The organism is Sphingobium nicotianae, assembly GCF_018603885.1.
Lineage (GTDB): Bacteria > Pseudomonadota > Alphaproteobacteria > Sphingomonadales > Sphingomonadaceae > Sphingobium > Sphingobium nicotianae.
In genome coordinates this window covers 56,832-282,548 of sequence record NZ_JAHGAW010000005.1, presented here as the reverse complement: position 1 = coordinate 282,548, position 225,717 = coordinate 56,832, and the positions used below count along the sequence as shown (strand labels likewise).

Sequence of the window (225,717 nt, the reverse complement as noted above, 5' to 3'; positions counted from 1 at the left end):
TGCCGTCGAGGTCCATGCGCAGCGGCACCTGGCGCCCGTCGCGCAGCAGCGCGAAGCGCAGCGGCTGGTCGGCCCGGCCGACGCTGTCGAAGGTGATGCGGATCTGGCTCGTGCCGCCCAGCTGCGCGCGAGTCTCCCCGCTCCAGTCCTGAGAGGACAGCGGGCCGTCGCTGACCGAGATCCATTGCCCCTGCGCCCGCCGCTCGAAGCCATAGCCGGTCGGCGAGACCCAAAGCGAGACCGGCCGTCCCGCGACGATCGCGCTGTCCCGCGCGGCGCGCACCCGCCCGGCGAAACGGTCAATGTCGTTCGACACGCGCCCGCGCGGATCGATCATCGTCAGCATAACCGCCGCGGTCATGAAGCCGATGATGACGAGCACGACCATCAGCTCGATCAGCGTGAAGCCGTGTTCGGCGGAACGCCGCAAAGGCGTGAAGCCCTGTTGGGCATGTCTCTTGTCGGGGCGCGCGAGAGCTAGACCGCTCATCGCGCCCGCCCGAAGGTCAGCACCGCCGGCGACAGGCCAGGACCGCCATCGACGCGCACGGTGACCACCAGCAGCCGGTCATTGTCGGCCTCGCTCACCTGCTGGTTCCAGTGCCATTGCCGCCCGCCATTCTCGGCCACGCCATCGCTGGCGCCAAGCGAGGGCGGCGTGGGATCGGTCAGCCGCTCGACCATCAGGTTGCGCGCCACGATCTGCGTCATCGTGCGCGTGCGCAGGTCCACCGAGGTCCGCGCCGATACCGCCTGAAGGCGCACCAGCGCGAGACCGGCGATCGCGAAGATGGTGAGTGCGACCAGCATTTCGAGCAGGGTGAAGCCTTGCTCGGCCGGGCCAGTTCTCTCCCTCCCCGTCATTCCCGCGAACGCGGGAATCCAGATGAAACGGCGCGCAGACGGAGCCCCCGACCCTGGATTCCCGCGTTCGCGGGAATGACGGGGAAGTGGACCCGCAAGGGCCGTCGACATGGCCATCACACGCGCGTCCATTGCCGCGCTTTCTGGGTCGATGCTCTCGCGCCGCCTAGAGATCGCTCGAATAGATATCGGCATTCTCGCCCTGTCCGCCGGTCTGCTTGTCGGCGCCCAGCGAATAGATGTCGAACGCACCCTTCTTGCCCGGCGTGGCATATTGATAGGGCTGGCCCCACGGATCATTGGGCAGCTTCTTGATGTAGCCGCCCATGCGATAGCGCTCAGGCTGGGCGAGACCCGGCGGTGGCGAGATGAGGGCGTTGAGCCCGTCGCTCGTGCTCGGATAGGTCAGATTGTCGAGGCGATACTGCTCAAGCGCCGATTCCAGCGTGGCGATGTCCGCCTTGGCCTTGGCGACATGGCTGGTGCCGAGCGCGCCGAACACGTTGATCGCCACGATCGTGCCGAGCAGGCCGATGATCACGATGACGACCAGCAGCTCGATGAGCGTAAATCCGTTCTCGCTCTGGCGCCGCGCGGATAGTTTGAAGGATTTGGCGAGGCTCATGGCTTAAACTCCGGCACCTGTGAGATTCTGCAGCTGCATGATCGGCAGCAGAATCGAAAGAATGATGATCGCCACTATACCACCCATCAGGATGATGATCAGCGGCTCCAGCATGGCGAGCGCCGCGGCGGTGAAGCCGTCGAACTCGCGCTCGAGATATTCGGCCGCCCGCTCAAGCATCAGATCGAGCTGGCCGGCGCTCTCGCCGGAGGCGGCGAGATAGACCAGCAAGGGCGGGAACACATCGGACCGCCGCATCGCCGCCGACAGGCTGCCGCCGCCGCGCACCGCCTCGACGATGTCCGCCGTCGCCGCGCGCAGCACGCGGTTGTGGACGGTCGGCACGGTCAGCGACAGGCCCTCCATCACCGGCAGCCGGCTCTCGACCATCGTCGCGAGGGTGCGGGCCATGCGGGCGGCATGAAGATCGCGCAGCAGACGGCCAAGAAAAGGCGTGCGCAGCAGCGCTCCGTCCACGCGCAATCGCACGGACTCGTTCCGCAGCGCACGCCATCCAAGAAAGGCAAGCGCCCCAAGCAGGATCAGGAGCGCCCACCACCAGCTAGCAAGGAAATTGGACAGGCCCATGACGATGCGGGTGAGCAGTGGCAATTGCTGGCCGAGCGTATCGAACTGCTCGACCACCAGCGGCACGACGAAGATCATCAGCGACATGACGACGATGATCGCGAAGGCGGCCAGCACGGTCGGATAGGCGAGCGCCGTCATCAGCTTGGAGCGCATCGCCGATTGCCGCTCCAGCAGGATGGCGAGCCGGTCGGTCAGCGCGGGCAGGCTGCCCGATCGCTCGCCCGCCGCGATCATCGCGCGGTAGAGGCTGGGGAAGCTTTTCGGCTCCATGCTCATCGCCTCGCCCAGACTGCGCCCCTCGACCACGCCCGAATGCACCCGCCCGACAATGTCGCGCACATGCACCTTCTCGCTCTGGCGCGTGATCGTGCGCAGCGCTTCCTCCAGCGGCGAGACCTGTGCGAGCGTCGAGAGCTGGCGCGTGAACAATGTCAGCTCCTTGGCCGACATGCGGCTGCGCTCGAACTGGAACAGGCTGCGGCCACTGCGCCGCACCTCGCCGGGCGCGCCGCTGCCGCTGGCCGATCCGCGCCCCTCGGCGATGCGCACGACGAACATCTTCTTCTTCGCCAGCGCCTCGCGCGCATCGGCCGCCGAATCCGCCCGCAGCAGGCCGCGCTTCTCGCGGCCTGATCCGTCGATCACCACATAGTCGAATTCAGGCATCGATCACTTCACGCCGCGAGATGCGGATCGCTTCCTCCGCGCTCGTCTCGCCGCCCAGCACCAGCGCGCGCGCCGCCGAGACAAGATTGGGCGCGTTCAGGAAGGCGTGGCGCGCGATCAGCGATTCGTCGCCGCCCTCGTTGATCATCCGGCGGATCGTATCGTCGACACGGATGGCTTCGAACACGCCGACGCGACCTTTATAGCCGCCCCCCCCACAGGCTTCGCAGCCCTTGGGCCGATAGATGAGCGTTCCCTCGTCGATGCCGAGCAGCGCGCTGACAGACTTGTCGGCGGGCACCTGCTCGCGACAGACCGGACACAGCCGCCGCACCAGCCGCTGGGCAATGACCGCGCGCAGGGTGGAGGCGAGCAGGAACGCCTCCACCTTCATGTCGCGCATGCGGGTGATCGCGCCGACCGCGTCGTTGGTGTGGACGGTCGAGAGCACCAGATGGCCGGTGAGGCTCGCCTGCACGGCGATCTCCGCCGTCTCGCGGTCGCGAATTTCACCGACCATCACCACGTCCGGGTCCTGGCGCAGGATCGCGCGCAGACCGGCGGCAAAGCTCATGCCGACCTTGGCGTTGACTTGGGTCTGGCCGACGCCCTCGATCGCATATTCGACCGGGTCCTCGACAGTGAGGATGTTGCGGCTGCCGTCGTTCAGCTGGCGCAGGCCGGCATAGAGCGTCGTGGTCTTGCCGCTGCCGGTCGGGCCGGTGACGAGGATGATGCCGTTGGGCTCGCGCAGGGCGCTGCGCAGCACCGCGTCGGCGCTCCCTGCAAGCCCCAGCACATCGAGCGAGATGCCGGCATTCTCCTTGTCGAGAATACGCATCACCACCCGCTCGCCCGCGCGGCTCGGCAGGGTCGACACGCGCACATCGAGCATCTTGCCGCCCAGGGTGAGGCCGATGCGCCCGTCCTGCGGCACGCGCCGCTCGGCAATGTCGAGGCGTGCCATCACCTTGACGCGGCTGACCACCACCGGGGCGACATGCGCTGGCATGCGCAGCGTCTCGGTCAGCACACCGTCCATGCGCATGCGCACGACGAGGCCGGTCTCATAGGGCTCGATGTGGATGTCCGACACGCCCTGGCGCGCCGCCTCGGCAATGATACCGTTGATCAGGCGGATGGCCGGCGCATCGTCGCCGCTGTCGAGCAGGTCCTCGGCGGTCGGCAGATCACCGGCGATGAAATCGAGATCGTCGCCGCTCATCGCCATCGATCCGGCCATGGCCGCGGCCGAGCCCTCCATCGCATAATGATCGGACAGATGCTTGTCGAACAGCTGCTGCGGCACGATCGAGACATCGAAGCTGCGCGCCAGATGGCGGCGCACCTCGACCAGCACGCGCGGATCGGCGCCTTCGCGCAGGGCGATCGCGATGCGGGCCTGCGGATCATCCGCGGACTTGCCCGAGACGATGACAACGCCGTGGCGCCGGGCAAAGGCATAGGGAATGTCGATCGGCATCACGCCGTGCAGGACTTCGTCAGGCGACGGCGCGTCGGTCGGCGCCGGGGCCGGCGCGCCCATGCCTTCCGGCGGGAGGTCACCGGGTTCGCTCATTTCTTTTTCTTCTTCTTGGCGTCACCGGTCGTCACCACCGCTTGCGATCGGCTTTCCTCGACCGGCTGGATGCGCCCGTCAACCACGGTGTCGCCCGGCTGGGCACCGGCCGCGCTTGGCGGGGTCGCGCCCATATAGTCGCGGACCAGCTCGTCGATCGAAGGCTCGACGCCGGGGCTGGCGATCTGCTGCTGCCCGCGAATATAGTCGTAGCGCCGCGCGCTCATCGCCTCGGCATCCTTCTTGTCGGAGAGGATCGTCGGGCGGATGAACACCATCAGATTGGTCTTGGCGTGCGACCGGCTGCGCGACTTGAACAGTTCGCCGAGCAGCGGAATGTCGCCGAGCACGGGAATCTTTTCGATCGTGTGGCGCTCATTGTCGTCGAGCAGGCCGCCGAGCGCGAGAATGTCGCCGTCGTCGACCGTCACCGTCGTCTCGATCTGGCGCTTGTTGATGATGAGGTCACTGCTGTCATTGGAGACCGGCCCGGCGACGCTGCTCACCTCCTGCTTCAGGAACAGCTTGATCGCGCCGCCCGAATTGATCTGCGGCTTCACCTCCAGCATGATGCCGACATTCTGGCGCTGGACGGTGCGGAACTTGTTGTCGAAATTCTGGCTCAGCGCCTCGCCGGTCGAGATCGGGACCTCCTGGCCGACCAGGATCTTGGCGACCTGATTGTCGAGAGTCAGCACCGACGGTGTCGAGAGGATATTGCTCTGCGTGTCCGCCTGCACCGCATTGATGATTGCGCCGAAGATGCCGTTGCGGCCGAGCTCCGTCGCAACACCGCCAAAGCCGCCGCGCGCAGCCTGCAGCGAGCTCACCGCCGCACCCTGGAGCTGATTGACGAGACCACCATTTTCGGTCGTCGTGGTGGTCGTGCGCGTGCCATCCGGTGCGACCACGACCGTCTCCTGCGTACTCAGCTTGTTCGCCGCAATGGCGCCAGCGAGCGTCAGGATATTGGGTTGGGCGTTGGAATAGTTGGTGGCGGCAAAACCGGTCTTGGTGCTGCCGATCAGGAACTGGACGCCGAGTTGTCTCGCCGCATTGTCGCCGATCTCGACGATGATCGCTTCGACCAGTACCTGCTCGCGGCGCGTATCGAGCTGACGGATCACTTCGCCGAGCATGCGCTGGGTGTCGCCATTGGCGGCGACGATCACGGCGTTGGCGCCCTCGTAGCGCGTCACGACGGCAGGGCCGCGCCCATTAATGCCGGTGCCGTCACCCGTCGAGGCGACCGGCGTCACGACAGGAGCCACCGGTGCGCTGGCGCCGCCGGACCGCGACGGCGAGGAAGCCGGCGTCGGGTTCGGTGCGGAGGAGGCGCTGGCCTGCCCGAGCAATTGCTGGAGGACCGGCATCAGCTTGTCGGCATCGGCGTGTTGAAGCCAGTAAACGCGGATCTCGGTGCCGGCGGCGGCGCGATGATCGAGGTCGCGCGCCATCGCCGCCAGACGCTGGACAGTGACTGCGTCGCCCCGGATGGCGATGCTGTTCGAGCTGTCGACGGCGACGACCGTCGCGCTCGCCGCCCCGCCCTCGCCGCCGCCGGCAATCAGCGCCTGCAAGGAGGTCGCGATCTCGCGGGCACCGGCATTCTTGAGCGCGATCACGCTGGTCGAGGCGCCGTCCGCGTCGACGCGCGCCAGCACCTGACGGATGCGCGCGATATTGTCGGCATAGTCGGCGACGACGATCGAGCGGCCCGAGCGGTTGGCGGTGATCGAGCCGTCCTTGCTGACCAAGGGCCGCAGCGTGTCGAGCGCGGACTGCGGATCGATCGAGCGCAGGCGGATCACCTCGGTCACGAACTGGTTGCGATTGGCCGAGCCGCCCACCTGCCCGGGCTGGCCTGCAATGCCCTCGACCGGCTGGATGCGGAAGGCGCCGCCCGCCGCCGGTACGGCGACGAGGCCGTTGGCACGCAGGGTGGACAGGAAGATTTCGAAATATTCGGAGCGAGTGAGCGGTCGGTCGGTGACGACGGAGACTTTGCCCTGCACGCGATTGTCGATGATGAAGGTCCGCCCCGTCACCTTCGCCGCATCCTGTATGAAGGCGCGCACGTCCGCATCGCGCACGTTCAGGCTGAGCTGCGCGAGCACGGGCGTGGCGCACAGCAAGGCGGCGATGGCGGCACTTCCGGCAAATCGGCGAATTTTAGGCAAAGAGATCATCGAGCATCCGGAAGTATGAGATTGATCGGCACGGTCGCGGAGCCCCGCTCGACCATGAGGGAAATGCGCGCGCCGGGCCGGACCAGACCCTGCAGCGACTGCGCATCGCCGGCGGAGCGGATCGGCTGGCCATTGACCTGCACGATGATGTCGCCGGACCGGAAGCCGGCCCGCGCAAAGGCCGCGCCGTCCTGCGTGCTCGGCACGATGCCGGTGACGCGGCCAGCTTCCGTGCGGGGCGCGAAGCTGACGCCGCTCAGCGGGTTTGCGGGCGGTTGGGCCGGGGGCTGAGGCTGGGCCTGCCCGTTCAACGGGGGCGGCGGCGGACCGATGCTCGCACCCCCCATCGGGGAATTTTGCCCTGGAGAGCCGGGCGCGACCGGCGCAGCGCCGGGTGTCGGGCTGGCAGAAGCTTCCGCCGCTCCGCCCGACTGATCGATATAGAGCTGCTCGGTGGCGCCGCCGCGCTCGATGATGACATGGTCGAACTGAACGGCCTTGAGGATCACGCCTGGCGAGATTTCCTCGCCCACCGCGTAGCTGGTCTGCTGACCCCCTTCGTTGGCGATGATCGCCGACCCCTGCCCCGACGCCTCGTTGATGCGGATGCCATAGAGCTTGAGCGGCAGCGAGGTGACCTGTTGGACGGGAGTCTGGTTCGGCCCGACGGTGATGCCGCTCCGGAAGAAGGGATCGAAGCCCGCAAACAACGCGCCGCGCGCATCGGCGCCGACGACGACGGGCACCCGGGCGCGCCACTCGCCGAACAGCCCGACCGGCGTCACGAGAGCCCAAAGCAGACGCGCGACCTGGATGAGCAGCAGGACCAGCAGGGCCGCCTCGATCCATTGACCGATGTCCGACGAGAGGGCCGGACCGGTTTGCCGCGAACGACGGATGAAGTCAGTCCACCGCATCTTAGGTGTGAGGCCCTCCAGCTAAACAAGCGCTGCCTATGCGCGCTCTATGACCGATCCAAGTCGTCATCGTTACAAAAAAATGACATTGAACGAAGCATCGACTGCAATTTCACGCGACTGAAACCATTTCGCATCAACAAGTAAAAAGGTTAACGAACCGCCGGTTGATCGGCGCCGCTTTGCTTTGCTAGAGGCATCGACAGATCATGTCGACACTCGAAGCCCCTCTGCTCGCCGGCCAGCCCGGCATCCAGCGCTTTCCCAGCCCTGCGCTGGACCTTTTCATCAAGAAGCACTTCCTCACCACGGAGGAATGTCAGGGACTTATCGAGCGGATCGACGCGCGGCGGCGGCCCTCCACCCTCGCCGACGATCTCGGCTACGAGGCCTTCCGCACCAGCGAGACCTGCGATCTGGAGAGTGGCGATCCCTTCATCGACGCCATCAACGCCAAACTCTCCGCCTTTGCCGGGCTCGACGAGGCCCATGGCGAACCCTTGCAGGGTCAACGCTACGCGGTGGGCCAGGAGTTCAAGGCGCACACCGATTATTTCGAGCCCGGCGGCCTCGATTACGAGACCTATTGCGGGCGCTCCGGCAATCGCAGCTGGACGATGATGGTCTATCTCAACGCGCCGCAGGCGGGCGGCGCCACGCGCTTCACCAGGATCGGCAAGACGATCCAGCCCGAAACCGGCAAGCTGCTCGCCTGGAGCAATCGCCTACCCGACGGCGCGCTCAACCCCGCCACGCTCCATCACGGCATGAAGGTGCGCACGGGGACGAAATATATCATCACCCGCTGGTATCGGGAACTGGTCTGGACCGGGTAGGCCCGCCCGTGCGACCTGAATGACGATCGGACCTGCCGGAGATGCCGGCCGATCATGGCGAGCCTGAGGGAGGGGAAAGACATGACGGGATTGAAACGGCTCCTCGCCACTGCGATGCTGACTGCCGCGCCTTTTGCGGCGAGCGCGCAGGAAACGCCGGCCGGGCCGGTCATCATGCCCGGTCCTGCACCGGACTATGCGCGGTTCGATCACTGGCTCTGCCGGCCGGGCAACATGACCGCCTGCACGCCGCCGCTGGACGCGACGATCATCGCCCCCCACGGCAGGCTGACCGTCGAGCGCTTCAAGGCTGACGCGCATCCGAAGGTCGATTGCTTCTACGTCTATCCCACCGCCTCGCTCGATCCGGCGTCGAACAGCGACCTGGTCCCCGGTAACGGCAATCTCGAGGAGATTCCGACCGTCCGGGCCCAGTTCGCGCGCATGGCGAGTGTCTGCCGCCTGTTCGCGCCGATGTACCGATCCCGCACCACCACGGCGCTGGGGCGGAAAATGCCGCCCGGCGATCCGAAGATGGCCTATGACGACGTGGCCAAGGCGTGGGCTTATTATCTTACGCATGACAATCATGGTCGCGGCGTCGTGCTGGTCGGCCATTCGCAGGGATCGGGAATCCTGCGCGAGCTGATCCGCAAAGAGATTGACGGCAAGCCGGCGCAAAAGCTGCTGGTCTCGGCGCTTCTCGCCGGCAATGATGTCGGCGTGCCGCCTGGGCGCGATGTCGGCGGGGACTTCACGTCCATCCCGCTTTGCCGCAGCACCACGCAGACCGGCTGCCTCGTCGCTTGGAACAGCTATCGCGCCAGCGCGCCGCCGCCAGCCAATGCGGTGCTCGGCGCGCCGCGGAAGGACGGGCTAGTCAACGCCTGCGTCAATCCCGCGGCTCCCGGCGGGGGAGATGTCGCGCTACATCCCTATCTGCGGACCAGATGGAGCAACCCCCCGATCCGATCGCTTGGACCACGCCGTCAAAGCCGATTGCCACCGATTATGTGCGCGTGCCGGATTTGATTACTGCCCACTGCGTTGAGGACGAACACGGCTCCTATCTCGCCGTGACGCCGCACGGCGACCCGAAGGATGCGCGCATCGACGATTTCCGGGGCGACATCGTCAACGCCGGCGTGGTCGCGCGGCAATGGGGGTTGCACATGGTGGACGTGGATATCGTCATGGGCGACATGATCGCCCTGGTGCGGTCTCAGGCAAAGGCCTGGCGCTAGGATTAAGCCGCGAGGGAGGACGGCGCCAGGCCGCCCTCCCCGCGCCATGGGCTCAGAACGTGGTCGAGACCGAGAGGTTGAACGTCGTCCCGAGATTATAATAGTTGTAATAGACGCGGTTCGAGCCGGTTTCCTGATATTCTTTATACTTGTTGTACAGGATGTTGCGCGCCTCGAACTTGAAGTCGAAATCGCGCCCGGCAAGATTGAGGCCCTGGCGCCAGACGAAGTCCAGATTGAAGCCGGGATGCTCGTACACGTCCGGCTGGTTGGCCGTGACGCCGCGGCTGGTGACGCGCTTGCTCGCATAGGACAGGATCAGTGTCTGCTGCGAGAGCTTGTCGGTGTCTTCCATGCCGATCTGCAGGTTGGCGATATGATCGGACTGCCCGGTCAGCGGGGCGCCGTCCCGGAAATAAGCCGACGCCGGCGTGACCTGCTCGTTGCCGCCGATGGTGGTATCGCCGCTGCTCACCTTGAGCTTCGACTTGGTGTAGGTGTAGTTGGCGATCAGCACGAGCCGGCGCGCGGCGAACATGGCCGCGTCCGACCAGGTCGACATGTCGACATATTTCTGGACCTCGAACTCGGCACCCCAGAGATCGGCCTTGGGTGCGTTGGCGAAATAGGTCGACGCGCTGTTGCCCGATGAATCAAGGCTCAGATAGGATTCGATCGGCCTGTCGATATGCTTGAAGAAGCCGGCCACCGACAGGCGCTGGTCACGTGCGAAATACCATTCGTACCGCGCCTCGGCGTTGATCAGTTCGCTGTCCGTCAGGAAGCGGTTGCCGCGATAGGTGCGGTTGGTCTCCGGATCGAAGTAAGGCTGGACCACCAACTCGCGGAACTGCGGACGGGCGATCGTCTTCGAGGCGTTGACGCGCAACTGCATGTCCGGCTGGAATTCCCAGGTAATCGTGCCGGCGGGCAGCCAGTAATGCTTCTGGATGTCGTTCTCCAGAACGCCCGTGTCCGTCGCGAAGGCCGAGACACGGCCGACATGCTCGCGTGCCCATTCATAGCGCACGCCTGCATCGATCAGGATTTCCGGCGTCACCTGCCAGTTGATCTTGCCATAGCCGGCATGATTGCGCAGCCGCGCAAGCCAGATCGGGTTGGGTTCGACCTCGTTGGCCTCGATCCCGAAGGGGTTGACGACGCCATTCTGGCCCTTGCCGCTGATGACGCCGGGAGAGAATAACAAGTCGGGTCGCAGCAACAACACACCGGTGGGCGTGCTGTTGTCGGCGCTGAGCTGAAACTCGCGCCGCGAGGTCAGGCGCTTGGTGCGCTGATAGGAATAGCCGACGCTCAGGTTCAAGGTCGGTATCACCTTGTAGGTGAGATCGGCACCGCCCGACCACAGATTCTCGTTCAGATCCGAGAAGGCGATGCGGGGCCGGGTGCCGACATTGCCGGTCAGGCTGATCTGATATTGGTCCCGATACGGGTCGGTGCTGCTGTTGGTCTTGAAATATTCGAACGTCGTCTCGGTCGGCGCTTCACGCTGCGAATTGGCGTAGCCGGCACGCAGATCGAGGCTAAGGCCCTCCAGCGGTTTGAACTCGCCGACGAGTTGAGTGTCGATGAGCTGGCGCTCGTACCAGGCGGCGTCCTGGGTCTGGAAGGTCGCGATGCCGGGCGATCGCGAGCCAATGCCAACGCGAGCGCTCTTCAGCGTGTCGCGGATGTAGAGCGCGGTGCCGCGAACCTTGTTGTCGCCGAACTGAATGCCGGTGCCGAGCAGGCCGTTCACGACAACCCGATCGGTGGTCGTGACGCGCTCGAAATCGGAGTCCTTGAAGCTGAGATCGTCCTGGCTCGAGAATTGCTGGATCGCGTCGCGCGTCTGCCATTTATTGCTGTAGCCGGCGGTCGCGATCAGGCCGAGCGTCGTGTCGCTCCCCATGTCGAACGAGGTGCCGCCCGAGAGGCTCGCCGTGACGTTCGGCGGGATCGTGCCGTCGCGCTGCAGGATCGACAGATGCGGCGTTACCAGCGAACTCGCAAGCACGCGGTTCTGCTCATCGGTGATCTGGCTCGTGGTCTGCCGCGTCGCATAATAAGCGGCCAGGCCGGCGGGCGTATTGCGCGCGCCATTGTCGAAACCTGTCCAGTCGGTCTTGCTGCCGTAATAGGTATAGCCGTTGATGCCGGTGGTTTCGGACTGGAAGCCGCCGCCGACCGACAGGGTCAGGAACTTGTCCTTGGGCACGGCGCTCGTGGTGAGGTTGATGACGCCGCCGCCGAACTCGCCGGGGAAATTGACCGAATAGCTCTTCTGGACCAGCGACGAGGCCACGATATTGGTCGGGAAGAGGTCGAGCGGAATGGAGCGCTTGAGCGGCTCGGGGCTGGGCAACGGCGAGCCGTTGAGAAGCGCGAGCGAATAGCGATCGCCCAGACCGCGGACATAGACGAAACCGCTCCCGACGACACTGAGACCGGTGACGCGGCCCAGCGCGCCGGCGATGTTACCTTCACCGGTGCGCGCGATGTCGGCGGTCGACAGGATCGAGACGACGGCAGGTGCCACGCGCTGAACATTGGCATTGGGGCGCCCGACGACGACGATGTCGCCGCCCGGCACGGAAACTTCAGGAGGCGCCTCTTCAGCCGCCTGGGCGCCAGCCGGCGCCGCTGCGGAATCTGCTGAACTGTCGGCCGGCGCTGGATTGGTCTGCGCGAGCGCGGCAGGCGCGACGAGCGCCGATGTAAGAATCAGCAGGCTCGCAAATTTGAGCGGCGTCGCCATCGAATATCCCCTTGGACATGCAATCTAGAGATGAGGCGGGGGCAGCCGGTCAGGCCGCCTCCCGCCTCCAACGGTCAGGTGCGGCCTCAGGTCGTCGGCAGCGAAGTACAGCTACGGTTCGTGTCGGACGTCGAGTCGAAGGGCGCGTAGGACGTGTTGCAGGTCCAGCCCTTGTACCAGTTGTCGTTCGCGTCCTTGACCGCCCCGACATAGGTCGTGGTGTCGAAGAAGCTGTCGATCGTCTTGGGATCGGTCGCCACGACGGCCGTCTCGGCGGTGCCATTGACGAACAGGCTGGCCAGCGTCGGCGTGAAGCTGTCGCTGTTGTTGTTGGCGCCGGCGCCGAACGCCGTTGCCACCTGCGCCGCCGTGATCGAGCCGGTGCCGAGATATTTCGTGGCATTGCACTGCATCACCACCGACTTGGCCACCAGCGAAGCGACGGCCGATCCGCCCGAGGTCGATCCGTTCATGCGGATACACTCATTGTTCGGCGTCGCGATGATGCCGTTGACCAGCGTCGTGTCCGAGTTGCCGCGGAACAGCGCCGAAGCCTGGTCGCCACCGCTCTCGTTGTTGGAGCTCGTCTGCGGCTGAAGGCCCGTGAAGTTGGCGACATGCAGCGTGGAGCGCGGCGTGTCGGCTTCGTTGCCGTTGCTGTCGATCTCGAACAGCGCATCGCCCTGACCGGGACGCTGGATGAGCAGGACGTACTGGAACGAACCCTGCGCGCCGGTGTCGAAGTCGAGGCTGTCGTCGTCAGCGCCGGTCGCGATATAATGCTTGAAGCGAACCACACCGCCAAAGGACTCGGTGCCGTCGTCCGAGCTGTTATGGCTCTGGATGAAGTCGAGCGTCGTGCCGCTGCCGATGCCCTCGTTGGTCAGTGCCTGCAGCTCGGTATTCGCGCTCAGGATGAAGCCCGAGTAGCGGATCTGCACATATTTCATCGAGCCGGCATTGTAGGCCGAGTCATTGCCGCCGAAACGCGCCGGATCGACCGAGCCCTCGGTGTCGCGCTCGCAATCATTCGTGGCCCGCGAGCCGAAGTTGCAGTCGGTGACCGGGCCGCGGCCCATCAGGACCACGCCGCCCCAGTGGCCGATCGACGTGTCCGTCTCCTGGCCCTGCACATTGTCGCGGCTGGTGAAGATGATCGGCGTCGTCGCGGTGCCGTTGGCGATCAGCTTGTTGCCGCGGTTGACGGCGAGGAAGGCGGCGCCGCGACCCATCAGGATCACGCCCGGTTCGATGGTCAGCGTGACGTTGGTGTCGGCGGTCAGCTGGCCGGAGCCGTTCAGCGTGAAGCCGTTGGCCGTCGTGCAACCCACGGTCGTGCTGGCGCGCGGCGCGCCGCTCGTCGGGGCGCTGTAGCCGCCGTCGCAGCCGACGTCGACGCGGCCGTTATGAATGGCGGGGTCGAGATAATAGAGCAGGCCCGCGACCTTGGGCAGCGTGGTGTTGCGGTTGAAGATCGCCGGCAGCGAGCAGACGCGCCAGGTTCCGGTCGGGCCCGTGATCGTGCCCGAATCGGTCAGCTGGGTCGTGTTGGCGATCGTCGGGCAACCGGCGGCCGCTGACACCGCTGGCGTCGGGGTCGGGGTCGGGGTGGGAGTCGGCGTCGGCGCCGGATTATTGATGGTGATGGAGCCCGCGCCCGGCGATGCAATCTCGTTGGCGCCGCAACCGGCGAGAAGCGGCAGAACGACGCCCGCCAGCAAGATGTTCATGGTCCGAGTAGTGTGTTTCATCGTCGTCTCCGCTGCCGGGTTGGTCCGGATATTCGAGTGCAGGACGGCCAATGGGAGAAGCGACTCTGAAAGTGCCCCCTTGCGCCCTCGACGGGGCAGCTAGGGGATCAGTGTGACAGCGAGATGCTATTTCAATGTCACTACAATGACAGATTGATGTCAGATTTGTTGCAACATCGGAGGAGCAGCGGGAATGCATGCAGCGCGCGCCGTTCGCGGCCGCAATATGATCATCGCCAGCGATCGCCGCAGCGCGAAAATATTACAGCGAGGCAAGGCGATAGCGCCGGAAATACTAAGGGGCGCGAATTACCGCACCCCTCGAAAACAGGCGAGCGCACGACCTCAAGGTCCACCCTCGCCTGCATCAGACTCCGGGGCGCGGCCCGAGTCAGTCATCGCGCCGCCCGCAAACGACGGCCGGCGCGAACCCAGATCAGTTCATTTCGCGCTCGCTTGGGTGCCAGGCATGCGACCCAGCATCGCTTTGGCGATGGCGTGGCTCGAATAGCTCGCGCCTCCCGATAGTTCGAGCTGTTCGGCGGGCAAGGCCTGGACGCGCTGCAGAGCGGCGCGCGCCTCGCTGTAGCGCTGCGTCCGCACATAAACGGTGGCGATGTTGATGAGGCGGGCCGGATCGGCTGCGTCGGCATAGCTTTCCGGTTGCAGGACACGCTCGGCGACCGCGAGATTGCCTGACGTGATCGCGCTGGCCGCATAGACGCCGGGCGCGTCCTTGGTGCCTGCCAGCGCGGCTGTCGAGGCGAGTGCCGCAAACGCGGCGCCTCCGGTAACTATGAATTTGATAATCATTGTGAATCCTCTCAAAATCTCTTTGATTCCGGAGTTGAGTATTTCAGTTTTATGACTCACTGGCAATTATCAGAAAAAAATAATTTTTGAGATATATCTATCTGTTTTTGTGTGGATATTTCTCGTGAAAGGTAAGCATGCATAGCATATGTCACATTGATGTAACATAACTGACTCGCGCCATGAAACGCGCGATTCGCGGTGCGCCCAGCCGGCTCGGAATGATGCGGGCCAGGCGGCTCTATGTGCCGGATTGGGGAAGTGGGGAGCTTCTGTTGCCCGGTGCTCCCCGTACCGCTGGAATCCATTCTGTTGCCCGGCTGGCCCAGCCGCGTTCTGTTAGGGTAATGTCAGGCCGTGAGGCCCTCAATTACGCTGCAAGAGCAAGTGCTTCGTTATCGTTGGCACTTATGGGTTTTGAGCCTTGAACGGGTTACTCAGCCCGGGCAAAAACAGCGCTTTTGAGCACACGTCGATCCTAGTTCGGCCCCGTCAGGAACGGCACGCCATCTTGCGAGAAGCGCCGGTCTTGGTGGAGCCGCCGGGTACCGCCCCCGGGTCCGCTGTGCCTATTGCACGCCGCAGTTTATCACCATAGCCGGTCAAACCGGCCCGGCTGATATAGGGATTATCGCGGCAAAGAAAAGGGTACTCGATGCGCCGTTCCTCCCGGTCGGCCTCCAACGCGAACAAGGGCACCCCTTGCGCAGGGACGCCCTTGTCTCACCGGCTGGGAGCCAGATGATCGTCGAATGACGAGAGGTCGGGAAGATCTAGTGTTTCTTGTCGATCGCGTCGGCCTTGTTCTCGGCGGCGTCACGCACGGCATCGGCCTTGTTGTTCAGGGCATCGACCGTATTCTCGGTATTGGCCTTCATCGCGTCGACCGCGTTGTCGCCCGCGGCTGCGACGTTGTCGGCCTGGTTCTCGATCATGTCCGCCTGGTTATCGGCGGCGTTGACGACATTCTCGGCCGGCTTCGAGTGGCAAGCGGCGAGTGCCAGGGCGGACGCCATGGCGGCGATGATCATTGGTTTCACGCGTTTGTCTCCTGTTTGGTCCCGAACAGCGTCACGAGACTGTCAGAACAAAAGCAGTTCCCGCCCGAAAGTTCCCAGTTCTGGTAAACGGTTCATCCCGGGCGGCGGATCGTTTATTTCTTCAGGGCATCGCGGATTTCGGCGAGCAGCTCGACTTCGGTCGGCCCGGCGGGCGCGTCATGCCGATGCAGGCGGAGCAGCTTGTTGGCCTGGCGCACGATCAGGAAGATGATGAAGGCGAGGATGAGAAAGTTGATCACCGCCGTGATGAAGCTGCCATAGGCGAACACAGGCACGTTCGCGGCCTTCATCGCCGCCAGCGTATGCGGCGTTCCCGCGGGCGCATCGCGCAGCGGAATGAAATAGCCCGAAAAGTCGATCCCGCCCGTGACGGCGCCGATGACCGGCATGATCAGGTCGTCGGTCAGCGACTTGACGATCGCACCGAAAGCAGCACCGATGATCACACCGACCGCCAAATCCAACACGTTGCCCCGCGCGATGAAGGTCTTGAACTCCGAGAACATGAGCATCTCTCCACTGTCGCGAACCGGCCCCGATGGCGCCCGCTGGTGAATCTGGTGCTAATCCCCTTGCGAGGGGTCGATCAACAGCCTATTTAGCGTGTTACTCCGGCGATACACCGCCCTTGAAGAGGATGAACAGGATGGCCCCCCTCCCCGCTCGTTCCACGCTGACACGCACGCTTCTCGCCCTGTTTCTGCCGCTTGCGCTTGCGGCATGCGGCATCAATTCCGTGCCGACCGCCGAGGAAAACGCCAAGGCCAAGTGGGCCGACGTGCAGGCCTCTTATCAGCGCCGCGCCGATCTCATCCCCAGCCTCGTCGCGGTCGCCCAGAACGCCGCCAAGATGGAGCGCGGCACGCTGGAAGCCGTCATCAATGCGCGCGCCTCGGCGACGCAGGTGAAGCTGAGTGCGGATGATCTCAGCGATCCGGCCAAGGTGCAGGCCTATCAGGCGGCGCAGGCGAATGTGTCCGGCTCGCTGTCCCGCCTGCTCGTCACCATGGAACAATATCCCGAATTGAAGAGCCAGGACCGGTTCGCCGATCTGCAGACCCAGCTCGAAGGCACCGAGAACCGGATCAATATTTCGATCCGTGACTATAATGCGGCCGTGCAGGACTATAACACCCGCATCCGGACCTTCCCCGAGATGATCGGCGCGAAGCTGGTCCATGGCTCCAAGCCGCTGACGCCCTTCCAGGCCAAGGCCGGCGCGGACACCGCACCGGACGTCGGCGCGATGTTCAACGGGAGCAAGTGAGCCTCGCGGACCCCAGGGAGGGTCTCATATGACGACGGCTCTACGCCGGACCTGCCTGATCCTGCTGGCGACGCTGCTGCTGGCGCTGCGTCCTGACGCGGCGCTGGCGCAGACCTTCCCTGCTCTCACCGGTCGGGTCGTCGACAACGCGAACCTGCTCGATCCGGCGACGGAACAGGCGATCAGCCAGAAATCCGAGGAACTGGAACGCACGACGGGGCGCCAGCTCGTCGTGGCGACGGTGCCCAGTCTCGATGGCTATGATGTCTCCGATTACGGCTATCGGCTCGGCCGCGCCTGGGGGCTGGGCGAGAAAGACAAGAATAACGGCGTGCTCCTGCTTATCGCGCCCAATGAGCGGCGGCTGACCATCCAGGTCGGCTATGGGTTGGAGCCGGTGTTTACCGACGCCCTCTCCGGCCGGATCATCCGCGACATCATCACGCCCATGTTCAAGGCCGGCGACTTTCCGGGCGGCATCTCCGCCGGCGTCGACGAGATCGTCCGGATCATCCAGCTCCCGCCCGATCAGCAGCGCAAGCTTGCTGCCGATGCCGGCCAGCAGCATCGCACAGGCGGCAATAACGGGTTCGGCGCCATCCTCGTCGTCTTTTTCGTGATGTTCTTCGTCGTCCTGCCGTTGCTCCGGGGCGCGCGCGGCGGTCGGCGCTATCGCGGCGGCATCAGCCCGGTCGTCGTCTGGGGCGCCGGGGAGGTACTGCGTTCCATCTTCGATAATGACGATCGTCACGGCGGCGGCGGCTGGGGTGGCGGTGGCGGCTTTGGAGGAGGCGGCGGAGGCGGCGGTTTCTCCGGCGGCGGTGGCAGCTTCGGTGGCGGCGGCGCGAGCGGGGGCTGGTGATGGCGAGACGTTTTTCCATGACGGATGCAGATCATGACCTGGTCACCGCGGCGGTCGCCCGGGCCGAAGAGAATAGCGACGCCGAGATCGTGACCATCATCGCGCGCCGATCGGATGCCTATCATGACGTCGGGCTGCATTGGGCGTTGCTTTGCGCCTTCCTGGTGCCGGCCTTCGCCGCCGCGTTCCCTGTGCACTATGAGCGCGCGGTGATCTGGCTTCTCGGGGAATGGACGCACGAGTTGCCGCTGCGCCTGCTCCTTCTCGTCCTGCTCGGCCACATGATCCTCAAATTCCTCGCCGTGCGCTATCTCCTCGCCATTCCGGCGCTGCGGATGGCCTTCACGCCGGGCGCCACCAAATCGCGACGGGTGCGGCGGCGCGCGTTGCTGCTCTTCCGCACCGCAGCTGAATCCCGGACCGCACGCCTCACCGGCGTATTGCTGTATCTCTCGCTCGACGAGCATCGCGCAGAGATCGTGGCGGATGAAGCGATCGCCTCGAAGGTCTCCGCCGAGGTCTGGGGCGATGCGATGGCAGCGCTGATCGACGAAGCCCATGCCGGGAGAATCGCGCAGGGCATGGCGCTGGCGATCGAAAAGGCGGGCGTCATCCTCGCTGAGCATTGCCCGCGCAGCTCGACCAACCCCAATGAATTGCCGGACCGGCTGATCGAACTGTGAGCGATACCAGTCCCGAAGATCAGCTACGCTTCCCCGAGGAAGTGATGTGGGAAGGTCGCTTCATCACGGCCAGGCGCCGTGGCCGCTGGGAATATGTAAGCCGCGCCCGGGGCATCGGCGCGGCGGTGATCCTCGCGATCGACGAGGCTGCGGACGGGCGCCACGTCATCCTGGTCGATCAGTATCGCGTGCCGCTGGAGCGCCGTTGCATCGAATTGCCGGCGGGCCTCGTGGGCGACGACGCCGAGGGCGAAGACCCAGTCCTCGCCGCCACGCGCGAGCTGGAGGAGGAAGCCGGCTATCGCGCCGGCCGGATGGTCGATCTCGGCCGCTTCTGGAGTTCGCCCGGAATGGTCTCGGAAAGCTTCACTTTGTTCCGGGCGCTCGATCTCGTGAAGGTGTCGGACGGCGGCGGCGTGCCCGGCGAGGATATTCACGTGCATCGCGTGGCGCTGGCTGGTCTGGAGGACTGGCTCCAGGCTCGACGCGATGAGGGTTATGCGGTTGACGTGAAGCTGCTGACCCTGCTGGGACCGGGACTGATCTAGAACGGATCGCCATTCAACTTCCCTGAAAGCGGCACCTGCTCTCTCTCGGGGGAATGACGTCATCCTGAACTTGTTTCAGGATCCGGCGTGCCAATGGGCCCCCGTCTCGATTGCGAGATGGATCCTGAAACAAGTTCAGCATGACGAAAAAACGGGAGGCCACCCGCTGAATGTTGGGCAGCCCTGAGCCCACTTCCAGCCCCCGGGCCGGCCGAGCCTGTCTCAACGAGCACGGGTGTGAATTCGCCGATATGGCGCTAAAGCCCCCGTCCATGACCCGAGTCGGTATCAAGATTTGCGGCCTCAGCACGATTCCCGCGATCGACGCGGCCGTGAAGGGAGGGGCGAGCCATGTCGGCTTCATGCATTTCCCGAAAAGCCCGCGTCATGTTTCAGCGGGGACGCTCGCGGAGGTCGCGCAGCGCGTGCCAGCCCATGTGAAGCGGGTCGCGGTGCTGGTCGATCCGGACGACCCGCTCGTCGACAGCGTGATTGCGGCGGGCGGCATCCAGGTGTTTCAGCTCCACGGCAAGGAGAGCCCTACCCGCGCCGCGCAGTTGCGCCAGCGCACCGGGCTGGAGGTCTGGAAAGTCATGTCCATCAAGACCGCTGCCGATCTGAATGCCGGCGGCGCCTATGCGGGCGCGGCGGACATGCTCCTCTATGACGCCAAGACGCCCGACGGTGCGGCACTGCCCGGCGGCATGGGCATGCGCTTCGACTGGAGCCTGCTCTCCGGCCATCGCCCTGCCCTTCCCTGGGGTCTGGCAGGCGGTCTCGACGCGGCCAATGTCGCGGAGGCGATCCGTATCACCGGGGCGCCCCTGGTCGATGTGTCGTCGGGAGTGGAGAGCGCGCCGGGCGTCAAGGATGTGGACAAGATCGCCGCCTTCTGCAAAGCGGTTTCGCAATGTTGACGCGGACCCTCTCTGCCCTGCGCATATGGAAACGATGGCGCTGATCGCTTTGCCGACAAGGCTCCAAGCGACCGGACCCACGTATCTGTAGATTGAGACGATCATGACTGCTGCCACGACAATCCCTAACAGCCTGCGCACGCTGCCTGACGAACGCGGCCATTTCGGCCAGTTCGGCGGCCGCTATGTCGCCGAGACGCTGATGCCGCTCATCCTCGACCTGGAGCGCGAATATCGTGCGGCCAAGGAAGATCCCGCCTTCCAGGCCGAGTTCGACGGCCTGATGACCCATTATGTCGGCCGGCCATCCCCGCTCTATTTCGCCGAGCGGCTCACCGGCTATTATCGCAAGCGTGCGAAGCCCGGCCACTGCGCGAAAATCTACTTCAAGCGCGAGGAACTCAACCACACCGGCGCACACAAGATCAACAATTGCATCGGCCAGATCCTGCTCGCCATCCGCATGGGCAAGACGCGGATCATCGCCGAGACCGGCGCGGGCCAGCATGGCGTCGCCACCGCCACGGTCTGCGCGCGCTTCGGCCTGCCCTGCACCATCTTCATGGGCGCCAAGGACATCGAGCGGCAGCAGCCCAACGTGTTCCGCATGAAGCTGCTCGGCGCGGAGGTCCGCCCGGTGACCAGCGGATCGCAATCGCTCAAGGATGCGATGAACGAGGCGCTGCGCGACTGGGTCGCGACGGTCGAGAACACCTTCTACATCATCGGTACGGCCGCCGGGCCGCATCCGTATCCGGAGCTGGTGCGCGATTTCCAGTCGGTCATCGGCAAGGAGGCGCGCGAGCAGATCCTGACGGCCGAGGGCCGGCTACCCGACCTGCTGATCGCGGCGGTCGGCGGCGGCTCCAATGCCATCGGCCTGTTCCATCCGTTCCTCGATGACCCCGATGTTGCCATGCTCGGCATTGAAGCGGCCGGGCACGGCATCGAGAGCGGCGAACATGCCGCCAGCCTCACGGGCGGCAGGCCCGGCATCCTCCACGGCAACAAGACCTATCTGCTCCAGGACGAGGACGGCCAGATCACCGAGGCGCATTCCATCTCGGCGGGCCTCGACTATCCCGGCATCGGCCCGGAGCATAGCTGGCTGCACGAGAGTGGACGGGTGCAATATCTGCCGATCACGGACAGGCAGGCGCTCGACGCCTTCCAGCTCTGCTGCCAGCAGGAGGGCATCATCCCCGCGCTGGAAAGCTCGCACGCGCTCGCAGCTCTGGAAGCCAAGGCACAGGAAATGCGGGATGATCAGATCATCATCGTGAATGTGTCGGGGCGCGGCGACAAGGATATCTACACTGTCGCCGAAGCGCTGGGAGCGCAGATATGATCCGTCCCGTCACCCCCGTCCGTCACCCCAGCGAAAGCTGGGGTCTCGTGCGGCAATGCCCATCGGTTGGGCAGGAGACCCCAGCTTTCGCTGGGGTGACGGCTGTGTGTCGGGAGGCACGCCCATGAAGCGCGGGACTTTGGCCGGCTTCGTGGACGACACGCTCGTCTTCGGCGTCCTCGCATGGCTGCTGAGCGAATTTCACGACCATGGCCTCAATCCCCGCTTCTGGGATTATGCGCCCAGGCTGATGCTCCAGTGGCTGCTTGTCGGCCTCGTCTTTTCCGGCGCGGTCAATCTCTCCGTTCATCTCAGAAAGCCGGCAGCATGAGCCGCCTCTCGTCCGCCTTCGCCCGCGCGGCCGATGAAGGCCGCGCCGCACTCGTCACCTTCGTCACCGGCGGCGATCCGACGCCGGCCGACACGGGCGCCGTGCTCGATGCGCTCGTGGAGGCTGGCGCCGACGTCATCGAGCTTGGCATGCCCTTCACCGATCCCATGGCGGATGGTCCGGCGATCCAGCAGGCGAACCTCCGCGCGTTGGCGGCCGGCATCACCACCGCCGGCATTTTCGCCATCGCCGCCGCTTTCCGCGCGCGGCACCCGGAAACGCCTCTGGTGCTCATGGGCTATGCCAATCCCATGACGATCCGGGGTGCCGACTGGTTCGCCGATGCCTGCGCGAGAGCGGGCGTCGATGGCGTCATCTGCGTCGACATCCCGCCCGAGGAGGATGAGGCGCTCGGCCCGGCCCTGCGCGCGGCCGGCGTCTCGTTGATCCGCCTCGCCACGCCGACCACCGATGCCGCTCGGCTACCGACCGTGCTGGAGGGGGCCTCGGGCTTCCTCTATTATGTCTCGGTCGCCGGCATCACCGGACTTCAACAAGCGGCCCAGGGCAGCATCGAGAGCGCCGTCGCCCGGCTCAAGGCGGCCACCGATCTGCCCATCGCCGTCGGCTTCGGCGTGCGCACCCCGGAACAGGCCGCCGCGATCGGCCGCGTCGCCAATGGCGTCGTCGTCGGCTCGGCCATCGTCGATCTGGTCGGCGAGCACGGCGCCAACGCCGCGGGCCCGGTGCGCGATTATGTCCGTAGCCTGCGCGCCGCCCTCACCTCAAAGGAGCATGCCGCATGAGCTGGCTCACCCGCGTTCGCAACGCCCTCCCCTTCATCGCCAAGAAGGCGGACACGACCACCGACAATCTCTGGCACAAATGCCCGAGCTGCGGACAGATGATCTTCCAGAAGGAATGGGACGAGAATCTCTCGGTCTGCCCGCGCTGTGAGCATCATGGCCGGATCGGCCCGAAGGTTCGCTTCGGCCAGATCTTCGACGAGGGTACGCTCAAGCTGCTCGCCTCGCCGGCGGTCAAGGAAGATCCGCTCAAGTTCCGTGATTCCAAGCGTTACACTGATCGCCTGAAGGCCGCGCGCGCGGCGACCAACGAGCAGGATGCGCTGATCAACGGCTCGGGCAAGATCGATGGCCTGGCCGCGATCGTCGGCGTGCAGGATTTCGCCTTCATGGGCGGATCGATGGGCACGGCGGTCGGCGCGGCCTTCGTCGCCGGCGTCAAGGAAGCGATCAAGCGGCGCTGCCCTTATATCATCTTCACCGCCGCCGGCGGCGCCCGCATGCAGGAGGGCATCCTGTCCCTCATGCAGATGCCGCGCGCGACCGTCGCCATCCAGCAGCTGCGCGCGGCGGGCCAGCCCTACATCGTCGTGCTGACCGATCCGACCACCGGCGGCGTCACCGCGAGCTATGCGATGCTGGGCGACATCCAGATCGCCGAGCCCAACGCGCTGATCGCCTTCGCCGGCGCCCGCGTCATCGAGAACACGATCCGCGAGAAGCTGCCGGAAGGCTTCCAGCGCGCCGAATATCTGCTCGAACATGGCATGCTCGACATGGTGGTGCACCGCAAGGAGCTCAAAGCCATGCTCGCCAAGACGATCGGCTATCTGACGGCGGCGAAGGCGGCGTAAAAATTCGGTTCCAAATCCCCGTTCGCCCTGAGCTTGTCGAAGGGCTGTCCTTTTTGCAGCACGTCGAAAAGAAGTGCAGCCCTTCGACAGGCTCAGGGCGAACGTCTTAATAAGGAGCAAGGGCGCCCCCATGGCCGATCACGCCGTCTCAGACGATCCCGCCGTCCAGAAGCAGCTCGAGCGCCTGGGCACGCTGTCGCCCGGCCGCGACCTGCTCGGGCTCGAGCGGATCAGCGAGCTGATGCGCCGCCTCGGCAATCCCGAGCGTGATCTGCCGCCCGTCTTCCACGTCGCCGGCACCAACGGCAAAGGTTCGACCTGCGCCTATCTGCGTGCCGCGCTGGAGGCGGAGGGTTATGCCGTCCATGTCTTCACCTCGCCGCATCTTGTGCGCTTCAACGAACGCATCCGCCTCGCCGGCACCCTGATCGACGACGCCACGCTGGCCAGGGCGCTGGAGGAGACGCTGGACGTCGGCGGCGATATCGGCGCCAGCTTCTTCGAAGTGACGCAGGCCGCCGCGTTCAAGCTGTTCGCTACCGTCCCCGCCGGTGCCTGCGTCATCGAGGTCGGCGTCGGCGGCCGGCTCGATTCGACCAATATCCTGCCCGGCCCCGCCGCCTGTGGCATCGCCAGCCTGGCGATCGATCACGAGGCGTTCCTGCTGATCCCGGAGGACGGCACGCCGACCGATCCGCTGAGCCGCATCGCCTTCGAGAAGGCCGGCATCGCGAAGCATGGCTCCCCGCTCCTCACCCAGCGCTACAGCACCGCCATGACCGCAACGATCGCGCAGGTCTGCGAGCGTGTCGGCGCGATCCACCTGCCGCGCGGTGAGGCGTGGGATATCGTCGAATATCAGGAGCAGCTCCATTATCGCGACGCGCACGGCCGCATCGACCTGCCTTTGCCCCGTCTCGCCGGCAAGCATCAGGCGGGCAATCTCGGCCTCGCCATCGCCATGCTGCGCCACCAGTCGATCCTGCCGGTGAGCGAAGCCGCGCTGCGCGCCGCGCCGCTCTGGGCGCAATGGCCCGCGCGCATGCAGCGGCTCGATCCCGGCCCGCTGACCGACCTGCTGCCGGGCCGCACGGTCATCCTCGACGGCGGCCATAATCCGGATGCGGGCCAGGCCCTCGCCGCGACGCTGACCGACAGCGATCTCGCCCGCGACGGAATCGACCTCGTCACCGGCATGCTGGCTAACAAGGATATTGCCGGCTTTCTTACCCCCCTACGCCCCCTATTGCGCTCGATCCGCTCGCTGCCGGTGCCCGGGCATGAGCATCATGGCCACGAGGTGTTCGCAGCGCTGGCCGCACAATGGGGCCTGCCGCATTCCGCCTTCGACACCGTCCAGCAAGCCTTCGCCGACATCGCGAAGGACGCGACTTCGGACCGCACCGTCCTGATCGCGGGGACGCTCTATCTGGCCGGGCAGGTGCTCATGGCGAACGGTCAGCCGCCGGTCTGAGTGGACGGTTCCTCGCGGCCCGCGTCGCCGATGCTGGCATCGACCAGACCGGTGCGCATCATCCACCAGAAGATCAGGATGCCGGGCAGCGCCAGCAATGTGGTCAGCAGGTAGAAGTTCACATAGCCCAGCGCCTCGATAAGCGCGCCGGCCGTCGTGCCGGTGATGAAGCGGCCGAGAATGGCGGCGCCAGCCGACAGCAGCGCGAATTGCGTCGCGGTAAAGCGCAGGTCGCACAATGCCGAGAGATAGGCGACCACGGTGACGCCGCCGATGCCGCTCGCGAAATTCTCGAAACCAATGGTGAAGGCCAGCATCGGCATGGAATGGCCGGCGGCGGCGAGGCCCGCGAAGCTGAGGTTCGAGACGCCCATCAGGATGAGGCTGACCAGCACCGAGCGCTTCATGCCCAGCCGCGCATAGAGGATGCCGCCGACGAAGATGCCGGCGAGCAGCGCGAAGAAGCCGACCCAGACGTCGCCGGTCAGGATCTCCGGCTTGGTGAAGCCGAGTGTCACCAGGAGGTCGCGGATCATGAGATTGGCGATCGTGTCGCCGATCTTGTGGACCAGCACGAAGAGCAGAACAATCACCGCGCCCTCGCGCTTGAAGAAATCGACCAGCGGATCGATCACCACCTGGAGTGCCGCGCGGGCACTGCGAACCGGGCGCGGCTCATGATGGCGCATCGGTTCCCCGCCGAACAGGGAGGCGATCGGCCCGGCAAAGGCCAGCGGCGCGCAGGCGATGTAGCCGAGCGTCCAGGTCGAGACGTTCGCCACGGCAAGCGCGATCGAGGCGGCGAAGAAGGAGCCGAGCCGCCAGCCATATTGCGACATGCCCGAGCCGATGCCCAGTTGCTCGGGTTTCAAAAGCTCGATGCGATAGGCGTCGATCACGATGTCGAAGGTCGCACCCGCGAAGCCGAGCAGCAACGCACCGATGACGACGCTGCGAATGTCGTTCACCGGATCGGCCAGGCCCAGCACGATGACCGCGAGCGCGACGGCAACCCCGCACAGCCACAGCCAACTACGCCGCTGCCCGAGCGCGTCGCTCAACAGCGGCAGGCGCGCCCGGTCGATGATCGGCGCCCAGATCCATTTGAAGCTGTAGACGAGCAAGGCGAGCGCGAAGGCGGAGATGGACGATTTGGTGACCCCCGCCTCGGACAGCCGGTTGGTTAGGGTCGCCGCAAGCAAAGCGAAGGGAAATCCGGAGGAAATGCCGAGGAACAGGGCGATGAGCGGCTCCCGCTCCAGATAGGGCTTGATCGCCTCGCCCCAGCCTCGCTTCGTCGTTCCGTCCGCCATCTGCGCCCCCAATCTGTGCTTGCGGATCAGCCTAGCCGCTCTCGCGGCGCTGGAAAGGGCTTTTGTGACAGGACGCGATTTCAGCCCTGCGGAAACACCGTCAGTGGCGCCGGCAGACGTCCCGCGGGCAGGCCGCTCACCAACCGCTCGCAGATGGCGATCGCGCGCACCAGATCGCGGGGCTGGAACGGCTTGGCGATCCAGCCGAGCGCGATGCCCTGATCGCGCGCGTCAGGCGGACAGTTCGCCGTGGCGAACAGCACGGCGATGCCCAGCTCACGCGCATGACGCGCCAATTCGATGCCCGAGCGAACACCCGTCAGGCGAATGTCGGTGATGACGAGATCGACCGCACCCTTGCCCAGGATCACTGCATCGGCATCGCGAAACCGGTCGACAGTCGCAACCACCTCATAGCCGGCTTGCTGGAGGGCATGTTCGGTATCGAACGCGAGCAGCGGCTCATCCTCGACGATGAGAATGCGGCGAATCTGCTGCGTCCTCTTCGAGAAAAACATTGCCGCACCATCCCACTTGCGCCACTACCCGAGCGATCCGGACGGATCGCATGAGACGCTCCGATCCGCTACGTGCCCGCCCGGCGATTCGCCAGTGCATGCACGACACAGCCAGACCAAAAAACGGATTAACCCTTTTTGACCACCGCCAATGGACCCCGAGGCCCCCGCCGGCCGCCACGAACAGGGAGCGCAACCGCGCCCGCACCGGGTGGCCGGCGCAACCGTCAGCGCCGACCGGGACCGGCGCCGCAAGCCCGGCAACCCCGTGAAGACGGCACGCCACGCGAAGGCGACCGCATCGCCAAGCTGCTGGCGCGCGCCGGCATCGCCTCGCGTCGCGACATCGAGCGAATGATCGCGGACGGCCGCATCGCGCTTGATGGCGAGACAGTGACGACGCCCGCCACCCTGCTCGGTTCTCTGCGCGGCGTGACGGTGGATGGCAATCCGGTCAAGGAACCAAGCCAGGCGCGCCTGTTCCTGTTTCACAAACCGGCGGGCTTCCTTACCACCGCCAAGGACCCGGCCGGGCGGCCAACCATTTATGATCGCCTCCCCGGGGATCTGCCGCGCGTCATGCCGGTCGGCCGGCTCGATCTCAACACCGAGGGGCTCCTGCTGCTCACCACCGACGGCGAGTTCAAGCGCCAGCTTGAGTTGCCCGCCACTGGCGTGGAGCGCACCTATCGTGCCCGTGCCTTCGGCGAGGTCAGCCAGGCCCAGCTCGAGGAGCTGATCGACGGCGTCGAGATCGAAGGCATGCGCTACGGCAAGATCGACGCCAATCTTGAGCGCCGCACCGGCGCCAATCAGTGGATCGAAATGACCCTGACCGAAGGCAAGAATCGCGAGGTGCGGCGCGTGCTCGATTATCTCGGCGTCAAGGTGAACCGCCTGATCCGCACCCGTTATGGCCCCTTCGTGCTCGGCGATTCCAAGCCGGGCGATGTGGTGGAGGTGCGTCAGGCCGACCTCAGCAAGTTCCGCAAGGATTTGGAGAAGCGCGGCAAATGAGGATCATTGCCGGGCAATGGCGCGGGCGGCAGTTGGTCGCGCCGGCGGGAGACGCGACACGGCCGACGGCCGACCGCACGCGTGAGACGCTCTTCTCGATGCTGGTGAGCCGGCTGGGCTCGTTCGAGGATCTCAGGGTCGGTGATTTCTTTGCCGGTTCGGGCGCGCTCGGGCTGGAGGCGCTGTCACGCGGCGCCGCATCCTGCCTGTTCGTCGAGCGCGACCGCGCCGCTATCGCCGCGATCCGCGCCAATGCGGAGAAGCTCGGCCTCGCCAAGCCGGATATCCGCCAGACCGACGTACTGGCGCTGGGTGCGGCGCCAGCCCCGCTGGACGTGCTGTTCATGGACCCGCCCTATGACACAGGCGCCGGCGCCGTCGCGCTGGACAAGCTGGCACGTCTCGGCTGGGTCGGCCCGGGAAGCTGGGTCAGCATCGAGACCAAGCGGGACGAGGCGGTCGAGGTCAAAGGCTTCGAGATCGACGCCGAACGGATCGTCGGCAAGGCGAAGCTGCATCTGCTACGGATGCTCGACCGGGCCTCGTAACATCATCATTTCCCGCCTTCGCGGAATCACCAAAATCCACGGACAACAGGCAATATGAAAGGGCGAGCGTCCTAAGCCGCCCGCCCTCAGTCGCTCTGTCCCCTCCGAAAGGGGAAATACTCCCTTACCTTCCGCCAGGGTTGCGGCAGGCATCCCTCACCGTCTTCGAGCAGAGGGGATAGTCCGCAGGCGGCGCCGGCGTATTTTGCACGACTGGCGCGCTGGGAGCCATCTGGGGCGGTCCCGCGGCCGGCGGTGCGGCATCAGGCGCCGCATTGAAGGCGGATGGCGGCGGTGCGGCCGGTGGCGGTGCAGCGCTGTCGGTCGCGGGCGCGGTCGGTGCGGTGGTCGTGCCACTATCGACGGGCGCGGGGTTGCCCGGAGCCGGCTGCGAGGTCACCGGTTGGTCGGCCGGCGGCGCGGGCTGCGTCTCCTGCGCGTGGGCAGCGAGCGCAAGCGTCGATGCGCCAAGGACGGTCAGGAAAATCGGGATACGCATGAGGTCATCCTTCCAGACAGGCAGTGATTGCTGGCGAATGAAACGATCGGTCCCGTGCCTCGGTTCCACCGCCTACCTCGCCAGCATAGCGTCGTGGCGCGGGCGAGAGGCCCCGGCCAGCCGCGAAACCCTTGCGCCGCGGCGTTCTGTTCCCTAGCTGTTCACGTGTGACTGTGCCCGCTCCCTCGCCCGATGACCCGCCCTATCTGAAGGGCCTGAACGCGCCGCAACGTGAAGCCGTGTTGACGACGGAAGGGCCGGTCCTTGTGCTGGCTGGCGCCGGCACGGGCAAGACGGCGGCGCTGACCGCCCGCCTCGCCCATCTGGTGGCGACGCGCCGCGCTTATCCGTCCGAAATCCTCTCGGTGACTTTCACCAACAAGGCGGCCCGTGAGATGCGCGAGCGCGTCGGTCGGATGATCGGCCCGGCGGTGGAGGGCATGCCCTGGCTCGGCACTTTCCATTCGATCGGCGCGCGCATGCTGCGCCGCCATGCCGAGCTGGTCGGCCTCCAGAGCAATTTCACCATTCTCGACACGGACGACCAGCTCCGCCTCATGAAGCAGGTCATCCAGGCCGCGAGCATCGACGAGAAGCGCTGGACGGCCAAGCAACTCGCCGGTCTCATCGACAAATGGAAGAACAAGGGCCTGACCCCTGCCGAGATCGACGCGGGCGAGAGCGAGGCCTTTGCCCATGGCAAGGGCGCGGAGATCTATGCCGCCTATCAGGACCGGCTGCGCGCGCTCAATGCCTGCGACTTCGGCGACCTGCTGCTCCACATGCTGACCCTGTTCAGGAGCGACCGCGAAGTGCTGGAGCAATATCAGGAGCGCTTCCGCTACATCATGGTCGACGAGTATCAGGACACCAACACCAGCCAGTATCTGTGGCTGCGCCTGCTTGCCCAAAAGCGCAAGAATATCTGCTGCGTGGGCGACGACGATCAGAGCATCTATAGCTGGCGCGGGGCCGAGGTGGCCAACATCCTGCGCTTCGAGCGGGATTTCCCCGGGGCGGCGATCATCCGGCTGGAGCAGAATTATCGCTCGACGCCGCATATCCTCGCGGCTGCATCAGGGGTCATCGCCCAGAATGGCGGGCGGCTCGGCAAGACCTTGTGGACACTGGAGGCCGAAGGCGAGAAAATCCGCGTCATCGGCGTGTGGGATGGGCCGGAGGAGGCGCGGCGCGTCGGCGAGGAGATCGAGAGCCTGGAGCGGCAGGGCGTCCGCGCCGATCAGGTCGCGATCCTCGTGCGCGCGTCCTTCCAGACCCGCGAGTTCGAGGACCGCTTCATCCAGATCGGCATGCCTTATCGCATCGTCGGCGGTTTCCGCTTCTACGAGCGCGCCGAGATCCGCGATGCACTCGCTTATCTGCGCCTCGTCAACCAGCCGTCCGACGATCTTGCCTTCGAGCGCATCATCAACGTGCCCAAGCGCGGGCTGGGTGACAAGGCGGTTGAGAAGGTCCATCGCGTCGCGCGCGCCGAGGGCGTGCCGCTGATGCTGGCCGCGGCGGGCATCAGCGAGACCGACGAGCTGACCGGCCAGGCGCGCAAGTCTCTCGCCCGCTTCGTGGGCGACATTCATCGCTGGCGCGATCTCGCAACCAGCATGAGTCATGCCGAGCTGGCTCGCCAGATCCTCGACGAGAGCGGCTATACCACCGTGTTGCAGGCCGAGCGCTCGGCCGAGGCCAGCGGGCGTCTGGAGAACCTCCAGGAGCTGACCCGCGCCATGGAGGAGTATGAGACGCTCGGCGCCTTCCTGGAGCATGTCAGCCTGGTCATGGACAATGACGCGCAGGCTGACGAGGCCAAGGTCACGATCATGACCATCCACGCCGCCAAGGGCCTCGAATATGACAGCGTGTTCCTCGCCGGCTGGGAGGATGGCCTGTTCCCCTCGCAGCGCGCGCTGGACGAAGGTGGCCTTGCCTCCCTGGAGGAGGAGCGTCGCCTCGCTTATGTCGCGATCACGCGCGCGCGGCGGCGCTGCTATATTCTCCATGCCGCCAATCGCCGCGTCTATGGCCAGTGGACCAGCTCCATCCCGTCCCGTTTCGTGGGCGAGCTGCCGAAGGAGACAGTCGAGGAGGAGACGACCCTGTCCGGCGGCGCCAGCCTCTGGCGGGCCAACTGGTCTGAGCGGGACGATCCTTTCGCGAATATCGCGCGGGGAAGCGGCCGTGGTCCCGGCTGGCAAAGAGCCGCGAGCCAGGGCAATTTCCTGCGCGAGCCGACCCGCATCGTCGAAGCGCGGCAAAGCGCCGTCAGCCTCGGCAACAAGGGGCGCGACGATATCAGCCTCGGCATGCGCGTCTTCCATCAGAAGTTCGGCTATGGTCAGGTGACGGCAATCGAGGGCAACAAGCTGGAGATCGATTTCGAGCAGGCGGGCGCCAAGCGCGTGCTGGATAGCTTCGTCAATCCGGCCTGAAGCCATCGCGAGATTTGCCGCCCTTCTCCCGACCTGGCACTTTATTGCGCGCGAGCCTGATCCTGCGACGCAAAAAGAGCATTTGGTCTGGTAAAGGCTTCTTAACCTTCCCGTTCTAGGCACGTCGTGCGACCCGAAGGGCGCTGGCTATGCTGGTGCTCCTTTCCTCGGCCCGGCGGAGCGTGGGTTCCTGCCGGGCCGTTTTTTTGTCGGCCGCGCCTCGCCCGCCTGCCTCATATTGATCTTGCCTCTCTCGGCCGCGACGTGTCTGCTGACATGATCGCGAGGCGGACTTGGGGACGGTCATGGCATCAGGGACGGGTCGGGCATCCACCGGCCGCAGCATCGTGCCCGGGCTCGGCCCCGGCTGGCTCGCCGCCTTGCTCCTCGCCCTGTCGCTGCTCTGCTTCTGGCCCGGTGCCGTGACCTACGACGGGGTCGAGCAATATCGACAAGCCCTGACCGGTCGCTACGATGACTGGCACCCGCCCATCATGGCGCGCCTGTGGGCGATCCTGTCGTTGCTCGGTCCGGGTGCGGGGCCGATGCTCTGCCTACAGATGATCGCCTACTGGCTGGGCCTTGGCGCGCTCGCGAGAGCGCTGGGAGGTCGCAGGGCATTCTCCGTCCTCGCCGTCGGCGCCTTTCCACCCTTTCTGGGGTGGGAAGCCGTCGTGATCAAAGACGCGCAAATGGCCGGGGCGCTCATGCTCGCGGTCGGGTTGATCGGCCATTATCGCCTGCGCGAGAAGCCTGTCTCCCGCTGGGCGCTGATCATCGCCTCCCTGTGCATCGCCTACGCGACTCTCGTCCGGGCCAACGCGGCCTTTTCGACGATCCCGCTTGCGGTGATCCTGTTCGCGCCACCCACACTGTCCAAAACGCTGCGGACGATGCTGATCCCCCTGGGCATAGCGACCGCGCTCCTTGCTTCGCAAGTCGCCAGTCACGCCCTGTTCGGCGCCCGAGACAGCGGCGTTCAGCGCAGCGAAGCGATTTACGACCTTGCCGCGATCGCCGTCCGGTCAGGCGACCCGGATATTGTCGGCCTGCTCCCGCAAGACCTCGCGACGCTGGTCAGGGTGCAGTGCGTCAAGCCGCTCTTTTGGGATCGCCTCTTCGGACGCCCCGACTGCGCTCGGGCCGTCGCGGCCTTCAGGCGAGAAAGCCCCCACAGCCTCTATCTCACCCTGGCCGGCGCCGCGCTGACCCATCCCGGCGCCTATCTCGCCCATCGACTGGCCCATCTGAACGCGACGGAACGCTGGTTAGTCGGCCGCGACTGGCCGCTTGCCGCTCCACCCGCCCATTCCGAGCCCAATGAGCTTGGCCTGGCCGACCCGGTCTCGCCCATCGCTCGATGGTGTCAGGGTTTCGCGGCGTGGCTGGTCGAGACGCCCCTGACATGGCCCGTCATCTGGTGTCTCGTCGGGCTGCGCGGACTCTTTCTAACCTCTTCCCGTGCAGCCAGCCCGCGCCGGAGCCTCGCCACGGCCCTGCTCGTTTCCGCGCTGGTTCAGGAAGCCAGCTTCGCGGTCCTCAGCATCTCGTCCGATCTGCGCTATCATTTGTGGCCGATGCTCGCGATCGCGCTTGCGGGCCTAATCCTGTGGAAAGGGCAAAAGCCCAATCGGCGCGAGTGGTTCTTTCTGGTCGCCCTTGGCCTCGTCATTGCCGCCGGGCTCGTGGCGCGCACGATCCTCCCGCCGTCGCCCGAGGACTATGGCGCACTCATCGCCTAGCGAGCGCTTCCTCCGCGAGCGGAAGAGGCTCTCGGCTCAGAATGCCGCTTTCGCCGCGCCGCCCATCATCTGCTGACGCACGAGTGGAATCGGCGGCCCGCCATAGCTCAGGAACTGGTCGTGGAACGCCTTCCACCCAGCCCGGCCGCCATGCGTCGCGGTCCAGTCGGCGCGCAGCTTGCGGATCATCAGCTTGCCGAGCGTGTAATTGAGATAGGCCGGGTCATAGGTGCCGCGCGCCGCCTGCTGCCTGGCATTGCCTTCGTCCTGATAGCATTCATTCTTGAACATCGCCTCGGACTCCGCCTGCGTCATCCGGCCCGAATGCAGTCGGATCGCCGAGAGATAGCGGCAATTGCGCAGCAATGCGTTGGAGAGCTGGCCGATATGGGTCTCCAGATCGCCGTCGTTGAGGCCGGCTTCCCACATCATCTCCTCGGCGTAATGCGCCCAGCCCTCCGCAAAGGCATAGCCCACATAGACGCGCCCGAAGATGGACGGCGAGCGGTTGGCATGCAGGAACTGGAGGAAGTGCCCCGGCATGACCTCATGCACCGAGGTGAAGAGCAGATCCTTCTTCCCCGGAATGAATGCCTCCTGCACTTCTTTGCTCCAGGCGGGATCCGGCGGCGAGATGTAATAGACGGAGGGAATGCCCTTCTCATACGGCCCGGGCGGATCGATATAGGCGCTGTTCTGCCGGTTGTAGGGCGGGCTTTCCTCGACCAGCGCCTCCTCGGTGCCGGGGATGCTGGCGAGATCCTTGGCGACCACGAAGGCGCGCAGCACCGGGATCTGCCGCCGCGCCTCGGCGACCGGGCCATCGACCGGTTTGTCCTCATTCATCTTGAGCATGCAGTCGGGGATCGACTTGCCCGGCGCATAGCTGGCACAGGCCGTGTTGAGTGCCGCCTGGTTGCGCTTGAGGTCGGCGACGCCGATCGCCTCCAGCTGCGCCAACGGCGTGTCGACCATCTCGGTCGCCGAGACCATCCGCGAGAAGCGCTCGGCACCGAGCGCGAAATTCTGCGTCGCCGTGCCGCGATTGCTCTCCAGCCAGTCGGCCAGATCCTTCATCGCCTTGGACGCCGCGCCGGCCGAGGCGTCGAACTCGGCCTGCAGCGCGGGGTCCTTGACCGAGGCGAACGCCGCCTTGGCATCGCCGACATAATAGTCCGCCAGCCCCTGGAAGCCGGACTTGCCATAGTCGATGAAGCTGAGCGGCATCGGCATCCTGAGATTGGCGCGGATCTGCGCCGCGGCCGTCGGCACGCGCTTGTAGAAAGCGATCAGCGCCTTCATCCGGGTCGGCGCGTCGGCATAGTTGCGCGCGATGAACACGTTGGGATCGAGGCCGCCGCCGACATAATAGGCCGGATTGTTGTGCGGCTGGTCGGCATCGGTCAGCCAGAACAGCTTGCCGCGCGCCACTGCGACCAGATAATCGCGTTCGAAGGCCTCGTCCTTGCTGAGGCTCCCGGCACGGAAGGCTTGCGCCTTGCCAATGGACTCGTTCAGGAAATCGGCAAAGCCCTTCAGCCCCGCCTCGCTCCAGTCCGGCATCTGGCCGTCGAAATCATGCCGTCCCTGATAGACGGCGAAGGCTGGGTCATGCTGGAAATAGGCTTCCAGGAAGCTGTCGCGGAACGCCTCCCAATTGTCGCGCTTGGGCTCTGCTTTCTCGGCTGCGGCCGCCTCGCGCTCGATCGCGCTCTGGGCACAGCCGGCCAGCAGGGCGGCCGCCGCGATCGGCGCCAGAAGATAGGTCAATGTGCGGGAGCGGGTCATATAAAAGACTCCAGAGAGCTTTGAATTGCCCGCAAACTGGCTCGACGGACGAGGCTTGTCCAGCGTCGCGATAGAATCTTTCAAGGCCGGCAACATGATGCGGAACCGGAAAAACTTTAGCCCACCAAGCTTTGGGTCGTTGCGCAAGTCCAGGGCTTGCGCCTAGGAGCAGGACATGGCCACTTCCAGCGAGTCCGACAGTCGCGACGCATCGGCTCTGACTCACCCCTTCCAGATCGGCGCATTCCGGGCCTTCCTCATGGTCCGCCTGTGCACGATCCTCGGCAGCACCGGCATGTCGCTGATCATCGCCTGGCAGGCCTACAACATCGCTCGCCTCACCATGGCGCCCGCGCAGGCGGCCGCCCAGCTCGGCATCATCGGCCTCATCCAGTTCGCCGTGCTGTTCGTGCTGACGCCTTTCGCGGGTCTCGCCGCGGACAATTTCAAGCGAACCCGCGTCGCCCAGATGACGCTGACCGTGCTGCTCGCCTGCGCCGCCGTGCTGGCGCTGGCCAGCTATGAGGGCTGGATCAGCCTGTCGCTAATCTTCTCGATCGCCGCCGTGCTCGGCCTGGTGCGCGCCTTCCAGGGGCCGGCGCTCGGCTCGCTCGCGCCCAATATCGTGCCCAAGAATTTGCTGCCCCGCGCCATCGCCTTTTCCAGCATGTTCTGGCAGGCGGGCGGCATCGTCGGGCCGGCGCTGGCCGGCTATGCCTATGCGATGGAGCCCTATTACGCCTATCTGATCAGCGGGGCGCTGTTCCTGGTCTCGGTCGTCGGCATGATCTTCGTGGGCGATGTGCCGCAGGCTCCGCCGCAGAAGGACCGTCATCCCATCCGTCAGGTGATCGACGGATTCAGCTATGTCCGCACCAACAAGCTGGTGTTGGGCGCGATCACGCTCGATCTCTTCGCCGTGTTGCTCGCCGGGACGACCGCGCTGCTTCCCGTTTATGCGCGCGACATATTGCATGTCGGCTCGGCTGGTCTCGGCCATCTCGCGGCAGCACCCGGCGTCGGCGCGGCGATCACGGCGCTCTGGTTTTCGTTCCGGCCGATCAAATATAATGTCGGCCTCAAGATGTTCCTGTCGGTCAGCATCTTCGGCCTCGCCACCGTCTTCTTCGGCCTTACCGCCTTCATGCCGCAACAGGTCGGCATCCTCGTCGCCCTTGCCGCCATGGCCGTGTGGGGCAGCGCCGACATGTTCTCGGTGTTCGTTCGCCAGTCGCTCATCCAGCTGCACACGCCCGACGATATGCGCGGCCGGGTCTCCAGCGTCGCGATGATGACGGTCTCGGCGTCCAATGAACTCGGCGAAGCGGAGTCCGGCTTCCTCGCCGCCCTGATCGGGCCGGTGGCGGCGGTGGTCGTCGGCGGCCTGGGCGCGATCGGCATCACCCTGCTCTGGGCGCGGCTCTTCCCGCAGCTTCGCAACGCCCGTACCTTCGATCCGCCGGAGCTCTACCCGGAGGCTTCCCTTCAGGCTGCGGAACGGCCACAAGCAACCACGTCCTGACGCGGTCGGGCTTGCAATCTCTACTGATTCAATTTTAATTGAACACAGACCGAGACCCAATTCAAGAACGGAGGCATGCCATGAAAGTCTCTTCCATCCTCGACACGATCGGCGGCACGCCGCACATCAAGATCAACCGGCTGTTCGGCCCGGACGCCAATGTCTGGATCAAGTCCGAACGCGCCAATCCCGGCGGCTCCATCAAGGACCGCATCGCCCTCTCCATGATCGAGGCGGCGGAGAAGGACGGCAGCCTCAAGCCAGGCGGCACCATCGTCGAACCGACCTCCGGCAATACCGGCATCGGCCTTGCCATGGTCGCGGCGGTCAAGGGCTACAAGATCATCCTGGTCATGCCCGAGAGCATGAGCCTGGAGCGCCGCCGCCTGATGCTGGCCTATGGCGCCACCTTCGACCTCACCCCGCGCGAGAAGGGCATGAAGGGCGCGATCGAGCGCGGCCTGGAGATCGTCGCCTCAACGCCGGGCGCGTGGATGCCCCAGCAGTTCGAGAATCCGGCCAATATCGAGGTTCATGTGCGCACCACGGCGCAGGAGATCCTCGCCGATTTCGGCGATGCTCCGCTCGATGCGATCATCACCGGCGTCGGCACCGGCGGCCATATCACGGGCGTCGCACAGGTGCTCAAGGCGCAGTGGCCCGGTCTCAAGGTGTTCGCGGTCGAGCCCACCCTCTCGCCGGTGATCAGCGGCGGCGCCCCTGGCCCGCACCCGATCCAGGGCATCGGCGCCGGCTTCATCCCGACCAATCTGCACACCGCCCTGCTCGACGGCGCTATCCAGGTCGATCCCAACGACGCCAAGGAGTTCGCCCGCCGCTCCGCCCGCGAGGAAGGCATTCTCGTCGGCATCTCGTCCGGCGCGACGCTCGCCGCCATCGCCCAGAAGCTGCCCGAGTTGCGCGCCGGCGCCAAGGTGCTGGGCTTCAACTACGACACGGGCGAGCGCTATCTCTCGGTACCGGACTTCCTGCCGGAATCCTGATCACAGGCCAGATAAGAAGCGAGCGGAGCGCGATGCGTCCCGCTCGCTGATTACCGTTCCGTAGACCGGAGCGGCCGAGCTGGATCAGGCCGCGATGCACGAAATCCAGGCGGGCCAAGGACACATGCCTGCGCTCGTTAACACTCGCCCCGTAAAGCATCTCGAAACGGGACTGTCGCCGCGATAGAGGGCCGAACCGCCGCTTGCGCCTTGCCTTTGCGCGGTTCCGGGCACACATAGCGCCGGATGACGAGCCCAAGCATGACACTGGACCGGTCCTTGCAGAACCGGCGATGGTTCGCCGTCGCCCTCATGCTCGGCCTCATCGCGGCCATGGCGATCGCCTATGTGGGCCTTGGCGGACGGCCACAGGGCCGTGGCCTCACCGCACCGATCGGAGACACCGCGACAGCGGCCGGCAAGCCGGACAGCCCTGTCCCGGTCGTCGAGCCGCTGGTGCTGGACGCGTCCAACCCGGACGAAGCGCGCAAGCTCAACGCTGGAATCCCCTTCTCAAATGGACCAAACCCGGCCGCCCGTCCCTTTAAACTCATCGGCGACGAAGCCACCCTCGCCCGCGCGACCGATTGCCTCGCCGCCGCGATGATCTACGAGGCGGGCGACGATGCCACCGGCGAGCGCGCCGTCGGCCAAGTCGTGCTCAATCGCCTGCGCCACCCGGCCTTCCCCAAGACGGTGTGCGGCGTGGTGTTCCAGGGTCAGGAGCGCACGACCGGCTGCCAGTTCACTTTCACCTGCGACGGCGCCATGGCGCGCACGCCCTCGACCGCCGCATGGGAGCGCGCCCGCGGCCTCGCGAGCCAGATGCTCGCGGGCGACGTCTACAAGCCGGTCGGCTACTCGACCCATTATCACACCGACTGGGTGATGCCTTATTGGAGTAGTTCGCTCGACAAGGTCACGGCGGTCGACACCCATCTCTTCTTCCGCTGGAAAGGCTGGTGGGGCACACCCGGCGCCTTCGCGAAACAGCTCGCGATCCCCGCCGAACCGGCCATCGCCAAGCTCGTCCTGCTCTCGCCTGCGCACAAGGACCAGACGACGGACGATCTGCTTTTCGCCAGCGGTCAGCTCAAGGGCAGTCTCGTCGACGACCGAGGCCCCACGCTGGCGCTCGGCCCCGATCTGATCGGCAAGCGCGTCGGCCCCGGCCAGCTCATGGCGATCGAGCCAGGCGGCAACGGCTTCGTCATGATGCTCGACAAGGGCGGCGACCCGGCGCGCTATGCCGAGGCCGCCAGGCGGATCTGCACGGGCCGCGCCCAGTGCCGCCTGCTCGCCTGGACCAATCCGCGCGCGACGCCCAAGGCCTTCCCGGTCGAGGAAGCCGCGCTGCCATCCATGTCCTTCTCCTATATCCGCATCAAGGACACCGGCTTCGAGCGGATGCTCTACAATTGCGAGGAATTCCCCTCCGCTCCGCGCATCCAATGCATGGCGAAGCGCATCCCCACCATGGCACCGTCCCGGCTGATCGCCGACGACAAGGGCGACAAGGGCCGCATCAAGCTACCGGAAGCCGGCAGCCGTCTGCTCGCCGACGAGAAGAAGAGCGAGCTGGCCCCGACCAGGCGGCCGGTCGAGGTGATCAAGCTGCAGCGGCCGACCGCGCAGGCGGACGGCGCGCTGACGCCGGGCGCGCCCTGAAATCTTTCGTCACCCCAGCGGAAGCTGGGGTCTCGCGCGCCGGAGATCCCAGCTTCCGCTGGGGTGACGAAAATTCAGCGTCTCAGCCTTGAAATGCCGCCTCAAGCCGCCGTCAGGAATGCCTCGGGCGGCAGCGCCATCAGCACTTCGGCGCCACCCTCGATCTTGCGCCGCAGCGCGCCCGCATCGGGCATGATCCGCTCGGCAAAGTAGCGCGCCGTCACCAGCTTGGCATTGAGATAGGCCGGATTGCCGGTGCCCGCCGCAATCTGTGCCTGCGCCGCCCGCGCCATCTTCAGCCACATCATGCCGACCGCCACGATGCCCATGATGTGCATATAGGCATAGGCAGCCGCCCCGGCATTGTTGGGGTTGGTCATCGCGTTCTGCAGCAGCCACATGGTCGCGGCCTGGAGCTGCTGGTTCGCCTTCTCCAGCGCCTCGGCCACCGCCGCCGTCTCCGGCACGGCCTTGCCGAGCGCCACTTCCTCGCCGATCAGCTTGAAGAAGGCCTGGATCGAGCGGCCGCCATTGGCCGGCAGCTTCCGGCCGACCAGGTCCATTGCCTGCACGCCATTGGCGCCCTCGTAGATCATCGCGATCCGCGCATCGCGCACGGCCTGCTCGACGCCGGTCTCCCAGATATAGCCATGACCGCCGAACACCTGCTGCGCCATCACCGTCACGTCGAAGCCGCGATCGGTGCCGTATCCTTTGATCACCGGCGTCAGCAGCGAGATCAGATCGTCGGCCGCGACGCGCTCTTCCTCGGTTGGCGCCATTTTGGCGAGATCGACCTGCAGCGCGCCCCAGATGCACAGCGCGCGCAGCCCCTCGGTGATCGCCTTGCCCTCCATCAGCATGCGGCGCACGTCCGGATGGACGAAGAGCGTGTCGGCGGGCTTGTCCGGCTCGGCCGGGCCGGTCAGCGCGCGGCCCTGGCGCCGCTCCATCGCGTACTGCACGGAATATTGATAGGCCAGTTCCGCCTGCGCCAGGCCCTGCAGGCCGACGCCAAGCCGCGCCTGGTTCATCATGATGAACATGGCGGCAAGGCCCTTATTCTCCTCGCCGATCATCCAGCCGGTCGCACCGTCATAGTTCATGACGCAGGTCGCGTTGCCGTGAATGCCCATCTTGTGTTCGATCGAGCCGCAGGAAACCGCGTTGTGATCGCCGAGCGCGCCATCGTCGCCGACGAAATATTTGGGCACGAGGAACAGCGAGATGCCGCGCGATCCGGCGGGCGCGCCGGGCGTCTTGGCCAGCACGAGATGGATGATATTCTCGCTCATCTCGTGCTCGCCGGCCGAGATGAAGATCTTGGTGCCGCTGATCCTGTAGCTGCCGTCCGCTTGCGGCTCGGCCTTGGTCTTGATGAGGCCCAGATCGGTGCCCGAATGCGGCTCGGTGAGGTTCATCGTGCCGCACCACTCGCCCGAGACCATCTTGGGCACATATTTCTGCTGCAGCGCTTCGTCGCCTTTGACGAGGATGGCCGCGACCGCCGCGCCGGTCAGCCCATGATACATGTTGAAAGCATGATTGGCCGAGGTGAAATATTCCTCGACCGCGATGGAGAGCACCATCGGCAGCCCCTGCCCGCCAAATTCCTCCGGCGCGTGCAGCGTCGTCCAGCCGCCGGCGACGAACTGGTCGAATGCCTCCTTGAAGCCAGGCGGCACGGTGACGGTGCCGTCATCGTTGCGCTTGCAGCCGATCTGGTCGCCCACCGCGTTCAGCGGATGCAAGACTTCGCTGGCGAACTTGCCGCCTTCCTCGAGGATCGCCGCGACGATGTCGCTGGAGGCCGATGCGAAGCCGGGGACATTCGCCATCCGGTCGAGACCGATGATCTCGTCGAGGATGAACATCGTGTCGGCGACGGGCGCGGTATAGCTGGGCATTGGGCTCTCCTTGTCGATGGGCCGGCATCGGAGAGGCTCCTGTCCGAACCCTTTCAATCACCGTCACCCTGAACTTGTTTCAGGGTCCATCCCGCCCCGCAAACTGCGGCCTCAGAGGAACGATGGATGCTGAAACGAGTCCAGCATGACAATCCGATAGAACTCAGTCTTTCGACTGGCGCTGATTCTCTTCGACCAGGGCAACGAAGCTCGTCAACTCCGCAATCGCCTCGTCAATATCCTTGCGCTGGCTCTCGAGCAGGTCGATCCGCTCGCGGCACTTGGCGATGGTGAACTCGCGCTGCGTCCTGCGGCCGTCGCCCGCGTCATACAGATCGATCATGTCGCGAATCTCGGCGAGGCTGAAGCCGACGCGCTTGCCGCGCAGGATCCAGGCGAGCCGGGCGCGGTCGCGATGGCTGTAGATGCGGGCAAGGCCCTGGCGGCGCGGCGCGATCAGCTGCTCGTCCTCGTAGAAACGCAGCGCGCGCGGCGTGACGCCGAACTCCTCGCACAGATCCGAAATGCTGAACTCTTCCCGGCCCACCTGCTCGGGTTGGGGAATACCGGCGATCATGTTTGGCTTGGACATGACTTCGCCCTAATCACTCCTTACGTTTACGTCAACGGCAAAGCGGCTGCCCCCTGGCATCGCGCGTTCCCCGTGCCGTAGCGACATCGCGATCCAGACGTGGAAAGGCCACGCCCGAAAACGACCCTCGACTGGAGCAGAGCGCGGCACAATGAAGATCGAGCCCGCCCGGCATGACGATCTTGTCCCCCTCGTAGCGCGCGACGATCATGCATTCCGATCCGGCGCCATCGAAGCGCAGCAACAGCTTGTCGGCCGAGAGCCTGGCGTGACCCGTGCCCCGGCAATATTCCTCGCCGCCGATCCGCGTCTCCGCGCCGAAGCGATAGCGGCCCCGCGCGCTGCCGTCCGGCACGACGCAAAGGCTGTCCGAGCCGCCCTCGTAGCGGCGACCATAACGGCCGGAGGGATCGATCTGGGCGGTGTCGGGCAGGGCTCCGGTCTCGACCGCGAGCGCATCGAGATTTTCCGAGGCGGCGCTCCCGCTGCTCGCCTCGGCATCGGCATAGTTGCGCTCGTCGGCATCGCTGCAGGCTGCCAGACCAGCCAGGCCGAGCATCAGCAAGAGGGTTCGCCGGCCTCCTCGCGCGATCACGCGGGCCCCGCTCCCTCGTCGATCCAACTCAGCCCATCCTTGGTGACGCGGCGATAGAAGCAGCTCCGCCGGCCGGTGTGGCAGGCCGGGCCGGCCGGCTGCACGATCAGCCAGAGCGCATCCTGATCGCAGTCGATCCGCATGTCGACGACGCGCAGCTCGTTGCCGGACTCCTCGCCCTTACGCCAGAGCTTGCTCCGGCTGCGCGACCAGAAATGCGCGACCCCGGTCTCGACCGTCGCCGCGAAGGCATCGGCATTCATATGCGCGAGCATCAACAACTCGCCCGTTTGCGCATCGCTGGCGACGGCGGTGATCAGCCCGTCGCGGTCATATTTGGGATCGAGCGCGAGGCCCGTGTCGCGTGTGTCTGCCATGCGGGCGCTATAGGGGGCGGTTCGGCGCAGGCCAAGGCTTCATCGGTGCTCGGGAGCATAGCCAGCCAAACCTGTCTCCCTTCATCCCTCCCTGTCATCCCAGCGAAAGCTGGGATGACGGAAACGACTGCCTTTTTGCCGAACGAACGCCAACGCGCTGCCGCGTCGCTCGCCCCCTCAGCCCCGTCCGATCAGCCCGCGCGCCATCTCATCCGCGACGTCCGCCGCCGGCCGCCCCGTCGTCGCGCTCTGGTCCCAGATCGCCCGCAGCCGCTCGGGGATCTGCTCGATCCGAGCCATCACCGCATCGCCATCGCCGAGCTGGAAATATTCCGTGGCGACATTGATGATGCCGCCGGCGTTGATCACATAATCGGGGGCATAGAGGATGCCGCGCGCATGCAGCAGCTGTGCGTCGGCCGCCGTCGCCAACTGATTGTTGGCGCCGCCCGCGACGATGCCCGCCCGCAGCAGCGGGATCGAGCGCGCATCGAGGATCGCGCCGAGCGCATTGGGGCTGAACACGTCCGCCTCGACGGTCATGATCGCATCGGCGCTCACCGCCTCCGCGCCCAGCTCCGCCGCCAGCGCCTTCGCGCGCTCGACATTGACGTCCGCCAGCGTCAGCCGCGCGCCGTCGGCCGCCAGCTTGCGCGCCAGCCCGCCGCCGACCGCGCCGAGCCCCTGGATGGCGACATGCACACCGGAGAGGTCGTCACGCCCCAGCCCGCGCGCCACCGCAGCCCTGACGCCGAGATGGACGCCGATGGCCGTCAGCGGCCCCGGACTGCCGCCCGCCTGCCCGCCAGCGACCGGCAGACCGGAGACATGGCGCGTCCGCTCGGCGATGGTCTCCATGTCGCCATCGCTCATGCCGACATCCTCGGCGGTCACATAGGCGCCCGCCAGCGTCTCGATCGCGTCGCCGAACGCCAGCAGTTGCGCCCGCGTCTTGGGCTGGCCATCGGAGAGGATGACGCCCTTGCCGCCGCCCACCGGCAGCCCGGCCATTGCATTCTTGTAGCTCATGCCGCGCGAGAGGCGCAGCGCGTCGGTCAGCGCATCCTCCTCGCGCGCGTAGTGCCAGAAGCGCACGCCGCCGCTGGAGGGCCCGCGAAAGGTCGAATGCACCGCGATGATCGCGCGCAGGCCGGTCGCCGCGTCGGTGAAGAAATGCACTTTCTCATGATTGTCGAAATCGGGATGGGACCACATGCAAGACCGTCCTTCGCGCGAAGCTCTGACTGAACTCGCCGCTCCTGCGCGCAAACTGTGAGGAAAATGGGGCGATCGACGGGATCCGAACCCGCGACCTCTGGTACCACAAACCAGCGCTCTAACCAACTGAGCTACGATCGCCGCAGCGCCAACAGGCGCAATCGAGAGGCGGCCCATAGTGCGCCGATGGGGCCAGCGTCAAGGGCCGAGGGAGAAAGCCCCTCCTCTTCAGAGGAGGGGGAGAATTCAATCTCCCCAAACGGAAAAAGCCGGGCAGAGCCCGGCCTCCCGACAGGCACATGACGTCGCTCGCATGTGCCCAATCTGAAATCTGCCGCCGCCCCGGCTGACCGGAGCGTCGGCAGACGGTCAACCTTAGTTGACCGAGTCCTTCAGGCCCTTGCCGGCCTTGAACTTGGGCTGGCTCGAAGCCTTGATAGCCATCGTCTCGCCGGTGCGCGGATTGCGACCGGTGGACGCCTTGCGCTGCGAGACCGAGAACGTGCCGAAGCCGACGAGACGCACTTCATCGCCCTTCTTGAGCGACGCCGTGATCGCGTCGAAAACAGCCTCAACAGCCTTGCCGGCATCAGCCTTGGTCAAGCCGCTCTGGTCAGCGACGGAACTGATGAGATCCTGCTTGTTCATGCCTATGGAACCCCCTTCTAGGATGTGGTTTGTGGTAGGAATCGGGCGACGAAGGCGCGCATAAAGGCGTGGTTCGGCGCATGAGTCAAAGTTTTTTGCGCGGAATTGCTCCCGGGACCGCCGTTTTCGTCCGATTTTCCCCCCGCTTGGCATTTCGAGGGTGAAAATCACCGAAAGAGAGCCGCACCGGTGCTGGTTCGGCTCCCTTTCTCACGCTCAATGCCGGGCGCTTGTCCCGACGTCGGGGACCAGCCCACTCGGTGGTTGCGCGGCCAGATCGTCCGCTTCGGACCAGTCGATCGGCGTCAACGGCGCGACGAGCGCGCGCGCCAGCACCTGGTCGACATGGCTGACCGGAATGATCTCCAGCCCCTCGCGGATGTTCGCCGGAATCTCGGTCAGGTCCTTCTCGTTCTCCTGCGGGATCAGCACCGTCTTGATGCCGCCGCGCAGCGCCGCCAGCAGCTTCTCCTTGAGCCCGCCGATCGGCAGCACCCGTCCCCGCAACGTCACCTCGCCGGTCATCGCGACATCCTTGTGGACGGCGACGCCGGTGAGCGTCGAGACGATCGAGGTCACCATGCCGATGCCCGCGCTCGGCCCGTCCTTGGGCACCGCGCCTTCTGGCAAATGGATATGGATGTCCTTGCGGTTGAAGATGCTCGGCTTGATGCCATAGGCCGGCGCGCGCGCCTTCACATAGGAGAAGGCGGCCTGCACCGACTCGTTCATCACGTCGCCGAGCTTGCCGGTCGTCTTGACCGCGCCCTTGCCCGGCACCGTGACCGACTCGATCGTCAGCAGTTCGCCGCCGACTTCCGTCCAGGCGAGGCCGGTGACGCCGCCGATCTGGTTCTCCTCCTCGGACTCGCCGTGGCGGAACTTGCGCACCCCGGCGAACTCGCCGAGCGTCTCGGGCGTGATCGTCACGCTCTGCGCCTTGCCTTCGAGGATCTTGCGCAGCGCCTTGCGCGCGAGGCGCGCAATCTCGCGCTCCAGCGTGCGTACGCCCGCCTCGCGGGTATAATAGCGGATGAGGTCGCGCAGCGCCTCGTCCTCGATCGCGAACTCGCCGGCCTTGAGGCCATGCGCCTCGATCTGCTTCTCGATCAGGTGCTGCTTGGCGATCTCGAGCTTCTCGTCCTCGGTATAGCCCTCGAGCCGGATGATCTCCATGCGGTCGAGCAGGGCTTGCGGCAGGTTGAGGCTGTTCGCCGTGGTGACAAACATCACGTCGGAGAGATCAACGTCGATCTCCAGATAATGGTCCTGGAACTTGTTGTTCTGCTCCGGGTCCAGCACCTCCAGCAAGGCCGAGGCGGGATCGCCGCGGAAATCCTGGCCGAGCTTGTCGATCTCGTCGAGCAGGATGAGCGGGTTCATCGTACCGGCCTTCTTGAGGTTGGCCGCGATCTTGCCCGGCATCGAGCCGATATAGGTGCGGCGATGGCCGCGGATCTCCGCCTCGTCGCGCACGCCGCCCAGCGACTGGCGCACGAACTCGCGGCCGGTCGCTTTCGCGATGCTGCGGCCGAGCGAGGTCTTGCCGACGCCCGGCGGGCCGACGAGGCACAGGATCGGGCCGCGCAGCTTGTCCGAGCGCGCCTGCACCGCGAGATATTCCACGATGCGGTCCTTGACCTTGTCGAGTGCGAAATGGTCGGCGTCAAGCACCGCCTGCGCCTTGACCAGGTCCTTCTTGAGCTTGCTCTTCTTGCCCCACGGCAGGCCGAGCAGCGCGTCGAGATAATTGCGCACCACCGTCGCCTCGGCCGACATGGGCTGCATCGCGCGCAGCTTCTTGAGCTCGGTCTCGGCCTTGGCGCGGGCTTCCTTGCTGAGCTTGAGCTTCTTGATCTTGTCGGTCAGTTCGGAAAGCTCGTCGCCTTCCTCGCCTTCGCTGCCGCCCAGCTCGCGCTGGATCGCCTTGAGCTGTTCGTTCAGATAATATTCGCGCTGGGTCTTCTCCATCTGGCGCTTCACGCGGCCGCGGATCTTCTTCTCGACCTGCAGCACGCCCAGCTCGCCCTCCATGAAGGCGAAGACCATCTCCAGCCGCTTGAGCGGATCGGCCTCGACCAGCAGCGCCTGCTTGTCCGACACCTTCACCGCCAGATTGGCGGCGACGAAGTCGGAGAGGCGCCCCGCCTCGTCGATCTCGCGCAGCTGCACCGCCGTCTCGGCCGGCAGCTTCTTGTTGAGCTTGGCGTAATTTTCGAACTGATCGGCGACCGAGCGCATCATCGCCTCGACCTCCGTGCCCGCTGCGGACGCGTCCTCCAGCTGGCGCACCGTCGCCAGCATATGATCCTCGTCGCTCGACAGCGCGATCAGCTCGGCGCGCTGCTTGCCCTCGACGAGCACGCGGACATTGCCGTCCGGCAGCTTCAGCATCTGCACGATGCTGGCGATCACGCCCATGTCATAGAGCGCGTCGCGGTCGGGATCATCCTCGCTCGGGTCGAGCTGAGCGACGAGGAAGATGTCCTTGTCCCCGGCCATCGCCTTCTCGAGCGCCGTGACGCTCTTGTCGCGCCCCACGAACAGGGGCACGATCATCTGCGGGAAGACGACAATGTCCCGCAGGGGCAACAGGGGCAGGTCCAGATCCATGGTCACTCCAACTCTTCGGGCGCCGGCCCATAGCGGCCGCGCACTGACTTGTCCTTCATATCGGCCCCGCCGCGCGGCATTTCAATGATGCATCGCATCATCGGCCGCATCGCCTCTACGCGTTTCATTCCTAAGAAACTAATGCGGGCCAGAACCGCCGACTTGCTCAAAAGGGCAGTTTGAACCCCGGCGGCAGCGGGATCCCGCTCGCCATCTTGCTCATCTGCTGGTTGGCGACCTCGTCCGCCTTGGTCCGTGCGTCGTTGAAGGCGGCGACGACCAGATCCTCCAGCATGCCCTTGTCCTTGGGGTCGATCAGGCTGTCGTCGATCGAGAGGCCGATGATCCGGCCCTTGGCCGAGGCCCGCACCCTGACGAGGCCACCGCCCGCGACGCCCTCGACCTCGACAGTGTCGAGTTCGGCCTGCGCCTTCTGCATTTCCTCCTGCACACGGCTCGCCATGCCCAGAATATCGTTGAGATCCTTCATCTGCGGTCACTCCAGTTCTGATCCTGATCCGGCTCGACGAATGTCGCGCCCGGAAACGCATTCATCACCGCCGCGACGACCGGCGCCTCCCGCAGCGCATCTTCATGCGCCTGCCGCGCCGCCTGCTGCTGCTCGCGCAGGCTCGGCTCTCCGGGCGCGTCGGTCGAGGAGACGGTCCAGGGCTCGCCGGTCATATCCTTGAGCGCCGCCGCGACCTGTCGTGGGAAATCGGCATCGAGCGGCTGCAGGATGCGGAATTCCAGCACTGGCGGAGCATAGCGCACCGGGCTCACATAGTCATGCATCTCGGCGCCGAGGCGAGGAAAGCGATCGATGAGCGCCGCCACAAGCGTGCCGAAATCGGCGGGAAAGAGCGGTTCGGGCGCGGCTTGAGGCGCGGGCGTCGGCGCCACGACGGCGGACTCCGAGGCGCCTCCGCCGGCCGCAAGCTGCGGCGCGCCCGCCACGCCCTGCGCCGCCGCCGGAACGCCGTCCCGGATCATCCGCGCCAGATCGAGCGGATCGGGCATCGTCGCGGCATGGACCAGCCGCAGCAGCGCCATCTCGCAGGCCGCATGCGGCCGGGCCGCCGCGACCACCTCGGCATGGCCCTTCAGCAGCAATTGCCAGAGGCGATGCAGCACCGGGAAGCTCAAAGTCTCGGCCCAGCCGGCGACGTCCGCCCGCTCGGCCTCGGGGAGCCGCTCCAGCCCCGCCCCGCGCCCGGCCTTGGCCGTCGTCGCGGCATGGATCAGGTCCAGCAGCGCGTTGATCGTCGCGACCGGCTCGACGCCGAGCGCTTCCTGCTCGGCCAGTGTCGCCAGCAGCGCTGGCGCATCGCCGTCCAGAATCTGATCGAACAGCCGCCGCGTTGCGCCGCGATCCGACAAGCCGAGCATCTCGCGGACCTGATCGGCCCCCACTTGCGGCCTGCCATCGACCAGCGCGGCATGGGCAATCGCCTGATCGAGGATCGACTGGCCGTCACGCGCCGACCCTTCCGCCGCCGTCGCGATCAGCCGCAGCGCGTCCTCTTCGGCCTCGACGCCTTCTTTCTCGCAGATCATGCGGAAATTGCCGACGAGCAGATCGACCGGGATACGCCGCAGGTCGAAGCGCTGGCAGCGCGACAGCACGGTGATCGGCACCTTGTTCACTTCGGTCGTCGCGAACAGGAACTTCACATGCTCCGGGGGCTCCTCAAGAGTCTTTAGCAACGCATTGAAAGCATTGCGCGAGAGCATGTGAACTTCGTCGATGATGTAGATCTTGAAGCGCGCCGAGACGGTCGCATAGCGCACCGCCTCGATGATCTCGCGTACATCGTCCACGCCGGTATGGCTGGCGGCGTCCATCTCGATCACGTCGATGTTCCGCCCCTCGGCGATCGACCGGCACGGCTCGCAGACGCCGCAGGGATCGATCGTCGGCCCGCCCTGCCCCTCCGGGCCGATGCAGTTCAGCGCCTTGGCGATCAGCCGCGCGGTCGACGTCTTGCCGACCCCGCGCACCCCGGTCATCAGGAAGGCGTGCGGCAGCCGGTCGCGCTTGATCGCGTTGGCCAGCGTGCGCACCATCGCCTCCTGGCCGATCAGCTCGGCGAAGGTCTGCGGACGATAGGCGCGCGCCAGCACGCGATAGCCGCTCTGCCCGGGAGCGACGGCCTTCGGCGCCGGCGGTTCGCCCAGGTCGAAGCCCGGCCCGAGATCCATATCGTCTGGGGAATCACTCATTGCTCACCGATGTAGCGATTGATCGCTCACTTGTTTAGTGGCCAGCCCAGGAACGATGCATCACCCGGCGACCTCCGGCCCCGGCTCCGCCCGGTCCCCCGGCCACAGCAACGGAATCCCGATCCCCACCAGGATCAGTGCCATGCCGGCGAAATGATAGCCGTGGATCGGCTCGCCCAGGATCAGCGCGGCGAGCAACGCGCCGAACAACGGCTGCAGGTTCACCACATGCCCCGCATCGCCCGCCCCGATCGCCTCGACCGCGCCATTGTAGAGGAAATAACCGAGGATGGAGGGGAAGAGGATCACATAGGCGATGCCCGCCGCCACCGGCAGGCTCAGATGCACCGCCCGGCTCTGCAACTCGTGGATCGAGAAGGGTGCCATGCAGAGCGCGCCGATGAGGATGGTCAGCGCCATGAAGCTGAGCCCGTCGATGGGCGGCTTGAGCCGCAGCAACACCGTATAGAGCGACCAGAGCATGATCGCGACCAGCACCAGCAGGTCGCCGATGTTGAAGCGCATCGCCCGAATTGCGGCCGGATCGGCGCGCAGGATGATGATCGCCACGCCCGCCGCCGCCAGCGCGCAGCCGGCGATCTGCGCGATCCGCGGTTTCGTGCCGAAGAAGATCCGGTCGAACAGCAGCACCAGCGCCGGGATCGCCGCCTGCACCAGCAGGGTGTTGGCCGCGGTGGTATATTGCAGCCCGGAATACATGAAGGCGTTGAACGAGCCGACGCCGATCACGCCGAGCAGCAGGATCGCGGGCCAGTGCCGCCGGACAACCGGCCAGTCCGCCACGATCCGCCGCCGGGCCAGCGGCAGGGCGATCAGAGCCGCCCCGCCCCAGCGCAGGAAGGCCAATGTGAAGGGCGGTACGTCGGCGCGCATCGCCCGCGCAACGATGCTGTTGCCGGACCAGATCAGCATCACGAAGGCCAGCAGCAGATAGACGGTGCGGCGCGAGAGAGTCTGCAAGCACGAAGCCTTTCGGAAGGATCGGCCGCCTATGAGCCGCGCTCCGCTGCAGGGCAAGCAGGCGAGCCGACCGATGTTGGCTGTCCTACACGCCGAGCGCCATGGCATGATTCCCGCCTTGGTCGATTCTGTCACTCAGTGACGCCCGTTTCGCCGTTTAAATATTATGAGACCCTGTGACCTTCGTGAACTTCGAACGAAAATTACGCGCTCCAGCAACATTATCTACCCCGGCTTGCATTTGCCGACGAACCGGCATCTACTCCCGCTATGAAAAATTGAGGGAAACGCGCATCTTATGACCGCAGCCGAAGCGACGCCGACGCTCACCATTGTCGACCATGCCGACACGGCCTTCTTCGGCCATCCCAAGGGCCTCGCCTATCTCGCCTTCACCGAGGCGTGGGAGCGCTTCTCCTATTACGGCATGCAGACGCTGCTGGTGCTCTACATGGTCCAGTATCTGCTGCTGCCCGGCCATATCGAGCGCATCGCTTTGTTCGACGCGTTCCGGACCCTCCCGCTGTATCGCGGCCTGGACGGCCAGCCCCTCGCGTCGGCGATCTTCGGCACTTATGCCGCCTGCGTCTATTTGACGCCGATCGCGGGCGGCTTCATCGCCGACCGGCTGCTCGGCAAGCGGCTGACCGTGCTCGCCGGCGCGATCATCATGGCGCTCGGCCATTTCCTGATGGCCTTCGAGCTGAGTTTCCTCTTCGCTTTGCTCTGCCTCATCATCGGGTGCGGCTGTCTCAAGGGCAATCTCGCCAGCCAGGTCGGCGCCCTCTATGGCCCGGCGGACCTGCGCCGCGCCGACGCCTTCCAGATCTACTATCTCGGCATCAATGCCGGCGTGATCATCTCCTCGCCGATCGTCGGCACGCTCGGCCAGAATGTCGGCTGGCACTGGGGCTTCGGCGCAGCCGGCGTCGGCATGCTGATCAGCCTGTGCATCTACATCGCCGGGCAGAAATATCTCCCGGCCGATCATTTCCGTGCCCAGCGCAAGAGCGCCGCGAGCGCCGCGCCGCGCGAGCCGATGACCCGGCGCGACTGGCTGGCGCTCGCCGCCGTCGTGCTGCTCATCCCGGTCATGGCCGTGGCGATCGTCCCCAACAACCAGATCTTCAACGCGTACCTGACCTGGGGCGACGAGCATTTCGATCTTCAGTTCTTCGGCTGGCGCTTCCTGTCATCCTATCTGATCACAATCGATTCGATCGTTTCGGTCAGCTTCCTGCTGATCGTCTCCCTGTTCTTCCGCTGGTATGGAAAGCATTGGCGCGAGCCGGACGAACTCACCAAGATCATCATCGGCTCGCTCTTCTCGATCGGCGGTGCGCTCTGCCTGTTCATGGCCGCCGCGACCACGCCCGCCGGGCACAAGATCAGCATGGTCTGGCCGATGATGTTCGAGCTGAGCAACTCGATCGGCTTCGCGCTGACCCTGCCGGTCAGCCTCGCCTTGTTCGCACGGCTCGCGCCCAGGGCGCTCAATGCCACGGTGCTCGGCCTCTATTATCTCGCCTTCTTCGGCGCCAATGCGCTGGTCGGCTGGGTCGGCGGCTTCTATTCGACGATGCCCACGACGCTCTTCTGGCTGATGCATGCCGGGTTCGCGGCGGCGTCGGGCGCGGTGTTCCTGCTGTTCAAGCTGTTCCTGGCGAAGCGGCTGATGGGCGCGCCGGAGCCGGGCGTGGACCCGCTGCGGACATGACCAAGTCCCGGCTATATGTGGGTGGTGGAAGCCGGAACGACCCGCGGCAAAATCGTTGTGGCTGCTTCCGTCAGGATCTGACCAGGTTGGCGACGACCACGTCCGCCCGACTTCCGGGGGCGCATATGACGGCGGTCCGGTGAAAATGCAAGGGAGGCATGCATGAGCGCCAGAAGCGATCCGTCCCCCAAAGGCCGCGTCATCGGCCTTGGCGGCATCTTCTTCAAATCGCGCGACCCGGCCGCGCTTGCCGCCTGGTATCGCGATGTGCTCGGCATCGGCATGGAAGGCTGGGACGGTGCGATGTTCGCGCCCGGGCCCGACGGCCCGCCCTTTCAGCTCTGGAGCCCGTTCAAGGACGACAGCGACTATTTCGCGCCCTCGTCCCACCCCTTCATGCTCAACTTCGCGGTCGACGATCTCGATGCCTTCCTCGCCCGGCTGGCGGACAAGGGTGTCGAGCCGCTCAGGCGCGACGACGGCGATGACAATGGCCGCTTCGCCTGGATCCTCGATCCTGACGGCACGAAGCTCGAACTATGGGAACCAAAGACAGACTGACGGGACCGATCAGAGCCCCTGCATGTTCCGGCTTTCCGCCGGAATGCGCACGGTCAGCGTCTCCATCGCCGCGGTGAGCACGATCTGGCAGGAGAGCCGGCTGGTCCGGGTGGTCGCGGCGGCGAGATCGAGCATGTCTTCCTCGTCCTCGCTGGCGCGCGGCAGCTTGGGGAAGTCCGCGGGGTCGACGATGACATGGCAGGTCGAGCAGGCCATCTGCCCCTCGCACGTGCCCTCGAGCGGCTGGCCAGCGGCCTGCGCCACATCCAGCAATATGTCGCCCGGCGCCGCCTCGACTTCCTGGACATGCTCGCCATCCGCGCTGACGAACCGCACCAGGGTCATGCCGCTGCCTTCTGCAGGGCCACCGCCGCGTTGATCAATGCCGCCGCCTCGTCCAGCTCGGCGATGGTCGTATAGCGCCCGAAGCCCATGCGCAGCGAGCCGCGCGCCTCGCCGTCAGTGAGGCCGATCGCCTTGAGCACGTGGCTCGGTCTGCCCGATCCGCTCGCGCAGGCCGAGCCCAGCGACAGCGCGACCGTGCGCACGTCGGACATGAGGCGCGACGCATCGAGCCCCGCGTGCCTCACGTTGAGATTGCCATGATAGCGCGCATCGGCCGCGCCGTTCAGCTGCCAGTCCGCGAAGAGATGAAGCGCGTGCCCCCACAATGTCTCGACATGATCGAGGTCGGCCACGCGGCGCTCGGCCGCAATCTGCGCGGCGACGCCGAAGCCCGCGCACAGCATCGGCGACAGGGTGCCGGGACGGATGCCGCCCTCCTGCCCGCCGCCATGCATGAGCTGGGGCAGATCGATCCCCGCGCGCAGCCAGAGCGCACCGACACCCTTGGGCCCGTGCATCTTGTGTGCCGTCACCGCCACCAGGTCCGCATCGGGCGCGGCATATTTGCCGAAACCCTGCACCGCATCGCACACCACCGCCACGTCGCTCGCCCGGGCGATGTCGATCAATGCATCGATCGGCTGCCGCACGCCAATCTCGTTGTTGACCTGCATCACGGCCAGCAGCGCGGCGCGTCCGTCGATCGCCGCCTCGGCAATGTCCAGATCGACCAGGCCATCGGACCCGACCGGCAGGATCACCGGCTCGAATCCCTCATGGCGCAGCGCCAGCACCGTATCGAGCACGGCATGATGCTCGGTCGCCAGTGTCACGACGCGGCGCCGCTCGGGCGCGCTGTTGCGTGCCGCGCCGACGATCGCGAGGTTGAGCGCCTCGGTCGCGCCACTGGTGAAGATGAGGCGCCCGTCGCGCTTGCCCATCGCATCCATGATGCGCTCGCGCGCCAGCTCGACATCGGCGGCGGCGATGCGGCCGATGCGATGCGCGCTGTTCGGATTGCCGTAATGGTCCATCGCCGCAATCATCGCTGCGGCGACTTCCGGCGCAAGCGCCGTCGTGGCCTGATAGTCCAGATAGATCATATGTTCTGCGTTCCCGTGGCGAGGGCCTGCCACTGTGTGCGAAAGGCGTCAATCTCCCGAGCCTGCGTGTCGTGCCCCATAGTGACACGGATGACCTCACCGGCTGCTGTTTCGTCCCAGCCCATCGCCGCAAGGACATGGCTCGGGCGCAGACTGCCGGACGAACAGGCGCTGCCTGCCGACACCGCGAAGCCCGCCATGTCGAAGCGAATGAGCTGCGCCTGCGCCGAGACGCCGGGCATGCGATAGCTCGCGATCGTCGCGAGACGCGGCGACCCTTCGGCCACGATGTCGCCGCCCGCCGCCTTGATCGCGGCCTCGAGCGTCGCGCGCCAACGCGCCGCATCAGCCAGCCAGTCGCGCGGCGCCTCCAGCGCGGCCGCGAAGCCGAGCGCCAGCGGCATCGCCTCGGTCCCGGCGCGATAGCCCTGCTCCTGGCCGCCCCGCGCTTCGAGCAGGGCGAGATCGCGCATCAGCAGCGCGCCTATGCCGATCGGCCCGCCCAGCTTGTGGGCGCTGATGGCGATGAGATCGGCACCCTGCGGCAAGGCCAGCTTGCCCGCCCCCTGGCTGCAATCCGCGAACAGCAGCGCTCCCGCGCCATGCAGCCGCTCGGCATGGGTATCGAGCGGCTGGATGACGCCCGTCTCGCTGTTCACCTGCTGGATCGCGACCAGCGTCCCGGGCGCGATCTCATCGGGCAGGACGATCTGCCCATCCGCCTCAACCGCCAGTCGATCCACGGACGGCACATGACGCAGCACTGCATCATGCTCGCTCGCCCCGGCCATGACGCCCCGTGCCTTGGCCGGCCCAAGCGCCAGCGCGATCGCCTCGCTCGCGCCTGATGTGAGGATGACATGCCCGTCCCAATCCAGCGCCCGCGCGATCCGGCCGCGCGCCGCTTCAAGCGCAGCGCGCGCGGCACGGCCTTCGGCATGGGGAGAGGATGGATTCGCCCATCGCGCGAATCCATCCAGCATCGCCGCACGCGCCTGCGGCAACAGCGGCGTCGTGGCGGCATGGTCGAGATAGATGCGGGGTTTCATTGCGTCCTGAAGCGTCGAGCGGTCCTGTATCGCAACCCCATACAGCAACATTGCGAAATGTCGCCTTTGACCTATATAAGCCCCCATTCCGTGCGCGTCAGCATCCCTGCTGGTCTCGCCCCATTCTAGCTTCCAGGTGCCATGCCAGACGTCATTTTTCCAGGCCCGGAGGGCCGTCTCGAAGGCCGTTTCAGCCCGCCGCCCCGTCCCCGTGCGCCGGTCGCGCTGATCCTGCATCCGCATCCGCAAGGCGGCGGCACGATGAATGATCGCATCACGCAGGCGCTCTACAAGACCTTCGTGAAGCGCGGCTTCGCCACGCTCCGCTTCAATTTCCGTGGCGTCGGCCGCAGCCAGGGCGTGTTCGACAATGGCATCGGCGAGTTGAGCGACGCGGCCTCCGCGCTCGATTGGGTGCAGAGCTTCCATCCCGAAGCGCAGACCACCTGGATCGCCGGCTTCTCGTTCGGCGCCTGGATCGCGATGCAGCTCCTGATGCGCCGCCCGGAAGTGCGCGGCTTCATCTCGGTGGCGCCGCCCGCCAACATGTACGACTTCTCCTTCCTCGCCCCCTGCCCGGCCTCTGGCATCATCGTGCAGGGCGTGAACGACGAGGTGGTCTCGGCCCAGTCGGTGCAGAAGCTGGTCGACAAGCTGCGCACGCAGAAGGGCATCACCATCCATCATGACGAGATTCGCAACGCCAATCACTTCTTCGAGCATGAGCTCGACCAGCTGATGATGAGCGTCGACAATTATCTCGACATGCGCCTCGCTCCGGATTCGCCGATCCGCTGATGCTGGTGCTGGCCGGTTCCATCCGCGTCCCCGTCGACAAGCTCGAGGCGGCGCGGCCGGTCATCGGACGGATGATCGCGGCGAGCCGCGCCGAGGAAGGCTGCCTCGCTTATCATTTCGCCGAGGATCTGCTGGAGCCCGGCCTGATTCGCATCTTCGAGGCGTTCCGCGATCAGGCGGCACAGGAGGCCCATGCCGCCAGCCAGCACATGAAGGACTGGCGCGCGACCTGGCCGGACCTCGGCATCAACGACCGGCAGATCATGCATTATGTGGTGTCCGGCTCGCACGAGAGCTGAGCGGGCGCGCTTTCAGGCTACCTCTTCCACCGGTCCCCGCCGCGATTTCAGCGCGACCAGCACGCCCGACGCCCCGATGATCGCCATGCCGAGCAGGCTGACGGGATCGGGAATATGGTCGAAGACCAGCCAGCCGAGCAAGGACACCCACAGCAACTGCAGATAGCTGATCGGCGACAGCACCGATGCCGGCGCCTCGCGGAAGGCGGCGGTGAAGAGGAAATGGCCGAGGCCGCCATAGACGGCGAGGCTGGCGAGCAGCAGCGCCTCGAACGCCGTCGGGACGCGATCCGCCCAATACCATGGCAGCGCCCCGCCGAAGAGGATCGTCCCGACCAGCGCCGTATAGAACAGCAAGGCGATGGTGCGCTCGGTGGACGCCAGCAGTCGCGACAGGAGATTGTATGTCGCCGACGCCACCGCGCAGCCCATCGCATAGAGCACGCCGACCGCGTCCAGCCCGCTGCCCGGCCGCACGATCAGCACCACGCCGATAAAACCGAGCAGCGCGCCCGCCCATCCCCGCCATCCGATCGTCTCGCCCAGCAGCGGACCGGCGGCCAGCGCCACGAGGATCGGCGTCAGGAACACGATGGCGGAGGTCTCGGCGACCGGCATCCGCTTGAACGCCAGCACGACGAACATGGTCGATCCGCACAGGCAGATCGCCCGGAGCCAGACCAGCCCGGTCCGCTCGGTATGCACCATTTCCCGCGCCCGCCTCGGCCCGAAGAAGGCCAGCATCAGCAGCAGGTGACCGCCATAGCGGCACGCCGCGATCATCGGCACGTCGAAGCTCGCGGCGAGATATTTGTTCGTCGTGTCCATGCACGCGAACAGCATCAGCCCGACATTGAACAGCAGGATGGCGCGGAAGGGATGAGCGGCGGTCATCGGTCCCCCTGCTTTGAGGTCAGGCCGGAACAGGCGCAATCCCTATGTCGACATTCCAGGATCGCGTCTTGTCGCCGTGCGGGTGGCGCCGCGCATAGTGATGCTCAGCCGGCCAGTCCCTCGGCCATCTCCGCCAGCGCCAGCCAGCGCTCCTCCGCGGAGTCCTTCTCCGCCCGCGCCGTCTCGATCGCCGCGGTCAGCTCGGCGAAGCGCTTGGGATTCTTGCTGTAGAGCTGCGGATCGGAGAGCGCCGCCTCGTCGCGGGCGATCGCCGCCTCGATCTCCTCGATGCGCTTGGGCAGCAGCTCATAGTCGCGCTGGTCCTTGTAGCTCAGCTTCGCGGCCCTGGGCGGCGGCGGGGCGACATCGGCCTTGGGCGCCGTCGCCTTCTTGCCGGCCGGCGTGCGGACCTGCCGCTTGGCTTCCCAGTCCGCGTAGCCTCCGACGATGACGTCGACCTTGCCGGAACCGTCCAGCCCCAGCGTCACCGTCACCGTCCGGTCAAGAAAGTCGCGGTCGTGGCTGACGATCAGCACCGTGCCCTCATAGTCGGCGATGACTTCCTGCAGGAGGTCGAGCGTCTCGAGGTCGAGATCGTTGGTCGGCTCGTCGAGCACCAGCAGGTTGGATTCGCGCGCAAACTCGCGCGCCAGCAGTAGCCGCGAGCGCTCGCCGCCCGAGAGCGTGCCGACCCGCGCATCGACCAGCGCGGGATCGAACAGGAAGTCCTTGAGATAGCTCAGCACATGCTTCTTCTGCCCGCGCACTTCGATCCAGTCGCCGCCCTCGGCCAGGATGTCGCGCACGCGCTTGTCCGGCTGCATCAGGCTGCGCTGCTGGTCGATGACGATACCGTCCAGCGTCGCCGCGCGCTTGACCGTGCCGCTGTCCGGCTCGATCTCGCCGGTGAGCAGCTTGAGCAAAGTCGTCTTGCCAGCGCCGTTGCTGCCGACGATGCCGATCCGGTCGCGCCGCTGGATGCGCAGCGAGAAGTCCTTGATGATCGTGCGCTGATTGTCTCCGGCGCCAAAGCTCTTGGTCACATGCTCGGCGGTGATCACGCTCTTGGTCTTGCTGTCATCGGCGGTGACGGCGAGCTTGGCGGCGCCCTGCGGCCCGACCATCGCGGCGCGCTGCGCCCGCATCTCCCACAGCTTGGCGAGGCGGCCCTGGTTGCGCTTGCGCCGCGCGGTGACGCCGCGCTCCAGCCAGTGCGCCTCGATCTTCAGCTTGGCGTCGAGCCGGTCGGCATTGCGTGCCTCCTCGGCATAGACCTTCTCCATCCACGCCTCGAACCCGCCGAAGCCGATCTCCTGCCGGCGCAGATTGCCCCGGTCGAGCCACAGCGTCGAGCGCGTCAGCCGCGTCAGGAAGGTGCGATCGTGGCTGATCACCACGAAGGCGCCGTTGAACCGCCCCAGCCAGTCCTCCAGCCAGTCGATCGCCGCGATGTCGAGATGGTTGGTCGGCTCGTCGAGCAGCAAAATGTCCGGCTCGCTCGCCAGCGCCCGGCAGATCGCCGCCCGGCGGCGCTCGCCGCCCGAAGCCGTCTTCGCCTCGCGCGAGAGGTCGATGCCGAGCTGGTCGGCGATCGCCTCGACCTCGTGCAGGGCGGGCGCGCGATCCCCGGACACCGCGAAATCGCGCAAGGTCGCGAAGCCGCTGACGTCCGGATCCTGCTCCAGCATCACCACATTGGTGCCCGCGACGACCGCGCGCTTGCCCTCGTCCGGCTCGATCTGGCCGCCGATCAGCTTCAGCAAGGTCGTCTTGCCCGCGCCGTTGCGCCCGATCAGCGCCAGCCGGTCGCGCGCGCCGATGGTGAGGTTGAGCCCGCGGAACAGCCAGGCAGTCCCCTGATTGAGGCCGAGATTTTCATAGGAAAGAAGTGGCGCTGCCATGATGGCGCGCTAAAACAGATGCGGAGGGCGGGGGCAAGGCTGAACGCGGCACGACGATCAGGTCAGGGGGCATTCACCCTGTCTCATCGATAGGTCGCTCCATCGAGTTCACAACAGAAGGATGCCAAGATGATCCGCTCACCTCTCCTCCTCGCCGCTGCCGCCGCGCTTGCGCTCCCGGCCGTCGCGTCCGCCCAGCCCCAGCCCGGCGCCGGGCCGATGATCCCGGCCGCCGGCCCCGTGCTGCACCTCACGATCAGCGAATCGATCGAGAGCACGCCCGACATGGCGACGATCAACACCGGCGTGCAGACCCGCGCCATGACCGCCAAGGAGGCGATGAGCCAGAATGCGGTGCAGATGGACCGGCTGATCGCCACGCTGATCAAGGCCGGCATCGAGCGCAAGGACATCCAGACCAGCGGCATCAATCTCAATCCGCAATATGATTATGGCAACCGCACCGATGGCCAGAACGGCCCCAAATTCCTGGGCTACGAGGCCAGCAACCAGCTCACCGTGAAGGTCCGCAAGATCGACAAGGCGGGCGACCTTGTCGACGCGATGGTCGCGGCCGGCGCGACCAACATCAACGGCCCGAGCTTCGGCATCGCCGAGCCGGAGAAGCTGCTCGACCAGGCCCGGGTCAAGGCGCTCAAGACCGCGCAGGACCGCGCCAATCTCTACGCGCAGGCGACCGGCTTCCGCAGCGCGCGGCTGATCGGCATTTCCGAGGGCAGCGACCGGGCGGGGCCGATCATCGTGAGCGCGCGCGCCATGTCCATGGATGCGGCGCAGACCAAGATCGAGCCGGGGCAGATCTCCACCTCGATTTCCCTCGGCGTCCAATATATGCTGGAGCGCTGAACGGGGGAAAAATGAGCCATTCAGCGCGTGTTCAATGCATGGGGATTATCCGATCCACATGATGTTTCGTTTCACTCTCCCGATTATGGGCGGGCTGCTCGCGCTGACCGGCGCGGACATGCCCGCCTCCGCCCAGCGATTCCAGCGCGGCGAGGACCAGCAGGATGCCCGCAAGGCGATGCTCGACGGGCAGGTCATGCCCTTCTCCGTCATCAAGCGCCGCGTCGAGCGGGAGATGGACGAGGCCACCTATGTCGGCGTCGCCCCTCCCCCGCGCGAGGGCATCTACCGGATGCAGTTCCTGCGCAAGGACGGCAAGGTCGTCTGGGTTGATGTCGACGGCAAGACCGGCAATATCATCGCGCGGACGCGCTGAGCCGCGCGCCAATCATCGGAAAGGAAGACCATGCGCCTGCTGATCGTCGAGGACGAGCCGACCCTGGGCAAGCAGCTCAAGTCCACGCTGGAAGGCGCTGGCTATGCCGTGGACCTCGCCACGGACGGCGAGGACGGACACTTCCTGGGCTCGACCGAAAGCTATGACGCGGTGATCCTCGACCTCGGCCTGCCCGAGATCGATGGCCTCACCGTGCTCGATCGCTGGCGCAAGGAGGGCAAGGACACGCCCGTCCTCGTCCTCACCGCGCGCGACAGCTGGTCGGACAAGGTCGCCGGGCTGGACGCCGGTGCCGACGACTATCTCGCCAAGCCCTTCCAGAGCGAGGAACTGATCGCTCGGTTGCGCGCGCTCATCCGCCGCTCCTCGGGCAATGCCTCCTCCGAGCTGATCGCGGGCGACGTCCGCCTCGACACCCGCTCGGGCAAGGTCACGCTGGACGGCGAGCCGGTGAAGCTCACCGCGCAGGAATATAAATTGCTCTCCTATCTCATGCACCACAAGGGCAAGGTGGTGAGCCGCACCGAGCTGATCGAGCATATCTATGATCAGGATTTCGACCGCGATTCCAACACGATCGAGGTGTTCGTGACGCGCATCCGCAAGAAGCTGGGCGCCGACGTCATCTCGACGATCCGGGGGCTGGGCTACAGCCTGGACGATGTCGCTGGCTGAGGGCGAGCCATTTGGTGACGCCCTCTCCCTTTCGTCATTCCCGCGTTCGCGGGAATGACGAAAGGCCATAGGCAGTGAGCACGCCGCCCGCCTCGACCACCGAGGCGCCCGACCCCGCCGGCGCCACGCGCAAAAGCCGCAGCACGGGATCGCTCAGCCGGCGCATCATCGGCATTTCGGCGCTGTGGATCGGCATCCTGCTGATGGGCGGCGGGCTCGCCCTCGATCGCGTGCTGACCAATGCCGTCACCAATAATTTCGACGATGGCCTCTCTTATGTCCTGACCGCGATGATCTCCTCGGCCGAGGTCGGGCCGGAGGGGGAGGTCTTCTTTAACCGCCCGCTCGCCGACCAGCGCTTCCTGGAGCCGGCCAGCGGCCTCTATTACCAGATCAGCGGCACCGGCCACGAGGACTGGCGCTCACGCTCGCTATGGGACCGCGCGATCCGCGTGACGCCGGAGATGATCGCCAGTCCCGGCGAGGGCATCGATAACGAGCAGTTTGCGGAGGAGCCGCTGCGCGTCATGGCCCGCACCGTCATCCTGCCCGGCAGCAATGTGCGCTGGATCTTCATTGTCGCGCAGGCGCGCGAAGGGCTCGATGCGCAGATTCATTCGCTGCGCCAGACGCTCATCAACAGCTTCGTCGCACTCGGCGTCGGGCTCATCCTGCTGGCCACGCTGCAGGTCTTCTTCGGCCTTCGCCCGCTGCGCCGCATCCGTCAGGAGATCGCCCGCATGCGCGCCGGCGAGAAGAGCCGCGTGACCGCCGCCCTCCCGCGCGAGGTGCAGCCGCTGGTGGAGGAGCTCAACGGCCTTCTCGCCCACAACGAGCAGCAGGCGGAGGAGGCGCGGCGCCATGCCGGCAATCTCGCTCATGCGCTCAAGACGCCGCTCACCGTCGTCATGAACGCCGCCACTGTCCACGATCCCGAGCTCGCCCCCATCGTGATCCGCGAGACGGCGACGATGCGCCGTCAGATCGATCATCATCTCGCCCGGGCCCGCGCGCTCGGGCGGCGCGGCGCGGCGCAGAGCCGCACCGAGGTCTGGCCGAGCCTGGAAGCGGTCGAGCGCGCCGTCGAGCGGCTCTATCCGGAGGCGCGCATCGATCGCGACGGCACCCACACCGCCAGCGTGCGCGTCGAGCGGCAGGATCTCGACGAGCTGCTCGGCAATCTCGTCGAGAATGCCGCCAAATATGGTGGCGGCAGCGTGTTCGTTACGGTGGAAGCGGCCGGGCCGTGGGTCGACATCCTCGTCGAGGATGACGGCACGGGCATTCCCGAGGCGGATCGCGAGCGCATCTTCGATCGCGGCGCCCGGCTCGACAGCGGCAAGCCCGGCACGGGTCTCGGCCTCGCCATCGTGCGTGACGTGGCCGAGATTTACGGCGGCACCGTCACGCTCGGCGAGAGCGAGGATCTCGGCGGGCTGCTGGTGACGCTGCGCCTCCCGGCCGGCTGACCCGCCGACAAAAAAAGGGCCCGGATCGACCGATCCGAGCCCCTCACCATCTACGTCCGGATCAGGCGAAGCTGACGGCCATCTTGCGGCGACGCATCGAGGCGCCGACCAGCGCGAGACCGCCGATCATCATGCCCCAGGTCGCGGGCTCGGGCACCGCCGCCGTGTCGAAGTTGTAGGTCGTCGAACCCGTGGCCGTCGTGAACGTCACATTGTCGACAAAGGCATGGTAGCCCGGCAACGCACCGCTGCCGGCACCGACGCTGAGGCCGGCGACGAATGCCGAGCTGCTGTAGGTCGAGACCCAGTCGGCGATCGACTTGAGCACCAGCGAGTTGCCCGGGCCCGTCTCGTTCGGGCCGATGCCGGCAACATACTGCCAGAAGACATCGGACGAGGTGGTGCTGTACCACGCGCCGGCGGGGTTCGTGTTGGCGAAGCCGTTCGTGCCGGCGTTATAGACGCCTTCCCAGATCAGCTCGCTACGCTGCGCGCCATCCTGGACCAGGAGGCGCAGGGCCGGCGTGTAGGTCAGGCGGGCGCTGTCGGCGGCAACCTGCCAGTCGAAGATCAGGCTCTGCACCTGCGAGACCAGACCCATGTTGGTGGCGGGGGCATATTGCACGCCCGTCTGCACGCGGGTGCGGTCGCCGGTCAGCTCGAGCGACGCGTTGCCCGAGCGCGGTGCGGCCGTGGTGATCGCGACGGTGCCGCTATTCTCGCCGGGCAGCACGCCCCAGGTCGTGCCAGCCGGGACCGGCAGGCCACTGATGTTGGAAATGATCTGCGTCGCCGCGAACGAGGGCGACGCAATGAACGCACCGGCCGCAGCCAGCGTAACAAGTGCAAGTTTATTCATGACAATTCCTCCCATTGATCATGCAACTGGGAGAATGAATGAACGATCGTTTATAATGAAAGCCGATTAACTATCTTTTGTTCTATTCCGCAGAATTAACCACATAACTTAATTATATCCGCGTGCAAATGGTTACATTTTGATACATCTCTGTTATTTCAGTAAAATATCTTCCTCGATCAGTCATCGCTTAAATGGAGCCGGCCGCGCGAATCACCGCGGCCGATCGAACGAGGTCAGGATCGGGCATTCCCCCTCACCGGAATGGGCGCATTGCCGCGCGAGATCCTGCAAGGCGGCGCGCGCCCGCTGCAAGTCCGCGATGCGCACATCCAGCGCCGCGATCTGCTCGGTCGCGAGCGCCTGTGCCCTCGCCCGGTCGTCATTGGCGTCGAGCGTCAGCAATTCGCCGATCTGCTCCAGCGTGAAGCCCGCGCCCTGGGCGGACCGGATGAAGCGCAGCCGTCGCAGATGCGCGTCGCCATAGCGCCGGATGCCGCCGCTCAGGCCATTGCCTCCGCCCCGCGCCGGCACCTCGATCAGCCCGCGCCGCTGATAGAAGCGCACGGTCTCGACCCCTACCCCGCCGGCCCGGGCCAGCGTCGCGATCGTCATGTCGGCCATCCCTTGACTCCGTACTATGGTACGGACCCCATATGAGGGCCATCGCAGCCAGAACAAGGACCGCCCGATGGCATCGCCCCAGACACACGCGCCCAAGCGCGCCATCCTCTACCGGATGGTCATGCCCACCCACATCTGCCCTTATGGCCTTAAGGCGCGCCACCTGCTGCGCAGCAAGGGCTATGCGATCGAGGATCACTGGCTGACCACCCGCGCCGAGACCGACGCCTTCAAGGCGGAGCATGGCGTGCCGACCACGCCGCAGACCTTCATCGATGGCCGGCGCATTGGCGGCTATGACGATCTGCGCCGCTTCTTCGGCCTGAGGGTCAGGGATCCCGCCGCGACCAGCTACACGCCGGTGATCGCCGTGTTCGCCGTGGCGGCGCTGATCGCGCTGGCGATCGACTGGCTGACCGCGACGCCGCTCCTCGGCATGACCACGGCCGCGCGCTTCATCGCGCTCTGCATGGTCCTGCTCGCCATGCTCAAGCTGCAGGATCTCGATCGCTTCGCCACGATGTTCCTGGGCTATGACCTGCTCGCCCGCCGCTCCGTGCCCTATGCCTATGCCTATCCCTTCGCCCAGCTCGGTGCGGGGCTGCTGATGCTCACCGGCCTCCTGCCCCTGCTCGCCATTCCGGTCGCGCTCATCATCGGCGGCATCGGCGCCGTCTCGATCTACAAGGCGGTCTATGTCGAGAAGCGCAGCCTCAAATGCGCCTGCGTCGGCGGCGGCAGCAATGTGCCGCTCGGCTTCGTCTCGTTGACCGAGGACGTGATGATGGTCGCCATGGCCCTTTGGATGGCGGCGGAGCTCCTTGTCTGACGAACGGACTCGAGAATGAAAGTCGCGACTTCCGTGAGCGCAACCTCTCGTTGGCGGCGGAATCCTGTCCTGCTTTGCCGCCGAAGGTTTAACGAAACGGGGATAGCGATATCTGTCCATGATATATGTCATTATTCTTGCCGGCTCCCTGTGATCTGCTGGGCGAATGGGCCGCTTGCCGATCCGTTCGCGACAATCGACGGTCAGACCTCGCCCGGCCGTCTGCCTCGTCCCGCTCCTGACGGTCGCGGGCATGCTTGCCGCCGCGCCCGCTTACGCCGCGCAGGACGAAGACCTCACCGACCTGTCGCTCGAGCAATTGATGAACGTCGAGGTGACCAGCGTCTCCAAACGTCCGGAACGGCTCGGCCAGGCGGCCGCGGCGATCTTCGTGATCAGCCAGGACGACATCCGCCGCTCGGGCGCGACCAACCTGCCCGACATCCTGCGCATGGCACCCGGCATCGAGGTCGCGCAGGCCGACGCCACCCATTGGGCGGTCAGCATCCGTGGCAATAACGACATCTATTCCTCCAAGCTGCTGGTGCTGGTGGACGGCCGTTCGATCTACTCGCAGAACTTCGCGGGGGTGTTCTGGAATGTGCAGGACATGCCGCTGCAGGACATTGCCCGCATCGAGGTGATCCGCGGCAGTGGCGGCGCGCTGTGGGGCGCCAATGCCGTGAACGGGGTGATCAACATCATCACCAGGTCGCCCGAGGACACCCAGGGCTGGATGGCGAGCCTCGTCGGCGGGACCCGCTCGGCGGACGTGGCGCTGCGCTATGGCGGCACGCTGTCCGCCACCGCCAGCTATCGGATCTGGCTCAAGGCCTCCAGCCATGGCGACAGCGTCACCACCACCGGGGACGAGGCCGGCGACGCGGCCAGGCAGATCCGCGCGGGCTTCGACGTCAACTGGCAGCCCTCCGTGGCGGACGAGCTGCGCGTTCAGGGTGAAATCTACTCGGAGCGCAACGACGCGCGGGTGACGCTGCCGATCCTCGGCGCGCCGCCCAGCGCAAGCGCGATCGTCGAGCGCTTCAGCGGGGGCCATGCGCTGGCGAACTGGCGCCACGATCTGTCGGCCGGGTCCGACATCACCGTGCAGGCCTTCTTCGACCGCGCCTACACCGGAGAACTGCTGGGCGGCATGCGCAGTGACACCTATGACATCGAAGCGCGCCACCACTTCACTTTGGGGGGGCATCACGAGATCGTCTGGGGCGCCGGATACCGTTACGTGAAGTTCTTTCAGTCCCCCAGCCCGTACCTGAGTCTCGTCACTCCGCGGACATCGATCCGGACGGCAAACATCTTCGCGCAGGACACGATCACCCTGTCCCCGAAGCTGCAGCTGATCGCCGGGCTGAAGCTGGAGCATACCAGTTCCACCGGCCTTGAATATGAGCCCACGCTCCGCGCCGTCTGGTCGCCCCGGCCCGGCAACACGATCTGGATCGCCGCCTCGCGCGCCGTGCGCGTGCCGTCGCTCAGGGAGCGGCTGACCCGCCTCGATCTCGCCGCCACCCCGGACAATCCGCCGGTCCTCATCCAGGCGATCGGCAACCTCGATCAGCGTTCGGAGCAGGCGATCGCCTTCGAAGCGGGCTATCGCACCACGATCACGCCCGATCTGAACCTCGATCTCGCGGCCTACTACACGATCTACGATGATCTGGGGACCTCGACGACGCGGGCGCCTCAGTTCGTCCTGACGCCCTCCCCGCCCCATCTCCTGCTCACCGTCGACCTCAACAACCTTGCCAGGGGGCGGACCTATGGCGGCGAGATTTCCGCGCACTGGCAGGTGACTCCGGCCTGGCGGCTCTCGGCCAATTACGACCTGATGATCGCCCATGTGACGCCCGCCCGCCCGGACGTGACCCCCCTCGCGGACAACACGCCGGGCAATAGTCCGCGCAGCCAGATCCAGATCAGGTCACGGCTCGACCTGCGCCGGAACGTGGAGCTGGATCTGGCCCTCCGTCGCATCAGCGCCCTGTCGGCTGTCGATACCGGCGGCACGCCCTCGACCATCCCGGCCTACACGCAACTGGACGCCCGCCTGGGCTGGCGGGTGGCGGACCGCCTCGATATCGCTTTGATCGGCCAGAGCCTGCTGGACGCGCGGCATCGGGAATATGGCCCCAGCATCTATCGCCTCCCCAGCGAAATTCTCCGCTCCGTGCGCCTCTCGCTCTCGGCCGCGTTCTAGCTGTTTGATCCCGGATTTCAGGCGCGTCTGGATGTCTGACCGGAATGGGTATGACCGAGCTTGCCCAACATGTCTCGGAAGCGAGGCTCCTCGCCAAGATGTTTGAAGGCGGGATCAACGGCAAGGGCGGAGATTGGCTGGGCGCGTTCAGCGAGGGCGATTTCCAGCCAATCCAATGCGTCGTTGGTCGCATTGTGTGCGGCGTAAATGGTGGCGATGTCGAAGGCCGAGACATAACGTCGATCGCGCGCGGCACGAAGCTCATCCAGACACAGTCTCGATTCCACGTGTCTTCCCGCAAGCGCCAGTGCTGCCGGCAAATCGGCAGCACTGCCGATCGTTTCCCCGCTGCGGAGATGGAAAAGCTCAAGCGCCCGATCGACATCGCCTAAACGCAACCAGCTGCGCCCGAGCAGGGACTGCGCGTGGGCGAACTGGGGGGCAAGCTCTAGCGTCGCTTCCGCTTGCGCGATCGCCTGGTCATATTCCCCGGCATAATAATAGGCCATCGCGATATTGGCGCTGACATTGGCCGCCAGAGGCTCGATGGCCTGTGCCCGGCGGAGATCGCGCAATGCGTCCTCGAATCGCCCGGCACAGATTGCCTGGAGCGCTCTATAGTGAAGCGCCACGAGGCAATCCGGATTGAGATCGAGAGCACGGCGGTAACATCCGTCGGCAGCGGCAAAATCGAATTCGAACATGGTATAAACGTGGCCCAGCTGGGCGTGCCCGTCCGCCAGCGTGGCGTCAGCCTCTATCGCGGCGATGGCTGCGGCATGCGCCTTGGGAAACACATCCCGCGGCGCAGCCAGCCCGAAGACCCCCAGCAGCGCGTATCCACCCGCGACACAGGCATGGGCGAGCGCGAATTGCGGATCGATCTGCACCGCTTGTTGGAGATGATCCAGACCACGCCAAAGGGTCGCGCCACCCGGCCTGGTCAGCGCGGACCACCCAGAGACGAAGAGCTGGCTCGCCTGCGGGCTGGCACTCAGGCGTCGGGAAGATAGGCTCGGCTCGACCGGCTCGAGTGTTTTGATTTCAGCGACGAACCGGTAGCCCCGTCTGGCCTCCGTAACGATGAAGCGGTTGTCGCTGGGATTCTCGCCGAGGGCATTGCGAATCGCGGAGATGCATTTGGCGAGGCTGTTGTCTTCGACCGTGACGCCGCGCCAGATCGCCGCCATCAGCTCCTCTTTAGAAACCAGAACGCCGGAGCGGACGGCAAGGTAGATCAACGTATCAAGGGGGCGGCCCGACAGAGTGCTTGGCACGCCGGTCGCGCGATCCGTCAGCCGCCGCCGGCGAACATCAAGCAGGAAGTCGCCGAATGCCAAAATCTGGGTCTGGGCCGGTTGCATTTCAGATTTCAGGGTTTTTCACACCGTTAGGTCTCGTGACGGTCTAAACCCGAGCCAGGAACCTGTCGAGCCATTCGGCAGGCACAGGCTCTGCAAGGCCGCCCAGCTTCGATCGGGGGAGACAGCATCATGGTCCAGTCGCCAACAGGAACCGGCTCGCTGCGGCCGGTGCCGATGGCCGCCGCTGGCCTCTTCCTTTACTTCGCATTGGCTCTGCTGCTCATGCACGCTATTCGCCCGGACTATACGATCGTCGATCACATGATCAGCGATTACGCGGTCGGACGATGGGGATGGATCATGACCAGCGCCTTTGTCGCGATGTCTCTGGGCTGTCTTGCGCTGGCGATCGGCTTGTTTCACGATGGGTCTAAATCGTGGCTCGGCCGGATCGGCGCCGCACTTCTGCTCGTGACATTCGCCGGTCTTGTCGTGACCGCCCTTTTTCCAACCGATCTCGAGACAGCCCCATCGACCCGAACAGGCGACATCCATGCCATCAGCTTTCTGGTGAACGTCGTAAGCATTTTGGTTTCGACGCTGTGCCTGGCCTTCAGCTATCGCGGCGATCCACGCTGGCGACGTCGCTTCGGGCCAGCGCTCATATTTGCAGCGCTCCTCGTCGTCGCCTTCGTCGCGCAGTACCTGACATTGCACCGGGGCGCGCCCTACGGGATCACCAACCGTCTTTTTGTCCTGGTCTTGGTCGCATGGCTCATTTCAAACAGCCTGTGGTTGACCGCAATCCCTGCCCCGCAAGGTGCGACCGATCGCGGCTCAAAGGTCTGAGAGGCGGCTATGGCGAGGGAACGGGCAACAAAGGGATTTCTTTGGCTCGCCGCATTGGCTGGCGGTCCGCTGCTAGGCGCGAAACTGTTCGACCTTCTGGTGCTGGCCGGGGCCTGGAGCGCCAATCCCCCGCAATCCCTTGCGATGATGCCCTACGGCAAGGCCTGGCCCGTCGACACCGGCATGTTCTTCATTCCCTTTTCGGCCGGGTTGCTGATCGCCGGGTTCGGCGCGCTGGTCGCAGGCTGGAAGACGCCTTGGCGTTACCGCTGGCTACTCTGCATTCCATCCATCGGCATTCTCACTTTGCTGATCCTGACCGTCGTTGCCTTCTGGCCGATGAACGCCGCACTCTATTATCACGGCGTCGGCTCCCCGCGGGATAGCATAACCGACGCGCAATCCGTCGCCATGGCGCGTCTGTGGGTGCAGCTGGACTGGGTTCGAGTGGCGGGAGCGACCGCCGCCTTCATCGCCGCGCTTAGGGCGCTGACCCTCCCATGGCCGAAGGAGGTCGCCGCAAGCGATCCCGTGATCGTCCGCGTGCTGCTTGCTCTCGCACTGCTGGGCGTTGCCATGTTCGTTATATGGTTCGTATCGAACATCTAGGCCGCGTGGACAAATTCCTACTTCGATGATTGTCCGCTCTTAAGCGCCGACAATCGAGGCAGGATGGCTGAAAAGTCGTGGTTTACGGAAAGGCAGCTTCAGAATATCCGATGGACCAAAGCGGACGGAGCGCTATCACCACGATGAACCTTGGGAGCAGCACTTGAGCGACAGTTTCATTTGCTCGATCTGCGGGCAGGAGCACATCGGTCTCGTGACCGACTGGGCCTATAAGCTCCCACACGAAGTATGGGCGATACCCGAAGCCGAGCGTAGTGAGAAAGCTCGCTTCAATAACGATCTCTGTCAGTTCGACGAACGCAATTTCATCCGTTGCGTGCTCGACATGCCGTTTGCCGAAGCGTCGGGCAATTTTGGTTGGGGCGTTTGGGCGGAAGTCGATTGGCCGACATTCGAGCGCTATCTTGAGCTCTATGACGAGGACGGAAACTCGGAACCAACCCATTTAGGCAAACTCGCCAACGCCTTACCAGCCTATTCGGGATCGCTGGGCACTCCCGTTGTTATTCAATTCCGCGACCCGTCGAAGCGTCCGTCACTCTATCTGAAACCAGGCGATGAGAGTCGTTTGGCACTGGAGCAGCGAGCGGGCATCAATGAAGCTCGTTACCACGAGATACTGAACATCATCGGGCAGGCCTGAGCGGCAGCTTTCGGGGATTATCCCATCGTGCTCAAATGACCGCAATGGCGTCGCGTCCTGACTGTCGGCTTCCGGGGGAAAATGCCGGATAGCCGTCGTTCGAATTGTCCACGCCACCCAGGGACGTTCAGCGACGGTCCGCCCACTTGCATCGAACTCGCTGCTGCCTGACGGCGGTCATCCGTTCAGGAAATCATCGAGACCCCGGATGTCGACTTGAGGACCTCCCGGCCTTCCCTCCACGCGCGCGGCTGAAATGGCGTAGAGAGCGGACATACGGCACCCTTCGTCAGAGGACGGGCCGTGACACCGCCTTCTTATCGTAAGAGCCGATCGTCGCCGCTCCCGAACCCCGCACCCGCATTCATCCGCGCAGCCTGCCCGCAGCCGTCCGGCTCCGAACAGAAATCGAAGATGAAACGCCCCTACTTCCCCCGCTTCTTGCGGTGGCTGTCCAGGTCAAGCACGTCATTGTCGACGCCTTCGGGCATCAGGCCGAGGCGCCGGGCGACTTCCTGATAGGCTTCGACCTCGCCGCCCAGGTCGCGGCGGAAGCGGTCCTTGTCCAGCTTCTCGTTGGTCGTCATGTCCCACAGGCGGCAATTGTCGGGGCTGATCTCGTCGGCGAGGATCACGCGCGCGAAGTCGCCGTCCCAGATCCGGCCGAACTCCAGCTTGAAGTCGACGAGGCGGATGCCGATCGCCGCGAACATGCCGCACATGAAGTCGTTCACACGGATCGCCATGTCGGCGATGTCGTGCATCTCTTCCTGGCTGGCCCAGCCGAAGCAGGCGATATGCTCTTCCGAGACCATCGGATCGCCGAGCGCATCGTCCTTGAGCGTATATTCGATCAGGGTGCGCGGCAGCTGCAGCCCTTCCTCCAGGCCGAGCCGCGTGGCGAGGCCACCGGCCGCGACATTGCGCACGATCACCTCGAGCGGGATGATCTCGACCTGGCGGATCAGCTGCTCACGCATGTTCAGGCGCTTGATGAAGTGGGTCGGCACGCCGATGTTCGCGAGCAGGGTGAAGATATGCTCGGAAATGCGGTTGTTGAGCACGCCCTTGCCCGAGATCGTTCCCTTCTTCTGGGCATTGAACGCGGTCGCGTCATCCTTGAAATACTGGATCAGCGTGCCGGGCTCGGGGCCTTCGTAAAGGATTTTCGCCTTGCCTTCATAGATTTGGCGGCGACGGGACATGGGCGGGGCCTACTCGTGAACTGGAGCCGAAAATCAATGCCCCGGCGGCGCGAATCGGCAAGGATCAGCGGACGCCGGGGCAATCGCCATTCCCGATAGCCCAAGGCGGCCGGAAGTGCAATTTTCCGCGCGTGAGATGAGAGTGGCGCGCGCGCGGCGGAGCGGCTAATGCCGTTCAGCTTGCTGACAGTCGGAGGAGCGTAGCGGGCCGCTGCCGAGCCAGTCCGACCTCGTTTGGTGATGCTCGCAACGCGGAAAATCCTGCCTGATGACCTCGCCCATCTTCTTCGATGCCACCGGACGGCGCAGGCGCCTGGTCGGTCGCGCCACCGCGTTGCTCGTCCTGCTCGTCCTGCTCTGCGCGGCGGTCTTCGCGGCGACCCTCGTCAATGTACCGGCCGCCTCGCCATTGCAGTTCGGCCATGAGCGCGAGCAGGCCCTGCCGTTCCGCACGCATGTCGCGCGCCTGCGTCACCGGGTTCAGCGGCTGCTCGGCGCCAACGGGCATAGCCGCGCCGCGCCCGGCAAGCGCCTGACCGTCGGCTTCTACGTGCCCTGGGACAGCGAAAGCGCCTCGTCCCTGCGCGCGCATTATGACCAGCTGGACTGGGTGGTCGCGGCCGAGGGTGTCGTCGATCTGACCCATGGCCGCCTCGTCACGCATCAGGACGGGCCGCTGCGGGCGATGCTGCGCAGCCGTCTGCATCGCCCCAGAGTGATGCTGATGGTGCAGAACATCGCCGCGGGCCAGTGGGACGGGGCGGGCATGATGCGGCTCTTCCAGAACCGCGCCGCGTCCGACAAGCTCATCGACGATACCATTGCCGCGGTCGTCAGGACGCGCTGGCAGGGCGCGGTGTTCGACATCGAGAATCTGCCGGATCGGGCGCTGCCACTCTATCGCGCCTTTCTCGCCCGCGCCCATGCGCGTTTCGCAAAGGCGGGCCTCACCCTCGCGCTCACCGTGCCGGGCGGCGAGCCGGCGTGGGACATGCGCGCCTTCGCGGCGGTGGTCGATCAGCTCATGCTGATGGATTATGACCAGCATTGGCAGGGCGGGGAATCCGGACCGATCGCCTCGCAGGACTGGTTCGCGGCGCAGGTCGCCGAGGCGCGGGAGAAGGTCCCGGCGCAGAAGCTCATCGTCGCGCTGGCCAGCTACGGCTATGACTGGCACGACGGCATCGCGGACGCGCTGACGATCGGCGAGGCCTGGCTGTCCGCGTCCGACAGCGGGACGACGCCGACCTTCGATCCGGCGAGCGGCAACAGCGGCTTCGCGTTCGACGATGATGGTCACAGGCATGTTGTCTGGATGATGGACGCCGCGACGAGCTGGAACCAGCTGCAGCTCCTTCACGGCGTCGGCGGCGTCGCGCTCTGGCGGCTTGGCAGCGAGGATCCGGGTTTCTGGGAAGCGCTCGCCGCCTCAAAAGAGCATCGCCCTCCCCGTTTGGGAGTGATCGCGCCGCCGCAGGGAACCGACGTCGAAGGGAGCGGCGAGCTGCTGCGCATCAGCGCGCTTCCCACGGGCGGTCGTCGCGCGGTCGGCTTCGGGCAGGACGGGAGCGTGATCGCCGAGCGCTACACGACACTCCCCACGCCCTATCGCGTCACACGCACCGGTGCGGCCGATCGCCGCGCGATCGCCCTCACCTTCGACGATGGTCCCGACCCCGACTATACGCCGCGCATCCTCGATGTGCTGGCCAGCAAGCATGCGCCGGCCACTTTCTTCCTGATCGGCGAGAATGCCCTCGAGCACCCAGAAATCCTTCGCCGCATCGTCCGCGACGGGCATGAGATCGGCAATCACAGCTACACCCATCCGAATATGGCGGAGGAGACTGCTCTTGGCACGACCCTCGAACTCAATGCGACCCAACGGCTGATCGAGGCCTATACCGGCCGCTCGACCCGCTTGTTCCGTGCGCCCTATTTCGGTGATGCCGAGCCGACGACGGCCGACGAGCTGGTGCCGGCAACCATTGCTCAGCAGCACGGTTACACGATCGTCGGGCTGCACGTTGATCCGGACGACTGGAAGACGCCTGGCGTCCAGGCAATCATCGACGCCACGATGCGCAAGGTCCACGCCGCCAATGACGAGCGCAGCGGCAACATCGTGCTGCTCCACGACGGCGGCGGCAATCGCGATCAGACGGTCGCGGCGCTGCCGATCATCATCGACCGGCTGCGCGCGGAAGGCTATCGGATCGTCCCCGTCTCCCAGCTTGCCGGCCTCTCGCGCGATGCGGTGATGCCGATCGTCAAAGGCAGCGATCTGCTCGCGGTGCGGGCCGATGTCGGTTTCTTCCTCGTGCTCGCCATGATCGGTTATGCGATCCGCTGGCTCTTCTTCTTCGCCATCGCGCTCGGCATCGCACGTGCCTTGCTCCTGACGACGCTCGCGCTGATCGACCGCAAGGCCAGCCACCGCGCGCCGACAAACGCACCGCAGCCGAAGGTCTCGGTCATCATCCCCGCCTATAATGAGGAGAAGGTGATCGTCGATTCCATCACGCGGGTGCTGGCGAGCGACTATCCCGCGCTGGAGCTGATCATCGCCGACGACGGCTCCAAAGACGCGACCAGCGCACTCGTCGCCAGGCATTATGGCGCCGATCCGCGTGTGCGCCTGCTCACTCTCGTGAATGGCGGCAAGGCGAGTGCGCTCAATCGGGCGCTGGGCCACGCCAGCGGCGAGATCATCATCGCGCTGGACGCCGACACCCAGTTCCTGCCCGACACGATCGCCAAACTGGTACGCTGGTTCGCCAATCCGCGCATCGGCGCGGTCGCCGGCAATGCGCGCGTCGGAAACAAGGTCAATCTGGTCACTCGCTGGCAGGCGATCGAATATGTCACCGCGCAGAATGTCGAGCGGCGCGCGCTGGATGCGCTGAAGGCGATCACCGTCGTCCCCGGCGCCGTCGGTGCCTGGCGCCGTGCCGCGCTCGACGAGGTCGGAGGTTATCCCGAGGATACGCTCGCCGAGGACCAGGATCTGACCATCGCCATCCAGCGCCTCGGCTGGTGGGTGGAATATGATGTCGAGGCGATCGCGCTCACCGAGGCGCCCGAGACACTGCGCGCGCTCGGAAAGCAGCGTTATCGCTGGTCGTTCGGCACGCTCCAGTGCCTGTGGAAACATCGCGAGGTGCTCAAGAAAGGCCGCCCGCGCGGCCTCGCCTGGTTCGGCATGCCGCAGGCCTGGCTGTTCCAGATCGTCTTCGCCGCCTTGTCGCCGATCATCGATCTGGCGCTGCTTCTCTCAATCGTCGGCACAATCATCCGTGTCCACCAGCATGGCTGGGACCAGACCCAGAGCGACGTGCTGCGCATGGGGGTCTATTGGGCCATATTCGTCTCGGTCGATCTGATCGCGGGGTGGATCGCCTATCGTCTGGAGCCAACCAGGCAGCGCTTTCCCGGCCTGCTGATGATCGCCCAGCGCTTCGTCTATCGCCAGCTCATGTACGGCGTCGTTCTGCGCTCGATTGCCGCCGCGCTGCGCGGCCGCGTGGTGGGCTGGGGCAAGCTCGAGCGCACGGGCAGCGTCACCGTCACCCCGGCCGGCTGAAGCCGCGCGGACCTGCCGGTTTCGCTTATTGCAGCGTCGCAACCAGCGCCTGGACCTCATCGTCCTCGGCCAGGTTCGGATGCACGACGCGGCGCACTTCGATCGCAGGAATCGGATCGACATAAGGCAACCGCCTGAGCCCTGACGATCCGCCGATCCGCGCCGCTGCCGCACCGAAGAGAGGCAGGATGCCCTGCCCTTCCAGCGTCTGCTCTACGAGCAGTCTATAATCGTCGCTCTCGACGACGAATGGCAGCTTGCCCAGGCCGCCTTCCGCGAGACATGCCTCCAGCAAGGGTCGCAGACGGTTGCCCGCCGTGAAGCTGACCAGCCCCTCCAGCAACAGATCCTCGCGGTTGACAAACTCGCGATCAGCCAGGCGGTGACTGGGCGCGACATAGAGCGCCCATTGCTCACTCCAGAGATAGTCGGAGGGGAATACGCGGGTCTCGCCGAGCGCATAGAAATAGGCGATCGAGATGTCTCCGGTTGAGAGGGCCAGCGCAACGCGATCTGCCACAAAGCAGTTGAAGTCGACCGAAACCGGCCGATTGGGAAAAGCGTCCTCGAATGCGGCGAGCTTGTCCTGAAAGCGCGCAAGGATGGACGCGTGCGTGCCGATCATGATCGGCTGATCGCTCGGCACCGGCGGAATGGCGGCGTGGGGGGCTGGCTTCGGTTCCACCGGCATTTCCGGCGCGATAGCAATCTCGACCGGGCGATGCTCGGCCGGAATCGGCAATGGCACGGCGGCCTGCGCAGCCAGCTTGGGCACAGGCCGTCCTGTGTCCTGCGCCACGAAATCGCGCATGTTCGAAACCAGCGCGTCGCAATCGGCCAGAATCAGCCGCGCTCGGCCCAGCGCCGCCTCGCCCGCCGCGGAGAGCCGCCCCTTCCCGCCCCGTTCACGATCGAATAGGCTGACGCCCAGCCGAGCCTCGAGCTGCTTGATATGATCGCTCACCGCGACCTGCGAGACGCCCAGCGCGCGCGCCGCCGCTCGGAAACTGCCCTCACGCGCGATCATGTCGAGCGCTTCGAGCTGACGCAATGTGATCCGATCCATGGCGAACAGGTGCTGCTTATCGGAGGGCCTGTCAATCGTGGGCTGACGACATTGTCTCGATGGCCCTCTCGAGCCAGTCCCGGAGTTTGCGGGCCTCGGCGAGCCCCACAGCCGCAACACCATCCGGATCCCAGACGGTCAGAGTCAAGATGCGCTCATTCAACCACCTGGCTGTGAACTCCGCGCACGCCATTTCCCCAAGTTCGCTCGGATAGCGCGGATCGCTCGGGAGAATTTCTTCATCCATCTCATAAGCTTACATGGCGATGAGACTGACGCAACCCATCATGGTGGGCCAAGCAACGACAAAATGGGAGTCATGCTGGAGCGGGTAGCGGGGATCGAACCCGCATCACAAGCTTGGAAGGCTAGTGCTCTACCATTGAGCTATACCCGCGCGTCCAGGAGCTGGCGCTTGCCACAGTGTCGCGCGGCAGGTCAATGGGGTTGCGGGCCGGCCAGCCAAAGCAATCGACTGCAGGTCCGCCCCCCCTCTCTTCCGGCCGGCCTGCGGCAAATCCGCCCCAGGAGCAATTTTCTTGCTCATATCACCCGCCTTCATATCATGATTAACCGGCTGACAACCCTGTCTGGCCCATGACTGGGCGATGGACCGGGGCCGGAATGAATCAACCGTGACTGTCATAGGCGGCGCAGGCGGCGCGCTGCTTGCGGGCCTCGTCTATTTCATCATTGCCGCTGCGACGATCAGGCTCACGAACAGCCATGGCGGCATCGCGCCGATCTGGCCTGCCAACGCCGTCCTGCTGGCTATGGTGTTGCTGCGACCTCGCCGCGAGACCGTCCTGCTCATCGTCGCCGGCATGATCGGCAATGGTCTCGCCGTCATGGCGACGGGCGGTGGTCTGCCTGATCCCTTTCTCTATGCCGGGTCGAATCTGGTGGAGCTCGTCGTCGCGACGCTCGGTCTGCGATCCGACACCAAGCAATATCTCCGCCATGAACCGCGTTCGATAGGCCATATGCTGCTCTGGTCGGGCCTGCTTGCGCCTGCCGCCAGCGCCTGTTTCGGTGCCCTGACAGCCTGGTATCTGTTCGGGCATTCCATCGTTGCAGGCTATCTGCGCTGGTTCCTGGCCGATTCTCTCGGACTGCTAATCTTCACGCCCTTCGTGATGACCTTGCTCAGCGGGGATTTCCAGCGCGGCATCGCCGAGATGGACTGGAAGCGCCGCGGCGAATTCGCCGGCCTTCTCGCCCTTACCGCGCTGACGACGTGCCACGTCTTCCTCTGGGCGCGTTATCCTCTGCTGTTCCTGGTCATCCTCCCGATGATGCTGACGACGTTCCGCGCCGGCTGGCTGGGCAGCAAGATCGCGCTGACGATCGTCGCGGTCATCAGCGGCGGCGTGACGATAGCCGGCCTCGGCCCGATCGCGGCGCAGACACCCGATCCCGACGTGCAGGTGTACGGTGTGCAGATGTTCATTGCCGCGATGCTCCTGCTCCAGTTGCCAATCGCCGCCGCCCTCGCCAAGCACAGGCAACTCGTCCAGATGCTGCAGGACAGCGAGCAGTCGCTGCGCCTGCTGGCTTCCCGCTCGCCGATCCTGCTGATCTCCTTCGATCTTGATGGCATTTGCAAACGCGTCGTCGGTACGAGCGACGTGCTGCTCGATCGCGATCCGGCGACCCTGGTCGGCGCCTCCTTCGCCACCGTGTCGCAGGAAGGGCAGTATGAACTGCGCCGCGCCCATAATGATGCGCTCGACGACGTCTCGCAGAGCCACACCGCCGAGTTCCGGACCGTCAAGGTCAACGATGCATGGCTCGAGGCGGTGTTCCGTGCCCATTTCGACGAGGATGGCCGCTGTGTCGGCACAATCGCCACCATCCACGACGTCACCACGCGCAAGAACCAGGAACTCTCCCTTTCGCGCACCGCAACGACGGACAGCCTCACCGGCCTGCTCAACCGGGCGGGATTCCGGTCGCGGCTCGACCATGCCCTGCTGAACGCGGCACCCGGCGCACTCAGCGTCGCGATAATCGACGTCGACCGCTTCAAGTTGATCAACGACAACAGGGGGCATCAGGTCGGCGACCTCGTGCTGAAGGAAATCGCGCAGCGCATCTCGGGACAGGTGCGCACCAGCGACGCGGTCGGGCGGTTGGGGGGCGACGAATTCGTCATCCTCCTCGCGACGCCTCATTGGGAAACGGTGCAGGAAATCTGTGCGCGCATTGTCACGTCGGTCAATGCCGAACCGGTCGCGCTCCCCTCGGGCAACAGCCTGCGCACCGCCATCAGCTGCGGTGTATCGCGCTTCCGGGCAGGACTTTCGGCCGACGATCTGATCCACGAGGCCGACGTCGCGCTCTATGAAGCCAAACGCGGCGGCCGGAACCGGGTGGTCGCGGGCTAGCGCATCTCTCCCGATCGAGCACACTGGCGACAATTTGATACAAATTCGCGTGTGTCCGACAAAATCCGGAGACATATCGCGTCTACACCTTTGACTCGGCGCCCTCCCCCTGTTGCGCCGACTTAGGTGAGGAACGAACATGTCGCATCGCCCCCATATGCTTCTCCTGGGTGCCGGTCTGCTCTCCCTCGGCGCCGCCGCCCTTGCCCAACCGCCCGCCCCTCCTCCGGCTATGCGGGGAATGGGCGGGCCGGTCATGGCGCCGCCGGCCAACCGCGCCGAGTTAAAAGCCCAGCTCGAGCAGCGCTTCGACGCCACCGACGCCAATCACGACGGCACCGTGACGCCCGAGGAGCTTAAGGCCAAGCGCCTGGCGGACCGCCAGAAGATGCGCGCCGAGATGCGCGATCGCATGTTCGCACAGCTCGACACCGACAAGAATGGCTCGATCAGCAAGGCGGAGTTCGATGCGGCGCACGGCCCCGGCCAGGATCACCCCGGCATGGGTAGCCCGGACGCGCGCGGCCCCGTCATGGATGGGAACGAGCATGACGGCCACGGCATGCGCGCGCATCGCTCGATGCGCCGCCATATGGGGCGCGGCGCGATGATGCATGACGGATTTGGCGGCTTCAAAGGCCAGCCGGTCACCAAGACGGCGTTCGTCGATGCGGGCCTCGCCCGCTTCGACAAGGCCGATACCGATCACGACGGCAAGATATCTCCCGCCGAACGTGACGTCGCCCGCAAAGCAATGCGCGACCGCTTTGCGCCGGCGAACAGGCCCGCGCCCCCGCCCCCGGGGCAATGAGGCTGCATGGCCGGTTCGGCGGGTCCACTGCCCGCCGGATCGGCCATGTCCCTGTCGCTTTTCCGCCCATCGGCAGCTTTCGGGCCAGGCGCTGCCGATCCCGCTTCCGCTCATCATCCCGCTTGCAAGATCGTCGCGATTGCGCACAAGCCGTTCGACCCCTTGCGCAGGAAAGCCCTGTCCGAATGTCCACCCGGCCCCACCTCCTCCTCGTCGATGACGAAGCCGCGATCCGCGAGCCGCTCGGTTCCTATCTCCAGCGCTCGGGCTTTCGCGTCTCGGAAGCCGCCAACGCCGCCGAAGCGCGCAAGATCCTTGCCGGCAACGCGATCGAGCTGGTCGTTCTCGACGTCATGATGCCGGGCGAGGACGGCCTCAGCCTCTGCCGCTCGATCCGCGAGCAGGGCGAGATGCCGGTCATCCTGCTGACCGCCCGCACCGAGGAGACGGACCGGATCGTCGGGCTGGAGATGGGCGCCGACGACTATGTGCTCAAGCCCTTCTCGCCGCGCGAGCTGGTGGCGCGGATCAAGACGATCCTGCGCCGCGCCGGCGGCGGCGGCACCACGCCCCGCGAGACGGCCGGCGGCGCGTCGCTCTACCGCTTCGAGGGCTGGACGCTGCGCGCCGACGACTGGACGCTGAGCGGGCCGGACGAGGTCGCGATCCCGCTGAGCACCGCCGACTTCCGCCTGCTCCAGGCCTTCGTGACGCATCCACGGCAAGTCCTGAGCCGCGACCAGCTGCTCGATCTCACCCAGGGCCGCGAGGCGCATGCGTTCGATCGCTCGATCGACAACCAGATCAGCCGCCTGCGCCGCAAGCTGGAGGATGATGCCCGCGCGCCCAGCCTGATCAAGACGGTGTGGGGCGGTGGCTATATGTTCGCCGCCGATGTGACGCGCGAATGACGTGGACCCCCATGGCCTTGATCGGCTGGATGCGGCCGCGCACGCTCGCGGGCCAGACGATCCTCGTCGTCGCCGCCTCGCTCGCGCTCGTCCAGCTCATCAGCTTCTCCCTCTATTATCTGACGCAGCGCAATCAGTGGATCACGGTCGCCGCCGCGCCGGGCGTGATCCGCATCCTCGAGGCGCTCGATCCGCGCGAGCCGGCCAATCCCTTCCAGCGCAACCGCGCGGTGCGCAGCCTCGGCGTTTCGACCGAATTGCCCCCGATGCGCGGCGACGATGCCCCGGAGATAGCCGCGCGGGCCGACGAGCTGTTCCGCACCGCCGGGCTGGTCCCGCTCGAAGTGCGGGCTGCCGTGGACGAGCCGCAGGGCCGTCGCCGCCTGCCGCGCATTCTCGGCCGCGCCAATGGCCAGTCCCCGCCGCGCATCCAGGTCCAGCTCAGCGTCAAGCTCAAGCCGGACCGCTGGGTGACGGTCTTCACGCGCGCGGCGCCGATCGCGCAGCCCATCTTCCAGCGCGTGGTCGTGCAGACCCTGTTCTTCTATGGCATCGTGCTGATCCCCCTGGTCTGGTTCACGCGCAGGCTTGCCGCGCCGCTGCGCGCCCTCACCTCCGCAACCACCCGTGTCGGCACGCCCGAGGGCGCGCCACCCGTCCCGGAGATCGGGCCGGACGATGTCCGCGGCCTCGCCACGGCTTTCAATGCCATGCAGGACCGCATCCGATCCATGCTGGAAGAGAAGGACCACATGCTGGGCGCGATCGGCCATGACCTGCGCACGCCCCTGACGGCGCTGCGCGTTCGCGCCGAGAGCGTGCCGGACGACCGCGATCGCGAGCGCATGGTCGCCACGATCGAAGAGATGCAGAGGATGCTCGACGATATCCTGTCGCTGGCCCGCGTCGGCCGTGACCGGGAGCCGCCGCAGCGCGTCGACCTGGCCGCGCTCGCCGATGCGGCACTCGATGACTTCGAGGACATGGGCATGCCCGTGGAGCGCAGCGAGATGCAGCGCGCAGTGGTCAACGTGCATCCTCGCGCCATTCGCCGGGCGCTCACCAATCTCATCGAGAATGCCGTGAAATATGGCGGCCAGGCGCATGTGTCGCTGCGCGTCGACAGGGACCGGGCAATCCTGTCGGTAGCGGACAACGGCCCCGGCATTCCCGAGGATCGCATCGAGGAAATGCTCCAGCCCTTCACCCGGATGGAAAGCTCGCGCAGCCGCGACACCGGCGGCACCGGCCTCGGGCTCGCCATCGTCCGCGCCATCGCCTCGGCCGAAGCCGGGCAATTCCAGCTGCGCAATCGCGCCGAAGGCGGCCTGCTGGCGGAACTTAGCCTGCCGCTGGTCCCCTAGGACGGATCGACATCCAGGTGTCTGAACGCGGCAGGGCCCTCCTTCGTGGAATGAGGTCATCCCAAACTTGTTTCAGCATGACGAAAAGAGGCAGGCAACTCGCTGACCATCGATCGCCTTGGGCCGCGTGGACGAATTCCAGCTGTCATGCTTGTCCCCTCTTAAGCGCCGGCAATCGACGCCGGATGGCTGAAAAGTCTTGGGAAGGCGGACCTTGCTGCTCCCACCGACGTCACCCCGGGCTTGACCCGGGGTCCCGCTGTTTTTTCACAAGTTCAGGCATAGTTCCCCGTTCCACAGGAGAGCGAGACCCCGGATCAAGACCGGGGTGGGAAGCTCGCCGGCCGCTTTTGATTGAAGGCGGTAGAAAGCTGACCTTGGCTATGACAGATCGGCGGCATGAGCGAACTCCCAGCATGGCCTGCCAAATTGACGCGGGAACAGAAAAAGGCTGTGAAGCAACGTAGCAAAAACTTTGACGCTGCGTTGAAAGGCGCGTCGCGGGCCGCTGGTTGGCGTTTCGCTCGCGGCGGAGTGTTCCGGCAGACTGGAGATTGGTTCATCAGCATACTGCCTTCCCTGCTTTGGGAGCGCGGCGCGCTTGTCCGCATGATGGTCAAGCCGATGGCTTTGGACCCGCTATTTTGGAACATCGTCGGTCTGAGTGAGAATGAGGCGCTGCCGCTATCCTTTCGAGCGACCGGCGCATGGGTGCTACGTCCACCTTCTACGGAGGGCCACGTGGGGCCGAACACAATGCAAGTGCAGCCACTTGCGACCGAGGTTCTTGACTGGGGCAATCGACGCGCCGCTGAGGCGCTGCAAAGCATATCCACTACATCGATGCTCTCCGCGCTGCCCGACGAAGAGCACCTTCGCGGGCAGTACCGCGCTTTGGCTATTTGCGTTCGCATCATGATGGATGATCTGGACGGAGCCGCTCGTCTTTGTCGCATAGCTGATCCTGCTATCCACCCTTTGATTCAGGAGGCTGGTGGTTTCACCACTCACAACAGCGACGGCTCAGTTTCCTCATTTCTCGACCAAGCCCGTGACTGGATCGCTCGCAATCGGCGGGAGGAGCTACGCTTGGCCTAGCTTCGTGTCGCCTTGGGTCTACTCTTTGGGAGGCCTTTCGGCTTTCCTACGTCCGCTTTGGCGTCGCCTCCCGACCGTCGGCTTTTGGGTCAAAATGCGGGATACCCGTCGTTCGAATTTGCCCACGCGACCTAGTGATGCCCGCCCTCTGCCTTCTTCGGGGTCGGCTCGCTTTTGCCGGGCGCGGCCTTGCCGCTCTTGACCTGGCTCTGGTTGATGATCGTCGCCCCGGTGGGCAACGCCGTCTTGCCGAGATCGATCTTGCGCAAGGCTTGCTCGTTGAGCGCGATACGTTCGTCGCGCATCATCCCGCGGCGGCGTTCGTCGAGTTCCACCTGCGCTTCGTCGCCCTTGGGATCGCCCGCGCCCGCGCCTGCGGCGCCCCGGGCAAGCTGACGGTCCAGCCCCTTGCTCCAGGCAAGGACGACCGACATGCGCCGGTTGCGCGGGTCATAAGGGTCCGCGGCCACGAAGGGTTCACGATCGGCGACGCCCTCGATGCGCAGGAAGCGTTGATTGCCAATGCCATTCTGCGCCAGCACGGCCCGCGTGGCCTCGGCGCGCGATGAGGACAGCATCCAATTATTCATGTTGCGCCCCGCCGAATAGGGCAGCCCATCCGTGTGGCCCGTCACGATCACGTCGTTGGAGACGCCGGCAATCACCTGGGCGACCTTCGCCAGCAGCTCGTGCGCCTCAGGCAGCAGCCTGTCGGTGCCCATCGCGAACATGGCGAAGTCCGCCTCGTCGATCAGGTCGATGCGCAGGCCCTCGCGCGTCTCGGTGAACTTGATGTGCTTCTTCAGACGACGCAGCGCCTTCTCTTCGAGAATCTTCTTCTCGATGACCCTCTTGAGCTGCTCGAACTTCTGCCGATCGCTGTTCTTCATGTTCTCGCCGCCCACGTCCTTGACGCCCGTGGCGTCGCGCGGGATCGTGATGGCGAGATTGCCCTCGCCACCAGTGGTCGGATGGTTGCCCTTCGAGGTCAGGCTGTCGCCGCCGAACAGGCCGTTGGAGCCGGCGCTGTCCATCTTCATCTGGACGAGTGTGGGGGTAAAATAGTCGGCCAGGCCCTTGCGCTGCTTCTCGGTGGTCGCGCCGAGCAGCCACATGAGCAGGAAGAAGGCCATCATGGCGGTCACGAAGTCGGCATAGGCGACCTTCCAGGCGCCGCCGTGATGACCGCCATGCGCTTCGGCAATGATCTTCTTGACGATGATCGGCCTTGGCTCGGGCTCGTTCGCGCGTTTCTTGGGCGGTTGCGCCATGATCTATCGTCCCCCGTTCCCGCGCTTAGCGACCGCGAAGCCCGTCGAACACCTCGGCGAAGGCCGGCTGGTTCGCATGGTTCAGGTTCGAGCGCGCCGCTTCGATGACCAGCGGCTGCGGATGGCCGTGGAGCGAGGCGATGATGATCTGCTTCACCACCTGGTAGATGGAGGCATCGGCCTCGATCACCGAGCGGCAGCGATTGGCGAAGGGATTGACCATGCCATAAGCGAGCAGAATGCCGAGGAACGTGCCGACGAGCGCCGAGCCAATCATCGCGCCGAGGATGGCCGGCGGCTGGTCGATCGAGCCCATGGTCTTGACCACGCCGAGCACGGCCGCGACGATGCCGAGCGCCGGCAGCGCGTCGGCCAGGCCCTGAAGATTGTCGGCGGGCTTGATCGCCTCGTGATGATGGGTCTTGAGCGCATTATCCATGACGTCCTCGACCGCGTGCGGATCGAGCGTGCCGGAGGAGACGACCACCAGGCGCAGCGTGTCGGCGATCAGATGGATCAGCGTGCTGTCCTTCATGAGCTTGGGATATTCGCTGAAGATCGAGGAGGCCTTGGGATCCTCGATATGCGGCTCGAGCGCGACGGGGCCTTCGACGCGCAGTGTCTTCATCAGCTTGCTGACGAGGAAGATGCAGTCGAGATAATCCTGCTTCTTGAACTGCGGGCCCTTGAAGACCTTCACAAAGCCGCCGAGCAGCGCCTTGAGGTCCGACCCCGAGTTACCGATGATCAGCGCGCCGACGGCGGCACCGCCAATGATGAGCATTTCGTGAGGCAGTGCATGAAGGACAGGTTCCAGATCGCCGCCGGTGAAGGCGAACCCACCGAAAACCATCAAGATCAGAACGACGAGACCAATACCTGCGAACATTCTATTCCCCGCGCGCTTTCGAGCCGTGGCCGATCCAGGACGGACCGGTCGCTTGCGCCCTGTCTAGAACGTCTCCCCTCAAACAGGGTTTAGGCTCAGGGTTACCGCGACTTTAAATATATGGGGGACTTCACCCCCTTCGGCTGCCCGAGACGGCCGAAAACCGGGCCAATCGCGCGATCGGCCCGGCGCACCCGGGAAGAAAAATGCGAAAAATATCCTGAAAGTCAGGAAATCAGATCGAAGAGCGTCTGCCGGTTGATTCGCGCGAAGGCCTGCTGCGCCGCTTCCAGCGTCGTCAGCTTCTGCTGCAGCTTGGTGATCGTCTCGGTGAGATCCGTGTCCTCGAGCGTCGAGCGTCGCTCGGTCAGCGCAAGGCTGTTGTCGGTCAGGCGATTGCCCATGTCCTCGATGCGCTGGGCGCGCACGCCCTGAAGCGATTGCGCCACGATGACATGGTCGAGCGCTGTGCGCGTGTCGGCCAGCGCCGCCGACCGATCCGCGTCCGTACCCGAGCGGACCGCCGTGATCGCATCGGACAGCACCTGGTCGAGACTGCGCGTTCCCACCGCATTGTCGGCGATGCTCTGCCTGGTTCCGACCGCCTCGATGGACAGGCCGGCGCCCACCGGCACGTTGACCGTGTTGGTGTCATCGAACACCGGCTGGCCCTGATAGTCGGTCTGGTTGAGCAGATCGTTGATGGTCTGGCGGATGCCTTCCAGTTGCTGCGCCACGGCCTCGCGGCCTGGCGACCCCTGCGAGGTCGAGGTGGAAGTGACCAGCAGATCCGTCACCTTGGTCATCAGCGTGTTGATGTCGTTGAGGTTCGCGCTCGCCTTCGTCGACCGTGAATCGGCGAAGGTGAGATTGCTCTGCCACGCCGTCGTGAGCGACTGCTGCCGGCCGACGAGCGAAATCTGCACCCAGTCCTGCGGATTGTCCGATGCCTGGTTGAGCTTGTGCCCGCTCGAGATCTTGCCCTGCTCGGTCGCGATCTCCTTGGACATCAGCTGCTGGCGGTTGATCTCGGCACTGATCGATTGGGAGGTGATGAAAACCATGACGCTGTATCTCTCGCTTGTGCCGTCAGACGACCTGGAAGATGGAATCCATGATCTGGTTCGCGACCTGGATGATTTTGGCGCAGGCCTGATAGGCCTGCTGATAGCGCAGGAGATCGGCGGCTTCCCGATCCAGATTCACGCCACTGACGTCGGCGCGCGCCGATTGGGCCATCTGGTCGCGACTGGAGGCGGCCGTCTGCTCGGCCAGCGTCGCGTTGACGACATTGGCATGAGACGAGACCAGGGCCGTCCATTTGTCTTCCATGCCGCCCGATCCCCGGATCGAGCTGATGTTGATCAGGTTGCCGTTGGCGACGCCGCTGGTCGAGGCACCGGCGAGATCGGCCGGATCGCTGATCAATACCTGGAGGTTGCTGGCGTCCGTGCCCGACAGCATCGGCTGGCCCGCCGCGCCGCCGGCCGTCTTGCCGGCGGTGTGCCAGGTGTTGACGTCGCTCACATATTGCTTGGCGAGATTGTCGAGATCGGTAAGCCGGTCGCGCGCTGTCTCGGCGCTGCTCACAAGGCCACCGAGCGAGCCGGAGGTCGGATCGGCGATGGCCGTGCCGCCGACCGAGAACTGGATCGTGCCATCCGTGTTGTGCGTGACGTCCACGCTCGACGCCGACACATTCTGGACGAGATAATCCGAGCCATATTTGACGTTGGCGACATCGTTCGCGCCATATTCGACGGTCACGTTGAGACGCTTCGACACCTCGGCCAGCGCCTGATCGCGGGAATCCAGCAGCGCGACATGGGCCGCCGTGCCGTCCGCCGAGCGGCGCAGGCCTTCGTTGGCGGCGGCAAGCTGCTTGAGCGCGTCATTGAGGGCTGCGGTCTCGTTATCGGCGCCCTTGCCGATGCCATCCTGGACCGCGACCATGTCCGTACGCGACTGCCTGAACGCCGTGTTGACCTGCTCGAAGGAGAAGAGGACATTGGTGCGCAGGGTCGTATCGGTCGGGTTCGACGCCAGGCGCTCGACGGCCGAGAACATCGCCGTCATGCGCTGGCCGACACCCAGGGAGCCGTCGTTCAGCGCGGTCTCGATGTCGCCCATCCACTGCGCGCGCTGATCCGCGCTGCCAAGGGCGGTGCTGGTGCTGCGGGCGGCAGCGTCGAGATAGTCGTCCTGATACCGCACGACATTGCCGATCATCACGCCGCCATAGGCCATGCCTGAGCGATAGTAGATCGTCGTGCCCGAGCCGGCGGGCGATTCCCGGATCTCGACGCCGCGCCGGCTGTAGCCGGTCGTGTCGGTGTTCGCGATGTTGTTCGAGATCGCGCCCATCGCCGCCTGATAGGCGCGCGCGCCGGAGACGCCGATCCCGTAAAGATCCGTCGCTGTCATGGCGTCTTCTTATCGAGCTGCTGGAGGATCAGATTGGCGATACCGAGGCCGCCCTGGCTGGCCATGCCATCCGCCATCTTGGCGTCCGAGAGCTCCTGGAACTGGTCGACGGCGCTGCTGCCGGCGATGTCCTCGCCCAGCCCCGCCTTGCGCATCGAGCCCATGAGCTGGCGCGTGAAGATCGCCTCGAACGCCCTGGCCGTTTTCGCGAGTTCAGCGCGCTCCCGGGCGCGCGCGTCCGGCTGGACGCCCGTGCCGGCCGAAGCCGTCGCGAGCGTCGCGGTGCCGGAACCAATGCCAGAAACTTGCGTCATATGATTTCCAGCTCCGCTTTCATGGCACCCGCCTGCTTGAGTGCCTCGAGGATTTCCACGAGATCCGATGGCGAGGCACCGACGGCATTCACCGCCTTCACAATATCGGACAGGGACGCCCCACCCTTAAATAGAAACATCGGATTCTTTTCTTCCTGAGCCGTGATGGCGCTGGACGGCTCGACCGCCGTCTCCCCCTTGGAAAAGGGCGCCGGCTGCACAATGCGCGGAGATTCCTTGACCGTGACCGTGAGCTTGCCGTGGCTGACGGCCGCCGGGCTGATCCGCACGCCGCCGTTGATCACGACCGTGCCGGTGCGGGCGTTGACGATCACCTTGGCCGGCGGATCAGCGGGCTTCACCAGGATATTCTCGATCAGGCCCATCATCATGATGCGCGCTTCGCCGCCCTGCGGCGCGGCGATCTTGATCGAGACGCCGTCCTGCGCCTTGGCGCGCTGATCGCCGAACGCGAGATTGATCGCGTCGGCCACGCGCAGTGCGGTGGTGAGATCGGCTTCGGCAAGGTTGAAGGTCAGGCTCGGGCTGGTCTCGAAACCGGTCGCGACGGCGCGCTCGATCGAGGCGCCACCCGGGATGCGGCCGGCCGAGGGCACGTTGACCGAAAGCTGCGAGCCGTCCGCGCCGGAGACGCCGAGGCCACCCACGGCCAGATTGCCCTGCGACATCGCATAGATTTCGCCATCGGCGCCGCGCAGCGGGGTCAGCACGAGCGTGCCGCCGCGCAGCGACTTGGCCTTGCCAAGCGCCGAGACGGTGACGTCGAGCCGCTGGCCGGGCTTCCCGAACGCGGGCAGCTCGGCGGTCACCAGCACGGCCGCGGCATTCTTGAGCGCGGGATTGACCCCGGGCGGCAGCGTGAGGCCGAAACGCGAGATCACGCCCTTCACCCCCTGCGTGGCGTAATCCAGGCTATCGTCGCCCGTGCCAGCCAGGCCGACGACGACGCCATAGCCGATCAGCTGGTTGGTGCGCAGCCCCTCGAAATTGCCAATGTCCTTGATCCGCTCGGCATGCGCCTTGGGCGCGGCGAGTTGCAAGCCGGCGATAATGACGAGCGCGACGAGCCAGCTCAGCATCCGGGTCAGCATTATAGGAAAGCGGGAAATCATGCCGGGATGCTCCGTCAGAAAGGGCTGATCATGGAGAAGAAGCGCTGCAGCCAGCCCTGGCGGCTCGCCCGGGCAATCTCGCCCTTGCCGGTGTAGGTGATGCGGGCGTCCGCGACGCGCGTGGAGAGCACGCGGTTGTCCGGACCGATGTCGGCCTGGCGCACCAGCCCGGAAATCTGGACATATTCGTCGCCGCGATTGAGCGTCAGCGCCTTCTGGCCGCGCACGAGCATCGTGCCGTTCGCATAGACCTTGGCGATCGTCACGGTGATCTCGCCGGAAAGCGCATTGGACTGGGCGGCGTCGCCCTTGCCCTTGAAGCCCTGGCTGCCGCTGGCGCCGACATCGCTCGCGCTGAACAGCTTGCTGAACGGGCCGGTGCTCGGCGGCGTCAGGCCGATGCTGCCGGAACGATCCGTATTGGCGCTGTTGCTCTTGGTCGCCTGGGTCCGCTCGACGAGCAGGATGGTGATGATGTCGCCGACCTGCGCGGCGCGGGCGCCGTTGAACAGCGCCGAGTAGCCGGCGCTGGCCTGGAAGATGGAGCCATTGGCATGTGCCGCGGGCGCCTCCTCGGACGAAAAGGTGGGCTGATAGGCCGGATCGGCCATCGGATCCTGCTTCTTGCCGAAGAGTCCGGCTGAAGCCGGCGTGGCGATGAGCGCGGCGATCGCGCCGAGGGTGATGAGCGTCTTCATGATCAGAGCTGCTGATTGACGTACTGGAGCATTTCGTCGGTCGCCTTGATCATCTTCGAGGAAATCTCATAGGCGCGCTGCGTCTCGATCATGTCGACCAGCTCTTCGACGGTATTCACGTTGGACTGCTCCAGCGTGCCCTGACGGATGGTGCCGCGGCCTTCGAGCCCGGCTGCACCAACCTGCGGCGCACCCGATGAGGCCGTCTCGACGAGCAAGTTGCCACTGATCGCCTGGAGCCCGGCGGGATTGACGAAGCGCGCGGTTTCGATCTGGCCCAGCTGGGTTGGCTCGCTCTGCCCGGCGAGCGTCGCGGACACGGTGCCGTCATTGCCGATGGTCAGGGCCGAGGCGCCTTCCGGCACCTGAATCTGCGGGACGAGCGGGAGACCGTCCGAGGTCGTGACCGTGCCGTCGGCGCTGGTCTTGAAATTGCCGGCGCGCGTATAAGCAGTCGAGCCGTCCGGACGCAGCACCTGGAAATAACCGGAGCCTTCGATCGCGAGATCGAGCGGCTGGTCCGTCGTCGCGAACGTGCCCTGCGTATCGATCCGCTCGGTGCCGGTCAGCTTGACGCCGGAGCCCAGATTCAGGCCGATCGCAAGCTTGTTCTGCGCGTCGCCCTGCGCGCCGGCCGCCGTGATCTGCTGATAGGCCAGCGTCTCGAAATTGGCGCGGTCGCGCTTGAAGCCCGTCGTGTTGACGTTCGCCAGATTGTTGGAGATGACGCGCATCTTGACGTCCTGGGCGTCGAGCCCGGTGCGAGCGACTTGAAGAGCTGCTGACGACATTGTTCTGATCCCCTATTCTTGTGTCTTAGGCGTCGAGGCGCATGAGGCTGGCGCCGCCGCTATCGATGTCCTTGGCGGTATCGATCATCTTGATCTGCGTTTCCCAGGCACGGCTGGCGTCGATCATCTGAACGAGCGCGGTGGTGGCGTTGACGTTCGATCCCTCGAGCGAACCGGAGGTCACGCTGGCCATCGGATCCTGCGGCAGGGCGCCGCCATTGACTTCGCGGAAGAGCGTGTCGGTCCCCTTGGCGATCGTCGATCCCTTGGCGTTGACCAACTTGATCGTGTCGACGAGCTGCGGCTGGTCGATCTGGCCGCCCTGCGGGACGATCCAGACGCCGCCATCCTTGGCGATCTTGACGCTGTCGGCGGGAGGGAGCGTGATCGGCCCACCCTCGCCCAGCACGGGATAACCGTCGCCGGTGGTCAGCAGGCCGCTGTCGTTGAGCTTGAGGTCGCCGCGGCGCGTATAGCCTTCCGAGCCGTCGCTCGCCTGGACGGCGATGAAGCCATCGCCGTCCAGCGCGATGTCGAGCGGATTGCCCGTCTGGACCAGCGCCCCCGACTTGAGATCCGCGCCGATGACCTGGTCGACCTGCTCCGCGCGGCTCTGGAGGGCGCCCCCGCCGATCCAGCGTGTCGAGGCATTGGCGATTTCCGCGCGAAAGCCGGTGGTGTTGGCATTGGCGAGATTGTTCGCAATCGCCGTCTGCCGTGCCATCGTGCCGCGCAGCGCCGTGCGAGCCACATCAATGAGACGATCCATCTGCAGGGTCCTCGTTCAGTGAGCCGGATCAGCGATCAGGTGCGCATGTTGGTGATGGTCTGCGTCATGGTCGTCGCAGTCTCGATCGCCTTGGCGTTTGCCTGGTAATTGCGCTGCGCGGAGATGAGCGCGACCAGCTCCTCGGTGATGTCGACGTTGGAGCGCTCAAGCGTTCCCGAGCGGACCGCGCCGAACATGCCGCTATTGCCCCCGCCATAGACGGCCGCGCCGCTCTCGCCGCTCGCGATCCAGTGCGCGTCGCCCTGTTGGCGCAGCTCATCCTGAGCCGGGAAGCTGGCCATGGCTACGACGCCGAGATTCTTGACGGAGCCGTCGGCATAGGTCGCCGCGACCAGGCCGGTTTCGGAAATCGAGATGGCCGAGAGCTGGACCGGCGGCGTGGCGCCATTGTCCGTGGGGATCACGAGATCCGTGAGATCGGACGCCGCCGTGCCGGTCGGCAGGCCCGTGGCATCGGTCGGCAGAACCTGGAGATGCGCGCCGGTCGAGTCGATCACGTTGCGATTCTTGTCGACGCCGAACGCGCCGGCGCGGGTATAGCTGACCGGGCCATTGCCGGCGCCCTTCACCGTGAAGAAGCCTTCGCCGGTGACGGCGAGATCGAGCGTCTTGTCCGTCGTTTCGAGCGTGCCCTGCGTGAACTGCTGCTGGACGCCGACCAGACGCACACCGTTGCCTCCCGCCGGACCACCCGTCGCGGCGAAGATGTCGCCGAACTGCGCGCTGCTCTTCTTGAAGGCAACCGAGGAGACGTTCGCGACGTTGTTGGCGATCACGCCGAGGTCGGTCTGGGCCGCCTTGAGGCCGGAAAGCGAGATATAGAAGGACATGGGTTCAACTCCTCAAGAAACGGATGGATCAGCCGAGGCGCAGGGCGTCGGTTGCGGAATAATTGCCGAGGGCGGTGATGAGCTGGGCGCTGGCGCCGCTCGCGGGGGACTGGATGGCCGCGATGGTCGCCCAGGTCGCGATCTGCTTGGGTGCGGCGCCGCTGACCTGAACCTTGAGCGCCTGGCCGCCGGCGAACTCGCCGGCCTCGTTCTTGCCATCCCAATAGAAAGGCACGGCACCGGCCTTCTGCGCGCCGAGCTGCAGCGTCTTGACGACAGTGCCGCTGCCATCGACCAGATCGACCGAGACATTGTTCGAATCCGCGCCGAGGGTCAGCTCGCCGGCATAGGAGCCGGAGCTGTCGGGCGTGGCGATGTTGCTCTTGACCAGCATCGACTTGCCGATCCAGCTCGCCGCGTCCGACAGGCGCCCGCCGCCCACCGAGTCCGCGATGTTGCCGAGCAGCGTGTTGGACTGGGTCGCCGAGGCCAGCTGCGAGAATTGCGCCATCTGCGCGACCATCTGGCTGTTGTCCATCGGCGAGAACGGATCCTGATACTGCATCTGTGTGGTCAGCAGTTTCATGAAACCATTCATGTCGATGGTTGAATTGTCCTTGGTCGTCGTCTGCGCGAGATTGCGGTTGGTGACCGCCGTCGAGCTGTCGACCGTCCAGGGACTGGTGACCTTGTTGTCAGTGCTGGTCGTCGTCATTTGCCGAGCCTTATCGTATCGAGGATGAGGGATTTGGCGGTCTGGAGGACCTGCACATTGTTCTGGTACTGCCGGGCGCTCTCGACCATCTCGACGAGCTCCTGGCTGCTGTCGACGCCTGCCTCCCACACGTCGCCATTGGCGTCCGCGAGCGGGTGGCCGGGATCGTGGCGGCGGGTGGCGGGCGTATCGGAGGTCAGCACCTTGTCGACCTTGACGGTCGAGACGCCGGGCTTTTCCTGCACGGTCGAGAAGACCGGGCGGATCGCGCGATAGGCGCCGGCCTGCGTGCCCGAGACCGAACCGGCATTGGCCAGGTTCGATGCGGTGGCGTTCAGCCGGACGAGCTGGGCCGACATGGCCCGGCCCGAGATGTCGAAGATGTTCATAGGCTTGTTAGCCACGATCATTCTCCCCGCAGCGCGCGCGTAATAGTGTTCAGCCGCCCTTCCAGGAAGGAGAGCGTGGTGCGATACTTGACCGCATTCTCGGCGAAGAGGGTCTGCTCGGTCGAGATCTCGACGGTGTTGCCGTCGGGGTTCGCCTGCAGCGGGGTGCGATAGCCCATCGCGGTCTCGAGCGCGCCGGCGACCGAGCCCTGCTGGCTGGTCGCGCTGGCGAGCGCCTTGTCGAAATCGATGTCCCGCGCCTTGTAGCCCGGGGTGGACGCGTTCGCGATATTCGAGGCGATCAGCTCCAGCCGCTGCGAGCGCAGCGCCAGGGCCTTGCCATGAATGCCGAACAAACTGTCTTCGACCGACGACATTTTTTCGTGCCTTCCCCTTAAAGTCCTTCGGCCCGGGTCGTTCTGACCGGATGAACTGGCCCGGTTCAGGCATGACCCATGCCCGCAGGGAATATCTGCAAAGGCCGTGCCAATTTGCCGTCCGGACCGGTTGCCGGATGGTTAAGATAAGGATTTCCGCGCTTTCTGGGCGTTGGAGCGGCAAGGGCGGCAAATTCTTGCCGGTCGGCGGCACATTATTGCCGGCAGGAATCCGCCGCCGGCATCGGGGGCTGGAATCCGCCAAAAAGGGGCGTGCGGGGCGAATGACGGACATAATCGGCCATGTTTTCGCACCGTTGCCGCTCGTCACGGTGGCGCTCGGCGCCGGTGTGATCGCGCTCATGCAGACCGGCATGGAAACCGCCACCAGCGCCTTTGCCGCGCTCGGCCCGCTTTTCCGTGCCCGACCGGACGATGAGCGCGATGCTGCGCGAGCCCTGTTATTCAAGGTCGAAGCGGTGGCCGAACTCAAGGGGCTCGCCCGCACGGACCGGCTGAAATCCAACCATCCCTTCATCGCCCAGGCGCTCAACAGCCTCGCCAACGCCAGCGACGTCGACCATTTCAGCAGCTGGATCAATCAGGTGCTGGAGGACCGGCGCGAGCGCCACGCCCGCGTCATTTCCTTCTGGAACGCGCTGGCCGACGCGGCGCCGGCGATGGGCATGGCCGGCACGATCATCGGCCTGATCGGCATGTTTGCCGGCATGCGCGATCCATCCTCCATCGGCCCATCCATGGCGCTCGCGCTCATGACGACGCTGCACGGCATGATCCTGGCCAACGCCATTGCGGGGCCGATCGCCAATCGCCTCGCCGGCCTCTCCGAGCGCGAGCTGGCCTGGCAGCAGGCCTTTGCCGACCGGCTGATCGCGATCGCGACGCGCGAGCCCGGCATGCTGCGCCGATCGATCACGCGCGAGGTCGCATGAGCCGCGCGATCCCCCGCGCCAATCGCGGCCGCTGGGCGCTGAGCTTCGCCGATCTCTGCCTGCTGCTGCTCGGCTTCTTCGTGCTGCTGCAGGCCAACCAGGTCCAGCGCGACCGGGCGCTCGCCGGCATCGGCAGTTATTTCGGCGCGATCGAAGCGCCCGCGCAGGCCGACCTGCAGGCGCGCAGCCTGTTCGAGCCGGGCGAAGCGTTCCTCAGCATGCAAGGCAAAATTGTGTTGCTCAAGGCCGCAAAGCCGTTCGCAACCTCGAAGGAAATCATTCAGATTCAGTCCATTGGCGTGGACGGCGGCAATCATCGCTTCGATGCCTGGGATCTGGCGGCCGCCCGCCTTGGCGCCGTGGCGCGCGCGCTCGTGGCGGCGGGCATCCCCCAGCAACGCCTGCGCATCGCTGGGCTTGCGGAGGATGCCGATGGCAGGGCGCCGGGCAGGCAGATCATCCGGATCGTCGAGAAGCCGCTCGCCCAGCCGCAATAGAATGCCCGCGATTCCCGCGTTCACGGAAATAGCGGGAAACAATCTGGCACACTCCTTGCTGCGTCTCTCGCGTGCATAGACGGAGTTCCGCCACCATGACCCACCGCCCGTTCCCTCTACCCCGCGCCATGTTCGCGGCTTTTCTGATGCTGCTCTGCGGCTTCATGACCGGGATCGTCGCGCCGCCGCGCGCTTATGCGCAGCAGGGATTCGAAAATCTCGACCGGCTCGACAGCCTCGTGGCGATGAGCGTGGGTGCCAATCGCGGCCAGCCCGGGGGCCCAGTGACGATGATCGACCGCCGCCTGCGCCTCGCGCCCTGTCCGCAGCAGCCGACCGTCGACGCGGGTCAGATGAACGCCGCGACCGTCTCCTGCGCCGCCCTCGGCTGGCGCATCCGCGTGCCGCTCGTGCCCGGCGGCCAGCAGGCCCAGCCGGCCCAGAATCCGCAGATTGCTAGGGCTTACGGCGCGGTGCCGCAGTCGGTCGTCATCAAGAAGGGCGACCCGGTCCAGCTCGTCGCCGGCAATGAGGAATTCTCGATCTCGCGCATGATGATCGCCGATGAGGATGGCGCGGTCGGCGCACTCATCCGTGTGCGTCAGGACCCCAAGGCGACGCCGGTCATGGCGCGTGTCGAAAATATTGGTGTGGTTCGTATTCCAGGAATTTAAGCTTTCTTGAACCGATCCGTATATAGATGCGATCGGACAGAAAGGGATTAAGTGATGATCAAGTCTGTTGGCCAGTCGCTGAACGCCGCAATCGAGGCAGCCAGGCTGCGCGAGACGGCGCAGTCGCGGTCGACCGCCAAGGTCACGATCGAGGCAGCGGCGACAGAAAGCGTCGCGACCACGGTTCAGACGCCGGCCGCGCGCATGGCGGCGCAGGGCGCGCCGATCGATCTCGCGCGCATCTCGCGCATCAAGCAGGCCATCGCATCCGGCAATTATCCCGTCGATCCCGACAAGATCGCCGAGAAAATGATCGATCTCGACCTGCCGGTCGAAAAATACTGAGATAACGCACTATGTCGCTCGCCCTGATCGATGATCTCTCCGCCGCGGCCGCGCACTTGCGCGCTGCGATGCAGAAAGCCGATCTGAGCGACATCGAGACGGCCATGATCCGCTTTCGCACGGCGATGGATGCCGTCCAGCCCCTTGGCGCCTGGCGCAGCAATGCGGAGCTCAAGGCCCGCGTCAAAACCGTGATCGCCGAACTCGATTCCTCGCGCATGCTCGCCTGCCTGCTCGCCGATCTGGCCGGGCTGAAGCACGCCGCTTTCGCCGCGCAGAATGTGGACGCGCCGCAAGCGCTTTATCGGCCGACGCGCTGACCTCCGATCTTGGCGCTCCTGCGAAAGCGGGATCCTCGCACCCCTTTCCGTAGCGCGCCCTACCTGCTTGTCGTCGCACGACAATTACGCGACCTTATAGTAGGCCCATATTGGCACGCTTCTTGCTGATTTGACCGCCGGTACCAACACGGGGTCAAAGGCCAGCCATGTCCACTTATGGACTGACGACCAACACTATTGCCGGCACACCCAGCCGGGTCACGCAAGCGATCGCCACGGCTAGCCGCCGGACGGGCGTCGATTTCACTTATCTCATGGGTCAGGCTCAGCTCGAATCGAGCATGAACCCGACCGCGCGCGCCGGCACCTCAAGCGCGACCGGCCTCTATCAGTTTCTCGACCAGAGCTGGCTCCACGTCGTCAAGGACAATGGCGCCAAATATGGCATGAGCTGGGCGTCGGACGCGATCCAGCAGTCGGGCGGGCGCTATTATGTCGCCGACGCCGCGACGCGCCAGCAGATCCTCGACCTGCGCAACCATCCCGAGACCGCCTCGGTCATGGCGGCCGAGCTCGCCTCGGACAATCGCGCCTATCTTGAGCAGCGCATCGGCCGCCCCGCCGATTCGACCGATCTCTATCTTGCCCACTTCCTGGGCGCGGGCGGCGCCGCAAAGTTCCTCGCGACGATGAGCTATTCTCCGGACACACCCGCCGCCAGCCTGTTCCCCGCCGCGGCGCGCGCCAATGCCTCGATCTTCTACGACCGCACCGGCAACGCGCGCAGCCTGGCCGACATCCGCGACCGCTTCGCCAGCAAGCTCGCCAATGGCGCGCAGACGGCCGGCCTCAATGCGAGCAGCGCCGATATGGGCGGCGGCTATGCCGGCGGCATCCCGGAGGGCGCCAACATGGTGCAGCCCGCCGACTATATGCGCATCGCCCAGGCCCAGCGCGCCGCCGCGCCCGAGACGGACATCGACACGCCGGACGCCATCTCCGGCGAGGAAGCGCTCGCCAGCCAGCAGATGCTCGGCCAGCAGCAGCCCTATCCCGCCTTCGCCCCGCGCGCCGAGACCGCGCGCCTCGCCTATCTCATGCTTGCTACCTTCGGAAGGTAAGAACCCGACATGACCCGCAGCGACATCAACGGCAAGATCTGGGTGAACTCGGCCAAAGGCGCGGTCCTGCCGCTCGCCATCCTGGCGCTCGTGACCTTCATGATGGTGCCGGTTCCGGCGATCATGCTCGACATCGGCTTCATCACCAACATCATGATCAGCCTCGCCGTCCTGATGGTGGCGCTGAACGCGACCAAGCCGCTCGATTTTTCCAGCTTCCCCACGGTGCTGCTGTTCACGACCTTGTTTCGCCTCGCGCTCAATGTCGCCTCGACCCGCGTCGTGCTGGTCCAGGGCCATACCGGGCATGACGCGGCCGGCTATGTCATCCAGGCATTCGGCAACTTCCTCATCGGCGGCGACTATGTCGTCGGCATCTTCGTGTTCGCGATCCTGATGATCATCAACCTCGTGGTGATCACCAAGGGCGCGGGCCGCGTCTCGGAAGTCTCCGCCCGCTTCACGCTGGATGCCATGCCCGGCAAGCAGATGGCGATCGACGCCGATCTCAACGCCGGACTCGTAACGGCCGAGGAAGCCAAGATCCGCCGCGCGGAAGTCGCGACGGAAGCCGACTTCTACGGCTCGATGGACGGTGCTTCCAAGTTCGTGAAAGGCGACGCGGTCGCCGGCATCCTCATCCTCGTCATCAATATCGTGGGCGGCATCGTGCTCGGCGTCGTCAGTCATGGCCTCGACATCAGCCAGGCGGCGCAGACCTATGTGCTGCTGGCCATCGGCGACGGCCTCGTCGCGCAGGTGCCCGCGCTGCTGCTCTCCATCGCCGCGGCCTCGATCGTCACCCGCGTCAAGTCCGACCGCGACCTGTCCGGCCAGATCAGCTCGCAGTTCGGGGTCGGCAAGGCCTGGATCCCGGTCGCTGGCATCCTCACCGTGCTTGGCATCCTGCCGGGCATGCCGCATGTCATCATCCTCCCTGCGGCCGCCGTCGCCGGCCTCGTCGCCTGGCGCCTGCGCAAGGCGGCCAAGACGGCGAAGGAAGCGCCGGTCGACGTGCCGGCCGCCCCGGAGAACCCGGCTCATATCGAATGGTCGGACGTGTCGGACGGCGCGGTGCTCGGCCTGGAGATCGGCTATGGCCTGATCGGTCTGGTCGACGAGCGCAAGGACGCGCCGCTGATCGGCCGCATCACCGGCATCCGCCGCCAGCTGTCGCGCGAGCTCGGCTTCGTCGTGCCGATGATCCGCGTGAAGGACAATCTCGCGCTCGGTGCCAACGAGTATCGCATCACCATCGCCGGCGTCGTCGTCGGCGAGGACGAGCTGTGGCCCGAGGAATTGCTCGCGCTCGACAGCGGTGACCTGACCGGCACGGTCGAGGGCCGCGCCGCGCGCGACCCCACCTTCGGCCTCGACGCCATCTGGATCGACACCGATCGCCGCAGCGAAGCGGTCATCGCCGGCTATACGGTCGTCGACCCCTCGACCGTCGTCGCGACTCACCTCAATCATCTGATCGTCCACAACGCCTCCGAGATTTTCGGCATGGACGAGGCCAAGAAGCTGCTCGACACGCTCAAGGAAGTGGCGCCGCAGCTCGCCGAGGGCCTCTCGCCGCAGCCGCTCAGCCTCGCGCAGATCACGGCGCTGTGCCGCGCCCTGCTCGCCGAGGGCATCGCGCTCAAGGACTTCCGCCGCATCGCCGAGGCGATGGTCACGGTGGCGCGCCCGGACATGAGCACCGACATGCTGGCCGAGGCCGTGCGCGCGCGCATCGGCTCGCTGATCATCCAGAACATCGTGCCGGTGAAGATGCCGCTGCCGGTGATCACGCTCGACGGCGAGCTGGAAGGCCTGCTCGCCCAGGCGATGCGCGTCGCCGGCGATGCGCAGCATCCGATCGAACCGGCGCTGGCCCAACGCCTCATCGAGCAGGTGAGCGAGGCGGCCCGGCCGCTGCTGGCCCAGGCGCGCAGCTTCGCCATCGTCACTTCGCCGATCGCGCGCCGTGCCCTCTCGCGCCTGTTCAAGCCGCACCTGCCCGAGACGCCCGTGCTTTCCTTCCTCGAGATTCCCGACGGCAAGCCGGTCGAGGTCGTCGCGGTCGTCGGCAACGAGAACCGGATCAACCGCGTCGAGCGCCTCGCCGCCTGATCGAGGCAATCGATCAACGACGGGTCACTTTCGGGCGAAGGTCACGAAGGTCACGGGTGAAACACCATAAAATTGCGCGCGATTGCCGGTCCCGCAACCGACTGATCGAAAAAAGCGATTTTCAAGGTGAGAAAGAACGCTGTCGAGTTGGCATGATTCCCGGCCTGTAGGACAGCGAAAATGCAGCGCCGCGCCATGCCGCAGCAGTCGCCATTCGGAGCGTTGTGAACCGTCCGAACCACCCATCGGTGCACCACCCTCACATCGGCGCGCGCGGCTTCCGTATCATTCGACCCGATGGCCACGAGGTGGACTTTCTGAACCCGCAGGTTCGTCCCCCGTTCGACCGAAGGTCGCTGCAAAAACCGCACATCTCGTGCAGGCTCCGATCTCACGAAAAATTGCCGCGAAAAAAATTTACGTCGGTCAACTCTAAAGTTTTTTGGAAAAAGTCCGTTAAGGCTTTTGGGTTAGACCGCCCAGCATGCAAAGCGCAAAGCTCCAGGTTGCAGCATATACCTATGGACGCGGGGCCGGCTCGTCGCCGGATCATCTCGCGCAGCAATATATGCCGCTCGTCCGGAAAATTGCCTGGCATGTCCATGGCCGGGTCTCTTCGGCCATCGACATCGAGGATCTTCTGCAGATCGGCATGGTCGCGCTCGTCGAGGCCGCGAACGGCTTCGAGGATCGCGGTCACGGGTTCGCCGCCTATGCGCAAATGCGCGTGCGCGGCGCGATGATCGATCACCTGCGCCGCCATTCGACGCTCTGCCGCTCCGCCATGGCACGGCGCAAGACCATCCAGGCCGCCAAGCGCGAACTCGAGCAGAAGCTCGGCCGTCCGGCGCGGGAATCCGAGGTTGCCGACCATCTCGGCCTTGATCCCGCGGCGTGGCGCGACCTCGCCGACGGCACGGATATTGCGCAGCATGAAAGCATGGACGAGGTCTATTCGGACCAGTCGATGTGGTTCGCCGACGTCGGCGAACGGGCCGACGAGGCGCTCGAACGCGAGTCCCTCAAGAAGGCGATCGCCGCCTGCATCTCCGACCTGCCGGAACGCGAGGCGATGGTGCTGCAGCTCTATTTCGTCGAGGAGATGAACCTCGAGGAAATCGGCATGACGCTCGACATCGGCGCGGCGCGGGTCTGCCAGATCAAGAAATCAGCCCTCGACAAGCTGCGCGGCCGCCTGGCCGAATGGGCCTGACGCCACCGAACCCCGACCACCGCGCCTGACGCGGAGTCATCTCAACGACATTAACCATGCCTAGGGCCGCGCGGTCGAAAAACCGACGCGCGGATCGCCGCGCACTATCCTGAGAAAAGGGGGGAATCATGAGTCGCAAAATCCTGTGCGCGCTTGCCGCCACGCTCTGCCTCGCCGGGGCCGCCCGCGCCGATGTGCGGATCACGGAGATCATGTTCGAAGGCAAGGGCCTCAACACGGTCGAGCTCAAGAAGGACGGCACCCCCAATCCCAAGCTGATCGGCGACAAGCGCGAGTTTTTCGAGATCACCAATCTCGGCAACACCACCGTCGACATCAACGGCTGGGTCTATGACGACGACAAGGCAGGCGACGTCAGCGCCTTCGGCAGCGCTTTCGGCAGCCTCGCGGCCGGCGAATCGCTCATCCTGACCGAGATGACCGTAACGGATTTCCGCGCCTTCTGGAATCTCGCCGCGTCCGCGAAAATCTATTCGATCGGCAGCCTGTCCAACCTCGGCAAGAACGACACGATCAACATCCATGACGCGGCCAGCGCGATCGTCGACAGCGTGACCTATCCGGTCGGCTTCCCGGCATCGGGCACCTCCTGCAACCGCCCGTTCGGCGCGGCGGGTGCCGTTGCCACGACGGCCGGCTGGGTCTGCTCGGCGGTTGGCGACGCCTATGGCAGCGCGAAGTCCGATGACGTGGCGCTCACCACCTACAACACGCTGGAGAACGGCGTGCTCGTGCCGCATCTTGAGACGGTGGCCCGGTTCGATGTCGGTAATCCCGGCCAATATGCGCAGGCGGCGGCCGTGCCCGAGCCCCGCACTTATGCGATGCTGATCGCCGGCCTCGGCCTGCTGGGCATGGTGCTGCGGCGACGCGGGACGCAGGCCCCCGCAATCATCTGACGGGAACTTGCCGGACGCCTCGATCATTCTCCCCGCAATACCGGACGATTGTGGAGAGACTGACATGGCAACCGACGACCCCAAAACTGTCATCGTGGAGCGCTCCGGCGGCAACGGCCTGACGGCCGTGCTCGTCATCCTGATTGTCGCGCTGATTGCGGTGGGAGCCTATTTCCTCATCAGCAAGGAAACCAACAAGAACGACGCCATTTCCCATGCCGCCCAGCAGGTCGGCGATGCTGCGCAGCAGGCGGGCGATGCCGCCCAGGAAGCGGCCAAGAAACAATGATCGCCTCGCGGTAACCCACTTGGGAGGTGCCTCGCTCGGATCGCGGGCATCGAGGCACCTCCGGGGAGCCATCGGAACCCGTCCCACACGGGAACCGACAAGCCTGACGGTCCGCGTCACCCAGAGGGACGCGGCGGCCGTCATGAACCCGATCTAAAAAGCTTCCCGCGCGGCGGCATCCCCCGATCATGGTAGGGCCGCAATCGTCCCAGATCGGGACAAGCGCTCAGCGTGGCGAAAGGCGCGATACTGCCAGCGCGACAAGTTCCGCTTCGCGACGCACTTCACATTTTCCGAAGATGGCGCGTAGCTGTGTGCCCACCGTCTCGGCGCTGGTGCCGCGAACTGCAGCGATATTGGTGCGCGGCAGACCCGCAGCCAGCAGCGCGACGATTTCCGCCTCGGCCTGGGTCAGCGGCAGGGCAGCAGCAAGCCGGGCAGCATCATCCCTTCCGATCGGCACCGGAAAACGGAATGTCACGATGAGGCGGGGCCGGAAACCGAAATTCCAGCGCATCGACGGCAAAGATGTGACCTCGACGAGGCAGGCAGCGCCGGCAATGCGCGTCCACATATCCGGGCCGGCAAAGTCGATGCCGCGCATCGCGGCGCCGATGCGCGCCTGGAGCGCGATGTGATCCTGTTTCGCCGTCGCGATCAATTGCTGGCCAACAAGTTTGAAGCTGTTGGACGCGAGAACCGTTTCGGCGCCGGGCGTCACCGCGCAAACCATGCCATTGCCGTCGATCAGCACCGCCGCGACGCGCAGCGCTTCGAGCGAGCCGCGTACCAGCGCCGCGCCCTGGCTCTCCAGCGCGATCTGGGCGCGCACCGCCGCCAGCGCATGATGCGCAGCAAAACCGAATGTCGCGCGGGCGCGCTCGTCGGTCCGGCCGTCGTTGCGCGCGCGTAGCGTCGCCAGACCGAACAGGCCGCTCGCCCCGGTCGCGAGGACAGTCTGCGCGCCGTCCTCCGCGTCGAAACGCCGGGCGTGATCGAGATAACGCTCGTCGGTATGCACCGCGCGAGCGGCATCGTAATGATGCTCGTGGATGATTTCGAGCGGTCGCCCACTCGCCGCCACCCGCCAGTTCACCTCGGGCCGGTGACCCTCGATCGCCACGAAATCGCCGAAATAGTCATCGGATACGTTGGTGACGCAGTTGAACCCCAGATGCCGCTCGCCCATGAAGATGAGCTGCCCGCGCGCCGATCCGGTCGCGGTCGCCATCACATCCAGTGCCTTAAGCCAGCCATCATCCGAGAAAGGCGCTTCCGCGAACGCCTGTTCGATCAATCCACGTTCACCCAAACCCACATCTCCGTGGCCTCCACGTCACCCTGCGGCCCGGAACAAGTCAATCATGATAGGCATTTTCGTTAAGCTTCCGGCCCGATTTTGCGACGAACGGTGGCCGACCGGTCCCACTCCCATCGGGCTGGCCCCCTCGCCCGCCATCGGCTAAAGCGCGGCCATGTCCACGACCTACACGCTCGACACCGCGACCAGCCGCGCCAATCCGACCCCGGCGCCGATGAAGCGGCTGACCATCCCGGCCCTGCGCGGCCGCAAGGTCGACGGCGTCACCGCCGAGCCGATCGTCGTGCTCACCGCCTACACGGCGCGGCAGGCGCAGCTGCTCGATCCGCATTGCGACATGCTGCTGGTCGGGGATTCGCTCGGGCAGGTCATCTACGGGCTGCCGTCGAGCGTGCCGGTCACGCTGGAGATGATGGCGGCGCATGGCGCGGCGGTGGTGCGCGGCAGCTATCACAGCGTCGTGATCATCGACATGCCGTTCGGCAGCTACGAAGCCTCGCCTGCCCAGGCCTTCGAGAGCGCATCGCGCCTGCTCAAGGAAACAGGCGCGGCGGGCGTCAAGCTGGAGGGCGGCGCGGCCATGGCCGAGACGATCGCCTTCCTCGCGGCGCGCGGCATTCCGGTGTGCGGCCATGTCGGCCTCACCCCACAGGCGATCAACATGCTCGGCGGCTACGGTCCGCGTGGCAAGGACGAGGCCGAAGCGCACAAGATCCTGGAGGATGCGCGCGCCGTCGCCGACGCCGGTTGTTTCGCGATGGTCATCGAGGGCGTGCTGGAGCCGGTCGCGGCCGCGATCACCGGCGCCGTCCCCTGTCCCACCATCGGCATCGGCGCCTCGCCGCGCTGCGACGGGCAGGTGCTGGTGACCGAGGACATGCTGGGCCTGTTCGAGCGCACGCCGCGCTTCGTGAAGCGCTATGCCGACATCGCCGCGACAATCGGCGAAGCCGCGGCAGATTATGCCGCAGAGGTGCGCGCGCGCAGCTTCCCGGGTGACGACCAGCTCTATCGATCCAAAAAGTGATTTGCTTGGGGTTCAGCCCCCGCTAAGGTCCGCGGCCACAAATTCCCTCACATTGACCATATTCTCACTGGAGACACGATTTGGCCCTGACGCCATATCAGAGCGATGCATTGATCAAGGAAGTCGACGATGCCGTCCGCCAGGACGACATGCTGTCCTTCTGGAGCAGATATGGCCGCGTCGTGGCGGGCGCGGTGGTTCTCGCGCTCGGCGCCTATGGCGGCTGGCTGCTGTGGCAGAATCATCGCAACAGCGTCGCGGAGGCCAATAGCGAGCAGTTCGCCGACCTGCTCAAGAGCGCGGAAGCCGCCTCGCTCGACCAGCCGGTCTATGACAAGCTGGTCGCCGGAGGTGGCCCGGGCTACAAATCGCAGGCGCAGCTGGTGAAGGCCGCGCTCGCCGCGGGCAAGAATGACGACAAGGAGGCCGTGGCCACCTATGACGCCATCATCGCCGATCCCGCCGCGCTGCAGCCGGCCAAGGACGCCGCCCTGATCCGCAAGACCGCGCTCAGCTTCGACAGCATGGCGCCCGATCAGGTCGTGGCCGCACTCAAGGGTCTGGCCGTGCCGGGCAATGCCTGGTACGGCAGCGCCGGCGAGCTGACCGCCATCGCCTATCTCAAGATGGGCAAGCGCGATCTGGCGGCCGAGCTGTTCGGCAGCCTGGCGCGCGATGCGGCCGTGCCGGATTCGATCAAGCTGCGCGCCGGCCAGATGGCGAGCGCCCTCGGGGCCGCCGCCCCGGCCGCTCCCGCGCCGGCACTGGCGCGCTGAGACTATGAAGAACAATGACAAGGTGAGGGTTCGCATGACAATTCGTGGCGGCTGGATGATCCTGCCCATGGCCCTCCTCGTGACCGGCTGCGGCGGGATCGGCGGCAAGAAGGGCGGGCCCAAGACGCCCGTCAGCGGCCAGCGCACCTCCATCCTGAGCGGTGCCGAGGTCGTCTCGGCGGACGATTCCATCTCGACGATCCCGGTCACCGTGCCCGAGCCGGTCGACAATGCGGACTGGGAGCAATCGGGCGGCAACGCCTCCAAGGCGTTCGGCCATGCCGCGCTCGGCGCGGGCACGCAGGAAGTGTGGCGGGCCAACATCCAGGGCGGCACCTCGCGGATGCGCCTCGCCTCGCCACCCGTCGTCCAGGCCGGCAAGCTCTATGCGATCGGCACCGACGCCACCGTCTCCGCCTTCGACGCCAAGACCGGCCAACGCCTGTGGGCCAGCAGCATCAAGTCCAAGGACGACAACGGCAAGGTCGAGTTCGGCGGTGGCGTCAGCGTCGAGGGCGACCGCGTCTATGCGACGAGCGGCATCGGCGACGTCGCCGCGCTCAACGTGGCGGACGGCAAGGTGATGTGGAAGGTGCGGCCCGGCGGCCCGCTGCGCGGATCGCCCTCGCTCTCCAACGGCAACGTCTATGTGATGAGCCAGGACAACCAGCTCTTCGCGCTCAACGAGACCGACGGCGCGACGCTGTGGACCGATGGCGGCACGCTCGAGCCGACCGGCGTGTTCGGCGTCGCGGCGCCCTCGGCCGGCCAGGGCTCGGTGCTTGCCGGCTACAGCTCGGGCGAGCTCACCGCCTATCGCTACGAGAATGGCCGCGTGCTGTGGGGCGACGCGCTCAGCAAGACCAGCATCTCGACCTCGGTTTCGACGCTCACCGACATCGACGCCGATCCGGTGATCGACCGCGGCCGCGTGTTCGCGATCGGCGAAGGCGGCCGCATGGCCTCTTATGAACTGCTCAGCGGACAGCGCCTGTGGGAGCTCAACATCGGCGGGGTGGCGACACCGCTGGTGGTCGGCGACTGGGTATTCGTCGTCACCGACAAGGCCCGCCTCTTCTGCATCACGCGCGCGACTGGCAAAGTGCGCTGGATCAGCGAGCTGCCGGCCTGGAAAAAGCCCAAGAAGAAGACCGGCGCGATCCGCTGGCACGGCCCCATCCTCGCGGGCGGCAAGCTGGTCCTCGTCTCGACCGAGGGCGCGCTCGTTTTCGCCGATCCCGCGACCGGCAAGACCTTGTCCGAGCGCGAAGTCGGCCAGGGCGTGTCGCTGCCGCCGATCGTCGCCGACAAGATGCTTTACCTGCTGACCGACGAAGGGCGCATAATCGCCTATCGGTGAGCGCACTTGACGATACGCGCGAAATTTGGTCTCCGCGCGGTCCTCGTGATAACAGCATGTGCTCCTGCGAAGGCAGGAGCCTAGGGCGCAACCGACGAACTGGTCCGCCCTAGGCTCCTGCCTTCGCAGGAGCACCGTCTATTTTTCAAAGGCCGTTCCATTCATGCTCCCAGTCGTCGCCATCATCGGCCGGCCCAATGTCGGCAAGTCGACGCTGTTCAACCGGCTGGTCGGCAAGCGGCTGGCGCTGGTCGACGACCAGCCCGGGGTGACCCGCGACCGACGGGAAGCCGATGCCGAATTGCTCGGCCTCAAGTTCCGCATCGTCGACACGGCAGGCTTCGAGGAAGATGACGCTCAGACCCTGCCCGGCCGGATGCGCATGCAGACCGAAGCGGCCGTCGCCGGCGCATCGGTCGCCCTGTTCATGATCGACGCGCGCGCTGGCGTGACGCCGCTCGACGAGCATATCGCCCGCTGGCTGCGCGCCAGCAAGACGCCGGTCGTGCTGCTCGCCAACAAGGCGGAAGGTTCGGCCGCGGATGCCGGTCTCATGGAAGCCTATTCGCTCGGCTTCGACGAGCCCGTCGCCTTCTCCGCCGAGCATGGCCAGGGCCTCGCCGACCTGTTCGAGGCGATCCGCCCGCATGTCGAGCGCGACGAGGAGGAGGATGCTCCGGCACTCGACGAAGACGAGGAAGCCGACGACAATGCGCCACTCAAGCTCGCCATCGTCGGTCGGCCGAACGCCGGCAAGTCGACGCTGATCAACAAGATATTGGGCGAGGACCGGCTGATCACCGGGCCGGAAGCGGGCATCACGCGCGACAGCATCGCGGTCGACTGGACCTGGCGGGACCGGGAGGGTCGCGAGCGCCCGGTCCGCCTCATCGACACCGCGGGCATGCGCAAGCGCGCCAAGGTGCAGGAGAAGCTGGAGAAGCTCTCCGTCGCCGACGCGCTCCACGCGATCGATTTCGCCGAGGTGGTCGTGCTGCTGCTCGATGCGACGCTGGGACTCGAGGCCCAGGATCTGCGCATTGCCGACAGGGTGATCCAGGAAGGCCGCGCGCTCATCATCGCCCTGAACAAATGGGATGTTTCGGAAAATGGCTCCTCGCTCTACCAGGGCGTGCGGGCAGCGCTCGACGAGGGGCTGGCACAGCTGCGCGGCGTGCCGTTGCTCACCATTTCCGGCGCCACCGGCAAGGGCATCGACGATCTGCTGCAGGCCGCGTTCGACACCCGCGCGCGCTGGTCACAGCGGGTGCCCACCAGCATGCTCAACCGCTGGTTCGACAGCGCGCTGGAAGCCAATCCCCCGCCGGCACCCGGCGGCAAGCGCATCAAGCTGCGTTACATCACCCAGGCGCGCATCCGCCCGCCGACCTTTGTCATCTTCGGCACCCGGCTCGATCAGCTGCCGGAGAGCTACAGCCGCTATCTGGTGAACGGCATCCGGCGGGAGCTGGACTTCTCGGGCGTGCCGATCCGCATGAACCTGCGCAGCGCGGCCAATCCCTTCGACAAGAAGAAGAACTGAGGGCGTGCCTCCACACCGCGTCGACACGCGCGGCCTGAAATGCCCCTGGCCGGTGCTGCGCGCCGCGCGGGCGATGCGCGAGCATGGCGCCATCCTGCTCCTCGCCGACGACCCCGTCGCGCTGATCGATGTCCCGGCGCTGGCCAAGGCCAGTGGCTGGGAGATCGAGGTGCGGGAGGCCGACGGGTATGCAGAGTTTCACTTGCGCCGGTCCTGAATGCTTGTTCCTTTTTCCGCTTCCACTTGCCCCTTCTCTTCGCATTCACTCCGTTCGATGTGTGCAAAGAGCGAAAAGCAACGAATCGTCAGCGTGTTAAGCCTGTTTTTACGGGAGCTGGCGGATACTCCCGCTCTGGAGAGTCCTTTTTTGAATTCGAGGCCAGGTGCCATGTCCTATTATTATTCGATCCCGCTCGTGAACGAGGCCGAACTGGCCCAGGCTCGCGCCTTGCTGGGCACGGGACTGGCGCGGATTATCGGCTATTTCCGCGAAGACGGCGTCAAGTCGATCAGCCAGCTCGAAGAAGCGCTGAACGATCGCAACGCCGCCGCCATGGTCATCCCCGCGCACACCCTCAAGGGCGAGTCGCGCCAGTTCGGCGCGCGTCGCCTGGGCGACATTGCCGAGGTGATCGAGACGACCGCGCGCCGCTGCGTCGAGCAGCATGTCGAACCGGACGAAGTCGCTGGCGAGATCGCGATGCTGCGCGGCTGCTTCGTCGAAACGCTGCAACTGCTGGGAGACGCCGCGCCTCCCGCTTCCATGCCCCAATATCAGGCTGTGGCGCCGCGCGCGCCCGCCACGACGGCCCCGCGCCCGGCCGCTTTCACCGCCGGTCCCCGCACCTTCGGCCGCCGCACCGGCTGAACGCAACACCTGCGGAAGCACATCATGCCTGTGCCGGAACCGGCGCAGCAGCGTCGCTTTGCCCTTGCGTCTCGCGCAAAAAATGTGCAGTAACACAAACGAATTTTAAACGATCGAACGACCCTGGAGACGGACGCACATGGCTGATGACAAGGCCGCACGGCTGGATGAGATCATCGCGAGCCATGGCGACCGCGAAGGTCCTTTGCTGCCGATCCTGCATGATATTCAGGAAGAATTTGGCTGCATCGAGGAAGAAGCCAAGCGGCAGATCGCCGCCGCGCTGAACCTCAGCCGCGCGGAAGTCCATGGCGTCGTCAGCTTCTATCACGACTTCAAGGCGCAGAAGGCCGACAAGCCGGTGCTCAAGCTGTGCCGCGCCGAATCCTGCAAGTCGCGCGGCGTCGAGGCGCTGGTGGCGCATGCGCAAGCGACGGCGGGCGACCGGGTCGAGATAGAGACCGTTTATTGCCTCGGCCTGTGCAGCGTCGGTCCCAATGCGATGGTCGGCAAGAAGCTTTACGCCTATCTGGACGACGCCAAGCTCGCCTCGATCATCAAGGAGATGGTGTGATGGCAACCGTTCGTATTTCCGATGACGCGCTGGCGCTGGCCTGCGGTGCCGATGACGTGGCCGCCGCCTTCGAAAGGGCCGGTCACATCGTCGAGCGCACGTCGAGCTGGGGCATGCAGTGGCTGGAGCCGCTCGTCGAGATCGACGGCAAGGGTTTCGGCCGCGCCACGCCCGCCGATGTTGCCGCGATCGTCGACGGCAGCTCGCCGCTCGGCATCGGCACCATCGCCGACCATCCCTTCATCGCCAGCCAGCAGCGCCTGACCTTCGCGCGCGCCGGCAAGACGCGGCCGACCAGCCTCGATGATTATGCGGCGACCGGCGGCTGGAAGGGCCTGGCGCGCGCTCGCGAGATTGGCCCGGAAGCGACCGTCGAGGAAGTGGTGCAGTCCGGGCTTCGCGGCCGCGGCGGCGCCGGTTTCCCGACCGGCATCAAGTGGAAGACCGTGGCGGGCGCCAAGGCCGACCAGAAATATATCGTCTGCAATGCCGATGAGGGCGACAGCGCCACCTTCGCCGACCGCATGGTCATGGAGGGCGATCCATACATGCTCATCGAGGGCATGGCGATCGCCGGCTTCGCGGTCGGGGCGACGCGCGGTTATATCTACTGCCGCTCGGAATATCCGCACGCGATCGCCAAGCTGCAGGAAGCGATCCGCAAGAGCGCGCACCTCGTCCATCCTTTCGTGCTGGAAGTGCGCGCGGGCGCCGGCGCCTATGTCTGCGGCGAGGAGACCTCGCTGCTCAACAGCCTGGAAGGCAAGCGCGGCGAAGTGCGCGCCAAGCCGCCGATCCCGGCACTGGTCGGCCTGTTCGGCCGCCCGACGATCGTCAACAATGTGCTGAGCCTGGCGGCCGTGCCCTACATTCTGTCCGAGGGCGCCCAGGCCTATGCCGATTGCGGCATGGGCCGCTCGCGCGGGACGATGCCGATCCAGCTCGCCGGCAACATCAAGCATGGCGGTCTCTATGAGACCGCGTTCGGCATCACGCTCGGCCAGCTCGTCAACGAGATTGGCGGCGGCACGGCGAGCGGCCGGCCCGTCAAGAGCGTGCAGGTCGGCGGCCCGCTCGGCGCCTATCTGCATCCTGACCAGTTCGACATTCCGTTCGACTATGAGGCTTATGCGGCCGTCGACGCGCTGATCGGCCATGGCGGCATCACCGTATTCGACGACACCGCCGACATGGCGGGCATGGCGCGCTTCGCCATGGAATTCTGCGCGGTGGAGAGTTGCGGCAAGTGCACGCCCTGCCGCATCGGCTCGACGCGCGGCGTGGAGCTGATCGACCGCATCCTGGAGCGCGCCCCGCGTGGCCGCGACACGGTCGAGACGCTGCCGCAGATGCACAACGCGCCGCACGACCAGCGCAGCCTGGAGGACGAGATCGTCCTGCTGGAGGATCTGTGCGAGACGATGAAGTTCGGCTCGCTCTGTGCGCTCGGCGGTTTCACTCCCTATCCGGTGATGAGCGCGCTCAAGCACTGGCCCGCCGATTTTGGCGTGACCCAGGTTCCGGAACCGGCGGAATGAGCTGCTGCGCCGGCCTGCTCGGCATCGATCGCGCCGTCATTCTCGGCGCCGTGATCGCTGGCGGCAAGTCGACGCGCTTCGGCAGCGACAAGGCGCTCGCCACGCTCCACGGCCGTACACTGATCGATCAGGTGATCGAGACGCTCGCCCCACAATGCGCTGAGATGATCGTCGTCGGCCGCGAGCATCCGGGCCTCCCCGGCGTGCCCGATCAGCCGGCGCCCGGCCTCGGCCCGCTCGCCGGCATCGCGGCGGCGCTCCTGGAGGCCCAGGCGCGTGGCTATTCCGCGGTGCTGACCGTGCCTTGCGACGCCTTCGACCTGCCGGGCGACCTCACCGGGCGGCTCTTCCCCTACCCCGCTTATGTGGAGAGCCTTCCGGTCGTCGGACTTTGGCCCGCTTATGCCGCAGCCGATGCGCTGGCGATCCTTGAATCGGAAGAAAAACACTCCATCAAGGGCTTTGCGGCCCGGATTTCCGCGCGCGCCGTGCAATTGCCGCGCGCACCTGCTAATATAAACACTGCTGCTGACCTGGAGCGAGTTGAACGCCATGGGATATGAACCGCAAGCCGATTTCGGCACGCCCGCCTCGACCGCCGAGAAGCTGGTCACGCTGACCATCGACGGCCGCTCGATCACGGTACCCGAGGGCACCAGCGTGATGCGCGCCGCCGCCGAGGCGGGCGGCAACATCCCCAAGCTGTGCGCCACGGACAGCGTCAAGAGCTTCGGCTCCTGCCGCCTGTGCATCGTCGAGATCGACGGCGCGCGCGGCACGCCGGCGAGCTGCACCACCCCGGTCGCGCAGGGCATGAACGTCCACACGCAGACCCCGCGCATCCAGAAGCTGCGCAAGGGCGTGATGGAACTCTACATCTCCGATCACCCGCTCGACTGCCTGACCTGCTCGGACAACAATGATTGCGAGCTGCAGGACAATGCCGCCGCCGTGGGCCTGCGCGAGGTGCGCTACGGCTATAATGGCGACAATCATATGGGCCTGGCGACCGACACGTCGAACCCCTATTTCGACTTCGACCCCTCCAAGTGCATCGCCTGCTCGCGCTGCGTGCGCGCCTGCGACGAGGTGCAGGGCACGCTGGCGCTGACCATCGAGGGGCGCGGTTTCGCCTCCAAGGTCTCGGCGGGCCTCGCCAGCGACGATTTCCTCTCGTCCGAATGCGTCTCGTGCGGCGCCTGCGTGCAGGCCTGCCCGACGGCAACGCTCCAGGAAAAGACCATGGTGGAGATCGGCAAGCCCGAGCGGGCCGTCGTCACCACCTGCGCCTATTGCGGCGTTGGCTGCACCTTCCGTGCGGAGATGCGCGGCGAGCAGCTCGTCCGCATGGTCCCCTGGAAGGACGGCAAGGCCAATCGCGGCCATAGCTGCGTCAAGGGCCGCTTCGCGTGGGGTTATGCCAACCACAAGGACCGCATCCTCAACCCGATGATCCGCAAGTCGATCGACGATCCCTGGCAGGAAGTCAGCTGGGACGAGGCGATCGCCTATACCGCCTCGGAGCTGACGCGCATCAAGGATACGCACGGCGCCCGCGCGCTCGGCGGCATCACCTCCTCGCGCTGCACCAACGAGGAGAGCTTCCTCGTCCAGAAGCTCGTCCGCGCCGGCTTCGGCGCCAACAATGTCGACACCTGCGCGCGCGTCTGCCACTCGCCGACCGGCTTCGGCCTCTCGACGGCGTTCGGCACCTCGGCCGGCACGCAGGATTTCGACAGTGTCATGGACAGCGACGTCATCCTGATCATCGGCGCCAACCCGACCGATGGCCACCCCGTCTTCGCCAGCCGCATGAAGCGCCGCATCCGCCAGGGCGCGAAGCTGATCGTCATCGATCCGCGCCGGATCGACATGGTGCACTCCCCCCACATCGAGGCGGATTATCATCTGCCGCTGCAGCCCGGCACCAATGTCGCCGTGCTGACCGCGCTCGCCCATGTCATCGTCACCGAGGGCCTCGCCGCCGAAGCCTTCATCAAGGCGCGCTGCGACTGGGACGAATATCAGACCTGGGCCGACTTCGTCTCCCAGCCGCAGAACTCGCCCGAATTCCTGGAGCCCGTCACCCGCGTCAAGGCCGAGGATATTCGCGGCGCCGCGCGCCTGTTCGCGACCGGCGGCAATGGCGCCATCTATTATGGCCTCGGCGTCACCGAGCATAGCCAAGGCAGCTCGACCGTGCTCGCCATTGCCAACCTCGCGATGGCGACCGGCAATATCGGCCGCCGCGGGGTCGGCGTGAACCCGCTGCGCGGCCAGAACAATGTCCAAGGGTCCTGCGACATGGGCAGCTTCCCGCACGAGCTCTCCGGCTATCGCCACATCGGCGATGCGAGCGTGCGCAAGCAGTTCGAGGATGACTGGGGCGTCACGCTCGACCCCGAACCGGGCCTGCGCATCCCCAACATGCTGGACGCCGCCGTCGACGGCTCGTTCCGCGCCATCTACATCCAGGGCGAGGACATCCTCCAGTCCGATCCCAATACCCATCATGTCGCCGCCGGCCTCAAGGCCATGGAATGCGTCATCGTCCACGACCTGTTCCTGAACGAGACCGCCAATTATGCGCATATCTTCCTGCCCGGCTCGACCTTCCTCGAGAAGGACGGCACCTTCACCAATGCCGAGCGGCGCATCCAGCCGGTCCGCAAGGTGATGGAGCCGGCCAATGGCTATGCCGACTGGGAGATCACCCAGCTCATGGCGAATGCCATGGGCCTCGGCTGGACCTATACGCATCCCAGCCAGATCCTCGACGAGATCGCCCGTCTGACGCCGACCTTCACCGGCGTGTCGTGGGAGCGGCTGGAGCGCGAAGGCTCGCTGCAATGGCCGGTCAACGAGAAGTTCCCGGACGGCGCGCCAATCATGCACGTCGATGGCTTCGTGCGCGGCAAGGGCCGGTTCGTCGTCACCGACTATGTGCCGACCGACGAGAAGACCGGCCCGCGCTTCCCGCTGCTGCTCACCACCGGCCGCATCCTCAGCCAGTATAATGTCGGCGCGCAGACCCGCCGCACCGGCAACACCGTCTGGCACCCCGAGGATCTGCTGGAGATGCATCCGGTCGATGCCGAGGATCGCGGCCTCAAGGATGGCGACTGGGCGCGCCTCGCCAGCCGCGCCGGCGAGACGACGCTGCGCGTGCAGGTGACCGATCGCGTGGCGCCGGGTGTCGTCTATACGACCTTCCACCACCCCGCGACGCAGGCCAACGTCATCACCACCGAATATTCGGACTGGGCGACCAATTGCCCCGAATACAAGGTGACGGCGGTACAGATCTCGCCTTCCAACGGCCCGACCGACTGGCAGGAGGAGTATGAGGAGCAGGCCCGCCGCTCGCGCCGCATCGCCGGCCATATCGAGGCGGAGGCTGCGGAATAAGCGATGGAAATCGACCGCCTCACCTATATGGCGAACCAGATCGCGCGCGCCTTCGAGCCGCAGGGCCATGACGTCGCCGTCAAGGAAGCCGCGACCCATATCAACAAGTTCTGGGATCCGCGCATGAAGAAGACCATGCTTGATGGAGACCGCTCCGGACTCACACCCATCGCGGCCGAAGCGATGGTGAACGTCGAGGCCTATGTGGCGGCGCATCCCGCCTCGGCCTGGTAACAGCCGGGCCTGATGGCCACCGCGCCCTCAGTCGCACCGTCCGCAACGCTCACAGCCCTGAGACCGGATGGCACCGCCCGCCCGGTCGACCGGCCGTTCGCGCCGGAAATCCCGGTCGCGCTCGAATATAACGGCCTTTCCTACGCCGTGATGATGGCGTCGCCGTCCGATCTTGAGGATTTCATCACCGGTTTCGCCCTGACCGAGGGCCTCGCGTCGCGCGTCGAGGATGTGACCGGCATCGACATCGCGGAAACCGATCTGGGCTGGATCGCCCGTGCGACGATCACCTCACTGGCGCTGGAGAAGCTGGAAGAGCGCGTGCGCACCCGCGTCGCGGAATCAAGCTGCGGCCTGTGCGGCATCGACAATCTCGAAGTGATCGCCAAGCCCCTGCCCCCGGTCGCACCGCATTCACCGATCGAGCCGGCTGCCATCTTCCGCGCGCTGGAGGGTTTGCGCGATCGCCAGCCCGGAAACCGGGCCACCGGCGGCATGCACGCGGCCGCCTATGTCGCGCCCGATGGCGGCATCATCGCCGTGCGCGAGGATGTCGGCCGCCACAATGCGCTCGACAAGCTGATCGGCGCCATGGCCCGCGCCGGCCAGCCGCTCGGTGGTGGCTTCCTCCTCTCCACCGCCCGGTGCAGCTACGAGATCGTCGAGAAGGCGGTCCGCGCCGGCGCGACGACCTTGGTCACCATCTCCGTGCCGACGAGCATGGCGGCGGCGCGCGCGCAGGCGGCGGGGCTCAGCCTGTTTGCGCTGGCGCGGCCCGACGAAGTGCTGCGGGTGACGGCGTAGACCGGATCGCCCTGCCTCACCGTCATTCCCGCGAACGCGGGAATCCAGTTTCCACGCAACCGGGTACTGAGAACGCCCCGGGATTCCCGCGTTCGCGGGAATGACGATATGCCATGGGATTGCGCTTCTTCCGCATCATGCAAGCAACGACGCACTCGTTCCGACAGGATCGGCCCCTGAAAAACGGGAGAATGCCATGCCGATCGCACGCCGCACGTTCATCGCGATGGCCGGGGCGGCCGCGCTCACATCACACGGCTGGGCGGCGGCACCCCGCTATGACCTCGTCATCAAGGGCGGCCGGGTGATCGATCCCGCGCGCGGGATCGACGCGATGCTCGACGTCGCCATCGCCGGAGGAAAAATCGCGGCGATGGGCAAGACCATCGATCCGGGCGCGGCACAGATCCTCGATGCGACCGGCAAGCTCGTCACACCCGGCCTGATCGACATTCACACCCACGCGAGCGTCGACCCGGCCAGCGCCGGTCTCATGCTCGCGGAGGGCGTGACCGGCTGGATCGAGGCTGGTTGGGAAGGCGCCGAGACGGTGGACCAGGGCATCGCCGCCGTGCGCGCCGCGCCCCAGAAAGCCGCCTTCCTGCTCAATATCGGTCGCAAGGGCGTGATGACGACGGCGGGTGAGACGATGGACCTCAGCCTTGCCGACGCGGCGGCCGCGCGCGCGGCCATCGCAGCGCATCGCGATGTGATCGTCGGCGTCAAGGCCCGGCTCTCCCGATCGATCGCCGGCGATCATGACCTGGATGTGCTGCGCCGTGCACAGCAGGCCGCCAGCGCCTTCGGCCTGCCCGTGATGATCCATATCGGCGGCACCTTCTCGCCCCTCGGGCAGTTACTCGATCTGCTGAAGCCAGGCGACATCGTGACGCACATGTATGCTCCGCCGCCGCATGCGATCATCGGCGACGACGGCAGGGTCATCCCAGAGGCGATCGCCGCCCGCAAACGCTGCGTGCGCTTCGACTGGGGACATGGCACGCATGGGCATGTGCTTTGGGAGGTTGCCGAGCAGGCAGCCCGCCAGGGCTTCCTGCCCGATACCGTCTCGACCGACTGGACGATCGCGGGCGACAGGACCGGCGTCGTCAACATGCCGACGATCATGTCGAACGTCCTCGCGCTCGGCGTGCCGCTCGATCAGGTGGTGGCGATGGCGACGATCAATGCCGCGCGTAGTTTCACGTTCTTCAAGGGGCGGGGCACGCTGGCGCCGGGCGCACCGGCCGATGTCGCGGTGCTGGAGCTGCGGCAGGGCCAGTTCGAGCTGGTCGACACGGCGGGCAAAAAGCGGCCCGCCACGTGCAAATTCTTCCCGGCTGCGACGATCCTGGACGGAAAGATCGCCGCGCGCGCTGCCTGAGCTTACCCTGTAAGCTGAACCGGTGCTCCTGCGAAGGCAGGAGCCCAGGGCGATAGGGAACGCCGCTATGCCCTAGGCTCCTGCCTTCGCAGGAGCACATGCCGGTTACACCCGACAGCGCAGTCTCCAGCGACCGGCCCGACCCAGCCTAGCTAAGCCCGGCCCGCGACCACCTCGTCAGCATCGTGCAGCGGCACCAGCCAGACCAGCACCGCGCCGATCAGCGCGCCGGCGCACATGATCAGCGACACCGCGAGCAGCTGATCCTTGCCCAGCGCATCGAACAGAAAGCCCGCGATGATCGGCGATCCCGCCGCGCCGGCGCGGCCGACGCCGAGCACGAAGCCGGTGCCGGTCGCGCGCGCATAGGCCGGGAAGCCGCGCGCGAAGGCGGCGTAATAGCCCACGATCGCGGCGTTCAGGAAGAACATGGTGAAGAAGCCCGCCAGGCGCCAATGCCCGAGCGTGTCGTGGCCCAGGCCGAACCATGCGACGGCAAGAACGCCCAGGATGCACATCACGATCGTCGGCACCTTGATGTCCCACTTCTTGAGCAGGAAGCCGAACAGCGCGCCGCCGACCGCGCCACCGATGTTGGCATAGGTCAGCACGCTCGCCGCCAGCGGCTGGCTGAAGCCGGTATCGGCGACGATCTGCACGGCGAACTTGAGGATGTAGTAGAAGGTCAGCGTGTGGAACATGTAGCCGAACGCCAGCAGCAGCGTGGTCGGCCGCAGCCTCGGGTTCGAGAGAATGTCCGTCACCCTGGGCTTGGCCGCCTGCTCCGGAACCGGCGGCAAGTCGCTGATCTGCGGCTTGCCGAAAGCGCGAAGGGATTTGTTGATCTTGGCGACCGCCCCTTCGGGCCGGCGCGCGGCGAAGAAGGCCGGCGTCTCCGGCACCAGCAGCATGACAAGCGGGATCATCACGGCGGTCACGACGGCGCCGAACAGGAACACGGCACGCCAGTCATACTCGACCAGCAGCCAGCCCTGCGCCGCGAAGCCTCCGATCACGCCGCCAAGCGGGTAGCCGATCACGTAGAGCGACATGGCCAGGCTGCGCGAGGCGGTGCTGGAGACCTCGGCGGTCACCGCGTTGGTCGCCGCGAGCATGCCGCCGATGCCAAGGCCGGTGATCAGGCGCCAGAGCGTCAATTCGGTCACGCCGGTGGCGGCATGGGCCATGTACATGCCGATCGCCATCACCACGAGGCAGATGATCATGTCGAGCTTGCGGCCGATCTTGTCGGCGAGGCTGCCGAGCAGGATCGAGCCGAAGCCCATGCCGATCAGCTCCGCCGAGAGCACGATGCCAAGCTGCGAGCGCGGAATGCCCCATTCCTTGGTGATGCCCGGCGCCGCGAAGGCGCTGGAGAGCACGTCGAACCCGTCGAGCGCGTTCAGGAAGATCATGAGGACGACGACGATCCACTGCCGTGCGGACATGGGATTGTCGTTGATGATCTGCCGTGGGTCGTTCGCGACCATGTCTTTGTCCCCTCCTGCTGGCGCGCTTCTGCGGAGCGCCGTCCCTATTCGTGAATACGGCGCAACAGCTCGATGAGCAACGTCGCTTCGCGCTTGGTAAAGCGCGAGCGCACCCATTGCTCATGCTCGTCGATGCAGCGCCGCGCCTCGATCAGCGCTTCGTGGCCCGTCGCGGTCAGGGTCAGCGTCTGCCGGCGCCGGTCGAGCGTGGATGCGCCGCGCACGAGCAGCGAGCGGGCTTCCAGCCGGTTGATGATCGCCATGGTCGTGGCACGGTCCATCTGCAGCCGTCGGCCGATGTCGGCTTGGGCGATGTGCGGATGATCGTCGATCAGCCACAGCACCGAGACCATCTTCTGGGTGAGGCCGAGCTCGGAGAAGGTCTCGGTGAAATGCCGGTAGGTCGCGCCATGGGCGAGGCGGATGTGAAAGCCGATGATGTCGTCGATGGCGCCAAGATCGGCCTCGTCCCCGGTCATCGCGCTCGCGCGCGTCTCCGCGTCGCTCGCGCAATCGACGTTTGCCGAATGCCCTGAACGCTGCCTTTCCGTCGCTTCCAAATCCCGTTCCGCCAAGGACCGATTGCCTCCCCGATTGATCTAGCGCAAAGACTTTGCCGATTTCGTAAGCATAGCATACAAATCTGAGCGAGAGGAGCAAGCCATGGTACATTTTCCGGATACACCGGCCTTCACCGGCTTCAACACCCCGTCACGGATCGAGTGCGACATCCCCAATCTCGCGAATGAGGGTACGATCCCGCCGGAACTGAACGGCGCTTTCTTCCGCGTCCAGCCGGATCCGCAATTCCCCCCGCGGCTGGGTGACGACATCAGCTTCAACGGCGACGGGATGATCACCCGCTTCCACATCCACGACGGCCAGTGCGACATCCGCCAGCGCTGGGCCAAGACCGACAAGTGGAAGCTGGAGAATGCCGCCAACAAGGGCCTGTTCGGCGCCTATCGCAACCCGCTGACCGACGACGAGTCGGTCAAGGGCCAGATTCGCTCTACCGCCAACACCAATGCCTTCATCCATGCCGGCAAGCTCTGGGCGATGAAGGAGGACAGCCCGGCGCTGGTCATGGAGCCGGACACGATGGAGACGATCGGCTTCGAGAAGTTCGGCGGCAAGATGACCGGCCAGACCTTCACGGCGCATCCCAAGATCGACCCCGCGACGGGCAACATGATCGCGATCGGCTATGCCGCCTCGGGTCTCTGCACCGACGATGTCTGCTATTATGAGGTCAGCCCGCAAGGCGATCTCATCCGCGAAGTCTGGTTCAAGGTGCCCTATTACTGCATGATGCACGACTTCGGCGTGACGCAGGACTATCTCGTCCTCCACATCGTGCCGTCGATCGGCAGCTGGGAGCGACTCGAGAAGGGCCTGCCCCATTTCGGCTTCGACACCACTTTGCCCGTCTATCTCGGCATCATTCCGCGCCGCGACGACGTGAAGGCGGAGGATATTCGCTGGTTCAAGCGCGACAATTGCTTCGCCAGCCATGTCATGAACGCCTTCCAGGACGGAACCAAGGTCAGCATCGACGTGCCCGAGGCGGAGAACAATATGTTCCCCTTCTTCCCGGACGTGCACGGTGCGCCCTTCAATCCCCAGCAGGCGATGAGCAAGCTCACCCGCTGGACCGTCGACATGGCCTCCAATTCCGATGCCTTCGAGAGCGTCACCCGCCTCACCGAGACGGCCGGCGAATTCCCGCGCATCGACGATCGCATGACCGGCCTGCCCTATCGCTACGGCTGGATGCTGGAAATGGACATGAAGCGGCCGGTGGAGCTCAAGGGCGGCTCGGCGGGCGGCTTCCTGATGAATTGCCTGTTCCTGATCGATCACGAAACCAAGAAGGAGCAGCACTGGTGGTGCGGCCCGACAAGCTCGCTGCAGGAGCCGGCCTTCATTCCGCGCAGCAAGGATGCGCCCGAGGGCGACGGCTGGATTGTCCAGGTCTGCAACCGGCTCGACGAGCATAAGAGTGACCTGCTGATCTTCGAAGCGCTCAAGATCGAGAAGGGTCCGGTCGCCACGGTCCACATTCCCTTCGCGCTGCGCTTCGGCCTGCACGGCAACTGGGCGAATGCCGAGGAAATCGGGCTGGCAGCGTAGCCATGCACACGCCTCTCCCCTTGCGGGAGAGGATACCCGGCCTTGCGAGCGTGCTCGTGAGGCGAAGCTGGAGGGGGGTGCTACCTCGCGTCCATTCCCCTCCCCAACTTCCCCTAGCCAACTTCCCCTAGCCAACATCGTCAGCAAGCTGCACTATCCTCTCCCACAAGGGGAGAGGAGCCGACAGAGCGCCTCCCCGAACACGAGGAGAGAGAGATGCGCCGGATCGCACGTTTGACCTTGCCGATGGCATTGCTGGCGGCACAGGGCTCGCCAGTGCCGGCCCAGCCCGCCACGCCAGCCCCCAGCACCACCTCCCCCTCTCCCGCCGTCATCGCCATGCGGCGGGAATGGCTCAATCCGGCCATCAACAGCTTCACGTTCCGCGACAATGCCCGCATGTTCGATACCCGCCCGGTCAGGCGCGCCGGGCCGGTCTGGCAACTGCCCCGCGCCACCGGCTTCACCATGCCCCCCGGCTATGACGCCTGGGCCGAGCATAGCTACACCAATGCCCTGCTGGTCATCCGCGACGGCAAGATCCTGTTCGAGGATTATCGCAACCGCTCGGACGCAAGCACGCGCTTCATCAGCTTCTCCATGGCCAAGTCGATCACTTCGATGCTGCTCGGCATCGCGCTCGACAAGGGCATGATCAGGTCGATCGACGATCCGGTCACCGCCTACGTGCCGGAGCTCAAGGGCGGCGGCTATGACGGCGTCACGCTGCGCCACATCCTGCAGATGCGATCGGGCGTGGACTATGAGGAGCGCTATGATTTCGGCGCCCATCCGAGCCCGGCCGCGATCAATCACGAGAATGCCATCGTGCTGAACAAGGTGCGCTTCGCCGATTCGGCGCGGACGATCGGCCACAAATGGGAGCAGGGCACGCACTTCAATTATGCGACGATCGACACCGCCGTGCTCGGCTGGGCGCTCGAGCGGGCGACGAAGCAGCCGCTTGCCGCCTTCATGCAGGCCAATCTCTGGGGTCCACTCGGCGCCGAGGCCGACGGCTACTGGATCGCGGACGGCCCCGCCGGCGTCGGCCGCGAGCTCTCCGGCATGGGCTATAATGCGACGCTGCGCGATTTCGGTCGCCTCGGCATGCTGATGCTCGCCGGGGGAAAGCGCGGCAAGGTCCAGATCGTGCCGGCAAGCTGGATGCGCCAGGCAACCACCATGCTCCCGACCGGCGTCGACGCCCGACCCGGCTACGGCCTGCAATTCTGGCAGGTCGATGACGAGCCAGGGGCCTTCGCCGCGGTTGGCCTTGCCGGGCAGATGATCTACGTCCATCCCGCGACCCGCACGGTGATCGTCAAGCTCAGCTATCATCCGCCGGACGTGCCGCCGCAGGTCAATGCCGAAACGATCCGCTATTTCAGGGCGATCACTGCCCAACGCTGACAGGAGCGCGCCATGATTCAACCCGGCCTCGAATTCGTCTATGAGGCGGAGGGCGCGCTCGATCCGCCCATCCCGATCGGTGAGACGATGGACGGCAGCCGGCGGATCATCCCGATCCGGACCGGCGGACGGGTCGAAGGGCCGTTGATCCGGGGCAGCCTGATCGGCAATGCCTCGGACTGGCAGCTCACCCGCCACGACGGCGTAACTGTCGCGGACGCCCTCTACGCGATCCGCACCGACGACGATGTCGTCATCCAGATCCGCAATCGCGGCCTGCGGCATGGCCCCCCGGAAGTCATGGCCCGGCTCGCGGCAGGCGAGGCGGTCGACCCGGCCGACTATTATTTCCGCACGGTGCCGGAGTTCATCGCGCCCAATGGACGCTACGAATGGATGAACCGCAGCATCTTCGTCTGCTCGGGCGCGCGCTATGCGGCCGGCATCAAGCTCTGGGTCTGGCGGGTGACGTGAGCGCCGTCCTCCGAAGAGGAAGTGCGCTGAGCTGGTTGCGAAACGCTACGCAACAGCCCATCTTCACATCATGACCAAGCTCTCCTTCCTCGACCTCGTCAATGTCATCGATGGTGAAACCAGCGGCGACGCGATCCGACGGGTCGGCCCGATGGCCGCGCACGTCGAGGCGCTGGGCTTTCATCGTTATTGGATCGCCGAGCATCACGGCATGGTGGGCGTCGCCGCCGCCGCGACCGCGCTCATCATCGCCGAAGCCGGCCGGGCCACGAACCATATCCGCGTCGGATCGGGCGGCATCATGCTGCCCAATCACTCGCCTTTCATCATCGCCGAGCAGTTCGGCACGCTCGACGCACTGTTCCCGGGTCGGGTCGATCTCGGCCTCGGCCGCGCGCCAGGTGCGGATGGCCGCCTCGCCCAGGCACTGCGCCACGATCAGCGGCACGAGGCGGAGGAATTTCCGCGCGGCGTGGTCGAGTTGCGCGCGCATTTCACCGGCGAGCCGGACCTCGGCCTGGTCGCGGTGCCGGGCCGGGGTGCAGACATCGAGATGTGGATCCTGGGCTCCAGCCTCTATGGCGCCCAGCTCGCCGCCGCCTTCGGCATGCCCTATGCCTTCGCGTCCCACTTCGCGCCCGACCTGCTCGACGAAGCGCTGGAGATATACCGCCGCGACTTCAAACCGTCGGCATGGCTGTCAGCCCCGTATTGCGCGGCCGCGATGAGCGCCGTCGCCGCCGACACGAGCGAGGAAGCGGTGTTCATCGCCAGCTCGATCATGCAGAATTTCGTGGCGCTGCGCACCGGCCGCCCCGGCAAGCTCCCCAGGCCGGTCGAGAATTATCTCGAACGCCTGCCGATGAACGTTGCCGCCACGCTGAGCCAGGCCCTGCAATGCAGCGCCTTCGGCACGGTCGAGGAGGTGGCGCGCAGCATTCGCCAATTCATCAAGCGCACGGGGGTCGACGAAGTGATCGTCCACAGCCCGGCCTATGATTTCGACGCCCGCAAACGATCGGTCGCGTTGATCGCGGAGGCTTTCGCCAGCCTCGAAGTCGACGCCTGAAACTATTGCCCTCCCCGACCGTCCAGCTACTATGCTGCGACGCAACAACGAGGGGCACGCATGAGCGAACCGACGACCCTGACTGATCTCGCAACGCCCTGCCTGATCCTCGATGCGGCGCGGATGGAGCGCAACATCGCGCGGCTTCGGGCACATCTCGCCAGGCTCGGCGTCACCGCCCGTCCTCATCTCAAGACCGCCAAGTCGATCCCCGTCGCCAGGCGATGATGGAGAGCCCGGCCGGTCCGGCGACCGTCTCGACGCTCAAGGAAGCCCGGCTCTTCGCGGATGCCGGCGTGCGCGACATCATCTATGCGGTCGGCATCACGCCGGACAAGCTGCCGACCGTGCTTGCCATGCGCGCGCAGGGCGTGGACCTCGCGGTCATTCTGGACTCGGTCGAGCAGGCAAGGTTCGTGGCGGAAGCCTCGCGCGCGGCGGGCCTGGCGATCCCGGCTCTGATCGAGATCGATTCGGACGGGCACCGCGCGGGCGCCGCGCCGAGCGACGCCGAGCGACTGCTGGCCATCGGCGCCGCTCTGACCGAAGGCGCGGAACTGCGCGGCGTCCTCACCCATGCGGGCGGCAGCTATGGCGTGCGCGGCGAGGCGGCCCTGCGCGCCTTCGCCGAGCAGGAGCGCCGCGCCGTCGTCGATGCCGCCACGGTGCTGCGCGAGGCCGGCTTCCCCTGCCCCGTGGTCAGCGTCGGCTCGACGCCCACCGCCCACGCCGCGCAGACGCTCGACGGCGTGACCGAGGTGCGCGCCGGCGTCTTCGTCTTCTCCGATCTGGTGATCGCCGGGATCGGCACGCAGGCCATCGACGACATCGCCATCTCGGTGCTCGCCAGCGTCATTGGCCATCAGCGCGACAAGGGCTGGATCCTGGTCGATGCGGGCTGGATGGCCATGTCGCGCGATCGCGGCACCAAAGCGCAGGCGGTCGACCAGGGCTACGGGCTGGTCTGCGACGCGGCCGGCAATCCCTATGACGATCTGATCGTCATCGACGCCAATCAGGAGCATGGCATCATCGCCGTGCGGCCCGGTTCGAACGCTGTGCTACCCGAACTGCCCGTCGGTGCGAGGGTCCGCATCCTGCCCAATCATGCCTGCGCGACCGGCGCGCAGCATGACCGCTATCATGTGGTGCGCGGCACGGGCGACGTGATCGAGGCCGAGTGGCCGCGCTTTGGAGGCTGGTGATGAGCGACGACCCCATCAGGATCATCTCGACGGTGGATGCGCCGCAGCCCGCTGGCCATTATTCGCAAGCGATCGTCGGCAACGGCACGGTCTATATCGCCGGCCAATTGCCGATCGGCGCGGACCGCGTCCACCGGACCGATGCCTCGTTCGAGGACCAGGCGCGGCAGGCGATCGGCAACCTGCTCGCCATCCTGAAAGCGGCGGGCGGCGATCCGCGCCATCTGCTCAAAGTCACGGCCTATATCGTCGGCATCGAGAACTGGCCGCGCTTCAACGCCGTCTATGCGGAGATGATGGGCGACGCGAAGCCAGCGCGGACGGTCGTACCGGTGCCGGAGCTGCATCACGGCTATCTCGTCGAGGTCGATGCGGTGGGGCTGATCGCCGTGTAACCGCGCCGATCCTGCGCTCGACACGAACGGGAGGCTTTGAAAAGTTGGACAGGGAGCGCCTGCCCAACTTCCGTCAGGTCAAGCCGGCGCGAGTTCCTTCGCATCCTCGAGGATCATCTGCGAGCCCTTCTCGCCGATCATGATCGAGGCGGCATTGGTGTTGCCCGAGACGATCTTGGGCATGATCGAGGCGTCGACCACGCGCAAGCCCTCGATACCGTGGACGCGCAGGCGCGCATCGACCACAGCCTTGGCATCGCTGCCCATCCGGCAGGTGCCGACCGCATGATACAGCGTGCCGCCGGCGACTTGCGCATAGAAGAACATCTGGTCATCGGTCTCGCCGAACGGATCGGTCGGCGACTCCAGATATTTGGCGACGGCCGGCTGCTGCCAGATCTTGCGGATCAGCTTGAGCTGCGTGACGGCCATCTGCTGGTCGATCTTGTCATCGAGATAGTTGGGCACGATCTTCGGCGCGACCAGACCGTCAGGCGAGCGCGCGTGGATATTGCCACGCGATTCCGGGCGAACCTGGCACGGGTTGGATGCCAGACCCGGCTCTTTCTCCAGCGCTAGCTGCTGCTTGGCATTGAGCACTTCCAGGTCCATCGAGGCCGCCATGGTGTGGATCTGGATGTCCGGTGTCTCCAGACCCTCGCGCGAGCGCACGAAGGCGCAGCCATGCGCGACGGCGTAGGACAGCAGGCCCTTGCGGGTGAAGCCATATTTCAGCACCTGGCCGACCAGCGGAAGCCCGCTCGCCATCGAGTTGACCGAGGGCGTGCCCGGCTTCAACCGCGCCTGACAGCCGATCATGTAGTGATCCTGCATATTCTCGCCGACGCCGGGCAGCTCATGCACGATGCTCACGCCGAGCGACTGGAGCAGGCTGCCCTGCCCGACGCCGCTGATCTCCAGCAGCTTCGGACTCTCGACGGCACCGGCGGCGAGGATGACTTCCTTGCGCACCTTCACGACGCGGATACGGTCGTGCTGCCTAAACTCCACGCCCACCGCACGCTTGCCCTCGAAGAGGATGCGCGTCGTCATCGCGCGCAATTCGACGGTGAGGTTCGGACGCCCCATGACCGGATGCAGGAAGGCGACCGCCGCCGAGCAGCGCTTGCCGTTGCGGGCGGTCATCTGGAACCAGCTCGATCCTTCCTGATCGCCGTCGTTGAGATCGTCCTTGTAGGCGATGCCCGCCTCGACGCAGGCGTCGATGAGTGCCTTGCTGACCGGATGGTGCTCGGGGAAATCGGAGACGCCAAGCTCGCCACCCACGCCATGCGCCGGGATCGCGCCGCGCTGCTGGTCCTCGCTCTTCTTGAACAGCGGCAGCACGTCGTCCCACGCCCAGCCTTCATTGCCCATCTGGCGCCAGCCGTCATAGTCGGCGGACTGGCCGCGCACATAGAGCAGGCCGTTCAGCGACGACGAGCCGCCGAGCACCTTGCCCTTGGGCCATTTGTGCGGACGACCGCCCGAACCCTGATCCACCTCGGTCTCGTAGAGCCAGTTGACCTTGGGATCGTTGAGCGTCTTGCCGAAGCCGATCGGGATGTGGATCATCATGTTCGACCAGAACTGGCCGAGTTCGCGCGTCGGGCGATCGTCACCGCCGGCTTCCAGCACGACCACCTCGGTGTGGCGATCCGCCGAGAGGCGGTTCGCGAGCACGCAGCCCGCGCTGCCCGCGCCCACGATCACATAATCGACGGTGATTTCATCAGCCATTATCTTGTCTTCCCTCCTCGCCGCTCCGACACGACCCGTGCGCGCGGCTTATGACTCGTTCCCGCCGATACAAGGCGGCATTTCGAACAAAGTCAACAAACGATCGGCGCGACGCGCCGGACGGCGCTTTTCCTACACCGGTTCGCCGGCCGCCCGGGCCCGCTCCAGCATCATCGCCTCATCCCTGCGCACCCGCATGGCGAGGATCAGCAGCAGGATCACGATCGGCACCGCGACCCAGTTTGTGCTGAGGATCGCGATGCGCAGATCGCCACCCGTCGCGTCCGAGACGATGCCGACCTGATAGGGACCGATGCCGACGCCGAAGATGGTCGAGACGATCAGATAGGTGCTCGCCGCAATGCCCCGCATGCGCGGCAGCACCAGGCCATACATCAATGCATAGAGCGGCGGGATCCAGCAGGTCAGGATGACGCTGTAGAGGATGAAGCGCGTGTAGAAGCTGCCGGCATCCTCAGCGAGATAGGTCCAGATGCCCACGAACGGCGAGACGCCGAGCGCGAAGAGCGTGAGCCACACCCGACCACGGCCGGGCATGGTGCGATCGAACCAGTCCGAGAGCGGACCGGCGATGAGCGGTCCGATCACGCCGATGACGAGCGACAGCGTGCCGAACTTGACCGCGGTCGCCGTCTGGGATTCGCCATAGATCTTCATGATGAAGCTCGGCGTGAAGCCCATGATGCCATAGTTGATCACCGTCTGCAGCGCGCCGACGGCCATGGCGATCAGCATTGAAGGCGAGCGGACGATCAGTGCGAAGGTCGACCGGTCTGTGAGCGAGAGGCCCTGCAGCAGGTTGAAGATCACCACCGCGCCGAAGCCCATGACGCCCCACTGCAGCAGATGAGGGTTCACCGACACGCCGCCGAATTCGAGGCTGGGGCGCGGCGAGAAGGTGGAGGTCAGCTGGACCATCACGCCCATCACGACAACCACCGCGACGATGAAGCCGAAGCTCGCCGCCCAGTTGCGGCCGGTCGCACCACGCGCAGCGAGAGTCAGGAAATTGACGCCGGGCGTCACCGATCCGAGCAGGGCGAAGCTGGCACGGAACGGCGCCGGATCGCGCGGTGTCTCGATGCCATCCATGGCCCCGCGCTTCGGCTCCCTGAGGAACCACAGCAGGACCGCGAGCAACACGCCGGGCGCCGAGGCGACGAGGAAGGCGAACTGCCAGCCATGCAGGCCGAACGGCGCACCGCCAGCCGCATAGCGCGCGTCCCAATATTGCGCCGCGAGGCCGCCGATCACGTTCGATCCGCCGAGGCCCACCGCGATGGCCGCCGCGATCGCACCCATGACGAGGCCGCGCCGTTGCTTGGGGAAATAGTCGAACAGCAGCGAGGTGCCCGCCGGCGATGTCGCGCCCTCGCCGATGCCGACGCCGAGGCGCGAGACGATGAGGATCGCAAAGCCATTGGCAAAGGCCGCCAGTGCGCTCGCCAGCGACCAGAACAGGATCGACATCGACAGGATACGATTGCGCAACCAGCCGTCGGACAGGCGCCCGAGCGGCAGCGAGAACAATGCGTAGAACAGCGCGAAGACGGTGCCGTAGAGCAGCCCCATCTCCGCATCGCCGATGTTGAGGTCCGCCTTGATGTGCGGCGCCAGGATCGCGAGGATATTGCGATCCAGCAGCGACATGGCGTTGCTGAGCGACACCAGCGCCAGCGCGTACCAGGCGGTGCCGGTGACGCTTGGGGCAAGAGAGCTGCCGGTGGCAGCGGGGCGCGCCACCGGGTCACCGCTCACAGCTTGAAGACCCGCTCGGCGTTGGTCTGCATCAGCTTCTTCTTGGTCGCGGGCGATATGTCGAGATTGTCGTGCGTGCGCACCTCGTCCGCCACGAACTCATAGGGATAGTCCATCGCATACATGACGCGGTCCTCGCCGAGCTGGTCGATGCACAGCTTGATCGCCAGCTCGCAAGCCATGCCGCTGGTGGTCACGCAGACATTGTTGCGCATGTAATGGAACATGTCGTGCTGCAGCGGCTTGAGGCGCGGGTAGCGCTGCGAGCGGACGCTGGCCTGGTGCATATAATTCACGCGGAACAGCCAGTAGGGGATCGCCTCGCCGCCATGGCCGACGCACACGGTCAGGCCCGGATAGCGATCGAACACACCCGAGGTCAGGATACGCAGCAGATGATAGCCGGTCTCGACGCCGAAGCCGAACAGCGCGCCGTCCAGCCCCGCCTCGACCATGCCGGCGATCATCGCGTCCGGCGGCGATTGCGGATGGATGTAGAGCGGCAGGTCATTGTCGACGCAGGCGCGCAGGATCGGGTCGAACTGCTCCTCGTCGAGATAATGGCCCTTGGTGTGGCTGTTGACCATCACGCCCTTGAAGCCGAGCTCGCTCTTGCCGCGCGCGATCTCGGCGACCGACCAGGCCGCGTCCTGCGGCACGATCGAGACCATGCCGACGTAGCGCGTCGGATGGCGCTCGCAGGCGGCCTTGAGCTGGTCGTTGGCGTCGCTCACCAGTGCCTTGGCCTCGTCCGCCTCGAACACCTGACCGCCCGGCGAGGTCATCGAGAGAATGGCGACGTCGATGCCGGTCTCGTCCATCGCCTGCAGGCGAAGCGTGTCCAGGTCCAGCAGGCGGTCGCGGATGAACCGGGTCCGCTCCGACGGCGAGGTGCCGTAAAAGCCCCAGAGCGAGGTCGTCGCCTTGTCCGCCCTGCCCTCGCGCACGAGGCGCAGATAGGCGTCGAGTTGTGCCTGGGTGGCGAAGGCCTCTTCCGTCGCGATGCGCAGATAGCCCCGGTCGCCGCCGGTCTTCAGTTCGTGGGTCACGTTTCTCTCTCCCAAACCCTGATTCATTCGTCACCCCAGCGTAAGCTGGGGTCTGTTGCCGCCAGAGACCCCAGCTTACGCTGGGGTGACGGAGAATGTTCAAGCCTCGTGTACGACCTTCGTGACGAGGCAGGCCTGCACGCCCTCGCTGCCATCCTCATGCCCGTGGCCGGACCATTTGACGCCGCCGAAGGGCGAATCCGCCCCGCCGATGGCGACGCTGTTGATGCCCAGCATGCCGGTCTCGACCTCGCGCGCGATGCGGCGCTGCATCTTGACGTCGTTGGTCCAGCTATAGGCGGCAAGGCCATAAGGCAGGCGATTGGCTTCCGCGAACATGTCCTCCGCCTTGGCGAAGGGATTGATCAGCGCAACCGGGCCGAACGGCTCCTCGTTCATGATCTCCGCATCGAGCGGCACTTCGCTCAGCACCGAGGGCGCATAATAATAGCCCTGGTTACCCAGCCGCTCGCCGCCGGCATGCAGCCTGGCGCCCGCCTTCACCGCGCCGCCGATCATGCGTTCCATCGCGTCGGGACGGCGCGGATTGGCCATCGGCCCCATCTGGATGCCGTCGTGCAGACCATTGCCGACCTTGAGCGCCTTGGCCCGCTCTGCGAAGCCGTCCCGGAACTTCTCGAACACGTCTTCCTGCACGATGAACCGCGTCGGCGAGACACAGACCTGACCGGCATTGCGATATTTGTGGCCGACCATCACGTTCAGCACATGATCGACGTCAACATCGTCGAACACCAGCACCGGGCCGTGGCCGCCCAGCTCCATGGTCGTGCGCTTGAGGTCGTCGGCCGCCAGCTTGGCGAGATGCTTGCCGACCACGGTCGATCCGGTGAAGCTCAGCTTGCGGATGATCGGCGAGGCCAGCAGATAGCGCGAGACCTCGTCCGGCACGCCGAACACGGCCTGGGCGACCTCCTTGGGCAGGCCGGCGTCATAGAGGCATTGCAGCACGCCGAGCGCGGAAGCCGGCGTCTCTTCGGCCGACTTCATGATCACAGAGCAGCCCGCCGCGATCGGCGCGCCGAGCTTGCGACCGGGATTGCCGAGCGGGAAGTTCCAGGGGCTGAACGCCGCGACCGGGCCGACCGGCTCATAGGTCACCGTCGAGCGCATGCCCGCCGGGCGCACCAGCGCGCGGCCATAGAGGCGGAACACCTCGCCTGCGTAGAAATTGAACAGGCCCGCGACCATCATCACTTCGATGCGACTCTCCGCGAGAGTCTTGCCCTGCTCCATCGTCGCGATGCGGGCCAGATCCTCCTGCCGCTCGATCAGCAGGCGCGCGGCGCCGGAGAGCACGGCGGCGCGCTCCTGCGGCGTCGAATTCCGCCAGCGCACGAAGCCACGCTGCGCGGTCTCCAGGGCGCGGTCGAGATCGGCCGTGTCGGCCATCGGCAGGTGGCCGAGCGTTTCGCCGGTGGCGGGATTGACGATCGCCTGGGTACGGCGGCTGCCGCCGCCGACGGCCTCACCGTCAATCATCATGTGCAGCGCCGGATAGCTCGTCATGTCGGTCCTCTCCGAAAGTCGAAATGCAGGAAGCCGGACCGGCAGACTGATCGGCTGCCGGCCCGGATTTCACATCATCCCTGTCGGGACAAGTTGGTGAGTCGTCAACTGCTGTTCGCGCGCCTCAGGCGGCCGCGGACGCCGCCTCGATCGCCTCGAGCCGCTCGATCTCCTCGCGATAAGGCTTGCAGGCCCGCCACATGAAGATCGTCGCGATCGGCAGCAGCACGACGGCGGTATAGAAGATCGCCTTCCAGAGCTCGGCCTCGTTGCCCACGACGCGCTGCGCGACCGATCCGATGACGGCACTGCCCATGGCCCCGAAGAAGGTGAACATGAACAGGTAGAAGGCGGTGAGCTGGCCGCGCATCGACTGCGGAGCGACGCGCTGCACGGCGGCGTTCTGGGCGGGCGCACCGGCCAGACCGAACATGGTGGCAAGCGCCATGCAGGCCATCGAGGCCTCGGCGGCGTGCATCAGGGGTGCCGCGATGGTCAGGATCGTCGTCATCGAGAAGCAGATGGCTGCCGTGCGGACATTGGCGTCCTTATGCTTCTTGGCGAAATGGGAGACCATGATACCGCCGAGCACGAGACCGATGAGCTGGGCGACCAGCGACATGGACGCGAATACGCGGCCGATATGCGCCTCGTCCACGCCATAGGTGCGCACGAGGAATGGCACGCGCCAGAAGCCGAAGCCCGCGCTCTCCGTGGCGCTCAGGGCCAGTGCGATGAACAGCGGATAATAGACGCGGCGCTGGGCATGGATCGCCTTGAGCGCATCGAACCCCATGAATGTCGCGATCGTGCGCGCCAGACCGGCATCTTCGGGGGCCTTCACCGTATCGGCAGCCGCTGTGCGGCGCGGCGGCTCCTTGATGAAGAGGAACATTAGGGCGGCCGGAAAAGACAATGTGCCAAGGCCGACCAGGATCCACTGCCAGCTGTGGATCTTGAGGCCCATGACCGTGCTGATGCCCCAGCTCGCCGTCGCCGCGATCATTTCGCCGCCGAGCCACAGGCCCAGCGTCGAGCCGCCGATGAAGCCGAACTGGAGCAGCGCGAAGGAGATGGGAATCTTCTTGGGCGGGAACATGTCCGCGATGAGCGAATAGGAACCCGGCGCGTGTGCCGCGCCGCCGGCGCCCAGGAACATGCGGCTCGCGATGAACTGCAGGTAAGTCTGCGCCAGGCCGCTCAACATGGTGACACTGCCGGTCACTGCGGCACTGATCGCCAGAATGATCTTGCGCGGATAAAGGTCGACCAGACGCGCCAGCGGCACACCCACGAAAACGTAGAAGATGATGCTGGCCGGCCCGCCGAGGATGCCGAGCTGCTCGTCAGTCAGCTGAAAGTCGACCTTGATGCGCTGCGCGAGCATGCCGAACACGGTGGCGTCGAAGAAGCTCAGAAATGTCGCGATGATAATGACCGCCAGGCCATAATAAGCGGCTGGGCTGGACGGCCATTGATGCCCTTGATCGCCCGCGCCGGTCTTCGGCGCCGCCTGCCCCATCGAGGGTGCGATTGCCATGAAATTACGTCCTCTCTTCTTGACCCTGACGGCGACCGCACGTTCACCGGCGACCAACCCCTTTGACCCGATTCACACGCAACGTTGATTTTGTCCAACTATTGCACTGCCCCATTGCCATGCTTTAGAGACGATCCGCAAGTGCCGCGCAAGCCCGGGCCATTTCATCAGGCCTCATGCGGCGGAACGGACCAGGGAGAGGCCAGAGCCGCGTGATCATGATGAGCCCGATGCCGGCCGGAAGGGAGCAAAAAACCGCTGTCCTACTTTGCCCGGACCCAGGCATGCTGCCCCCGGGGCGAGGCGCGGATCACATCCACGACTCGCCAGAACACTTTCTGAAATTCCGTTTGCCCCGTGACCTTCGTGAACTTCGCAAGAAAATGATGCGCCGATGGATGCCACAACGCCACGGCTGGCGAACAAAACAACCCCAGCCCAGCTACCAATGAAGGACTGTCCATGATCGATTTCGCCGGCCGCACCGCCTTCATCACCGGAGGCGCCAATGGCGTCGGCCTGGGCATCGCGCGCGCCCTCCTTGCCGAAGGCGCCAAGGTCGCGATCGCCGACATCCGTCAGGATGCGATCGATAAGGCGCTGGAGAGCTTCGACAACCAGGAAGCGATGGGCGTGAAGCTCGACGTCGCCAGCCGGGCCGACTGGCCGCGCGTCGCCGACGAGGTGGAGGAGCGGCTCGGCCCGGTCTCCCTCCTCTTCAACAATGCCGGCATCAACCTCTTCCAGACCATCGACGAGTCCAGCTTCGACGATTGGGACTGGGTGATGGGGGTCAATCTCCATGGCGTGATCAACGGCGTCATGACCTTCGCGCCCCGCATGAAGGCGCGGGGCCTGGGCGGCTATATCGTCAACACCGCGTCCATGGCCTCTTTCCTCGCCGCCGGCGCGCCGGGCATCTATAACACCACCAAGTTCGCCGTCCGCGGCCTCTCGGAATCACTTCGTTATAGCCTCGCGCCACACGGCATTGGTGTGTCGGTGCTGTGCCCGGGGCTGGTGAAGAGCCAGATCTTCGCCAGCGACGAGGTCCGCCCCGATGCCCTCAAGGGCGCGATGAAGCCGGTCGACGAGGCTGGCGTCACGCGGATGGAGCAGCTTCACCAGCACGGCATGGAGCCGGACGTCATTGCCGCGCGCGTGCTGGACGGGATGCGCGAGAACCGCACCCACATCTTCCCGCACCCGGAGTTCAGGGATGAGCTGGCCGGGCTGTTTGAGGAAACACTGGGCGATTTTCGCGACTATCCGGAAGATCCCGGTTTCGAGCAGCGCACCGGTTTCGAGACGATGCGCCGGGCCAGCTATGCCAAGGCTCGCGAGGCTGCCCGCCATGCGACGTGACCGCCCTGTTGCCGATGCGAAGAAAGGGGCGCCCCACAGGACGCCCCTCCCCTTATTCGCGATGACCCGGATGATCAGAACTTTGCTGTCACACGCGCATAATAATAGCCGCCGTTGATGCCGATCGGCGAAAAGGACGGATACTGGCTGATGTAGGCGGTGGAGCTGAGGTTGTACTGCTCCTGGCGAATATCGGCCGGCAGCTTGTCAGGATAGATATCGAACAGGTTGTTCGCACCGATCGCCAGCTTCAGGCCCTTCTTGGGCTCGATACCGACTTCGATATCGGTGATGCCCTTCGTGCCAACATGCTGATAATAGTCGATATTAGCATTGGCGGGACGCGAGGCCAACAGCTTGGTCTTGCCATAGATGGACTCACGCAGGCTGACGCTGAAGATGCCCTTCTGCCAGAAGATGCCATAGTTGAGACGCCACTTGGGCGACGCATCGGTCACAGCCGACTGGGCATATCTGTCGAAAATGCCCTGAAGCTGGTTGACCTTGGATGGCGGCGCTCCGATCGACGAGACCCGGGTCTTGTTGTAGTTGGCGGCGACCGACCAATCGACCCGGCCCCAGTCGCCGAAGTCCGTCGTGTAGGTCGCCAGGAAGTCGAGGCCCTGGGTCACGGTATTGAGGCCGTTCACAAAGGCATTGACGTTCAGTGATCCGCTCGCGCCGCCATTGATGGCGGTGATGACCGGGATGATCGGCACGCCATTGGCGGCGAGCGCGTCAAGCACCGATGGCGAGATGAAGCCGGTGCAGGTGCCGGTGAAGGCGGCCTTGGCGGCATTCACATCCATGCCCTGCGTGTAGCCGCCGGGCAGATATTTGCAGTTGTTGGAGTAGCCGGTGAAGCCCGCCGACTGCACAATCCGATCGCGCAGATAGATGGAGTAGCCATCGAGCGTGATGGTCATGCCATCGAACGGACGGACAACGACGCCCGCGCTGAAGTTGGTCGACTTTTCAGGCTTGAGGCCAGACAGCCCAAGGAAAGCCGCACCGGCCGAGTTCGGCGCGAAAATGCCGGACAGGGACGACACGCTGACGTTGATGCCCGAATAATAGCCTTCGGCCAGGGTCGGTGCCCGGAAGCCGGTCGAGGCCGTGCCTCGAATGGCGAAGGTCGGGGTGATGTCATAACGAGCCGTGCCCTTGAACACGGTCGTATCACCGAAGTCGGTATAATGTTCGTGACGCACGGCCGCATCGATCAGCAGCGGATCGATCGGCTTGATCGAGAGGTCCAGATACTGCGAGAAATCCTCGCGGGTATGCGCACTGGCGTTGGCCGGCGAGTAGCCGAAGAAGGACTGGATACCGCCCTGGAGGAAGCCGCTGCCGACGTAATAGGAGGCCGGCTCGCCCGCCACCAGTTCATAGCGCTCGCGGCGCCATTCCAGACCCCCGGCGATGTTGAGGGGCTGGGCCATGCCGATGTCCAGCTCATGCGTGAGATCGAGTGCGGCGACCCACTGCGAGCCGACGAAGTCGCCGTCATGCACATCGCTCGGCGAATAGCCGTTCTGAGTAAGCGTCGAGCTGTCATAGTAGAGCGCGGCATTCGCCGAGCCTTCCACATAGACCTTGTTGGTGTCGCGGCCATAGGTCAGGCTCGCATCGACCGTGGTGTTGCCAAACTCGCCCTTGACACCGCTTGTGATCGCGAAGTCGAGCTCGCGCAGCACTTCCTGCGGCGAGAAACCGGCCTTGAACGGAATATCGCCGGTCGGGTTGGCCGTGTTCACCGACGCCTGGGCCGACTTGCCATAGACCACGTTGGGCAGGCGGTAATTCTGGTAAGTGCGGCCCACGCGGCGGGAGAGCGTGCCAAACGAGTAAATCTCGATACCTTCGATGCCGGTATAGCCGGCATTGTACATCACATTGGTGAGGATCATCCGGCCATCGCCGAAAATGCGGTTCACATAGGGATAGTTCGGGAAATTCTTCACGCCGGGATAACGGGCGAGGATGGTACGGCCGCCATTACTGCCGGTGTTGGCCGAGCCGCTCTGGCCGGTATCGACGACACGGGGATCGACGTCGCCGCGGAAACTGTAGTCATGGACCTTATGTTCGGCGGTGACCGAGACATACATGTCCTCGATCGGCGCGAAGCCGACATTGCCCATGTAGCTCTGGTTGAGGCCATCGCCCGCGAAATACTTGCCGCCGGTGACGTTGATCACGCCGCCGGAAGCATTCTTCTTGAGGATGATGTTGACGACGCCCGCGATGGCGTCCGTGCCATACTGGGCGGCCGCCCCGTCCTGCAACACCTCAAGGCGCTCGATCGAATCCTGCGGGATGAGGCCGATGTCCGGCGCCGCGCCGCCCGTCCACAGCGCGTTGGTGACGACGACATTCGAGGTGCCGTGACGGCGCTTGCCGTTGACGAGGACCAAAGTGTGGTTCGGATTGAGACCGCGCAGCTTGATCGATGGATGGAAGGCCGTCTGGTCATTGCCGAAGGCCTGCACCTGGATGCTCGGCAGGTTTTGGCCGAGCGCCTGCATGAGATCGGTCTGGCCGACGCGCTTGAGGAGATCGGCACCAAGCACCTGAACCGGCGTCGGGCTGTCGGACGCCTTGAGACCGGTGACGCGAGTGCCGGTCACGATGATCGCGTCCTGCGGTTCCGCCTCGGCGTCCTGCGGCGCGTCGGCCTGGGCGAAGGCCTCTCCGGCCGCCCCGAAGACGAGCGCGATGGCGAGCGTCGCTCGCGAAATAGTCGATAGATGTCGCATATGGCCCCCTTGTGGTTTTCTTGCCTGCGCCATCCTCTCCGCTAGATTTCTCCTGATTTCTTGAATTTTCAGATAGATACCTAGTTCGGCTTTTCGACCGATCACCTATGTTGCTCCGGGGGTGTGGGGAGATGAATACGCCATACGACGTACGTCCCGCAGAAAAGACCGCCCGTGGTGGGGCGCTGCAACTGCGCACAAACCTCGGGCGAAGCGCTCGAACGCTACGGCACAAACGAAAAGGGCCCGGACCAACCGGTCCGAGCCCCCTCGTCAGCGCGGTGGCGCTTTGTGGGTTAGAAGAGGCCCTCGATCTGGCCTTTTTCGTCGAGGCGGATGAAATCCGCCGACGGAGTCTTGGGCAGACCGGGCATCCGCATGATGTCGCCGCAGACCGCGACCACGAACTCGGCACCGGCTGAGAGGATCACGTCGCGGACGGTCACGACATGGTCGGTCGGCGCGCCGCGCAGAGCCGGATCGGTCGAGAAGCTGTACTGCGTCTTGGCCATACAGATGGGGAGATGACCATAGCCGTCCTTCTCCCAGCCCTTCAGCTTGTTGCGCACGCTGCTGTCGGCCGTCGCCTCGGTCGCGCGGTAGATGCGCTTGGCGATCGTGTCGATCTTGTCGAACAGCGGCATGTCGTCGGGATAGATCGGTGCGAAGTTGGCCGAACCGCTCTCGGCGAGCTCGACCACCTTGTGGGCCAGTTCCTCGGTGCCCTTCGAGCCGTTCGCCCAGTGCGTGCAGAGCACGGCCTCGGCGCCGGCAGCGGCGGCGATTTCCTTGACGACCGCGATTTCCTCCGGCGTGTCGGTGTAGAAATTGTTGATCGCAACCACCGCAGGAACGCCGAACTGGCGGATATTCTCGATGTGGCGGGCCAGGTTGACGCCGCCCTTGCGTACCGCGTCCGGATTGGCCGTACCGAGATCGGCCTTCTCAACGCCGCCGTGCATCTTGAGCGCACGGACCGTCGCGACGATCACCGCCGCCGCCGGCTTGAGGCCGGCCTTGCGGCTCTTGATGTCGAAGAACTTCTCGGCGCCGAGGTCGGCACCGAAGCCGGCTTCCGTCACGACATAGTCGGCGATCTTGAGCGCCGTCGTCGTCGCGAGCACCGAGTTGCAGCCATGCGCGATGTTCGCGAACGGGCCGCCGTGGATCAGGACCGGGTTGTTTTCCAGCGTCTGGACGAGGTTGGGCTGCAGCGCATCTTTGAGCAACACGGTCATCGCGCCCGACGCCTTGAGCTCGGCCGCCGTCACCGCCTTGCGGTCACGCGTGTAGCCGGCGTGGATGTTGCCGAGGCGACGCTCCAGATCCTTGAGGTCCGAGGCGAGGCATAGGATCGCCATGACTTCAGAGGCCACGGTGATGTCGAAGCCATCCTCGCGCGGATAGCCATTCGATACGCCGCCGAGTGAGTTCACGATCGAGCGCAGCGCGCGGTCGTTCATGTCGAGCACGCGCCGCCAGGCGATGCGGCGCGGATCGAGGCCGAGCGTGTTACCCCAGTAGATATGGTTGTCGATCAGCGCGGCGAGCAGGTTGTTCGCCGAGGTGATGGCATGGAAGTCACCGGTGAAGTGGAGGTTGATGTCCTCCATCGGCACGACCTGCGCATAGCCGCCGCCAGCCGCGCCGCCCTTGACGCCGAAGCAGGGGCCGAGCGATGGCTCGCGCAACGCAGCCATGGCCTTCTTGCCGATCGCGTTCAGGCCGTCCGACAGGCCGACGGTCGTCGTCGTCTTGCCCTCGCCGGCCGGCGTCGGGTTGATGGCGGTGACGAGGATCAGCTTGCCATCCGGGTTGCCCTGGACGCTGTTGATGAAGTCCCAGCTGATCTTGGCCTTGTAGGGACCGTAGTTCAGCAGCGCATCCTGCGGGATGCCGACCTTGGCGCCCACGTCGGCGATATTCTGCATCTTCGCGGCGCGCGCGACCTCGATATCAGAGCCTTGAGCCATGTGTCCTCGTCCTTCCTGTGAGAACCGGGCCGGTTCGGCGTGAAGGCCCGGGTATCCGTCTATGCGCAGGGCGGCGCTTGCGCGCTTAGATGCCCTGCTTTTCCTTGTAGTTCACGATCCACTCGTTGGTCTTCACCAGACCACCGAAGGGATAGAAATGCAGATGCACTTTGCCATGCTCCGGCCCGAGGGCGGGGATCAGGTCCGCGATCACCGGATCGGGACCGGCGCTGCCGATCAGGCTGGTGATCGAGAGGCCATATTTCTTGACGACCTTGGCGGAGGTGCCCACGCCACAGCGCGCCGCGAAGCGCAGCAGCGTCTTGATCGAGGCCGGGCCGGCGAGGCCGATGCGCACCGGGCCGTCAATGCCTTCACCGCGGATCTGCTTCAGCCAGTCGAGTACGGGATCGGCATCGAAGCCGAACTGAGTCATGATCGAATAATCGATGCCCTGATCCTTGAGCGCTGCGACCTTGTCGTGCATCGCCTTGGCCAGCGTCTCGTTGGTGATGTCGGGATGACCTTCCGGATAGCCCGAGATGCCGACATGCTCGATGCCATATTCCTTCAGCGTGCCCGACGAGATGACCGCGAGCGCATCGTCATAGGGCCCGAGCGGCTCGGACGGATCACCGGCGATGACGAAGACATGCTTCAGGCTGATCTGTGCCGCGAGCATGTCGAGGAAGCGGTTGAGGTCGTCCTTGGTCAGCAGGCGACGCGCGGAAATGTGCGGGACCGGCTTGAAACCCAGATCCTGGATGGCGCGCGCCGCGACCACGCGGTCCTCGAACTCGGCACCGGGCAGGAAGGTGCAGGAGATCAGCGTGCCCTGCGGAATCATGTGCGCGGCATTCTGCAGCGCCTCCACGTCCTTGGGGGTGATCTCGAGCGAGTAATCGGTGAACAGCGTGGAGAGCGCTGTCTTGTCTAGGGTCGCAGTAGCCATCGGTTCCTCGCCTCTGTGTGAGCGCGTCTGTATCAGACCATTCGTGCGTCCTGATGATCACACAGGAAAAACGAAGAGCCTGAAACGGGTTGCCGCGGGCGACCACTCCAATGGAGCGGCCGCCCGAAGCCAAATCAGATCAGGCCGTGACGGGCGCCTTGCGCCAGCCACCCTGGTACGTCTCGCGCGCAGTCACCGAGTAGGGGACCGGGCTGACGACGACGCGAACCGCAAGCTGCTTATGCGGCTCAACCGTGGTCTTGCGCGTGCCGCCATTGGCCTCGCCCCAGAGGACTGTCAGTTCGGTGCCGACCGGGATCTCGTGGTCGATTGTCGCGAGCGAGAGCGCGCGCTTCTCGTTGTAAGAGTAGCCGGTGAACATCGACATGCCGACATTGTTGCCTGCCGCGTCGAGGACGGCGTCGGCATTGGTGCTGGCATAGTTGGCCAGCGGCAGGTCGAAGAACTTGTAGTGCGAGTCCGCATCGGCATCGAACAGCGAAGCATAGATCTTCGCCATGTCGTCGCCGTTCCATGCCAGCGTGACCTTCTTGCGCTGGGTCGACGTGTCGAGCGCCTTCAGCGCGTCGGCGCCGTGGAAATCATGGTCGAACTTCACGAACGGGCCGTAGCCGATCTCGTACGGATTGACGTAATAATCCTCGATGTTGTCCGAGACGAACGAACCGCCGATGGCGCCGGCCGACTCATAGCTGTTGGCCGGGAGCCACTCGCGATAGGCCTTGAGCTTCTCGCCGGTATAGATGGCGGGCAGCGGCGACGGGATCCAGCCCGACTCCAGCGTGTTCGACGGATAAGCGCGCGAACCGACCGGGATGAGGCCGAACTCGGCACCGGCTTCGAGGATCGCGTTACGGACCTTCTCCTGGGTCTCGTAAGGACCCCAGATCTCCAGGCCCGGTGCGCCGGCCATGCCGTGACGCAGGGTGCGGATGGTCTCGCCGGCGATGTTCATCGTCGACATGTTGAAGAACTTGAGCTGCTCCAGCGGACCGCCATGCAGCTTCTCGATCACGGCCCAGGCGTTCGGACCCTGAATCTGGAAACGCCAGGAGATGCGGTTCACCGGCTTGCCCATCGGGCGGCTCGGCGAGCGGTCGTCATGGACGATGTCGACGTCATAGCCACCGGTAGCGCCATGATACATCAGCCAGTTGGCGGCCGGGGCGCGGCCGACATACACGAACTCTTCCGGGGCGAGGTAGAAGATGATGCCGTCGCCGATGACATGGCCATAAGGCGTCGTCGGGACGTACTGCTTCGCCTTGTTGGGCTCCCAGCCCTTGGGCGAGTTGATCATCGTGTCGGAGAGGAGCTTCAGCGCATCCTTGCCGCGGATGTACAGGTCGACCATGTGGTGCGTCTGGTCGAACAGGACCGCGCTGTGGCGCCAGGCCCACTGCTCGGTGCGCCAGTTGGAAAATTCCGGAGCCACGACCGGGTACACATAGGCACCGATCTGGCTGTTGCGCAGCAGCTCGACCGTGTTACCGGCGGCAGCAAGCACTTGTTCAAGATTGGTAGGGGTCGACATGAGTAGTCCTCTCCTTGATCAACATCGCGAGGTTCAGTTCAGCTTTCCAGGAAAGCGCCGAATCAAAGGTGCGGCGGAACATACGGAAATTCGTATGTTACACAAACGAAATCTTGCGCTGCGATGCAGCATGAATTTGGCCCGCTACCGCGACGATCTGATGATCGATCACGGCGCACGGATTGACGCAAAAGCTGCCAGTTTCGCGCGCTCAGGCGAACGGACGGATGGGATCCTTGCCGTCCCATTCGCGGGTCTGCTCCCAGAAACGGGTGAAGCCCTCGTCCATTCCTGCGGTCGCCGGGATCAGCTCGACGAAGCCGGGCGCCCCTGCCCCGCCCTCGAAATACGCAACCTTGCCGCCGGTCGGCACCGGCGCGCGATGAGCCAGAACTTCCCCCCTCGCGACGCGGCGCTCGACCTCCGCCTCGATCTCGTCGCCCGCGATGGCAAAGCCGAAATGATGGAAACCATAGCCGACCCTGTCGATCGTCTCCTTATAGACGGACGGCTCGTCGTCGAGCGTCTGGAGCAGTTCGATATTCATGGAGCCGGCGAAGCTCATCGCGATCTTGACGTAGCTGGTGCAGGGCTTGCCGCGAAAGACATGACCCTCGCCACCGAAGCTCGGCAGCACGAACCATGGGCCGACACCCATCTTCTCGACCCACCAGGCGATCGCCTCGTCAATATCCTTCACCACATAGGCCATCTGGCAGATCGTGCCGATCTCGCCGCCGAAGCGCATTTTCCGGATCATGTCTCTCTCCTGTTTGCTATCTCGATAAGGACCCCGGCCAGTTGCTCAGGCACGCAGACGAAGGGGCTGTGATCGCTCTCCAGCGTCACGACCGTGTCGCACGGCATGCCTGCCTGCATGGCGCGCTGGGCGGCGAGCGGGAAGCACTGATCGTTGGCGCATTCGATATAATGGCGCGGCAGGCTGCCGAACCGCGCAGCGCTGAGCGACAGCGGCGTCCCGAGTGGGCGGACGGGCTCGGCGACGAGACGCGCGGCGCTCGCGGCCTGATCGGCGGGAGCGCACTGGTTGTAGAAGACCGGAATGGCGGCCTCGGCATCGAAGACCAGCCCCAGTCCATCGGCGACCGGGCTGAGCGCGGTGCCGAAATCATCGCCTTCCATCGCCGCACCGATGACGTCGTAGAGGCTCTTGCCATCGGGCACGAGCGCGGCGGTGATATAGACCAGATCACTGAACAGCTCCGGCGCATGCTCGGCCGCCTGGCTGATGACGAGCCCGCCCCGACTATGGCCGCACAGGATCACCGGGCTGGGCAGCTTGCGGGCCTCCTCCGCGACGAAGGCCGCCCAGCCTGAAAGCGACGCCGCGCCGAGCGCCCTCGCGTCGCCGCCCATGCCGGGCAGATCGGGCGCCGCCACGACATGACCGGTCGCCTCGAGCGGACCACGCAGCCGATCGAAGCACCAGCCGCCGTGCCAGGCGCCGTGGATCAGGAGGAAGCTCGCCATCGGCCGGAATCCGTCAGGCGGTGTCGATCACAACCTTACTGAACAGGTCCGATGTCGTCGTATAGTCATAGGCCTTCTTGGCATCCTCGAAGGCGAAGCGCGCGCCGATCACCGGCTTGATTCCATTGGCGTCGATCGCGCCGGCGAGCTTCTCGGCCATGCGGCGCGAGCCGACGAAGATGCCGCGCAGGATGCTGCCCGTCATCATCAGGCCCGCCGGGTTCGGCCCGCCGACCGGATTGAGCACGCCGATTAGCGCCACCTCGGCACTGTGGCGCAGGGCCGCGAAGCTCTGCTGCAGCGTGCCCGCGCCGCCGACCTCGACCACCTTGTCGACGCCGCCGAGACCGGCCCCGACATGCTGGCCCCAATTTTCGACATCCTTGTAGTTGACGCCATGGTCCGCGCCGAGCGCCTTCGTACGTTCGAGCTTGGCATTGTCGGAGGAGGTGATGATGACCTCGCAGCCGGCCGCCTTGGCGAGCTGCAGCGCGATGATCGAGACGCCGCCGGTGCCGAGGAGCAGCACCTTGTCGCCCGGCTTGACCGGCCGCGGCCCTTCGAACAGGGCGTTCCATGCGGTGACGCCGGCGCAAGGCAGGCAGGCCGCCTCGGCATAGCTCAGCGATTGGGCAATGTGGACCACACCGCTCTCGGGCAGCACGACGGTCTGCGCGAGCATGCCCGGTGCACCGGCCGCGCCCAGCGCAGCGCCCATATGCGGATTGGGCGGCCCGTCCGGCCAGCTCTGGAAGAAGGTGCCGGCGACGCGATCGCCGACCTTGAAGCGGGAGACACCCTCCCCGACCGCGATCACCTCGCCCGCACCGTCCGACAGCGGCACGATGGGTGCGGGGACCGGGCCGCCCATGTAGCGGCCCTTGACGATCGCCTGATCGCGATAGTTCAGCGAGCAGGCATGGACCCGGATCGCGACCTGTCCCGGCCCGGCCCTGGGATCGTCGAGGTCCACGAGGTGGAGATCATCGAGCGACGTCGCACCCGCCGCCAATTGCCATGCCCGCATTGTTCAGTCCCTCCAGAATTCGTTAGCAAGCTATGCCATAGCTCGCGGCGCCAACACCGCAAGCCTTCGCATCTCATGTGCCAGCACGACCCGCCGCCAAACCGCGCCTCGCTGCCAGATCGGCGGAGATCGCCTCCGCCGTGCGCCGCAGGGCACCCAAGTTGCGCTGGACGACCGTCGCGGTCTCGGTGCGGCGCTGCAGCCAGGTGATGTTGATCGACGCGACGGGCCGGCCGGCGAGCATCACCGGCACGGCCATCGACCGGCGGCCATCCTGCCGCACCGCCTGCCAGTTGCGGTCCGGCCAGGGATGGAAGGGCTCGCGCAGGGCATAGCCGCGGTCGCGGGTTACCCCGAGCAGCTCCTCCAACAGCCGTTCGCCCGCGGGATCCTCTTGCGCCGGGCGCAGCCGATCGAGGATGGCGGCCCGCTCGTCCCCATCGCAGGCAGCCAGATAGGCGCGGCCGGTCGCGGTATGGAGATAGGAGAGGCGCATGCCGACCGGCCCCAGATTGATCGCGTCGAGGCGCAGCAAGGGACTGTTAGTCTCGACGATCTCAAGTCCATCCGCGCGCGGGACGCCGATGGCCGAAGGCCATGCAACCTGCTCGGACAGCTTGACCAGCCGTTGAGAGGCGGCCTCGGCAATCTCATCCCCGGAAATGTCCGGTGAGCCGCCGGGACCCAATCGGGCACTGGGCAGGAAAGCGCCATCGGCGAGGCGCTGCCAGATATGGCCGTGCTTGCCGAGGGTGACGACCATGCGCAGCAAGGTCGCCTTGGGCAAGCCGAGCGCCAGATGCAGTTCATGCAGATTGGCGCCGTGGCGCCGGTCGATTTCCGACAGGACCTGCAGGCCGCGTTCAAGCGCCCGCACGGTCTTGACCTTTCGCTCGATCAATTTCTCTCTCCTGAAACAGGCGCCGTTTTCCGGTCGCTCTTCTTTCACACAGCGAAATAGCAAATAGGGCGGGACAGGCAAGCTTCATGCACCGAAATGACCCCGCCAGCCCCGGTTTTGCGCGCGATTCCGCTTCCAAGTGCGTTTGTGTCCCGGCGAGCCCGAGCCCCTTCCGCGGGATGCGGCTGACCAGGATCGACTCGTTCCTCACGCCTATCGATCGCCCGACCAGGTGCGCAGGCCCGGCGCCGTGCGATCCTCGCTCGCCAGCGCCTCCGCCACTGCCGGTCGCGCCTTCACCCGCTCGCGCCAATCGACGAGGCGCGGGTAGTTTTTCGCGACCTCCATCTCCGGAAACATGCGCTCAACCATCGCGCCGCAATGGCTGAAGAAGTTGATGTCGGCCGTCGTGTACATGTCGCCCGCAAGATGCGCGGTCTCGCCGAGCTGGGTCTCGATCTTGCGGAGCGCGTAGACGATCTTGTCGGTGGCATTGGCGAGGTCCGCCTCGGAGAAGCCGGAGCGCGCCGTCGCCCATTTCCTGCGCTGATCGGGCAGCGGGATATGCTCGAGCAGCTTCTCGAACTCGCCGCTCTCGATGTTGCGCGCGATGACGCCGACGAGGCGGTGCCAGCCGTGCATCGAGACATGGTTCATGACATGCTCGTCGACGAACTTGTTCCAGTAGCGCACCCGCGCCTTGCCGACCGGATCGCGCGGCATCAGCGGGATTTCGGGGAAGACGTCCTCGAGATATTCGTTGATGACGGTGGTGTGGGTGATGATCGCGCCGTTATGATCGAGCACCGGCACCTGACCCTCGGGATTGATCGCCACGAACCAGTCGCTGTGCTGCTCGAACTTGTGCAGGTCGACATAGATGGACTCGTAGGGGAGGCCCTTTTCCTTGAGCGGGATCATCGACTTCAATGAGTTCGCCAGCGGTTCGGCGTGGTAATATTTGAGGGTCATGTCTCTCTCCTTCTCATAGCCCCTCCTCTTCAGAGGAGGGGTTGGGGTGATGCCTTCATCACGGTCCAGATCGCTTCGCGACACCCACCCCCTCCCCCTCCCTTGAAAGGGAGGGGCTTTGTGTTGTCCTAAACCTCCAGCGTATCCAGCACGCCGCCGTCCACCGCCCAGCTCTGCGCGGTGACATGGCTGGCGGCCGGGGAGAGCATGAAGCAGGCGACCTCGGCCAGCTCGTCGGCCGAGCCCATGCGACGCTGGGGGACACGGTCATTGATCTTGGCGGCCTGATCGGGCGGGATCAGATCGAACGCCGGCGTCTCGATGAAACCGGGGATGACGCAGTTGCAGCGCACGCCGTGGGGCGCCATCTCGACGGCGATCGCGCGGCTGAGGCCGAGCACGCCATGCTTGGAGGCGACATAGGCCGGGTTCATCGCCATGCCGCGCTTGCTCGCCATCGAGCCGGTGACGAGGATGCTCCCTTCCCCCGCTTCGATCATCGCCGGGAGGACGGCCTGCATGGCCCAGAAGACGCTGGTGAGATTGACGGTCAGCACCTGCTCGAACAGCGTACCGTCATAGTCGATGGCGGGCGCGAAATTGCCGGCGAGGCCGGCATTGGCGAAGAGGCCATAGGCGGGGCCGAAATAGCCGGCGGCGGCATGCAGCGCGGTTTCCAGCGCCTCGCGGTCGCTCACATCGGCGGCGAAGGCCGCGGCATTGTGGCCGAGCTTATGCGCCTCGGCAGTCAACGCCTCGATGCGGCGGGCGATCATCGAGACCTTCGCCCCGCGCGCGACCAGCATCCGCGCGGTGGCGAGGCCGATGCCGCTGGAGGCGCCGGTGACGATGATATGGCGTCCGGCGAAGTCGGTCATGCTGTCTCTCCTGCTTGTTTGGGCGCAACGAACGCGGCCCAGACGCGGGCGTGCGGGATCTCGATCGTCTCGGGCGTCCAGACCCGCTCCATGATCGCCCGCGCCTCGGCATCGTCCATGCCACGGGCGTCGCGATGATAGCGGTAGAAGAAGGCCGAGACACGGAAGTTCGCAATGCAGTGGACATGAACGGGGTCGTCGCCCTCCTCGATCGCGGCGACGAAGGCGCGGTAATGCGCGTCGGTCGGGCGATCGAAGGGGACCGGGATGTGGGTGTAGCGCAGGCCCGCCTGCGCCATGTGAGTCGCCGCGTCGGGCAGTGCCTCGGGATGGTCATCGAGGGCCAGATTGATCACGTGGCGCACGCCGATGGCGGCCAGACGGGCGGGATCGCCCTCCTGAAGGCGACCGGACGTGGTAATCCGGTCGTCAAGGCGCACGAAATTGCGAAGATCGTCCGGGTCGGTCATCGGGCAAGTCTTTGAAATGTCATGCCATCTCTCCGAAACATCGTGAAGGTCACACATATGAGCAATATGATCGGATAAAAGTTCTTATATTTCAGTATCTTACTTTGCTCCTTCTTAGTTGATCCAACGAAAGTAGGACAGAATTTACCCTTTCCACTCACCGGGCGGATGATATGCTTTTCACGCCCGCCCTCTCACCCCAGCCCCAGCACACGCGCGGCATTGTCCTTGAGGATCAGCGGGAGGACCTCCTCCTTGAAGCCGACCTGTTTGGCCGCATCGATCCATTTCTCCGGCGTGATCAGCGGGAAGTCGCTGCCGAACATCATCTTATGCTTCAGCTGGGTGTTGGCATAAGTGATGATCTGCGGCGGGAAATAGCGGGGGCTCCAGCCGGACAGGTCGATGAAGACATTGTCCTTGTGCAGCGCCATCGACAGGCTCTCGTCGGTCCACGGCCAGCTCGGATGGGCGAGGATGAATTTCATGTCCGGGAAGTCGGACGCGGCATCGTCGACCAGCATGGGCTGGCCATATTTGAGGCGGATGCCCCCGCCCCCGCGCATGCCGGTGCCCATGCCCGAATGGCCGGTGTGGAAGATGGCCGGCAGCTTGTAGTGCGCGATCACCTCGTAGATCGGGTAGCCGGTCCGGTCCGAGGGGTGGATGCCCTGGATGAGGTGATGGAACTTGAAGCCCTTCACGCCATAATTCTCGATCAGGTCGCGCGCCTCGCGGGCGCCCATCCTGCCCTTGTGCGGATCGATCGAGGCGAAGGGGATGACGATGTCGTCATGCTCGGCGGCCAGCTCGGCAATCTCGTAATTGGAGACGCGTTTTGCGCCGACCGCGCTCTCGCAATCGACGGTGAACAGGCAGAAGGCGATCTGCCGCTGACGGTAGAAATCGATGATCTCGGGGATCTTCGGACGCTCGCGCGGCGCCTTGAAATAGGTGCTGGCGGCGTCGAAGAACTGCGCCATGACCGGGTCTTCCGGATCATGGCAGCTGACCTCGGCGTGGACGTGGACGTCGATGGCCTTCACTTTGGTGGGGTCGATGGGCATGGGATTCCTTGTAAATCAGCGATCTCGCGGTGATACCTAGTTCAAAACCTTGGGCAGGATCAGATAAGCGACCGAAAATTGCAGAATTAAGCCTGCAGCTCCCAACAAGATTTCAGCGTCACTGCGCAGTCGCATGAAATAAAGGAGCGATAAGTCAGCAACGAAAAGCGCCAGAATAATGACCCAGAAAAAGCCGTGCGCACTCAGACTCCACTTGGCTCGCGCCAACAAAAGCAGAGATGCAAATACGTCCGCAGCAACGGCACCTTTTTCATTTCCCCACAAAGCTGCGAAGAAAAAGAAAATTGGGATGGCTGCAAGGCCAGCCAGATAGCCAGAGGATTGGTCTGGAAACCGGTCCTCCCGTTTTCCACCCTCAAAACCATCACTCGTTGGGCCATTCTGCACCATTGGTCCTACAAACCTTAATCGCTTCGCGACACCACCCCAACCCCTCCTTGAAAGGGAGGGGCTTATTAAACAAACGCCCGTTCACCCTGAGTAGGGGCTGAGTAGCTCCGGAGGAGCGTAGCGAAGACCCGTATCGAAGGGTCGCGCACTGGTCCTTCGATACGCCATTTCGATACCCCGCTACGCGGCTACTCAATGGCTACTCAGGACGAACGGTTTTTCTCTTCCTGTCCGCCTACAGCGCGATGATCACCGACTTGAGCTCGGTGTAAGCCTCGACGCCCTGGCGGCCCTGCTCTCTTCCGAGGCCGCTTTCCTTGTAGCCGCCGAAGGGCAGCGCCGGGTCGATCATCCCGTGGCAATTGCCCCAGACGGTGCCGGCCTTGAGCTTGGCGGCGAGCTTGTGCATCGCGGAGAGATTGTTCGTCCAGATGCCGGCGGCGAGGCCGAAGCTGGTGTCGTTGGCCTGGCGGGCGACCTCGTCCAGATCGTCGAAGCGCTGGGCGACGACGACCGGGCCGAAAATCTCCTCGCGCACCACGCTCATGTTGGGCGTCACGTCGACAAGGACGGTCGGGTTGACATAATAGCCGCCTTCGGACGCCGGATTGTCGCCGCCGAGCGCGACGCTGGCACCGGCCTTCTTGCCCTCCTCGATATAGCCCATGACGCGGTTGAGCTGCTCGTCCGACACCAGAGGCCCCATATGGCCGGCGGGATCGAGGCTGGCGCGCGGCTGCCAGAAACTGGCGGCTTCCGAGAAGCTCTCCAGCACCTTGTCGAACACGCTCTTGTGCGCATAGAGGCGCGATCCCGCCACGCAGACTTGGCCGCTGTTGAAGAAGATCGCCTGCGCGGTGCCCGGCCCAACGACGGCCGGATCGACATCCGGCAGGACGATGACCGGCGACTTGCCGCCGAGCTCCAGGGTGACGCGCTTGAGGCTGTCGGTGGCAGTGCGGTTGATCAGCTTGCCGATCTCGGTCGAGCCGGTGAAGGCGACCTTGTCGACGTCCGGATGGCGCACGAGCCGGTCACCGGCGGTGTGGCCATTGCCGGTGATGATGTTGACGACGCCAGGCGGCACCCCGGCCTCGTTAAGGAAATCGGCAAGGCGCAGCGCGGTGAGCGAAGTCTGTTCGGCGGGCTTGAGGATGACGGTGCAGCCGGCGGCCAGCGCCGGGCTGATCTTGAGCACTGCCATCAGCAGCGGGAAGTTCCACGGCACGATCTGCGCGGCGACGCCGATCGGCTCGCGGCGCACGTAGCTGTGGAAAGCGCCGCGCGGCGTGGCGCTCGGCTCGATCGTCTCGCCGCCGAGCTTGCTCGCCCAGCCGGCCATATAATGGATCATGCCAATCGCGCCTGGCACGTCGATGGCGCCGGCCATGCCCTTGGGCTTGCCATTGTCGATGGCTTCCAGCTCGGCCAGCTCGTCGGCATGGGCCTCGAGCAGATCGGCGAGCTTGTGCATGATCCCCTCGCGCACCATCGGCGGCAGATCCGACCAGCGGCCGTCGTCGAAGGCGCGGCGGGCGGCGGCGACGGCCCTGTCGACGTCGTCATTGGTGGCGTCGACGAAGCGGCTGACTTCCTTGCCCGAGGACGGATCGATGACCGCTAGAGTCTCGCCACCGGTGGAGTCTACCCACGCGCCATTGATGAAGAGCGCCGGCTTGCGGGCGAGCGTCTTCTTGACCGCTTCCGAGTAAGGGAATTGCTCCAACTTCACATTCGTCATCTGGTTCATTGTCCAACTCCTTGGAAAATATCAATCTTGCTTAGAAGTCCTGTCTTGAAAACTCGACCTTTGTCATTCCCGCGAACGCGGGAATCCAGAAATGCAAGATCGCGCAGCTTGGGCCTGGATTCCCGCGTTCGCGGGAATGACGAGAGGTCGGTCGTCACTTGCTGCTTCCTGCGGCTTCCAGCGCCATGTCCTCGTTGGCGCGGTGGATGACATAGGCGCGGATCGAGTCGACGTCCGAGGGCGTCAGGATCTTCGACCAGCCCACCATGCCATTGTCCTTGAGCGCGCCGTCGTGGACGATGGCCTGCCAGCCATTGGTGTCGCCGAGCGCGGCGGAATGGCGCAGATCCGGCGTGACGCCGCCCGAGATGGCCGCGTCACCGTGGCAGACCCCGCAATAGCGGCCATAAATATATGCGCCATTCTTGACGACCTCCGGCGAGGCGGTGTCGGCGGGCGGATCGAGCTTTGCCAGACCGACCGGCGGCGCCTTGGGCAGGCTCGCGGTGCCGCCGAGCTTGAACACCAGCAGCCGGCTGATGTTGCGCAGATTGCCCGAGGTGCCCGAGATGATGCCCGGCGAGAGGGCATAGGAGCCGCCCCAGCCGGCGAGCACCGCGACATATTGCTCGCCCTTGATGCTGTAGGTCACCGGCGGCGCCATGATCCCGGTCTGCGCATCGAAGGTCCAGAGCGGCTTGCCGTCCTTCGCGGTGTAGGCGACGAAGTTGCCCGCCGCTGTGCCCTGGAAGAGGAGGCCGCCGGCGGTGGCGAGCAGGCCGCCGTTCCACGGGCCTTTATAATCGACCCGCCAGCGCGCCTTCTGCGCGACCGGATCCCAGGCGATCAGCGCACCCTTGGTCGCCGCCAAAGCGGCGTTGCGCACGGCGGTGTCCGCCGGCATCGCGCCCGCGCCGAAATTGTCGCCGGTGTTGAAGCCCATCGCCGAGGGCTTCCAGCCCGCCTCCGGGATGAACGGGAAGGAGGTGATCTGCGCGGGAATGAAGACCAGCCCCTCCTTGGGATCATAGGCCATCGGGTGCCAGCTATGCGCGCCGCCCGGGCCGGGCGAGCCGATCCAGGGCTTGCCGGTCTTGTCGTAGCGCGAGGCCGGGTTCTCGATCGGCCGGCCGTTCTTGTCGAGGCCGGTCGCCCAGTTGACGGCTACGAAATTCTTGCCGGAGATGAACTGGCCGGTGGTGCGATCGAGCACGTAGAAGAAGCCGTTCTTGGGCGCATGCATCAGCACCTTGCGCGGCTTGCCGTCGATGGTGAGGTCAGCCAGCATGATCGGCTGGGTCGCGGTATAGTCCCAGGTCTCGCCGGGCGTCTCCTGGAAGTGCCAGGCATATTCGCCTGTCTTCGCGTGGATCGCGACGATCGAGGAGAGATAGAGATTGTCGCCGCCGCCGGGCGAGCGATAGGCCTGGTTCCAGGGCGAGCCGTTGCCGACACCGATGTAGAGCAGGTCGAGCGCGGGATCATAGGCCATGCTGTCCCAGACGGTGCCGCCGCCGCCGAGCTTCCAATAGTCGCCATGCCAGGTCGCCTCGGCCTTCCTGAGATAGTCGGGCGCGTTCCTGCCCGGCTGATCCGGGACGGTGTAGAAACGCCAGATCTGCCGGCCGGTGTCGACCGAATAGGCCGTGACATAGCCACGCACGCCATATTCGGCGCCGCCATTGCCGATGATCACCATGCCGCCCACGACGCGGGGTGCGCCGGTGATCGTGTAATTCTTGCTCGTATCGACGGTGATGACCGACCAGAGCTGCTTGCCGGTGGCGCGATCGAGCGCGATCAGGCGACCGTCGAGCGTGCCGAGGAAGAGCTTGTCGCCCCAGGCGGCAAGGCCGCGATTGACGACATCACAGCAGGCCTTGACGCCGGTCTCGCCGGGCACCTTGGGATCATAGTCCCAGATCAGCTTGCCGGTCGCGGCGTCATAAGCCTTGGCCTTGGACCAGGCGGTGGAGATGTAGATTTTGCCGTCGATGACCAGCGGCGTGCCCTCCTGGCCGCGCGCGGTGTCGAGATCGGCCGACCAGGCGAGGCCCAGCTGACCCGCATTGCCGGTATTGATCTTGTCGAGGGGGGAATAACGCTGCTCGTCATAGGTGCGGCCGTAGGAAAGCCACTCCCCGTCCCTGCCCTGCGCGATCGCTGCGCCGTCGACGCCGTCGCCGGGTGGCAGATCCGCCTTCTCGCTGGTGCCGGTGCAGGCGGCGAGCAAGGCCAGTGACGCGAGCGCGAGAAATGCCTTCATCGATCCCCTTTCCTCTAACTCTAGCCCCTCCTCTTCAGAGGAGGGGTTGGGGTGGTGTTGGACTGTGCGTCCGCAATCTCGCTTTCGCGAGCGCTGCTTCGCATCGCCACCACCCCCGGCCCCTCCTCTGAAGAGGAGGGGCTAACTCAATTCACCATCCGCGCCTGATCCCCCCAATAAGGCTGGCGCAGGGCCTTCTTATCCATCTTGCCGGCCGCTGTCCTGGGGATTTCGTCGACGAAGGCGACGGTCTTGGGCGCTTTCACGCTGCCCAGACGGGCTTTGACATGGGCGATGATCGCGGCTTCCTCGACCGGCGCGCGCGCGACGACGACGGCGTGGACCTGCTCGCCCCAATGATCGTGCGGCAGGCCGATGATCGCGGCCTCGGCGACCGCCTCCAGCTCCATGATCGCGCCCTCGACCTCGGCCGAATAGACGTTGAATCCGCCGGTCACGACCATGTCCTTCTTGCGATCGACGATGTAATAATAGCCGTCCGCGTCACGGCGGCCCACGTCGCCGGTATGATGCCAGCCGTGCGCGGTTGCTTCGGCTGTCGCCTCGGGCATCTCGAAATAGCCGCCGCCGACGATGCCGCCGCGCGCGACGATCTCGCCGACTTCGCCGGTGGGGAGGATGTTACCGTCGTCGTCCATCAGCTCGATGCGGACGGAATAGCTCGCCTTGCCGCAGCTCGCGAGCCGCTCGGGATGCTCGCCGCGCGCGGCCGCCGCGACCTCGTGCGGGGGGAGCCAGGTCGCGATCATGTGGCATTCGGTCTGGCCGTAGCTCTGGCACATGCATTCGCCGAAGATCTCGACCGCCTGCCGCAGCTTGTCCGGCGAGACCGGGGAGCCCGCCAGGAGGAAATAGCGCAGGCTCGAATAGTCGTAATCGCGCACGCGGGGATGCGAGAGCATCGTGTAGAGCGCGGTCGGCGGCAGGAACATGTGGGTGACGCGATCCCGCTCGATGGCGCGCATCACCGCCTCGGCATCGAATCCGGGTAATACGGAAATGGTCGCTCCCATCGCAACAGCAGCCATGGCGACCGGACCGGCCGCGTGGGTCAGCGGCGCGGTGGCGAGGCAGACCGGATTCTCGGCGGGCATGAGATTGCCGATCGTCTCCATGAGCGCGCCCCAGCTGCGGTTCATGATCCGCACGCCCTTGGCCGGACCGGTGGTGCCGCCGGTGGCGATGATCGCGGTCAGTTCCTCGCCATTGCCGACGGGATCGCCGAGATCGGGCGCGTCCGGCGCATCCGCGGGAAGCATGAAGGCGTCGAGCGAGGGATGCTCCCCGTCATCCGTGTCGAGGCAGATCAGCTTGCGGATGCTCGGCACCTGTGCCTGCACCTGCCGCGCTTCGGCCGCGAGGCTCGAATGGTAGAAGAGCCAGCCGGCGCGGACATAGTTGAGGTAGGCGATATTGGCGTCGAGGGCGTTGCGCGTATTGACCGGGATCCACACTGCGCCCGCGCGCCACAGACCGAGCAATGTCGTCAGGATCGCGCCATGATTGGGCGACATGATCGCTACCGGCTCCTGATGTCTGAGGCCATCCGCCAGCATCGCCCCGGCCAGGCGATGGGTCAGCCGGTGCATCTCGCCATAGCTGTAATGCGCCTCGTCCGAGATCAGGATCGGCCGATCCGGGTGGAACTGGACCCGTTTGTCGAAATAGTCGATCGAGCGCATCGCAGCCTCAGCCCCTCATGCAAGCGTCATGCTGAACTTGTTTCAGCATGACGGGAATGTCCATGTTCACCACCGATCTCAGCCCCAGCGGTTGATTTCGGGGCCGGGCGCGAAGCCGTGGGCGGGCTCGGGCTTCTGGGCCTGGGCGAGCGCCCTGGCGACGCTCGGCCGGGTCTTGACCCGCTCCAGCCAGGCGGCGAGGCGTGGCTTGCCCTCGAAGGCGGCGGGGATGAGATCGCGCATCGGCGCAACCCAGGCATAGCTTTCCAGATCGGCGAGGCTGAAATCGCCCATGATCCAGTCGCGGTCGGCAAGCCGGTCGTCGATCTTCTTGGTCGCCTCGTGGACGCGGGCCTCGCTCGCCTTGCGGTGATCGTCGGACAGGAGGCCGGCGCGGGTCTGGCGCCAGCGATCGCGCAGATCATCGGCCTCGATCGGGGCGACGAGCCCCTCGAACTCGGCATCGTCGAGCGCGGCGAGGCGCGGCGTCGTCCAGGCGATGTTGGCGAGCGCGGCGGCGCCGGGCGCGAGGCGCTCGATCATCCAGCGGCACCAGGCCATCATCTCCCAGCGCAGATAGGGATCCGTCGGGCGCAGGCCGCTCTGCGGCGCCAGATCGTCGAGCAGGCAGCCGATGAAGACGCTGTCCACGGTCGGCTCGCCATCGACGACGAGCACCGGCCCTTCCCCCTCGACGCTGTAATTCGCCTCGAAGCCGAGCGGCACCTCGCCGGCATGGCGCTGGGCCATGGCGAGATCGATATGGAGCAGGTCCGCCGCAAGGCCGCTCTCGAACAGGGCGGCCAGCACGGTCAAGGACGGACCGGTCGGCTCGCCATGATAGAGGAAGAGCGTCGTCATGCGGTGGCCTCCTCGATGAGGGGAAGGATGCGCTCAGCGAAGCGCGGCACGCGGCTGTACGTCCAGGTCTGCTTGACCGCGGGACGGCGCGCGACGCTGCGCAGCCAGCGCATGATGTTCGGCGTCTTCTCGTCGTTCACGTCGTCGGGCTGCTGCGAGGGCAGGCCGTAGGCGGAATTGAACAGATTGATGTCGGCCAGCGAATATTGGTTCGAGCCGAGATATTCGCGCTTCGCCAGCGCATCCTCCAGCATGCCGATGCCGAGATCGACGCGGCGGCGGCTCTCGGCCAGCTCCTCCGCGCTGAACAGGCCGTAGATCGCCTTGCGCCAGGCGATGCGGCGCTCGGGCAGCGGAATGCGCTCGATCGCGGCCTCCAGCTCCCTGGGATCGCGGGCGCGCACCTGAGGACCGATGAAGATGCTCCAGCCGATCATGCTGAACGAGGGGCATAGCCACTGGTCGAGAAACTTCATCCACCAGCGCACCCGCCAGCGATCGACCGGATCGTCCGGCATCATCGCGGGACCGGGAAAAGCCTCCTCGACATATTCCATCATCGCGGTGGATTCGTTGAGCAGGCGGCTGCCGTGGGTCATCGCCGGGATCGTGCCCATCGGGTTGATCGCCAGATAGTCGGGCTTGTGCTGATCGAAGGCGAGCAGATCGATATAGTGGCTGTTGAAGGACACACCCTTCTCGACAAGCGTCAGCATCGGCTTGCCCGAATTGGCGTTGGGCTCCCAATGATAGAGAGTGAGATCGCTGCTCATCGGCTTGTCCTCTCGTTCGGATGGAGTCCCCGCCCGGGATCCTTGCCTATCTCATAGGCGAGAAAGATCATCTGGACATAGTCAATTTGCGCATTGTTTTGGGGTGTTTTGCGCAGCAGTGACCTTCCGTCTTCCCCCTCCCCTCACCGTTCGCTTCGAGCGGAGGTTCGAGCGAAGTCGAGAACCGGGGTCGAGAAGTCCGCCCGATGGCGACGTTCTCGACAGCCGTCTCGACTTCGCTCGACGGCCGCTCGAACCGAACGGCTGGGATGAGAGCGAACGCTTTACGCCATGACCCATTCAATGAGGTCATGCGTCTTGTCGTGCCGCTCGCTCTGCACCCGCAGGCCGCGCTCTTCCAGCCACTGGCGCGCCGACACATAGTCGTTCCAGCTCGTCATGCCGGCGACCGCGCCCTTGCGGTCGATCGTCCGGATCGCCGACCAGTTTGCCGTGTGCGCGAGGTCGAGCTGGCGCTTGCCGGCGCGGGTGCGGGCGAAGGCGAGGCTGGCGGGCTTGCGGCTGTCGAAGAGGACGACGTGTGCGACCTTGCCCGGCCCCGTCATCCGCTGCACGCCGATCGCGCCTGCCGCGCCGAGGACAGCCGCGCCGCCGAGCACCTGCCTGCGCGAGACGCTCATTTGCCCTTCCCCAGATAGGCCGCGATCTTGTCCAGCTCGGAGTCCGTGACATCGACCCTGGTCTGGCGCGGCATGGCGCCCTTGCCCATGCGCACGACCGATTTGACATAGTCGGCGGTGAGATCGTCACGGTTGGCGAGCAGGCCCTTGTCGGGCGTCTTGCCCGCCGCGACCTGCTGGGCGGTGAGCAGGTTGGTCCCCATGCCCCAGGTGAGGTGACAGGCGCCGCAGCGGTGCGAGAAGAGATCGGCGCCGGTGACGCTCGTGTGCAGGCGGTCGCCCGCCTCGATCTTGGCGCGCATCTGATAGGGCGGCGGTGGCGGCGGGCCGCCCGCCGGAGGACCGCCCTGCGCGGCCGCCTTGTTGTCGGTGTCGACCAGCTTGCAGCCCGAGGCGGCGAGCGCGGCGACGAGGGCGAGGCCAAGACCCAGCATCTGGCTCAGTGGCTTGGCGCGGCTCATGCGAGGTTCTTCCCGCGCTGGGCGGCATAGGCCGTCGGCCAGATGCCCTGCTTCCCGGGCGACAATATGCCGTTGGGATCGAGCACGTCCTTCACCTTCTCGTTCATCCTGCGCAGGGCATGATCGTTGAAGTTGAACGTGTCGGAGATGGCGTCCATCCAGCCGAGATGGGTGCGATATTCGGCATAGCCATTGGCGGCCGCGTCGGCGATCAGTGCGTTGAACAGCTTCTTGATGCCCTCGACCTGCTCCGGCTTGTCGCGGTCGTACATCAGCATGTTCACATTGTTGCAGAAGCGCCCGCCGATCGTGAAGCTGGCATAGAAATCGACATCATGCGCATCGATGATCTTGCGGCTGCGCGTCATCTGATCGAGCACATGCTTGCCGGTCGCCGGCACCACCGGCGAGAAGCCCATATGCGCGGCCTTGCCGCCGACCCAGTTGCCCATCTGCAGCGGCACGGCTGACGGCACCCCGAGTGTCAGGTCCATGACGTTGGTCGGGTCCCCGCGGCGCCACCAGACTTCCTGCATCGGCGTGTCGATATGCTTCTTGAAGGCCGCCTTGACGATTTCCGCCTTGGCCTTGTTAACGGTCTCGTCGCCGTAAAGACGGATCTGAACTTTCCAGTAGCCGAGCTTGTGCTCCTTGAGCAGCTCCTGCACGCGCCACTCCGGGATGGCGCTCGGCTTGTCCCAGAAGTCCTGGCGCTGACCCAGGATCACCATCTTGCCGAGCCAGCTCGGGATGAAGATCGACTGGTCGATAATGCCGTGCAGCTTGAGCGGGGTCAGCGTGTCGACCACCCAGCCGATATCCTCGGCCTTGGGAATATCGAGATTGAGCTCCAGCGAGGTCTCCGGCTCGGGCATCAGCCACATGCCCGCCTTGGTGACGATACCGAAATTGGATTGGCTGAACATGAGATCCCAGGTCGGGCCGTAGCCGAACGGGAAGAGGTTCCACGCCTGGTTCTTCTCCATCGCGCCGATGCCGGTGCGGACCAGATCGCCCGTGCCCAGCACCACTTCCAGCCCGCAGAGATTCTTGGCGTTGAGGCCATAGGGCGTGTAGCCGATGCCATGCTCCAGCGCATTGCCGAGCACCGATCCCCAGCCATTACCGGGGACCGACATCATGAGCGGAAGCTTGTCCTGCTGGATGCGCTCGTAAAGATCGATGAAGCCGACGCCCGGCTCGAGCACGCAATAGCCAAGCTCGGGATCGAGCTCGATGATCTTGTCCATGCGGCCAAGGTCGAGGACCATGCAGCCCGGCATGCGTGGGGCGGCGGTGCCATAGCCCAGATTCTTGCCGCGCGAGACGGTCCAGAGCGGCAGCTTGTGCTCGTTGGCGATGCGCACGATCGCCTGGATTTCCTCCACGGTCTGCGGGGCCACCGCGCCTGACGCGCCCCAGAGCGTCTCGGGCCCCGGCGCATAGATGTCCGCATAGGCGTCGCGATCTTCGTCGGTGGTCATCACCCAGCCGGCGCCGACGGCACCCTGCAGCGCCTTCACCGCGGCATCGAACGCTTGCGGCGACAGGCCGGGCGGCAATGTAAGCTGCATCAATCTCTCTCCTGACGGTCCTTTGGACTCGATCAATTGCTAGCGCACGGCCGGCGCCGTGCCAACAGGGCTTCCAGACGGGGCGCCGATGCGACCAGCTGGTCCTGGCCTGGCGCTGCCCGGCCCGGATCGGCTGGTCGTGATACCAAGAAGGGCGACGCCGCGACGCCGCCCTCCCCTTTTTCCGATATGATCAGAAGTTCTTCTTGATCGTCACCGCCCATTCGCGCGGACGGCCCGGCTGTGCCTTGTCGAGACCGGCGCCAGCGCCGCGAAGATCGAACAGGGTGACGTAATAATATTCGTCGCCCAGGTTGGTCACTTCGAGCGAGGCCGACAGGTCACGAGCAGGATTGCGCCAGGTCAGCCGGGCGTTCACGACCGTGTAAGCGCCGATATATTGCGGCACGGTCAGATATTTGCTGCCGGTATAGGTCTTGTCCTGATAATTGGCGTCCACGCGCGCCGTGAACGAGCCGATATTGTCGACCGGAAGCTCATACTGGGCGCCGAGCGTCCACTTCCAGGTCGGCAGGCCAGCACGAGGATCGGTCAGCGCCGTCGTGGTCACAGCGGGCGAGAGCCGCGTATATTTGAAGTCGATATAGCTCAGCGATCCGTCGATGCTCAGGCCCTGAACCGGCCGCAGCGTCGTTTCCACCTCGAAGCCCTTCTCCTCCGCATCGCCCGCGTTGACGAGCGCGGCGCACGGCGTCGTGCCGTCCGGGCAGACCGACACGCCGATCTGCGCATTCTTGAGCTTGCCGTAGAAGGCGGTCAGGTTGAGCCGCAGCTTGCGACCGAACAGGTCCGACTTGATGCCCGCTTCATAGTTGGTCAGCACCTCCGGATTGAAGCTGATCGCCTGGCTGGCATAGAATGGCCGCGGATTGGTGCCACCGCCCTTGAAGCCGGTCGAGTAGCTGGCATAGGCCATCAGCTCGGGTGAAAAACGATAGTCGATCGCCGCGCGCCAGTCCCACCGGCTGCCTTCATAATTGGCGACCAAGCCGGTCAACGCGCCGGGGGCACCGGCACCGTTCGCCGCGCCGACCGGATCGAGGAATGGATTGATGCCGCCATTCGGGTACAGGCGGGCGTAGCGATACTGCTTGCTCTCCTCGGTGTAACGCACGCCGCCGTTGAAAGTCAGATTGGGAACGATTTCCCAGCTGGCATTGGCGAACAGCGCCTTTGCGTCGGCGGGAGTCTGGTCGGGCTGAACGAACTGCAGGGGGAAGACGCCGAGCCCGGGCGCCGCATAGGTGCCGTTGCTGGTGTTGATGTAGCGCAGGTCCTGATAGGAAAAATAATTGGTCTGCTGCTTGAAGTAATAACCGCCGAGCACCAGCCCGATCGCCTCGTTCACCTTGACGTTGAGCCGCAGCTCCTCGCTCCAGTTATAGTGGGTCAGATGGTTGGAACCGCCCGACAGCGCGATCGGCGAAAGATCGTCGTCGACGCCGAAGTCCGATATCCAGTGCTGATAGGCCAGGATATTGTCGATGCTGAACATGTCATTGAGCGCGAAATGCGCGTTCATCGCCAGGTTATAGCCGTCATAGCTGCTGCGATTGCTGCGCTGCGTCGCCAGCAGCGGCACGCCGCCCGGGGGCACGGCAACACCCTGGTAGGTTATCGCCGGTGAGGAGTAAGACGAGAAGTTGCAGAATTTGCCGCAGATGAAGCGATTGTCGTACGGCACGCCGCCGATGTTCGTGTTGCCATTGTTGATCAGATCCGTCGCGGCGAGTACTTCGCCGGCCGCGGTATGCTCGTCATGAACATATTCGGCGGTGAAGTTGATATCGATGTCGCTGGACGGATTGTAGCGCAGGGCGCTGCGAATGGCCTGATAGCCAACCTCGCCAAGGCGCGCGATGCGGCAACTGCCGGCCGGCTGGAGAGCGGGAATGCCGCCGGTGGGATTCACCTGCTTTGTGGTTCCGTCATTCGCCTTGAACGTCGCCGGGCCGCCCGCCGGATAGACGCAGCCGAAATCGAGCTGATCGACATAGCCGTTCTGATGCTTGTAAACCCCGGAGATACGGCCGGACAGGCTGTCGGTGAGCTGGTAGTTGATGCCACCGCGAAGGCCGATGCGCTGACGGCTGCCGAACGTGCCTTCCAGAAAGCCGCTATTCTCACCCGACGGCTTCTTGGAGAACATCTTGATCGAGCCGCCTTCCGAATTGCGGCCCGACAGCGTGCCCTGCGGGCCGCGCAGAATCTCGACCCGGTCGAGATCGAGCAGATCGAACACGGCGCCGATCAGCTGGGGATAATAGACATCGTCGATATAAATGCCGACGCCCGGCTCATAGGCGGGGTTGAAGTCGCCCTGGCCGATGCCGCGGATGGAGACCGCGACGGAAGGACCGAACGAGGCACCTTGCGGCTTGAGGCTCACGTTTGGCGCGGAATCGCCGACCTGCGCCAGGTTGGTCTGGCTCTTCGCCTCAAGCGTCGCGGCGTCCACGGCTGTGATCGCGAGTGGCGTATCCTGCAGGCGCTGCGAGCGGAACTGGGCGGTGACGACGATGTCGCGGTTCGTGTCGTCCGCGCTGGTGGCCGCCGCCTGATCATCGGCGGGCGCCTGCTGCGCAAATGATGGCGCGGCATGGCCGAGCGCGAGCGCCGACATCGACGCCGCGCACAGGAAACTGCGGGCAGAAATGCTCTTGGGATTCATGCGAAGGGCTCCTCTCCTGGATAACGCCTTGTTCTCGTTCGCCGCATGTCCGGATTTTATGACGCCAGCCGCGTCCCACGATTCATGCCGCCCGCATGCTATAGCCGGGCAAATCGGACATGATCAACGTTATGTGCGATCAGCACCGGATAAGAAGCATTTTTCCATCATTCACTGTGGGACAAATGCATCAATTCCTACCTATATAGCTATCCTGCATAGCTATTGCGGTAAGCGAAATGCCTGCTGGGCATGATGCTGCATCAAGATGGCCTCGCGCTCGGTCGGGAGGTCCATCCGGTCGTATATCGCGACCTCGCCGTCCCCGGGGGTGGCGTCAGTCCAGCTCAGAACATCGGATGCGGATTCGCTGATTTCACCGGCATCGGCTGGATCACGTCCCAATGCTCGACGATCTTGCAATCCTTGACGCGGAACATGTCCACCGCGGCGGAGCCCCGCGCACCCGGCTTCATCACCGAGAGATAATGGACCGCGACGCGGCTCTCGTCGCCGAAGATCTGCTTGATCTCGATCCTGAGGTCCGGATTGGCATCGAAGATCGGGCCGAGATGCCGCAGCGCGTCCTCGCGCCCGTCCTGCGCCATGGGATTATGCTGCGTATAATCCTCGGCGACGTAGGTCATGAACGCCTCGCGCCATTTCTTCTCGACGAAGAAGAGTTGGCTGAATTTGGTGACGATCTCGACGGCGGTCATGCCGCATTTGGTGTCCGCGGCGGGGGCTGGCGCGGTGATGGCCGACAGGGCGAACGCGACCAGGATCCATTTCGGTGCCATTCCTCTTTCCTCCCCTTCGTCACCCCAGCGAAAGCTGGGGTCTCGCCTGCAGCGCGCCCCCACCGCCTGAGACCCCAGCTTTCGCTGGGGTGACGGTTAGGGCGCGCGGCCTACCTAATCTTGCGCAGGCGCTTCACCCCAGACGCCCCTTCTTGGTCATCATGGGCGTGAAATTCTCGACCGCAAACGCCTTGCCGAGCACCGGATGGGCGAAGCTCATCGGCACCTCGTAGCGGTGCGGCCAGGTCTGGCGCACTTCCTTCTCGGGCAGGATGCGGTCCGGGCCGTCCGGGTTTTCGGGATAGCAGACGACGGCGGGCTGGAGGTGCGCGACCGTATGCGCCCAGCCCGTCTCATAGTCGCCCTGCCACTGCATCATATAGTCGAGCCGCTTGATCTTCCAGACGCCGTCTTCCTTGACATAGTCATTCTCGTAGATGCCGGACTCCCAGAATTGCTGCGGCACTTCGGCGGGCTTGTCCTTGAGCACGTCGTCATGCCAGCCCCCTGCCAGGATGCCGCGGAAACGCCCCTTGGCGGTCTGCCCGTCGGGCGCGATGCTGATGACGTCCTGCAGCTGGAAATGGTCGAGCAGCAGGCCGTGGATCGGGCCGCGCTTGCCGCCGGTAAAGAGGTTCTGGAACCAGGTGCCGTAAAGGCGCATAACCCCTTCATATCCGACATATTCGCCGGACAGGAACACGACCACGCCGTCCCTGGCGAAAAGGCCCGCGACCTCCTCCGGACGGTTATAATCGATATAATAGCCATAAGCCCATTGGAGCCGCCGTATCGCGTTGATATCCTCCAGCTCCTGGACCTTCCTTTCCAGATCAGCCAGGCGGGTTTCCACGTCAGACATGTTCGACTCCTCTCTCCTAAGTTGTATGAGGCGCTAACAAAGGAAATCGGCTTGAGCGAGAGGAAAAAGTCATCGTGAGCACTGCGGACTGGGCCGGCAAGGTCGCCTTCATCACCGGCGCGGGGACGGGCATCGGCTTCGGCGTCGCCCGCGCGTTCAGCAATGCGGGCATGCGCCTGGCCCTCTCCTACCGCGACGAAGCGCAACGCGCGCGCTGCACATCCTGGTTCGAGGAGCGCGGCCGCGAGGTGCCGCTGTGGATCAAGCTCGACGTCACGGACCGCGACGCCTTCGCTGTCGCCGCAGACAAAGTCATCGATCATTTCGACAAATGCCATGTGCTGGTCAACAATGCCGGCGTCTCGGTGTTCGGCCCGACCGACGAGGCGAGCTATGCCGATTATGACTGGATCATGGGGGTGAATTTCGGCGGGGTGGTCAACGGCCTCGTCTCCTTCCTGCCCAAGATCAAGGCGACCGGCGAAGGCGGCCATGTCGTCAACGTCGCCAGCATGGCCGCCTATCTCTCGGGGCCGCAGGCGGGCATCTACACGGCGAGCAAGTTCGCGGTGCGCGGCCTCACGGAATCGCTGCGCTACAATCTCGTGCCTTATGGTATCGGCGTGTCGCTCGTCTGTCCCGCGCTGGTCGCGACCGACGCAGGGCTCAGCGCGCTCAAGCGGCCGGAGGGTTTCGCGGGCAGCGGCTTCGCGCCGGTCGATGAAGGGGAACTGCACAATTTCGCCTCGATCTTCGCCAACGGCATGGACCCGCTCGAGGCGGGTGAGAAGATATTGCGAGGGATGACCGAGAATCGCGGGCTGATCTTCACGCATCCCGAGTTCGCCGAGGACTTCAAGGATATTTACGAAACCAGCCTCGCCGCGCTGCCGGACGAGGTCGCCCCACCCGAGCGGCTGGAGGTGGAGCGGCTGCGCCGGGCGGCGAACAAGGCCGCGCTGGAAGGGGCGAAGATTTCGATCAATGATCTGACGTGAGGCCTTGATCACCCCTCCCTTTCGAGGGAGGGAGCATCAGGTCGGTCATGCCCCCGGCATGACCTAAATAGCACGGGGCGCTATTTACCTGATGCTGGGTGGGTGTCGCGCAGCGATCTGCAACGCAGCATTCCCCACCCCAACCCCTCCCCTGAAGGGGAGGGGCTTTATAAAGGATAGGAGAGAGACATGCCGAAGAAACTGATCGCTCTGGCCCTGCTCGTCGGCACGGCCGCTCTGCCGGGCGCCGCGCATGCCCAGGACAAATGCACCGCCCTCGCCAACCAGGCCTTTGGGGCGGACGTCCGGATCAGCGCCGCCGTGCATGTCGCGGCCGGCCCGATGGCCCTGCCCGCCGCGCCGGGCCAGGCCGCGCAGTCCATCCCCCTCCCCGGCCATTGCAAGGTCGAAGGCATCATCAATGACCGCACTGGCAAGGACGGCAAGCGCTACGGCATCGGCTTCGCGCTGGCGCTGCCTGACGACTGGAACGGCCGCTTCCTGCTGATGGGCGGCGGCGGCCTCAATGGCAGCGTTGCGCCGCCGATCGGCCCGGTCGCGGCGGGTGGGACTCCCGCCCTCGCGCGCGGCTTCGCGGTGCTCTCGCACGACAGCGGCCATAAGGGACCGGTGTTCGATAACAGCTTCATGGCCGACCAGCGTGCGACGCTCGACTTCGCCGAAACCTCGGTCCGCACCGTCGCCCTGCTCGGCAAGCAGATTTCGGCCACTTATTATGGCAGGCCGGTCGCGCACAGCTACATGACCGGTTGCTCCACCGGCGGGCGCGAAGGCATGCTCGCCTCGCAGCGTTATCCCGAGCTGTTCGACGGCATCATCGTCGGCGCTCCGGCGATGCGCACGGGCGATTCCAATCTCGGCGTCGAGTTCACCACCGTGCTGTTCAACCAGGCCGCGCCCCGGGACAAGGACGGCAAGCCCATTCTGGCTCAAGTCCTGACCGCAGCCGATCGCAAGACCATCCTCGACGGGCTGCTCGCGCAGTGCGACGGGATCGATGGCCTCAAGGACGGCATGATCGAAGCCGTGGCGCAGTGCCGCTTCGATGCCAGGCTGCTTCAGTGCAAGCGCGGCAAGCAGGACGGGTGCCTGAGCGCCGGGCAGGTCAACGCGCTGGTCGAGGGCTTCAAGGGACCGAAGGACAAGGCGGGCTATCCGATCTATGCGCCGGTGCCCTATGATACCGGCATCGTCGCGACGCCGATGGGCTATCTGCCCTCCGGCATTCCCGGCCCGCTCGGCCCGCCGAGCCAGGCGACCAGCATCGATCTTGACGCGCGCATCCACGACATCCGCAACAATGCGCAGCAGCGGCTGACCGACACCAATTATTGGACCAACCTCAACACCTATCTCGACCGCGGCGGGAAGATCATCTTCTATCACGGCGTCTCGGACTTCTGGTTCTCGCCCTTCGCGACCTGGGACTATTATGAGCGCGCGGCGAAGGACAATGGCAAGGCGTTCACCGATGCCAGCCGCTTCTACATGGTGCCGGGCATGCTGCACTGTGCGGGCGGCAACAGCTTCGACCAGTTCGACATGCTCTCGTCGCTGGTCGACTGGGTCGAGACCGGCAAGGCGCCCGAGGCGATCACCGCCAGCCGGCGCGGCCCCGATCCCGACCAGCGCCCGCTCTGCCCCTATCCGAGCTATGCGCGCTATACGGGCGGCGACGAGAAGCGCGCCGGAAGCTTCGCCTGCAGCAAGCCGGCAGGTTAAAGGCAGACCCGACCGGTGGCTCATCAGAACGGCCGGGGCTCCGAGAGTTTATTCCATTTGGATTGAAGCAATCAGTGCTCCTGCGAAAGCAGGAGCACCGGGTAGCGCGGGAACGGGGCGGTGGTACGGAACCGCCTCGCTTGTCTCTCGTTGCGTGCAGACCTCTCCTGGAAGTTCCGCCATGAAATTGCATCGCGGCCGCCTGATCGATCATGTCCATATCCGCGCGACGGATTTCCCGGCTTCAGCGCGCTTCTACAGGGCGCTGCTCGACGTGGTCGGCATCGAAGCGCAGGTGACGGACGATCATCTCGCAGCCGACGAGCTGTGGATCGACCATGGCGAGCAAGGCTCGCGCATCCATCTCGCGTTCCAGGCGGTCGATCGCGAAATGGTCGACGCCGGCCACAAGGCGGGCCTCGCCGCCGGGGGCCGGGACAACGGCGCGCCCGGCGAGCGGGATTATCATCCCGGCTATTATGCAGCTTTTCTGCTCGATCCCGACGGCAACAATATCGAGTTCGTCTATCACGGTCCGTTCAGGAAGTCGGCCGACAGCGTCGAGATCAGCGCGCCCGATCCGGACTGACCGCCGGTAGCGCTCTCAGTCCCCGGCCACCGCGACGGGGGCTGGCTGATCCGCGCTGATCCAGCGATAGACGATGCCGCCGAGCGCGCCGCCGATGAGTGGGGCGAGCCAGAACAGCCAGAGTTGCTGGATCGCCCAGCCGCCGACCAGCAGCGCCGGCCCAGTGCTACGCGCCGGATTGACCGACGTGTTGGTGACCGGGATGCTGATCAGGTGGATGAGCGTGAGGCACAGGCCGATCGCGAGCGGTGCGAAGCCCTTCGGCGCCGATCCGTGCGTCGCGCCCATGATCACGAAGAGGAAGGCGAAGGTCATCGCCACTTCGCAGAGGAAGCTCGCCGCCAGCGAGAAGCCGCCCGGCGAATGCTCGGCATAACCGTTGCTGGCGAAACCGCCCGACAGATCGAAGCCCGCCTTGCCGCTGGCGATAAGATAGAGCAGCGCCGCGCCAGCGATGCCGCCCAGCACCTGCGCGGCGATATAGGCCGGCAACTCCTTCGCGCTGAAGCGCCCGCCAGCCCAAAGGCCGACCGACACCGCCGGATTGAGATGGCAGCCCGAGACATGCCCGATCGCATAGGCCATGGTGACGACCGTCAGGCCGAACGCCAGCGACACGCCGACGAAGCCGATCCCGAGACCGGGAAATGCCGCCGCCAACACCGCCGAACCGCATCCGCCCAGCACGAGCCAGGCCGTGCCGATAAATTCCGCACCAAGTTTCCGAAGCATAAGCCCTCCCAGGACCGCACCGGACACCGCGCGTCCGGCGCAGGGAAACTACGCCTCCCGCAGGTATCGGGCAATGAATGCCGGCGTACCTGCTGTGCATTTTACACCTTGAAGCGAGCACTTGCCGAAGCTTGGACGACCGTCATATTGCGCAGCCATGAATGCAAGAACGATGCGGCGCCTGCGCCAGCTCCACCATTATGTCGGCCTGTTCCTGGCGCCCGCGATCCTGCTGTTCAGCCTGAGCGGCGCGCTGCAGACGTTCCGGCTGCAGGAGGAAAAGGGCTATGGCGGACCGCCGCCCGGCTGGATCGTCTGGATGGCCAGCGTCCACAAGGACCAGTCGCTGCCACGGCCGAAACCGGAAAAGGCGAGCCACGCGCCGGATGGGAAGGCGCAGGCGCCGATGACCGGAGCGCCCAAGCCGGCAGGGCCGAAAAAGGGATGGATGCTCCCGCTCAAGATCTTCGTGGCTTTGCTCGCCATCGGCCTGATGATCTCCACCCTGCTGGGCATGGCCATCGCGCTCGTCAATCGCACGACGCGCCGCACGTCAGTGATCCTGCTGGTCGCGGGGACGATCGTCCCGCTTTCGCTGCTCCTGCTGTAGGGCGGGCTGGGTTACGCCGTCGCCCGCCCATCGAAGCCGCGCCGCGCGGTCTCGACCGTCTCCAGATGATCCTCCGCCCAGGTCCATACCCCGCAGAAGGCCTCGCCCAGGCTGACGCCGAGATCGGTCAGCCGATACTCGACTTTGGGCGGGACGACTGGATGGATGGTGCGCACGACGAGGCCGTTGCGCTCCATCTGGCGCAGCGTCTGGGTCAGCATCTTCTGGCTGATGCCCGGCACTTTTTCAGCGATACGCGTGAATCGTTGCTCGCCATGATCGTGCAGCACCTCGATCAGGATCATCGTCCATTTGTCCGCGACCTGGGCAATCAGGTCGTGGACCAGCGCCTCGATGCGCGGATCGATCTCGCCATAGGTCTCGGGGCTGCGCATCTGCGGATCGGTCGCCATTTCACACTCTCTTTTTGGTTAGTATAAATCTTTTCAGTGCCTTCTTTCGATTCGAAAGTTACGCGATACATAGGCGCTCGTCTATACCCCTCAAGGAGACGAACCATGAAGATCAGCGGCAACACCATTCTCATCACCGGCGGCGGCTCCGGCATCGGCCGCGAACTGGCGCAGCGCTTCCATGACTTGGGCAACACCGTCATCGTCGCGGGGCGCACTACCGCGACGCTGGAGGAAACCGCCCAAGGCCGCGCGCGCATGCATGTGCTGACGGTCGACGCGAGCGATGCGGGCAGCATCGCGGCGTTCGCCAAGGAGGCCATCGCCCGCTTCCCGCAGATCAACGTGCTGATCAACAACGCCGGCATCATGAAGCGAGAGGACCTGACACACGGCGGCGACACAGCCATTGCCGAGGAGACGCTGGTCACCAACGTGCTCGGGCCGATCCGCCTGACCAATGCCTTCATCGGCCATCTCGCCGCTCAGGCGGATGCGGCGATCATCAACACCACTTCCGGCCTCGCCTTCGTGCCGCTCGCCTCCACACCGAGCTATTCGGCCAGCAAGGCGGCGCTGCACAGCTGGACGGTGTCGCTGCGCACGCAGCTTGCCGGCAAGGTGGAGGTGATCGAGCTGGCACCTCCGGGCGTGCGCACCGAGCTGACCCCCGGCCAGTCGGAGGTCGAGGCCTATATGCCGCTCGACGATTATGCCGCCGAGGTGATGGACCTGTTCCAGCAAGTGCCGACGCCGAGCGAAATCCTGGTCCAGAATGTCCTGCCGCTGCGCAACGCCGAGCGCGACGGGCGGTTCGACCAGATGGTCGCCGCCCTGGCGGGACATTGAGCGACCGGGGCGCGGGCTAGCTTGCCGTCCGCGCCCCGCTTTCTGCGCGCGCCTTGACCAGCGCCAGCAGATTATTCTCGAGATCGCCGAGGAGCAGCTCGCCCCAGAGCCTCGAATAGCCATTGACCGGTGTCTGGATCCAGTAGCGGGTATCGATCGTCACCCGGGTGCGGTGCGCGTCGATGCGGTCGAGCGAATAGCCGCCATCCATGACGCGGAAATAGCGGCTGTCCGGCATGAGATGGCGGTCAGTATAGGCCCAACCGGCAATATCGTCGAAGACGAAGCGCCAGCCGATCCGCCGACCGGGGCGCCATTGCGTGATCCGCTCGCGGAAGCGGACATTATGGCCCCAGTTGGCGAGGCGCTCGGCGCCCACGCCTTGGCCAAGAAGCCGCGCGCCCAGTGGCCGGGGAATGCCGATGAGATCCTGCGAGATGTTCCAACGCCCCTCGCCGGGACGCACATCGGGTATGCCCCGCAACAGCGGCCAGATGCGCTCCGGCGGCGCAGCCACGACAATGGTCCGCGTGACGGTCGCGTAGGTCTGCGGCACGGGGATCATCGGCTCTACCTGCATCGCGACCAGCGGCGCCACGAACAGGGCCATCGAATAGGCTCGGTTCTCGCGGGTGGCCCGATGCGTGAGCCGGTAGCCCAGCCCCGCCCCGATCGCACCGCTGATCAGCCAGAGCGGCGTGAGCATGATGATGCAGATAACGCCCTCGCGAAGGACGACTGCACCCAATATGATGGCGGCGAGCAGGATCCAGACCGGCACCATCAGGTAGAAACCGCCGCTGCGCTGGCCGCGCGGATCGATGACGCAGCAGACAAGGCCGCAGATCGCCGCCGGCAGGATCAGCAGGAAAGTGAAGCTGATCAGGGCGCCCGAACCGGAGCCCACGGCGGAGATGAGCGCGTAGCCGCCAAGGCCCATGAGGGCCGCGATGCCGATCGCGGCGACGATGCGTTGCCAGAGCGGCCGCAGGGGCTTCCCGGGCGCGGGACCTTCTTCGATCGAATCAGGTTGGACGTCGTCGCTCATGAATGCCCCCGCTAGGCGGCATTGGTTAGCATCCGATCAGCGTGGCTCAAGCCGCCGTCGCTGTCCGATACTCCGCCATTGGCACCCACCAGCCATGGACCTGCGGGCGCATGCGGGTCGGGATCGGGATCTTCGTTACCGGGCCTGCGGGCAGATCGCCGGCGTTCCAGATCCAGACCGCATGCTCATACCGGTCGGGGCCGAGTTCATGGTCGACGATCGCGACCAGCCAGCCCTCATGGCCTGGCTCGGACGAGGCGACATGCACTGTCTCGCTCATGCCGTGCGCGGGCGGGAGATTGTAGCCGCTGATCGCGCCGGTCACGAAATCCTTGCGCAGCAGCGCCGAGAACATCGCGCCGACAACGCCGCCCATTACCGGCGGCCCCTTCATCTGCGGGTCCATGCTGCAATAATAGCCGATCGAGTAGTTGCGGCCCTCGTCCTTCTTGGCGATGCGGGGCATGTCGCCGGGAGGGCCGAGCGGGGTCACCTCGACCGTGTCGCTGTCGCTGCTGAGGTCCACCGTCCAGCGCTGGAAGCCGCCGCCCAGCATTGATGGAGGCACGTTGATGCCGCTGTCCGCCTGGATATGCGGGAAGGCGATCGTGTCGGTGACGTGATGATCCATATGGACCTTGCCGTCGGGCGTCGTGAAGGCATTCATCATGTGGAAACTGGAGACGCCCTTGGGCCCCTTGAACCAGCGGATGTCCGAGACGTCGCCATAACGCGGCATCACGCCCAGATGATATTCGAGGTCCGGCTTGTGGACCCAGTGCGGCCCCTTGTCCTTGACGATCTCCAGATCGGCCGTGGTCGGCTGGAGCGGGAAAATGGCATGGTCCTGCGTGATCGTGAAATCATGCACGAGGCTGCAGAAGGGCGCCTCGAAGAATTGCTCCCTGACGAGCTTGCCCTGCGCGTCGGTCCACCAATAGGACATGGTCTTGGAGCAGAGGCCATCCGCCTCATAGCCATAGACGAACATTTCCTTCGTCTCGGGATCGACGCGGACATGCGCAGTCATCGTCTTCGACTTGAGCGCGCCGCCGAAATCATAGGCGCCGATCGTGTCGAGCGTGGCCGGATCGATGCGCATCGCCGGCCCGTCCTCCTTGGTCATCAGCAAGGTGCCGGCATGCCAGATCGGCGTGGTGTTGGAGACGGTGCCCTCGACGCCCTCGACGGACGGATCGTTGGTATAGGGATTGCGATAGCGGCCGAAGAGGCGCCTCCCGGCGTCATGCTCCGCCTTCCAGCGCGGCGTCTGGACATATTTGATGTCATAGTCGACCGTGCCGTCCTCGTTGAACAGCACGCGGCTGATCATGCCGTCATCGGAGAGAGCCGTATCCGGTACGAAAAAGGGCTCGAACTGCGGATCGGGCACCGCGCGAAAGAAAGCGCCGCGGACATCGGCGGGAATCGTGCCCTCGCTGGGCTTCAGGCCTTTGATCGAGACTTCCTGGCCGACGGGCTTGTTGAGGCCCATATAGTCCAGGGTGGCGGGAAATGGCATCGCACTCTCCAGTTTCTGTGCCACCAGTCTGAGCGGTTCAATCCCCCCTGGCTATGACCCAGTTCAAATTTCTTCAGGCCAATATAGAAGCTTCGGGTTGGTCACGAGCATCCGCTGCTGCAATTCCGGCGTCGGCGCGATGCGCGGAATCATGTCCACGATCGCCCCGTCGTCGGGGATCGCGTCCTGCATGTTCGGATGCGGCCAATCGGTGCCCCAGATGACTTTGTCCGAATAATCTGCCACGAGCGGCGCGACAGCGCGAGCAAAATCGTCCCAGGGCGGTCCGTTCGGCTCCTCCAGCCGGTCCGGGCAGGTGGCCTTGAACCAGATGTCCGGCCGCGAATCGAGTAATTTGCGGAAAGCCCTCATATCCGGGCTATCCGGACCCTGGCGCACATCGGGCCGGCCCATATGATCGACGACGATGGGCACCGGGATGGCATCCATGAACGGGCGCAGCTCCTCGAGAATATCCGCCTCGAAATAGATGACGACATGCCAGCCGGCCGGCAGGCGTTTGGCGACTTCGATGAACTTGTCCTTCGGCGCGTCATCGACGAGGCGCTTGAGGAAATTGAAGCGGATGCCGCGCATGCCGCCCTCGTGCATCGCATGCAGTTCCTCCTCGGAGATGGCCGGATCGACCACCGCGACGCCACGCGCCTTGCCGTCCGAGGCCTTGATGGCGTGCAGCGTCGCGGCATTGTCGGTGCCATGGCAGCTTGCCTGCACGATGACATTGCGCTCGAAGCCGAGAAGATCGCGCAGGGCAAACAGCTTGTCCGGCCCGGCGTCTTGCGGCAGATATTTCGCCTTCGCGCTGAACGGGAATTGCGCCATCGGACCGAACACGTGGCAATGCGCGTCAACCGCGCCCGGCGGCGGCGTGTAGCGCGGCTTGGACGGGTTGCTGTGCCAGGAAAGGATGCGGTCTTCGGTCATTTATCACTCCATGTTCCCCGGCCAAGGCCGGGGTCCAGCCCTTAACGAATTGCCGCGCGAGAGCGCGGGTCGGCGCTTTGCGTCGAGTCTGGACGCCGGCCTTTGCCGGGGGACCGCAAGGATCGGTTAGCCAAAGACCACGCCGTCCATCAGCTTGCGCGCGGTGCGCAGCATGCCGGCTTCGATGGGCCTGCCGTCCGCATCCACCGTCACCACGCATTCGGTGACGCCGGTCGGGTGCTCCACGCCGAGGGTCTTGTTGCTGCCTTCCGGCACCACCGCCACCGATGCCGCCGGAGAGCCCTCGATCAGGCAGGCAGTCGCCACGCTCACCGCGCCGAGCACGCCGATCGAAGCGTGGACCCGGTGCGGGATCAGCGAGCGCACCGCGACCGCGCCGCCTTCCCTGGGCGCCGCGACGAGCATCATCTTGGGGACACTCTTTTCTTTCACGTTACCCAGGTTCATGAGCGGACCGGCCTTGAGGCGGATCGCCTCGACCTTCGCCTTCATCTCGCTATTCGCGTCGAGCGTCTCGCGGTCCTCATAGCCGGTGACCCCGACATCGGACGCCAGGAACACGACGCAGGGCATGCCATTGTCGATCATCGTAACCTTGACCCCGTCGATCTCGTCGACGCCGTTGCCGGTCGGCAGCAGCGCGCCGCAGGACGAGCCGGCCGTGTCGCGGAACGCGAGCGGGATCGGCGCGGCGGTGCCGGGCACGCCGCTGATCGAGGCATCGCCCTTGTAAGTGACCTGGCCGCCCGGTGTCTGCACGGTAGCGACGGCGACCTGCTCGGTATTTTCCATGAAGATCGCGATGCGCGTCTCGTCGCCGCGCGACGCGATAAGGCCGCGCTCGATCGCGAACGGGCCGACGCCGGCGAGCATGTTGCCGCAATTCTGACTGTCGGTGACGATCGGCTGGTCGACGAACACCTGCAGGAACAGATAGTCGACGTCGACGCCCTCGCGCTGCGACCGCTTGACCACCGCAACCTTGCTTGTCAGCGGATCGGCGCCGCCCATGCCATCGATCTGGCGCTCGTCGGGCGAACCCATGACGCGCAGCAGGAAGGCATCGCGCTCGGCGATGTCCTGTGGCAGGTCGTCGGCGAGGAAGAAGGCGCCCTTGGACGTGCCGCCGCGCATCCACATGGCTGGTGCGGACATGTCAGACATATTTCAGCCCTTCCTTCTCCAACCGCTCGCGCATCTTGTACATGTCGAGGCCGAGCACGCCTGCCGCGAGCTTCTCGCGCTTGTCGCCCTCGTTCGCCTCGCGCGCCTGCGCGGCTTCCAGCACTTTGGCGGCATTGGCGCGCGGCACGACGCACACGCCGTCATCGTCCGCCACGATCACGTCGCCGGGATTGACGAAGGCGCTGGCGCAGACCAGCGGCACATTCACACTGCCGAGCGTGTTCTTGACCGTGCCCTGCGCGAAGATCGCCTTGGACCAGACCGGGAAGCCCATCTCGGTGAGGTCGCGCACATCGCGAACGCCAGCGTCGATCACAAGGCCGCGGCAGCCACGCGCAATAGCGCTGGTCGCCAGCAGGTCGCCGAAATAGCCATCCTCACAGGGGCTGGTCGGCGCCAGCAGCAGGATATCGCCGGCCTTCAGCTGCTCGATGGCGACGTGCACCATCCAGTTATCGCCCGGCGGCGCGCTGATCGTGACGGCACTGCCGGCGATGCGCGCACCGCGATAGATGGGGCGCATATAGGAAGCGAGCAGGCCGGTGCGGCCCTGCGCCTCGTGCACCGTCGCCACGCCGCAGGCGGCGAGGCCATCGATGACAGCCGGGTCGGCCCGCTCGATATTCTGGACGACGACACCCATGCTGCTCTCCTTCGAAACGTTGACTGCCCCTAAAATAGGGGCAAGCATAGCGATTGATCTACGCGGAACTTTGCCCTGACCATAAGCTCCTGCTAAGTCTGCGGCGATGCTGTCGCCAAGCCCATCGCCCTGGTCTTTCAACCTGCGCCATCTGGCTGCGATCGCGGCGGTGGTCAATCGCGGCAGCGTCTCAGCCGCCGCCAGCACCGTGCACCTGACCCAGCCCGCCGTCACCCAGGCGATTGCGCGGGTCGAGGCGCTGCTCGGCCTGCAACTGTTCGAGCGTCGGACAGACGGCATGACGCCGCTGCCTCCGGCGCGCGCGCTGGCTGCGCGGGCCGAGCTGGCGCTGGGCCTGATCGGGTCGCGGCGCGTGACCATGGCGCAGATGCGCGCCTTTCTGGCTGTCGCGGACAGCGGCAGTTATGCCGCTGCGGCAGCGCGGACGGGGCTCTCGCAGCCGACTCTGCATCGCGCCCTCTCCGACCTCGCCCTGATTCTGCGCCGGACATTGGTGGAGCGGCGCGGACGCGGCATCGCGCTTACCGAACCGGGCAAACGCACCGCGCGCGCTTTCCGCCTCGCCCGCGCCGAGCTGGAGGCCGGGCTCAACGAAGCGCTTGGCGAGGCCCGGAGCGGCCCGGCGCGCATCACGATCGGTGCCATGCCGCTGTCCCGTGCCCGCGTGCTGCCGTTGGCGCTTGCCCGGTTCAACGCGGCCTGGCCGGAGGTGGAGCTGGTCATCGTCGAGGGATCCCACAGCGAGCTGGCCGAGCCGCTGCGGGACGGCAGCATCGATTTCATGATCGGAGCCATGCGCGACGCCAACCCGGGGCCGGATCTGGTGCAGCGGGCCTTGTTCGAGGATCAGGTCATCATCCTGGCGCGGGCCGGGCATCCGCTGGCCGCACTCGCCCCCCCTCCCGTCAGCGGGAAGGGGTCGGGGGGTGCGCACTCGGCCTTGCCGTCTTTCACCAACTCGGCGCCGGAAGCCCGCGCCCTGGGCCCCTCCCGCTCGGGGAAGGAGGAACAGGGCATCCCCCTCTCCGACCTCGCCCGCTATCTCTGGATCCTTCCCTCGGCCGGCGCGCCCTTGCGGGCCGGTTTCGAGGCCATGTTTCGCGACGCCGGACTGGCGCCGGCCGTGCCGATCGAGTGTGGGTCGGTGATGATGGTCCGCGAAATCCTCATGCAGACCGATTTCCTGACCCTGCTGTCCCCCGAACAGGTGACGGTCGAGCAGCAGGCTGGCTGGCTCGTTTCGCTAGGCGAGCCACCCGCGCATTTTGCACGCACGATCGGCATCACGACGCGCGCGCAGTGGCGCCCTTCCCCCGCGCAGGCCGCGTTCATCGCCGAGCTGGACGCCGCCGCAGCGGGACCAGCGGCAGAACCATTCGCTTCACCTTATAGCCCGGGGCGCGATCAAATTTGCGATCCGGAGCAGGCAGGCGCAAGGGACACGCGATGAGTCAGAGGATCGCCCTGATCGGCTTCGGAGAGGCCGGCCGCACTTTTGCCACGGCCGCCGGCTGGCGTCAGTCCGTGCGCGTGTTCGACGCCAAGACCCTGAACGATGCCACTGCGGACGAAATGCGCGCGGCCTACGCCGCTGCGGGCGTCACCGGCTGCGAGACGCTCGGCGACGCGCTCGATGGCGCGCAGATCGTGCTCAGCCTCGTCACGGCCGACCAGACGCCCATCGCGGCGCAGGCGGCAGCGGCATCGCTGCCCAGGGGCGCGCTGTTCTGCGATCTCAACAGCGTCTCGCCGGGCACCAAGAAGCGCAATGCCGAAGTCATCTGGGCGGTTGGCGGCCACTATGTCGACGTCGCCGTCATGGCGCCGGTCCAGCCGGCCGCGCTCAAGGTGCCGCTGCTCATAAGCGGGCGCTCCGCCGCCGCCGCTGCGGAGATGCTGCGCAGCATCGGCTTTACCAACATCACATTTTCCGGCGCGGCAATCGGCGCGGCAAGCGCGACCAAGATGGTGCGCTCCATCATGGTCAAGGGCATCGAGGCACTGACCGCCGAGATGCTGCTGGCCGCGCAAGCCGCGGGCGTCACCGAAGCGGTGCTCGCCTCGCTTGGCGGCGACTGGCCGCAAAAGGCCGACTATAATCTCGACCGCATGCTCGCCCACGGCGCGCGCCGTGCGGCCGAGATGGAGGAAGTCGTCGCCACGCTCAATGAGCTGGGCGTCGAGCCGCTCATGACGACGGGCACGGTCGTGCGTCAGCGGGCGATGGGCAACCTGCTCCAGGGCGCGGACATGCCGGGCGACCTGGCTGCCAAGCTCGCGCTTATCGCCAAGAAACAAGAAGAGAAGATGCAAGGAAAGGCTGACGCCGCATGACGATGATTATCGATTGCCACGGCCATTATACGGTCCTGCCCAAGGCGCATGACGAGTGGCGCCAGCAGCAGACCGCCGCGTTCAAGGCCGGCGAGGCCGCGCCGCCTTATCCCGAGATTTCGGACGACGAGATTCGCGACACGATCGAGTCCAACCAGCTCCGCCTGATCAAAGAGCGCGGCGCGGACATGACGATCTTCTCGCCCCGCGCCTCCGCCATGGCGCCGCATGTCGGCGACCAGTCGGTGGCGGTGCCGTGGGCGCAGGCCTGCAACAATCTGATCGCGCGCGTCGTGGCGATGTTCCCGGAGGTCTTCGCGGGCGTCTGCATGCTGCCGCAATCGCTCGAGGCGGACATGACCAGCTCGATCGCCGAGCTGGAGCGCTGCGTGACCCAGCTCGGCTTCATCGGCTGCAATCTCAATCCCGATGCCAGCGGCGGCTATTTCAGACAGCCGCCACTGACCGACAAGTTCTGGTACCCCTTCTACGAGAAGATGGTCGAGCTGGACGTGCCGGCAATGATCCACGTCTCGGGCAGCTGCAACCCGGCCATGCACGCGACCGGCGGCTATTATATCGCCGCCGACACGCTCGCCTTCATGCAGCTGCTCGAGGGCAATCTGTTCAAGGATTTCCCGACGCTGCGCTTCATCATCCCGCACGGCGGCGGCGGCGTGCCCTATCATTGGGGGCGCTACCGGGGCCTTGCCGACATGCTCAAGCAGCCAAGCCTCGACACGCACCTCATGAACAACGTGTTCTTCGATACCTGCGTCTATCACCAGCCGGGCATCAACCTGCTGAACGAGGTGATCGAAACCAAGAACATCCTGTTCGGCAGCGAGATGGTGGGCGCGGTGCGCGGCATCGATCCAACCACCGGCTTCTATTTCGACGATACCAAGCGCTACATCGATGCGCTTCCCATCACCGATGAACAGCGTCACGCCATTTTCGAGGGTAACACGAGGCGGGTCTTTCCCCGCCTCGATGCAAAACTGAAGGCTCGTGGTCTTTGAGCCATAGCCGCTGGAGCGAAACATGACCGACAAGAAAGACAGAATCGACGTTCACGCCTATCTGGCCGAGTTTGAGGACATTCCCGGCACCCGCGTGTTCACCGCCAAGCGCGCGCGCAAGGGCTATAATCTCAACCAGTTCGCGATGAGCCTGATGAAGGCGGAGAATCGCGAGCGCTTCAAGGCTGACGAAAGCGCCTATCTCGACGAGTGGAACCTCACGCCCGCCGCCAAGGCGGCCGTGCTGGCCCGCGACTATAACGCGATGATCGACGAGGGCGGGAATGTCTATTTCCTTTCCAAGCTCTTCTCGACCGACGGCAAGAGCTTCCAGTTCGCGGCCGGTTCGATGACGGGCATGACCCAGGAACAATATGCGCAGATGATGATCGATGGCGGCCGCTCGCCCGAGGGCGTGCGCTCGATCAAGGGAGGCTACTGAATATGGCACGCGTTACCACGGGCATCACGTCCAGCCACATTCCCGCGCTCGGCGCGGCGCTGCAGACCCACACGTCGAACAACGACTATTGGGGTCCGGTGTTCAAGGGCTATGAGCCGATCAAGGAATGGATCAAGCAGCCGGGCAACATGCCGGACGTCGTGATCCTGGTCTATAACGATCATGCATCAGCCTTCGACATGAACATCATCCCGACCTTCGCGATCGGTTGTGCGGAGCGCTTCAAGCCAGCCGACGAAGGCTGGGGTCCGCGCCCGGTGCCCGATGTCATCGGCCATCCGGACCTCGCCTGGCACATCGCCCAGAGCCTGATCCTCGACGAGTTCGACATGACCATCATGAACGACATGGACGTCGACCATGGCTGCACCGTGCCGCTGAGCATGATCTTCGGCGAGCCCGAGGCCTGGCCGTGCAAGGTCATTCCCTTCCCGGTCAATGTCGTGACCTATCCGCCGCCGTCCGGCCGCCGCTGCTTCAACCTGGGCGACAGCATCCGCGCCGCGGTCGAGAGCTTCCCGGAGGACCTCAACGTCCATGTCTGGGGCACCGGCGGCATGAGCCATCAGCTGCAGGGTCCGCGCGCGGGCCTCATCAACAAGGAGTTCGACCTGAACTTCATCGATCAGCTGATCAAGGATCCCGAGACGCTGAGCAAGATGCCGCACATCCAGTATCTGCGCGAGGCCGGGTCGGAAGGCATCGAGCTGGTTATGTGGCTCATCATGCGCGGCGCGCTGGGCGACAAGGTGAAGGATCTCTATACCTTCTACCATATCCCGGCCTCGAACACCGCGCTCGGCGCGCTCATCCTGCAGCCGGAAGAGACGGCCGGCGCCGCGCTCGACCCGCGTAAGGTGATGAGCGGGCACAGCCTCGCCGGCGCCTGACGGTTGACTTAGCCCCTCCCGTTGAGCTGCCGCTCGCCTGCGGCTCAGGGGAGGGGTTGGGGTGGGGTTCAAGCTCGCCCAGAAAAACTCGCGCCGGGGCATTGAGCCCCGCCGCTCCTCACCCACCCCTTGCCCCTCCCTTGAAAGGGAGGGGTTGAGTTTTGGAAAGGATCGCTCCCCATGAGAATAGCCCTCGCAGGCGCCGGCGCGTTCGGCGAAAAGCATCTCGACGGCCTCAAGCTGATCGACGGCGTCGAGATCACCTCGGTCATCAGCCGCCGCGCCGAGCAGGCCGCCGAAGTCGCCGCCAAATATGGCGCGAAACATAGCGGCACGGAGCTGGACGAAGTCCTTGTCCGCGACGATGTCGATGCCGTCATCCTCTGCACGCCGACCCAGCTCCATGCCGAGCAGGCGATCGCCTGCATGAAGGCGGGCAAGCACGTCCAGGTCGAGATTCCGCTCGCCGACAGCTGGGCGGATGCGCAGGCGGTGCTCAAGGTGCAGCAGGAAACCGGCCTCGTCTGCATGGTCGGCCACACGCGCCGCTTCAACCCGAGCCACCAGTATATCCACAACAAGATCAAGGCCGGCGAGCTGTCGATCCAGCAGATGGACGTGCAGACCTTCTTCTTCCGCCGCAAGAACATGAACGCAAAGGGCGAGGCGCGCTCGTGGACCGACCATCTGCTGTGGCATCATGCCGCGCATACGGTCGACCTGTTCGCCTATCAGGCTGGCAAGATCGTGCAGGCGAACGCCGTGCAAGGCCCGATCCATCCCGAGCTCGGTATCGCCATGGACATGTCGATCCAGCTCCGCAGCGAAACTGGCGCCATCTGCACGCTGTCCCTGTCGTTCAACAATGATGGTCCCCTCGGCACCTTTTTCCGCTATATCTGCGACAACGGCACCTGGATCGCACGCTATGACGATCTGGTGACCGGCAAGGAGGAGGTTGTCGACGTGTCCAAGGTGGACGTCAGCATGAACGGCATCGAGCTGCAGGACCGCGAGTTCATCGCCGCGATCCGCGAGGGCCGCGAGCCCAATTCGTCCGTCGCCAAGGTGCTCGATTGCTACCGCGTATTGGGTGAGCTGGAGAAGCAGCTCGAGAGCCAGAGCTGATGTAGATGGCCCATTTGCGCACCCTCATTGAGGAGATGGTCGACATCCAGCGCAAGATGGGCGAGACGGCCTATGCCGCACGCAAGGACGCCTCCCAGAAGCCCGCGCTGATCGCAATGCGCCGGGCCTTCGCCAAACAGGTCATTGCCGTTGCCGAAGCGGCCGGCAATGACCCTGGCCTGCGGGCCAACCCCACCCTGGAAGCGGAGTTTCGTCAGCGGCTCGCGCAGATGCGCTCCGGCATCGCGCTGCATCAGGCCAAGTGGCCCGCCGTGCTGCTCGATGACGGCAATGACGAATTTCGCACCTCCGCCGACGCAATTATCAAGACCAATCGCGAATTTGCCGCTTGGGCGCTAAGTATCCTTCCATAGGTGCGTCATTGGGGAATCGAGTCGATGAAGGTTTCGCCACGACTGCGTGAGACGCTCGCGCGTTATGCGACAATCGAGAAGGAGCTCGAAGCCATCGGCCTGCGCACCGACCAGGAGCGTAAGCAGGCGCTCGTCCATTGGCGCCGCCAGCTCTCCGAACAGATCGGGTTGCTGAGCCCGCTGATCGATCAGGACCCCGACCTGACCCGGAATCTCGACATGCACCGCGAGCTCAGCAAACGATTCACGGCGATGCGCTATGGCCTGGCATTGCACCAGGCAAGCTGGCCGGCCGTCAGGATCGATGAGGATCCGGTTGCCTATCGCGCCTCGGCACGGGACGTGCAGGAGAAGTCCCGCTTGTTCTGGCAGTGGTGCGGCGAGCATCTCGGCGTCAACCGGGGCTGACGGCCAGCGCTGCTCCTGCACATCAAAATGAGAAAGTCCGCGGTTTCGCGGGCGCGATCACCAACACCCGATGGGCCTTCGCGAACTGCGCGTTGCCCGTTGCGAACTGCCGGGCCATCCGTCGTGAAATGAAGAGCTTTGTCGAAGGCTTTTCGCAACGCTTTGCTTTTATGGCGCGGCATCGTCGAGCGCGAACATTCGAAACGGTTTGCGCCGCCGCCGTTCAAGTATAGATGTTTTCCATAAGATATAAGCCGGACGCACAGTACATCGTCGGACGAAGACAGGCCGGCGCTGGAGAGGAAAGAAAATGCCGATCGGGAGTGAACTCCAAGGGGCCTTACGGTCCTTTGTCGCCGTAGAGCGCGAGATTGTCGCACTCGGCGAGCGCGCGGACCCCACCAAGGCTGCCGAGTTCGTCAATATGCGCCGCGATCTGGTGATGGAGTTCGCCAAGCTCGGCATGGCATTGAGCAACGATCCCTACCTCGTGGCCAATCCGGACCAGATGACTCAGGTCACGCGGCTCTTCTCGGCGTTCCGGGCCGCCAATTCGATCAATCAGGCCGATTGGCCCGCCATTCGCGTCCGTGACAATCCGGAAGGTTACAAAGACGCCTGCCGGCCAGTGGCTGAGCGCTCAGGGGCCTTCTGGCAGTGGGTCGAGCGTGAACTCGGCCATAGACGCTGATGTTGCGGCATGCGGGTCCGCGAGGCGCATCTCCCGATTGATTTTTGATGTGCGGCGAGACATGAGCGCGGCATGACCTTACCCGCTACCCCCCTCCCCACCCGGCCTATCGGACAGAGTGCCATCTCTGCGATCAGCTTCGGGTGCATGAATCTCTCGCACGCCTATGATGTGCCGCCGAGCGAGGAGGACGGCGCCCGTGTACTCAATCGCGCACTGGACCTCGGCGTCACGCATCTCGACAGCGCGGCGCTTTATGGTGGCGGCGGCAGCGAACGGCTGCTGAACAAGGCCGTCAGCCATCGCCGCAAGGACTATTATCTCGCCAGCAAATGCGTGCTCGACCAGATCGACGGCAATCGCGTGCTGGACGGACGGCCCGAGACGATCGCCGGATCGCTCGAACGCTCGCTGCAGCGGCTTGGTACCGACTATATCGATCTCTATTATCTCCACCGGCTCGACAAGAACGTGCCGATCGAGGAGTCGATGGGCGCGATGGTGCGCGCCAAGGAGGCCGGCAAGATCGGCGCCATCGGCTTGTCCGAAATGTCGGCCGAGACGCTGCGCCGGGCCCATGCCGTGCATCCGATCACCGCGATGCAGTCCGAATATTCGCCCTGGGTGCGCAATCCCGAGGTGGCAGTGCTGGACGCCTGCGCGCAACTGGGCGTCGCGTTCGTCGCCTTCTCGCCGCTGGCACGCGGTTTTCTGGCCGGCTCGATCACCAGCAACGATTTCGTGGCAGGCGATATCCGCATTCCGATGCCGCGCTTCCAGGAGCCGAATTTCAGCGTCAATCTGAAGCTCGCCGCGCGGTTCAACGCGCTTGCGGCGGATCTCGACATCTCGCCGGCACAGCTCAGCCTGGCCTGGGTGCTGGCTCGCGGGCCGCACATCATCGCGATCCCCGGCACGCGCACCATCCCGCATCTGGAGGACAATCTCGGCGCGGCGAGCGTGACGCTCTCGCCCGAGACGATCGCCGCGATCGACGCCATCTTCGCGCCCGGCGCCGTCGCCGGCCCGCGCTACAATGCGGCGGTGCAGGCGCAGATCGACACCGAGCTGCTCCCCGAGGAAATGGCCCAGGCATGAGCATGATCGACGACCAGACCCGCCGCGCGATCGAATGGGACTGCGCCACCCTCATCAACCTCTACATGCTGCGCAATGACGCGGGCGACGCGGACGGCGTCGCAGCACTGTTCACCGAGGATGGCATCCTCGCCCGGCCGACCATGCCAGATCAGCCGATCGTCGGCCGCGACGCGATCCTCGCTGGCTTCCGCGCCCGGCCGGCCGGCACGAAGACCCGCCATGTCGTCTCGAACATCATCGTCGAGGTCGAGAGCGAGACCGAGGCCCGCGCATCGAGCGTGATGCTGCTTTATCGCGGTCAGGCGACCGGGGACGGCAGCCTGCCGGCACATCATCCGGCCGATCCGCTGATCGGCTATTTCAACGACCGCCTGCGCAAGACCGCCGAAGGCTGGCGGTTCGCCGAGCGACGCGGCGGCCTGGACTTCGCGCCATGACCGAGACCACGCCCGACGATTTCACCGCCTTCCTTTCGCGCCCCTATCGCATCGAATGGGGCCATTGCGATCCGGCCGGCATCGTCTATGCGCCGCGCTTCCTGGAGATGTTCGGCGAGAGCACGATCATGCTCTTCGAAAAGGCGCTGGGCGTGCGCAAGAGGGACATGCTCAAGGGCCATGGCGTGGTCGGCTTCCCGATGGTCGACGTCTCGGCCAGGTTCATGCGCCCCGCCGCCTATGGCGACGATGTTGTGCTGGAAGCCGCCGCGCCCGAGTTCGGCAATTCCAGCTTCACCATCGCGCACCGCCTGCTCAAGGATGGCAACGTCTGTGTCACCGGCATCGAGAAGCGCGTCTGGACCGTCCGCGATGCCGAACGTCCCGGTGGGATGCGGGCCGAGCGCGTGCCGGATCAAATTCGGGACATGTTCAACAAATAGGGGCTGTCAAAGCGCGAAATCAGGCTAAACAGGCAGTCAGAAGCAGAGGACTGCCTGAGCTTGGAGGGGCGCTGAATGAATGTGGGTCTAGGGGGCATGCCCTCGGGTGTGGCGCGTCGCAGCGCCGGTTATCAGGCCTGGCTGGTCGGCCTGCTCAGCATCAATTTCGGCATCGTCTTCTTCGACCGGCAAGCGCTCAACGTGCTCATGCCTTCGGTCGCGCAGGATCTGGCGCTCAGCAACACCCAGATCGGCCTGCTCGCGAGCGCCCTCTCCTTCACCTGGGCGCTGGCCGCCTTCGGCATCGGCAAGCTTTCCGACACGATCGGCAACCGCAAGCTGCTGCTGGTCCTCTCGACGCTGGGCTTCTCGATTTGCTCCTTTGTCAGCGGCATCGCGACCAGCTTCGTCTTCATGCTCGCCGCGCGGCTGCTGATGGGCGCGGCGGAGGGCGGAATCATGCCGATCAGCCACGCCATGGTTGCCACGGAAGTTGACCCCAAGCATCGCGGCCTGGCACAGGGCATCGCGCAGAATTTCGGATCGAACCTGCTCGGTTCCTTCCTGGCGCGGTGCTGCTGGTCTGGTTCGCACAGGTCTTCGGCTGGCGCGAGGCCTTCTATCTCGCGGGTGTGCCAGGCATCGTGAGCGCGATCATCATCTGGTTCAGCCTCAAGGAGCCGCCCGCCCCGCCCCGGCCGGGCGTCGAATATGAGGGCGAGAAATACGGCATCATCGATGCGCTCAAGAACCGCAACGTGCTGATCTGCGTGATCCTCGGCGTGCTGATGGTCAGCTATTTCGTGGTCTGCCTGACCTTCATGCCGATTTTCCTGACCAGCGTGCGCGGCTATACCGGCACGGAAATGAGCTGGCTGATCGGCACGCTCGGCATCTCGGCCACGATCGGCAGCTTCGCCACCTCCGCACTTTCGGATCGGATCGGGCGGCGGCCGGTGATGATCGCCATGCCGTTCATCGGCATCATCCTGCCCATGGGCGCGATGTATTGGACCGGGTCGGTCTGGGGCCTCGCCGCTATCTTCTTCTTCGGCTGGGGGCTGAACGGCATCTTCCCCCTGTTCATGGCGACCGTCCCCTCGGAAAGCGTCGACCCGCGCCATGCCGCGACCGCGCTGGGTCTCACCATGGGGTCAGCGGAGATTCTGGGCGGCGTGTTCGCGCCTTCCATCGCCGGCGCCGCAGCCGACGCCTCTACCCTCGCCGCGCCGCTCTGGATCATGGTCGGGCTGACGATCGTCTCGGGGATCGTGGCCCTGTTCCTCAAGGAAACGGCGCCCTCGCAGGTCGCCAAGCGCGCGGCATAGGAAGCCCAGATGGACGTCGCATCCTCCTTCACCACGCGCCGCTCGGGCGGTTACCAGGTCCTGCTGGTCTGCCTGCTGAGCCTCAATTTCGGCATCGTCTTCTTCGATCGCAACGCGCTCAACTTCCTGATGCCGTTTGTGCAGCCGGAGCTGCGCCTCAACAACACGCAGGTCGGCCTGCTGGCGAGCGCGCTGTCGCTGAGCTGGGCGCTCGCCGCGTTCGGCATCGGCAAGCTCTCCGATACGCTCGGCAGCCGCAAGCGCCTGCTCGTAATGGCGACCGTCGCCTTCTCGCTCTGCTCCTTCATGACCGGCATCGCCGGAACCTTCGCGCTGCTGCTTGGCGCGCGGCTGCTGATGGGGGCGGCGGAAGGCGGCATCATGCCGATCAGCCACGCGATGATCGCCAGCGACGTCGCGCCCGAGCGGCGCGGCATCGCGCAGGGCGTCGCGCAGAATCTGGGATCGAGCCTGCTGGGTTCCTTCGCCGCGCCGGTGCTGCTCGTTTGGTTCGCGGAAGCCTTCGGCTGGCGCTCGGCTTTCTATCTTGCGGGCGCGCCAGGCATCTTGAGCGCGATGCTCATCTGGTTCCTGATCGACGAGCCGGTCGCGCCGCCAAGGGCCGTGCCGGGCGTCCAGGAAAGGACCCACCGCACGCTCGACATCCTGCTCCAGCGCAATGTCTGGGTGTGCGTGGTGCTCGGCGTGCTGCTGGTCTCCTATCTCGTCATCTGCTGGGCCTTCATGCCCATCTATCTCACGCAGGTGCGCGGCTACTCGCCCGAGGTGATGGGCTGGCTGATGGGCACGCTCGGCATCTCCGCGGCCGTCGCGAGCTTCGTCGTGGCGGGCCTGTCGGACCGGATCGGGCGACGACCGGTGATGATCGTCATGCCCTTCGTTGGCATCATCCTGCCGCTCGCCGCGCTCTATTTTCAGGGGCCCGCCTGGGCCATGGCCGCCCTGTTCTTCATCGGCTGGTCGCTCAATGGCATCTTTCCGATGTTCATGGCGACCGTGCCATCCGAGAGCGTCGATCCCTACCATGTCGCGACCGCACTCGGCCTCACCATGGGCGTGGCCGAAGTGCTGGGCGGCGTATTCGCGCCATCGCTGGCCGGCATGGCGGCCGATGCAACCAACCTTTCCGCGCCGCTGTGGATCATGTTCGGCCTGACGATCGCATCCGGATTGATCGCCATGTTCCTAATCGAGACCGCCCCCTCGCAAGTCGCGAAAAAGGCTGGCTGACCCCTCTCCCGCAAGCTGGAGAGGGATGAAGCCATTCAGATGCGTGCCGCCGCAATCGCCGCACCTTCGCTCAGCACGGCCAGCTTCTTCCACGCCACGACCGGGTCGATCTTGCCGTAACCGGCAAAAGTGCCGAAGCCGCAATCCGTGCTGGCGATCACCCGCTCCGGCCCGACGATGCCTGCAAAACGCTCGATACGCTGGGCGACCAGTTCGGGATGTTCGACATAGTTGCTGCAGCTGTCGATCAGACCGGGCGCGAGGACGAGATCATCCGGTAGCTTCGTGTCGCGCCAGACCGTCCATTCATGCTCGTGGCGCGGATTGGCCGCCTCGAACAGCACCGTCCCCGGACGCGCCGCGAGGATGAGCGGCATGATCTTCGAGAGATCGATGTCGTGATCGTGCGGGCCTTCATAATTGCCCCAGCAGATGTGCATCCGCAGGCGGTCGCGCGGCAGACCTTCCGTCGCGGCGTTCAGCGCCTCGACATTCGCCCGCGCCACCTTCAGAAACTCGGCGTCGGACAGGTCCTGATAACCGGTGTGCCGCGACATGGCGAGATCGGGGCAATCTAATTGGAGATCGAAGCCCGCGGCGATGATCGCTTCATATTCGGGGCGCATCGCCGTCACGAGATCGGCCAGATAAGCCTCGTGCGTAGGATAATATTGGTTGGGCTGGAACGCCGTGACCAGGCCGGGTGAGGCTGCGTTCAGGAAACCGCGTGCACCTTTCCCTGCGCGGTCGAGCGCCGTCTTGAAGCGGCGAATATCGTCCTGACACGGCTCCATCGTGCGCAGCCGCACCGGCGCGATACAGGAGGCCCGCGTGAAATCCTGCTCACCCATGATCGCCGCCAGCTTGCGGCGCAGATCGGGCAGCGGCGCCAGATCCAGCGCCGGCTTGCGCGGGCTATGGCCTCCAAATCCCTCGAGACGCTCGATGACATAGGTCGAATAGCCGATCTTGCCGAGCTCGCCGTCCGAAACAATCGAGATGCCCGCTTCTACCTGTCGCGCCACGGCCTCGTCGATGGCCGCCTGGACCGTTGCGTCAAACAGCGCGGGATCATAGGGCTCGCCATGGTCGCGCGCGTGCAACAGGGGTGTCAGTTCGGGTCCACGCGGCAAACTCCCCACGTGGGTGGTGGCAATCGACGTCATGAGCAGCTCTCTCCTTCTGCAAAAGTCGGCTGGTGGTTAGCGAGGCGGAGCTGTCGCGAACAGCGAAAATCGTTCCCAGATTTTGACTCTGTCTGTTTCACAGTGTGAAATGCAATTTCTGATCACAGCCGTGTTACTTACTAGACACACACACCCGTGCTACGAACACTGCAGCCGGCGACGCCCGACAGGAGACGTCCCTATCAAGCCGGCGCGAGGAGGAGAGAGACATGCGCGTGAATCACGCCCTTTCGACAGCTATGCTTGCTATTGCCACCGCGATTTCCGCCCCCGCCTGGGCGCAGAACGAAACTACCGCAGCGGATCAGGCAGCCGAAACCAACCAGACTCAGGACATTGTCGTCACCGCGCAGTTCCGCGCGACAAAGCTGCAGGATACGCCGATCGCGATCACCGCAGTCAATAACGCCATGCTGGAAGCGCGCGGGCAGACCGACATCGCTCAGGTCGCGGCGCAGGCGCCGAACGTTTCGCTGCGGCCGCAACCACAGAACGGCGGCTCGGGTCTCATCGCCTTCATTCGCGGCGTCGGCCAGACCGACTTCAACTATGCGCTCGATCCAGGCGTCGGCGTCTATATTGACGATGTCTATATTCCGACCCTGTCGAGCTCGCTGCTCGAACTGATCGACCTCGACCGCGTCGAGATCCTGCGCGGTCCGCAGGGCACGCTCGCAGGCAAGAACGCCATTGGCGGCGCGATCAAGCTGTTCAGCGCCAAGCCGAAGGGCGACGGTTCGGGCTCGATGCAGGTCGAATATGGGTCGTATAACGCGCTGAGCGTTCGCGGCATGGCGGATTTCAAGATCACCGATAATCTGGCGGTGCGCGTCTCGGGCATGTCGCGCGGTCGTGATGGCTATGTCGGGATGCTCGACTATGGCCAGACTCATCCCAATTCGAATGTCCCCGGCAACCTCTCGCGGGGCTCCGGCAATTCCGACTATGCGACGATGGGCGGTCAGAACATCATCGCCGGTCGCGCGGCACTGCGGTGGACACCGGCGCCTGCGGTCGAGGTGAATGTCTCCGCCGATTATACCCGCGAGCGGTCGGAGGCGATCCCGGTGGTTCTGATAGCCGCTGGCGCGATCGCTCCGGCGGGCACCACGTTCGATCCCAAATCGGTGGGCAACTCGGCCTCCCTGTCGTCCTTCCCGCCGCCGACCTACGCCAACCCCTGGCTGGTCGGCAAGAACGGCCAGCCGGTGAATATGAGCTGTGCCTTTGTCCCCGCCGGACAATATAGCTGCGACACGGGCGGCAACCTGCAGGGCTGGGATCCGCGCTTCGTCAGCTATTCGAACTTCATGGATGGCATGGCGCCAACGAGCCAGGCTCCGTACAAGCCGTACTTCGCGCTGCCGATCACCAACTTCAATGGCTGGGGCGTTCACGGCGATGTCACTTTCGACCTCAACGACAATGTGAACCTGGTCTATATCGGCTCGTATCGCGCCTATAATTCGAAGTTCGGCCAGGATCAGGACGGCACGCCACTTCCCGTCGCGCAGCTCGACAACCAGCTGGATCACCACGCATTCAGCTCGGAAGTCCGGCTCAACTTCAAGCTGGCCAATGGCTTCGTGGAAGGTACGGTCGGCGGCTTCTATCTCGATCAGAAGGGCACCTACACGGCGCGCGTCGACCTGAATTATGTCGCGCCGGCCACGATCGACTTCCTGCATGGCCCGGACACAACGCCCAGCACTACCAAGGCGGTGTTCGGCACGCTGACGCTGCATCCTGTCGAGGGGATGAGCGTCACCGGCGGTCTGCGCTATACCAAGGACAAGAAGGACTATACCTATTTCCGCCGCAACCCGGACGGGTCGATCCCGAATCCGGCGACCTGCGCCCTGTTCACGCAACCGAACTGCCTGCTCGCGGGCATTTATGGAATTACCGGCAGTTTCCGTGGTGATCGCTGGGATTATCGCCTGTCGGCCGACTACCGCTTCTCCGAGCAGTTCCTCGCTTATGCGTCGGTCTCGACCGGCTTCAAGGGCGGTGGCGTCAATCCGCGTCCCTTCGTTGCCGACCAGCGGCTGCCTTTCAAGCCTGAGACGCTCACCACCTATGAGGTCGGTTTCAAAGCCGACCTGTTCGACCGCAGAGTGCGCTTGAACGGTGCGGCGTTCCTGAACAAATATAAGGACATCGTTCTCAGCAAGCTTACCTGCCCGGAGTCCGTCCTGCCCACCCCGTGCCTACGGCCGGATAATATTGGCTCCGCGGACGTGAAGGGCTTCGAGCTTGAAGCCACGATCCGCCCGGTCGACGGTCTGTCGATCGACGGCAGCTTCAGCTATCTCGACTTCAAATATACCAGCCCGACGACCTCGGCGGGGCTTCTGGTGGGAAGCGCGATCCCGGGTTCGGCGATCACGCCCTACACGCCAAAGACGTCCTACTCGATCGGTGCCCAGTATGACTATCAGACGAATATCGGCCTGTTCGGTATTCGCTTCGATGGTTCCTATCAGGGCGACCTTTTCACGACGTCAGAGAACACGTCCTGGTCGAAAATCCCCGGGCGCTTCCTTGGCAATGGCCAGCTGTCCTTCACGTCCATGGATAAGGACTGGAAGCTCATTCTCTCCGTCCAGAACATCTTCAACAAATATTACTTCACATCCATCAGCGACGTATCGAGCTCGCTCGGCATCGTCTCGGGCGTGCCCGGGCTGCCGCGGACTTGGGCAATCAGCGTGAAACGCAGCTTCTGACCCGCGAATGAGATAATAGGAGAGAGAGGGAGGGGCCGGAGCGCAAGTTCCGGCCCCTTCTGTTTCAAAAAACGCGCCCGGTCATGCTACACAGCTTGCATCGAGAGAGCGACATTGCATACTATGATAGGTAAATCAACGGGACGCGCTCGACCGCCCGGCAACCAGGATCAGGATCGCCCGAAATGCTCATCAAACGGCTCGACCACGTCAACATCCGCACCCGCGACCTGCCACCGGTGGTCGCCTTCTATCGCGACATATTGGAGCTGGAGGAGCGCGATCCGCCGTCCAATCTAGACAAGACGATGGTGCGCTGGATGTACGATCATAAGGATGATCCGATCGTCCACATCAGCACCCCCGGCGCGCTCAGCGAGCATGGCGTCTATGACAAGATTACTGGCACCACGGGCGGCCTCGATCATGTCGCCTTCCAGTGCATCGGTTTCGACGCGCTGGTCGAGCGGATGAAGAAGCACAACGTCCCCTGGCGCGAGAACCGCGTCGAGGTGATCAAGATGACACAGGTGTTCATCCACGACCCGACCGGCGTCCAGATCGAGCTCAACGTGTTCGATCAGGATCCCAATCCCGAGGGCTGAAACGGTCCCGGCAAAGACAAGACACCAGGAGAGAGATGCCATGAACAAGCCAGAAGGGAAGATGACTGCGCCTCCCGCGCAGGAGCGCAAGATCGTCAATGTGCCCGAGCTTTTCCCGGACCTCATCGCCAAACATGCCAAAGCCGGCCGCTTCGTCGGCATCGAGGAGAAGGACAGTCCCTGGGTGCCCTTCGGCGAGAAGGCCGCCATCAAGCATCTGCTGTTCGACACGCGCCATAATATCTACTCCAACATTCTGTGGATGAAGGGTCCGAGCGTGGTCGGCACGCACAAGCACCGCGGCTATGTCGTGATGATGTGCCTGGAGGGCAGCGCGCGCTACCTGGAATATGACTGGGTCGCGACGCCCGGCGGCTTCATTTACGAGACGCCCGGCGAGGCGCATACATTGGTCACCGATCATCCCGACGGCTGCAAGCTGTTCGGCTGGATGCAGGGTCCGAACGAGTTTTACGATAATGACGGCAATTTCGTCATGACCGCGGACGTCTGGTGGTTCATGGACCATTACGAGAGCTATTGCCGCGAGCATGGAATCCCCATCAATCCGGAGCTTTACCTGTGAGCGGCACTCCCAAGGCACTTGAGCAGTTCGACATCACCGGGCGCAGCGCGCTCGTCACCGGCGCGGCCTCCGGCATTGGCCTGGCCTATGCCGAGACAATGGCGGAGGCAGGCGCGAAAGTGACGCTGACCGACGTCGACGGTGCGGCGGCTGAGCGCGAGGCGGCGCGACTGCGCAGCGAGGGCTATGAGGCGCGCGCCGACCAGCTCGACGTTCGCGACCGGGTGCGCACCCGGGAGGTGTTCGATGCGCACGAGGCGGCCTATGGCGGCCTCGACATCGCCTTTGCCAATGCCGGCCTTGGCCTCGGCCCCGGCTTCTGGAACCCCAATGGCTATCGCGATCCCGACGGTCAGATCGATACTTATGATCCCGAGAATTGGGACCGGATCATCGCGATCAACCTGACGGGCGCGTACAACACCATGCGGGAAGCCGCGCGGCTCATGAAGAAGGGCGGCAGAGGGGGATCGATCATCGCAACCTCGTCCAACGCGGCCGTGGTGTGCGAGCCGATCGTGCCGATGCCCTACATGCCCTCCAAGGCGGGCGTCAGCCATATGGTCCGGCACATGGCTTTCGAGCTGGGCGAATATAAGATTCGCGTGAACGCGATCCTGCCCGGTCCTTTCGCGACCAATATCGCTGACGGATCGCTGCAGGATCCGGTTGTGCGCAAGGCGTGGGACGAGTCCACCTTGATGGGCAAGATCGGCGATCCGCATCAACTCAAGCCGCTGGCGCTCTACCTCGCCTCCGATGCGTCGAGCTATGTGACGGGCAGCCAGATGCTGATCGATGGCGGCATGGCTCTGGGCCGGTTCGGATAAGTCACGCCCCACCCGCGCCACTCGTCATCCCGGCGAAAGCCGGGATCTGGCCCGAACAACCGCCGCCGTCGCACGCCTCCAAGCGTTTGCCGGGGTGACAAGGAATAGGAAGGAGAGAGCTCATGACTACATCCGCCCAGGCGGCCATCTGCTATGGCAGGGACAAGCCCTTCGCTATCGAGGCGGTGACGCTCGACGATCCACGCGCTGACGAGGTACTGGTGCGTATCGTCGCGTGTGGCATCTGCCATACCGACATGGCAGTGCGCGATGCGCAGCTGCCCACACCCCTTCCCGCCATACTCGGCCATGAGGGCGCCGGCATCGTCGAGAGAGTCGGTTCGGGCGTCAATCATGTGAAACCCGGCGATCGGGTCATCATGAGCTTCAACAGCTGCGGCCATTGCCCGAGCTGCGACATCGACAAGCCGACCTATTGCTACAATTTCGTGCCGGAAAACTGGATCGGCACGCGCACCGACGGCAGCCACACCACGCATCAGGGCAACGCCGGGGTGAATGCCAATTTCTTCGGCCAGTCCGCCTTCGCTACCTTCGCGCTCGGCCATGCCCGCAATGTCGTGAAGGTACCTGACAGCGCAGCGGACGTGCCGCTCGCCACGCTGGCGCCCCTGGGTTGCGGCCTGATGACGGGTGCGGGCGCCGTGCTGCGAAGCATGAACGTACGCAGCGGCATGCCCATCGCGATCTTCGGCGCGGGCGCGGTGGGCCTCGGCGCCATCATGGCCGCGAAGATAGCAGGCGCAAATCCGATCATAGCGGTAGACGTCCATGACAGCCGGCTTGCCCTCGCCCGCGAGCTCGGCGCTACGCACACGATCAATGGCAAAACCGATGATGCCGCCTATCAGATCCGTGCGCTCTGCCCCCAAGGCCTGGGCTACGCCTTCGACACGACGGGCATCAACAAGATCATCGAGCAGGCTTTCGATCTGCTCGCGCCGCTGGGCATCGTCGGCATCGTCGGCGCCTCGTCCCGCGCGGACAGTCTCACCTTCAACGAGGCAAGCTTCATGGGCGGCGGCAAGCGCGTCATGGGTATCCTTGGCGGCGATTCCGACCTCGTCACCTTCCTGCCCGATCTCATCCAGCATCATCTCGCCGGGCGTTTCCCGCACGAGAAGCTCATCAAGACCTTCCCCTTCGACCAAATCAACGAGGCATTTCATGCCGGCGAGAGCGGCGCCGTCGTGAAGCCCGTCCTCGTCATGCCGAGCTAAGCGGAGGCCAGCGATGATTGCCGACCCGGGTGAATCCTTCCACAGCGACAGCATCGCACTGCCCTGGGCCGAGAACTGGGCGGACGATCCGTGCATCCAGCTCAAGCTCCTCATGGTCGATGTCGAAGGCGGGCGCTATGCCGTGCGCATGCGCTTCCAGGCCGGGCTGCAGGTCGCCCCGCACAAGCACACCGGTGAGGTGCATGCCTATACCTTCAGCGGGCGGTGGACCTATCTCGATTATGTTGACGGCCCGCCCAATGTCGCCGGTTCCTACCTTTTCGAGCCGCCGGGTACCACGCACACGCTGAAAGTTGCCGACGATGCCGGCGAGTGGACCGAGGTGCTGTTCATCCTCTATGGCGCCATGCTCCATCTCGACGACACAGGTGCCGTCATCGGCGTCACGGATGCGCAAAGCGTCCTGACCGAATATTCGCGACGATTGGCTGAGCAGCAGGCGCCCATACCGGCCAGTCTGCCGGTGGGGGGACGCATGGCCTATCGGGCGCTCGCCTGACGCGCCCTCGACGAGACTAGCGCCGCTTCGCATCTTCCACGAGCTTCACACAAGGACCCCATCCATGCGCGCCGCCATCATGCAGGGATTACACAAGCCGCTTCTCGTCGAGACCCTGCCCGATCCCACGCCCAGTGAGGGCGAGCTGGTCGTCAGGGTCGGCCGCTGCGGCATTTGCGGATCGGACCTGCACATGACCGAAGATGCCGGCTACGGCAAAGGCGCGGGCACGATCCTGGGCCATGAGTTTGCGGGCGAGATCGTCGCGCTCGGCAAGGGCGTCGAGGGGCTGGCCACCGGCGATCTCGTCTCGGTGAGCCCGCTCAAGAGCTGCGGCCAGTGCGCCGCCTGCCGCGCCGGCGAAGTCGCCTGGTGCAGCCGGTTCGGCCTGCAGGAGGGTGGCTATGCGGAATATGCCCTCACCCGCCCCAACCAGTGCGTCAAGCTGCCGGCGTCGCTCAGCCTCGCCGATGGCGCAATCGTCGAGCCGTTGGCGGTGGCGCGGCACGGCGTCACGCTCTCGGGCGTCCGGCCGGGCGACCGCGTACTCGTCCTGGGCGCCGGGCCGATCGGCCTCGCCGTCGCCTTCTGGGCGCGCCGCGCCGGCGCAACGCGCGTCGTACTGCAGGATGTCGCCGAGTATCAGCGCGAGCGCGCGCTGGAAATGGGCGCGACCGATTTCGTCGTGGACCGCGAGGACCCCATCGGTGCCTCGACCCGCGCGCTTGGCGGCCTTGCTGATATTGTCTTCGAGTGCGTCGGCATCCCCGGCCTCATCGCGCAGGCCGTCGCACAGGTCCGCCCGCGCGGCACCATCCTGCTGCTCGGCCTGTGCAACCAGCCCGATACGTTCAACAGCTTCGCGATGCTCTCCAAAGAGATCAGGCTGGTCACCTCGGCCTTCTTCACCCGCGGCGAATATGAGGCCTCGCTTGACGCCCTGGAGCGCGGTGCTGCCGAGCCCCGCGCCATGGTGACGCAGACCATCAGCCTCGCCGAGACGCCCGACATATTCGAGAGCCTCAAGCGCCGCACCCACCAGTGCAAGGTGATGATCGATCCGGGGGAATGATCGCCCTTATCCGGACATTCGTCGCCCGGTTCTTCAGGCGCGGGCGGCATGTCGAACGCCGATTTCTCCGGGTGACGCCCGCGCATATTGGTCTTCGCATATGTGATCATTTCAGATAGGGCGAACGTCGTATCCGGGGCGCCATGAGTCTTTTCAGGCGCCAAGGGCGGGCAAGCGACGGGAGATTGTGCGCAGCATGCGCCGAAAAAATGACATTCAACCTATTGATCTGATCAGAGATTATCGGAGAGAGTAATGGCCAAGACCTTCATCACCTGCGCGATCACCGGGGCATCGCCGATGCCCAAGCATCCCAATTTCCCGTTCCGCCCGGAGCACGTCGCCCAAGAAGCGCTGGACGCGGCCGAGGCCGGCGCCTCGATCATCCACGTCCATGTGCGTCATCCGGAGACGGGCGAGCCCAATCAGGAGCTGGAGAATTATCGGCAGGTCGTGAACCTCATTCGCCAGAAGAATAATGAGGTGATCCTCAACGTCACCACCGGCCCCGGCTGCATGTGGTTCCAGAAGAGTCCGGAAGAACCGGCCCTCCCCGACGATGAGCGTACCCTGATGTTCACCGCGGAACGCCGCATCGAGCATATCCTCGACCTCAAGCCCGACATGTGCACGCTCGACATCTGCACCATGAACCTGTGGGGCGGGGTCGCCATCAATCTGGAGCCGATCGTCGGCAAGATGGGCGTGATGGCGCAGGATGCTGGCGTGCTGACCGAGATCGAATGCTTCGAGGCGGGCGATTTCGTCTTCGCGGACGATCTGATGGCCAAGGGATCGATCCCCAAGAACGCGCCCTTCACCTTCGTCCTCGGCACGAAATACGGCCTGCCCGCCACGAGCGAGGCGATGATCTACTCCAAGAACCAGATCCCGCGCGGCGCCAATTTCACCGGCTTCGGCGTCTCGCGCCACAGCTTCCCGATGGCGGCGCAGTCGATCCTGCTCGGCGGCCATATGCGCGTCGGCTTCGAGGACACGATCTACCTCAAGAAAGGCATGCTCGCGAACAACAATGCCGAGCTGGTCGACTGGGGGGCGCAGATCATTGAGAAACTGGGCAACGAGGTCGCGACACCGGGCGAGGCGCGCCAGATGCTCGGCTTGCCGAACTGAGGGCGGCTTGAGGGGAGCGACAGACCAGGTGTTCCTGCGAAGGCAGGAACCCAGGGCGCAACCGGCGTCCCTGGCCGCCCTGGGCTCCTGCTTCCGCAGGAGCACCCGTTCCTTTCTGACGATGAGCGAATGATGCGGAAAGCCGACCCCTCCTCGGTCAAATCCGCGACGCGGACGCTCGATATTCTCGAGTTCGCGGTTGGCTGCGGCCGGCCGGTCAGCGCCGCGGAGATCGCGTCGGCGCTGGCGATCCCCGTCAGCAGCCTGTCCTATCTGCTCGGCACCCTGGTCGAGCGAGGCTATCTGTTGCGCAGCGGCCGCCTCCATTCGCCGGGCCCGGCACTGAGCCGCCTCAATCCAAGCGAGGCAGCCACCGCGATCGGCGACCGAGTCTATCCGGTCGTGCGCTCCGTCTCGCTGCAGCTCAACGAGACCGTCTCCTTCTTCGTCCGTCACGGCTACGAGATGGAGGCGATCGCCGGCGAGGTCGCGCCGCAGGCGCTGCGCTACACGATCGAGGTCGGCCGGCTGGTCCCGCTGCACGCCTTCGCGGCTGGCAAGGCGATCCTCGCGACCTTCGAGGAGGACGAGCTCAGTGGCTATTTCGCCTCCGTCCATCGGGATGCCTTCACCTCCTCGACCCTGACCAGCGAGGCGGAGCTGCGCCGGGAGCTCGCGCTGATCGCGCGCACCGGGATCGCGCGCACGATCGAGGAATATACGCCGGGCATCATCGGCATTGGCCGCGCGGTGCGCTCCGGCGCGATCGTGCTCGGCGCGATCAGCGTCGCCATCCCGCTGGCGCGCACCACACCGCAGCTGGAGGAGCGCGCCGCGGGCCTGCTGGCCCAGGCGGCGGATTCGCTCGGCACCGGCTGAACCGGTGACGGCGCCGCGCAACCTCCTCGCCTCGTTGCCCGACGCGCGGGCGCAGGAACTGTTCACCACCCTGCTCGCCCGGCCCGGCGTCCGGATCGAGCGCATCGTGTCGCAAGGGCAGGTGACGCCGGCCGACGCGCCCTACGATCAGAATCATGACGAGTGGGTGCTGCTATTGGCCGGCGCAGCGCGACTGTGGTTCGACGGCACGGGCGAGCAGGCGCTGGTGCCGGGCGACGCGCTGCTGATCCCGGCTCGTGTCGCGCATCGCGTGACGTGGACGCAGGCCGATCCGCCCACGGTGTGGCTCGCGGTGCATCTGGGGGAGACCTGATCATGGCCGAGATCGTCAACCTGCGCATGGCCCGCAAGGCGCGGGAACGAGCCAAAGCGCAACAGCGCGCGGCAGAAAACCGGGCGAAGTTCGGGCGGACCAAGGCGCAGAAGCAACGCGACGCGGCCGAGGCGGAGCGGACGATGCGGGAGATCGAGGGGGCGCGGCGAGAGGTTGAGGGGGAAGAATAGGGCGCGGGGACAAATTTGCGCTTTGATGATTGTCCGCTCTTACGTGCTGACAATCGGGGCTGGATGCCGAAACGGGGTGGTGAGCGGACGTTAGCCCCTCCTCTTCAGAGGAGGGGTAGGGGGTGGTGGCGATGCGCCAGCATCGCTCGCTTAGCGATCGGTCGAACTGTCCAACACCACCCCAACCCCTCCTCTGAAGAGGAGGGGCTAATAACGGCAATGTCGTCGTGTCCCGACTGTCGGCTTGCCGGCGAAAATGCCGGATAGCCGTCGTTCCTGGCAACCCATGGCCTTTTCCTGGCCTATCACCGTTTTCCAACGATCTCATCTGCCTTCATCAAACAGACATAGTGCTGCCTGGACTTTATCCACGCCGCCTGCCCCTTACCAGAGGTGGGGTGTGTTTTCAGGGCTTCACCGCGTCGTGACCTCCTTGTCCAGCCGCGCCTTGAGCAGTCCCTCGTGCAGGTCCGCGTAGGTCTTGCAGGCGTTGGGATCGACATAGGGGTTGGGCTGGCGATGCTGGAGCAGTTTCGCCAGCTTCTCGGCGCCGCCCGATTGCTGCGGATGGGCGGTGATCAGCAAGTCGCAGGGCAGGCTGCGCAGGCGGCGGAATGTCCCCTCATAGGCGGCGAGGAACAGGCGGTGCGCCGGATCGAAGAAGCGATAGGTATCCGGCGCGGTCGGGTTGACGCTGGCGGCGAAGACGATCTGCGCGCAGCGGCGGCCCTCGCAGTTGCGCCAGCTCCAGCTCATCGAGCCGAGTGTGTGGCCGGGCGTCGAGATGGCGGTGACAACCGTGTCGCCGAGCCTGATCGTCTCGCCGTCGCGCACCGCGCGGATCCGCGTGATGCCCGGATAGCGCTCGAGATGGCCGGCCTGGGGATCATCCTTGTCGCCCTCCCCCGCGCGCAGTTCCCTTGCCGCCAAGGCGCTGGCCAGCACCGTGGCGCCGCTGTCCCGCGCGAGCGCGGCGATGCCGCTGGCATGATCGTAATGCGGCTCGGTGCTGAGAATATATTTGATGTCGCGGACGGTGAAGCCGAGCTTGCGGATATTCGCCTCGATCGCCGGGACGGCCTGCGGCACGGCACCGTCGATCAGGATCAGGCCGCCGCTTGTCCTGATGAGCCCGACGTTCAGCCCGCCAAAGCCAACAAGATAAGTCCGGCCGAAGACACGTACCGGCGGCGTCGGCTCCAGCCACTGCCTGGCATAATCCGGCGCGATCGGCCGCAGCAGCGGGTCTCCGCCTGCCGGTCTGATGCCGGCTGCAAAGGTGCTGCAGGTCACAGCCAGGCTCAGGCCGAGACAGATCGTCCGCTTCCTCATGCGCATGCTCCCACATCGCTCCGTTGCTTGTCTCCGCGCAAACTGCCGCATGCCGGGCCGGCTCGCAAAGCATGATTTCTCGACAGAGCCATGAACTCAATTCATGATTGGCCGATGGACCGATCGCACCTGCCGCTCAACGCCCTGCGCGCCTTCGAGGCCGCGGCGCGCCATCTCAATTTCACTCGCGCCGCGATCGAACTGCACGTCAGCCAGGGCGCGGTGAGCCATCAGGTCGCACAGCTCGAGCGGCGGCTCGGGCTGCCGCTGTTCCGCCGGCTGCCGCGTGGCCTGGCGCTCACCGCCGAGGGGCAGGCGCTCGTGCCGGTCGTCGCCGACGCCTTCGACACCATGGGCGCGACGCTCGACCGTTTCGCCGATGGGCGCATGCGTGAGGTACTGACCGTGGGCGTGGTCGGCACCTTTGCGGCGGGCTGGCTGCTGGATCGGGTCGCCGACTTCACTCGCGCCTGCCCTCAAGTCGACCTGCGCATCATGACCAACAACAACCGCGTCGATCTGGCCGGCGAAGGCCTCGATTATGCGATCCGCTTCGGCGACGGCGCGTGGCACGGCACGCATGCCGAGCCGATCATGGCTGCACCGATGACGCCGCTTTGCGCGCCTGCGGCGGCCGAGCGGATCGGCGGCGATCCGGCGGCGCTCGCCCGCGAAACGCTGCTGCGCTCCTATCGCGCTGACGAATGGGGACGCTGGTTTGCTGTAGCAGGCCGACCCTGCCCCGCCCTGCGCGGTCCCGTGTTCGACAGCTCGATCCTGAGCGTCGCCACTGCGATGGCCGGCCATGGCATCGCGCTGGCGCCAGCCGCAATGTTCGAGACGGATTTGCAAAGCGGGCGCCTCGTCCGGCCGTTCACCGTCGAGATCATCGCAGGCAGCTACTGGCTGACGCGCCTAATGTCCCGGCAGGAAAGCCCGGCAATGCGGGAATTTCGGGCGTGGCTGATGGAGGCGGGTGCAGCAGGCAATGAGGGATGACTATCCGATATGGGTGGCGTGCGGACTGTCTGCTCTTCCCCTCTCCCGCTTTCGCGGGAGAGGGAGGGGCCCGCGAAACGGGACGGTGAGGGTCTGTCTTCTTTGCCGTTCCAGAAAGAAGAAAGACCCTCACCCAACCCTCTCCCGCGAAAGCGGGAGAGGGCTATAAAGCAACGTACGCTTCGTCGCCAAAACCCGACCTCAACTTTTCGCTGTCCTACTGACGGCGGACCATGCCAGCGTTGCAATACACCGCCTCCTGTTCGCCGCGCTTCGACGAAAAGGGCGCGACACGGCTCTTTCTCATGGCTGACTTTTCACCTCTCCGGTGCGCAAACCCTGCCGCGCCAGACGAACCCTTGCTCCCCTCTGCCGACGCCTTGAGGAAGCGAACGGTGACGGGGACATAGTGTCACCTTCGTCACCTTCCAGCCTCCAGCACGTAACGAGGACGCATGAGAGGCGATGGTGACATATCGGTCATGAGTGGCCCTCCCGTCGCGGAATAAGAAATTACGCCACACCGTGACCTTCGTGACCTTCGTGACCTTCGTGACCTTCGTGACCTTCGTGACCTTCGTGACCTTCGACCGAATTGCGCGACAAGGCAGGATTATCACGTACAAAAAAGCGGGGCTTGCCTCTCGGCAGCCCCGCCCATTCTTCAGGCAATCAGCGCGAGCCGATTACTTCTTGTTGCGCCAGCTGTCGGCATAGCCAGTGCGCGCGACGGCCGAGTAAGGCACGGGCGCGACGATCGCCTTGATCTCGGTCTGCTCGTGCGGCTCGACGGTCGGCTTCTTGGTGCCGCCATTGGGCTCGCCCCACAGCAGCGAAACCTCGGTGCCGGGCGTGGCATAGGCCGGATCGATCATGGCGAGCGTCAGCATCTTGCCCTCGTTCGACGAGTAGCCGACCCAGGTCGACACGCCGATCTGCTTGCCGTCCTTCAGCACCGCGTCATAGGGGTGCATCGAGTAAACGGCGCTCGGGAACTCGAAATATTTCGCGCGGCCTTCCGCAGCGAAATAGCTGCTCATGACGCGCAGCATGTCCTCGTCGTCCAGAGCCAGCGTCACCTTCTCGCGGTGCGGACCGGCAGCCATTTTCTCGAGCGCGGCGCGGCCGATGAAATCATGGTCGAACTTGACGATAATGCCGTAGCCGACATCCCAGGGGGTCAGGCCGTAGCCCTCGAGCTTCTCGGGGATGTGCGAGCCGCCGATGGAGCATTTGGCGCCATAGCTGTTCTCGCCCGCCCACTTGCGGAACGCGGCCGAGCCTTCGCCGAACATGTAGCCGGGGAATGGCGACGGGACCCAGCCCGACTCCAGCGTGTTGGACGAATATGCGCGGCCGCCGACGAGGGCGAGGCCATGCTTTTCGCCGGCCTTGACCAGCGCCGAGTGAACCGCCTCATAGTCCGCCCAGGGGCCATAAAGCTCATAGCCCGGCTGGCCAGCCATGCCGTGACGCAGCGCACCGACGGTCTTCCCGTTGATCACGACGTCGGCCATGTTGAAGAACTTGATGTCCGGTGCGGTCTGGCCCATCGCGTCGCTCAGGATCGCCATGGCGTTGGGGCCCTGCAGCTGGAAGCGATAGTGGCGACGCACGCCGTCGGTGCGCAGCGCGGTGCGCTCGTCGCGGGTCACAGTGACGTTCCACTTGCCGGTGGCGGCATGGAACTCGGCCCACTCGATCGCGGGGGCGCGGCCGACCAGGTTGAACTTCTCTTCCGCCAGATAGAAGAGGATGACGTCGCCGATGACATAGCCTTCTTCGGTCACCGGCACCCACTGCTTGGCGCGGCCGGGCTTGAAGTTCTTGAAGCTGTTGATGGCAAGCGCCTCGAGGAACGCGAAGGCATCCGGGCCCTCGACCATCAGTTCGACCATGTGGTAGCTCTGGTTAAAGAGCACGGCGGTCTTCGCCCAGGCGCGCTGCTCGTTGCGCCAGTTGGTATATTCGGCGGGAACGCCCGGATAGACGTTCGGGCCGGCCTGCTGGTTGCGCAGGAAGTCGACGACATTCCCGGCGCCATCCAGCACATCTTGAAGACTCTTCGCCATGTAATACTCTCCTTCAGACTGAGATCATGAGGTTGGAAAATCTTGTGGTTTGCGCGCTCGCTAAACCCTTTCGAGCCAGCTTGCCAGCGCGGCCGTGAGCGCATCCGGCTGCTCGACCTGGATCATGTGGCCGGCGTCCGGAACGATGGTGAGCGTGGCACCCCTGATGGCTGCGGCAATGGCTTCATGCTGCGCGGGAGGCGCCCAGCTGTCCTGCGCGCCGGTGGCCACCAGCGTTGGGCAGGCGATGCCGGACAACAGGCTCTCGACTTCCGGACGGGCAAGCAGGGCGCGGATCTGGCGCTCATACATATCGAGGCCGCAGTCGCTGCACATGCGCCAGAGATTGTCCATGAGGCCGGGCTTGAGGTGATTGGGCTCATAGACCATCGGCGGCAGCCAGGCGTCGATCAGCGCATCCATGCCCTGCTCGACGCCGCGCGCGAGAAGGGCGAAGCGGCCGTCCGCCTCATTGGGCCGAGGGAGATGCGTGCCGGTGCTGATCAGCGCCAGCGAGGCGACCCGCTCCGGCGCACGACGGATGACTTCCAGCGCGACCCGGCCGCCCATGCTGTGGCCGGCGAGCGCGAACCGGGTCGGCGCGGCGGCGAGCACCTGCTCGGCCATCGCGCCGATGCTGTCCGCCTCGCCATAGCCGTCGATCGCCATCACGACGCGGCGCCCGCGCAGGGCCTCGACCTGCGGCGCCCAGATGCGCGCATCGCAGATCAGGCCGGGCAACAGCAGCAGGGGCGTTGCCGATAAGGGCGAGTCGCTCATGAAATTCCGCGGATTTCGTGTATATGAAAATTTCGCCTACTCGAAATGAAGCCGGATTTCCAGAGGAAATGCTGCGGGCCGTGGGCTGAGCGGGACAGGAATTTCACGCAGCAAAATGGGAGCGCCTCGCGCGCGCTTCGCCGCAAATATCCTGCAAGCAATCGGTGAAAAATCCCGTCCGTTCGTGTCGAGCGAAGTCGAGACACGCACGGGAAGCGGGTTAGCTTATCCCAGCAGCATCAGCGCATCGAGCGCGATGGCGCCCTGCCCTTTCGGATAGACCACGACCGGGTTCAGGTCGAGCTCCTGGATGCGCGGTTCACCGCGCAGCAATTGGCCGATCTTGCCGATCAGATCCGCGACCGCCTCGACATCCAGCGCGGGCGATCCGCGATAGCCGTGCAGCAGGGCCGCCTGCTTGAGCTTGCCAACCGCCGCGACGATCCCGTCCTGCGTCATGTCCGGCGCGAGCAGGCAGACGTCCTGCAATATCTCCGCCGTCACGCCGCCGAAGCCGGCCAGGATCACAGGGCCCCATTGCGGATCATTCTTGGCGCCGATGATCAGCTCCAGCCCGCGCGCGCCCATCGCCTCGATAAGCACGCCGTCGAGCAATATGCTGCGATCGTAGCGCGCGACATCGGCGAACATCTTGTCCCACGCCGCGCGGATCGCATCGGCGCCCACGAGGTTCAGCGCGACGCCGCCGGCATCGCTCTTGTGGCTGAGCGCGGCGGCCTGTGCCTTCATGACGACCGGGCCGCCGATCGCCTCGGCCGCGGCGATGGCCTCCTCGACGCTCGCGGCGAACTGGCCCTTCGGGAAGGGAATGCCGAGCGGGCCGAGCAGAGCCTTGGCCTTATACTCCGGCACGACGCCCGTCTCGGCCGCGAGGCCAGCGACCGCGACCGGCGCGGCATCAGTAACGGCGGCGTCCTGCTCGCTCGCGGCTGCGATGCGGCGGATGGCGCGCAGGGCGCGCTCGGTCGTAGGAAAATAGGGAATGCCCTCGGCGCGCAGTTGCGCGATCCAGTCGCCCGGCACCGGTGCGCCCTCGTCGACGCCAGCGAAGATCACCGGTTTGGGCGACTTAAATTCGCGCACCGCCTTGAGGAAAGGCGGCAGCTTGATGCCGATCGTGGCGGGATTGGTCTGGATGATGCCGGCGAAGATGGTGCCGACACGGTCGTCACCAAACAGCGCGGCGACCGTGCGATAGTACATGTCCGGATCGACCAGGCCCTGCGCGGTCAGATCGAGCGGATTGCTGACCGGCACGAACTCCGGCAGCGCCGCGCGCAACTCGGGCGCGTTGCTGTCGGTCAGCACGGGAAGCTCGAGACCGAGCTCCTCGGCAAGGTCCAGCGTCAGCGCCTTCAATGCGCCGGATTCGCCGAGCACCGCCGTGCCGCCGCCGGGCAGCGAGGGGCAGCGCGCGGCCAATTCGGTGATGTCGCCCAGCTCCTCCAGCGTCTCCGCCATGATGACCCCGGCGCGCTCAACCTTGGCACGCATCAGCTTATAGTCGCCGGCCATTGCGCCGGTATGCGTCGCGGCGCTCTCGCGTGCGGCGCTGCTCTTGCCCGGGTGCAGCAGGGCGATGAGCTTGCCCGCCGCCTTCGCCTTGGCGACCAGCGACAGGAAGCGCGCCGGATCGCGGAACTGCTCGACGATCATCGCGATGATGCGCGTCTTCGCATCGGCGATCATATACTCCACGAAATCCTCGACGCCGTTCGCCGCCTCGTTGCCGGTCGAGACCGAGTAGCTGAGATCGAGCTGACGGCTCTCCAGCATCACCGCGAGCACGGCGGCCATCGCACCGCTCTGCGAGACGATGCCCACGCCGCCTGGGCTCGGCGCGGCAATCTCCGTATCGATGAAGGTGAGCGGGATGCGATCGAGATAATTGACCGAACCGAGGCAGTTCGGCCCCTCGATGACCATGCCGGCCTCCGCCGCGATCCGGCCGATTTCGACCTGATCGGCAACACCTTCCTCGCCGCCCTCGGCAAAGCCGGCCGCGAAGATCATCGCCGCGCCGACGCCGCGCGCAGCAAGCTGCTTCACCGTCTCCACCACCGCGACGCGCGGAATGGCGAGAATGGCGAGATCGACGCCGTCCGGCAGCGCCTCGACGCTGGGAATGGCCGGACGCCCGCTGATCATCGGGCGGCGCGGATTGACGAGGTGGATGTCACCGGCAAAGTCATTGCGCACGAAATTGGCCAGCACCGATGCGCCGAGCGAGCCCGGCGTCTCAGAGGCGCCCACGATCGCCACTGAGCGCGGACGCAGCAGCTTGTTGATGTCGCGCTTGGCAGCAGTGTGGGCTTCGGCCTCGACGGTCATGACTTCAATCTCTCCAGTTCGCAAACTCAGATGCAACCTAACACACCCGTTCGCCCTGAGCTTGTCGAAGGCCGTCCTTCTTCTGGAGATTCCCAAAGAAAAGAACAGCCTTCGACAAGCTCAGGGCGAATGGTAATGGAAAGGGAGGAACATCGATCCGACGTCCCTCCCCTCAAATCAAACCTCCGTCTTGTTCTTGTCGTAATGGCCCAGCCCCGGCTTGAACGTCTTGTCATCCAGGAACTGCTTCATGGCGACATGGCGGCCGTCCGACTTGTCGAACCAGTTGAGGCCTTCCTGCAGGCGGATCAGATAATCCTCGGCATTGTCGTAGGTCATTTCCTTGACCCGACGGACGGCATCCTTGGTGTATTTCACGGTCGCCCAATTCTTCTCGACCAGCTTGGAAGCGACGGCTGTCACGCGCGCCTTGAGCTGATCGGCCGGCATCGATTCGTTGACGAGATTGTAGCGCGCGGCATCCTGGCCGGAGAGATTCTCGCCCATCATCGCATGATACATGGCGACGCGCATCGGCATGAGGTCGACGGCGACCTTGGTCGCGCCGCCGCCGGGCAGGATGCCCCAGTTCACTTCCGACAGGCCGAACTGCGCCTCGTCCGCCGCGAAGGCGAGATCGCAGGCGAACAGCGGGCCATAGGCGCCGCCGAAGCACCAGCCGTGGACCATCGCGATCGTCGGCTTCTGATACCAGCGCAGCCGCTCCCACCAGGCATAGGCCTCGCGCTGCGCCTTGCGCACGCCGTGCAGGCCCTCCGCTTCGGTCTCGCGGAAATATTCCTTGAGGTCCATGCCCGCGCACCAGGCCGGCCCCTCGCCGCCCAGGACCAGCACACCGACATCATCGCGAAATTCCAGCTCGGTGATCACCTTGAGCATCTGGCGGTTGAGCTTGGGGCTCTGCGCATTCCGCTTGGCCGGGCGATTATAATAGACCCAGGCGATGTTGTTTTCGATCTCGTAGCGGACGGTATCTTCTTCCCGTTCTTCGGTCGACATGACTGTTCCTTCGCGATGAATTATGCTATGCTGCATAGCAGTTGGTCCGCAACGGGGCAAGGGACGGACGCGCAACATGACGAAGAAATCGCACGAGCAGCCGGACGAAACGGCACCATCCACCGGCAAGACCGCGAGCGGGCTGGCCAGTCCGCTGGATACGCTGCTGGGTTATCGGGTCCGCCGCGCCTCGATGGCGATGATCGCCGATCTCGTGGACGCGCTGCGGCCGTTCCGCCTCAGCGTCGGGGAGGCATCCTTGCTGATCCTGGTCGGCGCAAATCCCGGCTGCCGACAGAGCGATGTCGGTCGCACATTGGAAATCAAGCGCGCCAACCTCACCCCGCTGATCAGCCGCATGAAGGCGCGCGACCTGGTCGCCGACGCGCCGATCGACGGCCGCTCGCTCAGCCTGACGCTCACGCCGGACGGCACCGCCCTGCGCGACGAGATGCTCAGCCGCGTCCTCGCCAGCGATCGCAAGTTCGCCAAACGCCTGACCGGCGATCAGAAGGCACTGTTCGCCGCGCTGGAGGCGCTTGCACGCTGATTGGGCTTGCGCTCGGAGGGGGCCGCGTCGCAGGGGCCGTTAAACCCTGGAGACTAACCATGTTCGCTGGCTACACCCGTTTTCTGTGCGCCCTTCTCGCGGCAGGCGCCCTAACCCTGAGCGCATGCGGCGGCAGCGGAACCGCCAATGAAGCGAATGGCGCGTCCGCTGGCGCTGGCGGTCCCGGCGGCTGGAATGCGCTGGACGCTTGCGCGACGCTCGGCAACGACAAGGCGTCGGCGGCTGTGGGGACCAAGGTCACTGGCAGCAAGCTCGATTCGATCGTCAAGGGCAGCGACGGCGCGGCGGAATTCTCGACCTGTACCTATACGCTCGACAAGGGCGCGAGCTTCAGCCTGCTCACCCGCCAGTCCGCCGCAGCGGACAGCATCGACGCCGCCATCGCCTCTGCCCGCACCATGGGCGGCAACCAGTCCCCCGCCAAGGACGTGCCCGGCCTCGGCAAAGCCGCGCTGTGGAGCGAAGGCATGAAGACGCTGCAGGTCTTCCTCGACCACCATCGCTATGCCTCGATCAGCTTCTACAATCTCACAGGATCCGACGGCAAGGCGCAGGCCATCGCCATCGCAAAGGCGCTCCCTTGATCGGGCATCACGCCAAGCCGCGCTTTGCTCTTGGCCCGCCGCGCCAAAGCTGGTAGCGGGCCTCCTCACGCACCCATAGCTCAGCTGGATAGAGCGTTGCCCTCCGAAGGCAAAGGCCAGAGGTTCGAATCCTCTTGGGTGCGCCATTTTCCCTACCAGTTCACCGCCAGCCCCAGGCGGATGCTGCGTGGCCGGACCGGGACGGTCTGCTCGCGGGACCCGAAGGTCAGCGGATTGCCCATGGCGAACTGGCTGTCGGCCTGGTTAGTGAGATTGTCGACCAGGAGGCTCGCCTCCAGATTGCGCCACTGCCAGCTGCCCGAGAGACCTGTGACGAGATAATTGCCCTGGCTGAGATCGAGAAAGTCCCCCGCCCCCAGCACCGATCGGCCGACATAGCGAGCGTTCGCGCCGATCTCGACGCGATGGCCGCCGGACGCTTCGATGCGGTACTCGATCCCGAAGTTGCCGGAGAAAGACGGCGTATCGGGCATGTGTCGGTTGTGCGTCGGCGATGTGCCGGCGAGCGCACCCGTCGTGCGATCCTTGGTCCAGAGCAAGGCGAAGCTCAGTTGCAGATCATCGACCGGGATCCAGTCGCCCGATCCCTCCAGCGCCACAATGTCCGCATCGCCGATATTGTCCGTGTAAGGCTGGCTACGCCGACTGAAGAGATCGGCCTGGATGTCGCTCCAGCGCGAGAAGGAAACCGCGCTCGAGAAGGCCAGCCCATGCGCGCCGCGGCGCTGCTTGCGCACGCCGAGTTCCGCCACCCGGATCGAATCCGAGCGGAAATTCGCGACGCGGCCGATGCCGCGCGCCACCGCGATGCCACCGGTGCGATAGCCCGACTGGAAGCGCGCAAAGGCCGCGACGTCCGGGGCGAACAGCCAGGAGACGGCGACCGCCGGCTCGACGCGCTTGAGCAGCAGCCCGCGTTCGGTGGGCTGCTCGCGCGGCGTGATCGACGGCTCGCCCTGGGTCTGCGCGATGCTGGCGCGCGCGCCGATCATCACTGAAAGTTGCGGCAGGATCGGCAGGGTCGCTTCGCCGAACAACGATGCGCTCTGCGTGATGTTGGTGACGCCGATGATCTCGACCGGAACCGACGCCCAGCCAAAGACACGGCTCTGGGCGCTGCGATCATAGAGCAAGGCAATGCCGCCGACCCACGAGACACCGTTGGGGGTGCTGCGTGACAACCGCGTCTCGTGACTGAGCAGCAGGCCGTCATTGTCGACGCGATAGATGGTCGGCGTGAACGAAAGCGGGAAGAGCCGGCTGGCGTCAAACATGTCGTTGGCGGTCGTCTTGACCAGGCCGGTCGCGGAGAGAAGCCGCAGACCGGAGTCCCAGCTCTTGCTCGCAACCGCGCGCGCCAGCCAGATGCCGCTCGCATAAGGCTGGGCGATCGCCGAGCGGCGGCGGAGTGGGCCGGTCATCGTTTCGGCATAATTGGCGTCGTCCGCGTCGATGCGCTGACCGACCAGGCCGGTGACGATTGTCCAGCCGTCCCCCGGCTCGATACGCAGGGTCGCGCGCCCGCCGACCGTGTCGGTTCGGTTGACGTTGCTGACCATGCGCAGCGGGTCGTCAATATAGCCGCCGTCACGCAGGCGATAACCGACCAGCCGCAGGCCGATCTTGTCGCGTACCATCGGCAGGTTGACCATCGCACTGGTGTCGAAACCCGTTCCGCCGCCCTGGGTCAGCGTCACGCCGGCAGCGGCGGACGCGGCTTCACTCAACAGATCGACCGAGCGGGGCGTCATGCGAATGATCCCGCTGATCGCACCGGCGCCGTAGAGTGTCTCCTGCGGGCCTTCGAGAATTTCCACCCGCTCCATGTCGTAGAGATTGAGCGCGGGCTGCGGCCCCGAATAATTGAGCTGGACGTCGCCATAATAGACGGTCGCGGTCGACTGGGTCGGCCCGTTGAAGCTGCTGTCCGAGATTCCGCGAATGAAGAGCTTGTTGCGGCCGACGCCAAGCTCCGTCTTCTGCATCACGGGCGTCATACGCGCGACATCGTTAAGCGAGGGATTGTGAATGCCGCGCGACTGTGGCGTGTTCACGTCGATGATCTGGACGCTGCCGGGAAAGCGCAGGAGCGGCACCTGATGCTTGGTGCCGGTGACGATGATGTGCTGCACTTCCTGCGATGCGTTCAGCGGCGACAGCACGGGCGCCCGTTCGCGCACGATCCGTGCACGAACGATGCGGTAGCTTCCACCGCCGGCCGACACCGCGCGGTATCCGGTGCCACGCATCAGCCGGTCGAGCGCACGCGCCGTGGTCAGGCAGCCCCGCAGCGGCATGACTTGCACACTACGCAGCGCGACCTCGGTGCTGACGATGTCGGCGCCGGTCTGGCTTGCGAGACTGAGCAGCGCCCGATCCAGTGGACCGGCGGTGATGTCGATATTACTGCATTTGGCATGGGCGACGCCACCACAGAGCGGCATCAGGCAGATGAGCTTAAGGCTGACCGCTACCCATCGGCGAGAGAATCCAACGCGCCCCATCTACTCGCCAGCTTGCCCCGACCAGAGACGCGATGTGCGGAACATCGCGCCGCGCCTCTCCTGAAAGAGTGATCATGCCGGTAACCGTGCGCGACGACAAGCCATCTTCGGCGACCAGATCCGTCCCATAAAGACGCTTGATCGTGCTCAGAACCTCGGGAACCGGTGTGTCGCTGAAAGACAGGCGACCAGTGCGCCAGCCGCCCACCAGAGCGGCGTCGATCTTGCCGCGACGCACCTGCTGCCGCGTTTCGTCGACCGAGAGTATCGCGCCCGCGCCCAGCGTGACCTGCTCGCTGCGCGGCTGGAACATGACCGACCCTTCGGCCACCGCGACCTCGAACGCCTTGCCATCGCGCTTGACGTTGAACACGGTGCCGACATCCTCCACGGCCAGCGTCCCCGAGTGCACGACGAAGGGATCGCTCGCGTCATGCCGTACATGGAACAGCGCTTCGCCGCGCTCCAGCGTCACCTGGCGCGGCTGGGCCCGGTCGAGCAGCAGACGGCTGCCCCCGGCGATCTCGATGCGGCTGCCGTCGGCGAGCGCGAGTTGCTTCGTCTCGCCTGCTCGGGTCTCCAGCGCGTAGGTTGAGGAGGGCGTCGGGCGCATGATCAGGACCGCGCTCACGGCTGCGGCGCAGGCGGCCGCAGCCGTGAGCCAGGCAGTCAATTGCCAGCGCGAAGAGCCGCGATCATTGGCCGGCTCCCGCAACGCTCCGGTCCTGACCGGTGCTGCCGCGATGGCGCCATCGGCCAGCGCGACCCGGTCGTAGGTTTCGGCATGGCGCGGATCGTCTTCCAACCACTCGACGAAGTCGATCCAGTCGGCTTCGTCCATCTCGTCCTGACGCAAGTGCCAAGCGATAGCCTCATCGACCATTTGTTCAGCGGTGCGGGTCACAAGAAGTGCCTCCTTGTCCTATAGACATCGCCAATCGAACAAATCCGCACTTCACGCCCCCTCAATATCCAGAAGCTGGCGATAAGCGCGTTTCAGCAACTTCTCGACACCACTTACAGTGATGCCCAATAGCCCTGCAATTTCCTTCTGTGAGCGCTTCTCGATCCGGAACATCCGCAGCGCGGTGCTCATCCGCTCGGGCATCGCCGCCATCGCTGCCTCAACCTGGGCAAGGCGCTCGCGCGCGAGCAGTACATGCTCGGCATCAGGATATTCCGACGCCTCGGGCTGCGCATCGAACCACAATCCATCGCGCGCCTCAGCACGTGCCAGCGACAGGCGCCGATCGGACGCAAGATTGGCGGCGGCGCGGAACAGATAGGCCTGAGGACTCGTCAGCGTCTGCTCGGGCAGACTCTCCAGCTTCAGCCAGAGCTCCTGCAGAACATCCTCGGCATCCGCCGGATTGCCGAGACGCGCCGTCATCAAGCGCGTCAGCATCGGCCGCTGCTGCAGGAAAAGCGCTTTCAGTCCACTCATGCCCGTCAAAGGTCTTCTGGATCAGTGGCGGGCTGCCTCGAAATGCAGGCCCCGCGCCGCTGCCATCTCATGGATTGGCATGTGGCGCAACGCTGCGGCCTCCCGTTGGCGCGCGCGGGCAATCGCGTCGTCCGGGCGTTCGCCTTCCCCGGGATGGCAGATGATGAGGTGGAAATTGCCTGGCTTGTCGAGAAATTTGGGGAACAAGGCCTCATAATCGCCGGCAAAGTCATAAAGGCCGGCAAAGCCATCATTGCAGGCAAGTCCAAGATCCGCGGCCGCGCGCCGGACGCCACGCGATTGCACGGCATTGGCCAGTGCCTTGAGCGGGAAATGGCGCGCGAACATCGCGGCCGGACGGTCGACGCAATTGCGAATCCAGGCGCGCGGTGCGCGGCGCGCCGTCTCGGCGAGGATGATCTCGCGAATGCCCCGCAATACGTGGACATGCTGGTGACCATCGACGAAATCGGGCGGACGCCCGATGACATCCACGAACCGATCGAACTGCGCCGCGATTTCAGTGCGCAACTCGCCCAACGGCAAGCGCCGCACCAGGGCGCGCCGGCCAAGCTCGTTGCATCCGGGCATCGCGCCATCCCAAGCGAGCACCGGCATAGCCGTCAGCGGAACTTCCTCGGTCAGGGTGACGTGCAGGCCGATCTGCACGCTGTCGGGAAGCGACCTGAGCAGCTCGGCATCGCGTTCCCAGCCAGAGCAGACCGACATGCAGCTAATCGCATTGACCTTGCCGCGCTTGGCCAGACCAATGATCGACTGGCTGATCTCACGCGTCAGGCCGAAGTCATCGGCGCAGACGACCAGACGCGACGGCCCTTCCGGCGCGCGGTCCTCGTGGAATGCGCGTTCGCGGATGCGCTGGCTCGACAGCTTGCGCGCACGCAACCGGGGGCCAAGGAAATCGTAGAAAAACATGTCCTGACCTCCTGCGGGAGTGAAATGATAGGCCAGCCGCTCCACGAGGTTCCAGCGGATCGACTCCCGGTCGCGCTCGCGCGGCGAGGGATGACACCAGAAATTCATCCCATAGGCGACCGCGCCGAATCTGGCGACGCGATGCATGATCTCATGATCTTCCAGCACGAGATTCCAGCGATTGGCATCGAATCCGCCAGCGCGGCGCAAGATATCGGTATGAAAGGCCTGCCCCGCCCCACCGGCATGGCATTGATGCGAGAGCAATCGCCCGGCCAGGCAGATATGAACGCCAGTCAACAAATCGCGCCGCCGGCGTTCCGGCTGCAGCGTATAATATGCGCCCGCCGCGACCACACCCGGCCGCGCAAGCAGCTTTGCGGCCTGCGAGAGATAGTCGGCAGGGTAGATCGTATCAGCGTCGAAGGTCGCGACATAACGGGTCCGAACCTGCGCCAGACCGGCACGCAGCGCATGAACCTTACCGGCGCGAGGTTCGACGATCAGCGTGTAGGCGAGACCGAGCGCCGCGCATTCGCGCTCCGCGAGACCGGCGCTGTCATCAGTCGAACCATTGTCGACGAGGACGAGGCGCGAGGGCCGATCCAGCGCCGCGACGCTGCGCAGTGTCGCCGGCAGGAAAGCACTTTCATTGAAGAAGGGGATCAGGATCGTCCAGTCGCAGGGCTCTGGCTGCGAGGCGGTGACTCTCTCGACGATCCAGTCGTTCGCCTTGCCTTCGCCACGCTCCGTTTCACGCCACATATCCGCCCCCGTGCTTTTCGATCCGGCGGATCATACGCCGGACCGTGGAGGCCCCGAGAGAAGGAACGATGCGTGGGGGCGCATCGTCACGGTCGATCGTGAACCCCGTCCCGATCGCCACCTTCCCCCGGGGTTGCACCCCGTGATGATGACGCCGCCCTGCGCGGCAATCCGCAGCAGGTTCATGAAAAAATAACTCTTCTTTTTCGGCCTGCGGAATCAGGGGCGCTGCGGCGTCATTCGTGCAGGCAGGGCTGGATAGTCCGGGTCCTGGGGGAGCTGCCGATGACAACCAAGCCCGCGCCGTTGCGACGACCAATCGAGTCCCTGCGCCGCCGCTGGCGCGCGTTCCGATCGGGTCGCTGGCTGGAGGCAGGCCAATATAAAGGCAATTATCGCCGGATGGACCGGCTCTATCTGCTCGAAGATCCTTGGAAGCTGACTTCCGAGCGCGAGCGCGAGCGCTTCCGCCTCGCCAACGAGATCATCGCGCGGATCGCACCGGATTGCGGCGCACTGCTCGAACTGGGATCAGGTGAAGGCATACAGACCGCGTATCTGCAGGAGGTCGCCAGCCATGTCATCGGTATCGAAGTAAGTCCGGTCGCGGTGGGCCGCGCGCGCCGGACCGTGCCCCGCGCCGAGTTTCTGATCGGACCGGCCGAAGACGCCGCGCGTATCCTGGGCCCACGCCGCTTCGATCTCGTCACGGCGTGCGAGATTCTGTATTATGCGCCGGACGTCGAGGCGATCATCGAAGCGATGCAGACGCTGGCGCCACGGATCCTCGTGACCAACTATGAGAAGCGCGGACGTCTTCTCGCGCATCATTTCGAGGGACCGGGCTGGTCGCGGCTGGACGACATCGTGGTCGACGGCACGCGCTGGCTTTGCCACCTCTGGTCCGCCGGCTAAGCGGCCGCCTCCCGCCCCTTCGCCAGGCCCCGTGCCCATCCATCGAGGCTGAGCAGGATCGCTAGCGCGACATTGGCGAGCAGGATGAGCGTCGTCACCAACACGATCATCGGCGCGACGGGCGTATGCGGCCCGACCAGCGCGACGGCGGCGGCGGCAAAAGCCAGGTCTTTGCTGGGCACGAGCGGCAAGCGCGCCGAGACCATCCGCACCGCCGTCAGCACGATCCAGGTCGTGAGCGGCACCTGCGGCAGAAGGCTCCACCACATGAAGACCGCGCACAGGCTCTGGCCGACGATCCGTACCCCGAAAGCGCCCGCGATCCAGAGAATTTCCGGCCGCGAGAGGCTCAGCAGCGACTTTCGGAAGAAGGCGATCGCGCCACCGCTGGCAAGCGCGACGGCCAGGCAGAGGACGAGCGGGGAGCCGAGGCCGGTCCGGTCGAAAGCTGGAAACAAGGGCCAGACGATCGCGATCGCGACAAGCGTGCCGAGGCTGCCCATCAGCGCCGAGATGATGGCCATGTCCTTCACCACCGCAAACGGGGCGGCTACGTGGGGCAATTCGCGCCTGATCCACGCGAAGAAATAGGCATCGCCGAGATAGCTCAATACCAGCTCGTTGTAGATCATCTTGCGCAGGACCGCGCCGAAGCCCGACCACGGCGCCTGCCACAGCCGCCGCACGATCAGCCACTCGATGAACGGCGAGCCCCAGAAATAGAATGTGAAGGCCAGCCAGAAGCCGGGAGACGTGGGTACCCGGGTCAGTTCCCCTGGCAGACCGAGGCGGCTGAGCTCGTAAGCAATCGCGCCGATCAACAAGGCGGACATCAGCACGGACCCATGGCGGCCAAACCGGGCACCGAACGGCGGCAAGCCCGTCTTGAGGCGATCCATGCCTATAGCCAAAGAATGAACAAGGCGCATCCTCTGGAGAAGACGATGCGGGCGGATCCGATCCGCACTAGCAGGATCATCCCGGGAAGGCGCGGCCCAAAAGAAAAGGCGGCGGAGCAAAGCCCCGCCGCCTTCATCCTACCGATTGGCCGACGATCAGCCGAAGCTGACGCGCACGGCGGTCGAGCGGCGACGCATCGCTGCACCGGCGAACGCGAGGCCACCGATCATCATCGCCCAGGTGGCAGGCTCGGGCACGCCGGCATTGGCATAGATCCGAGCGGTGTCGATCGTGTACTTCTTGTTAGCCAGCACATCGATGTTGAGGTTCCAGCCGATTGTGTCGAAAGCGGCCAGGTCGGTGCCCGAGATCACGCCCATCTCGCCGTAACAGAAGGTCGGGTCCATGATGCCGATCTGGTTGTAGCCGTTGCAACCCGCGGGGCTCGCCGTGTCCTTGAAGTGCGACGCCTGACGGCCATCGCCATTGTAAGCACCCGTCGAGAAGAGCGAGCCGTCGTCGAACTGGCTGAGGCCGCCGTCGGTCGAGAAATAGGCCGGCGCGCCGACAGTCCAATTCAGCACCGGATTCGAGCCCGGCGCCGCATTGCTCGGATCCATGCTGTAACGGAACAGGTCGAGGATGTTGCCGGCGGTCTGGTTGTTCCAGTTGACCGCATTGCCCGTCGCCGCACCCGGGCCCACGCCGGAATATTGGTCATACAGATCGACGCCGCTGGTGAAGCCCAGGGCGTGGCCGATCTCGTGGATGGCGACGCCGATGAAGTCCATCTGGCCAGCGGTGATGCCGTCGAGCGGGTTGAAATCGAAGCTGAACGCCGAGCTGAAGGTGATGTTCGCATCGTTGCCGGCATTGAAGCCGGTATAACCGAGCGCCTTGAGGTTCGCCTCGGTGCCCACCAGACGCGCATTGTTGCGGGTCACGCTCGTGTCATACTGGGCGGCGTTCAGGTTGATGCCGGTATTGCCCGTGCGCGCGGCATTGCGAACCATGGTCACGCCGTGGATGGCACCGAACGTCGGATCGTTGAACGTACCCGCCGACAGCGTCGGCAGCACGACAGTCGCATCGAGCGCCGTGGTGCGACCAGTGTTGATCGCGTCGATCACATCCTCGGCGGCGACTTCGTAGCGGCTGCTCCCGGTCGAACCGATGATGCCCGCGCCGAGCGCGCTGTAGCCCACGCCGAGGTTGACCGTCACATTGTTGGTGATGACGCTTTCCCAGAAACCCGCGGCGATCTTGAAGCCCAGCTCGGCCTGGCTACCCGTGACTCCGCCCTGGTCGATCAGGTTGATCTTCAACTGCGCCTGCGCCGGCGCTGCGGCGCAAGCAAGCGCCATCACGACGGCGCTGACGGCCGCCGCCCGCTTATGCATGATATTGAACATTTTAGACCCCCAACTTCAATGATGTACGCGTTTTCCCCAACGCGCCTACCGAGGATGCTAACGGGGCATTAACCGTGCGCAAGACACCGCTGAGGGCATAGCGGACGACTCTGTCTCAAAATTGGAATCGCGAAGGGCCTACCCCTGCGGAATCCGCAATTCTTCGGCGCGAAACTTTCTTTCAAGAATGACTTATCTTCAATCGCGCTTGTCACAATCCCGCTTGCCAGTGGTTCTACGCGCAAGGCAAAGGCCCTCTTCATGACCCGGATCATGCCCGAAAATGCTGGAGTCGCGGTGCGCGCACCATGATCGTCCGTCCCCGCCCCGGCCTTCGCGACGTGCTGTTCGCCCTACATGGCACTATTCTCGTACAGATCGTCTGGCGGCTTTTTGCGATCGCCATCGTCAGCGCCGTCGCGGTGCTCGCCGCACGCGTCTGGCCGGGGATGTTCGCGCAGGTGAGCGCGATTCCCTTCGCCTTGCTCGGCATCGCCCTTTCCATCTTCATGAGCTTCCGCAACAATGCCTGCTACGATCGCTGGTGGGAGGGCCGCAAGCTCTGGGGCAGCCTGATCATCGCCTGTCGCTCCCTCGCCCGCTTGGCCTCGACCCTCGACGAGGCCGATCGCGCCCTTCTCCTGCGCGGCCTGTGCGGCTTCACGCTGGGCCTCGGCCTGCGGCTGCGCGGCGGCGATGAAATCCACGCTATCGCACGCTATTGCGGTGATGGGCCATGGGCGCGCGCCCCCAATCCGGTCGATGCCGTACTTCATCAGATTGGCACACATTGCCTGCGCTTGAGCGAGCGCGGTCGCATCAACCCGATTCATCACTCCCTGCTGGAAGCGCAGATCGGCGCGCTTAGCCAGGTCCAAGCCGGGTGCGAGCGCATCGCGACGACGCCTCTGCCCTTCACTTATTCGCTGGTTCTGCACCGGACGACCTACATCTTCTGCCTGCTGCTGCCCTTCGCACTGGCCGGCGCGCTGGGCTGGTGGACCCTGCTGCCGGTGCTACTGGCGAGCTACACCTTCTTCGGGCTCGATGCGCTGGGCGACCAGCTCGAGGATCCGTTCGGCCTGGAGCCCAACGATCTGCCGCTCGATGCGCTCGCCCGCACGGTCGAGCGCGAGATGCTGGCGCTGATCGGGGGCGAGGAGATCCCGCCGCCGATCGAGCCGGTCCATTATGTGCTGACCTGAGAGTGCTCAGGCGGCCAGATCGAGCCCCTCGAGACGCAGCAGATATTCCTTCGCCTCTAGGCCGCCGGCAAAGCCGGTGAGCGTGCCGTTGGTGCCGATCACCCGGTGGCAGGGCGCGACGATCGAGATGGGATTGCGGCCATTGGCGGCACCCACTGCGCGGAATGCGGTCGGCGCCCCGATCGCGCCGGCGATCTGCGCATAGCTGCGTGTTTCGCCGAAGGGGATGGCCAGCAGTGCGGCCCAGACCCGCTTCTGGAAATCCGTGCCGTGGAAATCGAGCGGCAGATCGAAGCTCGTGCGATCTCCCGCGAAATAGGCAGCGAGTTGGCGCGCGGCCTCCTCCAGCACCGGATGATCCGCAGCCTCGACCCGTGGCGCCAGGCGCACGCGCGCGGGATCGTCATTCTCCCACAGGATCGCCGCGAGCCCCTTGTCGCTCGCGACCAGGGTGAGCTGGCCCACCGGGGAAGCCGTCGTCCTGGTTACATAGGTCATGTCTCGTCTCCGTCTGTTGTCCTGGATGACTACAGGACCGGGATCAAGATGGCTTCCCGTGGCTTGCGCCCAAAACGCGACCCCGGGGCGACAATATATTGTGTATCTGGCCAAGCTCAGCACACATCAGCCTGCTTGACTTGACCTGATTCGTTGCCTAAACGTTCCCCGTCCGTTCCATATTCGCGGGGACCCGCTCATGCTGACTGCCAAGCAACAACAACTGCTCAGCTACATCAAGCAGCATCTCGATCAGGGCGGCGTCTCGCCGAGCTTCGAGGAAATGAAGGAGGCGCTCGACCTCAAGTCGAAATCGGGCATCCACCGCCTGATCAGCGCGCTCGAGGAGCGCGGCTTCATCCGCCGGCTCGCCAATCGCGCCCGCGCGCTGGAGATCGTCAAGCTGCCCGAGGGCATGGCGCTCGCCCCTGCCCGGCCGGCTCCGGCCCCGACGGCCGATATCGTGCCGTTGCGCAAGCCGGTGCCACAGATGCCGGCGCGCGGCACACCGATCGCCGCCAACGACGTGATTGAAATCCCTCTGCATGGCCGCATCGCCGCCGGCGTGCCGATCGAGGCGATGGAAGGCCAGACCATGCTCTCCGTTCCGGCCGCACTGCTCGGTGCGGGCGATCATTACGCGCTGGAGGTCTCCGGCGATTCCATGATCGAGGCCGGCATCTTCGATGGCGACTTCGCGCTCATCCAGCGCACCGAGACGGCGCGCGACGGCCAGATCGTGGTAGCGCTGATCGACGAGAGCGAAGCGACGCTCAAATATTTCCATCCCGAGGGCCGCAGGATCCGGCTCGATCCCGCCAATCGCGACTATGAGCCGCAGATCTACGACGCCCGTCAGGTGCGCATCCAGGGCCGGCTTGCCGGATTGCTGCGTCGTTACAATTGATCTTGCCGGCCCTTCGCATATCCGTGAAAATACCCAGCGGGGGGATCGACCGGCGACCGTCAGCCCGATAGCCTGATTCCGGCACGAAGGGATGCCGGGAGAGGATCATGCAAGAAGAGATCGACCGTCTGCACGTGGAAATCGACCGCCTGCGCGCCGATGTCGCGGCGCTGGGCGCGCGGGCGGCCAAGGCCGACGACTATGTCGAGATCTGCAACCTGCAGGCGGCCTATGGCTATTATGTCGACAAGGGACGCTGGGACGATGCGGCCGCCCTCTTCACGGCGGACGGCACGCTGGAGCTGGCCGGGCGCGGCGTCTATGTCGGGCGCGAGCGGGTGCGCGCCTATCTTCACCATCTGCCGCCCTATGGACATGGCGTGCTCTACAATCACATGCAGTTGCAGCCCGTCATCCATATCGACACGGAGGGGCGGACCGCAAAGGGGAGATGGCGCAGCTTCATGATGGTCGGCAGGCTGGGCGCCGAGGCGCGCTGGGGCGAAGCGACCTACGAGAATGCATATAAGGTCGAGAACGGCAAGTGGCGCATCGCACTGCTGCACGGATACATGAACATCTACACCGACTATGAGCAGGGCTGGCACAAGGGCGGCGTCAAGCTGCTCCGCTCGATCGAAGGCCTCGCGCCCGACCGGCCGCCGACCATGGCGTATGAAGCCTATCCCGATCCGCTGATCGCACCCTATCACTACGAGGAAGTCTAGAAGCGGGGCGAGGACGCGCGGACCAGCCAAGGATGCCGGTCCCGCGGATCACGCCCGCCGATCACCCGACGATCCTTCAGCATTATCAGCACGCCCCCCATCCGGCTCAGCACCGGCCGGTCGAGCTTGATCCAGCGCGGTGTGCAACCGCGGGGTAGCAGGCGATCGGCAATGGCAAGGTCGGCCCGCGCGCAGGCGGCAACCATATCCTCCCATGGCAACCGCAGGCTCGAACGCGTCACCAGAAGATGGACTGGCTCGGTCGCCGGCACGGGCAATATGACCTCGCACAGATCCGGCGAGCAATCCGCTCCATCCGTTTCCGCCAGGGCTGCGAACTCGCCTTCGTAGGCCGCCGCTTCGGCCAGAGCATCACGCACATAATCGCCCGCCCGGTCACGCAGCAGCGCCATGCCGCCGCCCGGCATATGGAGCGCGACGTGGCGACCATCGGCGGTGACCAGCAAGTCCGCCTCCGGCGCGGTGAGGGTGAGGGCCAGCCCGATGACCGCCAGCGGCGCGCCCAGCCAGCGCACCCGGCCGTGCCAGAGCATCATCCACAAAAAGCCTGCCATGGTGAGCACGAAGGCGCCGTCGCCGCCGACCGGGACTGCCATCGTCGCATAGGGCTGGGCGGCGACCAGATGCGCGACGCCGAGCAGCAATCGCAGCGCGGAACCCACGACCCACCAGGCCGGAGCGCCCAACCCCACGACATCGAGCAGCAGCGCCAGCGCCTCCGCCGGCATGACCACGAAGCTGGTCAGCGGAATGGCGATCATGTTCGCCCCCGCGCCGAGCAGCCCGGCGCGGTGGAAATGCGCCAGAGCGATCGGCGCCAGCACGATCTCGACGGTGAGGCCGGTGACCAGCAGAACCGCGCCATGACGCGCGAATCGCCGCAGCCGGCTTTCCTCGCGCGGCTCGAACAGCGCGCGCGCGGGCGGATATTCATAGAGCGCGACGATCGCCGTCACTGCGGCGAAGCTCATCTGGAAACTCGGCCCGACCACGGCATCCGGCCAGAAGAGCATCACGAACAGGGCGCCGGTGGCGATGAGGCGCAGGCTGATCGCCTCACGCCCGAGCGCCAGTCCACCGATAACCAGCAGTGCCGCGATACAGGAGCGCACCGTCGGCACCTGCGCGCCGGTGAGCAGCGTATAGCCGATCCCCGCAGCGGCGCCCGCGCAGGCCGCGATCAGGATGATCGGCCAGTGCAGCGCGAGCCGCTGCGACAGCGCCAGCAGGCGATAAACGAGGAAGATTACCCCCGAAATCAGGGCCGAGACATGCAACCCGCTGATCGAGAGCAGATGCGCGAGGCCGCTACGACGCATTGCCTCGGCATCCGCCTCGCTGATCCCGTTCTGGTCGCCGGTCGCGAGGGTGATGGCGATCGCCTTCTCACCGCCCGATAGCCGTGTCGCGATATGGGCAGCGAGCCGCTCCCGCAGACCCGGCCCGCCGCCGCTCGCCGCGACCAGCTGTACCGAGCCGAGCGCGCGGCCGGACGCGCCGATTCCGTCGAAATAGGCGCGCTCCGCATAATCATAGCCGCCAGGCAGCGCTTGCGGGGCGGGCGGCATCAGGCGCGCCCGCACCGCGATGCGGTCACCCGCCACCAGCCCCGTCGGCACCTCTTCCGGCTTGGCGTTGACGCGCACCCGCTCGGGCAGATCCGGCCGATCGACCGGCGACAGATCGAGCCGGATCAGGCTGCGAGCCGCCAGCGGATCGACGCTGCGCACTTGCGCGGTCAGATCGACCACCGCCGCATGGGCCAGCGGCGGCGCGCCGACCAGCATCGCCTTGGCCCAGACCAGCAGGCATCCCGCTGCCAGCAGCACCGATGCCGCCGCCAGCACCTGCGCCAGACGGCCGCCCCGAGCGATTACGCCGATCGCCAGAGCGATCCCGAGCCAGGCCATCACCCAAGCGATCCAGCTCTGCGGCGTCGGCAGCGCGAACCAGGCGCAGATACCCGCGCCGAGCGCCACCGGCACCCACAGCGGCAGTTGCGCACGCTCGGCTTCCAGCAGCGTCTCCACACGCGCGAGCCAGCCTTCGGCGCGCCCCTTGCTGCGCCGCAACAGAGGCATTTGTCGCAGCGAAAAAGCCGTGCTAGGGGCTGCGTCGTTCAAATGATTACCCCCTTCCCCCGGAGCATTGTTTAGCGTGAGCGACGCAACGAAAACAACGGACAAGGTCGTCACACGCTTCGCCCCTTCGCCGACGGGCTATCTGCACATCGGCGGCGCGCGCACGGCGCTGTTCAATTATCTCTTCGCCCGCCACCATGGCGGCAAGTTCCTGCTCCGCATCGAGGATACCGACCGCGCCCGCTCGACCGAGCCGGCGATCGCGGCGATCTTCGACGGCCTCGCCTGGCTCGGCCTGGCCGGCGACGAGGAGCCGGTCTTCCAGTTCGCGCGCGCCGCACGCCACGCTGAGGTCGCCAACCAGATGCTGGCGGCGGGTCATGCCTATAAATGCTTCGCCACCCAGGAGGAGCTGGCCGAGCTGCGCGAGCAGCAGCGCGCCGCCAAGCAGCCAATGCGCTATGACGGCCGCTGGCGCGACCGCGATGCGGCTGAGGGCGGCGACAAGCCTTTCGTCATCCGCCTGAAGGCGCCGCGCGAGGGCGAGACGGTGATCGAGGATGCGGTGCAAGGCCGCGTCGTTGTGCAGAATGCCGAGCTCGACGACATGATCCTGCTCCGCTCGGACGGCACGCCGACCTACATGCTCGCCGTGGTGGTCGATGATCACGACATGGGCGTCACCCATGTCATCCGCGGCGACGACCATCTCAACAACGCTTTCCGTCAGCTCGGAATCATCAAGGCGATGGGTTGGCCCGAGCCGGTCTATGCGCATATCCCGCTGATTCATGGGCCGGACGGCGCCAAGCTCTCGAAGCGGCACGGCGCGATGGGCGTCGACGCTTATCGCGACAAGCTCGGCATGCTGCCCGAGGCCGTCGACAATTATCTGCTGCGCCTGGGCTGGGGCCATGGCGACGAGGAGATCATCTCCACCGAGCGCGCGATCGAGCTGTTCGATCTGCCCGGCGTCGGCCGCTCGCCCTCCCGCTTCGACATTAAGAAGCTGGAGAGCATCAACGCGCATTATATCCGCGAGGCCGATCCGGCCCGTCTCGCCGCCCTCGTGGCCGAACGCATGCCTCCCCTGGGCGACAATGCCGCGGCCGAGCGGCTGCACCGGCTGATCGCCATCATGCCCGAGCTTCAGCCCCGCGCGAAGACCGTCATCGAGTTGCTGGAAGGCGCCGCCTTCCTCTTCGTCGCCCGGCCGATTCCTGTCGACGAGGCCGCGGCAAAATTGCTAGACGACAACGCGCGGACCTTGCTCAAGACCGTGGCCGATCGCCTACGCGCGCTTCCGGAATGGACGCTGGAGGAGATCGAGACCGTGGTGAGGACCGTGGCAGAGGACGCCGGACTCGGTCTGGGCAAGGTGGCACAACCGCTGCGCGCCGCGTTAACCGGGCGAACAACTTCGCCGGGTATATTCGACGTGCTCCTGCACCTTGGACGGGAAGAGACGCTTGGCCGCCTGGATGACCAGGCACAGGCGTGACGGATGCACAATGAACGGGCCGCGAATTGAGAGAAAAGGGTGACGGAATGAGCGACAGCACAGTCAAGCTGGGTGTTGACGGCAAGGATCTCGACCTGGCCGTGATCGAAGGATCGGTCGGCCCGAAGGTCATCGACATTCGCAAGCTCTATGCCCAGACGGGCATGTTCACTTATGATCCCGGCTTCACCTCGACGGCGAGCTGCGACTCCGCGCTGACCTTCATCGACGGCGACGAGGGCGTGCTGCTGCATCGCGGCTATTCGATCGAGGAGCTCTCGGAAGAATCCAGCTTCATGGAAGTGGCCTATCTGCTGCTGCGTGGCGAGTTGCCCTCCAAGGACCAGCTTTCGGATTTCGAGGGCACGATCACGCGCCACACCATGGTGCACGAGCAGCTGTCGACCTTCTATCGTGGCTTTCGTCGCGATGCGCATCCGATGGCGATCATGTGCGGCGTCGTCGGGGCACTCTCGGCCTTCTATCATGACTCGACCGACATCACCGATCCCAAGCAGCGCATGATCGCGAGCCATCGCCTGATCGCCAAGATGCCGACGCTGGCAGCGATGGCCTATAAATATTCGGTCGGCCAGCCCTTCATCTATCCGCGCAACGACCTCTCCTACACCGGCAATTTCCTGCGCATGACCTTCTCGGTTCCGGCCGAGGAATATGAGGTCAATCCGATCATCGAGAAGGCCCTGGACCGGATCTTCATCCTCCACGCCGATCACGAGCAGAATGCTTCGACCTCGACCGTGCGCCTCGCCGGCTCATCGGGCGCCAATCCCTTCGCCTGCATCGCGGCGGGCATCGCCTGCCTGTGGGGCCCGGCGCATGGCGGCGCCAACGAGGCCGCGCTCAATATGCTGCGCGAGATCGGCACGCCGGACCGCATCCCATCCTACATCGCGCGTGCCAAGAACAAGGACGACCCTTTCCGCCTGATGGGCTTCGGCCACCGCGTCTACAAGAATTACGACCCGCGCGCGACCGTCATGCAGAAGACGGTGCGCGAGGTGCTGACCGCGCTCAACGTCAGCGATCCGGTGTTCGACGTCGCGCTGCAGCTCGAAGAGATGGCGCTGCACGACGATTATTTCATCGAGAAGAAGCTGTTCCCCAACGTCGACTTCTATTCGGGCATCATCCTCTCGGCGATCGGCTTCCCGACCGACATGTTCACCGTCCTCTTCGCCCTCGCTCGCACCGTGGGATGGGTCGCGCACTGGAATGAAATGATCTCCGATCCCGCCCAGAAGATCGGCCGCCCCCGCCAGCTCTACACCGGCCCGGCGCAGCGGCCCTATGTGCCGGTGGAGAAGCGCTGACACCGCGCACCATCAATGATCCACCGTTCGCCCCGAGCTTATGAAAGGGCGAACGGCTTTGGGACGCACTGGCGGACGGCCAGCTAGCTGGATTCAGGAAAACAGGCTGCGCGGACGGATTCGAGCGGTCATCCCTGGCAAGCCATCTTGTCAAACCGGCGGTCCGGATTGCCCAAAGGTCACAGCAGGGCCACACTATCAGCGACGATACATGCCGCGTGCCCGCCCGCATGCCGCTATATACAAGATGAGAAGGAGCCGGAGGATGGCATGCCCCGACTCGTCATGCTTCAACGCGAGCCAATAGGACAGCCCGATTTCGCATGGCGTAAGGACCTAGCGGCGCCTCCCCGAGATGTTCTGCGGCCGACAATGCCGGACGACGCCGACCTTTGACCCGGACGGCAATTCGCTGGTCCTGCCTCAGCTCGACGCAGACTGGCCGTTAGCGATTAGGCCTGACCCAATCGCGATCCGGCAGTTTGCAGGTCTCGCAGTGCCGCCAGCAGACCAGCCCCGGCAGCGCCTCCCGTGGCCGCAGGCCCGGCACCGGGTGCAGGCCTTCCATGATCTCGGGCGAGATGCCTTCAGGCGCGGCGCTATGGTGACACTTCAGACAATTGCGCCGATAACTCGCCCGGGTCAGCCCGGAATGATCCTCCTGAGCAAGCGAGTGGCCGGGCAACACGGCGACGATCGCAAGGCAGACGGCCATTCCAATGCACAAGCTACGCCACGGCGCAGCGATTCCCGTGTTCGACCGAAGTGCCATGCCCGCCCCCGCTCGCGAAACGACGAAACAGGCTTGGCATTAAATAGGACAAATGTCCAATATGTCGGCGTCTAGCTAGTAAGTCGACGCTATCCTCAGGCCGCCTTGCGGCCCTTCGCCAACTTCTTGAGCAGCATGTCGCGCTTCAGGCGCGAGAGATGGTCGATGAAGAGAATGCCCTCGAGATGGTCCATCTCGTGCTGGAGACAGGTCGACATGAGCTCGTCCAGCTCTTCCTCATGGATGCGGCCCTGCCGGTCCATCCAGCTCGCGCGGATGCGCGCGGGCCGCTCGACCTCGGCATATTGATCGGGCACCGAAAGACAGCCCTCGTTATAGACCGAGATTTCGGGAGAGAATTCCACGATCTGCGGATTGATGAACACCATCGGCCGCTTGACCGCAGGTGCGCCCTCCTCGTCCGATTCCGGCTCTTGCAGGTCGATCACCAGCACTCGCTTGGGTACGCCGACCTGGATCGCGGCGAGGCCGATGCCGGGTGCGGCATACATCGTCTCGAACATGTCGTCGATCAGCACCTGCAGCTCATCGTCGATCGCTTCGACCGGCGTCGAAATGGTCCGCAGCAGCGGATCGGGAGTCTCTATGATCGGACGAATGGCCATGGCCGGGAGATATGAAACCCACGCCCCAAGATCAAGCGTCCATGTTGATGCTTTGTTCCGATCAGGGTGATCGACGGGCGCGCCCCCGCCCTCGCACCGATTCTGTTTAAGCCCAGATCATTGGTGCATCTCACCAGATCTTGGTGGAAATTTTCACGACAACCGATCGTGAATCTTCTCATAATCCCTGAAATTCAACATATTATGTGTTTGGCATGGATAGTGCACCAACACAGAGGCAGGTCGATTTGGCCATGCCAAACACAAGCGTTTTCAGGAGTTCCGAATGTCGAAGTTCGTCATCAACCCCCTCGCCCTCCTCGCCGCGCCGCTGCTCGCCACCGCCATCCTGGCCGCGCCCGCCATGGCGCAGCCGGCCGAGCAGGCCGGCGGTCA

General features: G+C 65.2%; 213 protein-coding genes, 3 tRNA genes, 2 other RNA genes and 3 pseudogenes (2 of these 221 running past the window's edge). 111 read left to right on the top strand and 110 right to left on the bottom strand.

The features are described 5' to 3' along the window. From KK488_RS09420 to KK488_RS09390, 7 genes are all read right to left on the bottom strand, one after another. On the bottom strand, positions 1-490 hold the 5' portion of the coding sequence (locus KK488_RS09420; RefSeq protein ID WP_214622899.1) for a GspH/FimT family pseudopilin. The gene continues 32 nt to the left of window position 1, outside the view; 490 of the gene's 522 nt are visible here — the first part of the coding sequence; the start codon lies at positions 488-490; its stop codon lies off the left edge, out of view. Further along, positions 487-864, bottom strand: a complete 378-nt coding sequence (gspI, locus tag KK488_RS09415) for a type II secretion system minor pseudopilin GspI (RefSeq protein ID WP_214622898.1) — start codon at positions 862-864, stop codon at positions 487-489. The genes KK488_RS09420 and gspI overlap by 4 nt, the downstream gene beginning before the upstream one ends. Before the next feature lie 166 nt (positions 865-1,030). Then, positions 1,031-1,489, bottom strand: coding sequence for a type II secretion system major pseudopilin GspG (gene gspG / locus KK488_RS09410; RefSeq protein ID WP_214622897.1), 459 nt, complete (start codon positions 1,487-1,489; stop codon positions 1,031-1,033). 3 nt (positions 1,490-1,492) lie between these two features. After that, complete coding sequence (gene gspF, locus KK488_RS09405) at positions 1,493-2,746, bottom strand: type II secretion system inner membrane protein GspF (protein ID WP_214622896.1); 1,254 nt, start codon at positions 2,744-2,746, stop codon at positions 1,493-1,495. Continuing rightward, positions 2,739-4,229, bottom strand: a complete 1,491-nt coding sequence (locus KK488_RS09400) for a GspE/PulE family protein (RefSeq protein WP_214622976.1) — start codon at positions 4,227-4,229, stop codon at positions 2,739-2,741. Before KK488_RS09400 ends, gspF begins: the two co-directional genes overlap by 8 nt. 92 nt (positions 4,230-4,321) lie before the next feature. After that, complete coding sequence (gene gspD, locus KK488_RS09395) at positions 4,322-6,514, bottom strand: type II secretion system secretin GspD (protein ID WP_214622895.1); 2,193 nt, start codon at positions 6,512-6,514, stop codon at positions 4,322-4,324. Continuing rightward, on the bottom strand, positions 6,511-7,431 hold the full coding sequence (locus tag KK488_RS09390) for a type II secretion system protein N (RefSeq protein ID WP_214622894.1): 921 nt from the start codon (positions 7,429-7,431) through the stop codon (positions 6,511-6,513). Before KK488_RS09390 ends, gspD begins: the two co-directional genes overlap by 4 nt. A 209-nt stretch (positions 7,432-7,640) precedes the next feature. Between KK488_RS09390 and KK488_RS09385 the strand changes: the two genes are divergently transcribed. The 3 genes from KK488_RS09385 (at position 7,641) to KK488_RS09375 (ending at position 9,511) form a co-directional block, all read left to right on the top strand. Beyond that, positions 7,641-8,267, top strand: coding sequence for a prolyl hydroxylase family protein (locus KK488_RS09385; protein WP_214622893.1), 627 nt, complete (start codon positions 7,641-7,643; stop codon positions 8,265-8,267). 81 nt (positions 8,268-8,348) lie between these two features. Further along, positions 8,349-9,299, top strand: a complete 951-nt coding sequence (locus tag KK488_RS09380) for a DUF3089 domain-containing protein (protein ID WP_214622892.1) — start codon at positions 8,349-8,351, stop codon at positions 9,297-9,299. Beyond that, the gene (locus KK488_RS09375; protein WP_214622891.1) at positions 9,281-9,511 is read left to right on the top strand and encodes a hypothetical protein; all 231 of its coding nucleotides are present in this window, start codon (positions 9,281-9,283) and stop codon (positions 9,509-9,511) included. The genes KK488_RS09380 and KK488_RS09375 overlap by 19 nt, the downstream gene beginning before the upstream one ends. A 52-nt stretch (positions 9,512-9,563) precedes the next feature. On the opposite strand, the gene KK488_RS09370 is transcribed toward KK488_RS09375, so the two are convergent. The 6 genes from KK488_RS09370 to mscL all read right to left on the bottom strand — a co-directional run bounded on the left by KK488_RS09370 (position 9,564) and on the right by mscL (position 16,400). Beyond that, positions 9,564-12,269, bottom strand: a complete 2,706-nt coding sequence (locus KK488_RS09370; protein WP_214622890.1) for a TonB-dependent receptor domain-containing protein — start codon at positions 12,267-12,269, stop codon at positions 9,564-9,566. A gap of 86 nt (positions 12,270-12,355) precedes the next feature. Beyond that, positions 12,356-14,020, bottom strand: coding sequence for a hypothetical protein (locus KK488_RS09365; RefSeq protein ID WP_214622889.1), 1,665 nt, complete (start codon positions 14,018-14,020; stop codon positions 12,356-12,358). A gap of 441 nt (positions 14,021-14,461) precedes the next feature. After that, positions 14,462-14,833, bottom strand: a complete 372-nt coding sequence (locus KK488_RS09360; protein WP_214622888.1) for a tetratricopeptide repeat protein — start codon at positions 14,831-14,833, stop codon at positions 14,462-14,464. 298 nt (positions 14,834-15,131) lie between these two features. Continuing rightward, positions 15,132-15,483, bottom strand: a transfer-messenger RNA (tmRNA) gene (gene ssrA, locus KK488_RS09355). 123 nt (positions 15,484-15,606) lie between these two features. Then, positions 15,607-15,864 carry a hypothetical protein gene (locus tag KK488_RS09350; RefSeq protein ID WP_214622887.1) on the bottom strand — a complete coding sequence of 86 codons (258 nt, stop codon included), beginning with the start codon at positions 15,862-15,864 and terminating at the stop codon, positions 15,607-15,609. Positions 15,865-15,986: 122 nt separating this feature from the next. Next, positions 15,987-16,400, bottom strand: coding sequence for a large conductance mechanosensitive channel protein MscL (mscL, locus tag KK488_RS09345; RefSeq protein ID WP_214622886.1), 414 nt, complete (start codon positions 16,398-16,400; stop codon positions 15,987-15,989). A 140-nt stretch (positions 16,401-16,540) separates the two neighbouring features. Here mscL and KK488_RS09340 point away from each other — a divergent pair, with 140 nt between their 5' ends. The 10 genes from KK488_RS09340 to KK488_RS09295 all read left to right on the top strand — a co-directional run bounded on the left by KK488_RS09340 (position 16,541) and on the right by KK488_RS09295 (position 24,984). Continuing rightward, entirely contained in the window at positions 16,541-17,161 is a 621-nt protein-coding gene (locus tag KK488_RS09340; RefSeq protein ID WP_214622885.1) for a LemA family protein, read from the top strand. A gap of 28 nt (positions 17,162-17,189) precedes the next feature. Next, positions 17,190-18,023 carry a TPM domain-containing protein gene (locus tag KK488_RS09335; protein WP_214622884.1) on the top strand — a complete coding sequence of 278 codons (834 nt, stop codon included), beginning with the start codon at positions 17,190-17,192 and terminating at the stop codon, positions 18,021-18,023. Positions 18,024-18,040: 17 nt separating this feature from the next. Continuing rightward, positions 18,041-18,706, top strand: a complete 666-nt coding sequence (locus tag KK488_RS09330) for a TPM domain-containing protein (RefSeq protein WP_250890214.1) — start codon at positions 18,041-18,043, stop codon at positions 18,704-18,706. Positions 18,707-18,750: 44 nt separating this feature from the next. Then, positions 18,751-19,254 carry an NUDIX hydrolase gene (locus tag KK488_RS09325; protein ID WP_214622974.1) on the top strand — a complete coding sequence of 168 codons (504 nt, stop codon included), beginning with the start codon at positions 18,751-18,753 and terminating at the stop codon, positions 19,252-19,254. Between the two features lie 272 nt (positions 19,255-19,526). Continuing rightward, positions 19,527-20,171: a phosphoribosylanthranilate isomerase gene (locus KK488_RS09320; RefSeq protein ID WP_214622882.1), complete on the top strand. Its 645-nt coding sequence runs from the start codon at positions 19,527-19,529 to the stop codon at positions 20,169-20,171. Positions 20,172-20,274: 103 nt separating this feature from the next. Next, positions 20,275-21,519: a tryptophan synthase subunit beta gene (gene trpB, locus KK488_RS09315; protein ID WP_214622881.1), complete on the top strand. Its 1,245-nt coding sequence runs from the start codon at positions 20,275-20,277 to the stop codon at positions 21,517-21,519. Positions 21,520-21,643: 124 nt separating this feature from the next. Then, the gene (locus KK488_RS09310; protein ID WP_214622880.1) at positions 21,644-21,850 is read left to right on the top strand and encodes a hypothetical protein; all 207 of its coding nucleotides are present in this window, start codon (positions 21,644-21,646) and stop codon (positions 21,848-21,850) included. Then, on the top strand, positions 21,847-22,656 hold the full coding sequence (gene trpA / locus KK488_RS09305) for a tryptophan synthase subunit alpha (RefSeq protein ID WP_214622879.1): 810 nt from the start codon (positions 21,847-21,849) through the stop codon (positions 22,654-22,656). The genes KK488_RS09310 and trpA overlap by 4 nt, the downstream gene beginning before the upstream one ends. Then, positions 22,653-23,510: an acetyl-CoA carboxylase, carboxyltransferase subunit beta gene (gene accD, locus KK488_RS09300; protein ID WP_214622878.1), complete on the top strand. Its 858-nt coding sequence runs from the start codon at positions 22,653-22,655 to the stop codon at positions 23,508-23,510. Before trpA ends, accD begins: the two co-directional genes overlap by 4 nt. 130 nt (positions 23,511-23,640) lie before the next feature. Then, positions 23,641-24,984: a bifunctional folylpolyglutamate synthase/dihydrofolate synthase gene (locus KK488_RS09295; RefSeq protein WP_214622877.1), complete on the top strand. Its 1,344-nt coding sequence runs from the start codon at positions 23,641-23,643 to the stop codon at positions 24,982-24,984. Here KK488_RS09295 and KK488_RS09290 read toward each other — a convergent pair. Both KK488_RS09290 and KK488_RS09285 read right to left on the bottom strand, forming a co-directional pair. Continuing rightward, a complete protein-coding gene (locus tag KK488_RS09290) occupies positions 24,969-26,297 on the bottom strand; it encodes an AmpG family muropeptide MFS transporter (protein ID WP_214622876.1) in 1,329 nt (442 codons plus the stop codon). The two genes, KK488_RS09295 and KK488_RS09290, sit on opposite strands and share 16 nt — an antisense overlap. An 80-nt stretch (positions 26,298-26,377) precedes the next feature. Beyond that, on the bottom strand, positions 26,378-26,815 hold the full coding sequence (locus KK488_RS09285) for a response regulator (protein ID WP_214622875.1): 438 nt from the start codon (positions 26,813-26,815) through the stop codon (positions 26,378-26,380). Between the two features lie 138 nt (positions 26,816-26,953). Here KK488_RS09285 and KK488_RS09280 point away from each other — a divergent pair, with 138 nt between their 5' ends. Together KK488_RS09280 and rsmD are read left to right on the top strand one after the other, a co-directional pair. Continuing rightward, complete coding sequence (locus KK488_RS09280; RefSeq protein ID WP_214622874.1) at positions 26,954-27,832, top strand: pseudouridine synthase; 879 nt, start codon at positions 26,954-26,956, stop codon at positions 27,830-27,832. Then, the gene (rsmD, locus tag KK488_RS09275; RefSeq protein WP_214622873.1) at positions 27,829-28,380 is read left to right on the top strand and encodes a 16S rRNA (guanine(966)-N(2))-methyltransferase RsmD; all 552 of its coding nucleotides are present in this window, start codon (positions 27,829-27,831) and stop codon (positions 28,378-28,380) included. The genes KK488_RS09280 and rsmD overlap by 4 nt, the downstream gene beginning before the upstream one ends. Before the next feature lie 124 nt (positions 28,381-28,504). Here the strand turns inward: rsmD and KK488_RS09270 are convergent, their stop codons facing one another. Further along, positions 28,505-28,879, bottom strand: coding sequence for a Fe-S oxidoreductase (locus tag KK488_RS09270; protein WP_214622872.1), 375 nt, complete (start codon positions 28,877-28,879; stop codon positions 28,505-28,507). Between the two features lie 167 nt (positions 28,880-29,046). Between KK488_RS09270 and KK488_RS09265 the strand changes: the two genes are divergently transcribed. Next, positions 29,047-31,323, top strand: coding sequence for a UvrD-helicase domain-containing protein (locus tag KK488_RS09265; RefSeq protein ID WP_214622871.1), 2,277 nt, complete (start codon positions 29,047-29,049; stop codon positions 31,321-31,323). A 305-nt stretch (positions 31,324-31,628) separates the two neighbouring features. Further along, positions 31,629-33,065, top strand: coding sequence for a hypothetical protein (locus KK488_RS09260; RefSeq protein WP_250890213.1), 1,437 nt, complete (start codon positions 31,629-31,631; stop codon positions 33,063-33,065). A gap of 36 nt (positions 33,066-33,101) precedes the next feature. Here KK488_RS09260 and KK488_RS09255 read toward each other — a convergent pair whose 3' ends face one another. Then, the gene (locus KK488_RS09255) at positions 33,102-34,853 is read right to left on the bottom strand and encodes a DUF885 domain-containing protein (protein WP_214622870.1); all 1,752 of its coding nucleotides are present in this window, start codon (positions 34,851-34,853) and stop codon (positions 33,102-33,104) included. Between the two features lie 175 nt (positions 34,854-35,028). Here KK488_RS09255 and KK488_RS09250 point away from each other — a divergent pair, with 175 nt between their 5' ends. The 3 genes from KK488_RS09250 (at position 35,029) to KK488_RS09240 (ending at position 39,047) form a co-directional block, all read left to right on the top strand. After that, positions 35,029-36,375: an MFS transporter gene (locus KK488_RS09250; protein WP_214622869.1), complete on the top strand. Its 1,347-nt coding sequence runs from the start codon at positions 35,029-35,031 to the stop codon at positions 36,373-36,375. Between the two features lie 80 nt (positions 36,376-36,455). After that, the gene (gene cysK, locus KK488_RS09245) at positions 36,456-37,379 is read left to right on the top strand and encodes a cysteine synthase A (RefSeq protein ID WP_214622868.1); all 924 of its coding nucleotides are present in this window, start codon (positions 36,456-36,458) and stop codon (positions 37,377-37,379) included. A 246-nt stretch (positions 37,380-37,625) separates the two neighbouring features. Then, positions 37,626-39,047: a cell wall hydrolase gene (locus KK488_RS09240; protein WP_214622867.1), complete on the top strand. Its 1,422-nt coding sequence runs from the start codon at positions 37,626-37,628 to the stop codon at positions 39,045-39,047. Positions 39,048-39,148: 101 nt separating this feature from the next. Here KK488_RS09240 and KK488_RS09235 read toward each other — a convergent pair whose 3' ends face one another. From KK488_RS09235 to KK488_RS09185, 11 genes are all read right to left on the bottom strand, one after another. After that, on the bottom strand, positions 39,149-40,954 hold the full coding sequence (locus KK488_RS09235) for an acyl-CoA dehydrogenase C-terminal domain-containing protein (protein ID WP_214622866.1): 1,806 nt from the start codon (positions 40,952-40,954) through the stop codon (positions 39,149-39,151). A gap of 163 nt (positions 40,955-41,117) precedes the next feature. Beyond that, on the bottom strand, positions 41,118-41,546 hold the full coding sequence (locus KK488_RS09230; protein WP_214622865.1) for a MerR family transcriptional regulator: 429 nt from the start codon (positions 41,544-41,546) through the stop codon (positions 41,118-41,120). 31 nt (positions 41,547-41,577) lie between these two features. Continuing rightward, positions 41,578-42,141 (bottom strand): hypothetical protein, encoded by a 564-nt coding sequence (locus KK488_RS09225; protein ID WP_214622864.1) that lies wholly within the window; start codon positions 42,139-42,141, stop codon positions 41,578-41,580. Further along, positions 42,138-42,518 (bottom strand): phosphoribosyl-AMP cyclohydrolase, encoded by a 381-nt coding sequence (gene hisI / locus KK488_RS09220; protein WP_214622863.1) that lies wholly within the window; start codon positions 42,516-42,518, stop codon positions 42,138-42,140. The genes KK488_RS09225 and hisI overlap by 4 nt, the downstream gene beginning before the upstream one ends. Positions 42,519-42,695: 177 nt before the next feature. Further along, on the bottom strand, positions 42,696-43,733 hold the full coding sequence (locus KK488_RS09215) for a Leu/Phe/Val dehydrogenase (protein WP_214622862.1): 1,038 nt from the start codon (positions 43,731-43,733) through the stop codon (positions 42,696-42,698). Positions 43,734-43,800: 67 nt separating this feature from the next. Beyond that, positions 43,801-43,877: transfer RNA gene (locus KK488_RS09210), tRNA-His, on the bottom strand. A gap of 234 nt (positions 43,878-44,111) precedes the next feature. After that, the gene (locus KK488_RS09205; RefSeq protein ID WP_214622861.1) at positions 44,112-44,384 is read right to left on the bottom strand and encodes an HU family DNA-binding protein; all 273 of its coding nucleotides are present in this window, start codon (positions 44,382-44,384) and stop codon (positions 44,112-44,114) included. A 216-nt stretch (positions 44,385-44,600) separates the two neighbouring features. Next, the gene (gene lon, locus KK488_RS09200) at positions 44,601-46,997 is read right to left on the bottom strand and encodes an endopeptidase La (RefSeq protein WP_214622970.1); all 2,397 of its coding nucleotides are present in this window, start codon (positions 46,995-46,997) and stop codon (positions 44,601-44,603) included. A gap of 166 nt (positions 46,998-47,163) precedes the next feature. After that, positions 47,164-47,487 (bottom strand): YbaB/EbfC family nucleoid-associated protein, encoded by a 324-nt coding sequence (locus tag KK488_RS09195; protein ID WP_214622860.1) that lies wholly within the window; start codon positions 47,485-47,487, stop codon positions 47,164-47,166. Beyond that, a complete protein-coding gene (locus KK488_RS09190) occupies positions 47,484-49,220 on the bottom strand; it encodes a DNA polymerase III subunit gamma/tau (RefSeq protein WP_214622859.1) in 1,737 nt (578 codons plus the stop codon). The genes KK488_RS09195 and KK488_RS09190 overlap by 4 nt, the downstream gene beginning before the upstream one ends. A gap of 60 nt (positions 49,221-49,280) precedes the next feature. Then, a complete protein-coding gene (locus KK488_RS09185; protein WP_250890212.1) occupies positions 49,281-50,201 on the bottom strand; it encodes a DMT family transporter in 921 nt (306 codons plus the stop codon). Between the two features lie 298 nt (positions 50,202-50,499). Between KK488_RS09185 and KK488_RS09180 the strand changes: the two genes are divergently transcribed. Continuing rightward, positions 50,500-51,918, top strand: a complete 1,419-nt coding sequence (locus KK488_RS09180) for a peptide MFS transporter (RefSeq protein ID WP_214622858.1) — start codon at positions 50,500-50,502, stop codon at positions 51,916-51,918. Positions 51,919-51,940: 22 nt separating this feature from the next. Here KK488_RS09180 and ffs read toward each other — a convergent pair. Continuing rightward, positions 51,941-52,034, bottom strand: an RNA gene (ffs, locus tag KK488_RS09175) — signal recognition particle sRNA small type. 46 nt (positions 52,035-52,080) lie between these two features. Here ffs and KK488_RS09170 point away from each other — a divergent pair. After that, positions 52,081-52,479 (top strand): VOC family protein, encoded by a 399-nt coding sequence (locus KK488_RS09170; RefSeq protein ID WP_214622857.1) that lies wholly within the window; start codon positions 52,081-52,083, stop codon positions 52,477-52,479. A 9-nt stretch (positions 52,480-52,488) separates the two neighbouring features. Here the strand turns inward: KK488_RS09170 and KK488_RS09165 are convergent, their stop codons facing one another. From KK488_RS09165 to KK488_RS09155, 3 genes are read right to left on the bottom strand one after another with little or no spacing between them, the layout of a single operon-like run. After that, positions 52,489-52,824, bottom strand: a complete 336-nt coding sequence (locus KK488_RS09165; protein ID WP_214622856.1) for a 2Fe-2S iron-sulfur cluster-binding protein — start codon at positions 52,822-52,824, stop codon at positions 52,489-52,491. Beyond that, positions 52,821-53,927 carry a cysteine desulfurase family protein gene (locus tag KK488_RS09160; RefSeq protein WP_214622855.1) on the bottom strand — a complete coding sequence of 369 codons (1,107 nt, stop codon included), beginning with the start codon at positions 53,925-53,927 and terminating at the stop codon, positions 52,821-52,823. Before KK488_RS09160 ends, KK488_RS09165 begins: the two co-directional genes overlap by 4 nt. Then, a complete protein-coding gene (locus KK488_RS09155) occupies positions 53,924-54,976 on the bottom strand; it encodes a cysteine desulfurase family protein (protein WP_214622854.1) in 1,053 nt (350 codons plus the stop codon). The genes KK488_RS09160 and KK488_RS09155 overlap by 4 nt, the downstream gene beginning before the upstream one ends. Before the next feature lie 141 nt (positions 54,977-55,117). Here KK488_RS09155 and KK488_RS09150 point away from each other — a divergent pair, with 141 nt between their 5' ends. Both KK488_RS09150 and KK488_RS09145 read left to right on the top strand, forming a co-directional pair. Next, a complete protein-coding gene (locus KK488_RS09150) occupies positions 55,118-55,774 on the top strand; it encodes an alpha/beta hydrolase (protein ID WP_214622853.1) in 657 nt (218 codons plus the stop codon). After that, positions 55,774-56,073, top strand: a complete 300-nt coding sequence (locus KK488_RS09145) for a putative quinol monooxygenase (RefSeq protein WP_214622852.1) — start codon at positions 55,774-55,776, stop codon at positions 56,071-56,073. The genes KK488_RS09150 and KK488_RS09145 overlap by 1 nt, the downstream gene beginning before the upstream one ends. A 12-nt stretch (positions 56,074-56,085) precedes the next feature. On the opposite strand, the gene KK488_RS09140 is transcribed toward KK488_RS09145, so the two are convergent. Beyond that, complete coding sequence (locus KK488_RS09140) at positions 56,086-56,967, bottom strand: DMT family transporter (RefSeq protein WP_214622851.1); 882 nt, start codon at positions 56,965-56,967, stop codon at positions 56,086-56,088. 104 nt (positions 56,968-57,071) lie between these two features. Continuing rightward, entirely contained in the window at positions 57,072-58,868 is a 1,797-nt protein-coding gene (locus KK488_RS09135) for an ABC-F family ATP-binding cassette domain-containing protein (protein ID WP_214622850.1), read from the bottom strand. Between the two features lie 132 nt (positions 58,869-59,000). Between KK488_RS09135 and KK488_RS09130 the strand changes: the two genes are divergently transcribed. The 4 genes from KK488_RS09130 (at position 59,001) to KK488_RS09115 (ending at position 62,276) form a co-directional block, all read left to right on the top strand. After that, entirely contained in the window at positions 59,001-59,735 is a 735-nt protein-coding gene (locus KK488_RS09130) for an SIMPL domain-containing protein (protein ID WP_214622967.1), read from the top strand. Positions 59,736-59,793: 58 nt separating this feature from the next. Then, positions 59,794-60,111, top strand: coding sequence for a hypothetical protein (locus KK488_RS09125; RefSeq protein ID WP_214622849.1), 318 nt, complete (start codon positions 59,794-59,796; stop codon positions 60,109-60,111). 30 nt (positions 60,112-60,141) lie between these two features. Then, positions 60,142-60,807, top strand: a complete 666-nt coding sequence (locus KK488_RS09120; protein ID WP_214622848.1) for a response regulator transcription factor — start codon at positions 60,142-60,144, stop codon at positions 60,805-60,807. Positions 60,808-60,971: 164 nt separating this feature from the next. After that, positions 60,972-62,276, top strand: a complete 1,305-nt coding sequence (locus KK488_RS09115; protein WP_214622965.1) for a sensor histidine kinase — start codon at positions 60,972-60,974, stop codon at positions 62,274-62,276. 61 nt (positions 62,277-62,337) lie between these two features. Here the strand turns inward: KK488_RS09115 and KK488_RS21320 are convergent, their stop codons facing one another. Both KK488_RS21320 and KK488_RS09105 read right to left on the bottom strand, forming a co-directional pair. Then, the gene (locus KK488_RS21320) at positions 62,338-63,135 is read right to left on the bottom strand and encodes a PEPxxWA-CTERM sorting domain-containing protein (protein ID WP_250890210.1); all 798 of its coding nucleotides are present in this window, start codon (positions 63,133-63,135) and stop codon (positions 62,338-62,340) included. A gap of 213 nt (positions 63,136-63,348) precedes the next feature. Beyond that, a complete protein-coding gene (locus KK488_RS09105) occupies positions 63,349-63,759 on the bottom strand; it encodes a MerR family DNA-binding protein (RefSeq protein WP_214622847.1) in 411 nt (136 codons plus the stop codon). A gap of 67 nt (positions 63,760-63,826) precedes the next feature. Between KK488_RS09105 and KK488_RS09100 the strand changes: the two genes are divergently transcribed. Together KK488_RS09100 and KK488_RS09095 are read left to right on the top strand one after the other, a co-directional pair. Continuing rightward, complete coding sequence (locus KK488_RS09100; protein ID WP_250890209.1) at positions 63,827-64,588, top strand: MauE/DoxX family redox-associated membrane protein; 762 nt, start codon at positions 63,827-63,829, stop codon at positions 64,586-64,588. 253 nt (positions 64,589-64,841) lie between these two features. After that, positions 64,842-66,806: a TonB-dependent receptor plug domain-containing protein gene (locus KK488_RS09095; RefSeq protein ID WP_214622845.1), complete on the top strand. Its 1,965-nt coding sequence runs from the start codon at positions 64,842-64,844 to the stop codon at positions 66,804-66,806. A 17-nt stretch (positions 66,807-66,823) separates the two neighbouring features. Here the strand turns inward: KK488_RS09095 and KK488_RS09090 are convergent, their stop codons facing one another. Beyond that, positions 66,824-68,170 (bottom strand): winged helix-turn-helix domain-containing protein, encoded by a 1,347-nt coding sequence (locus KK488_RS09090; RefSeq protein WP_214622844.1) that lies wholly within the window; start codon positions 68,168-68,170, stop codon positions 66,824-66,826. Positions 68,171-68,299: 129 nt separating this feature from the next. On the opposite strand from KK488_RS09090, the gene KK488_RS09085 reads away from it, so the two are divergent. The 3 genes from KK488_RS09085 to KK488_RS09075 all read left to right on the top strand — a co-directional run bounded on the left by KK488_RS09085 (position 68,300) and on the right by KK488_RS09075 (position 70,232). Further along, positions 68,300-68,959, top strand: a complete 660-nt coding sequence (locus KK488_RS09085) for a DUF998 domain-containing protein (protein ID WP_214622843.1) — start codon at positions 68,300-68,302, stop codon at positions 68,957-68,959. A 54-nt stretch (positions 68,960-69,013) separates the two neighbouring features. Then, positions 69,014-69,568, top strand: a complete 555-nt coding sequence (locus tag KK488_RS09080; protein WP_250890208.1) for an anthrone oxygenase family protein — start codon at positions 69,014-69,016, stop codon at positions 69,566-69,568. Between the two features lie 163 nt (positions 69,569-69,731). Further along, positions 69,732-70,232, top strand: coding sequence for a DUF2199 domain-containing protein (locus KK488_RS09075; protein ID WP_214622841.1), 501 nt, complete (start codon positions 69,732-69,734; stop codon positions 70,230-70,232). A gap of 425 nt (positions 70,233-70,657) precedes the next feature. Here KK488_RS09075 and purC read toward each other — a convergent pair whose 3' ends face one another. Then, positions 70,658-71,437: a phosphoribosylaminoimidazolesuccinocarboxamide synthase gene (purC, locus tag KK488_RS09070; protein WP_214622840.1), complete on the bottom strand. Its 780-nt coding sequence runs from the start codon at positions 71,435-71,437 to the stop codon at positions 70,658-70,660. A 268-nt stretch (positions 71,438-71,705) separates the two neighbouring features. On the opposite strand from purC, the gene KK488_RS09065 reads away from it, so the two are divergent. After that, positions 71,706-75,020, top strand: a complete 3,315-nt coding sequence (locus KK488_RS09065) for a trifunctional glycoside hydrolase family 18/polysaccharide deacetylase/glycosyltransferase family 2 protein (RefSeq protein WP_214622839.1) — start codon at positions 71,706-71,708, stop codon at positions 75,018-75,020. Positions 75,021-75,045: 25 nt separating this feature from the next. On the opposite strand, the gene KK488_RS09060 is transcribed toward KK488_RS09065, so the two are convergent. The 3 genes from KK488_RS09060 to KK488_RS09050 form a co-directional block, all read right to left on the bottom strand. Then, a complete protein-coding gene (locus KK488_RS09060) occupies positions 75,046-76,086 on the bottom strand; it encodes a LysR family transcriptional regulator (RefSeq protein WP_214622838.1) in 1,041 nt (346 codons plus the stop codon). A gap of 31 nt (positions 76,087-76,117) precedes the next feature. Continuing rightward, on the bottom strand, positions 76,118-76,333 hold the full coding sequence (locus KK488_RS09055) for a hypothetical protein (RefSeq protein WP_214622837.1): 216 nt from the start codon (positions 76,331-76,333) through the stop codon (positions 76,118-76,120). Between the two features lie 76 nt (positions 76,334-76,409). Next, positions 76,410-76,483, bottom strand: a tRNA-Gly gene (locus KK488_RS09050). Between the two features lie 238 nt (positions 76,484-76,721). Between KK488_RS09050 and KK488_RS09045 the strand changes: the two genes are divergently transcribed. The 5 genes from KK488_RS09045 (at position 76,722) to KK488_RS09025 (ending at position 82,657) form a co-directional block, all read left to right on the top strand. Next, positions 76,722-78,473 carry a sensor domain-containing diguanylate cyclase gene (locus KK488_RS09045; RefSeq protein WP_214622836.1) on the top strand — a complete coding sequence of 584 codons (1,752 nt, stop codon included), beginning with the start codon at positions 76,722-76,724 and terminating at the stop codon, positions 78,471-78,473. A gap of 139 nt (positions 78,474-78,612) precedes the next feature. Then, the gene (locus KK488_RS09040) at positions 78,613-79,284 is read left to right on the top strand and encodes an EF-hand domain-containing protein (RefSeq protein ID WP_214622835.1); all 672 of its coding nucleotides are present in this window, start codon (positions 78,613-78,615) and stop codon (positions 79,282-79,284) included. A gap of 185 nt (positions 79,285-79,469) precedes the next feature. Further along, positions 79,470-80,195, top strand: coding sequence for a response regulator (locus tag KK488_RS09035; RefSeq protein WP_214622834.1), 726 nt, complete (start codon positions 79,470-79,472; stop codon positions 80,193-80,195). After that, positions 80,192-81,559: an ATP-binding protein gene (locus KK488_RS09030; RefSeq protein ID WP_250890206.1), complete on the top strand. Its 1,368-nt coding sequence runs from the start codon at positions 80,192-80,194 to the stop codon at positions 81,557-81,559. The genes KK488_RS09035 and KK488_RS09030 overlap by 4 nt, the downstream gene beginning before the upstream one ends. 399 nt (positions 81,560-81,958) lie before the next feature. Further along, a complete protein-coding gene (locus KK488_RS09025) occupies positions 81,959-82,657 on the top strand; it encodes a hypothetical protein (protein ID WP_214622833.1) in 699 nt (232 codons plus the stop codon). 131 nt (positions 82,658-82,788) lie between these two features. Here KK488_RS09025 and KK488_RS09020 read toward each other — a convergent pair whose 3' ends face one another. From KK488_RS09020 to KK488_RS08960, 13 genes are all read right to left on the bottom strand, one after another. Then, positions 82,789-83,928, bottom strand: a complete 1,140-nt coding sequence (locus KK488_RS09020) for a flagellar motor protein MotB (protein WP_214622832.1) — start codon at positions 83,926-83,928, stop codon at positions 82,789-82,791. 25 nt (positions 83,929-83,953) lie between these two features. Beyond that, on the bottom strand, positions 83,954-84,817 hold the full coding sequence (motA, locus tag KK488_RS09015; protein WP_214622831.1) for a flagellar motor stator protein MotA: 864 nt from the start codon (positions 84,815-84,817) through the stop codon (positions 83,954-83,956). A 227-nt stretch (positions 84,818-85,044) separates the two neighbouring features. Beyond that, positions 85,045-85,881, bottom strand: a complete 837-nt coding sequence (locus KK488_RS09010) for a flagellin (RefSeq protein WP_214622830.1) — start codon at positions 85,879-85,881, stop codon at positions 85,045-85,047. 25 nt (positions 85,882-85,906) lie between these two features. Beyond that, on the bottom strand, positions 85,907-87,241 hold the full coding sequence (flgK, locus tag KK488_RS09005) for a flagellar hook-associated protein FlgK (RefSeq protein WP_214622829.1): 1,335 nt from the start codon (positions 87,239-87,241) through the stop codon (positions 85,907-85,909). Further along, positions 87,238-87,555: a rod-binding protein gene (locus KK488_RS09000; RefSeq protein ID WP_214622828.1), complete on the bottom strand. Its 318-nt coding sequence runs from the start codon at positions 87,553-87,555 to the stop codon at positions 87,238-87,240. The genes flgK and KK488_RS09000 overlap by 4 nt, the downstream gene beginning before the upstream one ends. Next, positions 87,552-88,655: a flagellar basal body P-ring protein FlgI gene (locus KK488_RS08995; RefSeq protein ID WP_432653846.1), complete on the bottom strand. Its 1,104-nt coding sequence runs from the start codon at positions 88,653-88,655 to the stop codon at positions 87,552-87,554. The genes KK488_RS09000 and KK488_RS08995 overlap by 4 nt, the downstream gene beginning before the upstream one ends. Before the next feature lie 47 nt (positions 88,656-88,702). Next, on the bottom strand, positions 88,703-89,386 hold the full coding sequence (locus tag KK488_RS08990) for a flagellar basal body L-ring protein FlgH (RefSeq protein ID WP_214622826.1): 684 nt from the start codon (positions 89,384-89,386) through the stop codon (positions 88,703-88,705). 2 nt (positions 89,387-89,388) lie between these two features. After that, a complete protein-coding gene (flgG, locus tag KK488_RS08985; RefSeq protein WP_214622825.1) occupies positions 89,389-90,177 on the bottom strand; it encodes a flagellar basal-body rod protein FlgG in 789 nt (262 codons plus the stop codon). A 25-nt stretch (positions 90,178-90,202) separates the two neighbouring features. Then, entirely contained in the window at positions 90,203-90,946 is a 744-nt protein-coding gene (flgF, locus tag KK488_RS08980; RefSeq protein WP_214622824.1) for a flagellar basal-body rod protein FlgF, read from the bottom strand. Between the two features lie 35 nt (positions 90,947-90,981). Further along, positions 90,982-91,797: a flagellar hook-basal body complex protein gene (locus KK488_RS08975; protein ID WP_214622823.1), complete on the bottom strand. Its 816-nt coding sequence runs from the start codon at positions 91,795-91,797 to the stop codon at positions 90,982-90,984. Positions 91,798-91,825: 28 nt separating this feature from the next. Further along, on the bottom strand, positions 91,826-92,512 hold the full coding sequence (locus KK488_RS08970; protein WP_214622822.1) for a flagellar hook assembly protein FlgD: 687 nt from the start codon (positions 92,510-92,512) through the stop codon (positions 91,826-91,828). After that, positions 92,509-92,901: a flagellar basal body rod protein FlgC gene (flgC, locus tag KK488_RS08965; RefSeq protein WP_214622960.1), complete on the bottom strand. Its 393-nt coding sequence runs from the start codon at positions 92,899-92,901 to the stop codon at positions 92,509-92,511. The genes KK488_RS08970 and flgC overlap by 4 nt, the downstream gene beginning before the upstream one ends. 17 nt (positions 92,902-92,918) lie before the next feature. Next, on the bottom strand, positions 92,919-93,278 hold the full coding sequence (locus KK488_RS08960) for a flagellar basal body rod protein FlgB (RefSeq protein WP_214622821.1): 360 nt from the start codon (positions 93,276-93,278) through the stop codon (positions 92,919-92,921). A gap of 284 nt (positions 93,279-93,562) precedes the next feature. On the opposite strand from KK488_RS08960, the gene KK488_RS08955 reads away from it, so the two are divergent. From KK488_RS08955 to KK488_RS08910, 10 genes are all read left to right on the top strand, one after another. Then, positions 93,563-94,231 (top strand): motility protein A, encoded by a 669-nt coding sequence (locus KK488_RS08955; RefSeq protein ID WP_214622820.1) that lies wholly within the window; start codon positions 93,563-93,565, stop codon positions 94,229-94,231. Beyond that, positions 94,228-94,728, top strand: coding sequence for an OmpA/MotB family protein (locus KK488_RS08950; RefSeq protein ID WP_214622819.1), 501 nt, complete (start codon positions 94,228-94,230; stop codon positions 94,726-94,728). The genes KK488_RS08955 and KK488_RS08950 overlap by 4 nt, the downstream gene beginning before the upstream one ends. Before the next feature lie 146 nt (positions 94,729-94,874). Beyond that, positions 94,875-95,402, top strand: a complete 528-nt coding sequence (locus tag KK488_RS08945) for a flagella basal body P-ring formation protein FlgA (RefSeq protein WP_250890227.1) — start codon at positions 94,875-94,877, stop codon at positions 95,400-95,402. A gap of 54 nt (positions 95,403-95,456) precedes the next feature. After that, positions 95,457-95,747 (top strand): flagellar biosynthesis anti-sigma factor FlgM, encoded by a 291-nt coding sequence (gene flgM, locus KK488_RS08940; protein ID WP_214622817.1) that lies wholly within the window; start codon positions 95,457-95,459, stop codon positions 95,745-95,747. Positions 95,748-95,758: 11 nt separating this feature from the next. Continuing rightward, the gene (locus KK488_RS08935; RefSeq protein WP_214622816.1) at positions 95,759-96,067 is read left to right on the top strand and encodes a hypothetical protein; all 309 of its coding nucleotides are present in this window, start codon (positions 95,759-95,761) and stop codon (positions 96,065-96,067) included. A gap of 167 nt (positions 96,068-96,234) precedes the next feature. After that, positions 96,235-97,149, top strand: a complete 915-nt coding sequence (locus tag KK488_RS08930; RefSeq protein ID WP_214622815.1) for a lytic transglycosylase domain-containing protein — start codon at positions 96,235-96,237, stop codon at positions 97,147-97,149. Between the two features lie 9 nt (positions 97,150-97,158). Then, positions 97,159-99,264, top strand: coding sequence for a flagellar biosynthesis protein FlhA (flhA, locus tag KK488_RS08925; RefSeq protein WP_214622814.1), 2,106 nt, complete (start codon positions 97,159-97,161; stop codon positions 99,262-99,264). Between the two features lie 484 nt (positions 99,265-99,748). Beyond that, positions 99,749-100,477: a sigma-70 family RNA polymerase sigma factor gene (locus tag KK488_RS08920; RefSeq protein WP_214622813.1), complete on the top strand. Its 729-nt coding sequence runs from the start codon at positions 99,749-99,751 to the stop codon at positions 100,475-100,477. Between the two features lie 128 nt (positions 100,478-100,605). Further along, positions 100,606-101,397, top strand: a complete 792-nt coding sequence (locus KK488_RS21315) for a lamin tail domain-containing protein (RefSeq protein ID WP_250890205.1) — start codon at positions 100,606-100,608, stop codon at positions 101,395-101,397. Positions 101,398-101,461: 64 nt separating this feature from the next. Then, entirely contained in the window at positions 101,462-101,686 is a 225-nt protein-coding gene (locus KK488_RS08910) for a hypothetical protein (RefSeq protein ID WP_214622812.1), read from the top strand. A 226-nt stretch (positions 101,687-101,912) separates the two neighbouring features. Here KK488_RS08910 and KK488_RS08905 read toward each other — a convergent pair whose 3' ends face one another. Next, positions 101,913-102,998: a helix-turn-helix transcriptional regulator gene (locus KK488_RS08905; RefSeq protein WP_250890204.1), complete on the bottom strand. Its 1,086-nt coding sequence runs from the start codon at positions 102,996-102,998 to the stop codon at positions 101,913-101,915. Positions 102,999-103,161: 163 nt separating this feature from the next. Between KK488_RS08905 and panB the strand changes: the two genes are divergently transcribed. The 13 genes from panB (at position 103,162) to KK488_RS08840 (ending at position 116,523) form a co-directional block, all read left to right on the top strand. Continuing rightward, a complete protein-coding gene (gene panB / locus KK488_RS08900) occupies positions 103,162-104,034 on the top strand; it encodes a 3-methyl-2-oxobutanoate hydroxymethyltransferase (protein WP_214622811.1) in 873 nt (290 codons plus the stop codon). 80 nt (positions 104,035-104,114) lie between these two features. Next, positions 104,115-104,810, top strand: coding sequence for a tetratricopeptide repeat protein (locus KK488_RS08895; RefSeq protein ID WP_214622810.1), 696 nt, complete (start codon positions 104,115-104,117; stop codon positions 104,808-104,810). Positions 104,811-104,844: 34 nt separating this feature from the next. After that, complete coding sequence (locus KK488_RS08890; RefSeq protein WP_250890203.1) at positions 104,845-106,170, top strand: PQQ-like beta-propeller repeat protein; 1,326 nt, start codon at positions 104,845-104,847, stop codon at positions 106,168-106,170. Between the two features lie 163 nt (positions 106,171-106,333). Continuing rightward, entirely contained in the window at positions 106,334-107,713 is a 1,380-nt protein-coding gene (der, locus tag KK488_RS08885; RefSeq protein ID WP_214622808.1) for a ribosome biogenesis GTPase Der, read from the top strand. A 4-nt stretch (positions 107,714-107,717) separates the two neighbouring features. Then, positions 107,718-107,930: a sulfurtransferase TusA family protein gene (locus KK488_RS08880; RefSeq protein ID WP_214622807.1), complete on the top strand. Its 213-nt coding sequence runs from the start codon at positions 107,718-107,720 to the stop codon at positions 107,928-107,930. Between the two features lie 171 nt (positions 107,931-108,101). After that, the gene (locus KK488_RS08875) at positions 108,102-108,581 is read left to right on the top strand and encodes an Hpt domain-containing protein (RefSeq protein WP_214622806.1); all 480 of its coding nucleotides are present in this window, start codon (positions 108,102-108,104) and stop codon (positions 108,579-108,581) included. Positions 108,582-108,720: 139 nt separating this feature from the next. Further along, positions 108,721-109,155 carry an NAD(P)H-dependent oxidoreductase subunit E gene (locus tag KK488_RS08870; RefSeq protein ID WP_214622805.1) on the top strand — a complete coding sequence of 145 codons (435 nt, stop codon included), beginning with the start codon at positions 108,721-108,723 and terminating at the stop codon, positions 109,153-109,155. Then, positions 109,155-110,693: an NADH-ubiquinone oxidoreductase-F iron-sulfur binding region domain-containing protein gene (locus KK488_RS08865; protein WP_214622804.1), complete on the top strand. Its 1,539-nt coding sequence runs from the start codon at positions 109,155-109,157 to the stop codon at positions 110,691-110,693. Before KK488_RS08870 ends, KK488_RS08865 begins: the two co-directional genes overlap by 1 nt. After that, positions 110,690-111,256, top strand: coding sequence for a molybdenum cofactor guanylyltransferase (gene mobA, locus KK488_RS08860; RefSeq protein WP_214622803.1), 567 nt, complete (start codon positions 110,690-110,692; stop codon positions 111,254-111,256). The genes KK488_RS08865 and mobA overlap by 4 nt, the downstream gene beginning before the upstream one ends. Beyond that, positions 111,246-114,101: a formate dehydrogenase subunit alpha gene (gene fdhF, locus KK488_RS08855; protein WP_214622802.1), complete on the top strand. Its 2,856-nt coding sequence runs from the start codon at positions 111,246-111,248 to the stop codon at positions 114,099-114,101. The genes mobA and fdhF overlap by 11 nt, the downstream gene beginning before the upstream one ends. 3 nt (positions 114,102-114,104) lie before the next feature. Next, positions 114,105-114,335 carry a formate dehydrogenase subunit delta gene (locus KK488_RS08850; protein WP_214622801.1) on the top strand — a complete coding sequence of 77 codons (231 nt, stop codon included), beginning with the start codon at positions 114,105-114,107 and terminating at the stop codon, positions 114,333-114,335. A gap of 12 nt (positions 114,336-114,347) precedes the next feature. Next, on the top strand, positions 114,348-115,139 hold the full coding sequence (gene fdhD / locus KK488_RS08845; protein ID WP_214622800.1) for a formate dehydrogenase accessory sulfurtransferase FdhD: 792 nt from the start codon (positions 114,348-114,350) through the stop codon (positions 115,137-115,139). A gap of 196 nt (positions 115,140-115,335) precedes the next feature. After that, positions 115,336-116,523 carry an amidohydrolase family protein gene (locus tag KK488_RS08840; protein ID WP_214622799.1) on the top strand — a complete coding sequence of 396 codons (1,188 nt, stop codon included), beginning with the start codon at positions 115,336-115,338 and terminating at the stop codon, positions 116,521-116,523. A gap of 152 nt (positions 116,524-116,675) precedes the next feature. Here the strand turns inward: KK488_RS08840 and KK488_RS08835 are convergent, their stop codons facing one another. Continuing rightward, entirely contained in the window at positions 116,676-118,013 is a 1,338-nt protein-coding gene (locus KK488_RS08835) for an MFS transporter (RefSeq protein ID WP_214622798.1), read from the bottom strand. A 44-nt stretch (positions 118,014-118,057) separates the two neighbouring features. After that, entirely contained in the window at positions 118,058-118,492 is a 435-nt protein-coding gene (locus tag KK488_RS08830) for a Saro_0803 family transcriptional regulator (protein ID WP_250890202.1), read from the bottom strand. A 184-nt stretch (positions 118,493-118,676) separates the two neighbouring features. Here KK488_RS08830 and KK488_RS08825 point away from each other — a divergent pair, with 184 nt between their 5' ends. The 6 genes and pseudogenes from KK488_RS08825 (at position 118,677) to KK488_RS08800 (ending at position 124,702) form a co-directional block, all read left to right on the top strand. Then, positions 118,677-120,146, top strand: coding sequence for a lignostilbene-alpha,beta-dioxygenase (locus tag KK488_RS08825; protein ID WP_214622797.1), 1,470 nt, complete (start codon positions 118,677-118,679; stop codon positions 120,144-120,146). A gap of 216 nt (positions 120,147-120,362) precedes the next feature. Then, positions 120,363-121,559, top strand: coding sequence for a serine hydrolase domain-containing protein (locus tag KK488_RS08820; RefSeq protein WP_214622796.1), 1,197 nt, complete (start codon positions 120,363-120,365; stop codon positions 121,557-121,559). A gap of 12 nt (positions 121,560-121,571) precedes the next feature. Continuing rightward, on the top strand, positions 121,572-122,033 hold the full coding sequence (locus KK488_RS08815) for a DUF3237 domain-containing protein (protein ID WP_214622795.1): 462 nt from the start codon (positions 121,572-121,574) through the stop codon (positions 122,031-122,033). A 70-nt stretch (positions 122,034-122,103) separates the two neighbouring features. Next, the gene (locus KK488_RS08810; RefSeq protein ID WP_214622794.1) at positions 122,104-123,102 is read left to right on the top strand and encodes an LLM class flavin-dependent oxidoreductase; all 999 of its coding nucleotides are present in this window, start codon (positions 122,104-122,106) and stop codon (positions 123,100-123,102) included. 123 nt (positions 123,103-123,225) lie between these two features. Then, positions 123,226-124,307: pseudogene (locus tag KK488_RS08805) on the top strand (alanine racemase). Next, positions 124,307-124,702 carry a RidA family protein gene (locus KK488_RS08800; protein ID WP_214622793.1) on the top strand — a complete coding sequence of 132 codons (396 nt, stop codon included), beginning with the start codon at positions 124,307-124,309 and terminating at the stop codon, positions 124,700-124,702. The pseudogene KK488_RS08805 and the gene KK488_RS08800 overlap by 1 nt, the downstream one beginning before the upstream one ends. Positions 124,703-124,780: 78 nt before the next feature. Here the strand turns inward: KK488_RS08800 and KK488_RS08795 are convergent, their stop codons facing one another. From KK488_RS08795 to KK488_RS08775, 5 genes are all read right to left on the bottom strand, one after another. Continuing rightward, positions 124,781-126,442 carry a GMC family oxidoreductase gene (locus KK488_RS08795; protein ID WP_214622792.1) on the bottom strand — a complete coding sequence of 554 codons (1,662 nt, stop codon included), beginning with the start codon at positions 126,440-126,442 and terminating at the stop codon, positions 124,781-124,783. Positions 126,443-126,574: 132 nt separating this feature from the next. Next, the gene (locus KK488_RS08790; protein ID WP_349356867.1) at positions 126,575-128,206 is read right to left on the bottom strand and encodes an MFS transporter; all 1,632 of its coding nucleotides are present in this window, start codon (positions 128,204-128,206) and stop codon (positions 126,575-126,577) included. An 11-nt stretch (positions 128,207-128,217) separates the two neighbouring features. Then, positions 128,218-129,270, bottom strand: coding sequence for an amidohydrolase family protein (locus tag KK488_RS08785; protein ID WP_214622791.1), 1,053 nt, complete (start codon positions 129,268-129,270; stop codon positions 128,218-128,220). A gap of 99 nt (positions 129,271-129,369) precedes the next feature. Continuing rightward, the gene (locus KK488_RS08780; protein ID WP_214622790.1) at positions 129,370-130,800 is read right to left on the bottom strand and encodes an NAD-dependent succinate-semialdehyde dehydrogenase; all 1,431 of its coding nucleotides are present in this window, start codon (positions 130,798-130,800) and stop codon (positions 129,370-129,372) included. A gap of 124 nt (positions 130,801-130,924) precedes the next feature. Then, positions 130,925-132,340: an MFS transporter gene (locus KK488_RS08775; protein WP_214622789.1), complete on the bottom strand. Its 1,416-nt coding sequence runs from the start codon at positions 132,338-132,340 to the stop codon at positions 130,925-130,927. A 462-nt stretch (positions 132,341-132,802) separates the two neighbouring features. On the opposite strand from KK488_RS08775, the gene KK488_RS08770 reads away from it, so the two are divergent. Continuing rightward, a complete protein-coding gene (locus tag KK488_RS08770; RefSeq protein WP_214622788.1) occupies positions 132,803-133,705 on the top strand; it encodes an SDR family NAD(P)-dependent oxidoreductase in 903 nt (300 codons plus the stop codon). Positions 133,706-133,779: 74 nt separating this feature from the next. Here KK488_RS08770 and KK488_RS08765 read toward each other — a convergent pair whose 3' ends face one another. From KK488_RS08765 to KK488_RS08650, 24 genes are all read right to left on the bottom strand, one after another. Continuing rightward, positions 133,780-136,464: a TonB-dependent receptor plug domain-containing protein gene (locus KK488_RS08765; protein WP_214622787.1), complete on the bottom strand. Its 2,685-nt coding sequence runs from the start codon at positions 136,462-136,464 to the stop codon at positions 133,780-133,782. 296 nt (positions 136,465-136,760) lie between these two features. Beyond that, on the bottom strand, positions 136,761-138,437 hold the full coding sequence (locus KK488_RS08760; protein ID WP_214622786.1) for a formate--tetrahydrofolate ligase: 1,677 nt from the start codon (positions 138,435-138,437) through the stop codon (positions 136,761-136,763). An 85-nt stretch (positions 138,438-138,522) separates the two neighbouring features. Then, a complete protein-coding gene (locus KK488_RS08755) occupies positions 138,523-139,389 on the bottom strand; it encodes a methylenetetrahydrofolate reductase (protein ID WP_214622785.1) in 867 nt (288 codons plus the stop codon). 139 nt (positions 139,390-139,528) lie between these two features. Then, on the bottom strand, positions 139,529-140,944 hold the full coding sequence (gene ligM, locus KK488_RS08750) for a vanillate/3-O-methylgallate O-demethylase (RefSeq protein ID WP_214622784.1): 1,416 nt from the start codon (positions 140,942-140,944) through the stop codon (positions 139,529-139,531). 211 nt (positions 140,945-141,155) lie between these two features. Continuing rightward, a complete protein-coding gene (locus KK488_RS08745) occupies positions 141,156-141,704 on the bottom strand; it encodes a VOC family protein (protein WP_214622783.1) in 549 nt (182 codons plus the stop codon). Further along, positions 141,701-142,435: an alpha/beta fold hydrolase gene (locus tag KK488_RS08740; RefSeq protein ID WP_214622782.1), complete on the bottom strand. Its 735-nt coding sequence runs from the start codon at positions 142,433-142,435 to the stop codon at positions 141,701-141,703. Before KK488_RS08740 ends, KK488_RS08745 begins: the two co-directional genes overlap by 4 nt. Before the next feature lie 13 nt (positions 142,436-142,448). Then, a complete protein-coding gene (locus tag KK488_RS08735) occupies positions 142,449-143,462 on the bottom strand; it encodes a zinc-dependent alcohol dehydrogenase family protein (protein ID WP_214622781.1) in 1,014 nt (337 codons plus the stop codon). Between the two features lie 73 nt (positions 143,463-143,535). After that, positions 143,536-144,363 (bottom strand): IclR family transcriptional regulator domain-containing protein, encoded by an 828-nt coding sequence (locus KK488_RS08730; RefSeq protein ID WP_214622780.1) that lies wholly within the window; start codon positions 144,361-144,363, stop codon positions 143,536-143,538. Positions 144,364-144,576: 213 nt separating this feature from the next. Continuing rightward, entirely contained in the window at positions 144,577-145,335 is a 759-nt protein-coding gene (locus tag KK488_RS08725; protein ID WP_214622779.1) for a glutathione S-transferase family protein, read from the bottom strand. 128 nt (positions 145,336-145,463) lie between these two features. Beyond that, entirely contained in the window at positions 145,464-146,213 is a 750-nt protein-coding gene (locus KK488_RS08720; protein ID WP_214622778.1) for an SDR family NAD(P)-dependent oxidoreductase, read from the bottom strand. Further along, complete coding sequence (locus KK488_RS08715; protein WP_214622777.1) at positions 146,210-146,683, bottom strand: protein tyrosine phosphatase family protein; 474 nt, start codon at positions 146,681-146,683, stop codon at positions 146,210-146,212. The genes KK488_RS08720 and KK488_RS08715 overlap by 4 nt, the downstream gene beginning before the upstream one ends. Before the next feature lie 194 nt (positions 146,684-146,877). Next, complete coding sequence (locus KK488_RS08710) at positions 146,878-147,750, bottom strand: amidohydrolase family protein (protein WP_214622776.1); 873 nt, start codon at positions 147,748-147,750, stop codon at positions 146,878-146,880. Between the two features lie 36 nt (positions 147,751-147,786). After that, positions 147,787-148,161 carry a hypothetical protein gene (locus KK488_RS08705; protein ID WP_214622775.1) on the bottom strand — a complete coding sequence of 125 codons (375 nt, stop codon included), beginning with the start codon at positions 148,159-148,161 and terminating at the stop codon, positions 147,787-147,789. Between the two features lie 235 nt (positions 148,162-148,396). Continuing rightward, on the bottom strand, positions 148,397-149,911 hold the full coding sequence (locus tag KK488_RS08700) for an aldehyde dehydrogenase family protein (protein ID WP_214622774.1): 1,515 nt from the start codon (positions 149,909-149,911) through the stop codon (positions 148,397-148,399). Between the two features lie 154 nt (positions 149,912-150,065). Further along, on the bottom strand, positions 150,066-152,177 hold the full coding sequence (locus KK488_RS08695) for a PQQ-dependent dehydrogenase, methanol/ethanol family (RefSeq protein WP_214622773.1): 2,112 nt from the start codon (positions 152,175-152,177) through the stop codon (positions 150,066-150,068). A gap of 146 nt (positions 152,178-152,323) precedes the next feature. Next, positions 152,324-153,880, bottom strand: a complete 1,557-nt coding sequence (locus KK488_RS08690) for a class I adenylate-forming enzyme family protein (protein ID WP_214622772.1) — start codon at positions 153,878-153,880, stop codon at positions 152,324-152,326. Between the two features lie 78 nt (positions 153,881-153,958). After that, positions 153,959-154,741, bottom strand: a complete 783-nt coding sequence (locus KK488_RS08685; protein WP_214622771.1) for a glutathione S-transferase family protein — start codon at positions 154,739-154,741, stop codon at positions 153,959-153,961. Beyond that, positions 154,738-155,514: a glutathione S-transferase family protein gene (locus KK488_RS08680; protein WP_214622770.1), complete on the bottom strand. Its 777-nt coding sequence runs from the start codon at positions 155,512-155,514 to the stop codon at positions 154,738-154,740. The genes KK488_RS08685 and KK488_RS08680 overlap by 4 nt, the downstream gene beginning before the upstream one ends. A gap of 284 nt (positions 155,515-155,798) precedes the next feature. Further along, the gene (locus KK488_RS08675) at positions 155,799-156,155 is read right to left on the bottom strand and encodes a twin-arginine translocation signal domain-containing protein (protein ID WP_214622769.1); all 357 of its coding nucleotides are present in this window, start codon (positions 156,153-156,155) and stop codon (positions 155,799-155,801) included. Next, entirely contained in the window at positions 156,152-156,616 is a 465-nt protein-coding gene (locus KK488_RS08670) for a c-type cytochrome (RefSeq protein ID WP_214622768.1), read from the bottom strand. Before KK488_RS08670 ends, KK488_RS08675 begins: the two co-directional genes overlap by 4 nt. Then, positions 156,613-158,190 (bottom strand): FAD-binding oxidoreductase, encoded by a 1,578-nt coding sequence (locus KK488_RS08665; RefSeq protein WP_214622767.1) that lies wholly within the window; start codon positions 158,188-158,190, stop codon positions 156,613-156,615. The genes KK488_RS08670 and KK488_RS08665 overlap by 4 nt, the downstream gene beginning before the upstream one ends. Before the next feature lie 193 nt (positions 158,191-158,383). Further along, positions 158,384-160,882 carry a TonB-dependent receptor gene (locus tag KK488_RS08660; protein WP_214622766.1) on the bottom strand — a complete coding sequence of 833 codons (2,499 nt, stop codon included), beginning with the start codon at positions 160,880-160,882 and terminating at the stop codon, positions 158,384-158,386. A gap of 347 nt (positions 160,883-161,229) precedes the next feature. Further along, a complete protein-coding gene (locus KK488_RS08655; protein WP_214622765.1) occupies positions 161,230-161,682 on the bottom strand; it encodes a nuclear transport factor 2 family protein in 453 nt (150 codons plus the stop codon). A gap of 133 nt (positions 161,683-161,815) precedes the next feature. Next, the gene (locus KK488_RS08650; protein ID WP_214622764.1) at positions 161,816-162,544 is read right to left on the bottom strand and encodes a nuclear transport factor 2 family protein; all 729 of its coding nucleotides are present in this window, start codon (positions 162,542-162,544) and stop codon (positions 161,816-161,818) included. Between the two features lie 74 nt (positions 162,545-162,618). Between KK488_RS08650 and KK488_RS08645 the strand changes: the two genes are divergently transcribed. The 3 genes from KK488_RS08645 (at position 162,619) to KK488_RS08635 (ending at position 165,874) form a co-directional block, all read left to right on the top strand. Beyond that, positions 162,619-163,542: an SDR family oxidoreductase gene (locus KK488_RS08645; protein WP_214622763.1), complete on the top strand. Its 924-nt coding sequence runs from the start codon at positions 162,619-162,621 to the stop codon at positions 163,540-163,542. A gap of 189 nt (positions 163,543-163,731) precedes the next feature. Continuing rightward, positions 163,732-165,285 (top strand): tannase/feruloyl esterase family alpha/beta hydrolase, encoded by a 1,554-nt coding sequence (locus tag KK488_RS08640; protein WP_214622762.1) that lies wholly within the window; start codon positions 163,732-163,734, stop codon positions 165,283-165,285. A gap of 181 nt (positions 165,286-165,466) precedes the next feature. Beyond that, a complete protein-coding gene (locus tag KK488_RS08635; RefSeq protein WP_214622761.1) occupies positions 165,467-165,874 on the top strand; it encodes a VOC family protein in 408 nt (135 codons plus the stop codon). A gap of 15 nt (positions 165,875-165,889) precedes the next feature. On the opposite strand, the gene aqpZ is transcribed toward KK488_RS08635, so the two are convergent. Continuing rightward, on the bottom strand, positions 165,890-166,606 hold the full coding sequence (gene aqpZ / locus KK488_RS08630) for an aquaporin Z (RefSeq protein WP_214622760.1): 717 nt from the start codon (positions 166,604-166,606) through the stop codon (positions 165,890-165,892). A 157-nt stretch (positions 166,607-166,763) separates the two neighbouring features. Here aqpZ and KK488_RS08625 point away from each other — a divergent pair, with 157 nt between their 5' ends. Then, a complete protein-coding gene (locus tag KK488_RS08625; protein WP_214622759.1) occupies positions 166,764-167,216 on the top strand; it encodes a hypothetical protein in 453 nt (150 codons plus the stop codon). Positions 167,217-167,227: 11 nt separating this feature from the next. On the opposite strand, the gene KK488_RS08620 is transcribed toward KK488_RS08625, so the two are convergent. After that, positions 167,228-167,629 (bottom strand): winged helix-turn-helix transcriptional regulator, encoded by a 402-nt coding sequence (locus KK488_RS08620; RefSeq protein ID WP_214622758.1) that lies wholly within the window; start codon positions 167,627-167,629, stop codon positions 167,228-167,230. Between the two features lie 105 nt (positions 167,630-167,734). Here KK488_RS08620 and KK488_RS08615 point away from each other — a divergent pair, with 105 nt between their 5' ends. Beyond that, entirely contained in the window at positions 167,735-168,478 is a 744-nt protein-coding gene (locus KK488_RS08615; RefSeq protein WP_214622757.1) for an SDR family oxidoreductase, read from the top strand. 16 nt (positions 168,479-168,494) lie between these two features. Here KK488_RS08615 and KK488_RS08610 read toward each other — a convergent pair whose 3' ends face one another. From KK488_RS08610 to ligK, 5 genes are all read right to left on the bottom strand, one after another. Further along, positions 168,495-169,526 carry an SRPBCC family protein gene (locus KK488_RS08610; RefSeq protein WP_214622756.1) on the bottom strand — a complete coding sequence of 344 codons (1,032 nt, stop codon included), beginning with the start codon at positions 169,524-169,526 and terminating at the stop codon, positions 168,495-168,497. Positions 169,527-169,572: 46 nt separating this feature from the next. Continuing rightward, the gene (gene nov2, locus KK488_RS08605; protein ID WP_349356866.1) at positions 169,573-171,072 is read right to left on the bottom strand and encodes a lignostilbene-alpha,beta-dioxygenase NOV2; all 1,500 of its coding nucleotides are present in this window, start codon (positions 171,070-171,072) and stop codon (positions 169,573-169,575) included. 39 nt (positions 171,073-171,111) lie between these two features. After that, positions 171,112-171,993, bottom strand: coding sequence for an amidohydrolase family protein (locus KK488_RS08600; protein WP_214622755.1), 882 nt, complete (start codon positions 171,991-171,993; stop codon positions 171,112-171,114). A 126-nt stretch (positions 171,994-172,119) separates the two neighbouring features. Next, positions 172,120-173,178 (bottom strand): 4-oxalomesaconate tautomerase, encoded by a 1,059-nt coding sequence (locus KK488_RS08595; RefSeq protein WP_214622754.1) that lies wholly within the window; start codon positions 173,176-173,178, stop codon positions 172,120-172,122. Then, entirely contained in the window at positions 173,171-173,842 is a 672-nt protein-coding gene (ligK, locus tag KK488_RS08590; protein WP_214622753.1) for a 4-carboxy-4-hydroxy-2-oxoadipate aldolase/oxaloacetate decarboxylase, read from the bottom strand. The genes KK488_RS08595 and ligK overlap by 8 nt, the downstream gene beginning before the upstream one ends. 106 nt (positions 173,843-173,948) lie before the next feature. On the opposite strand from ligK, the gene KK488_RS08585 reads away from it, so the two are divergent. The 15 genes from KK488_RS08585 to KK488_RS08520 all read left to right on the top strand — a co-directional run bounded on the left by KK488_RS08585 (position 173,949) and on the right by KK488_RS08520 (position 185,733). Then, a complete protein-coding gene (locus tag KK488_RS08585; RefSeq protein WP_214622752.1) occupies positions 173,949-175,313 on the top strand; it encodes a LysR family transcriptional regulator in 1,365 nt (454 codons plus the stop codon). Beyond that, positions 175,310-176,197, top strand: coding sequence for an NAD(P)-dependent oxidoreductase (locus tag KK488_RS08580; protein ID WP_214622751.1), 888 nt, complete (start codon positions 175,310-175,312; stop codon positions 176,195-176,197). The genes KK488_RS08585 and KK488_RS08580 overlap by 4 nt, the downstream gene beginning before the upstream one ends. Further along, positions 176,194-177,219: an amidohydrolase family protein gene (locus KK488_RS08575; protein ID WP_214622750.1), complete on the top strand. Its 1,026-nt coding sequence runs from the start codon at positions 176,194-176,196 to the stop codon at positions 177,217-177,219. Before KK488_RS08580 ends, KK488_RS08575 begins: the two co-directional genes overlap by 4 nt. A 22-nt stretch (positions 177,220-177,241) precedes the next feature. Beyond that, on the top strand, positions 177,242-177,661 hold the full coding sequence (ligA, locus tag KK488_RS08570; protein WP_214622749.1) for a protocatechuate 4,5-dioxygenase subunit alpha: 420 nt from the start codon (positions 177,242-177,244) through the stop codon (positions 177,659-177,661). A 2-nt stretch (positions 177,662-177,663) separates the two neighbouring features. Continuing rightward, positions 177,664-178,572, top strand: coding sequence for a class III extradiol dioxygenase subunit beta (locus KK488_RS08565; protein WP_214622748.1), 909 nt, complete (start codon positions 177,664-177,666; stop codon positions 178,570-178,572). 180 nt (positions 178,573-178,752) lie between these two features. After that, complete coding sequence (locus tag KK488_RS08560) at positions 178,753-179,700, top strand: Gfo/Idh/MocA family oxidoreductase (protein WP_214622747.1); 948 nt, start codon at positions 178,753-178,755, stop codon at positions 179,698-179,700. A 56-nt stretch (positions 179,701-179,756) separates the two neighbouring features. Then, on the top strand, positions 179,757-180,074 hold the full coding sequence (locus tag KK488_RS08555; RefSeq protein ID WP_214622746.1) for a hypothetical protein: 318 nt from the start codon (positions 179,757-179,759) through the stop codon (positions 180,072-180,074). A gap of 24 nt (positions 180,075-180,098) precedes the next feature. Further along, positions 180,099-180,482 carry a hypothetical protein gene (locus KK488_RS08550; RefSeq protein ID WP_214622745.1) on the top strand — a complete coding sequence of 128 codons (384 nt, stop codon included), beginning with the start codon at positions 180,099-180,101 and terminating at the stop codon, positions 180,480-180,482. A gap of 310 nt (positions 180,483-180,792) precedes the next feature. Continuing rightward, the gene (locus tag KK488_RS08545) at positions 180,793-181,173 is read left to right on the top strand and encodes a hypothetical protein (protein ID WP_214622744.1); all 381 of its coding nucleotides are present in this window, start codon (positions 180,793-180,795) and stop codon (positions 181,171-181,173) included. Positions 181,174-181,245: 72 nt separating this feature from the next. After that, complete coding sequence (locus tag KK488_RS08540; protein WP_214622743.1) at positions 181,246-182,271, top strand: aldo/keto reductase; 1,026 nt, start codon at positions 181,246-181,248, stop codon at positions 182,269-182,271. Further along, positions 182,268-182,711: a nuclear transport factor 2 family protein gene (locus tag KK488_RS08535; protein WP_214622742.1), complete on the top strand. Its 444-nt coding sequence runs from the start codon at positions 182,268-182,270 to the stop codon at positions 182,709-182,711. The genes KK488_RS08540 and KK488_RS08535 overlap by 4 nt, the downstream gene beginning before the upstream one ends. Then, positions 182,708-183,154, top strand: a complete 447-nt coding sequence (locus tag KK488_RS08530) for an acyl-CoA thioesterase (protein ID WP_214622741.1) — start codon at positions 182,708-182,710, stop codon at positions 183,152-183,154. Before KK488_RS08535 ends, KK488_RS08530 begins: the two co-directional genes overlap by 4 nt. 75 nt (positions 183,155-183,229) lie before the next feature. Next, complete coding sequence (locus KK488_RS21310; protein ID WP_250890200.1) at positions 183,230-183,802, top strand: MFS transporter; 573 nt, start codon at positions 183,230-183,232, stop codon at positions 183,800-183,802. Continuing rightward, positions 183,727-184,482, top strand: a complete 756-nt coding sequence (locus tag KK488_RS21305; RefSeq protein WP_349356865.1) for an MFS transporter — start codon at positions 183,727-183,729, stop codon at positions 184,480-184,482. Before KK488_RS21310 ends, KK488_RS21305 begins: the two co-directional genes overlap by 76 nt. A 9-nt stretch (positions 184,483-184,491) precedes the next feature. Further along, a complete protein-coding gene (locus KK488_RS08520) occupies positions 184,492-185,733 on the top strand; it encodes an MFS transporter (protein ID WP_214622740.1) in 1,242 nt (413 codons plus the stop codon). 35 nt (positions 185,734-185,768) lie between these two features. Here KK488_RS08520 and KK488_RS08515 read toward each other — a convergent pair whose 3' ends face one another. After that, positions 185,769-186,899, bottom strand: coding sequence for a cobalamin-independent methionine synthase II family protein (locus KK488_RS08515; RefSeq protein ID WP_214622739.1), 1,131 nt, complete (start codon positions 186,897-186,899; stop codon positions 185,769-185,771). Positions 186,900-187,129: 230 nt separating this feature from the next. On the opposite strand from KK488_RS08515, the gene KK488_RS08510 reads away from it, so the two are divergent. From KK488_RS08510 to KK488_RS08460, 11 genes are all read left to right on the top strand, one after another. Then, positions 187,130-189,649, top strand: a complete 2,520-nt coding sequence (locus KK488_RS08510; RefSeq protein ID WP_214622738.1) for a TonB-dependent receptor — start codon at positions 187,130-187,132, stop codon at positions 189,647-189,649. Between the two features lie 185 nt (positions 189,650-189,834). After that, positions 189,835-190,254 carry a VOC family protein gene (locus tag KK488_RS08505; RefSeq protein ID WP_214622737.1) on the top strand — a complete coding sequence of 140 codons (420 nt, stop codon included), beginning with the start codon at positions 189,835-189,837 and terminating at the stop codon, positions 190,252-190,254. A 40-nt stretch (positions 190,255-190,294) separates the two neighbouring features. Continuing rightward, positions 190,295-190,840: a 2,4'-dihydroxyacetophenone dioxygenase family protein gene (locus KK488_RS08500; protein ID WP_214622736.1), complete on the top strand. Its 546-nt coding sequence runs from the start codon at positions 190,295-190,297 to the stop codon at positions 190,838-190,840. Continuing rightward, positions 190,837-191,670: an SDR family NAD(P)-dependent oxidoreductase gene (locus KK488_RS08495; protein ID WP_214622735.1), complete on the top strand. Its 834-nt coding sequence runs from the start codon at positions 190,837-190,839 to the stop codon at positions 191,668-191,670. The genes KK488_RS08500 and KK488_RS08495 overlap by 4 nt, the downstream gene beginning before the upstream one ends. 122 nt (positions 191,671-191,792) lie before the next feature. Beyond that, positions 191,793-192,911: an NAD(P)-dependent alcohol dehydrogenase gene (locus tag KK488_RS08490; RefSeq protein WP_214622734.1), complete on the top strand. Its 1,119-nt coding sequence runs from the start codon at positions 191,793-191,795 to the stop codon at positions 192,909-192,911. A 13-nt stretch (positions 192,912-192,924) separates the two neighbouring features. Next, a complete protein-coding gene (locus KK488_RS08485) occupies positions 192,925-193,431 on the top strand; it encodes a 2,4'-dihydroxyacetophenone dioxygenase family protein (protein WP_214622733.1) in 507 nt (168 codons plus the stop codon). A 64-nt stretch (positions 193,432-193,495) separates the two neighbouring features. Further along, a complete protein-coding gene (locus KK488_RS08480; protein ID WP_214622732.1) occupies positions 193,496-194,503 on the top strand; it encodes an alcohol dehydrogenase catalytic domain-containing protein in 1,008 nt (335 codons plus the stop codon). 255 nt (positions 194,504-194,758) lie between these two features. After that, positions 194,759-195,637 carry a beta-keto acid cleavage family enzyme gene (locus tag KK488_RS08475; RefSeq protein ID WP_214622731.1) on the top strand — a complete coding sequence of 293 codons (879 nt, stop codon included), beginning with the start codon at positions 194,759-194,761 and terminating at the stop codon, positions 195,635-195,637. 132 nt (positions 195,638-195,769) lie between these two features. Next, positions 195,770-196,516, top strand: a complete 747-nt coding sequence (locus KK488_RS08470; RefSeq protein ID WP_250890199.1) for an IclR family transcriptional regulator — start codon at positions 195,770-195,772, stop codon at positions 196,514-196,516. A 34-nt stretch (positions 196,517-196,550) separates the two neighbouring features. Continuing rightward, the gene (locus KK488_RS08465) at positions 196,551-196,850 is read left to right on the top strand and encodes a cupin domain-containing protein (RefSeq protein ID WP_250890198.1); all 300 of its coding nucleotides are present in this window, start codon (positions 196,551-196,553) and stop codon (positions 196,848-196,850) included. 2 nt (positions 196,851-196,852) lie between these two features. Then, complete coding sequence (locus KK488_RS08460; RefSeq protein WP_214622728.1) at positions 196,853-197,041, top strand: DUF4169 family protein; 189 nt, start codon at positions 196,853-196,855, stop codon at positions 197,039-197,041. Positions 197,042-197,455: 414 nt separating this feature from the next. Here KK488_RS08460 and bla read toward each other — a convergent pair whose 3' ends face one another. Then, positions 197,456-198,373, bottom strand: coding sequence for a subclass B3 metallo-beta-lactamase (gene bla, locus KK488_RS08455; protein WP_214622727.1), 918 nt, complete (start codon positions 198,371-198,373; stop codon positions 197,456-197,458). Positions 198,374-198,487: 114 nt separating this feature from the next. Between bla and KK488_RS08450 the strand changes: the two genes are divergently transcribed. Beyond that, complete coding sequence (locus tag KK488_RS08450) at positions 198,488-199,372, top strand: LysR family transcriptional regulator (protein WP_214622726.1); 885 nt, start codon at positions 198,488-198,490, stop codon at positions 199,370-199,372. 686 nt (positions 199,373-200,058) lie between these two features. Here the strand turns inward: KK488_RS08450 and desA are convergent. The 4 genes from desA to KK488_RS08430 all read right to left on the bottom strand — a co-directional run bounded on the left by desA (position 200,059) and on the right by KK488_RS08430 (position 205,596). After that, positions 200,059-201,444 carry a syringate O-demethylase gene (gene desA, locus KK488_RS08445; protein ID WP_214622725.1) on the bottom strand — a complete coding sequence of 462 codons (1,386 nt, stop codon included), beginning with the start codon at positions 201,442-201,444 and terminating at the stop codon, positions 200,059-200,061. Between the two features lie 60 nt (positions 201,445-201,504). Continuing rightward, the gene (locus KK488_RS08440; RefSeq protein WP_214622724.1) at positions 201,505-202,224 is read right to left on the bottom strand and encodes an alpha/beta fold hydrolase; all 720 of its coding nucleotides are present in this window, start codon (positions 202,222-202,224) and stop codon (positions 201,505-201,507) included. A 225-nt stretch (positions 202,225-202,449) separates the two neighbouring features. Then, positions 202,450-204,576, bottom strand: coding sequence for an acetate--CoA ligase family protein (locus KK488_RS08435; protein ID WP_214622723.1), 2,127 nt, complete (start codon positions 204,574-204,576; stop codon positions 202,450-202,452). 177 nt (positions 204,577-204,753) lie between these two features. Further along, positions 204,754-205,596: a p-hydroxycinnamoyl CoA hydratase/lyase gene (locus KK488_RS08430; protein ID WP_214622722.1), complete on the bottom strand. Its 843-nt coding sequence runs from the start codon at positions 205,594-205,596 to the stop codon at positions 204,754-204,756. 76 nt (positions 205,597-205,672) lie between these two features. Between KK488_RS08430 and KK488_RS08425 the strand changes: the two genes are divergently transcribed. The 3 genes from KK488_RS08425 (at position 205,673) to KK488_RS08415 (ending at position 206,897) form a co-directional block, all read left to right on the top strand. Then, positions 205,673-206,146: a MarR family winged helix-turn-helix transcriptional regulator gene (locus KK488_RS08425; protein WP_214622721.1), complete on the top strand. Its 474-nt coding sequence runs from the start codon at positions 205,673-205,675 to the stop codon at positions 206,144-206,146. A gap of 59 nt (positions 206,147-206,205) precedes the next feature. Continuing rightward, the gene (locus KK488_RS08420; protein ID WP_214622720.1) at positions 206,206-206,751 is read left to right on the top strand and encodes a hypothetical protein; all 546 of its coding nucleotides are present in this window, start codon (positions 206,206-206,208) and stop codon (positions 206,749-206,751) included. Between the two features lie 69 nt (positions 206,752-206,820). Beyond that, positions 206,821-206,897 (top strand) — tRNA-Arg (locus KK488_RS08415). A 6-nt stretch (positions 206,898-206,903) separates the two neighbouring features. On the opposite strand, the gene KK488_RS08410 is transcribed toward KK488_RS08415, so the two are convergent. The 4 genes from KK488_RS08410 to KK488_RS21300 are packed head-to-tail and all read right to left on the bottom strand — an operon-like array spanning position 206,904 to position 212,421. Continuing rightward, complete coding sequence (locus KK488_RS08410) at positions 206,904-209,216, bottom strand: TonB-dependent receptor (protein ID WP_214622719.1); 2,313 nt, start codon at positions 209,214-209,216, stop codon at positions 206,904-206,906. 13 nt (positions 209,217-209,229) lie between these two features. After that, a complete protein-coding gene (locus KK488_RS08405; protein ID WP_349356864.1) occupies positions 209,230-210,180 on the bottom strand; it encodes a FecR family protein in 951 nt (316 codons plus the stop codon). A gap of 51 nt (positions 210,181-210,231) precedes the next feature. Further along, on the bottom strand, positions 210,232-210,720 hold the full coding sequence (locus KK488_RS08400) for an RNA polymerase sigma factor (RefSeq protein WP_214622718.1): 489 nt from the start codon (positions 210,718-210,720) through the stop codon (positions 210,232-210,234). A gap of 21 nt (positions 210,721-210,741) precedes the next feature. Then, positions 210,742-212,421, bottom strand: a complete 1,680-nt coding sequence (locus KK488_RS21300; protein WP_250890196.1) for a ChbG/HpnK family deacetylase — start codon at positions 212,419-212,421, stop codon at positions 210,742-210,744. Between the two features lie 285 nt (positions 212,422-212,706). Between KK488_RS21300 and KK488_RS08390 the strand changes: the two genes are divergently transcribed. Beyond that, positions 212,707-213,336 (top strand): class I SAM-dependent methyltransferase, encoded by a 630-nt coding sequence (locus KK488_RS08390; protein ID WP_214622717.1) that lies wholly within the window; start codon positions 212,707-212,709, stop codon positions 213,334-213,336. Here KK488_RS08390 and KK488_RS08385 read toward each other — a convergent pair. From KK488_RS08385 to KK488_RS08380, 3 genes and pseudogenes are all read right to left on the bottom strand, one after another. After that, positions 213,333-214,235: a hypothetical protein gene (locus tag KK488_RS08385; RefSeq protein WP_214622716.1), complete on the bottom strand. Its 903-nt coding sequence runs from the start codon at positions 214,233-214,235 to the stop codon at positions 213,333-213,335. The genes KK488_RS08390 and KK488_RS08385 overlap by 4 nt on opposite strands. A gap of 156 nt (positions 214,236-214,391) precedes the next feature. Continuing rightward, positions 214,392-214,493: pseudogene (locus KK488_RS21790) on the bottom strand (PEPxxWA-CTERM sorting domain-containing protein); the annotation flags it as partial. Between the two features lie 81 nt (positions 214,494-214,574). Then, positions 214,575-215,600: pseudogene (locus KK488_RS08380) on the bottom strand (NF038122 family metalloprotease); the annotation flags it as partial. 356 nt (positions 215,601-215,956) lie between these two features. Between KK488_RS08380 and KK488_RS08375 the strand changes: the two are divergent. Beyond that, the gene (locus KK488_RS08375; protein ID WP_214622715.1) at positions 215,957-216,853 is read left to right on the top strand and encodes a bestrophin family protein; all 897 of its coding nucleotides are present in this window, start codon (positions 215,957-215,959) and stop codon (positions 216,851-216,853) included. 6 nt (positions 216,854-216,859) lie between these two features. On the opposite strand, the gene KK488_RS08370 is transcribed toward KK488_RS08375, so the two are convergent. Further along, a complete protein-coding gene (locus KK488_RS08370) occupies positions 216,860-217,351 on the bottom strand; it encodes a methylated-DNA--[protein]-cysteine S-methyltransferase (protein WP_214622714.1) in 492 nt (163 codons plus the stop codon). A gap of 199 nt (positions 217,352-217,550) precedes the next feature. Here KK488_RS08370 and lexA point away from each other — a divergent pair, with 199 nt between their 5' ends. Beyond that, positions 217,551-218,258 (top strand): transcriptional repressor LexA, encoded by a 708-nt coding sequence (lexA, locus tag KK488_RS08365; protein ID WP_214622713.1) that lies wholly within the window; start codon positions 217,551-217,553, stop codon positions 218,256-218,258. Between the two features lie 107 nt (positions 218,259-218,365). Continuing rightward, on the top strand, positions 218,366-218,986 hold the full coding sequence (locus tag KK488_RS08360) for a nuclear transport factor 2 family protein (protein WP_214622712.1): 621 nt from the start codon (positions 218,366-218,368) through the stop codon (positions 218,984-218,986). Here the strand turns inward: KK488_RS08360 and KK488_RS08355 are convergent. Continuing rightward, positions 218,983-221,088, bottom strand: a complete 2,106-nt coding sequence (locus tag KK488_RS08355; protein ID WP_214622711.1) for a ComEC/Rec2 family competence protein — start codon at positions 221,086-221,088, stop codon at positions 218,983-218,985. The two genes, KK488_RS08360 and KK488_RS08355, sit on opposite strands and share 4 nt — an antisense overlap. 76 nt (positions 221,089-221,164) lie before the next feature. Between KK488_RS08355 and gltX the strand changes: the two genes are divergently transcribed. Then, complete coding sequence (gene gltX, locus KK488_RS08350; protein ID WP_214622710.1) at positions 221,165-222,589, top strand: glutamate--tRNA ligase; 1,425 nt, start codon at positions 221,165-221,167, stop codon at positions 222,587-222,589. Between the two features lie 47 nt (positions 222,590-222,636). Then, positions 222,637-223,923, top strand: a complete 1,287-nt coding sequence (locus KK488_RS08345) for a citrate synthase (protein WP_214622709.1) — start codon at positions 222,637-222,639, stop codon at positions 223,921-223,923. Between the two features lie 445 nt (positions 223,924-224,368). Here the strand turns inward: KK488_RS08345 and KK488_RS08340 are convergent, their stop codons facing one another. Together KK488_RS08340 and def are read right to left on the bottom strand one after the other, a co-directional pair. After that, positions 224,369-224,638 (bottom strand): hypothetical protein, encoded by a 270-nt coding sequence (locus KK488_RS08340; protein WP_214622708.1) that lies wholly within the window; start codon positions 224,636-224,638, stop codon positions 224,369-224,371. A 152-nt stretch (positions 224,639-224,790) separates the two neighbouring features. Further along, positions 224,791-225,321 (bottom strand): peptide deformylase, encoded by a 531-nt coding sequence (gene def / locus KK488_RS08335; RefSeq protein WP_214622707.1) that lies wholly within the window; start codon positions 225,319-225,321, stop codon positions 224,791-224,793. 286 nt (positions 225,322-225,607) lie between these two features. Between def and KK488_RS08330 the strand changes: the two genes are divergently transcribed. Further along, positions 225,608-225,717, top strand: partial view of a hypothetical protein gene (locus KK488_RS08330; protein WP_214622706.1) — the 5' end (the start) only. The gene runs 184 nt beyond the window's last position; 110 of the gene's 294 nt are visible here — the first part of the coding sequence; it begins with the start codon at positions 225,608-225,610; its stop codon lies beyond the right edge, outside the window.

What these genes read in the sequence shown, in the direction of transcription:
- gspI (WP_214622898.1), bottom strand. Translation starts at nt 864, where the DNA reads ATGACGGGGAGGGAGAGAACTGGCCCGGCCGAGCAAGGCTTCACCCTG.
- gspG (WP_214622897.1), bottom strand. Translation starts at nt 1,489, where the DNA reads ATGAGCCTCGCCAAATCCTTCAAACTATCCGCGCGGCGCCAGAGCGAG.
- gspF (WP_214622896.1), bottom strand. Translation starts at nt 2,746, where the DNA reads ATGCCTGAATTCGACTATGTGGTGATCGACGGATCAGGCCGCGAGAAG.
- KK488_RS09400 (WP_214622976.1), bottom strand. Translation starts at nt 4,229, where the DNA reads ATGCCGATCGACATTCCCTATGCCTTTGCCCGGCGCCACGGCGTTGTC.
- gspD (WP_214622895.1), bottom strand. Translation starts at nt 6,514, where the DNA reads ATGATCTCTTTGCCTAAAATTCGCCGATTTGCCGGAAGTGCCGCCATC.
- KK488_RS09390 (WP_214622894.1), bottom strand. Translation starts at nt 7,431, where the DNA reads ATGCGGTGGACTGACTTCATCCGTCGTTCGCGGCAAACCGGTCCGGCC.
- KK488_RS09385 (WP_214622893.1), top strand. Translation starts at nt 7,641, where the DNA reads ATGTCGACACTCGAAGCCCCTCTGCTCGCCGGCCAGCCCGGCATCCAG.
- KK488_RS09380 (WP_214622892.1), top strand. Translation starts at nt 8,349, where the DNA reads ATGACGGGATTGAAACGGCTCCTCGCCACTGCGATGCTGACTGCCGCG.
- KK488_RS09370 (WP_214622890.1), bottom strand. Translation starts at nt 12,269, where the DNA reads ATGGCGACGCCGCTCAAATTTGCGAGCCTGCTGATTCTTACATCGGCG.
- KK488_RS09365 (WP_214622889.1), bottom strand. Translation starts at nt 14,020, where the DNA reads ATGAAACACACTACTCGGACCATGAACATCTTGCTGGCGGGCGTCGTT.
- KK488_RS09360 (WP_214622888.1), bottom strand. Translation starts at nt 14,833, where the DNA reads ATGATTATCAAATTCATAGTTACCGGAGGCGCCGCGTTTGCGGCACTC.
- KK488_RS09350 (WP_214622887.1), bottom strand. Translation starts at nt 15,864, where the DNA reads ATGATCATCGCCGCCATGGCGTCCGCCCTGGCACTCGCCGCTTGCCAC.
- mscL (WP_214622886.1), bottom strand. Translation starts at nt 16,400, where the DNA reads ATGTTCTCGGAGTTCAAGACCTTCATCGCGCGGGGCAACGTGTTGGAT.
- KK488_RS09340 (WP_214622885.1), top strand. Translation starts at nt 16,541, where the DNA reads ATGGCCCCCCTCCCCGCTCGTTCCACGCTGACACGCACGCTTCTCGCC.
- KK488_RS09335 (WP_214622884.1), top strand. Translation starts at nt 17,190, where the DNA reads ATGACGACGGCTCTACGCCGGACCTGCCTGATCCTGCTGGCGACGCTG.
- KK488_RS09330 (WP_250890214.1), top strand. Translation starts at nt 18,041, where the DNA reads ATGACGGATGCAGATCATGACCTGGTCACCGCGGCGGTCGCCCGGGCC.
- KK488_RS09325 (WP_214622974.1), top strand. Translation starts at nt 18,751, where the DNA reads ATGTGGGAAGGTCGCTTCATCACGGCCAGGCGCCGTGGCCGCTGGGAA.
- KK488_RS09320 (WP_214622882.1), top strand. Translation starts at nt 19,527, where the DNA reads ATGACCCGAGTCGGTATCAAGATTTGCGGCCTCAGCACGATTCCCGCG.
- trpB (WP_214622881.1), top strand. Translation starts at nt 20,275, where the DNA reads ATGACTGCTGCCACGACAATCCCTAACAGCCTGCGCACGCTGCCTGAC.
- KK488_RS09310 (WP_214622880.1), top strand. Translation starts at nt 21,644, where the DNA reads ATGAAGCGCGGGACTTTGGCCGGCTTCGTGGACGACACGCTCGTCTTC.
- trpA (WP_214622879.1), top strand. Translation starts at nt 21,847, where the DNA reads ATGAGCCGCCTCTCGTCCGCCTTCGCCCGCGCGGCCGATGAAGGCCGC.
- accD (WP_214622878.1), top strand. Translation starts at nt 22,653, where the DNA reads ATGAGCTGGCTCACCCGCGTTCGCAACGCCCTCCCCTTCATCGCCAAG.
- KK488_RS09295 (WP_214622877.1), top strand. Translation starts at nt 23,641, where the DNA reads ATGGCCGATCACGCCGTCTCAGACGATCCCGCCGTCCAGAAGCAGCTC.
- KK488_RS09290 (WP_214622876.1), bottom strand. Translation starts at nt 26,297, where the DNA reads ATGGCGGACGGAACGACGAAGCGAGGCTGGGGCGAGGCGATCAAGCCC.
- KK488_RS09285 (WP_214622875.1), bottom strand. Translation starts at nt 26,815, where the DNA reads ATGTTTTTCTCGAAGAGGACGCAGCAGATTCGCCGCATTCTCATCGTC.
- rsmD (WP_214622873.1), top strand. Translation starts at nt 27,829, where the DNA reads ATGAGGATCATTGCCGGGCAATGGCGCGGGCGGCAGTTGGTCGCGCCG.
- KK488_RS09270 (WP_214622872.1), bottom strand. Translation starts at nt 28,879, where the DNA reads ATGCGTATCCCGATTTTCCTGACCGTCCTTGGCGCATCGACGCTTGCG.
- KK488_RS09260 (WP_250890213.1), top strand. Translation starts at nt 31,629, where the DNA reads ATGGCATCAGGGACGGGTCGGGCATCCACCGGCCGCAGCATCGTGCCC.
- KK488_RS09255 (WP_214622870.1), bottom strand. Translation starts at nt 34,853, where the DNA reads ATGACCCGCTCCCGCACATTGACCTATCTTCTGGCGCCGATCGCGGCG.
- KK488_RS09250 (WP_214622869.1), top strand. Translation starts at nt 35,029, where the DNA reads ATGGCCACTTCCAGCGAGTCCGACAGTCGCGACGCATCGGCTCTGACT.
- cysK (WP_214622868.1), top strand. Translation starts at nt 36,456, where the DNA reads ATGAAAGTCTCTTCCATCCTCGACACGATCGGCGGCACGCCGCACATC.
- KK488_RS09240 (WP_214622867.1), top strand. Translation starts at nt 37,626, where the DNA reads ATGACGAGCCCAAGCATGACACTGGACCGGTCCTTGCAGAACCGGCGA.
- KK488_RS09235 (WP_214622866.1), bottom strand. Translation starts at nt 40,954, where the DNA reads ATGCCCAGCTATACCGCGCCCGTCGCCGACACGATGTTCATCCTCGAC.
- KK488_RS09230 (WP_214622865.1), bottom strand. Translation starts at nt 41,546, where the DNA reads ATGTCCAAGCCAAACATGATCGCCGGTATTCCCCAACCCGAGCAGGTG.
- hisI (WP_214622863.1), bottom strand. Translation starts at nt 42,518, where the DNA reads ATGGCAGACACACGCGACACGGGCCTCGCGCTCGATCCCAAATATGAC.
- KK488_RS09215 (WP_214622862.1), bottom strand. Translation starts at nt 43,733, where the DNA reads ATGTGGTCCCATCCCGATTTCGACAATCATGAGAAAGTGCATTTCTTC.
- KK488_RS09205 (WP_214622861.1), bottom strand. Translation starts at nt 44,384, where the DNA reads ATGAACAAGCAGGATCTCATCAGTTCCGTCGCTGACCAGAGCGGCTTG.
- lon (WP_214622970.1), bottom strand. Translation starts at nt 46,997, where the DNA reads ATGGATCTGGACCTGCCCCTGTTGCCCCTGCGGGACATTGTCGTCTTC.
- KK488_RS09195 (WP_214622860.1), bottom strand. Translation starts at nt 47,487, where the DNA reads ATGAAGGATCTCAACGATATTCTGGGCATGGCGAGCCGTGTGCAGGAG.
- KK488_RS09190 (WP_214622859.1), bottom strand. Translation starts at nt 49,220, where the DNA reads ATGAGTGATTCCCCAGACGATATGGATCTCGGGCCGGGCTTCGACCTG.
- KK488_RS09180 (WP_214622858.1), top strand. Translation starts at nt 50,500, where the DNA reads ATGACCGCAGCCGAAGCGACGCCGACGCTCACCATTGTCGACCATGCC.
- KK488_RS09170 (WP_214622857.1), top strand. Translation starts at nt 52,081, where the DNA reads ATGAGCGCCAGAAGCGATCCGTCCCCCAAAGGCCGCGTCATCGGCCTT.
- KK488_RS09165 (WP_214622856.1), bottom strand. Translation starts at nt 52,824, where the DNA reads ATGACCCTGGTGCGGTTCGTCAGCGCGGATGGCGAGCATGTCCAGGAA.
- KK488_RS09160 (WP_214622855.1), bottom strand. Translation starts at nt 53,927, where the DNA reads ATGATCTATCTGGACTATCAGGCCACGACGGCGCTTGCGCCGGAAGTC.
- KK488_RS09155 (WP_214622854.1), bottom strand. Translation starts at nt 54,976, where the DNA reads ATGAAACCCCGCATCTATCTCGACCATGCCGCCACGACGCCGCTGTTG.
- KK488_RS09150 (WP_214622853.1), top strand. Translation starts at nt 55,118, where the DNA reads ATGCCAGACGTCATTTTTCCAGGCCCGGAGGGCCGTCTCGAAGGCCGT.
- KK488_RS09145 (WP_214622852.1), top strand. Translation starts at nt 55,774, where the DNA reads ATGCTGGTGCTGGCCGGTTCCATCCGCGTCCCCGTCGACAAGCTCGAG.
- KK488_RS09140 (WP_214622851.1), bottom strand. Translation starts at nt 56,967, where the DNA reads ATGACCGCCGCTCATCCCTTCCGCGCCATCCTGCTGTTCAATGTCGGG.
- KK488_RS09135 (WP_214622850.1), bottom strand. Translation starts at nt 58,868, where the DNA reads ATGGCAGCGCCACTTCTTTCCTATGAAAATCTCGGCCTCAATCAGGGG.
- KK488_RS09125 (WP_214622849.1), top strand. Translation starts at nt 59,794, where the DNA reads ATGATGTTTCGTTTCACTCTCCCGATTATGGGCGGGCTGCTCGCGCTG.
- KK488_RS09120 (WP_214622848.1), top strand. Translation starts at nt 60,142, where the DNA reads ATGCGCCTGCTGATCGTCGAGGACGAGCCGACCCTGGGCAAGCAGCTC.
- KK488_RS21320 (WP_250890210.1), bottom strand. Translation starts at nt 63,135, where the DNA reads ATGAATAAACTTGCACTTGTTACGCTGGCTGCGGCCGGTGCGTTCATT.
- KK488_RS09105 (WP_214622847.1), bottom strand. Translation starts at nt 63,759, where the DNA reads ATGGCCGACATGACGATCGCGACGCTGGCCCGGGCCGGCGGGGTAGGG.
- KK488_RS09100 (WP_250890209.1), top strand. Translation starts at nt 63,827, where the DNA reads ATGGCATCGCCCCAGACACACGCGCCCAAGCGCGCCATCCTCTACCGG.
- KK488_RS09095 (WP_214622845.1), top strand. Translation starts at nt 64,842, where the DNA reads ATGCTTGCCGCCGCGCCCGCTTACGCCGCGCAGGACGAAGACCTCACC.
- KK488_RS09090 (WP_214622844.1), bottom strand. Translation starts at nt 68,170, where the DNA reads ATGCAACCGGCCCAGACCCAGATTTTGGCATTCGGCGACTTCCTGCTT.
- KK488_RS09085 (WP_214622843.1), top strand. Translation starts at nt 68,300, where the DNA reads ATGGTCCAGTCGCCAACAGGAACCGGCTCGCTGCGGCCGGTGCCGATG.
- purC (WP_214622840.1), bottom strand. Translation starts at nt 71,437, where the DNA reads ATGTCCCGTCGCCGCCAAATCTATGAAGGCAAGGCGAAAATCCTTTAC.
- KK488_RS09065 (WP_214622839.1), top strand. Translation starts at nt 71,706, where the DNA reads ATGACCTCGCCCATCTTCTTCGATGCCACCGGACGGCGCAGGCGCCTG.
- KK488_RS09060 (WP_214622838.1), bottom strand. Translation starts at nt 76,086, where the DNA reads ATGGATCGGATCACATTGCGTCAGCTCGAAGCGCTCGACATGATCGCG.
- KK488_RS09055 (WP_214622837.1), bottom strand. Translation starts at nt 76,333, where the DNA reads ATGGATGAAGAAATTCTCCCGAGCGATCCGCGCTATCCGAGCGAACTT.
- KK488_RS09040 (WP_214622835.1), top strand. Translation starts at nt 78,613, where the DNA reads ATGTCGCATCGCCCCCATATGCTTCTCCTGGGTGCCGGTCTGCTCTCC.
- KK488_RS09035 (WP_214622834.1), top strand. Translation starts at nt 79,470, where the DNA reads ATGTCCACCCGGCCCCACCTCCTCCTCGTCGATGACGAAGCCGCGATC.
- KK488_RS09030 (WP_250890206.1), top strand. Translation starts at nt 80,192, where the DNA reads ATGACGTGGACCCCCATGGCCTTGATCGGCTGGATGCGGCCGCGCACG.
- KK488_RS09025 (WP_214622833.1), top strand. Translation starts at nt 81,959, where the DNA reads ATGAGCGAACTCCCAGCATGGCCTGCCAAATTGACGCGGGAACAGAAA.
- KK488_RS09020 (WP_214622832.1), bottom strand. Translation starts at nt 83,928, where the DNA reads ATGGCGCAACCGCCCAAGAAACGCGCGAACGAGCCCGAGCCAAGGCCG.
- motA (WP_214622831.1), bottom strand. Translation starts at nt 84,817, where the DNA reads ATGTTCGCAGGTATTGGTCTCGTCGTTCTGATCTTGATGGTTTTCGGT.
- KK488_RS09010 (WP_214622830.1), bottom strand. Translation starts at nt 85,881, where the DNA reads ATGGTTTTCATCACCTCCCAATCGATCAGTGCCGAGATCAACCGCCAG.
- flgK (WP_214622829.1), bottom strand. Translation starts at nt 87,241, where the DNA reads ATGACAGCGACGGATCTTTACGGGATCGGCGTCTCCGGCGCGCGCGCC.
- KK488_RS09000 (WP_214622828.1), bottom strand. Translation starts at nt 87,555, where the DNA reads ATGACGCAAGTTTCTGGCATTGGTTCCGGCACCGCGACGCTCGCGACG.
- KK488_RS08995 (WP_432653846.1), bottom strand. Translation starts at nt 88,655, where the DNA reads ATGCTGAGCTGGCTCGTCGCGCTCGTCATTATCGCCGGCTTGCAACTC.
- KK488_RS08990 (WP_214622826.1), bottom strand. Translation starts at nt 89,386, where the DNA reads ATGAAGACGCTCATCACCCTCGGCGCGATCGCCGCGCTCATCGCCACG.
- flgG (WP_214622825.1), bottom strand. Translation starts at nt 90,177, where the DNA reads ATGTCGTCAGCAGCTCTTCAAGTCGCTCGCACCGGGCTCGACGCCCAG.
- flgF (WP_214622824.1), bottom strand. Translation starts at nt 90,946, where the DNA reads ATGGATCGTCTCATTGATGTGGCTCGCACGGCGCTGCGCGGCACGATG.
- KK488_RS08975 (WP_214622823.1), bottom strand. Translation starts at nt 91,797, where the DNA reads ATGTCCTTCTATATCTCGCTTTCCGGCCTCAAGGCGGCCCAGACCGAC.
- KK488_RS08970 (WP_214622822.1), bottom strand. Translation starts at nt 92,512, where the DNA reads ATGACGACGACCAGCACTGACAACAAGGTCACCAGTCCCTGGACGGTC.
- flgC (WP_214622960.1), bottom strand. Translation starts at nt 92,901, where the DNA reads ATGAACATCTTCGACATCTCGGGCCGGGCCATGTCGGCCCAGCTCGTC.
- KK488_RS08960 (WP_214622821.1), bottom strand. Translation starts at nt 93,278, where the DNA reads ATGTCGTCGGTCGAAGACAGTTTGTTCGGCATTCATGGCAAGGCCCTG.
- KK488_RS08955 (WP_214622820.1), top strand. Translation starts at nt 93,563, where the DNA reads ATGACGGACATAATCGGCCATGTTTTCGCACCGTTGCCGCTCGTCACG.
- KK488_RS08950 (WP_214622819.1), top strand. Translation starts at nt 94,228, where the DNA reads ATGAGCCGCGCGATCCCCCGCGCCAATCGCGGCCGCTGGGCGCTGAGC.
- KK488_RS08945 (WP_250890227.1), top strand. Translation starts at nt 94,875, where the DNA reads ATGCTGCTCTGCGGCTTCATGACCGGGATCGTCGCGCCGCCGCGCGCT.
- flgM (WP_214622817.1), top strand. Translation starts at nt 95,457, where the DNA reads ATGATCAAGTCTGTTGGCCAGTCGCTGAACGCCGCAATCGAGGCAGCC.
- KK488_RS08935 (WP_214622816.1), top strand. Translation starts at nt 95,759, where the DNA reads ATGTCGCTCGCCCTGATCGATGATCTCTCCGCCGCGGCCGCGCACTTG.
- KK488_RS08930 (WP_214622815.1), top strand. Translation starts at nt 96,235, where the DNA reads ATGTCCACTTATGGACTGACGACCAACACTATTGCCGGCACACCCAGC.
- flhA (WP_214622814.1), top strand. Translation starts at nt 97,159, where the DNA reads ATGACCCGCAGCGACATCAACGGCAAGATCTGGGTGAACTCGGCCAAA.
- KK488_RS08920 (WP_214622813.1), top strand. Translation starts at nt 99,749, where the DNA reads ATGCAAAGCGCAAAGCTCCAGGTTGCAGCATATACCTATGGACGCGGG.
- KK488_RS21315 (WP_250890205.1), top strand. Translation starts at nt 100,606, where the DNA reads ATGAGTCGCAAAATCCTGTGCGCGCTTGCCGCCACGCTCTGCCTCGCC.
- KK488_RS08910 (WP_214622812.1), top strand. Translation starts at nt 101,462, where the DNA reads ATGGCAACCGACGACCCCAAAACTGTCATCGTGGAGCGCTCCGGCGGC.
- panB (WP_214622811.1), top strand. Translation starts at nt 103,162, where the DNA reads ATGTCCACGACCTACACGCTCGACACCGCGACCAGCCGCGCCAATCCG.
- KK488_RS08890 (WP_250890203.1), top strand. Translation starts at nt 104,845, where the DNA reads ATGACAATTCGTGGCGGCTGGATGATCCTGCCCATGGCCCTCCTCGTG.
- der (WP_214622808.1), top strand. Translation starts at nt 106,334, where the DNA reads ATGCTCCCAGTCGTCGCCATCATCGGCCGGCCCAATGTCGGCAAGTCG.
- KK488_RS08875 (WP_214622806.1), top strand. Translation starts at nt 108,102, where the DNA reads ATGTCCTATTATTATTCGATCCCGCTCGTGAACGAGGCCGAACTGGCC.
- KK488_RS08870 (WP_214622805.1), top strand. Translation starts at nt 108,721, where the DNA reads ATGGCTGATGACAAGGCCGCACGGCTGGATGAGATCATCGCGAGCCAT.
- KK488_RS08865 (WP_214622804.1), top strand. Translation starts at nt 109,155, where the DNA reads ATGGCAACCGTTCGTATTTCCGATGACGCGCTGGCGCTGGCCTGCGGT.
- mobA (WP_214622803.1), top strand. Translation starts at nt 110,690, where the DNA reads ATGAGCTGCTGCGCCGGCCTGCTCGGCATCGATCGCGCCGTCATTCTC.
- fdhF (WP_214622802.1), top strand. Translation starts at nt 111,246, where the DNA reads ATGGGATATGAACCGCAAGCCGATTTCGGCACGCCCGCCTCGACCGCC.
- KK488_RS08850 (WP_214622801.1), top strand. Translation starts at nt 114,105, where the DNA reads ATGGAAATCGACCGCCTCACCTATATGGCGAACCAGATCGCGCGCGCC.
- fdhD (WP_214622800.1), top strand. Translation starts at nt 114,348, where the DNA reads ATGGCCACCGCGCCCTCAGTCGCACCGTCCGCAACGCTCACAGCCCTG.
- KK488_RS08840 (WP_214622799.1), top strand. Translation starts at nt 115,336, where the DNA reads ATGCCGATCGCACGCCGCACGTTCATCGCGATGGCCGGGGCGGCCGCG.
- KK488_RS08835 (WP_214622798.1), bottom strand. Translation starts at nt 118,013, where the DNA reads ATGGTCGCGAACGACCCACGGCAGATCATCAACGACAATCCCATGTCC.
- KK488_RS08830 (WP_250890202.1), bottom strand. Translation starts at nt 118,492, where the DNA reads ATGACCGGGGACGAGGCCGATCTTGGCGCCATCGACGACATCATCGGC.
- KK488_RS08825 (WP_214622797.1), top strand. Translation starts at nt 118,677, where the DNA reads ATGGTACATTTTCCGGATACACCGGCCTTCACCGGCTTCAACACCCCG.
- KK488_RS08820 (WP_214622796.1), top strand. Translation starts at nt 120,363, where the DNA reads ATGCGCCGGATCGCACGTTTGACCTTGCCGATGGCATTGCTGGCGGCA.
- KK488_RS08815 (WP_214622795.1), top strand. Translation starts at nt 121,572, where the DNA reads ATGATTCAACCCGGCCTCGAATTCGTCTATGAGGCGGAGGGCGCGCTC.
- KK488_RS08810 (WP_214622794.1), top strand. Translation starts at nt 122,104, where the DNA reads ATGACCAAGCTCTCCTTCCTCGACCTCGTCAATGTCATCGATGGTGAA.
- KK488_RS08800 (WP_214622793.1), top strand. Translation starts at nt 124,307, where the DNA reads ATGAGCGACGACCCCATCAGGATCATCTCGACGGTGGATGCGCCGCAG.
- KK488_RS08795 (WP_214622792.1), bottom strand. Translation starts at nt 126,442, where the DNA reads ATGGCTGATGAAATCACCGTCGATTATGTGATCGTGGGCGCGGGCAGC.
- KK488_RS08780 (WP_214622790.1), bottom strand. Translation starts at nt 130,800, where the DNA reads ATGACGAGCTATCCGGCGCTGCACATGATGATTGACGGTGAGGCCGTC.
- KK488_RS08775 (WP_214622789.1), bottom strand. Translation starts at nt 132,340, where the DNA reads ATGGCAATCGCACCCTCGATGGGGCAGGCGGCGCCGAAGACCGGCGCG.
- KK488_RS08770 (WP_214622788.1), top strand. Translation starts at nt 132,803, where the DNA reads ATGATCGATTTCGCCGGCCGCACCGCCTTCATCACCGGAGGCGCCAAT.
- KK488_RS08765 (WP_214622787.1), bottom strand. Translation starts at nt 136,464, where the DNA reads ATGCGACATCTATCGACTATTTCGCGAGCGACGCTCGCCATCGCGCTC.
- KK488_RS08760 (WP_214622786.1), bottom strand. Translation starts at nt 138,437, where the DNA reads ATGGCTCAAGGCTCTGATATCGAGGTCGCGCGCGCCGCGAAGATGCAG.
- KK488_RS08755 (WP_214622785.1), bottom strand. Translation starts at nt 139,389, where the DNA reads ATGGCTACTGCGACCCTAGACAAGACAGCGCTCTCCACGCTGTTCACC.
- ligM (WP_214622784.1), bottom strand. Translation starts at nt 140,944, where the DNA reads ATGTCGACCCCTACCAATCTTGAACAAGTGCTTGCTGCCGCCGGTAAC.
- KK488_RS08745 (WP_214622783.1), bottom strand. Translation starts at nt 141,704, where the DNA reads ATGATCCGGAAAATGCGCTTCGGCGGCGAGATCGGCACGATCTGCCAG.
- KK488_RS08740 (WP_214622782.1), bottom strand. Translation starts at nt 142,435, where the DNA reads ATGGCGAGCTTCCTCCTGATCCACGGCGCCTGGCACGGCGGCTGGTGC.
- KK488_RS08735 (WP_214622781.1), bottom strand. Translation starts at nt 143,462, where the DNA reads ATGCGGGCATGGCAATTGGCGGCGGGTGCGACGTCGCTCGATGATCTC.
- KK488_RS08725 (WP_214622779.1), bottom strand. Translation starts at nt 145,335, where the DNA reads ATGACCCTCAAATATTACCACGCCGAACCGCTGGCGAACTCATTGAAG.
- KK488_RS08720 (WP_214622778.1), bottom strand. Translation starts at nt 146,213, where the DNA reads ATGACCGACTTCGCCGGACGCCATATCATCGTCACCGGCGCCTCCAGC.
- KK488_RS08715 (WP_214622777.1), bottom strand. Translation starts at nt 146,683, where the DNA reads ATGACCGACCCGGACGATCTTCGCAATTTCGTGCGCCTTGACGACCGG.
- KK488_RS08710 (WP_214622776.1), bottom strand. Translation starts at nt 147,750, where the DNA reads ATGCCCATCGACCCCACCAAAGTGAAGGCCATCGACGTCCACGTCCAC.
- KK488_RS08705 (WP_214622775.1), bottom strand. Translation starts at nt 148,161, where the DNA reads ATGGTGCAGAATGGCCCAACGAGTGATGGTTTTGAGGGTGGAAAACGG.
- KK488_RS08700 (WP_214622774.1), bottom strand. Translation starts at nt 149,911, where the DNA reads ATGAACCAGATGACGAATGTGAAGTTGGAGCAATTCCCTTACTCGGAA.
- KK488_RS08695 (WP_214622773.1), bottom strand. Translation starts at nt 152,177, where the DNA reads ATGAAGGCATTTCTCGCGCTCGCGTCACTGGCCTTGCTCGCCGCCTGC.
- KK488_RS08690 (WP_214622772.1), bottom strand. Translation starts at nt 153,880, where the DNA reads ATGCGCTCGATCGACTATTTCGACAAACGGGTCCAGTTCCACCCGGAT.
- KK488_RS08685 (WP_214622771.1), bottom strand. Translation starts at nt 154,741, where the DNA reads ATGACGACGCTCTTCCTCTATCATGGCGAGCCGACCGGTCCGTCCTTG.
- KK488_RS08680 (WP_214622770.1), bottom strand. Translation starts at nt 155,514, where the DNA reads ATGAGCAGCGATCTCACTCTCTATCATTGGGAGCCCAACGCCAATTCG.
- KK488_RS08675 (WP_214622769.1), bottom strand. Translation starts at nt 156,155, where the DNA reads ATGAGCGTCTCGCGCAGGCAGGTGCTCGGCGGCGCGGCTGTCCTCGGC.
- KK488_RS08670 (WP_214622768.1), bottom strand. Translation starts at nt 156,616, where the DNA reads ATGAGCCGCGCCAAGCCACTGAGCCAGATGCTGGGTCTTGGCCTCGCC.
- KK488_RS08665 (WP_214622767.1), bottom strand. Translation starts at nt 158,190, where the DNA reads ATGCAGCTTACATTGCCGCCCGGCCTGTCGCCGCAAGCGTTCGATGCC.
- KK488_RS08660 (WP_214622766.1), bottom strand. Translation starts at nt 160,882, where the DNA reads ATGAATCCCAAGAGCATTTCTGCCCGCAGTTTCCTGTGCGCGGCGTCG.
- KK488_RS08655 (WP_214622765.1), bottom strand. Translation starts at nt 161,682, where the DNA reads ATGGCACCGAAATGGATCCTGGTCGCGTTCGCCCTGTCGGCCATCACC.
- KK488_RS08650 (WP_214622764.1), bottom strand. Translation starts at nt 162,544, where the DNA reads ATGTCTGACGTGGAAACCCGCCTGGCTGATCTGGAAAGGAAGGTCCAG.
- KK488_RS08640 (WP_214622762.1), top strand. Translation starts at nt 163,732, where the DNA reads ATGCCGAAGAAACTGATCGCTCTGGCCCTGCTCGTCGGCACGGCCGCT.
- KK488_RS08635 (WP_214622761.1), top strand. Translation starts at nt 165,467, where the DNA reads ATGAAATTGCATCGCGGCCGCCTGATCGATCATGTCCATATCCGCGCG.
- aqpZ (WP_214622760.1), bottom strand. Translation starts at nt 166,606, where the DNA reads ATGCTTCGGAAACTTGGTGCGGAATTTATCGGCACGGCCTGGCTCGTG.
- KK488_RS08625 (WP_214622759.1), top strand. Translation starts at nt 166,764, where the DNA reads ATGAATGCAAGAACGATGCGGCGCCTGCGCCAGCTCCACCATTATGTC.
- KK488_RS08620 (WP_214622758.1), bottom strand. Translation starts at nt 167,629, where the DNA reads ATGGCGACCGATCCGCAGATGCGCAGCCCCGAGACCTATGGCGAGATC.
- KK488_RS08615 (WP_214622757.1), top strand. Translation starts at nt 167,735, where the DNA reads ATGAAGATCAGCGGCAACACCATTCTCATCACCGGCGGCGGCTCCGGC.
- KK488_RS08610 (WP_214622756.1), bottom strand. Translation starts at nt 169,526, where the DNA reads ATGAGCGACGACGTCCAACCTGATTCGATCGAAGAAGGTCCCGCGCCC.
- KK488_RS08600 (WP_214622755.1), bottom strand. Translation starts at nt 171,993, where the DNA reads ATGACCGAAGACCGCATCCTTTCCTGGCACAGCAACCCGTCCAAGCCG.
- KK488_RS08595 (WP_214622754.1), bottom strand. Translation starts at nt 173,178, where the DNA reads ATGTCTGACATGTCCGCACCAGCCATGTGGATGCGCGGCGGCACGTCC.
- ligK (WP_214622753.1), bottom strand. Translation starts at nt 173,842, where the DNA reads ATGGGTGTCGTCGTCCAGAATATCGAGCGGGCCGACCCGGCTGTCATC.
- KK488_RS08585 (WP_214622752.1), top strand. Translation starts at nt 173,949, where the DNA reads ATGCTGTCGCCAAGCCCATCGCCCTGGTCTTTCAACCTGCGCCATCTG.
- KK488_RS08580 (WP_214622751.1), top strand. Translation starts at nt 175,310, where the DNA reads ATGAGTCAGAGGATCGCCCTGATCGGCTTCGGAGAGGCCGGCCGCACT.
- KK488_RS08575 (WP_214622750.1), top strand. Translation starts at nt 176,194, where the DNA reads ATGACGATGATTATCGATTGCCACGGCCATTATACGGTCCTGCCCAAG.
- ligA (WP_214622749.1), top strand. Translation starts at nt 177,242, where the DNA reads ATGACCGACAAGAAAGACAGAATCGACGTTCACGCCTATCTGGCCGAG.
- KK488_RS08565 (WP_214622748.1), top strand. Translation starts at nt 177,664, where the DNA reads ATGGCACGCGTTACCACGGGCATCACGTCCAGCCACATTCCCGCGCTC.
- KK488_RS08560 (WP_214622747.1), top strand. Translation starts at nt 178,753, where the DNA reads ATGAGAATAGCCCTCGCAGGCGCCGGCGCGTTCGGCGAAAAGCATCTC.
- KK488_RS08555 (WP_214622746.1), top strand. Translation starts at nt 179,757, where the DNA reads ATGGGCGAGACGGCCTATGCCGCACGCAAGGACGCCTCCCAGAAGCCC.
- KK488_RS08550 (WP_214622745.1), top strand. Translation starts at nt 180,099, where the DNA reads ATGAAGGTTTCGCCACGACTGCGTGAGACGCTCGCGCGTTATGCGACA.
- KK488_RS08545 (WP_214622744.1), top strand. Translation starts at nt 180,793, where the DNA reads ATGCCGATCGGGAGTGAACTCCAAGGGGCCTTACGGTCCTTTGTCGCC.
- KK488_RS08540 (WP_214622743.1), top strand. Translation starts at nt 181,246, where the DNA reads ATGACCTTACCCGCTACCCCCCTCCCCACCCGGCCTATCGGACAGAGT.
- KK488_RS08535 (WP_214622742.1), top strand. Translation starts at nt 182,268, where the DNA reads ATGAGCATGATCGACGACCAGACCCGCCGCGCGATCGAATGGGACTGC.
- KK488_RS08530 (WP_214622741.1), top strand. Translation starts at nt 182,708, where the DNA reads ATGACCGAGACCACGCCCGACGATTTCACCGCCTTCCTTTCGCGCCCC.
- KK488_RS21310 (WP_250890200.1), top strand. Translation starts at nt 183,230, where the DNA reads ATGAATGTGGGTCTAGGGGGCATGCCCTCGGGTGTGGCGCGTCGCAGC.
- KK488_RS08520 (WP_214622740.1), top strand. Translation starts at nt 184,492, where the DNA reads ATGGACGTCGCATCCTCCTTCACCACGCGCCGCTCGGGCGGTTACCAG.
- KK488_RS08515 (WP_214622739.1), bottom strand. Translation starts at nt 186,899, where the DNA reads ATGACGTCGATTGCCACCACCCACGTGGGGAGTTTGCCGCGTGGACCC.
- KK488_RS08510 (WP_214622738.1), top strand. Translation starts at nt 187,130, where the DNA reads ATGCGCGTGAATCACGCCCTTTCGACAGCTATGCTTGCTATTGCCACC.
- KK488_RS08505 (WP_214622737.1), top strand. Translation starts at nt 189,835, where the DNA reads ATGCTCATCAAACGGCTCGACCACGTCAACATCCGCACCCGCGACCTG.
- KK488_RS08500 (WP_214622736.1), top strand. Translation starts at nt 190,295, where the DNA reads ATGAACAAGCCAGAAGGGAAGATGACTGCGCCTCCCGCGCAGGAGCGC.
- KK488_RS08490 (WP_214622734.1), top strand. Translation starts at nt 191,793, where the DNA reads ATGACTACATCCGCCCAGGCGGCCATCTGCTATGGCAGGGACAAGCCC.
- KK488_RS08485 (WP_214622733.1), top strand. Translation starts at nt 192,925, where the DNA reads ATGATTGCCGACCCGGGTGAATCCTTCCACAGCGACAGCATCGCACTG.
- KK488_RS08480 (WP_214622732.1), top strand. Translation starts at nt 193,496, where the DNA reads ATGCGCGCCGCCATCATGCAGGGATTACACAAGCCGCTTCTCGTCGAG.
- KK488_RS08475 (WP_214622731.1), top strand. Translation starts at nt 194,759, where the DNA reads ATGGCCAAGACCTTCATCACCTGCGCGATCACCGGGGCATCGCCGATG.
- KK488_RS08470 (WP_250890199.1), top strand. Translation starts at nt 195,770, where the DNA reads ATGCGGAAAGCCGACCCCTCCTCGGTCAAATCCGCGACGCGGACGCTC.
- KK488_RS08460 (WP_214622728.1), top strand. Translation starts at nt 196,853, where the DNA reads ATGGCCGAGATCGTCAACCTGCGCATGGCCCGCAAGGCGCGGGAACGA.
- bla (WP_214622727.1), bottom strand. Translation starts at nt 198,373, where the DNA reads ATGAGGAAGCGGACGATCTGTCTCGGCCTGAGCCTGGCTGTGACCTGC.
- KK488_RS08450 (WP_214622726.1), top strand. Translation starts at nt 198,488, where the DNA reads ATGGACCGATCGCACCTGCCGCTCAACGCCCTGCGCGCCTTCGAGGCC.
- desA (WP_214622725.1), bottom strand. Translation starts at nt 201,444, where the DNA reads ATGGCGAAGAGTCTTCAAGATGTGCTGGATGGCGCCGGGAATGTCGTC.
- KK488_RS08440 (WP_214622724.1), bottom strand. Translation starts at nt 202,224, where the DNA reads ATGAGCGACTCGCCCTTATCGGCAACGCCCCTGCTGCTGTTGCCCGGC.
- KK488_RS08435 (WP_214622723.1), bottom strand. Translation starts at nt 204,576, where the DNA reads ATGACCGTCGAGGCCGAAGCCCACACTGCTGCCAAGCGCGACATCAAC.
- KK488_RS08430 (WP_214622722.1), bottom strand. Translation starts at nt 205,596, where the DNA reads ATGTCGACCGAAGAACGGGAAGAAGATACCGTCCGCTACGAGATCGAA.
- KK488_RS08425 (WP_214622721.1), top strand. Translation starts at nt 205,673, where the DNA reads ATGACGAAGAAATCGCACGAGCAGCCGGACGAAACGGCACCATCCACC.
- KK488_RS08420 (WP_214622720.1), top strand. Translation starts at nt 206,206, where the DNA reads ATGTTCGCTGGCTACACCCGTTTTCTGTGCGCCCTTCTCGCGGCAGGC.
- KK488_RS08410 (WP_214622719.1), bottom strand. Translation starts at nt 209,216, where the DNA reads ATGCCGCTCTGTGGTGGCGTCGCCCATGCCAAATGCAGTAATATCGAC.
- KK488_RS08400 (WP_214622718.1), bottom strand. Translation starts at nt 210,720, where the DNA reads ATGAGTGGACTGAAAGCGCTTTTCCTGCAGCAGCGGCCGATGCTGACG.
- KK488_RS21300 (WP_250890196.1), bottom strand. Translation starts at nt 212,421, where the DNA reads ATGTGGCGTGAAACGGAGCGTGGCGAAGGCAAGGCGAACGACTGGATC.
- KK488_RS08390 (WP_214622717.1), top strand. Translation starts at nt 212,707, where the DNA reads ATGACAACCAAGCCCGCGCCGTTGCGACGACCAATCGAGTCCCTGCGC.
- KK488_RS08385 (WP_214622716.1), bottom strand. Translation starts at nt 214,235, where the DNA reads ATGGATCGCCTCAAGACGGGCTTGCCGCCGTTCGGTGCCCGGTTTGGC.
- KK488_RS08375 (WP_214622715.1), top strand. Translation starts at nt 215,957, where the DNA reads ATGATCGTCCGTCCCCGCCCCGGCCTTCGCGACGTGCTGTTCGCCCTA.
- KK488_RS08370 (WP_214622714.1), bottom strand. Translation starts at nt 217,351, where the DNA reads ATGACCTATGTAACCAGGACGACGGCTTCCCCGGTGGGCCAGCTCACC.
- lexA (WP_214622713.1), top strand. Translation starts at nt 217,551, where the DNA reads ATGCTGACTGCCAAGCAACAACAACTGCTCAGCTACATCAAGCAGCAT.
- KK488_RS08360 (WP_214622712.1), top strand. Translation starts at nt 218,366, where the DNA reads ATGCAAGAAGAGATCGACCGTCTGCACGTGGAAATCGACCGCCTGCGC.
- KK488_RS08355 (WP_214622711.1), bottom strand. Translation starts at nt 221,088, where the DNA reads ATGCCTCTGTTGCGGCGCAGCAAGGGGCGCGCCGAAGGCTGGCTCGCG.
- KK488_RS08345 (WP_214622709.1), top strand. Translation starts at nt 222,637, where the DNA reads ATGAGCGACAGCACAGTCAAGCTGGGTGTTGACGGCAAGGATCTCGAC.
- KK488_RS08340 (WP_214622708.1), bottom strand. Translation starts at nt 224,638, where the DNA reads ATGGCCGTCTGCCTTGCGATCGTCGCCGTGTTGCCCGGCCACTCGCTT.
- def (WP_214622707.1), bottom strand. Translation starts at nt 225,321, where the DNA reads ATGGCCATTCGTCCGATCATAGAGACTCCCGATCCGCTGCTGCGGACC.